The following is a 228244-nucleotide window of genomic DNA, read 5'->3' on the forward strand; positions in this document are numbered from 1 at the left end:
GGGATCTCGCGGTTCAGCAGGAACCCGAGTGCGTTGGTCAGGTCACACGCCGCCTCGAACGTTCCCTGCCAGTCTCCTGCCACCCTGGCCTCGCGCACGCACGTGAGGCAATCGTCCGACTTCGCGTCACTACCAAACGGCCGCACGAGTTCCGCCAGGCGCCCGGTGAAGTGCACCACGAAACGGCGGCCCTGCGCCGTCCAACCCGGCATCTGTTCCTGCACGGCCTTCATTGGCTCGGGGTACCCTCTCCCATGCGCCCCGCTGACCTGACCTCTGTGGAGATCGCTGATCAACTGCACGCCGCATACCAGGAGGACCGTCGTCTCGCTCCTGCTGGGCCGGACGAGGAAGAACGGTTGGCCCTTGCGGATTACCTCGGCGGCCACAAGGAGGCCAGGGCGGAAGCGTAGGAAGCCTGGCAGACCCTGTTAGAGCTGGAAGGGCATGACGTGGGTGACGCCGAATACTGGCTCGACGAGGAGTTCGTCGAACCCTGCCTAAGGCATGTAGTCCAAGGGTTGCTCAGCGCCAAAGGACTTGATCGTTGTGGAGTTCAGCCCAATGCAGACAGCTGTCTGCACTGACAGCGATGGCGTCATCCACGTGTTGACGGGCCCACCTGGGGACCCAGCACAGCAGCCCAGTCCCCCCTTCATAAGTAAAACGGGGTGGCACCGTCGTGATCCAGGTGTCCCAGGGGGGCATGTCGTCAAAGTTGAAATATCCCTGACTCGCGACCCGTGCTGTCCCGTCCCATGTGGAGGAAGCAGGCTCGACAATCATAAAAGCCCCAGAACGCCGCAGTTCGCCCTCTACGGTGAGGTCAGGGTGATGCACGGCTCCCTGAGCGGTGATGTTGATGCGTCTGCGCGCTTCCTCAAAAGCTGCCATGACCGTAGGAAGCTGGTGTGTAAGATCAGGAGGATGCCCATCTATAAGGCCTGTGAAGGGCTTTAAAGCCGCGCTCCGCAGGGCAAGAGCGGCTGGCGCAGCGTCGAGGACCAAATCCCAGCGTGAGGGACCCTCATCAGGAAGCTGGAGCGGCGCCTGGAGAGACCGATCGTCAAAGGGGGGTACAAATTTGCGGATGTAGGTGAGGCATTCCCCCAAAGCGCTCCGCAGGACCATACGTCGTTGTAACACGACGCCATCTCCCCTTGGCCTACACGCCGTAGAATAAGAATGCTTCCAGTGCACGGTCTGTCATGCCGCTGCTGCCCGTGTGGGTTCGGCCGTTCGCACCGGCGCTCAAGGCTGGCGCAGTGGCTGGACTGGAGGTACTGTATCGGGCGGTCGTCAAGAAGCGGTAGGCGGAACCTGTCGCTGACAAAGCATGTATTTCCAGCATGTGCCCCCAGCGTAATCGCCCCTAACTAACCGAAGAGCAGGCCAAGAGGCGAGATCGACGCTTCCTAAAAGGCATCCGCCTCATACTCGAAGTCCTCCAAGCCTTGGTGTTGTCTATCACACGCTGAGGCACGGACAACTTGTGCCTAACGAAAGGCCCCACCCCGCCGACTGGCAAGGGTGGGGCCTCTTCGCGTTTGGTCTACTCGCGCTCCAGCGCCTCAATCAGCAAGCGCGTGAGCCACGGGCCGGTCATCGGCACATGTGGCTTCCTGTTCTGCGGGCTGCTGGTGTGCTCCACGCTACCCTGCCTCCATGCGCCCCGCTGACCTGACCCCCGTGGAGATCGCTGACCAGCTGCACGCCGCATACCAGGAGGACCGCCGCCTCGCGCCTGCCGGCCCGGACGAGGAGGAGCGCCTGGCCCTCGCGGACTACCTCGGCTGCCACGAGGAAGCCAGGGCCGAAGCGTGGGAGGCTTGGCAGAGCATGCTGGAGCTGGAAGGGCATGACGTGGGCGACGCCGAGTACTGGCTGGATGTCGAGTTCGTCGAGCCCTGCCCCGAGTAGCGTTCTGCTGCCAAGCGCGAGAAACCCACGCCCAGGGCCTTGAGTGCTGAGATGATCATCAACCTGTAGGCTCTGACGTCGGCCTGGGCCACGCGTGGGCGCTGCTGAGCGAGTGCAAACCGAACAAAGTGGACAAGCGCAGAACTGACATACCCAACGTGCAATGACCCCCACCAGTAAGCCCGTGGGGGTCATTGCACGTTGACTTGAACAAGCCCTTGGGGGATCACCCCCAGAACTTGGGCTTAGGGTTGGGTTCCAGTGGGGTCCTTGGAAGGGGCGTTGTTGAGGGTGCAAGCCACCTTCATGTGGCCGACGTAGCAGAACTCGGGTGCGGTGAAGCGGGTGGTTGCTGTTTGGGTGGGGTCCTTGGAAGGAGCGTCCGTCAAGGTACAGGCGACCTTCATGTGGCCGACGTAGCAGAACTCGGGCGGGGTGAAGCGGGCGGCGGCCTCGCGCGCGCTGTTTAGCCTTGGCAGGAGCAAGGGAGCCGTGCTGGGTTGGTTCTGGGCGGTACCCACCGGGGCACCCGTGGTGCTGGGTGTGGGTGTTGCGGAGGCGGAGAAGGAGAGGGCGACGCTTGCGGCGAGGGTGGCGATCAGCATTTTGGTGTTCATGGTGTTCTCCTGGGGTGGTCCGTAGAAGGGAGGCTTTCGTTCCGCTTGGGCGTGTGCTCTTTGCTTGAGAGAACAGTAGAAAAGCGGCCGTGAACGACCGATGAACAGCCCTGACCCTGCGCGTGTTGAACCTCCATGGGCAAGCGCCCGGGAGAGAATGACAGCGCCCGCCTTGCGGCGGGCTTCGAGGATGGCTCGCACGACGTCACTGTTACGGGGAGGGGTCATGGCTTGCTCCTCAAAAGGCGCGGCCCCACCGTGAGGCAGGGCCGGAAGAGAGCTGTGTTACGACGTCACTGATGTCGTGGCTCATTCCGTAGTCGCCCTCGCCCCTCAAAGTGGAGTGAACCCAATCGAGCGGACCGCAGGGCAAGTCACATCTGGGCGGTAGTGTAGCGGGCGGCGAACTCGGCGGGTGGAACGTACCCCAGGCTGGAGTGCAGTCGGCGACGGTTGTACAGGTCCGCAATAAAGAACTCGATGTGTCGTCGAGCGTCGTCCAGATCGACGTATTCTTGCAGATCGACCTCCTCAGTCTTCAGGGTCTTGTAGAAGCTCTCCATTTTGGCGTTGTCATAGGGATTGCCTGTCCTGGACATACTTGGCGTGATTCCTGCGGACCGCAAGCGGTCCACGTACACCCGACTGGCGTATTGCACGCCCTGGTCCGAATGGTGCAGCAGACCGGGGGCAGGACAACGCGCTGCAAGCGCGTTGTTGAGCGCTGCCAGCGGTAAATCTGCGTCCAGAAACTTTGACATGGACCAGCCCACCACCTCACGGGTAAAACCGTCCAGCACGCAGGCCAGGTACACAAAGCCTTGGCGGACTCGCACGTAGGTCAGATCGGCTTGCCAGACCTGATCTGGCCGTACTGGGACGACTTCGCGTAGCAGATTTGGGAAGCGCTTCTCGTTGTGGTTGGAATCGGTTGTCGCCCGATAGCGGCGCTTCGGGCGGCAGAGCAACCGGCGTTCCCGCATGACTCTCAACACGCGCTTGTGGTTCACTGGGCGGCCTCGTCGGGCCAACTCGCGGGTGACACGCCGATATCCGTATCCGTCGAACTCCACCACTACGGCCTCAATGTCCTGGGACAACGCCTGATCGGCGTCCATCTCCTCCCGGCCCTGCTGTTCGTAGAACCACGAGCGATTAACCCCGTGCAGCTCACACAGACGACGCACCGACACCTCTTTTGGGCGCGCTCCGCGCATCCTCGATCATTTGGTGCCTTGTTTCGAGCGGTACGTCGCCAACGACTTTTTTAGGATTGTGTTCTCCAACGACAACTGCCCGCAAAACCGTTCCAACTCGGCGATTCGCTGTTCCAACGACTGGTCGGGCTTGGCCTGGTCGGTGAAGGCCATTTCCCCACGCACCTCGACCTCCTTCCGCCAGCGGTGGATCAGACTGGGCGAGAGAGCGTGTTCTCGGCAGAGCTGAGCGGTCGTCTTTTGACCCCCGTCAACTTGATTCACGATGTCGAGCTTGAACTCACGGCTGTGGGTACGTCCGGGCATACGGGCTCCTTCGGTGCCGTCAGCCTACGGGCTGACGGGGACGAAGTGCTTGGCCTCTTGGTCCGCTCCTAAGGGTTCAGTCCAGGGCAGGGCCAGGAGGAGGGAGGTCAGGGTGGGGGAGAGGGGACGGGGGTGGGGATGGGGTGAGGTCAAAAACCCTGCTGGGCATTTTCCTGGCAGACACGGCCAACGTGCCCTGCTTGGAGCACGTTCGTGACGGCCCTCACCTGTGATCGAAGTGAGTAGGTGTCTTCTCCTGCTTACACGCCAGGACGTGAACGCTGAGGCTTCCTCAGCGTTCATCATGGGCACTCAGCCGTAGAGTCCGTTCCTCTGAAGGTCGTGCCAGAAAGGCTCTGCTGTCAGGCCTGCCCAGTCAAACATTCCGCAGGTCTGCTGTCGCCGTTCGTCGCCAGGCTTCCGATGACTTTTTCCAGTAATGCCGGTACACGTACGACCAGGGCATGAACACATAGAACAGGGCGACGAACGAGCAGGCAAACGCATTCTCAAGAAAGCCCTGGCTGGCCTGGCCACTGCGCCAGAGGGGCAAGAAGATGCTCAGCAGCCAGATGGTCTTCCAGGCGATCTCCCAGAACAGCAGTGGCAGCATCTGGAGCGGGTACTTCAGGCCCAGGATGGACAGCAGGGACACGGCACCAAGCGTGCTGACCACGACGCCGCGGCTCAGATCCAGGTGTTCAGGGGAGGCCAGGAGTTCCGACCAGGCCAGGTACCCTGTGCCTACAACCAGCAAGAGGTAGAGGAGACGCAGCAGATTGATTCTCAGGACAGAAAGTTCAGTGTTCATGGCGTTGCTCCTTACTCGACTTGTCTCAGGACCTGCTGGATGTCTGCAGTTCTTTCCGCGATGCCGGCAAGTTCTGCACGGAGCGACGCTAGCTCCCTGGTCAGCTGTTCTTGAACGGCCCTGCTCTCTTCAGCGAGTTGGTAGTAACGCTCCCGGTCGACCACTTGGGCCCGGTTTGACACGATGGAGGACAGGTATTTCAGGGCAAAGATGAGGAGGACCGTTCCGAAGAACAGCCCAAGGGTGAGCAGGTACATGCTGTCTGACATCAAACCTCCGTGGTCCGAACGGTCACTGTTTCCCCACTGCTTCAGTGATGGTCGCTGGCGACAACAGCAGATGAAAGTCGGCCACCTCGAAGTATTTGAGGGCCTTGCCGTCGTCTGAGAGTTCCAGTTGACTGGTCACCAGCTTTGCCTCCTCCAACTTCTGGAGATGGAGGTGGAGCAGGGGGCGACTGATGTTGAGTTCCCGAGCGAGTTGACTAACGTAGTTCCGCCCGTTCCGGTGCAGCGCCTGGATGATCCGCAGGCGGTGTGGGTTGTCGAGGGCGGCCAGTACGGCGAGCAGCTGTTCTGCGGAACGGTCCAACAAAACCCCCTTACACCTGTCAATAATATTTGACAGGTGTAAGGATTGTCAATTAGGAACAGCAGGGTGACGATTCGCGCGGCAGGCTGTGCGGCCTGTGGATCCGAATGAGGATCATCTCTCAAGTCGCTCAGGCGGAAGGCAGCCCCCTACGGCGTCATGACGCCATGGACACTTTCAAGGCAACACAACCTTTCATTCTTCTGAGCGGGCGAAAACAAAGGTGGCGCACAGGACGCAGGCCAGCCCCAGGGCGTGCCACAGCGTCAGCCGTTCATGCAGCGCCAGGGCGGAGAGCGCCACGGCGCTGATGGGGAGCCATCCGGTGTACACGGCGGCTGTACTCGCGCTCAGATAGCGCACGCCGGAAAACCACAGGACATAGGCCACTACGGTGGCTCCCAGGGCGTAATAGAGGATGGCCACGCCGTCACCGAGGGTCAGACTGGAGAAGTCGAAGCGCAGGGCCTCCGCAACGGCCAGAGGCAGGAACAGGAGCAGGGCGAACGTCGTGACCACGGTGGTGGCGGCCAGTGGACTGAGACGCGCGCCGGACACGCGACTCAGCACGTTCCACGACGCTTCACCGAACACCGCCCCGAGGACGAAGAGGCCGCCCAACAGGGGACGTGCGCCCGCGTCGGGTGACGCGCTGGGGACTGTCAGCACCAGAATGCCGAGGGCAGTCAGCGCGACGCCGATGATGGCCCTGGTTCCCAGGCGTTCGCGTAAAAGAAGCCAGGCGAGCAAAGCAGTCACGGCGGGAACGGCGCTGGTCAGAATGCCTGCCGAGGCGGCCGACGTGAGGGGAACGCCGTAAAACAGAAAGACCCTGAACAGTACGATGCCGCACAGGGCTTGCAGGATCAGCGGACGCCACGCATCCGGTGGGACGCGTACCGGCCCTTCCCGCCACCAGGTCAGTCCGATCAGGACCACCGAGGCAGGTAGGAGGATCAGGGCGTTGGCAAGAAAGAGAGGCAGACTCGCCCCGACGATCTTGGTCATCACCACGGAACTGCCCGCCAGCAACATGGCGAGGGCGAGGTGGAGGCGGGCATGGACCGAACGGTACGCGTCCGGCGTTGCGGTAAAGAGCATGGGGGGACGTTAGTGGGTCAGGTGCTTAGGAAGATAGAACGTTCTTGACGCCCCGGCGGTACTGCTGCGGCGTGACACCAAAGGTGCGGCGAAAGTGCCTGCCGAGGTGACTCTGATCGGCAAAGCCTGCGAGCAACGCAGTGTCCACAACGGTTTCGCCGCCTCGCAGAAAACGCTTGGCGTGTCTGAGTCGAACCTGGAGTTGATACGCGTGTGGCGGCAGACCGTAGGTGCGGCGAAACGCCCGCAGCAGCGTGAAGGGGTTAAGTCCGGTGGTGGCCGCCAGTTCGTCCAGGGTCACGTTGCGCGCGAACTCGTCTTCCAACTGGGCGCGTACCAGGCGCAGCGCACCTGGCTCGTGCAGGGCCGTTCTCAGAGCTGGGGGCTGGAAGGCGTGCCGCCTCACCAGATGGGTCAGCGCGGCGCGCATCAGGGATTCGCGCGCCAGACTGGAAGCGCGCTCCTCGAAAGCCCGGTGTGCAGTGACCAGCGCCTGAAACAGCGCCGGATCGTTGATCACGACGGGGAGTTGGGGAAGCGCGTCCGGGTCTTCACCGGGATCGGTGAAGGCTCCCTGGAGGAGCGGGGCGTCCGGGTAGAAGTTGCGGTACGTCCAGCCATCGGTGGTCTCGGCGTGTCCAGTGTGAACTTCGTCTGGGTGGATCAGGCCGATCTGGCCAGGGCGCAGGGTGTGAGTCGCCCCCTGGCAATCGAAGGTCATCGCGCCTTGGCCGAGGAGCCCGATGCTGTAGGTGTCGTGGGTATGCCGGGCAAAGGCGTGGGTGGTGAAGCTACCGTGGAGCAAGTCGAGGCCGCCGAGTTCAGGCACGCGCCAACTCTGCACAGGCATGCGTGCGTGGTCAATTGCTGCCCGGACATGGCGTCATCATGTCACAGGCGGCCTTTTGCGCCCGGGTCATTGAAGTCATCAAGGCCTCCAGACCCAGGTATTTCGCCACCGACCACAAGGTGAACTGCGATTTCCTGGCAGGCATCCAGAGCCGTGAGGTTCAGCAGAAGCGTGAAACCGCTCTGGACGCTTCAGGCCTGAAGCTAGAGTCGGTCCTTCCAGGACGGAAGTAATACTGAGAGATTCGCCGCCTTGCAGGCAGGATTGCTAACGCTTGAGGAACCACGTCGCCCGTCATCCTCCGAGTCTACGGCATTCTGTAATGAACAGAATCGCTATTGAGAGGTCAGTGCCGCTTGACGGATCATCACCTCCCCCGCACACGCTGGACGCATGGACATGATTCCCCTCACCCCTGTTCGTCCCGTATCCCTGGGCGTGCATAAGCACTGGCTCGACCTCCGGGTCACTCGGAAGCAGCGCGAGTTTTGCGTCCTCCAAGGTGACCTTCCCCAGGTGTACCGCCAGATCCGGCAAGACATCAGCGTACGTGAGGAAGATCTCGCAACCTACGTGCTGGGATGCGTCCAAGCCCGCCGTGAGAACGAGAAAGCGTTCTACTTCGACGTCGGCGGCCCGAAAGGCCGTTTCTTCCTCCACGGACGGCCTGAAGCCACGACCTTCGCTCAGGCATTCTCCGTGCACGGCACGGTGGAGGAAGCCCGTACGGCGGGTCTTGCCTGGAAGGAACAAACCGCCCAGCGCCTCGCCCTCTTCCAACTCGTGGCACTCGGTCGTCAGAGCGTTGCCCTTACATACGCGGAGCCCGTCGTTCTTCCTCCCCCACGTCACTTCAAGGGGGGAAGCTGCAAACGAAATTAACGGCCATTCGAGAAACTTACCTGCAACCCTGCGAATGGGAACAACTCGCCACGGACCGGAGTATCGATGTCCGGAAGGCGGTCGCTCAGCGGCTCCCCTTGATCCTCACGGGACGCCTGCAGGCCCTGTCTGTTGATCCCGCTGCCACCGTGCGGGCGGTCATTGCCGGGCGGCGCCCGCTTCCCTCAGCGCTTTAGGAACGCCTGCTGGTTGATGCTGCGTCCAGGGGGTGAACGGGGGTTCCAGAGTCCTTCTGAGGCTCTTTAGCCCATGCTTGGGGCGTAGAGCGCGGCTTGGCTTGACCGATTACCATTTCCTGGGGTGAGGGGAGTTGGGGAGGAAGTGCGTGAGAGTCATCGAAGTTCCTGCGCTAACGCCAATTAGGACAGAGAAGCGGATCCCATTAAGGGTCCTCCACAACCTACTCGCAACTTGCTGATGTGCTGTGAGTAGGTGGGGCCGCACCATAAGGGCATGAACGACTTCTACCGCCACAGCACTGCTCAAGAACGCGTCCAAACCCTCCACCAGGAAGCCAAGCAGCAGGAACAGGCCGCCCAGTGTCGCACTCGCAAGACGTTCTGGGGATGGCAGCTCCGCGTCACCACCTGGGGCCTGATCGTTCAAGCACCCCACTGGGCTTGAGCATGAACTCGCATCAGTACGGCACTCCTCGCATAAGGTTGACCCTCACCGTATATCGGGCTATGTTAGAGAAATCAAGGCGGCCTCCGGGTCGCCTTCTTCGTTTTTCATGACGTACGCTTCGCTTGATGGCTCGTCCCTGGCAATACCCTTTTGAGCTGCACACCCGCTCAGAGATCATTGAGCGTTATGGCTGCCTTCCTGAGCAGATTCAACTGGATGAGGACGCCTCCGAGAATTGTGGCTGGCCGGATCTAGGTGGAACCGCCCTTCCTCGGGGGTACGGGATTCTCCTCGACAGTGTTCTCACTCGCGTGACCATGAGTTCGCCCGACAGGACTTCCTATGATCGCGACGAAGCGTACCTCCTGTGGGGAACACCTAAACGTGATTCTGGGGACAGCTTCAGTGTGTGGTTGGAAGAGGGACAGCCAGAGACTGTGGGTGGCATGATCGACCTGACAGGCCTCAACGTAGCGTTCGTGCGAGTGGTGCTCTCGCTTGCACGGCGGGCGGACCAGGTGCTGATCTGTACTCATTCTCAGGATGTCGTCGAGCCGACGCCTCGGGCACTCGCAAGGAGTGTTCGTCGGAGCATCTCCGAGCGCTGGCAGGGTGATGCAGCAGACCGTATTGAACACATCACACTGTCTTAGCTCTAAGCCCAGTTAGATCAGAGACGGGGCGACTGAAGTCAAATTCCGTGGTCAGTCCCAGGCGTTGAAAATGATCTCCCCAATACGCTGGGGTTTCCACGATTGGACTTGCTTAACCTCGCATGCCCAAAGGTCTTGAAGCACCTGAGATTTCGGAAAAGCTTCGAGATACGCGATGTCCAGCACACGGAAGTCTGAAAAACCTTTCAGCGCTTGTGCCAGGCCCGGCACCTCTTTCCACTTCATGTTGAATGCGAGGGAAGCAAAGTCAACCGCATGGGTTGGCTCGACCAGGGCCAGCCACGGATAGTGGGCGTTGCAGAGGATGGAAGTCCTCTCGGAGCCGATTTGCACCTCTGCAACATGGAAATTTCGGTCAACCTGACCTTCAGCGGTAGCGACTCGAACGAGGCGAGCGCGAACGTATCGTGCGGCCTCATTACACAGCCGATGAAAGTCAGCGCTCTCCACCCAGGGATGCCTCTCTCCCTTCGGGGCGAAACCAGTAATGCCGCGAGGAAGGGAGTAAACATCAGTCATGCTGCTCACGGTATCCGGCTTTGCGAACTTGAGCCTATAAACTCTAGCCGTCAGTCTCTGCTCTAAGGGTATTTAGAGCTGAGAGGTGCTCTATGGCATAAGTTGTCCGTGTCTACCTATTCGTTTCGCCAGGTACGGGTACGGCATAGACCAACGTGATGGTCTTGTCGCCAGTCAAAGAAATTTTCTGTGATGCGGGGACAGTGCTGTAGCCTGGTGAGAAGCGAGCCAACACCACGTACTCCTCGTTGGCGGGCAGATTGGCAAAAACTTTAGAGCCTGCAATAGACCCATCGAACACGACTTCATCCCTCGTTGCGTTCCACACCAAGACGGGCATCGCTTGGGTTATATCCGCAATCGTAACCGTCAGTGAGTGCATCGCTGGCGTTGGGGTAGTCGAGCACGAAGCCAGCAGTGTTGTAGCGAGTACCAGCAGACCAAAACGTTTCATACTGCCCATTCTGCTCGGAGCCCAACAAGTGTGGGCACGAATGTGTGGTGAGTTGGTGCGATGTTCGCTCGCTCGAAAAAGGGGAGTGAGGCATCTTTAGGTCCACTGAAATGCTGGGCTGCCGAACTATTGCGACGCCACCATTCACTATGTCCAGGAAAGGGCCGGAATGGCGCGGCTGACCGGCCCTGACACCGGGGCCAGGTCCAGCGTCTGCACTCCCATGGCCCAGCTGAAGAGCTGCCGCGCGCCCCAGGGATAGAGCTCGACCCCCATGGCCCGCGTGAGGCCCACCGACACCAGCCGCTGTGGCGTCAGGTGCATGCCGGTCAAGGTGGCGCCGGGCATGCGCTCCAGTGTGCCCTGCCAGGAATCTCCACTGAAAAACGTCAGACAAACGGTGCGCTCCGGCATGAAGCGGTGTTCTTCCTGCACTGACGCATGAAATTCCTCGACCTGCCAGTACGTCCGCACCAGTGGCCGCAGCTGGGGATGGGGCAGGACTTCGAGCTACACCGGTCAGGTGAGGGCATCTCGGACGTACCTTGCCCAGATTGTGAACGCCTCCTGGCGGCCATCCGCGAGTTGCAAGCGCAGGTCGCGCGAATCAGCGAGACCCCAGTCAATTAGTACAACGCATTTAAGATTTAGATAAACTGTGTGCCGAGGATGTTGAGTCCCGTCACCAGGGCCCCGCGAAGTTCAGGCACCGAGTTGTAACAGCGACGTGGCATCAGGATGCCCTTCAGTCTGCGCCACACCTCCTCGATCAGGTTGAGAAAAGGCGCATAAGGTGGGAGGTAACGCAGCTACAGTCCTTTCTCTTCCCACTGTGTGATCTTTTCTGCGAACTGCGCTCCCTTGTGAAAGGGAACGTTGTCCAGGACCACGACGGTGAGCCGATCGGGTGTACAGCCTGCAGCCAGGGTCTCCAAGTCAGCGATGACCTGCTGAGTGTTGCACGTTCCCTGCAGCTTACGGACTTGCAGGCGCTCTTCACGTCCCTGGAAGCTGGAGGTGCCGATGAGGTTGATGCGTCCAGCCGATCCCCACCGGGTGGGGATCTCAAACTGTGGCCCAGAACCCCGCCTGAACCAAGTCCCACCGATGGACAACATCAAGGAAAGGCCGGTCTGATCGAGGTACTTCAAGGTCAATCGGCCGTCCAATGCCCCTTTTTTAGCGTCTCCAAGGCGCGCTGATGTTGCTGCACCCCTTCAGGATCGAGCTTCTTTGCCGGTGAATCCCTTGCTCGCTTCCAGCTGTATCCCAGCCGTTGGAGATGATTGCCCAGGGCACGAGGTCGGATCACGATCTGCAACTGCCTCTCGATTTCCTCGCACAGCAGAGGCGCGTTCCAGAAGCGCTGTTCCTGCAGTTTCTCGTGGAGAAACTGCTCAACCTCTGGGGTCACCGCGGAACGTCGTCCGGGTGCGCATCCATCCGTCAGTCCTGACATTCCGTCCTCTTCAAACCGTGTGAGGTCGTTGTGAATGGCTTGATGGTTGCGATCAAAGTGTTTTGACAGTTGGGGAATGCTCCAACCCGCTCGATGGAGTCGCAGAATACTGGCTCGGAGCCGAGCCTTTGGATGGGTATGAGGGCTGAGTTCCAATTCACGGAGGCGAGCGTCGTCTTCCTCTGAAATTTCGATACGTCGGGCAGGGCGGGCCATGCCTAAGTCTACTTCTCAACTGCGCTGTACTTAGGGCGTCACTACGCGGCGCGACAGCATCCTCCGCGCCGCGCAGTGACAGGGAACGCCTTCGTGTTAAACAGTTGCCTGTACTGCGAAAAAAAGCGCGCACACACAGTTTTTGACGCCAGATTGACGCCCCGGCACCTACTGTGGGGCATGAGGCGAGAACAGTTTTACGTGCTGCGACTCTGGAACGACGGCGCTTCCCCCGAAGACTGGCGAGTCGCGCTCTCACCTCTGGTGGGTGGTCCAGAGCGGTACTTCATCAGCGTGCAGGACTTTTCCCGCTTCCTGGGCGAGGGCGACGGCCTGCACCTGCGCGGGTGGGACGCGCCGCCTTCTCCGTCCGGGCCCTCCTCTTGATCCCACCGCCTTCCCTCTCGCCTCAAGGAGACCCCATGCGTACTGCGCCCCTCACCCTGCTGCTCGCTGCCCTCACCTCCGCCGCCTCGGCCCAGACCCTCTTTCTCAACGGCAAGCCTTCTCCTGAGAAACCCGTCGTGCTCAACGGCAAGACGTACGTGCCCGTGACGGTGCTCCCCGCCCTGGGCGTACCCGTCAACATCGTGGGCAGTGTGGTGCGGCTGGGCACGGGGAGCGCGGCGAGCCCCAATGCCCAGGGCAACGGGGCGGGCGGGGCGGGCCAGAAGGCCAGCGTGGAGGGCTGCGTGAACGAGTGGCTGTTCAACGGCATCTGGCGACTGCGCGTGACGAAAGTGGACCGCGTGCAGGACCAGTATTACGGCGAGGGCTGGGGCGTGACGATGGAGATTCGCAACGGGACGACCGAAACCCTGACGATGGACAATGCCGGCATCATCTACAACGGCGCCGTGGAGATTGACTTTGCCGACGGCAACAGCTGGTCCAAGAGCTGGCGCGAGGGCTGGCAGGACAAGACCTACGCCAAGATGCTGCAGGGCGGCGGCACCGTGTATCAGTTCAAGATTTTCCCCGAGAGCAAGATGGACGCCGCCGCCGTTTCGGCCTACGCGCCGCAGAAGTTCCAGTTGGAGGTGGAGAAGAAAGTGCGCGCAGACCGCGGCGTGAAGGTCGGCTTCACCGTGCCCGACCCCAGCTTCCGCGTCAACCTGACCTGCAGGAAGTAGGCGGGCCAGGGATGGGGAGAACCGGGACTTTCCCCGCTCCCACCCTCTTTTGACGCCCATTTGACGCCCTCCCCCGGACGATAGAGCCAGGAGGCAAATCCATGAAGCGTCGTGATCCAGCGGCCTCTCCCTCGCGGGCGGCCCGTCCGCCCTTCCTGTCTGCCGGAGGAGGTCGCACTCCGGCCCGGTCTGTTCCGTGAGGGGGAGGCGGCCCCTCGGCCTACTGGCCCTGCTGCTCGCCGTGGGCACGGCGCGGGCGGAAGGCAGCTTCGGCGTGCGCTACTTCCTGCCCGCGTCCCCGGCGCTCAGCGGTCTCAGCCTCGACGCCACCTGGCGCGGCGAGGCGCTGGGCGGGCAACTCGACGCGCGGGCGAGTTTCGCCGGACCCGAGAAACAGTCGTTTGGCCTGACCTACACCCGCGACAAGACGGTGGTGCTGACCCAGTACGACGCCTCGCGCACCCTCTCGGGGCGGGGGCAGACTGGACTGCTGTTCGTGCAGCAGGGCTTCGCGCCGTCCGGGGACACGGGTTTGCGGCAACTCGGGGTCACCGCCGTGTACACCGATGGGGGCGGAACCGGGTACGCCTTCCGGGTGGTCAACGCGGACCTGACCGGAAGCGGCAGCTTCTCAAAGCGCTGGAACTGGTCCCTGGGCACCGGAACCACCCTCAGCGACTCGGGCACCGACGAGGGGTACGGCAACCGCACGGTGAGCACCCGCGCCCGCGCCGGAGTCACGGGCCGCTTCGAGGGCGCGCACCCGGCCAGCGTGAACCTTCAGGGCAGTTGGGACCACAGCAGCACCACAGCGGGAGGCAAGCCCGGCAGCCCCACCCCCTCGCGCCTGGGCCTGAGTGGCAACGCGAGCGTGAACGTGACCGCCACCGAAACCGTCACCACCTCGGCGCGGGCAGATTCCGCCGGCAACTGGAGCAGCGACCTGGGGCTGCAAAGCACCCGCCCTCCGGGCTGGTCGCTCTCCGCGGGAGCGAATGTGAGCGGGCGCTTCGGGGTGGGTTCCGCCGCCGCCGTGCCCGCTGCTCTCGGCTGGACCGCCTCCGTGACCCGCGCTCCACAGCCTTGGGGCGGGCGGCTGACCTACACCGGCGCGGGGCAGCCCTCACCCTCGCACGCGCTGGACAGCGAGGTGCAGTATCAGCGGGAACGCTTCTCGGTCCAACTCGGCGGGGGCGTGACCTGGCGTCAGGACGCGGCGACTTCAGCCTGGGTGACGGCCTACCGCGGCAGCGCGGGCGTGACGGCGCAGGGCGAGGGGCTCAATGCCCAGTTGCGGCTGAACCTCACCGCCAACCCCAGCGTGACGGGCGGCGTGACGACGTACCGCACGGGCGGCGGCCTCAGCGGCAGCGTGACGTATACGCGCGAAGCCCTGAGCGCCGAGTTCTCGTCCGCCCTCAACTACGCGCCCGGCAGTCCCGCCCCCTGGACGGGCGACGTGGGCCTGGGCGTGCTGTACAAGGTGTCCGAACGCCTTCAGGTCAGCGGCAGCGTGCGCTACCGCCCCGACACCACCAACCCCGTGCAGGGGGGCGTCGGGCTGCGCTACACGTTCTGAGTTTCCCCTCCCTGCGGGCCATTTCAGTCCCCCACCCCACCTGAGCCAGGACCTTCGCTCCACTTCTCTCTCCGGGAGGTTTTGCATGTTGCACCGTCCGCCCCTTCCCTGGTCCGCACGCAGCGGACCGCCCCTGCCGATGTGGCTGCGCCCGCTGGACTCAGCCTGGCGCCGCCTCGCGCTGCTGCTGGCGCTGCTGGCCTTTTCGCAGGCCGCCGCGCAGCAGAGCGTCACCCTTCAGCTTCCGTCCTCCTCCTTCGTGGGCACCGCCGTCACCGCGCAGATGACGGCCCCCGGCCTCACGGGCGGCACCGCCAGCTACACGCTGGAATGGGGCGACGGCGGCCGCGATCCAGTGACATTCACGTCTCCACCGACGCCGCAAAGCGCCACGCACGTCTACACGGCTCCGGGCTCCTACACCGCCGTGTTGCGGAGCGCGGCGGGCGCTCCCGCCGCCACGGCCGGCATCACCGTAATGGAGCGCTGCCAGATCGCCCTGACGCCCAGTCCAGCCACCCCCGGGCAGGCGGTGACGGCGAACCTGAGTAACCTGATGACGCAGACGCGCGCGCCGCACACCCTGGACTGGGGCGACGGCACCCGCGTGGTGCTGCCCCTGGGACAGCCCACCGCGAGCGTGACGAAAGCGGGCGGCTATGCGCAGCCAGGCAGCTACACAGTGACCGTGCAGACGGCGGCGGGCGACACCCTCTGCTCGGCCCCCGTGGCCGTGGCGGCCTCCGCACCGACCCTGGGGGTCACGCCCGTGAGCGGCAATGTGGGCGATCCCTTCACCGCTGCGCTGGGGAACCTGCTCGCCGGAGTGCCCTACACGCTCGACTGGGGCGACGGCACCGTGGAAAACGTCAGTGGCGCAGGGACCCTGACCCGCATCCACAGCTACGCGGCGGCGGGAACGTACACGGTGAAGTTGGCGGCGGTGGGGGCCGCGCCCTCGGTGGCCGTACAGGCTGTAACGGTGACGGCCCCCACGCCCACGCTGAGCGTGACGCCCACCTCGGCGTTGGTGGGCGAGAGCGTGACCGCCTCGGTGGGGAACGCCGCACCCGGCCTGGAGCTTGACTGGGGCGACAACGCCTCCTCGCCCGCCGGGGCGAGTGTGAAGCACAGCTACTCCGCGCCCGGCACCTACACCGTTCAGCTGGTGCGCGGCGGGCGGGCGGTGCCCGGCGTGGCCCCCGTCGCCGTGACCGTGACGCTCAACACCCCCGACTTCACCGTGTCGCCCGGGAGCGCGCCGCCCGGAGCCCCCTTCACCGCCACCCTGGGGCGGGTGGTCGCGGGCGTGACGTACACACTGGACTGGGGCGACGGCACCGTGGAGGGCGTGACGGGGAGCGGTACCGCGGCGCGGACCCACAGCTACGCGGACCCCAGCGTGTACAGCGTGAAGCTCACCGCTCCCGGCCAGCCCCCCACCGTCCTCACCGTGACGGTCACGCTTCCCGCGCCCACCCTGGCGGTGAACCCACAAACGGGAGTGCTGCCTGGCGACCCCGTGGAGGCCACCCTGGACAGCCTGATCGCCGGAACCGCGTACACCCTCGACTGGGGCGACGGCACGCAGGAGAAGGTGACCGGCAGCGGCGCCGCCAAACGCACGCACGCCTACACCAAGGCCGGCGTGTACGTGGTGCGCGTCTTTGCAGGCTCCGTGTCCAGCCCGGCCGTCACCGTGCAGGTGGGGGCCGTGTCCTGCCCCACGCTCACCACGTCTGAGACGCCAGTGCGGCTGTGGGCCCCGGTGGAGTACGCCTTCAGCGGCCTCCCCGCAGGCCGGACCGTCACGGTTGACTGGGGTGACGGCAGCGCGGCGAGCACCGTGGACACGGGACGCAGCCTGGAGGTGAGGGCAAAGCATACCTACGCCGCCACCGGTACCTTCCAGGTCAGCCTCAGCGTGACGGCCCAGGGCGGCGCACCCCAACCCCTGCCGTGCAAACTGCCCGTCGTTGTGACCGCGCCCCAGGCGGCTCTGGGCGTGGTGCCCCCGAATCCGCGCGTGGGGGAACAGGTGGCGCTGACCGTCAACGGGGTGCCCAGTGGAACGGCCCTGCGCGTGGACTGGGGCGACGGGAGCGGGCCCGACACGCTCACCCAGAGCGCGGAGGGACAGCGTCTGGGCACCCACGTCTACCGCAAGGACGGCACGTATGTGGTCAAGGTCAATCTGACGGACGGCACCCTCCTGGGCACCACGCCCGTCACGGTGAACGTGCCTCCCTCCACGCTGACGGTCACCCCGGACCGGGCCGGGCAACCCAGCCTCATTGACCTCTCGGACCTCGTCACAGACCCCGGGTACAGCTACAGCCTGGACTTTGGGGACGGCTCGTCGCAGCCCGTGGCAAACACCACGGCCGCAGCACAAGTTAAACATGTGTACGCCCAGAGCGGCGTCTACCCCGTGACCCTGCGTGCCCAGGGTTACGACTTCGGTTCCCGTGTGGTGGCGCAGGGCGTGGCGAATATCGGCGTGGCCGTGGGCGTGAATACCTTCTCCGCTGAGGTCCGCGCCGCCGCCGCTCCCGGCCAGCCGCTTCCGGGCACCGGCACGCCCGCCCCCACCCCCGTGGACGTGGCGCAGAACGCGCAGGCCGCTTCGGTGGTCACGCTGAACGTGGAGGGCGCAGGCACCTTGCGCGTGCGCTGGACCTGGACGCGGCTGGACGCGAAGGATGCGGCGACGGGCACGCCCGTGGTGCTCGACACCCGCGACGTGACCCTGAAGGCGGGGCTCAACACCGCGCAGGTCACGTTGCCCACCACCACCGCCGGGCGCTACGCCCTGAAGGTGGAGAACCTGGGCAACCCCAGCGACCCCAAGGTGCCCCCCGGAGCGAACGTCAGCGTGCAGGTCGTGAACATCGCGGGCACCGCGCCGCCCAAGCTGCTCCTCGTGGGCGAGGGGGACCACCAGTTCCGCTTTACCATCCTCAGCCTCATCCTGCTCGACAAGGACAAGGTAACGGGCGCGCCCAAGGCGTTTGATCCGAACAACTTCTGGGCCAAGGTCCAGATTGAGGGCGGCACCCTGGCCGTGGGGAGCCTGGGTGTGCCGCTCGCGGCGCGGGACGTCTCCAAGCTCAAGGTGACGGTGGACGGCGACACAGCGACGCTGAAAGAAGGCGACTTTTCAATGTTCGCGCAGGGCGCGGAGAAGGACGGCTCCTTCCGCGCGCCGCTGCCGGACCTCTTCCCCATGCAGCTCAAGGTCAAGGAAGTGGCGTTCGGCCCTGCGGGCGCGGCGCTGAAAAGCGCCGTGGTGACCTCGCCCGACTACGAGGCCGCGCCCTTTACCCTGTACCTCAAGAAGCTGATCGACCAGAAGGTTCAGAAGGACCCCAAGATGCCCATGGGGCCGGACGACCTGCTCGACATCTTTTCCAATGAACTCTTTGATCAGGCGCTCAACTTCAAGAACGGCGAGAATGGTCAGCCCGTTCTCACACCCACCCTCACGCCCGGCGGCGTGGGCCTGGGCAAGCGTGGCACCATCCTCGCGGCGGCTCGGAGCCGCCGCGCGGGGGACGAACCGCTCGCTTTTGCCCCGAACGCGCTGACCTCGGGTGATCCCCTCCTCGCCACCGGCACGGGCTACGGCACCTTCAAGGGCGCAGGCCTGCTGGACCAGGCAGCGAAGGCCGGGGTGAACACGGGCTACGGCATCGGCTTACCCCCGGGGACAGTGCAGGGCGGCGTGCTGAACGTGTCGACCCTCCTCGGCGCGGTGAATGTGGAAGACCTGGACCTCGTGCTGGGCAAAGGGCAGTTCGATTTCCTGCGCTTTCCCGAGCTGTACCTCGACAACCACGGCGCCCTCGTCTCGGCGCGGGTGGTCCATGGGGTGTCGCAGGCGTCCTTTCCCAGCACCGTGAACAGCAGCGGCGGCAAGCTGCACCTCGGCGACTCGGGCCTGGCGATGGACGCCACCGGCTCGGCGGCGAACAGCATCTACCTCGACCTCGATCCCAATTCCAGCGTGCAGCCCCACGGCTACGGCGAGGGACCCACCCGCACCGGCCAGGGGCAGAGCGGGCAGGGCGGCCTCATCCAGGCGCTCTCGACGGACACGGCCGATCAGGCCACCCTCCTGCGCGAGACCTACGGGGGCGCGCCCGCCGCCGTGCGGGTGCCGGACGTGGGGCCCGCGTGGCAGGGCCTGCTGTGGCTCTCGAACAACATTCAGGTGTCGCAGATCAAGAGCCTCGATGTGCTGAAGGGCAAGGGCCAGGGCGTGAACGCCGCGCCGATGGACGTGAACCTCAAGAAGAAGGTGCCCGTCAGCTTCGGCAAGGGCGGCTGGAACCTGAACGTGGACGCGGACGTGGCGGCGAGCAAGAACCCACCCTTCCATGACTGGGTCTTCAGCACCTCGCACATCAAGGTGGTCGTGGTGCGCTCCAACCTGCTCAGGAGCATTCAGGCGGCGAGCGTCGGGCCCCTGCCCTTCGTGGGCGGCGGCATCCTCACCGGCACGCTGGACGGCACCAAGTTTACGCCTGATCAGGCGGGCCTCACGCGCGCCTACGGGCCGGACGGCAGCTTCACGGCCACGTCTATCAACTTCAAGGACCAGGGCCCAGAGGCGGGCACCTTCCACCTCGCGGGCAGCTTCGACCTCTCGCGGGTGTCGCCGGGCCTGAAGCTGAAATGCTCGGACCTCAAGATCAGCGCCAAACTCGGCAACATCTCCATGAGCACGTGCGACGCTGCCGCCGTCGTGGGCGAGCGAACCTTCGCGGGGACCAAGATGACCGTCGTGCCGGCCGGGGTGAAGTTTGACAAGGACGACAAGACGGGGGAGGGGCTGCTGCTGCTGAACGGCAAGGTCAACCTCGGCGAGACCGGGCAGGCGGGCCAGAACATCACCACCCCGGCCTTCTTCGCCCTGCGCGCGAGCGCGAGCGACTACACCCTGAGCCTCCACACCGACAAGTTCGCCCAGGACGTGAAAAGCGCCGAGGGCCAGGCGCTCAACCTGGGCTTCGAGGCCCAGGACCAGAACCTGACTGGCGTGGGCGCGCAGGCCATCGGGGCGGGACCCACCGGTCTCGCCAACCAGGACATGCGCTTCGACACAGGCGAAATGAAGATCGGCGACAACTTCGCCATGCAGATCAAGGGCCTCTTCGGCCGCAGCGGCAACCAGAGCCACTGGTACGTGCTGGCAAGCGGCAAGAGCAAGGAAGGCCTCGCGTTCGGCGGCCTGAAGGTGTACGAGGTCTACGGCGGCATGGCCTACAATCTGGGCTGGAATCCCGGTGCGGGCAGTTCGATGAAGTTCAGCGACATCCAGAAAGAACCCACCGCCGCGTCCGGCCTCACGCTGGCCGCCGGGGTGGTGGGCGACCTGGGCGACTCAACGGTGGTGCACGCGGCGGCACTGGTCTTGCTCAAACCCGCCGACCTCAAGCTCGACTTCGCGGGTGACGCCTACCTGCTCGTGGACGGCGGCATCAACGCGGGGTACCGCAAGGGCATCAAGCCGCAAGGCCGCTTCCACGGCTCGCTGGGGCTCGACGGCCTGAAGCTCTCGCTGTGCGTGGGCCCGGTGGCCAAGACCGACATGGTGGACTGCACGGACTTACAACCCCTGGCGGTGGCGAAGGGCGTGGTGCAGATTCAGGGTCCCGCCGAACTGGAAATCAGCAAGACGCCCCACATCTACATCGGAACGTACAAGGGTACGGGCGATAAAGTGTGCAAGCCCTACCTCGAGGCCGACTGCGCGGCCCTCTACCGCCTGAGCCGCGTGAGCGCCACCGTGGACCTCAAGGTTGCCAAACCCGTTGTGGACGGTTACGTGATGCTGGGCTGGCTGGACGCCAACCGCACGCCGCCCCTGAATGAGGACGGCACGTCGCTCAGCGGCGTCGGCCTCACGGCGGGCGCGGCGGTGGATTACAAGTACCACGCCGAAGGTTCCGAGGATGCCCTTTTCTGTACGGCCTACTGGAAATTTGACGCCCGGCTGTACGCGGCGGTGGACGCAGGACTCACGGTGGTCCCTGCCAAATTGGCCGGCCAACTGGCCCTCTCGGCCAGCGCTTCGGTGAGCGGAAAGCTGTGCGGTGTGGGTGGCAGCGTGAGCGCAGCCCTCGACGTGACGGCCAAATTCACCCTCACGCCGGACTCAGGCACTGTCAATGGCAAGGCCCACGTCTTCATCTCGCTGCCCGTGGTGCCCGACGTAGACGCGACCTTCGACACCGGCACCATCACCATCTACTGAGCTCGGCTTTTTCTCCCTCCCTGCGGGGGAGGGAGGGGGCGGGCGGAAGCTCGCCCTTCACCCGAGACGTTTCTCCTCTCTCCCTCAGAGGTTGCCCACCATGAAACACCTGTTGACCCTGGCGGCTTTGCTCAGCCTCACCGCCGCCGCCCAGAACGCCAGCAGTCCCGCCAAAACCGGTGTCGCCGCCCTTCCCACTCCGCAAGGTGCTCTGCTGCGCTGGGCGCTGCCGGGCGGCACCCTTCCCGACGCTTACCGCCTGACCCGCGAAGGCGGCGGAGAGACGGTCACGCGCACGCTGCCCGGGATCGTCTCCCGCGAGGAAGCGGTGCGGCAGGGCTGGGTGGACGCCAAGACCTACGACGGCCTGAAAGCGCTCTACAGCAAGACCACCGCGGACCCCCAGGCCCGCGTGAGCCGCGAACTGCAACTGCTGGCGAACACGGGCTGGGCGAAAACCCTGAACCTCCTCGTGAGCCAGGAGGGGATGAAGCCCAGCGTGAAGTACCGCTTTACGGTTACAGCCCTGACAGGCGGGCGCGAGACTCCGGTGGGCACCGCCGAGGTCACGCCCGGCCCGACGCCTCCTGTGCCCGTGCCCAGGAACCTCACCGCCGCGCCCAGCGTTGGCCGCGCGACCCTCTTCTGGACCCGTGCGGGTGGCTTCACGATGGCCTACCGCATCTCCCGTGCGGAGGCGGGCCAGGAACTCAAGCTGCTCGAGCCCTCGCCCTACTTTCCGGGAACCGACAAGGCGCGGCCCGAGCGGGTGAGCTACGCCGACAACGACCCCAGCCTCAAGCGACGCGCCAAATACACCTACCGGGTGACGGCGGTGGACCTCTTCGGGCGAGAGAGTGCGCCCACTGCACCCCTGCTCGTCGACCTGCGCGAGGGTGAGCCCTTCACCCCCCTCGTGATCGAGCGGGTGACGGAAAAGGCGAGCGCGAAGGGCGCTGCGGTGACGCTCGGCTGGACGGCCACGGACGACCCACGCGTGCTGGGCATCACTGTGTACCGGGGCAGTGGGCGGGCAGACCTGAAACCCATCGCGGAACTGAAGCCGGAGGCGGCAACCTACACGGACGCCAGCGCCGCCGTTGCCCGGACCTACGTGTATGCCCTGGGGGTGAAACTCCGCGAGGGCCAGAGTGGGCCTGGGCCCTTCCGTCCTGTGCAGGCGATGAACGGCACACCTCCCACGGCGCCCGCCGGAGTGAAGGCCGCGCTCGAAAACGGCGTGGTGCGCCTCACGTGGTCACCCAGCCCCGAGGCCGACGTACAGGGCTACCTGGTGGTGGGCGCGTCCCGGCCCGACGCCCCTGCGGGTGACCTGGTGGCCTTTACCCCGAAGCCGCAACCTGGCACCACGTTGGAGGTGCCCCTCGGAGTGCTCCCGGGCACAGCCTTTTCCTTCCGGGTGATCGCGGTGAACACCTCGGGCGTGAACAGCGTCCCGAGTTCCGCCGCCACTGTCAGCCGTTCGCGTGAGGCGGGGGCCGCGCCCACGCTCCTCGCCGCGCAGGGAGGAGACCGTCACATCACCCTGCGCTGGAGTTACCCCGGAGGCGTGCCCGCACAGGCCGAGGTCTTTCGGCGCAATCCCGACGGCAGCACCGTGCTGATCGCCCGGCTGCCGGGCAGCGCGACCTCCTTTGAGGATACGCACGTGGTGCCCACCCTGCCCTACGCCTACGTGGTGGCGGGGGTGGACACGGCGGGCAAGCGCTCAGCGTCCTCCGGGGTGCAGTCGGCCACGGCAGACTACAACCCGGTGGTGGGAGCAGTGGAGGGCCTGAGCGTGGCCGCCGGCACGAGCGGCGCGCGCCTGGCCTGGCGCGCCGCTCCCGAAGCCGTGACGTACCTCGTGACGCGGGTGCGGGGCGGCACGCCGACCCTGTTGGGCACCGTGAACACCCTCTCGTTCAGCGATCCTCAGGGCCGCAGCGGCGATACCTACCGGGTCACGCCACGCGCCCTGAACGGCACCCAGGGCCAGGAGGCAACGGCAGCGCTCCGCTGATCCGCAGAGGGTGGGGCCGGACCAGCCGTTCGGCCTTTTTCCCCCGTGGAACCCGCTGAGAAGTGCAGCACCACAGCCAGCTCCGAAAAAGGACCCGACCCCTGGGCCATATGAAATCCCAGGGGTCCGTTACAGTCCCTGCGCCAGGTCCCATTTGTCCTCCTGCTTTCCGCCGGGTTTCCAGCCCTTTCTCCACCGGGAGGCTGGAGAGTTGATCATCCGCGCCCCGCACACCTCCAGCGGGCTCAGCCCGCCAGGATCCCTAATCCGGCACCACGGCGAGTCACCGCTCTGGACGAGCCTCACGGGCCGGTCTGCGGCATGCCTGGTCCTTCTGACCGCAAAGGACCAGGCAGATGCTGGCGCCCCGGATGGTCAGGTACAGCCAGGATGAGAATAACGGTGGGGATGAGGGGGATCCTGGTGGGCTGAGCTTAAGAAGGCCCTGGACGGTCCCTGAAGCTTTAAGGGCCAGAAGAGCGCGTGGAACGGCGCATGTTCTGGAGATACGCCTTCGACCCCGCTCGCTGCGCCAGTGTGGCGAGTGGCTGCACCACCCTGATCAGGGGCCCAGCAGGACGCGAGTATGCCCGGAGGCTGAACGTCAAGCGCTGATCTGGATGCAATTCCAGCCGGAAGCGCTCTTCCCCGCATTCGGGATGGCCAGGGAGGGTGCCGTAGGTGTAGGCATACGCCACAGGCGAGTCGGTCACAGCGACGACCCGGCAGCCGAACAACCAGGTCAGCGGTCCAAGGTACGCTCCCAGCAGCACCGTCTGCCCCACTCTCGGCGGTCCATCTGCCTGGAGACTCAACCACTTCAACCTGTGCGTCTGCCACGCCATCAACGCCGCACGCGCGCGCTCAAAACACATCTGGCCATGCCCCAGCAGGACGCTTTCGTTCATCGCCTGCATGCCTGGAGGAACTTCTGGAGAATCGGTCATTCCAGCAGGCGCGTAGGAAAGCTCCGCGCTACGCAACCGTTCCATGACCTCTTTCTGACGTTGCCCATGGGGACGAAAAAGGAACACAGGCATGGTCGAAGCTTACTCTGCGGGACCACAGTGCCCCGTTGGGGGCATTCATGGGGGTCCTCCTGGTATTCGGGAACGCCCTGGTCCTTCCGCTGCCTATCTTCGGCTGGCCATTTTGGAGTGGTGTCCCACCGTACGGCCGCTGGCCAACAAGCCCCTTACCTTCAATCCCACCCAGCGACAGCCACTCTTCGCGGTTCATAAATCCGAGGTGACTACTCAGCCCAGCGCCCGCTCAGTCCCCCTCAATAGACACCCAAAGCTTCATGACGCCCGACTCTCCTTACACTGCGTCATGACACCCCCTCATGTCCTTCTGCGAGAAGTCCGTGATGAAGACATACGCGTGTTCTACGAACAGCAACTCGACCTGGAAGCCACCCAGATGGCCGCTTTCCCCTCTCGCGACTGGCCAAGATTTTCCGCCCACTGGGCCCGCATCCGGCAACGCCATTCCAACGAGTTGCGGACCATTGAAGTGAACGGTGAAGTGGCTGGCAACATGGAAAGTTATGAACAGAACGGCCGGTGGATGCTGGGGTACTGGCTGGGGCGAGCATACTGGGGACAAGGTGTGGCGACGCGAGCGCTGCAGACCTTTCTGGCAGAGTTCACGCAGCGGCCAGTGTTCGCGCAAGTGGCGAAGCACAACGTGGGGTCCCAGCGGGTGCTAGAAAAGAACGGCTTCCGTATGTTGGGCGAGCACGCCGTGGAATCGGATGGGTTTTTACCGGCTGTCGTTGAAGTCGAGTTGATCCTGGAATCGGTGTGACGACTCAGTACAAAGTGGAACATCCTGCTGAGTCGTCACAATCCGAGCTGATAAGTCCCTGCGTTCAAGCTCACCCCAACGTCTGCTGTCCAATGGTTCAGACAGTTTTTGAGGTGCACAGGGACGACCCACCGAAAGTGGGTCTGTGCGTACTCAATTTCCAGTGGGTCTGGTCGGCGTTGACTGTACCGGGACGATGAGGGCGCGGTGCCCTGGTGGTCACTCCAGATGGCCGCGGTGGTCACCGCTCTGCATCCTGGCCACCGGTGCGTCCGTCCACCGCAAGTCCGGGAAGAAGACCGCCCCCATCCTGGCGCGTTCTGGAATGGGTGTACAGCACGTGTAGAACGAGGCATTGAGCACGCTTGTTGTGCACTGATCAAAGTCCGACACGGGCAGATCTTTCATGCCCGTCAGACCCGCACGGGCCTTGAGGCACCTGGACGGATGGAACAGACCACAGATCAATTGGAGGAGGTCCTGCTGGACCTCCGGGCCCATCCTCAGACCGAGCTCGCGGCCATCGTCGCCGATGGAGCCTATGCCAACACCTCCGTTGTGGAAACCGTGACGGGTCACGGTTTCCCGTTGGTCTCACAACTGCTGCGGAATGCCAATCTCAAGTACCTATACGCCGGTGAACACGTCAAGCGTCGAGGACGAAAGAAAACGTTTGATGGGAAGGTCGACTTCCACGATCTGAGGCGATTTGAGCTGGTCTTTGAGACGCTCACCCAACGGCTCCTGACCCAGATCGTCTGGGGACGCCATGGGAAACGTGAGCGGCGTGTGGTCGTCGTTCAGCAGTTGGCTTCCGTGGGGACAGGAACCGGCCAGGCGGTGCTGTTCAGCACCGCCGTGACCATGCCTGCTCATGACGTCACGGCGCTCTACCAGAGCCGGTTCGAGACCGAACTGGTCTTTCGGGACGAGAAGCAATTCCTCGGCAGCCAGGATGTTCAACGACGATCACAGCAGGGCATCGAGGCGCACTGGAACATGGTGATGCTCGACCTGAACCTGGCTCGCCTGGAAGCGCTGCACGCTGCTGAAGGGGGACAAAGCCTGGTGTTCCGTGGAGAGGACATGACGAGCAGGGCGTTATACGCCCTGCGCGCCCAAGTCATTTTGCTCAATCTGGGTCTCGAGGCTCGCTTTGAGGAATCAAGTTCGCTTCCTTCCAGGCCGCTCAATTTTGGCCTCAAAGCTGCCTAAAACTGTCCGAACCATTGATAAAATCCGATTGACCGGATCCACTTGGTCCTCTCATACTGAAGTGACGAAAAAAGCTGTGTTTGCCTTTTCGTGCGGAGAAGCCTATGAACCTGAAGCACATCACCCTGCCCCTGCTCAGCGCCGTCCTGCTCACGCCCACCGCGCACGCGACCCATACGAACGTCAACCTGAAAGACTTCCGCACGGTGTGCCTCAACGCCGCAGCGGAAATCAAGACCAAGGAAGACAAGGACCTGGCCAGCGACGCGTTCGACGCGCTCTCGTCCCGCCTCGAAGATGCAGGCATCACGGTCGCTGACAACCCCTGTCAGGACAAAGGCACGGGCAGCAACCGGCAGCTCAACCTCTTCTACTCGTTTAGCACCACCAAAGACGGGAGCGCGTACTTCTCCAATATCGAGGCGTGGGTGACCAAAGAGGGCAAGTACATCGAAGTGAGCCTCTGGACCGACTACATCTTCGGGTCCCCCGGCAAACAGACGCTGAAGGAGGTCGCGATCGACAACGCTGGAGAACTCGGCGACAGCTTCGTCGAGGCGTGGGAGAGCAACCACTAGTGGGTCACCTGCCACGGGCGTAGGCGTTCAGACCCCTGAAGGACGAGAGAACGGAAACCTGTCCTGGCCGAAGTTCCCTCGACATCCCCGAGCTCGGGAAACCAGTCACCCGTGGCAAGTGACCCACCAGGTCCATCCACACGCAGAGCGACGCTGAACCGAAGCGAAAACGGGCGCACTCTTTGCTGAAGAGTTACGCCCGTTTTCGTGCTGCTCGGCAGGAGAAAAGGGCGTGTTGGATATCATCGTCCACAGCATTCGCGTGAACCATGTCACCCGACACTACTGGTTCAGCGCAAAGTCACCCAAGCCACGGGCTTCTTGACCTCCGCGCTTGCGAAATCCCCAAGCGAGCGGCGTGAACTCCCTCGAATTGAGTCTCAACCCCGGAGGGGTCCAGGTGGCGGTACGTCAGGACGCGCATGCCAGGCCCCTGACCGGTGTGACGGGGAGACTTCGGAGTCCGCGGTGTCCTGGAAGCAAGGGAGGCATGTTTCCAGCGTGTGTCCGGGAGGTGGTGATCGATCACCACCTCCTGCATCTCACTTCCCTGCCTGACGTAGAGCCGCCCGCTGAGCAAGCAGGATTTCCAAGGGCCCGGTCCGCCAGGGACTGTCCGTGATGAACTGCTGGAGATGGTCCTCTTTCCCAGGCGCGACGACGCCGGCCAAGGGTTGGGCAACCGGTACCGCTACACCTGCACGCAAACAGCGCTGGCGGGCGGCCCAGATCACCGACCTGGCCGCCAACCTGCGCGCACGGGGCAATCCCATCCACCTGATTGCCGGGGACTTCAACACTGAGCCTTACAACGACGCCTATGCGGGCGGTGTGGCGTCTCGCCGGGAATTCTTCACCCCTGGTACGCCAGTGAAGCCGTGCGTCCCGTGGCGAGCCTGATTGACGCGGGCAATACACCCAGCGCACGGTACGTCTGGGGGACCCTGGCGCTCGACCACGTGCTGAGCAACAGCTTCACCGGGAACTGCGCCGTTCGCGGGTATTACGACGGCACCGATCACGCTCTGGTCGACTGCCAGTTGAGCACTAGCGCCACCGCCTACTGAAGCTGGCGCAGGAGAGGGGGGAAGGTCCAATCGGACCTTCCCCCTCCCACTTGACCTGCCGGGTTACCGAACCGCGACGGTCATGCTGAGGGGAGACACGCGGTTGGTGCTGGAATTCACCTTACGGATGAATGCGCGGTCTCCCGTGCTGTAGTAGTCACCAGGTCCAGTCGCCACCTTCGCGTCGGCGCTCGCCGTGACCTGCACCTGACCCCGCGTTCCAGTAAACGGCGTGCCGGACCAGCGCCCGGCCACGCGTCCCCCATCGAACAGCGCGAGCACATCCTTCCCGAGGGCTTTGGCTGCGGAATCGCCGGCCTGGAATTCCAGGGGTTCACTCGCAGAAATGCCGCGCAGGTCCACGGTCACGAGCACCGTCACGGCACTTCCACAGGGGCCGGGACCTACGCGAAGGGCTGGGCTTCGTCGCCCGCCACGCGGCACAGACCAGCGTCGGCGCAGGAGTTGCACGCGCTCAGAACAAAGGGAAGTGCCGCGCCGAGGAGGAGGGCCGCCAGCGCACGGGGGCGGGCCAGGGAAGTGAGGAACGTCACCTCCGCAGGTTACCCGCAGTGCAAACCTCGCGGGGACCGAGATGGAGCCGAAGTCTGGCACCTTTGCAACGTGGAAGACCCTGGCGGAGAGTGCCTATTCAAATGGAGGAGAGGCCTCAGCGGAATGCGGGCGGAGGGCTTGCCCCACGCTGAAGCGCTGGCGAATGCGCTGAGAATCGCTGGCCGCCGGGAAGAGAGATGATGGCAGCGGTTCTGGACACCGATCACCCTCTGTCCGGTGGTCAGGCCCATCTGCCCGTAAGCGCAGCTGCGCACCGTGGCGGCCTGATCGGTGTCCAGCGCAGCGAGGCTGGTGACGGTGACGCCCAGGACGTCAGCGGCGAGCGCGCGGTACCCGAGCTTGCCCCGCCCGATGTGGAGCTTGTGGGAGGCGGGCTTACCGATGGGGTGGATAACGTCCAGCAACACCCTGGTGTGGGTCGCGCCTTCCAGGATGGCCATGGCGTCGGCGACGGGTTTGTCGTTCACGCTCGCCGAGATGCCGCCCTGCAAGAAAAGTCGCCCGGCCATCTCCCCCAACTGCCGTCCTTCAACGCGAACATTCCGCTGCAACACCCGTGCACTACCCTGAGTGCGTGCTCAAAGACGATATGGCCATCCACGCAGGTATCCCCGAAAAAGCCGTCAAGGCGGCCCTCCAGAAACTCAAAGACGACCCGGCCTATGAAGGCACCACCTGGGACCTCGGCAAAACCCGAGCGGGCCGCCCCATCAAGGTGTACTTCGAAGCGGAAACCATGCCGCAGATCCACGCGGCCAAGAAACGCCTCGAGCAGCTCCTGGACGAAGCGGGGTTTGACCTCTACCCCTGACGCCAGGCAAGACACGCTTCCAGCGCCCTTCAAGGGCGCTTTGTCGTCTCCAGACAGCGCCTGACTCCTCGCTCAGACGCTCGCGCGACTCCAGATTCACCCCAAAGTTCGGGAGGAGCACCACCTCCGCATCCCCCTCGCACATCCGCATGCCAACACAGTCCCCAGCCAGAACTCCCCAAGGGAGCGAAGACAACGGCAAGTCTTCCTCGCCCGTGTCTGGCAGAAGGACCCGGGCGCTCCCGCCTTGCACCTCCAGGACGGTGACCACTTCGGTATCCCCATCCAACATGCGCCGCCGAGCGCGCCGCTCAGTCCGATCAAGGCTCGATAAACTCCACGTCCAACCAGTACTCAATGTCCGCGCTCACCGCGTACTCCGGCTCGTCGGGGAACAGTTCCTGCCAGACCTCCCAGGCCGCCGCACGGGCGTCCTCATGTGACCCCAGATAGGCCGCAAGCGCTTGACGGTCCTCCGGCTCCAGGCCTTCTCCTTCCAGTCCCCGGTCGTCCCGGTACGCAGCATCCAACAACTCAGCCATCTCGGTCGGGGTCAGGTCAGCAGGACGCATCCTCCCAAGCTACTCTCTCACCCTCTTGATGCACACACCCTACGCGGCACAATAAAGGTCTGATGTCCCCGTCGCTCCGCCTCCACTGGCTCCCTCCCGGACAAAACACCGTCCTCATTTCCTCTCCGCTCGTGACGGAACTCCTCCGCCTTCACGCTTCGCGAGGCGGCCGACTCCACATGACCCTCCACGAGGACACCCTCTACCTTTCCCCCCGCATCGCAGGCGTTGAGGTCACGCAGGCCGACCGCACCGAAGCCCGGCGCCTCGGTTATTACGGCCCCCTGCCCATCCACGCGCCTCAGTAGTCCACACCAGAGCAGGAGCACGCCGCATGGGCAAGAAACGCGACATCCCCACCTACAAGGACACCCACCCCGCCCACCTTGCGCGCAGCGCGGAGCTGGAACGCGCGGGCCTCAAACCCGCCCCGGACCAGCTCCCCGCCGCCCTGTTCAAGTACAGGACCAAGGACACGGAGGGCACCTGCGCCCTCTTCGAGCGCGCCCTGTGCATCCCCGTTGTCCCGAAACAGGACGCCTCCTGAAGTTCACGGCCCGTCACGCCTGTCCCTCCGGATGGCGGGTTCTTCACGCACGTGCTGGAGGGGGAGGGGTAGATTTGGTGGATGGCACGCCGAAAACGGAGAGTGAAGCGTGCGGATGACGCGGGTGTGGCCTTGAAGTGGGTGAGCCACCTGCTCCTGGCCACGGATGCGCTCTTGCTGCTGCTCCTGCTCGCGCAGTAGTTCCCAAAACCGCTGGGCTGGAAAGGGCCGCCTGAACCCCGCGCCAACGGCGCTTTTCTTGCGTAACCTCGTAAGGCGCGTCGAGGGAACCTATGCCCAGTCCGTTTAGACCCCTTCCTTCACTGCCGGCCGCGTTCCAAGAAAATTACCTGTACCAGGCCCAGGGCGAGCAGCTCGTCGCTCAACTCCGGCGGGTTGGCTTCCAGGCGTTCCAGGGTAAAGTGCCGCGCCACGAACGAGCGTTTCTTCAAAATCATGGCGAAGACCCGTCCTTGCGCATCCTGCACGGTGTAGCGCGGATTGATGAACATCGCGACCAGAGGGCCGATCAGCGGCACTTCGTCCAGCAGAGCGTCGACGACCTTGGTCCAGGGATTTTGCTCCTGCACGTGCGCCAGTGTGTTCCCCGCCGGGTCCGTGACGTCATAGCGGGCGCGCCAGAGGAAGCGCAGTCCGGCGGCCCGAACCGATCCCAAAGCCTGCCCGTCCGCGAGTCGGGTCACCGCGTGCACAGCCCGGAAGCCGCTCATGCGGTCGGCTTTCATGCGGTAGAGCGGACGGGTCTTTTCGGCATCGGCGAACACTGTGGTGTCCTCGCGCAAGGTCAGCATTTTCTGCTTGACCTGCAGGAGCACCTGATCGTGAGCGTCCAGCACCTGCACTTCGGGGCTGAGGGTCACGATGCGGAAGGCCGCTTTCAGCGGAAAGTGATGGGCCATCCCCTCCGTGTGGCAAAGTGCGGCATAAGGCTGAAGGGCTCCAGGGTGCCGTGGAGGCCTGCACAATAGAGGCATGCGCCCGAATCTTCCCGCCGTAGACCTCGTCACGGACAGTGCTTGCTCGGGCCTGACCTTCCGTTCCGCTCGCCCGCTGCAGGCTGCGCTCCTGACCGCCACCCTCCTCGGCCCACCCGCACGCGCCCTGCAAGGCGTTCAGCTTCCGCCGGACACGCCTCAAGTCGTGAACAGTGGCCCCGCCCTCGGAGGCCTGCTGCTCCCCGCACTGGCCGTAGTCCTCGCCGTTGTCGCGGTCCTCCTCCTGGTACGGACACGCCAGCACCGATCGGGGAGGTTGCCTGGAGACGCCCCCATGGACCAGAGCCGCCCCACCGAATCGTCAACCCTTCCCCCCACGCCCAACGCGACAGACAGCAGGGCAGCGGCCCAGGCGATGCAGGCGATGCAAGAAAGAGTGCACCAGCGCACTGAACCTGCCCCAGCCTTCACGCCTCCCCCAACACCCCCTTCACCCTGGAATCCAGGTTACGCCGCATTGCAGCAACTGAATCTCGTACACCAGGCAGAGCGAGCAGATCAGGAACGCACAGCCCATCACGCTGGTACGCATCACCACGGCCTCCATCATCACGCTGGACCGGATCACGGCCGGCACGGTTCCTCCATGCCCTTCTCGGGACCGGCGCAGAGCGACCACGGTGCTGCACACGCCCATGGTGGGGAGAGCCACCACGCTCACAGCAGTTCCACCTCTTCGGATCACAGTTCGTCCTCCTCAGACAGCGGGTCGTCCTTCTCGGACATCGGCAGTTCCTCCAGTGGGGGTGAATAACAAGGCTCCGCACCACCCAGGGCAGAAGCGCCCGCCGGGACATTTTCCCGCCGACGTCCTCCTCACCAAGGCCCCGCACCCACCTATTGTTGGGCGTCCATGAGGACTGGCTGCACCGAAAGCGTGCAAGGGCCGGTTTTGTGGAGGGAGAGTTCAGTGGACCACCCCCACACTCGCCACAGTACGGCGCACACGCTTGCCGTGCCGCAGGAACGGCGATGGGTCACTTGCAGGAAGTGACCCATCGCCGGCACCCGGCCACACAGTCCGTTGCGCAACCTGGCTCCGCAAGAATTTGCCCGCCGTTCGGCGGGCTGAGGGAGGCTGCTCTACGGCGAGCCGATCAACTCCAGTCCGTTTTGTCCAGTTCCGGGGGCAGACCACCGGCCAGCCTGAATATTGTCAAGGTCGCCTGGATGAGTTTCAAAATCTGGGCGTATTCCTTGGGGTATTCCCCTCAGCGTGCCCTCGCCGAGCAGCAATTGCCACTCGGGTCTGGGGCCGTGGGCCTGGAGGGGCTCCCGCGTGGTCAGGGTGCCTCGCGTCGCGATGTGGTGCAGTTGAGGAGGGGCGAGGTGCGCGGCGTCCAGAGGTGGGACGGCGGCGGGCACCGTGGCCTTGGGTGTCATGCCACGGGTGAGGGGGTGACCGGTCAGGCGCGAGTGGTGACTTGTGGCCCAACACAACGTGCCACCCCTTCCAGGGTGGCACGTTTCGTGAAGGCGTGGGCCCAGGGGCTTTAGCGCAAGACGCGCATGGCCTTGAGGATGGCGATGAGGACAACGCTGCCGACGACGCCCCAAACGATGCTCATGAGGTTGAAGCCGTTTCCCGCGGCAGTGCCGCCGAGGTGCAGGAGGTTGCCGAAGAGGAACTGTGCGAGGAGGCTGCCGACGATGCCGATGAGGATGTTGGCAATGGCGCCCTGCTGGCCGTCGGTTTTCATAACGAGGGAAGCGAGCCAGCCGCACAGGGCACCAACGAGGAGGGTGATGATCAGAGACATGCACGTATTTTCGTATTTCGTGCGATGGGGAAGGAATTTCCGGCACACCTTCTCAAGAATGGTGTAGGGTTTCATGAACAGTTTGCATGCCTGGCGTCAGGTACCTGAGGTGTCGCCAGTCCGTCACCATGCGGAAAGAGCGGAAAGCACCGAGCTGACGGGGCGACGTCATCACCTTACTTGGCGCCAGTGAACTCCTGGTCTGCCACCATGTTCTTCCAGCGGGTGGTTTCGGAAGGATTTTCCCGAGCATGACCAGCCAGGGGGTAAAAACTGAACCTCAACTAAAGAATCGCTTCAGCGAACGTGGGTCTTGCATGCCTTTTTCTCGTGCCAGTCGCTTGCCTCTGCTGCGTACAATTCCGAGCAGGAGAACAATATGAGAAAGATTGCTGCTGCCTCTGCCCTGCTGCTGGCTCAACTCACGCTGGGTACAGCTCTGGCCCAGTCCACGACTCCTCAGCCAACCCCCCGGACCCCAGCCTCCACCACTCGACCCGCTGCTGTGCCTCCGGTCACGCCCGTTGGTGCGGGCACGGGCACCGCCGCCGAGGACCCCTGTGCCCAGTTCAGCGTGGACGCCAACCGGGGCACCAAACTCACCGCTGATCAGGAAGCCCAGCGGGTGGCCAGCGAGCGCCGCTGCCAGGAAGCGCACACCGGCAATCCGGACGTGCTGCTGGACGTGCCCAACCTCAGCGTTGAAGAAATTACGCTGGAAGTGGATAACCTGCGGGCACACGTTGCGCTGGACGCCCGGTTGGCCAACCTGCTGCAACTGACGGCGGGTGCCGACGTGAGCATCGATAAGGTCAAGCTCACCATCAAAGGTGTGCGGGCGGAGGCGCTACTCAAGGTCAACCTCGATAACGTGGCCCGCATCATTGACCGGACCCTAACCACGATCGACCGCAACCCTCAAATTCTGGAGCGGTTGCTGACGACCGTGGACAACACAGTGAACACGGTGGGTGGCGTGGCGAACACGGCCCTGCAGCCCGGCGGGGTGGTGGATAAGGCCGTGGGAACAGTGGGCCAGACGCTGAACAACGTGACCCAGCCTGGTGGCGTGCTCACCCAGACGGTCAACAGCCTGGGCCAGACGGTTCAGCGCACGGTGGACGCCACCGGCAATATCGTGGAGCGCACCGTTACCTCTGCCGGCCAGGTGCTGGGGCAGACGCTGACCGTAGGCAATATCAGCAGCCTCAAGGTCCTGAAGGAAACCAATAACGCCGCCGGACAGATCGTCCGCCAACTTCAGGACACCACGGGGGCCATCTTCGAGGTGACGCTGGACCAGGGCAATAAGGTGATCGCTTACCGCCTGCTGCAAGCGGCAGCTGGCAACACGACTCCCGCATCCGGTGGCAAATAAACGGCCCTTCAGGACGGTAGCAGGCGGCGGCCCCTTCTCAGGCCGCCGCTTCCTGCAGCGCCTCAGAACAGTGGCAGAATCAGCGGCAACGCGAGGGGGAGGCCATTCACGCCGATGGAGCCTCCCATGCCGACGCTGACCGTACCCAGCGAGGTGGACAGTCCCAGGGCGGTGTTGAGCTGCTCAGGCGTGACGTTCGTTCGCGCTTCGGGTGGAGCCGTGCCGCCCAGCAAGGCCCCCAGCGTGACCGTGCTGTTTCCGTTCACCAACCGCACGTCACCCAGCGCCGTTTCGCCCATCACGGGTTGCGCAAGCTGAAACAGCCGGCTGGCCCCCGGCCGGGAGATCCTCAGGAGGGTACCGGTGGAAAGGTCGCCCGACGACTGCAGCTGTCCCGCCGCGTTGAAGGTGCCGACCGGTTGCCGGGCCGCATTCAGAATCTCGAAGGTGTAGGCGGCGCGAGGCGGCACTGGGGTGGCAGTTGTGGATGATGCCGGGGGTGATGGCGCAGGAGACGGCTGGGAAGGGGCCGTCTGCGCCACGGCAGCGGTACAGCACAGCGGTAGGAACAGGAGTAGGGCAGTTCGTCTCATTCAGGGCACCTTTCCCGCCAAGTGTAGGATGGCCGGGCCTCCACCCCTGTCAGGAATTTTGTCGATGAGCCATCAATAAATCCATGGGCAATGACCGGAAACCTGAGAGGAGTAATGAGGATGCGCTGCGAGAGTGGGCCCACCTGCGGCAGACAGCTCCCCTGAAAGAAAGTTCCGGTCTGCCCAACGCCTGTACCTCCAGCAGGTGAGGCCGCAAGAGGAAGTGACGAGGAAGGCATGACTGCCTTACTGAGAAGGGACTTTCAAGGTCCCCCCAAGAATTAACTTTTCTACGGCCGTCACCTTGCTTTTCAACTCCTTGGTCAGGAGCGCTGCATTGAAGTCATTCATGCTGAGTTCAATGCCATCATTTTCAAGTCCAAACCCGCGCTCACCTGTCCGCCATGGCCGGCCTTTGGCCAGGTCATCCACCAGGGCGAAGACGGCGTTGTCCGTGCGCTTGACCACGCTCGTGAGGGCGTGGTTGAGGGTTTTGCGGTCGACATCTGAGTCACCCGCACTGTCCAGGTTCGCGCTGTCTGTGCCGATGGCAAACACGGGCCGCGTCACACCTTGACATTCGGCCTTGTACGGGTCTCCTCGCGGCACCTTCGCAAAGACGTCACTCTGAAAGGTCACGCCTTTGGGGAGCATGCCTGCCCGCAGGCACTGCACAGCGGTGGCGGCCGTCACCACTCCGCGGTTATTCGCTCCCACCGCAGCGAGCACGATGTCCGCACCCTGCGCGTAGAGTTTCTTGGCAAGGGTGGAGGCATCGACCATGCTGCCTTTTGCAGGTTGGGTGACGTCCAGCACACGGCACGCTGGACAAGCGAGCGCGACTCCGGCCTTGAACCCAGCGCGGTATTTACGCGCGACAATGTCGTCAGCAGTGCTGAGCACACCCAGGATCCGGGTGCTCGTGACGTTCGCAGCCAGGAAGCCGGCGAGGAAAGCGCCTTCCTGCTCTCGGAAGCGCAGGCCTGCGGTATTCGGTCCGGAGGGAAGGGTGTCGACACCAGCGAAACGCACGTTTGGGAATTCTTTGGCAGCGACGGTGAGTGCAGCGGCGCTGTCGCGGCCTGAGGCAATCACGAGATTGCTGCTGCGGGCAGCGAGGCGGAGTTGACGCAACATGTCAGCGTTGTCGATGGCGGTGACGGTGTTGTAGGGCATCCCGTGTTCCCGCACGGCGCGCTCCAGGCCAAGGGTAGCGGCTTCATTCGTGCCCTTGTCAAAGGGACCGCCAGGATCAAGAACCAGAGTGATGTTGAGCGAAGGCGCAGCAGCGGAAGTCAGACCACACAGCAGCGCAAAAGGAAACAGCCAAGCCGTCCGTATAACGCCGGAGATTGTCTTCATAGTAAAGTCAGCGTAAACCTGTCTTTCTGACAGAAATCCTATCCACGCCAAGGTGGCGACTTCTTGCGGAGTTCGGTGTGCCTTCGTGGTGATCCTGCACCGCCCTGGCCGAGCTCCCGTTCAGGGGGCGCAAGGCCGGAACAGCGGCTCTGAAACCCCGTACCGTGTCATCCCGTTTGATCTGGACCATTTCAAGAGGGTCGGCGGGTACGTCCGGACACACCGCCGGGGATATTGCAACACGTCTCGGGCGTGATCCAGGCGGCTTCGAGGCCTGGTGATCAACTCGGCCGGTAACCGAGTACCAACGGACAGGAGCCGGAGTCCTGAGCAGTAGATGGGTAGGATGAACGCCACGATGCCCCAGACCACGACGCGCCTCTGCACCCTGAGCTTCCTCGTCGGACTCTGCACGCTACAGCCGAATGGCGCTGGCGCCGCTCAGGTTGACCCCGGGCTGCTTAAGGCAGCGGCCACGCTCTATGCCGCGGCACAGGTGGGAACACTCGCGCACGACTGGTGCCTGACCAGCGCCCCAGCTGAGCGGGCCACCATCGAAAAGGAGTACGCCGCGTGGCGAGCCGGATACGGTCTTCCGGGCATTGAGGCGTACCTCCAGACCTACGCTGCGGCACAACTTCCCGACCTGCGGGCAGCAGTCCTTGCCCGCCGGGATGAAGTGTACGCAGCCTTGACGCGCGCGAGCAAGAACCCCGCGTCGGACTGCCGCGGTATCCGCGCCCAACTCACCGCTCAGGTCAACCTGCCCGCGCTGTACCCGCAGGAATACCGGCTCACGCAAAGCCTCCGGGTTCCGAGTTCCGCGGCCTCCCTGCCTGCGGCTCCGTCCACACCCGCGGGCCCTCCCACCGCCTCAAAAGCAGGGGCATTCCTGACAAACACTTCGTTCGACCCCGTCGAGAAAACCTACGTTCAGGACCTGCTCGGCAAGGCCGGGGGTCAGCCTCCCTATCAGGGCGGAGGCGCCCTCAAGGCTGGAGCGTACGGGTGTGTTCAGCAGAACACCAACGACTTCGAGACGTTGCTCAGCGTGGTCAGTTACACCCTGACGTTGTATCCCGACCAGGGGCTGCGCTTCACGGACGGGAAGTTCACCGATGCGTCCACAAAGAAGTCAAGCCCAATGAAGAACTTCCTGGCGGCGTACCGGTATGACCGGAATACGGGGCAACTCGAAATCAGTACAGATTACGACAACCGCGACCTGAAAGACTTCCTGTATGGCAACGGCCGGTACGACGGGGTGGGGGATGACGCGCCACTGTTCAACATCTTCCGGGTGCTGACCGATGGACGCGGGCGGAGCATGATCTACGGTCAGAAGGGGTTCGGTTACAGAGACGGCGACCTGACCGTGTGCCGGTATCAGGGTCCTGCCAAAGGGATCTCTCCCATTGAGGAGGCGAAGCGGGCGGAACAGGCCGAACTCGAACGCTTCAACCGCTACCGTCTCAAGCCCAACGCGGGGCTGAAACTCAGCCAGATTGAAGGCCTGCTGCACACCTACGAAAACGAGTCTGACGGCATCAACATCACAGGTGTGGAAACCACAACGCTGCTGCTCAAGGACGGTACGGCCTACCTGAATCTGCGGTGGAGTCCTCATGACCTGGACGTGGCCGCGTCCCGAAAAGGCGAGCCGCAGGCGTGGACGAAATGGCGCCGGAAGGGTACGGGGTACGAGCTCCTTGAAGGAGGCCGTTGGACGCCCCCGAAGGGAACGCTCGGCGTTCCTGGCAACAGGAACGAAAGCCTGACGGGCTCGTACGAATTCTTCTCGGCGTACACGTCCGGCACGTTGATGAACGGCGCAACGTCCACCGCCCGGGACGTGTACACCTTTACCGCCGGAGGGCAGTTCACCCGGACGGAAAGCGGCGGTGTGATGGGCACCCTGAACAATGGGTCTACGGTGACGACGGGGAGTGCGGCGGGACCTTCGAGCCGGGTCAGAGCCACATATGTTTTCGATGGTTATACGCTGGAGTTCAGGGGGCAGAACGGCCAGACGAGCCGCACCTACGCCTTTTTCTGGGACAAGAAGAAAAACAACCTGATGATCGGCGGACGAACCTACACCAGGAAGTGATGCCCGCCGAATCGGCCAAACGGAGCAGCACTGAACCACCCGTGCCCGCCGACGTTGCCGCACCGTCACCGCTTAGCACGAGGTCAGAGCCTGTGCTGAGCGGTGACCGTAGAGAAAGGCAGTTACCGAAAACTCCCGTTCGTTTGCGGCCCCAGGCTGAGCCGCGAGCACCCGTAAGGCGTATGCCACTGCTGCCAGCATGGTGGCCGCCAGTTCACCACGCTCCAACCCCAGGTACGCCGCTGAGTGCAGCGCGTGGTACGCCACCTGCACCGGCCCATCCCGTGCCGCGGCCAGTTTCACGTACCACTCCCGTCCGAGCTCAGAGGCAGCGAGGTCCCCACCACCGGACACCGCCGCGATCTCCCGAGCATTGCGCTCCACTTCACCCGCAAACGAGAGCAGCACCGCCCGCGAAGGGCGCTCCTCACCGCCCGCGGGCGCAAATTCCACAGCCACCTGCAGAATAAGCGTAATACATGTCTCGAAGGCCCGCTGATTGCGCGTGTGCGCCACCGGAGACCGAGGGGAAACCGTCGTGCCCTCAACTGCGGTGTTCCCTCCTCCCAGGTCAAGCAGCAACCGCTGAACCCCCGCATTCCAGGAGGGGACTACCCCAACACCACCCTCGCCCTTGACCCTGAAAGCATGCACGCGCGCGCCGTTGGCCGCACACCCGTTGGTGATCGTCATCATCACCGTACTCGCGTCCATCCTCCTGAGCAGCTGCAACGGCGCCATCGCCAAAAGCAAATGCCACGAGTGCGGGCGTCGGCCTCCCTCTCCTCAGCCCCCTGCTCTCCGTTCTCCTTACTTCCGCTCCGTGAAACCGGGGAGGAGCGAAAGCAAAAGCCCCGCTCCTCAGGCGGGGCTTTGCTCCTGAGGAAGGAGTTAACGAAGTGGTCGTCTGAAACTGGTGACGGCACCTGCAATAAGAACGAGAACGCCCAGCAGCACGCCTACCACGACAGGACCCGTATCGGGGCGAGCAAGGTACACCCCGTAGAAGGCCCATAACATCACGCCCATCACTGCATAATCGCGGTTCGCTCGAAGCAGGAACACCCCGATCAGCGCCGCGACGACCACCAGTAAGGCCGACCAGAAGGGCCCACTCAGACCGGCGAGACCAGAAGACAAGCCGCGGCTAACCAGCCAGGCGGTGATGTTTGCGATTGTCGCAACGGCGATCCAGCCCAGATACAGGCTGGTGGGCAACCCCAACGTCCAGACCTCCGTCTTGGTCAGATTGAGTCGGTCGAGGTGGGTATAAAGCCAGATGAGGCTGGCCAGAAGGGCCAACATCACCACGACGCTCAGTCCAAAATTGAGGCTTTGGAACGCGAGGAGCCAGCTGACATTCAGGAGATTGGCCAGCAGAAACGGCCAGAACAGGGTGTCATAGCGGTCTCCTCGTCGGCTGGGGGTCGCCTGATAGATCGCAAAGGCCAGAAGTCCAAGGAAGATGATTCCCCAGATGGCGAAGGTGGAACCAGCGGGAGTAAAGGCATTGGGCAACTGGTCCGAGATGACCTTGTTGCTGTTGCCGAATAGGGGGAGGGCGTTGGAGAGGTAGTTCATCACCAAGGTCAAGAGCGTGGCCAGGAGCAACGTGATCTGCCGGGGTATTCCTTTCATGCGCCCACCTTAAACGCGAATCAATGGCCCGAACTATTGGATAGAAGACCAATCGGGGCCCGAAGTCAGGAGGCCGTCGACCTCGCCCCTCTTCAGGCTACGGCGTGTAGGCCAAGGGTGCGTTGAATATCCACGTCAAACTCCTCCCGCATGACCCCCGGCAAAAATTTCTCCTCAAGCGGAGAAGGATGCGGCCACGCCTCCATATGGAGGCGAGCATCGTCCTGATCAACTCTCCGAAACCCCAGGCGTTCGTACAGGGCGCGCGCTGGGTTCACGGCAAGGACGCTGAGGCGCAAAGGGCGCTGTCGGGCTGCTGCACCCCGCAGCATGTTCAGCCTTGATTTGACACCTGGAAGGGATGCCGATGCCCGTCTCGCGCGCAGTTTTCTTGACGTTGCCCCCATTTGCCTCCACGGCGGAAGCGGCAGCAAATTGCATCACCTGCTTTCAAGTCGAAGCGATGGGAGCGTTCAAGTTCCTGGGCGGCCTAGTCGCCCTGTCCGTTCATGCGCTGGCGGATGTGGTTGATGTCCCAGCCGGTGAGATTGGCGAGGGTCTGGGCCTGCTGCTCGTGGCGGTCCTGGAGGGCGCGGCGGTAGGCAGTGGCGGCGCTGCATTTTGCCTTGCCGGTAAAGTCGTGCCGCAGGACGTAACGGGCCTGGTAGGTGCCCGTGTCGTTGGTCTCCTTGAAGTGCAGGTCCTCGGGAAAGGTCTTGGCGGTGTAGCGCACGTGCAGCCGCGTGAGAAACACCGGCTTGGCGGGCCCTTCGACTTCCGGGACGGGCTGGCCGCTGAAGTTCTCCTGCCGCCAGAACACGCCCGCTTCCTTGAGTTCCTCAGGGGTCGGCGGCTCGGTGCTGCACGGGTCGCAGCTTCCCGAGTTCCAGGCGTACTCCATCAAGGCGACGTTTTTGCCTTCGCGCTCGTACGCTTTTCTGAACACGTGGCGGTAGAAGGGTTCAAACTGGCCTTTGACCAGCAGCGGGACTTCTTTGTCTGTGGGCATCATGGCGGTGCGGTAGTTGCGCGTGACGACCTTGCCGTACGGGGAAAGCAGGTACACGGTCAGGTCCTGCTCGCCGGGGGAGTTCAGGGTGCCCAGGCGGATGGGAAGCATGAATTTCTCCGACGTGTATGACAGCACGATGGGATTCAGAAACCCGCCGCCGGATTTGTCGAAGCGCTGGACGTTCACGCGTACCACGAAGAACTTCATGCCGCCCTTGATGTACCCGCCGAGCATGGCGTCCGCGCCGGGGGGAAGCCGGTAGCCCTCGCCGCGCAGGTAGGTGGCGAGGCCGCCCTGCTGTTTGGCGCTGAGGATGTCGATGTCGTACTCGCCGACCTGGTAGCTCGCCTCAATCTTCACCCCGTTGGCCGTGGCGCGGGCGCTTTGCGCCCTGTCCTCGTTGATATTTCCGGCGGTGGGAGACATCGCAACTGACGGCATGGGGGGCGTGCAGGGATCGGTGTCGAAGTACTCCACCAGGCGGGGCGCGCTGTACGCGTCAAGCTTCTTGACGACGCTGGGGTCTCCGATGCGGATGTCCTGGCGCTTGGGCACCACCGGGATGGGCACGATGCGGGCGAAGTCTTTGACGTTGCCCTGGTAGTCGTTCATCATCGTGAACACGCTGCGCTTGCCATCGCGGGCGATGATCACTTGGTTGCTGCGGTTGAAGAGCCTCGAGTCGCCCTTGGCGACGAAAAAACCGCAGAATCCGGCAGCGGTGGAGGTTAGCGTCAGGGCGGCGAGCAGCGTCAGGCGACGTGTGTTCATGTGGACTCCTGAGAGAGGGGGCGCGTGCGCTCAGCATACTGGGCGCGCTCGCCCGTTCGGGGTTGGCGCAAGGGCCTCAGGGTGGCGCGCTGAGGAGAGCGTGAATGGCCACCCCCTCCACCCGTTGGGAGTCCATGCCCTTCAGCCGCCCGCAGGGCCGACCGCGCCCAGGGGAGTGGGCGGACTTCCTCCTGAGAATTCCCCCGTCAGGATGGAATTCCAGGAACGAAGGTACCGAGCTCGAAAAGCCGTGCGGGATTCAAGACCCGGACGTCCTCGTCTGTAGCGGGGGTCGTCTCCCGGGAGTACAGCAGGCCCTGGCCCGCGATAAACAGCACGAGCGCATCGAGGTCCTATTCCAATTCCAACTTGGGTTTCTCTGCGCGAGCCTCCAGAAAGCGGCGCTGAGTTTCCCAGGCGCGGCGGGCCGTCTCTCTGCCCTGTTCGTCCACACCCGAGATACGGCGAATCTGCTCCAGCGCCCGCTCCAATTCTGCCGGGTCACGGCTGTCCGGAGACTGCGCCTTCCAGGCCATGACCGCGTCAGGGAGATAACTGCGCAGGCTCTGCCCAGCATCAAAGGTGCGGCGGGCCTGACCCTCCTGACGGGCCTTCATCTCGGTCGTTTCCAGATGTTCCACTGTGACCAGCACTTCACCGGCGAGTGCAGATGGGAGGCCCCGGCACAACTCCCGCACGTCCAGCGAGGGCAGCACTTCGGCACCCGTATGCACCGGTAGAGACGGCGAAACGTTGAGGCCTACCGGTTCCTGTTCTTGCGGTGACGTGCCCTGGCCCGTTGGACCATGCCATCCCGCCAGGAGCAGACCCAACGCCGCCAGCCCAACCACCATGCACATCATGACCGGGCCCCCGAACACGCCGCTGATGGCCATAGCCGGAACCAGCAGGGCTGCCACACCTTGGGCTTCTTGTTGGCTCAGAACTGCGCGCAGATTCGCTCCCGTTCGGGCATTCCCCAGCAGCAAGAAGGCGGCCAGGCCTACGAGCAGCAGCACCGCTATGCCGGGTAGAGGTTCACCTCGTCCAAAGACGAGACTTAGGACAAACACGGGGATGAACAGGGCGAAGAGCGCCCTGATCGGCTTCTTGCGGCCCCGGGGACGCCGACTGCGCGGCTGGTCGGCAAGATCCGATTCGTGGGCACGTTCAAGGTCCATACGCCATTATCCCGCGCTCGCCTGCTCCAGACCAAGCATTTCGGACGCGTGCAGTTCGGCGTCCCCACCGACTGGTCCTGAAGCCTGTCCCGACCAGCCCTCATACCTTTACCCTGCCTGCTCAGCCAGGTTCACACTCCCTGCTGAGCAGTCACCACCCAGCTTCTAGCAGGACTTTGTCAGAAGTCCGCAGATCATTTGGCTCTAAGCCAGTCCACTGACGCGTCTTCAAGCCTGCTGTCCTACCGTGCTGGCATGCTCTTTGTCATCAGTGGTGCGTCTGGTTCAGGGAAGTCCACCATCCTCCCTCTGCTCCGTGAAGCTCACCCCTCGGTGCAATGGCACGACTTCGATGAACGCTGGCAGGGAGGCGGGAAAGTCGAGCGTCAACAACTCCTCGAACAATGGGTTCAGACCGCGCTCCAGGCCGAAGGTGACTTCGGCTTGCTCGGTCAGTGCCCTCTTGGCGAAGTGCTCGCCGCCCCCTCTACGTCATGTCTGGCAGGCATTCGGCACCTCCTCCTAGACGTGGCTGATGTAGAGCGCATCCGGCGACTGCGCGGCCGAGGTGATGGACTTGCCTCTCAGGACATGCTGAATTGGGCGGCCTGGATGCGGGCCCATGAAGCGTATCCGGACTGGCGCCCTGACGTACTGATGGAGGACAGTTGGGACCTGATGTGCTGGGGGCGGTGGCACGAACGCCCTGGTGTGCCGTGGCCAGGGGCCACCTTTGACGTGACCGAGTTGACGCCGGATCGGACCGCTCAGCGCGTTCTGACTTGGGCCACCAACCCAGCGGCACCAATCTGAAGTGACAAAGTCCTGCTAGTTCCAGACCACGCGGTTCCGGCCTCCCCGTTTGGCGACGTATAATCTTCCGTCGGCCTGCTCAAACAAGGCCTGAACTGTAGCCCCCTCGTAGGCCGCAGCGACGCCTACGCTAATGGTGACCTGGAGTCCGGCATGCATCTCACGCCATAGGTGGGCTTCCACACGGGCGCGTAACTGTTCGGCCCGCTCCTCCAACCCCGAGGAGGCCAAATCCTGGAATACCACCACAAACTCCTCACCACCGAACCGCGCCACCAAGTCTCCCTCCCGCACCCCAGAACGCAGCAGCCCGGCCACCTGTTTCAGAACATCGTCACCGACAGCGTGGGAGAAGGTGTCGTTGACCCGTTTGAAGTGATCAATATCGACAACGGCCAGCGCGAAATTAGGCCGCAGCGGCGTGGGCAAACCCGCTTCCCACTCCTCGAAAGCGCGCCGATTTGCCAGACCAGTCAAGGCGTCCTGATGCGCGAGGCGATCCAGGGTCTGGCTCTTCTCTTGCAAGGCGTGATTCTGGGCGCTCAGTGCTTCATTCTGCTGGCGAACCTGCTGCGCTTCGCGCTGCACCCGCTCAATTTCGGCCTGCACGGCGAGTCTCTGCAACTTCTTCTGCGTCTCACGCTGCTGGAGATCAAACGTCATGGTGTGCAAGCGCTTCTGGTAGGCCAGCGCTTGCTCGAACTGCCCACTGGCCTCATACGCCTGTGCCTGCAGTTCCACGAGCTTGCGCTCGTGGTCACGCAGTTCGTGGTGCGCTACCAGTTCCTGCGCCTGCAAGAAGGACCCGATGGCTTCCTCCACCTGTCCCTGTTTCAACTCGACTTCGCCTAAATTCGTCAAGGCGTCCACTTCCCCACGGGGCAACTGCAACCCACGGTAGATCGTCAGGGCCTGCTGTATTTGCGGCACGGCCAGGTCATACGCTCCAGTAAGCGCGTAGAGATCTCCCCATGAATTGCAAAGGACCGCTGTCACGAAAGCGCTCTGCACCAGACGGGCGTTGAGATCCTCCGCACGGTGCAGGTACGCTTCTGCCTGCTCAATCAGGTGACCTGTGGGAAGCCCATGCGCCTGATCCCTCGCCAGAGCGCGGGTTCTCACGATGACGATGTTGTTCCAAAGGTGACAGACGGTCACCCAGTTACCTGCCTCTTCATAAACGGTCATCGCTCTGAGATAAGCGGCCTCCGCCTGATCAAACTCACCCAGATGCGTACACGCGACTCCCAATGCACCGTAACAAAACGCTTCTTGAGTTCGGTCTGCATGCTCGGGAAATGCGGTGAAATAACTCAACGCTTCGCGGTAGAGGTCAAGCGCAGCGGTGTGATCTCCCAGGTCACCGAGGATCAATCCTTGAACCGCGATAGCCCGCGGAAGGCGAGGATGGTTGGCCCGCCGAAACGTGGAGACAGCCTGCGTCAGGAGCTGGAAAGCATCCAGGGACCGGGGAATATACCGGTAGAGATCGGCGAGCTGAAACTGAGCCAGGGCCGTCAGGACATCCGCGCGAGCGGACTCAGCCAGTGAGAGCGCTTCCTGCGCCCGTTCAATGCCTTCAGGAAGTCGGTCCTGGCGCATCAGGTCAGCCGCTTCTTGCAATAGTCCCATGACGTGTTGGGATGTGGGGTCTTGTGGGCTTACATTCACTTGCGCCTCCCTCTCACCGCAGAACATTTCGATGAATCAAGTATGAAGGTGGAAGAACAGGGTTTGAAGGGCAAGTGGTCACGCATCAGGCAGTTACCTGCTGGAGGTACGCTTCCAGGTCAACTGGCCCCTCCAGCTTGGGATCGTCCAGCGCTTGGGCTTCCAGCCCCGCCACTTCTCCGCCACTGGCGCGTACACGAACGCGACCCGCTTGGCGAGCAGGATGCCTTTCCCCAGCTTCAAAAGCCTGCCGGTCACCTGCACGTACAGGGCGCTCGCGTCCAGGCTCAAGGCCCTCGCTGCTCGCCTGCATGGCCAGCACAAAGGGCTCGGTGTTCGCCACCGCGGGGCAGACCTCCACGCGGATGATCCCCTCGCCCGGTCGAGCTTGGACGGACCAACTGATCCGCTGCCCACCGAGGTGCGTAAGCCAAGCGCAACCACGTGGACGTGGCTTTGAGGACCGTCGCCTGGCTCGTCAAGTCTCCAGGGATGGTGCTGGGGTAGCTCACGCCGCATGCCCCCCCGCTGCGTGTGCGCGAGGAGGGCGTTCTAAAACAAGTCAAGTTCTGTCGTTGCTCACAAGAGATCCATACGTTCCGCTTCGCAATGCTCTCCAGGCCCAAAGTGCTGCTCCCCCTATCAGCAGACCCTGGGCCACGATCAGGACCCGTGGGCCAAAAGCAGCCTGGGCGCTCCCAAGCAGCACGTATAAGGTCAGAAAGGTCAGGCTGGTCAGCACCCCGAACGTACTCTCTACACGGCCCTGATACTCCAAGGCCGTGTGTTCCTGTGCAGCGGTGCGGTACAGAATGAGGCTCCGCGAAAAGAGCCCCATCAGTCCCCAGGCCAACACTGCTTCTACAAGCCCTGACGCCCGTGACCCCAACAGCAGGGTGAGGCTGAGGAGTCCTGGTGCCGCCACCATGACCACGGCCTTCGAGAAGCGCTGAAGGAGTAACGGCAGGATAAAGCCTGCCAGTACGGCACCCACGGCCCACGCGCCGTCAATCAATCCCAATGCACCCGGCGAGAGGCGCAGTACCTGATGCACAAACGGCACCAGCAAGGCATTCATGCTCTGGGCCGTACTCGCGAGCACCAGGGCCATCACATAGGGAAAGGCCAAGCGACTGTTCTGGCGCAGATACGTCCAGCCGAGCCGCATCTCCCAGAGGTACTGTCGCCCGGGAGGCACGTTCCCCTGATCCTGCTCCTTCGCGTTTCCAGACCGGAGACTCAGCATCTGGAGCGTGCAGATGGCGGAAAGGACGAAGCTCAGGGCGTTCAGGAGCATGACTGCCGGGGGTGTCAGCCAAGTCATGAGGAGGCCGCTCGAACCCGCTCCAACGATCATTCCCAGCTGAATTCCAATCATGGCCGAGGTGTTCGCTTGCAGGAGTCGGGCAGAGGGCACGATCTCGCGCACCAGTGCGCTCTGCGTGGGTTTGTAGATAGTGTCGCCAAGGGCCGTCAGGAAACTCACAAGGTACAGGTGTCCGACCTGCAATTGCCCCAACGTGGCAATGAGGGGCACTCCCAGCAGGACCACGGCCCGAAACAGGTCCATCATCGCTGCCAACTTGCGCCGGTCGTAACGGTCTGCCAGCACCCCTGCAATAGGTGCGAACAGCACGCCAGGCAGGGTGGAGCAGATCAGCACGGCGGCGCTGGCCGCGCCATCTCCGGTGAGTTCGGTGGCGAGCCAGCTGGCCACAATGAACTGCATGCCATTCCCTACGCTCGAAATGCTCGACGCAGCCAGGTAAAGGCGGTAACTCCGGCTAGGCCAGATTAATCCTGGGGGGGACGACGGGTTTGTAGACAACATGGCTGGCTCCTCGCGCTGAGCTTAGGAGTCGCTGTACAGAGGGCACTCCAAATTCAAATTATTTTGAATCATAGTTTGGGGTTGGATGAGCATTCATTTTGTTCTGGAAGCGGAAGACCTGAGCCGCTTGCGCTTCGCCTTCTCGCCCATGTGGGAAGGGATCATGAGTTTGCGTGTGCTACAACAGCCTGCCCTGGCAGCCCTGCATCTGCCCTGGATCCGGGAAACTCGCCAGCAGTTGCCGTTCCGTAAACCTGACCCCTACCTCACGCTGGCCATGCAATTGGTGAACGCCCAGCAGTACATGCCGGATTTCCTGACACCGCCCCCTAGCACGCCGTTTCCCGATTTTGAGGAAGAACTCGCGCGGGTGGCCTCTACACCGGAGTACGTCGTGCGCCGCGAAGTCACGAGAACCTTCCCAAACCCAGAGAAGCGGTCCGAACTGGTCCGGGCGCTGATGGACGAACCCTCGCTGTCTCTGCACCGGATGGTTCAATCGATTGGCACTTACTGGGAACGGCACCTCGCTGTGCACTGGCCGCGCATGCTCCTGATGCTGGAGGCGGACGTGACGCTTCGCGGACGGATCTTGGCCCTGAGCGGACCCGGCAGCTTATTTGAGGGTCTTCACGCCAGTCTGACGTTTCAGAACGGCGTCTTGACCCGCCAGAGCGACTCTGAACAGACAGTGCATGTCCGAGGTCAGGGGCTGGTGCTGGTCCCGAGTCTGTTCTGCTGGGCCCAGGTTCTGACCCTCCGCGATCCCCCTTGGCAACCGACGGTCATTTACCCGGCGCGTGGAGCAGCGAACCTCTGGCATGCTGTCCCCGAACCATATGGCGCCCTGGAACACCTGCTCGGAACGAGTTGTGCCCGTATTCTCAGTGCCCTGCGGACCCCCAGCACGACCCTGGAGTTGGCCCACCTCTTCGGCCTGGTGCCGGGCGCGGTGAGTTTTCAACTCTCGAAGCTGCGCCAGACTGGATTGGTTGAGGGACAGCGGCTGGGACGTGCGGTGTACTACCGATGGACGAACCGGGGTGAGGCCCTCCTGGAGCTGTTTCCACCAGAGAGAAGCTCAAGTTCAGGAGGGCGAGAGAAGGGAAAAGGACACTGAACTAAAAGAGCCCCAGATGAGCGAGCGTGCTGAACTGAGGCAACAAGCCAAGGGCGGCCTGACGTTTAGTCCCCCAACGGGGATGTCGGCCTCCCACCGTTTATTTGACAAGACTCCAGCGTCAATCGGCGGTGCCACGAGCGGCACCCATTGGAGCGCAGCAGTAGCCTGGCAAACCGACGGAAACGGCCATCATCACCGGGGATCAGTAAGGCTGGGGGCAGCCCGCCTTGATGACCTCATCTTGCTCCCTCCAATTCGGGGACCGGCGCTTCTTCTCCGGGGAGAGCTGCACCGCGTACGTTGCCACTGAGCAGCGCGATCGTGAAGCCCAGGAGAGCCACAGCACCCAGGGCGATCCGCAGCGTAACGGTCTCGGCCATCAGACCGATGAGGGGTGGGCCCGCCAGAAGACCGGTATAACCCATCGTCGCCACCGCCGCGATGGCTGTACCGGACGAGACCCCTGGTGTACGGCCCGCCGCGCTGAACACCAAGGGCGCGATGGCAGCCATCCCCAGCCCGACGCATGCGAAACCAACGAGGGTGAACGCTGGGGAACCCAGGAGCAGCGCTGTACCCAACCCAAACCCGGCCAGAAGGCCGCCGAAGCGCACGGTGCGGACGGGACCCAACCATGTCACCAGAGCGTCCCCTGTAAAGCGCCCTGCCGTCATCGTGAGGGAGAATGCCGCATATCCAATGGCGGCGAAGGGTGCACCGGTACCCAGGGTGTCACGTAGGTACACGGCACTCCAGTCCGCCATTGCGCCCTCACTGAGAAAGGCACAGAACGCGATAAGCCCAAAGCCCAGAAGGGCTGGGGTGGGGAGGGCAAAGACTGGATCTCCCGAGCGGTAGGTGGGCCTTGACCTCAGCAGGTGCGTCGCGGCGAGAACCAGGACCACGGCCAGGAGTAAGGCCGTCACCGACAAATGCATCCTCGGGGACAGTCCTTGGTGGGCTGCGAGCGCCCCCAGCCCCGAGCCGATCAAGCCGCCGAGGCTCCACATCCCGTGGAGGGACGAAAGAATTCTGCGTCCGGAGTGCTTCTCAACCTCAACTCCGTGAGCGTTCATAGCCACATCCATAGAGCCGTTCAATGCCCCGAAGGCAAGCAGCGTGAGGGTAAGCACGGATAACGAGGGCGCGAGGGCCAGCAGGGGGAGCGTCAAGCAGTAGAGAACACCCACAGCGAGGGTGACGTTTCGACTGCCGAAGCGGGATATCAGAAGGCCAGTGATGGGGAATGCAATCAGTGCGCCGACCGCCATGCCCAACAGGGCGAGGCCGAGCTGCCCGTCACTCAACCCGAGCGCATCTTTGAGAACTGGAATGCGCGAGACCCAAGTGGCGAGGACCGCGCCGTTCACCAGAAAGACGAGGGAAATGGCGAGGCGAACGGTGCCGGGGCGAAATGGGACGGGAACGGAGGCCTGATTCATCGTTTCTCCTTGTCGGGTCCAGTTGGACGGCCCAGAGCACTATGTCACATCCGAGCACATATGAGCACAATCGAGCAAATGGAGAAATGAGTGGTAGGGTGAAGCCATGTTTGCGGAGGAGCGGCAGAACCAAATTCTGGCGGAGCTCAAAACCACAGGTCGCGTCGAGGTTCAGGTACTCGCTGGACGCTACGGGGTGTCCGAGCACACCATTCGGCGAGACCTCAGTGCCCTGGAAAGCCGCGGTCACCTGCAGAAGACGCATGGGGGAGCGGTCGCGCTTGCTACGGCGCACCTCGACTGGCAGGGACGGGCAACCAGCCTGCCGGAGGCCAAGGACCGGATCGGCCGCCGGGCTGCCCGGTTGATTCAGTCCGGCGAGACGGTCATCCTCGACGCGAGTTCAACGACGCTGGCTTTGGCGCGGCATCTGACAGTCCGACCACTGACCATCATCACCAACTCTCTGGACATCGCGGCTGTCTTCGAGCAGGAGGCCGAGGTCGAACTGATCGTGACAGGGGGAGCATGGAAAGCGCCGGCCCGGGCGTTGCGGGGCCAGGCAACGCGGGAAGTTATCCGTCAGTACAGGGCAGATTGGACTGTACTGGGCGCGTGCGCGCTGCATCCGAGGGCGGGCGTGACCGTGACAGACGAAGAGGATGCACAGCTCAAACGGGCGATGGTAGCGGCGGGCCTACGCACCGTCGTCCTGGCCGATCACTCCAAACGAGACCAAGTGGTGGCTCACTTGGTCCTGCGGCCGGAGGAACTGACCACCGTCGTGACCGATGAGCCCTGGCCGGAATTGGAGATTGTAGGAACGCAGGTGTTGACCTTGCTCAGAGAAAGCGTTGAAAAGACTTGATTCAGCTCACCGTGTGGATACCTCTCTTGAATTCTGGACTATGGTACGGGTTTACCGTGAAGTACCGCCTGAGCTGACGGCGTTCGGAGGTCCCCCTGACCGTCATCGTGCTCCTGCTTGCACAGCAGGGTGCCCTTCCAGCCAGCGGGTGGACTACGCTCCCTGGGATTGGGAAGGAATGAAGAGATTCAAGCGTTTCTACCCGCACACTTTCAAGTTGATCTCACCTCTGGAGCACCATGGAAAGCGCGGCGAACATACGAATTGGAGAGTTAGCGCAACAAGTGGGGGGTCAATATTGAAACCGTGCGCTATTACGAGCGGTGTGGCCTATTCCTGAGAATCTCTGAAAATCTACTCACATGAATCGATTGAGAAAGTGTATTATTTCCATGCTTATCTATTTTAAATCCTACATCTTCGCCAACTATTAAATCAGACAATAAGCCGCTCAGGCTGTACATTAACCAGAAAGCGACATTTGAATAGAATATGTAGTATTCCCGTGAAGGATAGTCGGATTCAGTAGGTCTAATCTGAAAAAACGACTCCATCCTATTCTTAAGGACGGCACGTGTGCTCAGGTACAAGCTATTTAACTGACTGTTCGCCTGAGAAATTTCAAGAAGGAGGCTATAAATGCGGACATCAAACACACAAACTTGACCGACTTTGTTCACCGCAAGGTCAGGATGCGTGATGAGTTATTTTAGCATTAAAATATCTTCCTCGGGGAAAGCTTTTAACATCTCTCCATAGAATAACTCCATGTCCGAGTAGATTAGATTCCGAAGATTTTTATAATATAATTTAAGAATATGCTTGCTTTTATCCATTAATGTGCACGATTCATCGAAAGTTTCATGCCTATTTCTAATACAGCTGTTGGAAGAGCACTTGCTCGCTACTAGTTTTGAATCGATGGCCTTCATATTAGAATATTATGGCAAAAGACGTAAATAAGTTTTTCATTGTAGCCCTCCTGATATCCCGGCATAATTAGAACACGCTCCCTACTAGACGGTGAGTGTGACCTTGCTCAAGGAGGGAGGTGCATCGGGATTCAAGCCACGGTGTAGGGCCAAGTGCCCAGCAAGAAAATACGAAGCCAAAATAACCGCGATAGGATCCGTAATACGATGACCCGTTCTTGGCGTGACGAGTTTCACTGGCACTTCTAAAGCCGCATCTGCTCCAACAATAGCCAGCGCCGCTCCCTTCTCCTGAAGATTTCGGTACGCTTCCATCGTCAATGCCGACGTCTCATCATCTGCCTGCAAAGCAAGAACTGGGAAGCCGGGTTCGACCACCCGGATCGGACCATGCGAAAACTCTGCAGAACTATACGCCTCTGCCAAAATCCCACTGGTTTCCTTCAACTTCAAGGCGAGTTCCTGCGCGATACCAAGGTGCAATCCTCGTCCAAGCACAATCAGATGCTCAACGAATCGAAAGCGCTCCGCATTCTCTCTTGCAGCACCTTCCATCTTCAACGTCTCCTGCAGGACCGCAGGCAAATTCCATAAGGCCTTTCGCAGCTTCTCGTCCGGTGAGATTGTGCTTATCAGCTGGACCAGAGCAATCAAACTCGCGATATAGCTTTTGGTTGCCGCCACGGCCTGTTCCTTACCAGCATGCAGGGGCAAAACATACTCGGCGGCCTGGGCCAGAGGCGACCCCTCCTCGTTCACAATCGCAACCGTTATGGCGCCCTTCTGCCGCGCCGCCACCAACGGCGCAACAATATCCGGCGACGCACCAGACTGCGAAATGCCAATGACGAGCGCCCCACCCAATTTCATCTGCCGCTCGTAGACGCTGGTGACCGAGGGTGCCAGACTCGCCACAGGCAAGCCCAGCTGAGTCTCAATGGCGTACTTGGCAAAGGTGGCGGCATGATCGCTCGAACCCCGGGCGATCGTCAAAGCCAGTTGGGGATCACGCGCTTTGATCACACCTACCAATTCCAGCACCCGTTCAACGTTCCGCTCCAGAAGCCGCGCCGCCACCTCGGGTGCCTCCTGAGCTTCCTGCAACATCATTGCACGTTTTAATGACATACCGTTTGCACTCCTTCTACCCATACTTCCCGTACATTGAGGGCTTGATCGAGAACGACCACGTCCGCCCGCAGGCCCACACTCAGGCTGCCTCGGTCCACTAACCCCAGGTAGCGCGCTGGAACCTGGCTCAACATCTGCGACACCAGCTCCAGAGAAAGCCCACACTGGACAGCATTCCGAAGGGCCTGATCCAACGTCAGAACACTCCCGGCCAGCGTTCCATCTTCCAGTCGCGCTTGGCCGTCTTTGAGGTACACACGCTGCCCACCCAACTCGCTGATCTCGTCGGTCTGGCCTGCGGCCCGCATCGCATCTGTAATCAGCATCAGCCGTTGAGGCAACGCCGAGTACGCGGCGGCAAATGCCCCGGGGTGCACGTGGTGTAAATCGAGGATCACCTCCGCGAATGCGCCTGGGTGAGCAAACACCGCACCAAGGACGCCAGGGGTTCGACCAGCCAGCGTTCCCATGGCGTTGTACAGGTGCGTCCCTGCCACTGTCCCGCCCTCCTCCTGCACCTGCCGAAAGACGTTGACAGCGTCCTCGTAACTTCCAACAGTGTGGCCGAGGCTGACTCGAACGCCCTGTCGAGCGAACTCCACTGCAGCTTCGGGCGCTCCAGGCAATTCCGGCGCCAGGGTCACGACACGAACCACACCGAGTTCGAGGATCTCCTCAACCCGCCCCCGCGTCGGATCAATGTGGAACGGGCCCTGCGCGCCCAAACGCTGTCCACTGATGAATGGACCTCCGAGGTGTGCTCCCCAGATGCTTGCTCCGCCGTCCACGCCTTGGTCACGGACCTTCGAAATGCTCCTGAGTGCATCCAGCACCTCAGACCACGGACGCGTCATGGTGGTGGGAAGCAACGTGGTGGTGCCGTGCTGAACATGAAAGCGAGCGAGGGTTTCAATCCCCTGAACGCCGTCCATCACGTCCCCCCTCCTCCCCCATGAACATGGGTGTCGATGAACCCGGGAAGGACGTACTGCTCGCCCACTTCACCCGATGAGATGCCTTCAATGCGGCGGTCAAAATGGAGGGTTCCGGAGATAAAGCCGTGCGGAGTGAGAATTTGACCGCGTACGTGCATGCGTACATCTCCCATCTCAGAAGTGATGTGGGCTTGGTTGCCTTGGGGCCCATCGGAGAAAATTTTCTAGGAGCTCTGTCCTCAATTCAGACGCACAGGGTGCCCGAGGCGATCCGATTCATACGCCGCGAGAACCACCTTTAAGGCTTCAAAGCCGTCCTTCCAGGACACTGATGGGGCTGCGCCCGTTCGAACAGCGTCCACAAATGACTGCAACATCGCTTTGTTGGGGTCGGTCCCGTAACCTGGCCACTGCACCGGTTGAGAAGGACTCAGGGTATACGTCGTCAGGTGGTCCGCAAAGGCGTCCACCACCATGAACCCGTGCTCGCCCACCACATCCATTTTCAGATGCCCCCAGCGGGGATAGGTCTCCGGGCGGCTCCAACTGCAATCGATACTGGCCTGAACTCCGTTCTCAAGCGTCAGGAGCAGCAATCCAGCCGTGTCCAACTGGGTTCCTCCTGCGCCGCTGCCTTCGGTCCAGCGCACCCTGGCGTACACCTCCGCCACTTCGCTCTCAAACGTCCACCGCAACAGATCCGCCAAGTGAACCACGTGGTCCATCAGGGCGCCGCCTCCGGACAGAGACGGATCCGCAAACCAGGCACGGTGCCCCGAGGGATTCTCACTGTGGTTGATGCCATTCACGCCCAGCACTTCCCCTAGGTCTCCGGAGAGGACCGCTTGACGTACGTTGCCCGTTGACACGTCAAAGCGCATGGGAAAGGCCGTCATGAACGTCACGTCATGTTCCCGGCAGACCTTCTCCATCGCCAGCGCCTCATGGGCGTGGATGGCAATGGGCTTCTCGCACAGCACGTGAATTCCAGCTTGAGCGGCGAGCGTGACGAATTCCAGGTGCCGTGACGTTTCCGAGCAGATGATGACCGCCTCAATACCCGAGCTCAGGAGGGCCTCCGGAGTTGGGAAAGCCTGGGCCGCAGTCACGGGCCGCTGGACTGCCGGACCGTCATCCCAGAAGCCTGAAAACTCAACGTCAGGCATCCCTTCGAGTAGCGCTGCGTAATGTTCAGCATGCACATGCGCGAAACTGAGAATGCCAACCTTCATGCGCTTTCTCCCAACACCACAGGTACACCCGTTCGAGCGGATGTCTTCACGGCGAGAGCCACCTCCAGGGCGACCATGGCCTCTCGGGGCGTCACGTCAAAGGGCGTTCCGCTTCGCAAGGCGTTCATCACGTGCCTCATTTCCAGGGTAAAGGGATCTTCTGCCGCTCCGCCTGAGGGGAGGCCGACGCCCTGAACGCGCTCACTTTTTGCCTGCAGGTAGGAGCGAACGGTCGGCGGTGCGTCGGACGTCCACTCGATAACGCCCGTCGATCCCGCGATATCCAGACTGGTCCGGAACATGCCCTGGGGGTAGGCCCAGCCGGATTCGATGAGGCTGATGGCGCCGGACCGGTGTGTCAGCACCGCCTGCGCGTACTGCCGGGGGCCAACCACATTCACTTTTGAGTACACGCGTTCGACGTCACCCGCGCACCATAGGGCGTAATCAATGTCGTGCAACATCAGGTCGAGCACCATGCCGCCAGACCGGCTTTCGTCGGAGTACCAGGACGTCCCACCGTATGGAGGCGACGAGACTCGCTTGAGTCTCAGCACTTGAGGTGAGCCCACCTGGCCCTCTTTGACGAGGTTGTACGCTGCGCGGTACTGAGGGAAGAACCGCAACACCATGGCGACGAACAGACGCACCCCGGCTGCTTCGCAGGCAGCAACCATTGCGGCACCGTCTTCGAGAGATAACGCGAGCGGCTTCTCGCACACGACGTGACGCCCAGCTCGGGCGGCAAGCTCCACCACCTCCCGGTGCGCGAACGTTGGCACGCAGACGTCCACGATGTCCACCTGAGCGAGAAGTTCATCCATGGAGGGGCAGACCGTAGCGGCCGTCCCCTGGGCCAGCTGTTCAGCGCTGGCCAGATCTTGGCTGAAGAGGAACACCTGCACACCGAGCGCCGTCCACGCCTGGAAATGCGCGTGTCCCATGGTACCTGAGCCAATGATGCCTACACAGACCGTCTTCACTTCTCCAAAAGTCTTCATTTGAGGGCTCCATCGGTGAGACCGCTGATCAACTGTCGGGAGAACAGCACGTACAGCACGATGGCCGGCAGGATGGCGAGCGTCAGCGCAGCGAGTACGGCGGTGTAGTCGTTCACAAACTGTCCCAAGAAGACGCTGGCGCCCAGCACGATGGTTTTGGTTTTTTCACCCGGCGCGAGGATCAAGGGGAACCACAGGTCGTTCCAGATCGGAATGAGCGAAATGGCGAGCAACGCTCCAATCGCTGGACGGATAAGCGGCAAGGTCAAGCCGAACACCTGGTACTCGCTAGCACCGTCCAGTCGTGCCGCCTCTTTGAGATCCTTCGGCAACTGTTTCATGAACGAGGTCAGAATGAAGACGGCCAGGGGCAGTCCCTGCGCGGTGTAGACCAGAATCAGGGCCCATAAAGTGTTGACCAGGTGGAGGTCTACGGTGAGGTTCAGAATCCCGACGGTTCCCAGTCGAATGGGCACCATGATGCCGAGCGAGAGGTAGAGGCTCATAAAGGTGTTGAGTCGGAACTTGTATTCCGAGAGCGCGAATGCGGCCATGGCTCCCGCTATAAGGATCAAGGCCAGGGACACCGACGTAACGAAGAAGCTGTTGAGGATGTAGCCGCCGAAGTTCGCACCCTGGAAGAGTGACTTGTACCCATCGAGGGTGAATGTTTCAGCATTGGGAAGGGCAAATGGCCTGCCGAAGATGGAGATTTGGCTCTTGAAAGAATTGATGACCATTAGAACAATCGGGAACAAAGAAAGGAAGCAGTAGAGGATGAGAAAGACGTGGCTTCCCAGATTGGTCAGCAGCCGATGTTTCAGGTGGTTGCGCTTCTGTGTCGTTCGCGCTGCGGAAGTATATTGCATCTGCCGATCTCCATAAATAAAAGCCGATCACGCCACCCGTATTCAGGTGATTCTAAAGATCGCGTGATCAGCCAGACGAAAGGGGCGGTATGTCGTGGAAGCCGGAGCTCAGTATTGAATGTCTTGCATTCGTCGCTGCCAGGCCACCATGTAGAATAGAACTCCAACCAAGATGACGAGCAGCATGACGCCCGCGACAGTCGCGCCCATATAGGGGTCACCGGGTTGCAACTGATTCCCGAAGAACGTGCGGTAGAAAAACGTTCCCAGAATGTCGCTTGAGAAGTTGGGTCCGGCGAGTGCGCCCTGGGTAGCGTAAATCAGGTCGAATGCGTTGAAATTCCCGACGAAGGTGAGTACGGCGACGATACCGACGGTGGGAAGGACCAAAGGCAATTGGATCTTCCAAAAGACGACCCAGGGACTCGCTCCATCGACGCGCGCAGCTTCGTAAAACTCGCTGGGAATGCGGATCAGGGCTGCCATGAACAGCATCATGGGAATTCCAATGTTCTGCCAGACTGAGATCAAGGCCAAGGTTACCAGGGAAGTGGATTCGAGGCCAAGCCAGGGTTGATACCAATCCCGAAGGCCAACAGTCGAGAGAATTCCGGTGGCGATACCCCAGGCGGGGTTGAGAATGAGTTTCCAGGCAAACCCAATGATTACCACGGAGAGGATGGTGGGAGTGAAAATGACAGCTCTGTAGAAACTACTCCCCGAGAGCCGCCGCGTGAGCAGCACGGCCAAGAACAGCCCTATGGGATTCTGTAAGAGCATATGCACAACAAAGAAGATCACATTGTTTTTAAGTGCATTCCAGAAGGATTGAGAAAATTCTGGGGCTGTAAAAAGCTTTACATAGTTGTTCAGACCGACAAAAAGGGCTTCTCCCGATCCTGATTTATTGTTCAGCGACAACCAGAGGGAACTGAGCAGTGGAAAAATCATGAATACGGAATAGATGGCGACGGCGGGAAGCAGAAAGACTGCGATATGGGTGGGGAATCGTGTGCGCATAGCAGTGTCGTAGGGGCGGGGGGAGGACCTCCCCCCGCAGCCTTACTTGCCTTTCTGTGGTGTGAACCAGGAGGCGAGGTTCTTTTGGACGAAGTCCGCGGCTTGTTTGGGTGTCATCTTCCCGTTGAGCACCTGGGAGGAAGCGTTCCAGAGGTCGTTCTCGTTGTTCGGGTTGGCGTTCCTCGACAGGAGCTGGTACGAGGAGCGGAACGTGGTGTCGCAGCTCTTGCGCCAACTGAGGAATTCCTGCGCAATCGGGTCGTTGACCTTGTAATTCACCGTAGCCATGGGGAAGAACCCAGGGAGGGCGTTCGCATACAGCTGAGCGAACTCATCACCAGCAAGCCAGTTCAGGAACACTTTGGCCGCAGCCTGATTCTTACTCTTGGCGTTCAGGCCAAAACCGATGTCTGGGTGGTCGCTCACGGCACACTTCTGGCCGGCCTTGGCGGTGTACGGGGGGAAGGCACCCAGCTTCAATTTGGGGTTCATGTTCCTGAACGTGGCGATGTCCCACGAGCCAGCAGGGTAGATCGCGCCGCGTCCCTGCGCGAAGAGGTTCTGAGAATCAGGGTACGCGAGTGATTGATAACCTTGGCCGAGATAGGGCGTCCAACGCGCGAGTGCCTGGAACGCTTCAAGGAATCCACCCTTGTTGTATTGTGCTGTTCCATTAAGGAGGCCGAGGCGGCCCTTCTCACTCCCCCAGTAGGTGGGGCCAATGTTCTGGTACCCCATGGTGGCGGATTCCCACTGGTCTTTGGTACCAATGACGAGAGGAATAAAAGAGTTTCGCCGCTTGATGGCTTCCAGGAGAGAGATGAACTCCTTTTCCGTCTTGGGCTCGGAACCCTTGACGAGGGCGAGGAGATCCTGGTTGTACAGAAACCCATGGATCACAGCTGCTGTGGGTACGCAGAACGTTGTTTTCCCGTCGTCCGTGCTCCACGCGGCTTTGGCCACCTTCGTGAAGTTCTTCATGCCCGCGAGACTGTTGAGTGAGCTCAGGTACTTGGCGTTGTACAGCGCCAGGCTGGCATCAAAAGGACGACAGGCGATGATGTCCCCGGCGGTGCCACCCTTGAGTTTCGCTTCGACAACGGCGTTGTACTCGGTGGGAGCGGTAGGGGAGAACACAACGTGGATGCTTGGGTAACGCTTCTCGAAGGCGGGAATCAAGGTGTCGCGCCAGATCTTCAGATCGTCGTTGCGCCAGCTCTCGATGGTGAGTTGAGTTTTCTGGGCAGATCCGACCGAAAATGCCATCAGCATGCACAGACCAGCGGTAAGGCGTCCTAAGTTTTTCATGATTCCCGTCCTTTCCCTCGTGGACCCGCGGGCCCAACGCTTATGGGGCGAAATGGTTTGGTCAGCCTTCTGTCGTGGTTCACGTGGGTCTTTGCATGGCGGCTCCTTGTTCGGCCTATCAAGCTGAAACCAGCTCTGATGTGACGGTTTCGAAGAATCGTTCGATGGCAATGCTTGCGGCTCCTCGGGCCCACATGTCGGTGGCTTCCTCGAGAAACTTGAGCGTTGTGGGGTTGCGGCTGACGGGCAGGAGATCGGAGTGGAATCCGTGGGTGACGGCACCTTGCATGTTGGAGAGTCCCAAGTGGGGTTCTGGCGCGATGAAGACAGCGTCGGGGTCAAAGACGGTGGCGAGGAAGGCGAGGGCGCCTCCGAGACGGTCTCCGGCCAGCGTGAGCACTTCTGCCGCTTGTTGAGGGTATTGGGAGAGGGTGGCGCCTAGGGTGTCTGTGGAGACGGGCTGTCCGATCCGGTCGCTGAGCATGCGGGTGATGGCCCGTGCAGAGGCGACAGCTTCGAGGCAGTCGGATTTTCCGCAGTGGCAGGTGTAGTCGGAGGAGGTCGCGACGCGTACATGGCCGACTTCACCAGCGATGCCGTTGCGGCCTCGGTAGAGGGCGCGGTCGATAACAATCCCTGCACCGATGCCTTTTCCGAGGGTCAGGACGATGAAAGATTGGAGGTTGCGGCCTTCCCCGAAGAGCAGTTCAGCGAGGGCAAGGGCATTGGCGTCATTTTCGACGTAGGTGGGAATGCCGGTTCGCGCACTGACGATGCTTGCGATCGGCACGTTGTGCCAGCCGGTGGTGGTGGAGTCCAGGCAGATGCCCTGTTCATGGTCGATGATTCCGGAGACGGCGAGGCCTACCCCGACCACAGGCTGTTCTGCGACGTCAGCGATGAAGGTCGCGATATCGTCGGCAATCTGTTGAGGTTGCAGCTCTGAGGAATGCAGTCCACGGCTGTGAATGACTTTGCCTTGGAGGTCGGTCAGGACCATCTCGTTTTGGTAGGCGTTGAGTTGAACGCCGATGGTGTAGCTGAAGCTGGGGTTGAGGGTGAGGAGGGTGCGGGGACGGCCGAGGGCCTCTTGCGTGACGCCCGCTTCTTGGATAAGTCCCAGATTTTGGGCGCGTTTGACGGCGCTGGAGATGGAGGAGGCGCTGTGGCCGGTGATGGTGCGGATTTCGGCTTGGCTGATTTCGTGATGTTGACGAATCAGGTGCAGCACCTGTTTCTGGATAGACATAGGCTCTCCTGGGAGACTTATTATTTTCGACGAAGGAAATAATTAGTGGTATGGTACGGACGGTCTCGATGTTTGTCAATGCAGTGTTTGCAACACCCCCAAAAGTGGGAAGGGACACCAGCTTTGTCAAACGTTCGCCAGGAGGTGCGAAAAGAAAATACGTCCCACACGCAGTTATCAGCATTCCTGTGTTTCGGCGAGATACCTCAGAGGGGGCATGCCCGTCCAACCCCTTCTCTGCGTCTATTGATCACGGCGTAAGTTCGCACCAGCCCTCCGCACCCCGGGTCACGGGGAAAATGGCCAGCACGCAGAACGTCCCACTGAAATTCATACCGACTTATGCCGCGATCAATAGGCCTCAGCTTCAAAGCGCTCACGATGGTACGTCCACGTCGCACATTCAGAAAAGCAGGTGTTATGCTCCCAAATTCGGCTCAATCACCACTGGCGTCAGAGCATGAACTCTCCTCAACGGCGATCGGCGTTGATATTGGAGGTACAAAGGTTGCCGTGGGCGTCCTTCAAGGGGAGTCCATCGTCTGCAAAAAGACATTCCCCACACCTCGGGATGGTTGGTGTAGCGTGCTCGACGAAGTCACTGCCCAGGTCAGGCACCTGCAGCTCGAATTCCCCGAGAGTGTCGGTTTGGGAGTTGGCATGCCGGGGCGGCTGAAAGAGGGCAATCAGGAAGTACTTTTCGCCAATAACATTTTTGATTTTGAGCATGTTCCCGTGGTCGAATTTCTTTCCCAAGCCTTGACGCTACCAGTGGTGCTGGAAAACGATGCCAAAGCGGCTGCCCTCGCTGAAAATAGAATCGGAGCAGCGCGTGGGGCCTCCTCAAGCGTGTACATCACTGTATCTACAGGAATAGGCAGCGGCATCATTCTCGATGGCAAAATATGGCGGGGCTTCAATGGCATTGCCGGTGAGCTTGGGCACGTCATGGCGCTGCCCTGCGGCCCTCTGGCAGGGTCGGCTATCCCCGGCGCCCTCGAAGCAGTGGCGAGTGGGTCGGCAATTGCACGTGACGCGAGCTTCGCTTTTAGCAGTTCCGTGACGACTCCCGAAGTCTTTAAACTTGCAAAATCCGGTAACAGCAAAGCGAAAAAGATTGTAGATAATGCCATTCGATTCATTGGTACTGCTATTGCAGACATCCAGAAGTTTCTGGATCCAGAAGTGTTTGTGATAGGCGGCGGCGTGACAGAGGCAGGGCCTTATTTCCTTGATCTAGTTCAGCATTATGCTGACGAGTATACCGCTGGGTTTGCAAATGTGTCCATTAGAAAAGCCCAGCTTGGCATAGATGCAGGAATGATTGGAGCAGCCCTTCTCGCTAAGGAGTGTTTCTATAGAAACCAGGACACCAAGGAAGGATCGGGGGGTTAAGATAGACATAAGAGAATCTTTCGTATCATAAGATCACTTGGAATGCAGGCGACTTCTGCAGAACGCCGTGCCGGAGGATAGCAGAAGAAATGTCATGTGGCATTGTGAGGGTTATAAAAAGTCGGTAAATACTGTGTTGCCTGACTAGTGTAAAGTCATAACAGAAGATGATTTCAATCGGCGGCAAGGATGAATTTTAGTCTTCTGGAAGTGGATGCAATGCCAGAATGACCCTTTCCGAATCTCTTTAGATCTCCACACTTGTAGTGAATCATTACTTCTGGTCACCCATTCTGAGAAGAGATGCAGCCTCAAGAAACTGCTCAGCTTCAGGTGCTTCTAGATTATTTTCAAACTCCTCTACGGCGTGTAGGCCAAGGGTTGAAATTGGCGGGAAGGCAAGTATCTTTTTGTGCTGTGACGTGAAGAAATTACGGATGCGCAGTGGGAACGTCTGGAGCCCCTGTTCCCCCCTCTTGTTGGTCTAGGGCATCCATATCTGGCGCACCGACCCATCGTCAGCGGCATCCTCTGGGTTCTTCGAACCGGTGCACCATGGCGAGACGTTTCTGAGCGATTTGGCAAATGGACGACGATCCACAGTCGTTTTCGCCGTTGGACGGCGAAAGGCATCCGGCAGGGCGTTTGGAGGGAACTCCAGCGACAGGCTGAGGTACAAGGCCAGCTCGATTGGTCGATACACTTCGTCGATGGAACGGTGATCAGAGCCCATCAATGTGCTGCAGGCGCACGAGGAGGACAAGAAGGAGAAGCGCTGGGACGATCACGAGGAGGCTTCAGTACCAAGATTCACCTTCGTGCGTCAGGGACAAGGCAAGCCCATGGCGTTCGTCCTGAGTGGCGGGGAACGCCATGAATCCAGATATCTCCCTTCGCTCCTGGAGACCGGAGCAGTTGCTCGTCCAGGACGAGGACGACCACGACTTCGCCCTGATCGCCTGGTGGGCGACAAAGGCTACAGCGACACGACAATTCGGAAGCATCTGCATAATCGCGGGATTCGGATCACCATTCCCAGGCGACAAGATCAGGGACCTGACATCTGCTTTGATGCCGCTGCCTACAAAGAACGAAACAAGGTAGAACGCTTGATCAACCGCTTCAAGAATTTTCGTCGGATCGCCACCCGCTATGATAAACGTGCCGTCATTTACGAGGGTTGGTTGACGGTCGCCGCTATTCTTCTCTGGCTTTGATTCTTTACCACTTGAACAGCGTGATAATAGGACGAAACAGAACGTCAAACTTGTTATTGATCAGCCGAATTTGATAAAGCGCTATGGAATCAATTGCTTCCATAGCGATGGCGTGCAATTCGGCTTCCTGGAGACCTGACCAGATCCCTATTGTGGCGAGCACCGTGTTGGATTCCAGCTTGAACACGATGTCAGGATCCATACTCAGTTCATTCGAAGAGTGGACCTGAACGTGGACCCCATTCTTCTCCACGTCTTGCCTTGAGGCTTCCAGCCAGTTCTTGAATCGTTCGACGTCCATCACGGGTCCTCAGCCTACTTCACCTTCTACCTTGGCCTACACGCCGTAGATGTATCAGGCACAAATACTGCGGCCTGGTGCGACTTCTCGAACTCAAGGCCGAGCTCGAAGCAATTTTAACCGTGCAGGACGGTGTTCTCGTCACTTGAGCCAAAACTGCAAGATTTCAGGTACTGAAGCTTAGGGGCCAAGGTGCCGGTACAGATGACGCAACTCCTTGGAGCTCAGTGGCGTAGAACAGAGCAGCAAGTTGGACAGCCGGACCCTCCCGGTTGAGAAGGTGCAGCCTTCATGCCCGGGCCTGTACGGCGTGCGCCGCGCCATAGTCCTTACGAAACAAGTTGCGCCGCTGCAACTCGGGGACAACCCAGCGGGTAAAGTCGGTCAGGGAGGTAGGGAAAGGCGACGGTCAGCGCCTGAGCGGCTTGAACGAGCAGAATAGGAGCTATGCTCGCGAACCAGAACGACCTGTCGGACGTACTGAAGCAAGCTGTGGACGCAGCGACCAACGGCATCGTCATCAGCAGCAACGAGGGCGATCGGCCCATCATGTACTGCAACCGCGCATTCGAGCGGCTGACAGGGTACCCATCGAACGAGATCCTCGGGCGCAACTGCCGCTTTCTACAAGGTGAAGATACAGACCCCGAGACCCGCACGCGCCTTCGCCAGGCGGTCGATGCTGGAGAGGAGGTCGACGTTGTCATCCTGAATTACCGCAAGAATGGCACGCCGTTCTGGAACGCACTGAACCTCGCGCCTCTTCACGATTCGCAGGGCCACGTCACTCACTTCGTGGGCATCCAGACGGATATGACAGAGCGCATCCGGTTGCAGCACACCCTGGAAGAACAGGTGCACACCGACCACCTGACCGGGCTGCGGAGCCGCACGCACTTCATGCAGGCGCTGCATACAGCCGTTCAGGATCTAAACGCCGGCCGCCTCTTCGCGGTAGGCTTTGCTGACCTCGATGACTTCAAAGCGGTGAACGACGCCTTTGGCCACGACGCGGGCGACGAACTGTTGCGTCAGGTGGGCACGAGGCTGCGCGAGTGTGTCCGGAAGGAGGACATCGTGGCGCGTCTGGCAGGAGACGAATTTGCGCTGCTGGTCCGCACCACAGAGCGCCAGACGCTCGAGAACCTCGCACGGCGGCTCCTGAAATCGCTGGAACGACCCGTCCGACTTCAGGGCGTTCAAGTCCGCGTTCAGGCGAGTCTCGGGCTGATCCTGCCAGCCGCCGGCATGGATGCGGAAGAGTTGCTGGCCGCAGCAGACCAGGCCATGTACGAGGCCAAGCGCGCGGGGAAGCACACGTTCGTGATCCGCAACTGCCCCGGGTCATAACGGCGAACGTGAGGTACCACCCACGACACCTCACGCGTGGTCGGCGTCTCGCACAACCGCGCCGCTCGACATTGGAGGAATTTCCATGCGCGTCTTCGTCCGGCTTCATCGGCCCGGCAAAGCGTGAAGCTGTCGCCCGGCACCACCGCCAATCTCCGGGAACACCAGGAACGGCAGCAGCAGGAAAGGGTCGTCCTGGGACCCGACGAGGAGGGCCAGGACTTCATCTTCGCCAACGAGTTGGGAGGCCGACCGAGCCGCGCACCCTCTACGGATGGTACCGGCAAATCGTCGCCCAAGCGGGACTGCCGCCCATCCGCTTCCACGACCTCAGGCACACCGCCGCGTCCCTGATGATCAGCCGGGGAATTGATGACCAAGACGGTAAGCGAGCGCCTGGGGTCATGGCGTCTACTCTACGAGCAGGGTACCTATGCCCTGACGACGTTCCCGTGAATCGGGAGACAGGACGAACACCTCCCACGTCACGCCGTGGTAGGCCGCGCCCCGCCAGGTGCGGTACGGAAAGAGCTGCTCACCGGTGTACCGCCGCGATCTTGGTACCGGTCGAAAGCGGGTGAGAGGCGCGGCGAGGCGAGACGGGCACTTCGCGCGACTTGCGCCCCTTGCCGGACCGCACCACCAGCCGGGCATCGTCCTCGCCGAGGTCCACGCCGCGCCATCCGAGGGACAGCGTCTCATCGATCCGCACCCCCGTGTGGGCCAGCACCACACCTCCAGGTGAGGTACCACTCGACGATCTCCCACAAGGTTGCCGCGTCTTTTTCGGCGCAGGCCTTTACTGCCGGCGGAGGCTGGACCAGGCGGACGTCCGGTGGTGAAGGTCTGCGTTGTACTGCGCGGGCGTCATGGCCTCTCCTCCATCTTGCTGCGTTTTTACCAATAATCCATCTTATTGGTAAACCTCCCCAAGACTTGACCATCCCCCAGAAACTCGCCAGATCGTGACCTCTCCCGAGCTTGGCAGGAAGCGGGACACCTTTCCCGAACCTTCTTTTGTCCCAAAGCAGAAAGAGAACGGTCTTCTTTGCGATGGCCGAAAACAAGGTGGGCAAAACGCCGTCCCAGACGCGGCAAAAACCACTTGTCCACAGGAAGGCCAGGAAGGGGCCTCCAGCAGGTTCTGAGGGGTAAAGGAGGGGGATGTGGTGAAGCGGTCAATGGGAGGCATGCGACGTAATGGGTGCGGGGAATGGCACGCTTGCAGATGTGGGGTCAGGGGGCACGCTCAGGGCGGGGTTCGAAGTCACGGCCCCAGCCCAGGTGCGGGCGCGGTACAGGGCGCGAACACCGTAGAGGCAAGTCCGGACGCTGCCCAGCGCCGGCTGTCCAGGTGGTGCACTTTGGCACGCGCCGGCTTTGCGCGCTGCTGTTCTGCAGCAAGAGCCGCCTCCCGGAACTTCAGGTCCAACCCGCGAAGGCCACCCCCTCCCGCATCGCCCGAGAGCTGTTCCCCCGCCTGACCGACGCGGAGATTTAGCAGGCCGTGGACGCCGTACAGCAGGACATGCCGCTGGATACCAAGGCACGTGGCTCCGAGATGCTCGCTCAGCTGGGTCTCGACCGTCTGATCGGCGAAACGCTCACGCTGGAGATGATCACGGGACAAGCTCCGGTCGCCAGCCCCTCTGCTCCAGCAGCACTCAGCACCCCCACTCCACACGAGCCGCCTCCGCCCTCACCGGTCAGCATCGAGGTGGACAGCTGGTGGGAACACAAGCACCTCGAGGACAAGGTCGTCCCCTTCGACGGGCCGAAGGTCGAACTGCACACGGGCGAGAAGCTCGCTTCATTCCTGCTGGTGAAGGATGACCGGCGGGTGCATTGACTTTGCTCGGACCAGCGCCTGACGCGCAAAAATGGGAGGCGATGATGGAAACGGTGCTGAAGTAGGTGGAACCCGGAAAGATCGTCGTGCCAGTATCAAGCGGCCTCTCCCCATGTCTACTTACCCTCCGGGCGACGCTTCACGGTGAACTGCGCATGGCCACGGACGAGGGCACGTTGTCCGTCTCCCTCATCCTTTCTGGCGTGAAGTCACGGGGAACGACCGTCGTGCGGCCCGCCGTTCTGGCGACGACGGCTCCCTGCCCATCCACGCCCCCGAGGAACCTCTACACCCCCCGTTCTGACCCGCTGGAGCGGGCCTGGCAGGAGCACACCAACATGGGCAAGAAACGCGGTATCCCGACCTACGTTGATACCCGCCCCGCCCATCTCGCCAATGCAGCCACCCTCAAAACGGAAGGCCTCAAATCTCATCGCGACCAGCTTCCCGCCGCTCTCTTCAAGTACAAGGGCAAGGACCTGGAAGGCACTTGCGCCCTGTACGAGCGCGCCGAGTGCGTGCCCCTCGAACAGAAGCCCGAGGCCTCGTGACTGCTGGTCTCCCCCACAGTGTGACCCTTACCCTCACCGGCTGGGCAGTGCCCTGCGGGCGGGGTGTGCGTGTGAATGGCATTCGCGCCCGCACGGTCTGGAAGCCGGAAAGCGCCCAGCGTGTCACCGTCACGGCCTAATCCGCGCACCGACCCGGACGGCACGCTCGCCCCCCTGATGACCCGTAAAGGGGCCTGCCGGCCAGCAAGAAGCCCGAACGGCAGCCGCTTCACGGTGACCGGCAGGCGGATCAAGCTCGACCGGGGCGAGGGCCTCATTTGCGTGGAGGTTTGCCCGGCTGTGGCGAGCACGGCGCCGTTCGTGGTGGCGATGCAGGCGAGCAGCGAGGTTCTGAGACTGGACGCCAGTGCCTTGTACGTGCAGGTCACCGGGTGGCTCTTGACGCCAGGGAAGGGCATCCTGCTGGCCGAGCACGTCGCCAATGGTGCACGCGCCTGTGCCAGACCTTCAACCTGCCCACCATCGAGATTGAGATCGATGACCGCTCTTACGCAGGGCCCGTGATAAGTTACGCGGACCTGCTGGTGTACGCTGCGACCCTGCCGGACGGGCTGGTGGACGAACTGTCGGACCTGTCGTCAGACGGGTTGAAGGCCGCGGAGATTCGGAGGCGGCGTGATCGGGCACGCGGCTCCCCGAACTCGCCCACGTCCAGGAGGCCAAGATCCGGGCCGTTCGGGTGAGGGTGGGGACGCTTCAGGAAAAACCCTCTACAACCCAATATAGACGTTCCCCGCCTTTGATCCTTTAGAATGGGCATTATCTTCGTACTGATTGATCAGAACATATCTATGTCGAAGTGAAGGAGCGCACCAAAATGAAAGTGGCCGCATTATCAACCTTGCTTTGTCTGCTGACTATTGCCCAGGCCAGTAATAACTATTTTCGCGTGCCAAACACCAGTGTCTCGTATCGGGTGTCTCGCGAAAAGACGGGAGAAAATAACAGCAGCATTTTTCTAGATGACTCAAGCAAAAAATCGACCATTACCATCGCATGCTTCAATTATGCGCCAATCTTTTATATTACCGTTCCCGAGAAGATACTTACTCAGCAGCAAGCCAGGGACAGCATAATTCCCGATCTTTATATTCGCGCCGACTCTGCGAAAAAGGTAGGACGCTTCGAGGCTGCCGCTGTAGGAGATGAGGCAACCACAGACTTCAACACCATTGGGGGTTGGGAGAACGACCAGCAGATCGTGTCCCTCATGCTATCGGAGAAGAAATCAGTGACTGTGCAGTTCAAAGTTGTAACAGGCAAGTATGTGCGTTATACCTTCCCCACCGCTGGCCTGGCCTCTACCTTCAAGCTTTTACGCAATTGCAAATAATATAGAATACAGCTTGTTACATCCTGATATTCCAGGAGCAATGCCCCGGTGTGAGAATAAGATTCCTACCGAGGCATTGCTTTCTATTCTTACGTTCAGAACTTCGGATCCAAAAGGCCTATTTTGATCCCTCTTGGCTTAAATACAGCCTGATTTACCCTAGAAATCATAATTAACATAACCAGAAGGGATAATAATCCCACAAAGGGAGCAAGGAAAAGTGCCAGAATCGCATACGACCTCCCATTCTTCACCTTTGCTTTCTGCATAAAAGGGAAGAACAGAATGACAGATATAAAACCAATGATATATCTTAAAACAACAAAGGCTGTTGGCATCGTATCGGTGTTCATGACCCCATCGCCGCTCCCCCAAGGAGAGCAACACCAACACCTGCCAGAAGTGAAATAATGAGGTAGCGCTCTACTTCAACCAGTTCAGAGAGACCCGATTTGGAGAAACTTCCAGTAATCATGTGAGTAGAATAAAGATCAGTTTCCAGGATCACAATGGGGTGATGGTCGAACAGGTCACGCCCTTGCTTGAGGGCGGAAAGTGGCGTTGACCGCCGACCGTGAATTCATAGGCAAAGCGTGGTTCGTCGCCTGACATTTTTCACTTTGAGAAAATGACGTCCAGGACGGCTTCCCACCTCATATTCAGGGTGTGATCCAAGGAAATAACCGTACTGGACGGCTCCCACTCTGCCATGCTCACCTCCTGTTGCCGCAAGCAGCATCGGGACAATCTGCAGGTTGTCCTGAGCTGTTTTTTAGAGGCACTGGGGACCTCTCGTTTCCATGCCTCCACCGCCAAATCCACTGGGGCGATCAGCCGTTTTCTCAATCACCAGTCCTGGAGTTTGCCGACCCTGCTGCGCGAGATGCGGCAACACACCCTGGAGACCTTCCAGGCCCACCTCCGTGGGCGCCGTGGGCGTCCGCCGCTGATCGAGGTCATCGTGGACACCACCTCCATCGCCAAAGAAGGGACCTTTGCCGAGCTGGGCGGCTGGATCCACACGCTGAATGGGGCATGCGTGGCCTCCATGTCGTGATGCTGTACATCTGCTGTGGGGACCTCCGTTTGCCCTGGGGGTTCAAGATCTGGCGTGGGAAAGCCGCGCCCTCTCCCTCGAACTTGGCCTTACGGCTGGTTCAGCAACTCCCTCTCACCATCCGCTCGCGAGCCAAACAGGTGCACCTTCTTGCAGATGCCGGGTTTGGCAGCGCTACCTTCATGTCTGGAGTCCAAGCGTTGGGGCTGGAATTTACCGTAGGGATGCGAGCGGATCAGCTGACCGTGGACGGCTCTATTTCTCAAAGACATCACGGCGCAGCAGCGTCGCGTCTTTCTCTTGGGTCTCTCTGACCTTCCACTGTGGCTGTACTGGATCTGACTTCCAGCCAAGCAAGGGGAACGGCAGGAACACCGCTTTCTCGTATCCTCCCGGCACAGGAGGCCCAGGACCGCGAAGCAAACAGGGCGGCGCAGGTGGAAGATCGAGGCCCTCTTCAAAACCTTGAAGAGCCGCTTTGCTTTCGGCAAATTCTTCTGCCACACCCAGCCGGGCGCCTGGGTACCCCGTCCCTTCTGAGGAGGTGCAAGGCCCCCCATGACCACCAGCATCACGCTCCGGACGGTCGACCAGGAAGCCCGGGCAGGCAGCCGCCAGTTGGCCGTCCGTCTGGACAACAAACACCAGAACGTCCTGAGCCTCGATGCTCCAGCGTCGCCAGGCTCCCCCAGCGGCGCCACCACCAGTCCCCGAGGCAGACGAGGACCCGCCCGACGGGCAGATCCGGACACTGCTCCTCAGCGACGGTCCCTGGCAGCACAGCAGCGTGACCGCATAGATGCGGGAGGCGCGTGCGGCGGCCCTGCGGGACATGAAGCGCGACGAGTCACGCCAGCGAGTTCGCCCATGTGCGGCGGCACTGGCCGGACGCGGTTCAAGCCGCGCTGGCACACACCGCTCAGGACGTGAGAACGCCTGCACCGTGCTAGTGTGGCAAGTGCCCTGGTAGGTCACCTACAGCTCGTGACCAAAAGGCGAACGCCCCAGTGCTGGAAACACCGAGGCGCTCATCAACCGAGAGTTTTGACGGACTCTGAAACCGAACCCGAAAGGTTCCGGCTCGTTCCTATGGTAGCGAACATAGGAACTGGGGTCAATCACGTACAGCACACGTGAAGACCCACGGCGTAAGCCGGAGCCATCTCGCCACCCCGACAGGGTGGGTTTGCTCGAGGACACTGACGTGAACGAGGACCACACATGAGCGACTCCCCCCTGATCGCCCAGCCGGGCAGACAGAAGATGACGCTCCTCCGCGAGAGCTACCTTGGCATCAGCGAAGGGGACGCCTGCGCGGCCCGCATCTTGAACGCCGCTGAGCGCTGGCTTGCCTACAAGCTGGAAGTCCGCGAGGAACTCCGCGCCCGCAACCGCATGCGCCGCCAGGGCGGCCAGAAGGGCAACAACGACGAGGACCTCTGGCTCCGAATGGCGATTGACCCTAAAGACGGCAAGAGTCTGGGCTGGAAGGCCGAGCTCATGCACGAGTACAGCTACAAGGTCATCCTGCGTGGTCTCGACCTCCTGGTGGGCAAAGGCTATCTCGCCAAGCGGGAAAACCCTCGCCAGAACTGGGACCGCACACCTCAATGGCTCTTTCAGGTGGAGGCCGTGCAGGCTGCTGTGGATGCCTGGGCAGCCAGCCGGGCGAACCCCGGTATGACAAGTGATCCTGACGGTGTTTCTGAGCAGGAGGAAGAGCCCGAAGGCCAGGACGAGAGCGACTCAGACCACTCGGCAGATTCGACAGACAGCACTCGGCAAATTGACCGAGTGGTCTCGGCAGAAAGACCGAGTCGAGTCGGCAAATCCACCGAGTTGACTCGGCAAAAAGACCGAAGCAATAACACAGGTATCCCTACACAGTATTCCCCTACAGACATCCCTTCACAGACATCATCAAGCCCTGAGGACGAGGCGCCGGCCCAGGTTCCGGATGATGACCGGGCGGCTGTCGCCGAAGAACGGGAAGCCACTGAACTCCATCCTCAGTCGGAAGGCAACGAAGGCCCGCCCCTCACGGCTTCAGTTGAGAACGACGAGCAAGGTGGGGAGCGAAAGTTTCAACTCCCTGCCCCTGAAAAAGTTCCGGGTGCGGCGGGCGGCGCGGCCCTGCTCGGCCTGGCCCCGGTTCCCCGCGGCGTCCTGACCTCCCGGCCTGCCCGTGACCCGGCCACGATGCGCCAGCTGCGCGCCCTGCTGTTCTGCAGCAACAAGAGCCGTCTGCCGGAACTCCAGGTGCAGCTTGCCAGGGCCACCCCCTCCCGCATTCCCAGGGAGTTGTTCACCCGCCTGACCGACGCCGAGATCCAGCAGGCCGTGGACGCCGCACGGCGGGACATGCCCCTGGACACGAAATCGCGCGGCTTCGAGGTCCTCGCCCAGCTGGGCCTCGATCGCCTGATCGGCGAGACGCTCACCCTGGAGATGATCGCGGGCCAAGCTTCGGTCAGTGGCCCCTCTGCTCCAGCAGTAACCAGCACCCCCACTCCAGCCGAGCCACCGCCCCCTTCCCCCGTCTCCATTGACGTGGACAGCCGCTGGGAGCACAAGCGCGTGGAGGACAAGGTGGTTACCGTGGTCGCGTTCGACGGCCCCAAGGTGGAGCTGCACACGGGTGAGAAACTCGCTTCATTCCTGCTGCTGAAGGATTACCGGCGGGTCCACTGACCCTGGTCAGGACAGCGCCCCAGACGCGAGAATGGGGACACGATGGCAGACCCGAACGCGGTGAAGTGGCTGGAGCCTGGGGCAAAGACCGCCTGGGTGACGTCGCAGAGCGATCTTCAAGGAGCGTTGCGTCCCTTGACGCTGTGGCCTGTGCCGGAAGGCCAGCTGCGGCTCGCAAGGCATCAGGTCATGCTGTTCATCGCCCCGAGAACAGCGGGGGTGGTGATCACGGACGAGGATCGCCGTGCTGCCCGGGGCTTTGGCTACTACGGTCCCCTGCCCATCCACGCGCCCGGGTTACCCCCGTTCCGGCCCGCTTGAGCGGGTCTGGCAGGAGCACAACAGTGGGCAAGAAACGCGACATCCCCACCTACGTTGATACCCACCCCGCAGACCTCGTCAGCGCCAGGCAACTGGACGCTGAAGGCCTCAAACCCGCGCAGGACCAGCTCCCCGCCGCCCTCTTCAAGTACAAGGGCAAGGACCTGGAAGGCACCTGCGCCCTGTACGAGCGCGCCGTATGTGTCCCAAAGGAGCTCAAACAGGAGGTGAAGTCCCTCGCCCTCGAGGAGTACCTGGAGCGGATGACACTCTGATGCCTCGCCCACCGACGTACAGCACGCAGGAACTGAAGGAGCGTGGCTGGATTCCGGCCATGGTTCGGGATCTGCTCGGGAAGCACGACCGGGAGCGGAAAAACGAGATGCGGATGGGCAGCTGCGGCCGGACGCTCCCGTGAAGCTGTACCTGCAGGAGCGCGCCGAGCAGCTGGAGACGGCGGCCGAGTTCGCGCGGACGCAAGACCGTGCGGCCGCAGCTGTGGAGACCAAAAAGGCGCGTCAGGCAGAGCAGATCAAGCGGTACGGCGAAGCGTACAACCTGGTACTCACACCACCCGCTGGGGGAGCAGGCATGATGCGGCACGAGTTGTGGAAATACCACTTCCACGCGTTCATGGCGTGGGAGATCAACCACGATCACCTGCTGGACGCCGTCCGGCCCTGGTCTGAACGGCAGCGCGTACGCAACGAGGACGTGGAGAAGCACCGGGCTGCTGTCGAGGCATTGTACCCAAACCTCACTGCGTCACCACAATTCAGCGCTCCCCCCGCCCACACCGGTCACCCCACCGAGGCGGGTGTCCTCTTGGAGATCCCTGCATGCCCCACCCACCGCGATCAACGACGTGCGTCCGAGCATGGCTGAGGCCCTGGCGCTCGCTCCTGAAGTGCGCAACATCGTCTTGCTGGTCATCGGCCGGATGCTGCCCCATATCAAGGGGACAAGTGCCCACGAACTGGTGATCCTGGTGCTGGCCGTGCTGCTGCGCCAGTACATCGGCCCGTATCCTCCCGCCCTCGGCCCTACCCCACGGCACAGACGTTGCGGGCACTGGTGCGCGGTCTGGAAGTGGCACACACAAGCTGGATCAAACCCAGGCTGCAGAAGTAGTCTCCGACAACTCTTGCCAAGCCTTACCCCCTCCCTGCTGCCAGCCCAAGCCAGTGCAGGGAGGGGAATTTTTGTTAATGCCCTTCGCTTTTAAGGAAAAATGATGTTCGGTGCCGAAGTGAAAGAAATACGGATGTCTTCAGGAAGAATGTCTACACTTACTACAAAGTCACGGGCGTAGATGCCGCTTTGATAGGTTCCCGCCACTGGTGTCCCAATCAACGCAATCGTCTGATCAAAACCACCCGACGTAATTGCGGCTGCGTCTGTTCTATAACCTTTCGTATTGTCAAAAATCACACCGTATGCAGATGCGGCCCCAGCTGGCGCCGTCCCTTGAATACGCAGTGAGTTTCCCGTGCGCGTAACGGAAGGGTTCGTAACAAAACCAAGGGTGTGTCCCGTATCAATCGCGAACATCTTGGTGTAGGTCACACCGTTTACGACTGCTGTGGCTGTGTATGAGCCGGTAACGGCAACATCATTAAATGCACCCGTTATACCTCCTGCCGAGGTGGATTTAAACAGCCGCATGATATACGGCTGCCCTTGGTTGAAGCCAGTTGGGCCCTGAATGCGTACGTCCGTATCTGCGGGAACACCCTCACCTGTTGGTCCCTGAAATCGGGCAAGCGCCGTAAATGTTTTGACCGATGTGGTATCATCATTGATAGCCCCACCTGTGACGTCTAGACCATAGGGTTGAATGGAAACGCTGGCCGTCTGCCCTTCACTGCTCGCCGTAATGGTCACGGGCGTCCGGGAGAGACTGAGGTGGCGGGCAGTGACGGTACCGTTCGCATCGACGGTCGCCAATGCTGGGTTGCTGGAAGCCCAGGTCACGGTTCGGCCCGTCAGGACGTTCCCACCACTGTCCTTCAGAGTAATTCCGACCTGCTCAGGAGTTCCGATTGCTACAGCACCATCTGTCGCAAGCGTGATGCTTTTGACAGAACTGTCAGGCGAGGAACAAGAGACGAGGGCCATACCCAGCCCTAACCCGAGCAGATGGATTTTCATGCGTTCAGCATAAGACCATCCTGATCGGTAGAACAAGACGCAGTTGGGGCACTCGGGACCCTCAAACTTCCGTTGAAGGGGAAAGCATTGAGCCCAAGGTTGATCCAGGGCGCAACTTCAAGAGGATGTCTCAAGGTGGCGAGGCGCCAAACACTGGGCTGCTCGGGCCGCCATCATTCATTTCTTCGGTCCTGCGCTCTGTTCCTCTGCAGGCCCATAGCCGGGGTGGATCGCCCCTGAGGACGCCCCCCACCGGCGCTGTTGCTACCGTTGGAAGGTGGAGCGGACTGTGCCACTGCGAGGTCAAGGCACACGGTGGGCCAGGGTTGGGCAGTGCCGCAATTGGAGGGAGATGTCGTAGGGACGCCTATGGATCCTGGCATAAATCGGTATGGATCACGGTGGGACGTCATGTGTGCTGGCCACGTTCCTCATGCCTCAAGTCGGGTAGAACCGGTGAGAACTTACGCCGGGATCAATAGTACGGACTGCACGTCGAGATCATTCAACCCTGTCCGCAGTAATTGCAGCGAGTACAGAGAAACGTGCCCTACTCCATCCCCCTAGCCGTCAGTTCTTACGGAAAGTTAAGCTGCTGTCCTAGACCATCACTGTCACCCTCAACGGATGGTCAGAGGAGCGTTTATGCAACGAATGGTCCGAGCTATGGTGGTGACCTCTGCCCTCCTTGCCTTCCTGAACTCCTGCTCTAACCTTGCAGTGGTTGCAACGCCTACCAGCGTCAGTGGTTCCGCTTCCAACCTCCTTAAGATTGGTACAGCGGTTCAATTTACCGCTACCGGAGCCAACGGCGCTTCCTTGGATTCCACCACTGTCACCTGGTCCTCGAGTAATGCAGCTGTAGCCTCGGTGGATGCCAGTGGCCGAGTGACGGCACACCGACTCGGTACGGTAACGGTCAGCGCAACGGCTGGAGGGCAGACCAAGGTAAGTGCTGCCCAGACCACGTATGGCATGGAGTTCGCCGTCGGCACCTTCAACCGGTCTGCTCTTGGTCTGCCTAATGTCTTCGCGCATTTCGTGAAAGTGCGTCTCCCCGATGGGAGTGCGCCCCCCCTCGGATCGGGTGTGGACATCACCGGACCCTCCGGTTGGAATGGAGGTGCGCCTGATCCTGGCCTTACCGTCAACACGGGGACAACGAAGTACGCCATTGGTCTAAACACGAATCCACCAACTGCAGGAACATACAGCGCTACTGCCACCATTCAGGGGGAGGCATATACAGCGCAGGCCACGCTAGATGCGTCCTCGCTTCTTCCACCCGTTTCCAACATCACGGTCACGAATAGTTCTGCATCAAGCATCAACGTGACATGGACTGCAGCGGCGGGCGCGGTGTCCTATACGCCAATCTTGTTTGACTGTGGAATAGTCGCTAACCCGACACCGGCTGGTTGCAACACGGTGGTGCAACGGGGGCTGGCGACGCAGGGAACGTCAACGACGCTTTCAGGGCTGAGCCTCGCGGTAGGACGAACGTATGCACTGACCATTCGTGCGGCCAACGTTGACCTTACTCAGGCGGATCCTGCAACGCCAGCCCAAATTAACCTTTCTGTGAACGGCACATACGTCAAACTTTCAACACCATAGAAGCGTAACAGGGGTGAAGCTTGGCGGGGTCAACGCAGGTGGCCCTTGCTGTTGAGTGCGCATCGTTGGTGCTGGGTTTTCTCACCTGTCCATAAGAACGCCCCCGACTGGGGCTTTGGCGTTGTGGGGACGTACCTCTGCACTTCAAGAGCTCCAACGTCCCTGCATCGGTGTGCGTAGAGCGTAAATAAGCATCCAGTATCGTACATCCGCATATTAAGGGAGGCTAAAAGACTTACGCGACATCTGGCACCTTGACCGCGATCAGCATCCCCGATGCCTGCCTCGTCTGCCGTGCAGAACCCGCACACCACGGCATCCAGCAGGAGGCAAGAGAAGACGGCGCATGATGTGGAGATGGACGATCCCCCCTCCAGTCGGGTCGTGCGGGGCGTACCCATTCCTACCATGCTCCAGCAGATGAAGGCTTCGCCCGCTACTGCGCTCAACATTCTGTGCAAACGCGTCAACGCCCTCCAACCCGCGGACGCACTCCTGGTACACCAACTGCTCCTCGGCAGCCTGACGTACATTGCCCTCCAGAGCCTTCCTTATCTGGTGGACGCACCCAAAGACGACTAGGGCACTGTTCTGGTGTCAATGGCGCAGTAAAAGTGATCACTTCCGGCGGAATAATTTTGACCACTCCCCCTGTGTTCAACGGCGCTTCACCTCCTGACCCGTCTCGCCGATCCCCACCAGTGCGCTGGGGAACAACCCAGATTTCTTCTTCTCCCGCAGGCGATATGACTCCCCCTTGATGTTCAACACGTGGCTGTGGTGCAACAGTCGGTCCAGAATGGCGCTCGCCACTACCGGATCTCCCAGCACTTCGCCCCAATCAGCAAAGCCCTTGTTCGACGTCAGGATCACGCTGCCCCGCTCGTACCTCGCAGCGATCAAGCCGAACAGGGCATTCGCCGCCAGGCGGTCATATGGCCACACGCCAAATTCATCGATCACCAGCAGCTTCGGCTTCGCGTAGTACCGCAGTCGATATTCCAGCCGATTCAGGGCCTGCGCTTTGCGCAGGTCCTCCATCAGTTGCCCAGCCCGCACGAACAACACGCTCTCCCCTTGTTGGATGGCCGTCATCCCCAGCCCGACCGCCAGATGCGTCTTCCCGACTCCCGGCGGTCCCAACAGGATGACGTTCTGACCATCTGCTGCGAACGACAGGGTTCCCAACTCCTTGACCAGCCGCTTGTCCACGCTCGGCTGAAAAGCAAAGTCGAACTGGTCCAGGGTCCGCAAAAAAGGCAGGCGGGCCTGTTTCAGCCGCTTCGCACGGCTGTCCTCGTCCCGGGCCATGACCTCGATGCGCAACAGGTCTGCCAGAAAATCCGCGTACGACAACTCTTTCTTAGCTGCTGCGTCCAGGCGGCTCTCCAGCAAGCTTGCCGCATGCGGCAAGCCCAACGCTTCCAGCTCCTCCCGGCAGCGTTCGACGACCATCATGCTTCCTCCTCCCGAAAGACAGTCGCCAACACCTCTTCCAGCGTCGCCGTGGTGCCGACTGCGACCAGCGCGTCGTACTCAGCCAGGGACCGCTGTTCGACCTCCATCTCCGGCAAGCCTTCGGTCTGGGATGCCAGTAAGGCGCGCCGCCGTGGTGCATCGTCACCCGGTACAGGCAGGCCGTCGTACTGCGCTTCCACCAGGAAGCGCGCTCCTCGCTGGGCGGACCGTGGATGGACAGCAATCCGGGTGGAACCGCTGAACACCTGCACTTCCAGGTTGTTGGCCTGCACGTCGACGGTCTGTCCGGCATAGCGCCAGGGGACGCCGTAGAAATTCCCACCGTACGATACGAACCCGTCCCAACCGACTTTGCGGGGTTCCCGCACGAACACCGATAAAGATTCCAGTGAAGGTAAGGGTCTGAAGGCAGGCCGTTCCACCACAAGTCGCTCGCAGGGCTTTTCGCGGGTGGTACCGTGGGTTCTGACGTTCGCCACATGGTCAAGCCAGTGCCTGGCTTGACGGTTGAGATCGGCATCGTCCACGAACTTCGCGCCTAGCCAGAAGTTCTTCTCGACGTACCCGACGCCGCTCTCCACCTTGCCCTTGGTGCGTGGTCGGTAGGGGCGGCAGAGCCGAATGGCAAAGCCAAGCCGCAAGGAGAAATCCAGGAACTGGGGATTCCAGACCGGCTGACCGGCCTCGTCGCGTTCCAGCACAACCTGCTTGGTGTTGTCGTACAGGATGGTCTGGGTCATTCCGCCGAAATAGGCGAACGCGTTGAGGTGGCACCGGATGAAGCTGGCCGTGTCGGCCTTGCGGATGAACTCGACGTACAGCGCGCGGGACCATCCCAGCACCATCACGAAGGCCCAGATGGACCGGGTCTGCCCCTCCAGGTTGATGTAGCTGTACCGTCCGAAATCGACCTGGGCCTGTTCCCCTGGATCGGTCTCGAAGCGAGTGGTGACACGGCTGGCGGACACATGTGTCCGCCGAAATGGGCGCACGAAGTCCTTGACCACCGTGTACTGCCCGTTGTATCCCCGCTCCTGGACCTCGCGGAACAGCACCACGGCGCTCAGCACACCCTGCTCAATTCGACCGGTGAGGTAGGGGATGTGCGAATCGAGCTTGCTTCCCTTCTTGCGACGCGATTTGGGTTGGGGTAGGCCGGGATCTCGCAGGTACTTCTTGACGGTGTTGCGGCTCAGGTCAAGTTGACGGGCGATCCCACTGACGGTCTGACCAGCGGCCTTGAGTTCGATGATGCGTCGCACCTGTGCGCCTCCGAGCATGTAGACCTCCGATTCGCGATGAATCGTAGGCCGGAGAGGTCTCCTTCCTCGGAGTGGTCAAATTTGTCCCGCCCTTCCTGGTCATTTTTATCCCGCCATCGTCACTGGACCGGGAAGCGTTGCGCACCGCGCTGTTCAACATCCTCCCCCTGAAGCCTCACTGGATGAGACAGACACCAGCTTGGACCATCAGAAGTACGCAGCAGAGATACTTCCCCTCAGCTGGGCCTTCAACCTGATCAATGAGGCGTTCCCCAGCATCGCTTTGCGCCGCAGCTTCGGTACCCACAGCCACGTCAGGTGGCACGAAAAAAACTTCACCGCAGGCCTGATCGCCGGCCTCCTCACGTAATCTCCCACCTTCACGTTGGAAGACATCCTCGTGAAAGGCTGACAGGCCCCTGGGGACGTGTGCCTCCTACTCCTCGGGGAACGGCGTTCCCTGCGAGACGATGTCTTCCAGACCCTGACCCGTGAGACTTCCGCCCCCTGTCTCACCGTGAGCAGCCGCCCGCGTCCTACCTGGCCTGGGTGAAGGCGGGCATCAGCAGCTGAAGCCGCGCTTGGGTGTCTGTCAGGTCCGCAACCGGCACCTCCAGCCAGGTGGCTGCCGCGCTGCAAACGTACACTTCGAACCACGGCTCCTGGCCGAAGAGGTCGAAGGGGACCACGACGATTTCTGACAGCGACGGCACCTCCTGTTCCTCCGTGAGGTCCGCAAAAAGCGCCCTGCTCCAGGAGAGTTCCGATGGCCACAGGCCGTGCCGTTGCGCGTCCACCTGCGCCGCGGGCCACAGGGTCGGCAGGAGCGCTGTGACCGCCCGGGGAGCGGCCCTGAGCATCCAACGCTCCTGGCCCCGGCGAAGCTCCAGCAGGAGCTGCCCTTCCCCGCCTGGTTGGAGCCGCAGATGCAGCGCCATCAGGCCTTCGTCCCCCGGCTGCCGCTGCGCGCCCCAGGCGGTGAGGAGGTCCGACGGATCCAATGCGGGTGGAGTCTCCTCAGCCACGCGCCGCACCCGTTTCTTTAAAGGCCACATTATCCACAGTACCCTGGGGCCTGATCAGAGAGAAGCGTCGTGCCCCAGGGGCATGACGCTTCTCTCTTCCCCTATTTTGACCGTGAACCTGCCGTCCCCGTTTTCCCGTGGGTACGGACACCTGGCGCTGGAGACCTTCCCAACATCGACCATCAATCAGGGCCCACCCACACTTTCGCCCACCCAGACGGTCACCGCCTCCCGTTTCGCGCTCCTGAAGGTGTACGTCACCCGGTACATTCGGCTGATGAACGTTCCATCCATCGCCTTCTGCCCGTTGACCATCGCCACTTCCCGCCGGTAGAGCAGGTCCGGGTCTTCCCCGGATCGAGGTCCACCGGCTGCTCTACAGGGGTTTACGGTAGCGCGACCATCCAGGCGAACAAATCTTATTCACGCACCGTGCTCCGACTACCTGGCAGGGTCCGTTCGCGATGAATTTGTGGTGCCGAACAGCCACACCACTTCTGCACGGGTGCTGAACGCCGCGTTCACGGCGAGATACCGCTCGTAGGTCGTCGGTTGGGGCTGCAAAGAGGGCCTCGTCCTCAGAGAGGGCGAAGGAGGTCAGCATGTACTTCTGCAAACCGCTGATCTCCCCAGCATTCGCGATCCCCTCTGGTGCCGCAGCTTCCACCTCGTGTCCCCAGTCTTCTCTGCCATGGCATATCCCGAGCGCGGTCCATCTTCTCCTCCCACCTCACCGGCACACCATTCAGTCCCCTCCGCCCGGAAGGTCACGTCACTGGAGTGATGCATGACCGCCAGTGCAGAAGGGGACGCGCCCTCCGCCGCCGTCACCAGCCCATCACGAGGTTCCCAGAACAATGCTTTTGTGCAGGTACCCAGTCGGTCTGCGTCTGCCGCTACACCAGAGTCGGGAAGCGCATGGCGATGTCCTCGGACGTAGGCTCAGGTGGCCGGTCACCCACAATCATATCGGGCGTCTACGCTTTGACCCAAACGATCGCCTGCGTCAGTAACACTTCCTGCTGACCTTCCGTCAGCGCGGCGAACGCCCTATGTAGCCGCTCTGCTGTGGATGATGTCAGCAGCGTGTTTCCACTTTCCACGATGTGGACGCCCTGGCACTACGGGCAGGTGGAGCCTGCGCAACACCTGTCACACGCCTGAAACCACCATTCATCTGTATGTTTTGACAAAAGGTGAATGCCAACCTTCTTTGAAGAAATCAAGGCGCCCTCCGGGTTGCCTTCTGTTGCCGCTGCTCTTGGGGCCGGCACAACCTGACACAAGGGTAGGGGGCAAGGCCCCCTCAAGAGCATGAGGCATCGGAGCACTTGAAACCGTCGTGAGAGCCAGCGACTTACACCAACTGCTTAAGTGGCAGGTGCCCGAGAATCATGTCGATGGGATCGGGTTGTTCCAGAGCTGCGATCCAGTCCAGCACCCGATCGCTGAACCCACCCACGCTGATCAGGCGTGGGTGCCCCCCCGCGAAACTGGCGCTGTACCCCGCAAGGTTGAGCACGTAAGCGTGCCGCCGCTCGTCTGCGTCAAGGTAACGCTGCAGCCTGCTCCAAGCTTCATCGGCCACCTGCTCGTCGGTCAGAACAACGATCCGGTCAAAGTGTCTCGCAAATGCCGCTTCAAAGGCGGGTAACAGGTACGTTCCCCCGCCCACCTCATGTTCTGTTTTCTGAATCCGCTGGGCCGCCTGCAAGGCGCTCGGAATATTCCCCAGCCCCACCGCCTTGAAGTACGTCCCGAACGCATAGACCTTGCATCCGACCTGACGCCCAATGAGTCCACCCAAGGTACAAGCGGCGTCCATTCGTGAGATGGTCCCCCGGTCCGAGAGGGGAGCGTACATGGAACCGCTGAGGTCCACGAACACAGCCGTCTGACCTTGGAGCTTTCCCAGCCGCTGTATTGAGTACTCCATGGCCGTTTCGAGGGCTGACAGCAGGGCGGGCGGGACGTTTAGAGCACTTGTCATAATGAGAGCATGAAAGCTGTTGGGGGGCGAGGGTACAGTCTGGATCTGCGGGAACGGGTGGTCGCGGCGGTCGAAGGCGGTCAGACTCGGAAAGAGGTCGCCCGGTTGTACCGAATGCGCATCGAAACCGTAGATACCTATCTGGAAAAGCAGCGCCTGGGAACGTTGCACGAGGTGGGTCGGTCTTCTGGTCGTCCCCCACGGGTCACACCCCTACACGAACAGCAACTGCTGCAACAACTCAAGGCGCATGACGACGCGACATTGATCGAGCATGCTCGCATGCTCGAAGAAGCGACAGGGTTGAAGGTCAGCTTCAAAACTGTGGATCGAGTGTTCCGCAAGCATCACATCACCCGTAAAAAAAACTTTGGTCGCGTTCGAGCGAAGTGAAGAAAGGCGACAGCAGTTTCTCAATGACTTAGCTCCGTATCTCACTCATCCAGAACAGCTGGTGTTCCTGGATGAGAGTGGCTTTCACACCGCCATGACACGAGGATACGCGCGTGCGCACAGGACTGAGCGAGCTCATGGCTATGTTCCCAGGAATCACGGACGCAACCAGACCTTAGACCTCTTGCGAAAGTCACGATCGGCAGGCTTGGGTGAGGTTGCACAGCGCTGCGATGAGCTGAACCCGGAGTGCAAACCGACGCCGCCGATGTCGGTACACGCCCTTCAGCACACGGAAGATCTTCATGCGACGGATCATATGCTCGATTGCCTGCCTGGTATGCGCGAGGACACGGTTGTCCTGGCGCTGCTCCGCGGACAGAGGCGACGCCTGCGTCGCCTTATGGGGGGTAAGGGCGTGCCTGTGGCTTCTCCACAGGCCCTGATACCCTGCATCTCCAATAAGCGCCGTTTGGTGAGGAAAACGAACGCCTGACTGACGAAACAGCTTTAGGTCATGAACCGCCCCAGCGCTCGTGGCGGTGCCCAGGATGCGCTGCGTCACTGTGCACATCAGCACCTGAAATTTCAGGGTGTGCCGCTTTTTCTTGCCGCTGTACCACGCGCGCTGCTTTTTTTGGGCCGTTCACAGGGCACTTCGGAAGCATCGACCGCGACGATGCTGTACACGAGTTGTGCTTCCTGAAACACGCGTTTCTTGGGCAGCTGGAACCGTGCACTGGCAATCAGAGCCGCTTCCACGCGTTCCACCGTGCGATGCACGGTGGCTTCGTGCACACCCCAGTCGTCACCCAGGTGGGCGAAGGTCCGGTACTCGCGCCAGAATTCCAGGGTCATCAGCAGTTGTTCCGCCACGCTGAGCGCGGCGGGGCGGCCTGATTTCTTTTTCTGTCCTTCGCGTAGGGTCAGCACCTCTTCCATCTCAGCAAACGTTTCCGGGTAGACCCCGGTGCGTCGACGGAACTGCTTGCGATTCATCTTCAGCGTGCGTGTCAGACGGTCTCGCTCCACCCTCCCAGCTTAGCCTACGACTTTCGCAAGAGGTCTCTTGATTTGTGCTCTACAACTTACGGGACCGATGGTCCCGTTCGTTTTGACTGGTGCCGTCAACGGTCCATCGTTTGAATGGTACATCCGCCATTTGGTTTGTCCTATCCTGCAGCCAGGACAGGTCGTTGTCATGGACAACCTGTCGTCTCATCATCGAGCGTCTGTTCCAACACTTATTGAAGCACAGGGTTGTCGGATCCTGTTCCTTCCGCCTTATAGTCCAGACTTTAATCCTATCGAGCTGATGTTCTCTCAGGTCAAGGCGGCCGTCAGAGCGAAGGCTTGTCGAACAGTCGACGGCCTCATCTCTGCCATTGGAGCCGCTTTGCAGGCGGTTCGTGCACAGGACATCAACGCCTGGTTCCGACATGCTTATCCCTCCGTATCTTTATGACAAATGCTCTAGGATGTGCTCCGATGACGACGAGAAAGAGGGGGAGTGGCAGCTCGTGATCCATTGCCACCCGACCTGCACGGACTTGAACTGTTGGATGCGAATGCTGCGTTCGGTCGGTTGAGGTTCCGGGACTTGAACGCCGAGTCCCAGCAGTGCCGTTTGCACCGTGTTGTACCCGCGCGCCGGCAGGGTGATGCGTTTGCGCTCCCAGTAAGACACGGCCTGCCAACGGGGGACCTTCATTCGGCCCCGGACAACCTTGGGACGGAGCAACGCGTTGTACGCGCTATAGAAGCGGAAGGGCAATTGCCGACTGGCCGCCACCTCCTCGGGGTCAGCGAGGCGGCGAGCCACCCGTTGGAGGACATCCTCACCTACCTTCAGGGTCACCAGCGTACGCAGGTTACGCAGCAGCGCCATATACCCCATGGTCGGTGCCACCTTGGCCCAGGTGAGGGGCGTGCTTCCCTCGCGGGAGATCACCTGCTCCCAGCTCACCATCCGTTCGCCTTCCCGCACCGCCCTCATCAGCGGGAGCTGCACTTTCTCCTCCTCGGTCAAGGCTTTCCAACCCTGGGTCAGGCTGCGAAAGAGGGCTGCCTGGCGCTCATCCTTAGGTTTGGCGTGCGTGAGGCGCAGGGCGTCGCGCTGACTGAAAGCTTTGCCCTGACCGGTACCGCCGTACCGCAGGGCCTGGCGATGCCGAGCGCAGCGAGTTCTGCATCCAAAGGATCACTGTCATACGCCTTGTCCCCGATGAGACGCCTGGGGAAGTCCATGCCAAAAGAGGCTTCCGAGGTGTCCTGCACCACCTGCCGAGGTTTGGTCACCCGAACAGGACCGCGCGTCGGAGCAGGCGACCACAAGTGAATGGCAACGTCGTCCTTATGGCGTATAGCTCCGGTTGAACTCAGGTGTAGAATGACAGCAACGAAAGGAGGTGGAATTGTGCCCTTGAGGAAGAAGTTGCGCTGTGAGCTGCATTGCCTGCCCAGGCCGTCCCACCTTCTGGACCATCCTGGCGATCAGCAGTAGCCTTCAGCCCCTCCCCAGGCAAAGACCTCACGTCATCCCAGCAACCCCGCGTCCGCGAGAGGTTGCTTTTTTGTTGGGCTGCCTTCCCTCGTCCGTCCATTTCTCCACCCCCGAAAGCAGGAACACCTTGAACAGCGCCATGACATCGTCCCTCAACCCCGAAGCCCTGAATCCTGAGACCCAGTGGCGACTTGGCCTTGCTCACGGCCGTTCGCAGATCTGGCCCGGAGTGACAGGACTGGCCGCCGCGATGGTCGGCGGGTCGGTCGCCCGCGGGCTGGCCGATGCGGCCTCTGACCTCGAAATCGGCGTCTTCTGGCAACAACCGCCCACCGACGAGGACCGCACGCAGCTCCTGCAGGCCCTGGGTGTTCAGAAACCCCGTTCCTTTCCGTACTTTCCCGAGGAAGACCTCTGGTTGGACCAGGGTCAACTCGGTGGCGTTCGGCTGGATCTGATTCACCGCACCGTGGAGGGCGTTGAGGCCGGAATCTCAGCGGTTCTGGCGGCCCAGACGGTGGATCTCCACGCATTGAATGCCCTCTCTGCCTTGCAATCGGGCGTGCCACTGTTTGGCGAGCACCTTTTGAACACGTGGCGGATACAGGCGCAGCACTATCCTCGGCCCCTGGCCTTGGCCGTGATGGACGTACACCTTGAACCCACACCGACGTCCTGGCTCCAGCAGCATGCGGTGCGGCGGGAGTACGTGCCGCTGTACGGGCAATTGATCCGCGATCAGAAGAACATCCTGATGGTGCTGATGGCCATGAACAGCGTTTATCCACCTCACGCTGAATTCAAGTGGCTCGGGGCGCTCGAAGCCCTTCTGCCTCTTCGGCCCAGGTTGCTCGTTCAGCGGCTGGAGGAGGTGCTGTCCGCCTCGCCCGCTCAGGGCATTGAGACGCTGCACGCTCTCTGGGAAGAGACTTACGCCCTTGCAGGGCAGCACTTTCCGGAAGCGGAACAGGTCAGGAAGGCCCAGCGCTGGTTGAACAAAGCTGCTGAGACGTTCAAGCCCCTCGAATAACACGGCCAGAGCACGCTGGGCTCGGGAATGTTCTCCTGGGCCGGCCTGTTTCTCTCTCCCCAGAGGGTATTTAGGAGAGAATCCATGGCCTGATACCTCCTCTGTACCTTGATCGAGCGATGTGTCTTCCTAGCGGCGCTCTGGAGGAGAACAAGAGTCCAACCAGGGGAAGCCCCATGGATCAGCCTTGGCCCGTGCAGCGACGACGTCGGCATCATGGAGACGTATGGGCAGCACGAAGTCTGCCGGTGACACGGGCACGACCAAAAGTGGTCTCACTGAACCTGGATTGACCCAATGCGCTTCCTGGACGAAGCCAAGCCCTGGATGTTCATAAGGTGGAGAAGGGGCGAAGCCCTGACGTTCGAGAACGTAGACGAACCCTGGTGCCAATAGCGCTCTCGGGTCCTGCACCTCCTTGTCCCGAGGTGCGACCGAGAGGAAATACCGCATCTCTGACCACTGCCCATGCGGGAGACGAAGCCGCAACCCCATATCGGACTTGCTCTGAATGTTTGGCCCATGTAGGGCATACATCAGGGCCCATAGACCATCAGATGCCGCGTAAACCCCACGGATGTTGCTGAACTCGTCTGGTTGCCCGTAAGCCTTGTCTCCTGGGCGGAGCTCATGGAGACCACCTTGAGGGGAACCATGCAGAAGAAAGCCCTGTTGGGCCAGCCATTGAAGAAACACCCAGAGTGGAGTTGAGGGCAAGAACTGGAGGTCTCGCGTGGCAAGAACTTGACGGAAGCTATGTTCCACGGTGTCTGTCACGGCACATGAGGGTGCTTCGAGCATCCAGGACGCCATACCCCACCGTATACCGATTCGATATGGGCGTGCATCTCTCATCCCGCCCGTAGGTGGGTTTTGTGGCCGTCTCCAATACCGGATTCTCGGCTCTGCAATGCCAGGCGCCCTTGTGGGCGCTGGCATGCAGGTGGCGGGGGGCTGGCTCGGTCCTCAAGAAGAGTCCACAGGGTGCCACAGGACTGCGCTTCGTGGGAGAGTGAATGTTGTGAAGGCGAAGCGTGTGTTTGCCCTGCTGCTGATTCTGGTGGCATGCGTGCTGTTGACGGGGGCGGGCAACTTCGCGCTGTTCGCTGGCCTTGTCCTTCCCTCAGGGGATTCGGACCGGTTCAACGAAGCTTTGGGGCTGTGCCTGTTGTGCCTTACCGGGACAGGCCTTGCCCTTTATGGAGCGGCCCGGTGATGGAAGAGTGGTGTCTAGAACGCGACTCCTGTCCTTCCCCTTCGCGGTGTCCCTGCCACTGGCAGGGAGCGCACAGGCGGATGCGTCACGCTGCGGTGGGCTTCCCTTCTCTAAAACCTTTAGGGGAGAAAAGCTCCCAGTGAGATCAGCCCTCTGTCAGAGAGGTTTTGTTCCAACAACGCTCAGCAGGTAGAAGTGCTGTTCTTCCGCATCCGACGCTGCCCACGCCTCGAATCGTTCTACAGCGATCTGCCTTTCTTCTTCAGACACAAAGCCAGCCGCCACCACCTGGTGTCCTCGCGTCCTGGCCACATCTCCCCAGAGACGCACGCGTCGGCTGAAGTCGTCATCAGAACGCTGAGTGATCTCGTGTTGCGCGACCACTTCAACGTCGGTGAGCCCCAGCCCCTGCATCCACTCGGCGACGTGATCAGCCACTTCATTCTCCATACCTGCTTCGGCTCGCCAGGCCAGGTAGCGCTCACGGAAGTGCAGCATCTCTCGCGGCGGGGGTGGGACGAGGCGTGCTTTGACGTGGTTGTAGTCCAACACAAAGAGCCTTCCACCCGGTTTGAGCGCTTTAACCATCCGCTCAAGGGCCGGCCGAGGATGTGCCAACCATTGCAGGACCCGCGCCATCACCACCACATCAAAGGCCTCCTCATCCTGGAGCGCATACACATCGCCAGTGCAGAACGACAAGTTCTGGACATGTCCATGGGTGTGATGCGCTTCACTCAGGAGGGCGGCATTCGCATCCAGACCAGTCACTTCCCCTGGTGCGACAAGTTCTGCCATGCCGGCTGTCATGGCACCCGTGCCACATCCGACATCCATGACGCGCTGTCCTACACGAAGCGATGCAGCGAGATGTCGGTAGTCCGCAGAGAGAGAACGTGCCCGAAGGATGCCTGCCGCTTCCCTGGGAAACGTGGCCCGTTCTTGTGCGCTCTGCTGCTCTGCCATGAAGTAGATCTTGCCTTTCAGGAAGAGGAAGTGATTCTGGTTGTGCAACCTTTGTGCTCGCTCGGTCACCCCCAGTGGGAGACTTATCCCCTCAAGAGCTGAATAGACGAGGCCCTCTCAGGCCCATTGGAAGGTGGGCTTTTTGGCTGCCTGAAATACCAGGTTCTGGGGTGAAATTGCTCGCCACGCAAGAAAACCGCCCTCGCGGGCATGCAGGCTGTCGGGGGCTGGCCTGGTCCTCCAGGAGAGTCCATAGGCTCCTGCGGCGCCCGTATCCACTTGGGCCCTGAGAGGGGCTGTCGGCGCTTCAGCAGTCCGGGCGATCGCCTGGGAGCGCTGCCCGGCCTGCCTGTACGAGGGCGAGCTTCACGACGCCACCTCGTGCGCGGCGCTGGTCAGGAGGCGCGCCACCCGTTCCCGGAGCTCGGCGTTCCGCTCCCCCCATCGCGTTGCCAGGACTCGCGCAGCTTCGTCCACTGGCCGTACGGGATCTCACCGTTGAGCAGGAAGCCGAGGGCGTTGGTCCGGTCGCGCGCCGCCCCAAACGTTCCCCCCAGTCCCCTGCCACCTCGGCCTCGCGCACGTGAGGCAACCGCCCGACTTCGCGTCGCCGCCGAGCGTGCGCGCGAGTTCTGCCAGGCGTCCGGTGAAGCGCACCGCGAGACGGCGGCCCTGCGCCGTCCAACCCAGCAGCTGTTCCTGCACGGCCTTCATGCGCTCGGGGTACCCTGCTCCCCGCTGACCTGACCCCCCACCGAGATGGATGACGAGTTGCACGCCGCGTACCAGGAGGACCGCTGCCGCGCTCCTGCTGGGCCGGACGAGGAGGAGAGACTGCGCCTGGCCGACGACCTCGGTTGCCACGAAGGCGCTCGGGCCGAGGCGTGGGAGGCCTGGCGCGCCGTGCTGGAGCTGGAAGCACTGGACCTGGGGGAGAGCGGGGATCTCCAGGAGGAGACGGCGCTGACTCGGCCGCTGCAGGTAGCCGGTCTTGCGGGCCGCAGCCTGGTATACGGCGCACTCGCCTTCCTCCAGCCAGCACTTGCAACGCCCCTGGGTCCGCGAACCACTGTGCCTCCGCCACGAATCTGCCTTGAGCGCTGTCGTTCATGTGGGTCCCCTGGACCGCACCATTCAGATGCGTCGGATCTGCCGTTCAACGCCACGCCCGCCTGTTCGAAATGGAGCGGTGAGCGCCGCCGTCGCCGCGTTGGTCAGTGGTAGGGGGAATTCAGTCTTCAATCAGAGCCATTGCTAACTTGGGGGCAATGGCCGCCGTCCTGCTCGGTACGAAACTTCACCCTCCCGTTCTCGCAGGCCACCTCGTCGCGCGGCCTCAGCTCCTCGAGCTGCTTGAGCGGGGCATGAGCGCCAAACTCGTTCTCATCTCATCACCGGCAGGCACAGGCAAATCCACGGTACTGGCCGCCTGGCTCAAGCAGCAGGACAGCCCGGCTGCCTGGCTTTCTCTCGGTAAAAGCGACGACACGCTGGGCCAGTTCCTGCTTTATCTGCTCGGCGCCCTCCACACCCTGGGGCTCGGCCTGGGCGAAGGGCTGCCCGAACTGCTCCGCCAGCAGAAAGCAGAGAACGTCGAGCCCCTGCTGATTCAGCTCAGTAACGACTTCGCGCGGCTTGATCGCAGGGTGATCCTGATCCTCGACGACTATCACTTTCTGTCAGACCCCAAGATTCACAGCGCCGTCGAATTCCTGCTCGATCACCTGCCGTCCCAGGTGTGTCTGGTCATCTCGACCCGCACCGATCCACCGCTGTCGCTTTCACGTCTGCGTGTTCGTCACCAGTTGCTGGAAGTGCGCAGCGCCGACCTGCGCTTCGATCTCGCGGAGGTGACCCGCTTCCTGAACGGGAGCCAGAGGCTCGGTCTTTCCCCCACGGCCGTGTCTCATCTGGAAACCCAGACCGAAGGCTGGATCGCCGCCCTACAACTGGCGGCGCTGTCACTTGCCGAGCGGCCCGATAAGGAAGCGTTCGTCGAAACCTTTGTGGGCAGTCACCGCTTTCTGGTGGATTATCTGGTTGACGAGGTGCTCAGCCGTCAACCCGCTTCGCTCAAGACGTTTCTGCAGCGCACGGCGATTCTGGAGCGTTTCGACACGTCGCTGTGCGGAGCGGTTACCGGCCAGCCCACCGACCCCGAGCTGCTCAGCCAGATCGAAGCGGCCAACCTCTTCCTCATTCCCCTGGACGACGAGCGCCGGTGGTACCGGTTTCACCACCTTTTCGGCGAATTCCTGCGGCACCGGCTGATGGCGGATGAGCCGGACCTGGTGCCCGAGTTGCACCGGCGAGCCAGCGCCTGGTTTGAACACGCGGGCTGGACCGACGACGCCATCCGGCACGCCTTTCTCGCCGGCGACGACCGATTGGCCGCCCGGCTGGCCAACGACATGGCGGCCCAACTGGCGGTGCACTGGAACAGCGAACAGTTCACCCGCTACTTCCAGAACATTCCCGTCGCGCTCATGCTGCCCTATCCCCGGCTTTGCCTGTACTACTGCTGGTTTCTGGTCACGACCAGCCAGTTCGACGCCTTCAGGGCAGCGCTGCCGACACTCGAGAAGAGTAGAGCCCATGCTGCGGAACCCCAGACCATCGACGCGGCCTTCATCAGCCTGCAAGCCTATGTCCACCTTCATCAACTGGATTTTGTCAACGCCGCGCACGCCTTTCAACAGGCGCTGGACCTGCTCGCCGCGTCCGAGCAGGTCAGCTCCAGTGTGGAAGCGCAGCTGACGCGGATCGGTATCTTCACGACCCTGGGGTTCATCTGTCCCTACATTGACCTGCGCCGGGCCGCCGCGCTCTGCGCCGCCAATGTGGCCCTGTCACGGCAGTACGGGAGCTCCATCGGGATCGCCAACGGCACGGTTGGGCTGGCCCGCGCGAACCATCAGTTGGGGCGCCTGCACGAAGCGGCCCATGTCCTCGAACAGAGCCTGGTTCATTTCGAATCCGGCACAGGTGACCTGACGAGAAGGTACGGCGCTGGAAATGTCGGCGAGCTGCACGTCGGCCTGGGGCGACTGCAGTACGAGTGGAACCGGCTCGGTGAAGCCGAAGCCTCCGTGCGGCAGGCGCGAGTCGCCAACGAGCTCTACGGATCTGCGGCGGTCCTGGGAGGCCAACTCGAACTCTCTGTGCGGTTGTCTCTGGTACACGGTGAGCTGGAGGCCGCCTCTGCCGCGCTTCACCAACTGGACCGGTTGAGCGCCAGTATCCGCCACAACGAACCGCTCGCGAAACAGACCTTCGAGGGAATGGCGATGAAGAGCCGGCTGGCGCTGGTGGCTCACCTCTCGCGGTCTCCCCGGACCCCACCCCATGATTCCCAGGCCGATGCGCTGCCGAGCCGCCTGCTGGACGAGGTGGGCGACTGGCTCAGGTCACGCCAACTGGACGTGGTGGCCCCCTCTCAGTCGCTCGGCGGCCACCACGTCCTGGCCCGCTGGCTGCTGGCGCGGAACGAGCCGGCCGAGGCCGCCACCCTCCTTGGGGGCCTGATCGCAGCGGCGCAGGGGGAAGACCGGGGAGACGACCTCACCCAGTTCCTGCTGCTTCAGGCGCTGGCCCTGCACAGCGTGAGCAGAGGGGAGGAAGCCATGGCAGCGCTGGACCGCGCCCTGAACCTCGCCGAAGCGGAGGGGTACTGCCGGAGCTTCGTGGATCTGGGGTCAGGAATGCAGGCCCTGCTCACGCAACGCGCCCGAACCCGCCCCACCCCGTACCTCACCGCGCTGCTCGGCGCATTTCCGGAGTTCAGCAGTTCTGCGGCCGCTCGTGAGCCGTACCAGGCAGAGGGGACCCCCCTGCAGGAGAACGAAGCTCTGAATGCCCGTGAGATCGAGGTGCTGCGCCTGCTGGAACGGGGACAGACCCACAAGCAGATCGCCAGGGACCTTCAGCTCTCGCCGAACACCGTGCGGTGGTACATGAAGAACCTCTACTCCAAGCTGCAGGTGAACAACCGAACCGAAGCGCTCCACCGTGCCCGGGGACTGAAGCTGGTGTAGCGCCGCGCTGTTGGGGGCGCTGTTCCGCTGCTCTGGCCAGATCACCACTGCCCTGCGACGTCACCACCCATTTGCAGGGTGACAGATCATGGTGTTTTTCCCTAGGCTCAAGTGCTGATGAAGCCTTTGAGACGATTTGCGCCGTCGCGCTACGAAATTCAGGTCGACGGGCATCTGGATGCCAGTCACAGCGAATGGCTCGGGCAGCTCACGCTCTGTCTTGAGTTTCGCCGTGGCCGGGCCGTCACGTCACTCAGAGGCGCGCTCGCCGATCAATCCGCGCTGTACGGCGTGCTGGGCATGCTCCAGACGATGGGGGTGGTGTTGCTGGAGGTCATCCGGCTCGAGGACCCGGAGTGAAGCGCCCGCCCACAGCAGGACGAGACTGCCGATTCCGGGGCCTCAGGCCCAGTGCATGGTTCATGCTCACGCTGCTCAGACAAGGGCCGGACGTCACTTCTGCCCCCGTGACGCCGAATCTACGCTCATTTTCCAGGATGGACCGCGCGTTTCGCCGCGTCACCACCCCTCTGCAGATGGACGACGTCCTTGAGGCTGTGCTCAAAGCGCCGAGTGAACGACCCCATCCCCACCGCCAGCGAGGCACGTATGACTCCCCACCGCATTCGTCAGCCCACTCCCCTGCATCCTGGGTCTTCCCTGGCTCAATCCCTGCTTTTGCAGGATGAAAAAGGACAAAGACGTCTCGTACCCAAACGGCGTTCAGCACGTCGCAAATTTCCGGAAGCAGTGCGGTCCGGTGCAGACTTTCGTTCGCATCCCGGCTGCATGATTTGACAAGCGGTGAATACCATCCTATATTGGAGAGATCAAGGCGGCCTCCGGGTCGCCTTTCTCCTTTTGGTTTCACAGCTGGTAAGAAGAAGGTGACCCAAAGGGCACCTCCTTCTCAATCCAGAGCGGATACGCCCTGGGTATCAAGCGGATGCAGCAGGGGTGTGGGGTTCAGCGGCGGCAAGCGGCGGTAGGAAGCTGGTGGCCTGCGTGGTGTACATCTGGGCGTACTGTCCGCCAAGCGCCATCAGGTCCTCGTGGTCACCCATTTCGGTAACGCGGCCCTGGTCAAGTACGAGAATCTGGTCGGCATGCCGAGCGGTATTCATTCGGTGGGTGATCACCAGTGCCAGGCGGTCATGGCGGCCCTGCTCCAGGCTGTGCAGGATCACAGGTTCGGCGTGAGCATCGAGGGCCGAGGTGGGTTCGTCGAGGACCCACAACCGCGCGGGCTTGTGGTACAGCCGCGCCAGAGCGATGCGCTGCCACTGTCCGCCTGAGAGTTGAACTCCTCCGCTGAAGGTCCGGCCCAACGTGTTGTCGTAGCCTTCGGGCAGACGTTCCACGAATTCCAAGGCTCCGGACAGCGCAGCGGCCTGCTTCAGGCCTTCGGGCGTGGTGGGAAGTCCAGCACCAATATTTTCGGCCGCACTGATGTGGTACTGCCCGAAGTCCTGGAAAATTGCACTGATCTGACGCTGCAGGCTGGCCGTGCTGTAGGCGTGAATGTCACGTCCATTGAAGCGTATGGTGCCGCCAGTAGGTTCGTAGAGCCTTGTGAGGAGCTTGATCAGGGTCGATTTTCCAGCTCCGTTCTCTCCAACGATGGCCAGCACCTGCCCGACCTGGGCGCGGAAACTCACATCGTGCAGCACGGGTTGGTCGGTCAACGGATAGGTAAAGGTCACGCTGTCGAACTCGATGTCACGCAGCGGCTCGGTCCACTCGTCACCTGCCTGTGGATCGCGGTTTTGAAGATCGAGAAAGTCAAAGAAGTGGTGCATATACAGCAGGTTCTCGTGCGACTTGGCGAAGAAGTTGGCCAAGGCGGAGAACTGGGCCTGAATCTGAGCCACACCTCCGGTCAGGAAGGCAAAGTCACCCACTGTGATGGAGTGGTCCAGAACCCGCCGCAAGATCAATAGGGCGGCCGCGCTCGTAAAGAGGGTGGAGAGCACGGCCGTAATGCTGTGGGCCACGGAACGGCCCCGCACAAGCTTGACGAAGGCGGCACGGTACAGGTGGTAGTGCTCCTGCCACCGCCCCATCAAGTGGCTGGCCAACGGAAAGACCCGCAGTTCCTTGGCCGCCTGGTCAGAAGTCATCACGGCAGCCAGATAGTTCTGCGCTCGGGCACTCTCTGTAAAGGCCAGGTCGACTTCCAAGGAAGCCCTGTTGAAGTGGAATGACACCCATCCCAGCGGAATGGCAGCGGCAACGAGCAGCAGGACCACAGTGCCGCCGAGCGACATCAGCATGGCCGTGAGGGTGGTGAGCGTCAGGACGGTCTGAAGCAACGTCAGGGCCTGCACCAGTGCGCTCAGGGGCCGCAGACCCACATCGTTCATGGCCACCCGGATGGCGTTGTGGACTGCTGGGTTCTCAAACTTGGGGATCTCCAGCGCTGTGGTCTTCTCCAGAATCATTGCTGTGCAGTGGCGCTTGAGTGCTTCGGCCAGGACCTCCGTGCAGGCCTGGGAGGCGTGACTGGCGACGGCGCTGGCCGCAAAGACCACGGTCTGTAGGCCCACCAGGACCAGAAAGGTGGGCCAGACGTGTTGGGACAGGCTGCCGGTCAGCACCCCGGCTACGGCGTCGAGCAGCAGTTTGCTCACGTAGAGGGTGGCCACGGGTGAGAGCGCCCGCAGCAGGGTCAGCAGAATGACCGCCACACTCATTGCTCGGTCGGCCCGCCATACCAGGCCCAGCGTACGGCTGTACAGGATCAGGCTCTGGCGGGTCCCCACGGGTGTGCCGCTCACGCGCGCACCTCCCCTGCATAGCGGTACACGACCTTCCCGGTCCGTTCGCGGTCCTCGAAGGTCCGCCGCAGGAAGGCGGCCTCCTGTCCCGGTCCGAAAACCGTATCGACCAGAATTTCCAGCCGCCCGGCCTCGTAATCCGCCAGGGCCCGTTGCAGGTCATCGGTGTGCCCCAAGCAGTTCAGGTGCAGTTCGATGTTGTTCAAGATGCCCAGACTCAGCAGTTCACTGAGGCCAGTGAAGTGCGGCGTGCGGTAGTCGTACGCGTGGGCGACCTGATGCAGGTAGCCGCAGCTCACGTAACGCCCCCCCGGCTTCAAAGCGGGGAGAGCCACCACCGCGTTCAGATCCAGAAAAGGATCGAGAACCGCGTCAAAGCCCCCGATGGCCGTCGCCGCCGCGAGCAGCCGGTCGGCCGTTCCCTCACCGCTCGGCACCAGCCCCCGGGCCCCGAACCGGGTCGCCAACTGCGAAGCGTATGGCGAGGACGAGCAGAGCGTGACCTCAATTCCCCGAGCCCGCAGCGCCCCCAGCACGAACAGTGACGTGTTGGCCGCTGCTGACATGACCAGGGCGTGGTCACCAGGCTGCAACCGGGCCTTGCGCACCATCGAGTAGGCCGTCTGGGCCCCGAGCGAGAAGGCGGCCGCGGTCACGTCATCCATGACATCCGGAACGCGCAGCAGCTTGCGGGCTGGATGCACCTGCTCTTCGAGGGAAGCGTGGTTGGTGATGACCCCGTCGTTCTGCCCCTGCGCGTGATACCGACCAACGTAGGCGTGGTTGCCGAGTACGCGGTCGCCCGGACGCAAACTGGTGACGCCCGCACCCGTGGCGAGGACCTCACCGGCGAACTCGGAGCCGACTGGCCACAGGCACGTCCTGGGATCAGCGCTGTACGCCTGCAGCAGCAGTCCCTGATCGCGGTAGTTGCACGAGAAGGCGTGGACACGCACCAGCACGTCCTGGTCCCCCAGTTGGCTGGCCGTGGGCCGGGCCAGGGGCATCGGCACCAACGCGCACTGCAGGTCGATGTCCTTGATGCGCAGGGGCTGAAGCTGCAGATGAGGCTGGAGTGCCTGGGCCTGTTGGCCGAGAATGGCGATGGTCTTCATGCGTGGGCTCCTTTCCTGGCCGGGGTGGCCGGGAAACGCGGCGCCGAGTTGTCCTGGAAGGCGCGCGGGTCAAGGGTTCTGGGCAGGTGGTGGGCAAAGCCCTGATGGGTCTTGAGCAGCAGGTTCAGCGCGCGGAACTCCTGAAAGCGGTCGAGCTGGGCCCGGTTGGCGTGCATGTGCATAAAGCTGCTCAGCATCAGGGCGGCGCGCTCGGGATCCCTGGTGCGGTCGACCATGGGGTGAAAGGCCGGAACCAGGGGCGCGAGCCGCTCCCGCAACAGGGCCGTACCGGGCAACAGCAATTCCCCATGCGCGGGATACAGCCCGGCGAGATGCTGCCAGACCGCAGCCCGGTGCTGACGGGCGTCCTGACTCAGGACACGCTCAATGTGCTCGGTATCCCCAGGCGTACGGGTAAATTCCTGGCGATACCCGGCACAGGCCATCTCCAGCGCCCAGCGGCGGGTCGGCGCGTCCAGTTGCAGGGCGTCCAGCAGGCCGTCCGCCGTGGCAGCCACAAAAGGCAGACGGGCGTCTCCCGCCGGCATCGCGCCGCCCAGAAGTTCGGCCAGCCAGGCGCTGTCGGCAGCGAAAATACCTTCGCTCACCTGCACTCCGGCGTTGCCACCGTACCGCTCGATCTCACGTTCGTAGCTCGCCAGCTCGACCCGGGTCACGAGTCCTCGCTGCTGCAGCACAGCCGCTTCCCGTAAGAGACGCTGGGCAGTGGCCTCGAAGACCGGACCTGCACCGAACAGGCGCCAGCGCACGTGATGGTCCGGGTCGGCGTAGCGGATGAAGAACCAGGCGTCCGGTTGCGGTGCCAGCGCGCCACATTCCGCAAAGGCCAGCGCCGTGGCCGCCTGCATCGCTGTAATCACGTCGTCCTGCATGATGTGCGGCCCGTACAGCTTCAGGTACACGCCGCCCTGAAAAGGCAGGATCCACCGCAGGCTCTCGTCAGGGCGTTCATCCACCCGGGGTGCCACGTGCGGCAGGGTCACCCCGGCCAGGGGGAAAGTCACGACGTACTGCACAGCGTGGCGTCCGGCTGGCGAGCGGCCTTCAACGCTGTTGTAGTCGCCCAGCGCCTCATCGAGCACCTCGGACTCCTTGCTGACAATCCCGCGCAGCATCTCCTGGCACAGGGGCGCATCAAGGTCCAGCAGCAGCCGGTTGTCACCGCGGCCGGCATACGCGAACCGGGGCAGACCACAGGTCATCCGGTACTGCCCCAGCGCCGTGGCGAAGTCCTCAGCCTCGATCACGGTCCTGGGCAGGCGCCAGCGCGCCGGAGACAGCACCACGCGGCCGTAGGTCACCCGGGGCAGCTGCCCGAGTTCCGCCGCCCCTTCCCAGGACCAGTGCGGCACCTCGGGGGCGTGCATCTCGCTGCACTCCTGAAGGAACCGAACCACATTGGGGGCCAGGGCCGGGTTGAGGACATGCGGCGTTCGGAAGCGCAACTGCACGCCACGGCTCCTGGAACGGAAGTAGAAGCGTCCACCCTGAACACCCACCATCACGTCACTGGGCATGATGTGCCGGTCATGGGGAACGCCCGGGGTACTCGCCACAGCGGTCTGATGCTGGTAGATCGGGGCGTGAATGGCCACGTTGTTGGCGTGACCGCTCCCCTCGGAATACACCAGGTCTGAGACGATCAAGTCGGAGACGGCCTCTTCCTGACGGGCCCGGACGAGCCAGTGGGCGTGAAGCTCCGGATCGACGTGGGTAAACCGCCCAAAGGTGTTGCCGCCGGGGCCGTGGAGGCCTTCGAGCACCAGCCACGCTTCGCCGTCCTCGCGGGGTGCCCGCCGGACGAACGCGTCGATGCTTTCGGGCAGCGGCCTTTCTTCGTCGGGCACCAGCCCCTCTGCCTGCAGGTCCACCGCGCCACTCCCAGCCGCACGGGCCAACACACGGTGGATCAGGGCGTTGCGGTCGTGGGGGGGCGCTGAGACCGTACGGGTTGATGCAGGGTTGGCGTACCCAGCAGGCGCTCCCAGACCATAGTCGGGGTCCAGCAGTTCCAGCAGCGGCACTTCGCGGTTGCCATAGCGTTCCAGAAAGGCGTCAGCAAATTCGGTGAGGTGGGAATGGCTGGGCTGGGGGAGCAGCCGGGTGAGGGCACGCGCGGCCTCCGAAAGGGCCTGCAGATCACCCCTGCCAAAAGTGCCGCTGGCGTCCAGCCGTGTATCCACCTGAACATGTCGCTGCGCCTGACCAGACTCAAACTTCAGCTCGTCCAGCAGGGCCCGCAGCGTCCTCACGCCTTCTCCCACCGCCGTTTCGTTGTATTGGCGGGTCAAATCAAGCAGGGTGGTCATATGGGCCCGCAGGTCCTGCGCCGCCTCCGTGGCGGGCGTGACCTGGGCCACGTACCTGAGTGGGTCGGACTCGGTCATGGGTGGACGCAGCGTGCTGAGCAGGACCTGCTGTTCGGCCAGCTTCAACACGAAGGGACGGATGTAGCTCAGCGGCGCGTCGGAGTATTCCTCCTGGAGCCGGCCCAGGAGTGCCCGCAACTGGACAGGACGGGCGGCAAGCTCCATCACCCGGGCGACCACGGGTGTGGCGCGCAGGGACAGCTGCATGCTGTCACGCCCCTGTCCATAGGTGTCCTGGTAGGGCAGGCGCAACCGTTCCCCCCGCTGGTAGAGCGTGGGGTTGGCATACACGTACAGATCGTCAACCAGGGCGCCGCGCTCCTCAAGCTGTTTCACAAGCTGCCACACCTGCTGAGCATCAACCCGTAGGGTTTTCCGGTGCGCTCCGAGTTCACCCAGGGTGAGCGCGGTGTCCTCCCCGACCGGTAGGGCGCGAACGCCGGCAAAGGCCCCGAAGGGCGTGCAGCGCGTGGTGGCGCGCAGCAGGTAGCGGGTGACGCCGCCCATCAGGCTGCGTAAGCGCTTTTCCGGCCAACCCGGATGGACACCTGCAAGTTCGTCGGCGAGGGTGGGTGAGGCGATCGTCAAGGCTTCCATAAAGCCTTGATGGCTGGCGAGATCGCTCAAGCGCTGGATTTCAGGCCGGGTACCGGCCAGGAAGGTCTGGACCAGTTGGGTCGGAAAGAGCGCTGCGCGGGCCATCACACCAATACGGGGGTCAGTCATCTTGAAATCTCCTTGAAATCGGGCAGGGCAATGGGGACCCAGGGGTACAGCGAAAAAGAGGCTCAGCGGGAGAGCTGCGAGGCGAGACGCTCGAGGACCGTCAGGTCAGTGCTGTTGGCGCGGCTGAGACTGCGTCTCTGAAAGGTTCGTGCAGCTTCAAGGCCGCGGGAGACAGCCCCCAGGGCGGCTTCCCGGTCTCCCCTGGCCATGGCCAGTACCGCCAGGGCCCGGTCGAGGGTGCCGAACGAACGGAGCAGGCCCTGCTCACGCCGGCTCAGGGCCTGGAGTGCCTGGTCGATGGCCTGCGGATCAGGTTCTGGTGCCGCCAGGACAAGCTCCAGCGCAGCACTACGGCGGAAGAAGGTGGGCAGATCGGCAGCGATGTTGACCATGTCCTGGGCCTGGCGCAGGGCTTCAGCCCGGTCTTCTTCACGCACTGCGTGACCATGCAGGGCCATGCCGCGTATATAGCGGTTGAGGTCTCCGGCGGGCTGGCTGTACCGGAGTTGCGCTGCCCAGGCGGGCGAAAGGGTACCGGTACCCGTCAGGGTGATCAGGCTGCCCAGGGCCACTGCTTCCGGCGCCTCCCTGCGGGAACGGAGCAGGGTCAACAGGGCGTCTCCATCGCTGACAGCCATGCCCGGCGTGAAACTGGGCACCAGGTTCATGACGCCGCCGATGGCATTGATGGCACTCAGGGCGAACAGGGGCGCGACCACCGCGGCTGGCCAATGGGGACCAGCGACCCACAGCACTGGATAGGTGACGGCTGCCACGAGGAGGTTGGTCAGGGGACCGGCCAAAAACATCCAGGCCAACCGGTGACGCAGCCCGGTGGGCGGCCCGGGATCGAGCAGCGCCTGCCCTCCACTGGCGCGGTAGGTGCTGAACGTCAGTGCAGGGCGGCGGCCTCGCAACTCGATTTTCAACGGTCCTGCCACCAGTCCAGCAAAACGCATGCCCTGCAGGCGTCCGGCCAGGGCATGCCCCAGCTCATGTAGGACGATGCTGGGCAGGAAAAATACAGCGATCCAGACAAAAGCGGCGTTCGGATTGAATTCCAGACTGTTGAGCGGAAGGTAGAGCGACGAAACGCCGGCGGTGATCAGGCACAGGCGCCAGATGGACAGCGGGAGCGCGAACTGGCGGGCCAGCCTCCGGAGTGAAGAGGGGGTGGACGCCCTGTGTGCGGTGGGGGAACGGTCTGTCATACACAACCTCCGTTGATGTCTGGGGAGACCCTAGAGCGGCCCGGGGGACACTCCGGAGACTGGCGGGGTGTGCAAATGAAGCAAGGCGTGGCGCCCACTTCCGCTAGGCTTGAGCCTCACCCTCATGAACGAACGCGAAGATTGGCTGCTCAACGTACAGGTGCCCCGGGCACTGCGCGCCGAACTCTCCCGCCCACACCTGCTCGAACGGCTCACCCTGGAAGACGATGCCCGGCTGATCGCCCTCCTGGCTCCCTCTGGATATGGAAAAACCACGCTGCTGGGTCAGTACGCTCGCGCCACGCAGCAGAAGGTGGCCTGGCTAACCCTGACCCCGGACATGGCTGATCCCCTGGCCCTCGCTGAAGCCCTGGCTTACAGCATCGGCCGCTCCCTGCCCGGCCTGGCCCTGACCCGCTTCCAGGCGGCCTGTGAAGAACCCACGCAAAGCGAAATCACGGCGCGTGCCCTCGCCCGCGACCTGGCGGCGGCAGACGTGAACCTGCGGCTGATTCTCGACCAGGGACACCACCTCATGCCGGCCAGCAGCCGCTGGTTGGAGACATTTCTGCAGTCCCTGCCTGAAGGTCACCAGGTCCTGATGGGCAGCTATGACGGGGCCCACCTGCGCATTGCCCGGCTGAGCGCTCAAGCCCAGGTGCTGATCCTGGGAGCGCGTGACCTGGCCTTTACCCCCGAGGAGGCCCAGCTTTACCTGCAGGTCCGTGGGGTCACCGAACATGCAGAGGCGCTCAGCGCCGGCCTGGAGGGTTGGCCGGCGGGGCTGGCCCTGACAAGCGGGAACACGGCCCTCTATATCTCGCCCTCTCAGATCATTCAGGAAGCGCTGAGCGCTTTGCCTGACACCCTGCGGGCCACACTGCCTGAGGCGGCAGTGCTCGCGGTCTGGAGTGAGACCCGGGTGCGGGACCTGGGCATCCAATTGCCCTACGGCTGGCTGGAGCAGTTGGTTCAGCATGGGTTGCCGCTCACGCCGCTGGGCCAGGGTTTGTACCGGCCCCACCAGCTGATCGTGGGAGAACTGGAACGGGAGTTGTCCTACCAGGAAGAACGGGCTTCGGAACTCTACGGCCGTGCCGGCAGGCTGGAAGAGCAGTCGGGGAACCTGATCGGAGCTCTCCAGGCCTACCGCCGGGGGGCCAACACGACGGACCTGCTGCGGCTCCTCGAACAGCTCACCTTCAATTTGATTCAGCGGAGTGAATACCACGTCGCGGCCCAGTTACTGCGCGACATCGACTGGCGAGAGCTGCCCCGCCCCCTGCAGGGCCTGGCTGCACTCATTTTGTCGCGTACTGGCCAGGCACGTCAGGCAGAGCCGATATTACGCGCGCTGCGCGCGGCGCAGGTGGACACTATTCCCGAGGTGGCGCTCGCGCTGGCAGACGCCGCCATCCGGCAGGGACAACTTCAAATCGCCCAGACACACGTTGAGGCGGCCCTGGAGAAAACGGTCAGCCCCTGGACCACCCGGTTGCAGTTAATGCAAGCGCATGTCCTCACGGCCTCTGGTCAGGCCCTCAAAGCCCTTGAAGTCACCCAGGTGGCCCTGTCGAAGGCCCAGGACCGCCAGGATCCCCTTGAACTCGCTTCGCTGTACCAGATGGCGGCCCAGTCCGCGCTGCAGGCCTCACGCTTTGATGACGTCCGCCACTGGGCCACGGAGGCGATCCGCTATTTCCATCTGGCTGGAGCACATCAGGCGGTGCTCAGACCCGCATGGGAACTCGCCTACGTGTATGGGCTGACTGGAGAGACGGCCTTAGGAATGGCTGTGTGCGAGGAGGCGCTGCGCTCGGCCCTGGATACCGAAGCGTTTGACGCGCTGATGCTCTCCGAGATGCAAGGCAACTTGAGCTTCTGGGCACGCGATTTTGAAGGAGCGCGCGCGCTCTACGCTCACCTGCGTCAGCAGGCGTTGCAGCGGCAGGAGCCCTATCTGACCCTACGCCTGACGGGCAAGCTGGCGGAGGTGATGTACCGCCTGAATCGCCCTGAGGAAGCGCGGGCATTCATGCGGGCCATACAGGACAACGCCAGGCAGGAGGACTTCACTGCATTTTTCCGGGGTGTCAAGGCATTCTTCGAAGGGGAGGCGGAGGAGGCCCGCCGGCACTTCGCGCTCAGTCTCGAGCAGGACCAGAGCGTGGTGCATCAGTTTCGGGCCCAGGTCCTGCTGTCAGAGGTTCTGGCCCGAAAGGGGGAGTTGGGCCGGGCGGAAACCGGGGCAATCACGGCCGGCATTCAGCGGTTTGGGAGTCTGCATCTCCTGCAGCTGGATGCGGATCTGGTGCCGACCCTCAGTGCAGCGGCGGCAGACCGCGGCTGGGGCCTCGGCATCTTCTCCGGTGTGCCACAAACGACGGCGATGCTGGCGAAGGCTGCCCAGGATCAAATTCCCCTGGAAGTGGAACTTCTGGGACCCCGACTGAACGTCTTGCTGGGAAAGCAGCCGGTGAAAATCCCCCACAGCAAGTCGCGTGAAATCCTGATGCTGCTCGTCGTCCGGGGCCCTTCAACCCGGGAAGAAATTATCGATGCCCTTTGGGATGGAGACGCAGACCAGCGCAACATCGAGTATTTCAAGGTTTCCGTTCGGCGACTGCGCGCCGTTCTCTCGGGCCTCCAACCTCTGTGGTTCAACCCGTTGCCCTTCGAACAAGGCCGCTACGCCGTCGCACCGGAGTTCGCCCTGTCCACCGATCTGCAAAAGCTCAAGGCGGCGCTGAAGGAAGGGGAACCGGAGGGAATGCAGGCGGGCGTCGCGGCGTTCGACGGGCGTGGGCTGAGAGAATTGAGCAGCGAGTGGGGTGAACAACTGGCCAGCGAGGTGCGCGATCTGGTTCTGGAAGCCGCGACCTGGCTGACCGAGCAGGCAGCGAATCAGTCCGAACAGATCTGGGCACAGGAGCGCCTGGTCGACCTCGATCCCCTTGACCATGAGTTGCATCTGCAGCTTATCCGCAAGCTGAAGACGAGCAAAAATGATTCTGGCGCTCGCTTTGCCTATAAGCGATACGCCAGAATGGTTGAAAATGAATATGGTCAATTACCAAGTTTTAAATACGATCAGATCAACTAATCAGGAGTAATTCGATTGATTCAACTGCACTGCGAATCTTTATTGAATCAGATGGTATCATTTTTTCTGACATGGTCTTTAATTCATTGAGTAGAGCTGTATGATTTGTTTTAAGGGAACTATAGTTGATAGGTAATTCTGGACTTCTATTTTCCAGAACACATAAAATCAATTGTAAGTGGTGTTGTATAAGTGCTTCTTTGGCTTTATCAGTGAGCATATGTCTTCTTCCCCGAATTCATTCGGGAGAAGGTATACCACCGGGCACTACAATTGGATTTTTGGGTGGATTGGTCCGCACATCATCTGAGTTATGTAGGGCAGAAGGGGCCGCAACCGGCGGGGCTCCAGGGAGGGTAACGGCCGCTGCCCGAGCCGAGCACGAAAGAACCATCAACAGCACAACGCCAATAACTTTTTTTGGATTCATCATCTTCACCTCTGACCTCACTTTAGTCGAGGCAGAGGGACACCAAAGGGACACTCGCGCGGCACCAGGGACAGAAGAGCTTGGGGCCCCTTCCTCTGCTCTACAGGGGCCCAGACGGGAGCAGTACAGCCGCCGCTCTTTAGGGTCGGTCCCCATTCAGGAGGCGCTCGATCTGCACTGGCGTCCAGCCTGGCTCCCTCTCCATGGCATATGCCCTGAGGACCTTTCCTGACCCAGGAACGCGAGTGAATCTGTGGGAGGTGAAACGACTCCCCTCAGCGCCGATCAGCCTAAGAGCCTATCGGGAAGATATTGGTCTACTGAGAGGCAGTGACGACGCAACCGCACCAAGATCAATGACCAGAACGGGAGGTATCGGGCGAGCGTTGGGTCCGTCTGGCACCTGTGCTGGTGATCAACAAACCCAGGAAAAAGAGTGGGCGTCCCGCGTGGGACGCCCTCCCGATCTTCAGTGGGCTGATTTGGCTGGCCCGAACCGGCCGTCAGTGGCGCCAGTTGGCCCGCTGGTACGGTCCGCAATCGACTGTCCACGAGCGGTTCTGCGCCTGGGTGGAGCACGATTGCTTCCGCACGGCGTGGGCGATGGTACCCGAAGAGTACGACCAGGAACTCGGCACCCTGTGGGAATGGCAAACCGCCGACGGGAGCATGCTCAAGGCCCCGTTGGGAAAAGGCGCTGGTGCGCCCGAAGCCACGGGCCGCCAGCCCACCGACCGAGGAAGGGCTGGGTGTAAACGCACCCTGCTCACCGACGCCAAAGGTATTCCGCTCTCGGTCGTGCTGTGTGGTGCCAATCAACATGACAGCACGGTGCTCAGCGGGGCCCCCGATGCTGTCGTCGTTGCTGCTCCTGTAGAGCAGGAACAGCGCCGTCTCCTGCTGGACCGTGGGTACGACACGCCTGCGTGTCGTCAACTGGCCATGGATCAAGGTCTGGTCGCGCACATCCCCAAGACATCGGCGGCCGCTCAGCCCATTCCTGCTCCTGGTGATCCACAACGGCACCCACCTCGGCGGTCGGTGGTTGAGGTGGGTCACAGTTGGTTCAACCGTTTCCGTCGCCTCCAGACGCGCTGGGAGAAGCGGCAAGACCTCCATCCCGGCTTTGTCGAGTTGGCCGCTTGCCTCATCATCTGGCGCAAACTCGTCCCCGTTGCTCGTCTCAAAACATCTTCCGGATGGGCTCTAAAACGCGTGTCCCTGTACTGTCCCTTACGGCTGGGCAAGATGATTGGCATGAACACCGAAGGAGGTGACAGATACAAACATTATGACGGAAGTGCAGCTTATAGAGCTGACGAGCTGTTCCTTCCTCAAGAATAGAAACAACATTTTCTCTTATTGACAACATTCCGACAGGGTGTCATTTATACACCTCCATTTTCGCCCTCGCAAAAAGGATCACAAGGTCCCAGGAGATACCATGCAGGCTTTCAATCTCAACTCCCTCGACATTCGCCAGTCTCAGTTGAATCCTTCCCTGCAGGTCATTGCACCGCCAATTCATCCTACCACCCTGCCCACTCTTCCTATTACCAGCCCTATCATTTATCCGCCGTACCCTTACCCTCGTCCGACTCTCCCTCTCACCCTCTAGGGGGAACGGATGATTAGGTTGGTCATCCACGCTCAAGAGCAGCCAAGCAGAGGGGACCGGACTCCCCTACCTTGGTTGCTGCCTTCCCCGCCCTACAACCCTGAACCGCAACCACAAGTTCCTTTGTATTGCTGAAGTGACTTTTTCTGGAGAGACATATGAACAATTTTGACCTGGCCACCCTTGACCTCCGGACCCAGCAAGTCAATGCTGATTCGGGCACGTCCACCGACAGCATCATCTTCCTGCCCCTCTCGGTCAGCATCTCGGTCTTCCTGACCCTGCGCGGCACCAGCAAGAACTGCTTCTAAACAGTATAGCGACTGTCCTTCTTTTGCCTCTCACTCTTTAAGGAGTCACCATGAACCACTTTGATCTGAACACCCTCGATGTCCGCACCCAGAACCTCAACGCCGCCGGCACGGTGACTGCCGACTCCACTCCTCTGGTTGCATCGGCGGTCCTGGCCACAATCGCTTCTGTTGGAGCCGTGTACTCGGTCGTCACTGGTACCAGCAAGCGTTGCCCCTAAATCACGTGCCTGTGTCCCTCGTTATCCACCTCGATCATCCTTGGAGCATCCATGAGCCACTTTGATTTGCACACCCTCGATGTCCGTACCCAGAACGTCAACACCTCCGGCCCGGTTGCGCCAGATTCCACCCCGGCGATCTCCATTATCGCCTCGACCATTGAGGCTGCGAGCGTGGTGTACTCCATTATCACCGGAACCAGCAAGCGCTGCTGGTAAAACTCAACTCAGGCCTTTCATCACTTCACTCATTTTCACATAGGAGTATCCATGAGCCACTTTGATCTGAACACCCTCGATGTCCGTACCCAGAACGTCAACACCTCCGGCCCGGTCACGCCAGATTCCACTCCTACGCCCTCGATCATCCTATGGACAGCGACAGGTGGGGCCGCAAGCGTTGTGTATTCGGTCATCACTGGAACCAGCAAGCGCTGCTGGTAAATCAAATAGCGGAAAAGACCCTAGAATTCAACTCTAGGGTCTTTTCTTAATTTCATGTTATACGGATTCCGATTAATTTGTTATGCAAGGCCACCAATGGAAGAAGGTGAGAGAACGGATTCTCTCCCTCTGCTGTTCCAACCGACGACACTGCTCCGCAAGCAACACGGTCAGGTCTTCCAGGGTTTCGAAGTGACGATTCTTCAAGGGAGCATCGGTGAGGGACCAAAGGCGTTCGGCGGGTTGCAACTCTGGGGAGTAGGGCGGCAAGAAGACGAGCTCGATGCCCGGTGGGCACTTTAACTGCGGGGTGGCATGCCACCCCGCACCATCCAAGACCAAGATGATCTCCCGGGTCTTTCCAGCCTGTGTGTCGAGGGCAAAGCGATCGAGCACAGCCTGGAAGGCCGCCGTATTGACCGTCGGCAACAACCAGTACTGGCTCTCTCCCGTCTGAGGACAGACGAACGCACTGACATAGAGCCATTCATACCGGTGTTGGACACGCACGGTCGGTGCTTTGCCTCGCTCGGACCATTGTTTGCCGACGAGGGGTTTCAATCCCACACGGTGTTCATCCATGCACCAGACTTCTACCGCTCGTCCAGTTGCTTCAGTACGCGCCGTAGCTGCTTGGACCACGGCTGGGAGGATTTTTTTGGAACGCTTCCTGAGTGACCTGGTTGGCCTCGACATGTCGAGGCCGAGGGACCTGGAGGCTATATCCCACCGCATCCAAAAACGCATAACAGCGGCTCAGATGCACGTCCTTCTCCAATTCCTGCTTTACCCAGGACTGCACTCGTGCACCATTCCAGACACCGCCGGCGGCGGTGTCTGCACGAATCGTCCGCGCCAGGAGGAGCACTTCGGCGTCGCTGAGCAGGGTCGGTGCACCACTGTTCTGGTGTCGCTGATCTTTGAGCCCCGCCAGACCATGTTGGTGGTACGCGTCGATGATTTTGTCTGCACCTTGATACGAGTAGCCCGTGAGCTTCAGGGCTTCAGCAGCGCTTTTCCCTTCTGCCAGGAACGCGAGGAGGTGACTGCGTCGTCGTTCCACCGCGCAGCTACTCCGGCCGTAGATGCCCCAGAAGTCTTCGGCCGTGTGTTGGAAAGTAACCGTTCTGATCTCATTATTATAACTGATTATTCGGAATCCGTATTACTCAGCACCCCGCTGCTGAACAGGGTGCCTTTCTGGTAGGCCTCGCCCTGGCTTTATGGGTTTCTGCGTGTCAAACGACACCAGTTCCATGGAGAAGGCGTCCAGGGGCGTGAAGCGGTCCAGTCTCTTCGCCCAGGACCCGGTGGTGAGGACGCGGCGCATCAGGGACGGAGGAAGCCAGCCCTCTGGTTTGGTACGGTTCAGGAACTCGGCGGGACGGTGACGGAGTGTGCGACTCCGGCGAGAAGCGCGCAGGGCACGTCGAGCGATCAAGCTCTGCTTGACCGCCGGTCCTCTATGAATGAGTTCAGGGCCCCAGATGCACTGTTTCCCGGTCTTTCCGCCGAGGACCAGGGGCATCCCGGCCGCAAGACGACCGGGACCGAGCTTCAAGGTCAGGGGTTGAGGCTGCTTGCCCGTTTCCGCTTTCGGGCTGATGAAGGGAAAGCGCCTGAAGACGGCTGCTTTTCCGCCTTCGAGCATCTTCCTGGCCCGTTTTGGGGTGCAGGGCATCCGGGGCGTGCGGTCCGAGTTAAGGACGAACACTCCGTTGGCCATCACTTTCCTTGGGTACGCGTCAGCGGCATGTAACGTTCGCCCAGAGGGGCATGTTCAGGTTCGTCGTTCTAGTGGGTCACTTGCTTTGGGTATAGGCTTTTAGGGTGCCGCGTGTCCAGAAAAACCCTTTACGAACCCTGACCGAAGAGGAACGCGCGACCTTGGAGCGATTGAGCCGTTCGCATCACACCGCAGCGATTGTCGTCGGCCGGGCGAAGACGATTCTCGCGGTGTCGACCGGCATGGCCTATACCGAAGCGGCTCGGTTGTGCGGACGACGATCCGGTGAGGGGGTCGCGCGTCTGGTCTCCCGCTTCAATCAACACGGGTTAAAAGCACTCGAAACACGTCCAGGTGGACGTCCTCCCGTCGTCTACGGTTCCGCTGAGCGGAACCGTATCTTAGAGACAGCGCGTCGTACCCCCGATCGGGAGCAAGACGGCACGGCGACCTGGTCTCTGGTGACCCTGCAAAAGGTGCTGCGTCGTGAACCCGGATTTGAACGCTTGAGCACCTTCACCATCTTGGGAGTCTTACACGAAGCCGGGTTGACCTGGCAGCGGGACCGAACCTGGTGCGAAACAGGAAAGGCTAAACGTCAACGCAAAACCGGCGTGGTCATTGTCCACGATCCAGATACCGAGGCCAAAAAAAACTGATCGAACGCGCATACCTTGAAGGGGAACAAGGTGGCCTGGCGGTGTGGGTCGAAGACGAAGCCGGACCCTACCAGGCCATTTTCCAGCCTGGGAGCGCCTGGCAACCTGCAGGACAACCGACGCGTCTCCCACACGAGGATGTCCGCGCAGGGACGGCGAAGTTGCTGACCCTCTTTCATCCTGCCAGCGGTCAGGTCCGTGTTCGTGGAGTGACCAGCTGTACGAATGCGGTGCTTCACCCTTGGCTGCAACAGACCCTCTCTGAAGTGCTCCAACGCCTGCCGGTGGCAACGGTGTTGCCACCGGCAGACAACCGTGCGGTGTGGGAAAGGTGGCAAGAAGGACTGAGCGTCAAATTCACGCTGCTCGACACCTTGCCTCCTCTTCGAATGTTATTGGTACTCGACAATCTCGTCGGACATAAGACACCAGACTTGGTCTGCTGGTTGATGCGGCATGGCATCATGCCGCTGTACACGCCCGTCGCAGGCAGTTGGCTCAACATGGCCGAGTCCATTCAGCGCATCCTGGTTCGTCGAGCATTGGCCGGTCAATCGCCGACCAGCCCGGCACAAATCATCCAATGGCTGGAAGCCACTGCTCGAGGATGCAATGCACATCCCACTCCGTTCGTTTGGGGTGGAAAAAGAAGGGCTCGCCGTCAGCGAGCCTATGCCAGGCGACACCCCCTGGGAGGCTCCAGAGCGACGACCCTTCAGGTCGGCCAGTGAATGCCTACACCCATGCCAAGTGACCCACTAGCACGTCAACGTCCTGGTCTTGGCTGTGGTGTGGCGAGGTGTAGCTGTGCCCGTGCTCTTTGAGCCGCTGCCCACGGGGGCAGGAGTAATCAGCACGTCCGCCAAATCCTGCTCGGCAACGCCCTTACCTTCCTGTCAGCTCAGCAGGTGGAGGTACTGATCGCCGACCGGGAGTTCATTGGCCACGATTGGCTTACCCACCTGCTCATCTGTAGCGTCCCCTGCTGCATCCGTCTGCGCAACAACACCGTCATAGATGACCTACCCGCCGTGCAGTGGTGGCCGAACCGGGGAGTCGATGAACGGGGTTTGATCTCCCACGAAGCCGAAGTCCATGGCGTGCCGCTTCAGGTGGCTGCCACCGTGGGGCAGGACAGTGAGCGGGTGATCGTGGCAGGCAACGCGCCAGCAGTCTCGCTGCTGGCGCTGTACCGCAAGCGATGGAAAACCGCGTGGCTGTTTCGTCACCTGAAATCCAAAGGGTTCAGGTTGGAGAACACACATGGTCTTACATGATCATCTGGAACGACTGCCGTGCCCGGTGCCCCTGGCCTGCGTGTGGAGCGTGGTCTTTGGATTGGAGGAGCCCAGGGTTGAGGTAAATGTCTTCCAAGACGTGGAGAAGCAGGACGAAGGGAGCGCTACGGGGTACTTACTGCTTGAGTCTGTGCCGAATCTCTGCCTTGAGGCCCTCAGGTAGCCCCTCAATTTTCAGATACTCTACAAGCCGCTCTGGAGCTTGCATCCAGGTCCGGAAAGCGTCCGCGATGGTCACGCCATGCCCCGGCCGTTCCACCACCTTCAGTTCATCACCGGCACACACGTTACCTGGAGTTATTACCCGCAGGTAGGCCCCTGTTCGGCACTCCGCAGCGAAGCGCTTCACCCAACGGGGCTCACCCATCTTCGACTGGAAGGTCGCGCACGGAATACGTCCGAAGGTGGTCTGCAGTACCAACGTATCGCCAATGCGCCACGTTTCACCGACTTCGGCGCCGTTTACGTCGACCCCCAATGTGGTCAGGTTCTCGCCGAAGGTGCCCCCAGGGAGCTCACGCCCAAGCTCGTTTTCCCACCAGTCGTAGTCTTCACGTGCATACGCGTATACTGCCTGGTCATCTCCACCATGGTTCATGGTGTCGAAGATCCGGTCCCCAATCAGCCCACTCGCCCGCTCAGGTGACAAACCCTTAGGACCAGGCGCGCGTACGGCTACGGCATGCGTGACTGGCTGTTTACGAATACCGGTAATGCCAACGCTCTTTGCGCCGTTGTGCTCCGGTACCGCAAGATTGACCTGCAGCACACGGCTCATAAAAACCCCCTGGTCTTGAAAAAGAGCGCTGAGTTGAGGCCAAGGTTTAAGACAGTGACGGCAGGACTGGCGTTCAGGGCAGCTGCACTGGGTGCCCGTCCGACAACATGGGTGCCGTTGAGCATGCGCAGTTGTTGCGGATGAATGGCCCTACGCGGATTCATTTCCGTAGCAGACTCGACTTGCGCTCCTTTCTCAAGCGCTTTATGGCTGATCTCGACGTGCACTCCAAGACCCCGACGCAGTCGCCTGGTTTTGCGCTCCCTCGTCTACGCGAGCTTGCCTTGCAATGGCTGGTCATCCTCAGGGTTGTCCTGGTCGGATTGATGGTAGGCGCCGAGTTCTCATGCTGGAGATCACGTCCGAGAGCACGACGTGGGACGAGGCGGCGAGTGGCCGCATCAGCGCCCAGATCATCGAGGCCGGGACCTGGCAGGAGCATCCGGCCACTTGGCCCGAAGTGGTTCAGGGCCTCGCCCCCACCTTTCAGCAGAGACCCAGCCGCATGACGGACAGGCTGGATCAGGACATTCAGGACTGGGCCGACCAGAAGTGAGCGCCCGAGGAGTTGAACTGATGCCCTGCCTTCCCCCCTCTCCCCCTTCCTGTTGATCTGTCTGGGCATCAACAGGGAGGGAGCCGGCAGGCCCACGACCCATGCCCGCGGATACGGAGCCACTGTCCAGAAGCATCGCCAGCCTGAAGCGCGGGGATACCGAGAGGAATCTCAACCAGGACAGGTTTCCGTTCTCTCATCGTCTCTGGTCAAGCTGTGAGGCAGAGCGGCAGAGCGGGACATTCTGTTTACCAGCCGCGGCCCTTGATTCGGGCGAGGTCAGTGGAAAGCCTGGCGACGGCAGCCTGTCCGTTTGACTGCCCATTCAGCACACTACTGACCGCAGTGCTGAACGCCTGTGAAACCTGGTTGTACTTACCCTTGGTCGGGCCGGAGGGACGGGCCACAGCGCTGGTGAAGACGTTGTACAGACTGCCGAAGAAGGGGTTGGCCTTGAGTACGGCCTGATCCTTGTACAGGCTCTGGATGGTGGGATTGTAAGCCCCTTCTATGGCCCGAATCTTCTGCTCCTGCGGACCGGTCAGATAGCGGATCAAATCGATCGCCATGGCCTGATTCTTGGAATAGCCGTTTACTCCCAGGTTCCAGCCGCCCAGAGCAGCGGCAGGCTTACCGCTGGGCCCCGCGGGCAGGGCAGCGACGCCGATCTTGCCCTTCACCTTGGAGGCCTGGTCCTGGCCGAGGGCGTAGGCGTACGGCCAATTGCGCATAAAGGCCGCGTTGCCCGCCTGGAAGTCGCCGCGCGCCTCCTCCTCACTGTAAGTGGCGATGCCTGCGGGGCTGATGGACCGCACCCAGCTGGCAGCGGTATCGAGCGCTTCAGCCGCCCTGGGGTTGTTGACGGTCACTTTGCCAGTAGTGTCCACGATGGTGCCGCCACCAAAGGAGACGATCCATTCCAGGGCATCGCAGGTCAGACCCTCATAGTTCTTGCCCTGGAAGACGAAACCCACGAACGTCTTGTTGGTCTTTTGCTCGCCGTCCTGGATCTTCTTGGCCATCAGGGCCAGTTCGGCCCAAGTCTTGGGTGCGCCAGAGAAACCGTATTTCTTCAGCAGGTCAGTGCGGTAGTACAGCAGCCCCGCGTCGGTGTACCAGGGGATGGCGACCAGCTTGCCGTTCACCACGTTCGCGTCCAAAATGCCTTTGAAGTGCTGATTCAACTCGGATTCGGGGACCTTGCCCTTCAGGTCTACGAGTTGCCCGGAGAGCAGGCCCGGCCAGATGATGTCGAGCAGGTACACATCGATGTCACTGCTCCTTGCGGCCAGCTGCTGTTGAATGATGCCGAGGTGGTCATTGCTGCTGTTGGGGCTTTCAAAGAACTTGACGGTGTTGCCCGTCTTCTTGGCCCAACGGTTCACCCCAGCCTTGCACAGGTCGTAAGCGGTGCCCGCCCCGCAATCGATGGTCACAGTGGCCGCCCCGGCGTGAGCGGCGGCGAGAGCGGAAGTCAGGCTCAGGGCAATGATCAGTTTCTTCATGGTTTCCTCCTGGGAAGTGGGGCTGGACGGGCGTGGAGTGGATAAACGGGCGCGCCGTGGTCTAGGGCCATCGGGGAAGAGAAACGGAGCCGTGACCACCGAGAAGGATCGACAGACCGCAATGGGCTGCTTGCGTTGGGTATGGGGCATGGAGCTTCACGGTTCCGGCCCCATCGCCGGGCTTCGCTCGTCCACATGGGGGGCCCAGCGCCTGGGATCAATCTGGCCGCCGTACAGCGGCAGCGCCAGCGGCACGTCTCCTGGCGTGAATTGCGCCCAAGGCCGGGTCAGGCCGGCGGTGCCGTAGCGGCGTACACGCGGCACATGCTCCAGGTCAAGCACGTCCGTCAGAACGGTGGCCTCGGTGCCACTCTGTACCCGCACCAGGCCCTCCGGATCGACGATCAGGCTCTGTCCCGTCCCCACCGGCCCGGCTGTGTTCACGCTGACGACAAAAACCTGATTCACGATGGCGTTCGCGCGGGCCAGCACCACTTCTTGGGCGCGGTCGCAAGTGGTCGTCCTAACGAGGTTGACGACGACCTCCGCGCCCATCCAAGCCAGATGGCGGCTGACTTCCGGGAACCAGGCGTCGTAACAGATGTTCAGTCCGATGCGTCCTACGTCCGGCAGGTCGAAGACCACAAACTGGTCGCCTGGGTCGAACGGCTCATACGGCCGCCAGGGCAAGACCTTACGGTACGAAGCGGCGAGGCGGCCCTCTGGCGACAGCACGACCGCCGTGTTGTAGAGCCTGCCCTCCGGCCCAACTTCGCAGACACTCCCGGGCAGCAGCCACACGCCGAGGTCGCCCGCCAACTCGGCCAGGGCCTGGACGCGGGGGCCGTCCAATCCCTCGGCCTGCGCTCGGTAGTCTTCCGCTGATGACGCCTGGCCGTGCAGGTGGAGTTCAGGGTAGATGATCAGGCGTGACTGCGCGAACGTCCGCGCCACCTGCTGTACATCCTCGGCAAAGGCGAGCAGCGGTTGACCATACGGGTGCGGTAACGCCTGCACCGCCACCAATGGCAGGACCCGTGCCACAGGGTTACCGCACCCGCAGGCGCATGGAATCGGCGTGGCCGACCATGCCCTCGGTGTCCGCCATGGTGATGAAGGGGGGAGCGACCGTGTGATTCGCCGCGTCGCTGACCCGCTGCCACGTCACGGTCTTGATGAACTTGCCCACCCACAGACCGCCGGTGTAGCGCGCCGCTCGCCCAGTCGGCAGCACATGATTGGTCCCGATACCTTTATCACCGTAGGCCACCGTCGCGTTGCGACCCAGGAACAGCGATCCATAGTTGCTCAGCCGGGCCAGGAACCAGTCAGGATCCTGCGTCTGCACCTCCAGGTGCTCGGAGGCAACCTGATCCGACACCCGGAGCATCTCCTCGTCGGACTCCACCAGGATGATTTCTCCGTAATCACGCCAGGACGCCCCAGCAGCGTCCGCGGTGGGCAGCGCGGCCAGCTGACGGTCTATTTCCTGCGTGACGGCCTGGGCCAGAGCGCGTGAGGTGGTGATCAGCACAGACTGAGAATTGGTTCCGTGCTCCGCCTGGGCGAGCAGGTCAGCAGCCACGAATTCAGGATCAGCGGAGTCGTCCGCGAGGATGCAGATCTCGGTTGGGCCGGCGAGCAAATCAATGCCGACCACGCCAAACAGCTGACGTTTGGCTTCTGCCACATAGGCGTTGCCCGCACCGACAATCATGTCCACCGCCTCCAGGGGCGGCGCACCCTCCAGGCCAAAGGCCATCGCCGCCAAGGCCTGCGCCCCGCCGATCGCGTAGATCTCGTCGGCCCCACTGTGCACCATGCCGTACAACTGTAGAGGATTGACTTTGCCGGTCCCCCGCTGAAGGGGCGCGCACGCCACGATACGGCCCACGCCCGCCACCTTGGGAACACCCACGGTCATGACCGCCGATGCCAGAATGGGATAGCGCCCTCCGGGGATGTACGCGCCCACCGCCTGAACGGGAATCTGCTTTTGCCCGATCACCACGCCGGGCAGGGTTTCCTCTTCAAAGTCGGTCAATGTGCGGCGCTGGGCTTCCGCGAAGTGCTTGACCTGCGCGATGCTGAAATCGATGGCCTGGGTGACCTGCTCGTCCAGCGTTGCCAGTTGCGACCGGATATCGGCTTCCGAGAGCCGGAATTCGGCGGGTGCGGCGCCGTCGAATTTCTCGCTGTAGCGCCGCACTGCGTCCACTCCCTCGCGCTCAACGTCGGCAATGATGCGCGAGACGGTGTCCTGAATCTCCTGGTTCACGGCGGCGGGTTGAGGTGGAGCCTTCTTGATGTATTCCATGCCATCTCCTTCGAGAAAGAAAAATGTCGCGGGACTGTTGTGAATTTCGGTTGCACAGTGATGAGAGAACTGGACACCCAACGGGAAAGGAGAAGGGAAAACGCTGATGAGCAGGAGTGGAGGCACTGAAGCGGCCGCGGAGGAGCCGGAACAGATGGTTCGGAATCTGTATCAGGGGGTGTCAGGCCGACACAACTGCTTGAGCAGCGCAAATTCGTTCCACACCATGTCTTCGCGCACCACCTGGCCGCCCTGAATGTCGAAGTGACTGATGCCGAGAACATGTACGCGCCGCTGTGTGGGGGAACCGTACACACCGGCCCCGGTGTGGGTCCCCCGAAAGGTCCAGCGCACAGCGACCTTGAACCCCTGAGCGCCTTGTTCGGTCCAGGCGACGTGTTCCACCTGCACCGCGCCGTCGGGAAATGCGGCAAGCCACTGCAGGACGTACGCGGTCAGCGCCTGGGGGCCGTCCAGCCGCCGGTGACCGGGCACCCAGATGACGGCGGTCGGCGCGTAGACCCGATGGACGACATTCAACATCCGGGCATTCCAGATCAGGCCGTAAATCAATTCCGGCAACTCGGCCGGGTTCTGGGGACCTCCGTCCGGCTCGGGAAGGGCATGGTCCCAGGTGGCGCGGCTGGGCCCCTCCCCAAAATAGGTGGGGGCTGGCTGTCCAGACCGGTCGGCTTCGGCCTGCACCATGGCGCGGGCCAGTGCCCATTCGTCCAGGCCGAGTTGGCGCACAAGGGCGAGTTCGTCCTGAACGCTCCACACCTCGTGGACCCGCCCCGCACGCACGGTGTACTGGGTGATCTCGCGCCGATGGACGCGGTGACCCGTGGGCGGGCCGTAGGTGCCGTGTCCATGGTGGTGGGCACTTGAGGTGACGCGGTGGGACAGGAGCACGCCGTCCAGTTCACGGTTCCAGATCACCTCATCGCCGTAGAGGCGCAGGTCCGGAAAAGCAGCCAGCCTCTGCACCGTGGCCTCCACGACCTCACCGCGCCCGCACTGCTCAGCACCAGTCTGATGAACCCGCACATTGCGGTCGTAGTGGGCGTAGATCAGGCCAATGGCCTTGTCATCCCAGATGCGGTGAGCGCAGCGCACCACGGCCTCCACAGCGGCATCCAGGGCGTCACCCACGGGCGCTGAGCGGGTGGTGGGTGCGCCCAGGCAGCTGCCCTCTGGCTCAGGGTCTGAGTTCGCTGGGGGTGGGCTCACCGTCACCGCGTCCTCCTGGCTGGCCATACAGTTGCTTAAGCAGAGCGAATTCGTCGAAGATGGTCCATTCCTGCACGACCTTCCCACCTGACAGCGTGTGGTGGCTCATGCCAATCAGGAAGATGCGGCGGCCAGTGGGCGCGCCGTAGGGTCCGTAGCCGTCGTGGGTGCCCTGCAGGGTAAAGCGGGTGGCCACCCGGTATCCACGGTCTACGCCGCCGACAACGCACTGGTGATCCACCGTCAGGGCCAGGTCGGGAAAGCAGGCCAGCAGGGTGATCACAAAGTTCTCGTAATCGCCATACCCGTAGAGTTTCCGGGAGTCCGGCACGAACGCCACGTGTCCCGGTGCGTAGTGCTCGCGGACCATATTGACGAGCCGGGCGTTCCACAAGTTGAGCAGCACCGCACGGATAAAGCCCTGGGGGTCATCGTTGGCTGCGGGCACGGTCAGGAACTCCGGGGCCTGCTGCCCAGTCGGGAGACGGTCGATCTCGCCGTGGGTGTGCGGCGTGGCCGGCAACACCGCCCGCTTCGCCAGGACCACCGGGTCATACCCCATGCAGCGCAGCTCCGTGACGCCGTCGTGCGCCAGCCACTCTTCCACGATGCGGTTTTCACGGATCAGGCAGTCCGCGATGCCCCAGCGGGCGATCTTGCGTCCAGTCGGCGGGCCATGCTCGGTGTAGCCGCTGTGGGTGCCGATGTCGTAGACGCGGTGCGAGGAATAGAAGCCCTTGCGCTCGTCGCCACCCCAGATCACGTCGTCGGCGTAGGCGCGCAGGTCGCCCCACATGGCTTGGTTTTGGAGGGTGTTGCGCACCATCGCTTCGCGCCCGTACAGGATCCCGCCCGACGTGTGCACGAGCACGTTATGGGCGTAGTGGGTGTAGATCAGGCCGATGGCCTTTTCCTCCCAGATCTTGTGGGTGCAGCGCACGATGTAGTCGACGATGTCGGTGTAGTCGGCGTCAAAACCTGCCAGGGGCTGGCGGCGGCCCGTGTCAGCGGCCTGAACAAACTCGGAATAATCGGGCCTGGTGGCAAAGTCAAACGCGGGGAGAGGTGTGCGGACCATGGTCAGAGCTCCAGTTGGGCGTGCAGCTGCTTAAGCAGAGCGAATTCGTCGAAGATGGTCCATTCCTGCACGACCTTCCCGCCCTTGATGATGTGATGGCAAATCATGATCAGGAAGATGCGGCGGCCAGTGGGCGCACCGTAGGGTCCGTAGCCGTCGTGGGTGCCCTGGAATGTGCAGCGCGTCGCGACCCGGAATCCCTGCGGCGCATTCCCCTGCACGCACTGGTGATCCACCGTCAGGGCCAGGTCGGGAAAGCAGGCCAGCAGGGTGATCACAAAGTTCTCGTAATCGCCATACCCGTAGAGTTTCCGGGAGTCCGGCACGAACGCCACGTGTCCCGGTGCGTAGTGCTCGCGGACCATATTGACGAGCCGGGCGTTCCACAAGTTGAGCAGCACCGCACGGATAAAGCCCTGGGGGTCATCGTTGGCCGCGGGCACGGTCAGGAACTCCGGGGCCTGCTGCCCAGTCGGGAGACGGTCGATCTCGCCGTGGGTGTGCGGCGTGGCCGGCAACACCGCCCGCTTCGCCAGGACCACCGGGTCATATCCCATCTGGCGCAGCTCCGTGAGCGTATCAGAGGCCAGCCACTCTTCCACGATACGGTTTTCCCGCACGAAGCAGTCCGCGATGCCCCAGCGGTGCACCTTGCGGCCGGTGGGCGGGCCGTATTCGGTGTAGCCGGTGTTGACCCCGACGCTCGATACCCGGTGCGAGGAATAGAAGCCCTCGCGCTCGTCGCCACCCCAGATCACGTCGTCGGCGTAGGCCCGGCGCTCGGAATAGACGGCGATGCGCTGGAGCGTGTTGGTTACCATCGCCTCGCGGCCGTACAAGATCCCGCTGGAGTAGTGCACGAGCACGTTATGGGCGTAGTGGGTGTAGATCAGGCCGACGGCCTTTTCTTCCCAGATCTTGTGGGTGCAGCGCACGATGTAGTCGACGATGTCGGTGTAGTCGGCGTCAAAACCTGCCAGGGGCTGGCGGCGGCCTGTGCCGGCGGCCTGAACAAACTCGGAATAGTCGGGCCTGCTGGCAAAGTTGAAAGCGGGTGGGGAGGTGGTCTGCTGGTCGTCCATGTGGGTCCTTTGCGAGGTGGACTCGGCCCGGGTGTCAGCCCGGGTCGTCCTGGGCGGGAAGGTGGGGTTACTCTACGGGGCGCCCGGCGGTCACTTCACGGCCCCGACAGTGATGCCTTCAACGAAATACCGGCGGATAAACAGGGACATCACCAGGATCGGGACCATGACCAGCAGGCCGGCTGCCGCCACTTGTTCCCACATGGGCCCGCGTGGGCCGGAGATGGTCTGCATGGTTACGGGCAACGTCAGGGCGTCCGAACGGGTCAGGATCAACGCGAAGAAGAATTCGTTCCAGGCAGAGATGAAGGCAAACACTGCCGCCACGAGCAGGCCGGGCATAATCAGCGGCAGCGTGACGTAGCGGAGCGTCTGGAGTTCGTTGCAGCCGTCAATGAAGGAGGCTTCTTCGATTTCTACCGGAAGCGAGTCGAAAAAGCCGCGTAGCATCCAGATGGCGTATGGGAGGGTAAAGGACAGGTAGACGATGATGAGGGCCCAGGGCGTGTCAATGAGGTTCAACGTCCGGAACAGCGTGAAAAAGGGAATGGCGACCACGACGGCGGGCACGAACTGCGTGATCAGGATCAGGAGGAACAGGGCGTCGCGCCCCCAAAACCGGTGGCGGGAGATCACGTAGGAGGCCGCTGCGCCCAGCGGAATGGTGATCGCCACAGTCAGGAACGACACCAGCGCGCTTACCCAGACGTGCGAGCCGAGGAGGATCGGCGTGGCGAACACCGCGCGGAAGTTGTCGAGGGTGGGGGTGAACAGCAGGCGCGTGGAGTACACATCAATCTGGTTTTTGAAGGCGGCCAGGATCATCCATACCAGCGGGAACATCACGAAGAAGATGACCGCGAGCGTAGCGGCCACTTCGCCGGTCTGGGCGAGGCGGCGGCGCCTGCGGACGCTGGAATCTGGCTTATGGATCAGAGGGGCCTGCATCAGTCGCCCCTCATCAGTGTTCGCACGTAGAGCGTGGCGAGCAGTGCCATGACCGCGACGATGATGTACGAGACGGCGGAGGCGTAGCCCAGATCGAGGTTCCGGAAGGCCACCTGGTAAACGAAGAAGTACAGGGTCTGGGTGGAGTCGCCCGGGCCGCCCCCCGTCATGATGGCCACCTGATCGAACATCTTGACCGCCGAGATGATCTTGAGAAGCGCCACGATGTAAATCACAGGCGCGAGCAGGGGCAGCGTGATGCGCCGGAAGATTTGGAAGCTGGTCGCGCCGTCTACCCGGGCAGCCTCGGTGGCCTCGGTGGGAATCGAGCCGAGCGCACCGATGAACATCAGGGCGAACAGCGGTGCCCACCCCCAGATTTCGGACATGGCGATGGCCACCAGGGCGCTGAAGTCGTGGCCCAGCCAGACGTAGCCTTTCAGGGGCGCAAACACCTCGCCCAGCATCTTGGAGTACACGCCGTACTCCGGGTTGAGCATGAAGCGCCAGGAGTAGCCCTTAAGGACGGGGGCCACCGCGAAGGGAAAGATCAGCAGCGTGCGCGCGAAGACGTTCAGCCGGGTGGGCTTGGCCAGAATCAGGGCGATGGCCAGTCCGGTCAGCAGGGTCAGCGTGACCGAGATCAGGGTGTACAGCGCGCTGACCCCCAGGCTGTTCAGGAAGCCCGCGTCGGTAAAAGCCCGCGCGTAGTTTGACAGGCCGACGAAGGGACCGGGCGTGGGTGAGTTGATGAGGCGCCAGTCACGGAACGAGGTGATCAGCGAAGCGATCAGCGGGTAGATCACGGTTGCCAGAATCACCAGCAGGCCGGGTCCGAGCATCAGCCAGCGCAGGCTGCTGCTCTGGGGCCGCCAGGGCTTGGAAACGCCGCGTGAGGGTGGGGGGGCCAGGCCATCAGCCAAGAGTTCAGGCGTCGTTGGAGAAGGTTCCATCGGGGTTCACCTCAGCCGGGCCAACCTGAGGGGGTGGCCCGGCATGCCCTGCAGGGGTGACGGCGGGGTGCCTACATCATTTGTAGTAGCCGGCCCGCTTCTGGATGGCGTCCACGTCCCGGGCCATGCGGTCGAGGGTGGTCTTGACGTTGGCTCCGGTGGCCATCTGGTTGATGCCGACTTCCAGCACGCTCTGGATTTCGGCCCAGGTCTTGACTTGCGGGAGGGTGCGGGCGGTACGCAGCGCCTGGGCACCGACTTTGGGGATGCCGCCGTTGGCCGCATTGACCTTGGGATCGTTCATGCCCGAGAAGGTCACGATGGTATTGTCGGCCTCGGCAGGAATGCTCCGGTTGGCAGCGACCTTTTTCTGCACCTGCGTGCTGGTCACATACTTGACGAACTCCCAGGCCGCGTCCGGATGTTTGGAGTTCTTGAAAATACCCAGTGGCCAGATCAGGGCGTAGTTCTGGGTCTTGCCACCGGCCCAGCCGGGGGCAGGTGCGAAACCGATGTTGTTGAGCACGGCGGGAGTGACGGCCTTGGGGTCGGCGAAGCGCGCCCAGTACCACCACCAGCCCACCCACATGGCGGCCCGGCCCTGTAAGATCTCGGACGAGGACTCGGGCTCCGCGAAGGTGGTGGCTGCGGCGTTGGTGACCTTGTTCTTGCGCAGAACATCGATGTAGAACTGCGTGGCCTGCACGCCCTTGGCACTGTTAAAGACTGGGCGTCCGGTTTTGTCGAGGATGTCACCGCCATTGCCCCAGAGCATGCTGACCCAGCTGAAGAGGTTTTGCCCGGCGCTCACGCCGTACATGGTCGACAGGCCCGCCATGTCGGGTTTCTTCTGCTGAATCACGGTGGCCGTCTTGACCACGTCCTGCCAGGTGGTTGGCACCTTCAGCTTGAGCTCGTTGAAGACGTCTTTGCGGTAGAACAGTACCAGCGGGTGTCCCCGGAAGGGCAGTCCCACGATGTTGCCGGCGGTATCGGTCGACGCTTCAATGTAAGCGTTCGGGTAGTCCTTCATATTGATCTTGTCGGCAGCGATGCGGCTGTTCAGGGGCAGCATCTGGGACTTGAAGGCCTCACCCCAGGCGTCCACCCAGGCGACCACGTCGTAGGTGTTGCCGGTTGTGGCCTCTACCAGAATCTTCTGCTGCAAGGCCTCATACGGGGTGTTTTCCCATTTGACCGTGATGCCCGTGAGTTTCTGGAATTCGCTGCCCTCGCCCGTGAGTTTGATCATCTGGGCGAATTGCCCGGCGGTGGCGCAGCAGATCAGGAACTTGAGCTGCGTGCCGGCGTAGGGCTTGCCGGATTTCAGGCCGTAGGTGGCGGCGGTCTGCGCCAGGCCTGGCGGGGTCGTGGCCAATGCGCCCAGTATCCCCAGGGTCAATCCGATGCGCCGACGAACTCTTCGGTCTGCCTTGATCATGTGGCTCCCTCCTGACAAACGTGTCCTGCACGGGTCATGTTGGCTGCGATGCTCGCTTGGAATGGGGGCGTGCAGCGCTGGGCACTGCGAACGCGTCACCAGAGTTCCCACGGTGGAGTGCAGAGGGGGCGGTGCCGCCGGCTGGGAACGAGATGGAAGGCGGCGGTAGAACGCAGGTGAGTGACGTAGGCGAAACGGCGACGGGTGGTAACGATGACCACCCCTTGAAGTCCCGCCTTGCATACGTATTCATACCTTAGGTGGCAGTCTTCCGCTTTGTCAAGCCCTAATTTCGAGCCGCTTTGGCGAGCAGTTACCAGGGAATCGGCCTGTTTTCATCTTGACGTCACCGCTCCATTGGAGTACGTTTTGCATACGTATTCAAATTCCGCGAGCGGCACCTGTTCGGTGTGGTTCTGCTGATCAGCCCTGCACGTCCCTGGAGGCTTCATGACATCCGAGACCCGATCCTTTCCCTCCCCCACCCAGGAAGACCTCGGTGTCATGACTGGCAACGTGGTGCGCTTTCGCGACCTGAAGTCCCGGCCTATCCCACTCATGTTCATCGACTCGGTCCTCCCGGGCCACCAGCGCCACAACTACGCCGTCATCGGCGACACGGCCGCCGAGAACGATGCCTACGCGCCGTTCATCACATCGCCACACGGCTTTCAGATCGGTATGGTGCGCGCCCGACAGGGCAACGGCCCGGCGTATCACACGCACGATTACATCGAGTCGTTCCTGCCCCTGAAGGGCCGTTGGCGCTTCTACTGGGGTCAGAGCCCGGACCAGGTGGACGGGGAAACGGTCCTGGAGGAATTCGATTACATTACGCTGCCGCCCCAGCTGTGGCGCGGTTTCGAATGCATTGACGAGGGCGAAAGCTGGATCTTCGCCGTGCTTGAAAAACACGAAGTCTACGAGGGCAAAGACCCCTACTGGGCCCCCGACGTGATCCGCCGTGCCCGTGAGTACGGCTTCGAAGCCAGCGAAAACGGCAAGATGATCAAGCCGGACAACTTTGCCGAGCTCGAGCAGCAGTTGCTCCGGCAGTTCGGAGACGACTGACGCCGTGCCCACCCTGTTGCTGCCCGGCACCCTGTGCGACGCAGCCCTCTGGGCGGACGTGGCCCTGCCTCCCGGTGCCCATGTGTGGGCACCGGTGCGAGGCCACACGCTCGCCGAAGCTGCCTGGCAGGCGGCGTCGGCCCAGAGCGGGCCGCTGCACGTCGTGGGTTTCTCGTTGGGCGCGATCGTGGCCTTTGAGTTGCTGCGCCGTTGGCCCGAGCGTGTGCAGCGACTGACGCTGATCAGCGCCAATCCACTCGCGCCCACTGCAAAACAGCTCGTGGCCTGGGCCGATCAGGAGGCCGCCGTGTCGGCCGGCCCGGACGGCTTTGAAGCGGTCGCCCAGCAGGTGGCGGCGGGGGTGGGCCCGCATTCCGAGCGGGTCCTGGCGATGGCGCGGCGGGTCGGTCCAAAGATTTTCCTGGAGCAACTCGCGTTGCTGCGCTCCCGGCCCGACAGCCGTCCAGTGTTCCAGACCCACCGTGGCCCCCTGACGTTGCTGGTCGGAGCGGCCGATACCGTCACGCCCCCCGCCCTCAGTGAAACCGTAAAAGCCCTCGCGCCGCAGGCCGACCTGCGCGTGGTTCCGGGGGCCGGCCACTACCTGCCGCTGGACGCCCCCGGAACTGTCTCGGCCCTGCTCGGAACGTGGGCCCATGCCTGAGCCGGTCCATCAGCGTCTACAACGGGGCGAGAGCGTGCTGAACGGCTGGTTGCACCTGCCCGGCGGCGTGAGCGCTGAGGTGATGGGCCGGGCCGGGTACGATACCCTGACGGTGGACCTGCAACACGGCCTGATCGGCGACGGAGGTCTGGTGCCCACCCTGCAGGCGATTACCGCGACGCCCGCCACGCCATTCGTGCGGGTACCTGGGCTACATCCGCCGGACCTGATGCGCGCACTGGACGCGGGTGCTGCTGGAGTGATCTGCCCGATGATCGATACGCCCGAACAGGCCGCCGCACTGGTGCATGCCTGCCGCTACTCGCCCGTCGGCGGGCGCTCCTTCGGCCCGACCCGCGCCCGTCTGGTATACGGCGACGACTACGTAGCGCGGGCTGAGACCGAACTGCTGATCTTCGCCATGATTGAGACCGCGCAGGCTCTGCAGCACCTCGGCGCCATCGTCCAGACGCCGGGACTCAGCGGCGTGTACGTCGGGCCGGGCGACCTGAGCCTCAGCCTGACCGGACGGGCCACCCTCGATTTCCGCCATGGTGAGGCGGCCAAAGCCGTGGCCCGTATCGTCCAGGTGGCAGACCACCACGGCGTGATCCCCGGCATTTTCACGCCTGGCGGCGAACTCGCGCGTCACGCACTGGACCTGGGGTACCGCTTCGTCACGGCTGGCTCCGACTTCGCGCTCCTCTCCGCGGCGGCGCGTGACGTCCTCACTGACCTGCGGCCAGCAGACGTATCCACCCCACCCGCGTCCCTGTATTGATCGCTCCCCACCTACGCCGCGCAAGGAGGCACCCGATGGCCCGCATTCTGAAATCTGGCATGAACGCCGACACCCAGCTCAGCATCAACGAAAACGTGCAGCAGACGGTCCGCGGCATCATTGCGGACGTGCGGGAACGGGGCGACGAGGCGCTACGCGCGTACTCGCAGAAGTTCGATGGTTGGAACCCGCCGCAGTTCCGGCTGAGCCCCGAGCAGATCGGGCAGCTGGTCGCTCAGGTGCCCGCCGATCAGCTGGCCTCGATCCGCTTCAGCCTTGAGCAGGTACGCACCTTCGCTCAGGCGCAGCGCGATTCGATCCGAGACGTGGAAATCGAGACGATCCCGGGCGTCACCCTGGGCCACAAGGTCTTACCGGTAAATTCAGCCGCGTGCTACGTGCCGGGTGGGCGGTATCCGATGATCGCCTCGGCCATCATGAGCGTGGCGACGGCCAAGGTCGCGGGCGTGCGCCGCGTGGTGGCCGTCACGCCCCCGAAGGACGGGCAGCCTTACCCAGCCACTGTGGCGACGATGCACCTCGCTGGGGCTGACGAGATCTACATCATGGGTGGGGTACAGGCACTTGCGGCGCTGGCGCTCGGCACAGAGCGTGTGGCACCTGTGGACATGCTGGTCGGGCCGGGGAACGCCTACGTTGCCGAGGCCAAGCGGCAGCTCTTCGGGCAGGTGGGCATCGACCTGCTTGCCGGTCCCACCGAAACCCTGGTGATCGCCGACGAGTCGGTGGACGCCGAGATGGTCGCCACCGACCTGCTCGGACAGGCCGAGCACGGCACCAATTCCCCGGCCGTGCTGCTCACCACCTCCGAGACGCTGGCTCAGCAAGTCACTGCGGAAATCGGGCGCCAGTTGCGCGTGCTTGCCACTGCCGAGGTCGCCGCGCAGGCCTGGCACGATTACGGGCAGATCATCCTGGCCGAAGACGCGGATGAAATGGTGCATCTGGCGGACGAGATTGCCTCGGAGCACGTGCAGGTGCTCACCCGTGACCCGGACTATTTCCTGGCACGCATGACCAACTACGGCTCGCTGTTCCTGGGTCCAGAGACCAACGTCGCTTACGGCGACAAGACCATCGGCACCAATCACATCCTGCCGACTGGACGCGCGGCCCGCTACACCGGCGGGCTCTGGGTGGGCAAGTTTCTCAAGACGGTGACCTACCAGCGCGCCACGCGCGAGGCCTCGGTGCTGATCGGCCGCCACTGCTCAGTGATCTGTGGGGTTGAGGGCTTCGCTGGGCATCAGCGACAGGCTGACTTACGCGTGGAGCGCTACGGCTCCGCCGTGCCCATCGGGGCAGATGCTTGACTGGAGGTGGCCTTATGCTGAGGCCACGCCCATGACCCGTCCTCCCACCAACGCCACCGGCCCGGCCCAGCGGGTTACGTCCCTCGACGTGTCGCGCGTGGCGGGGGTGTCCCAGTCTGCCGTTTCCCGCGCGTTCACCCCAGGGGCGTCCATTAGCCCTGAGACGCGCCGCCGGGTTCTGGAAGCCGCGCAGCGCCTGGGCTATCAGCCCAACGCCATCGCCCGCTCGCTGGTCACCCAGCGAAGCGGCATTGTGGCCCTGATTGTAGGCGAGCTACACAATCCCTTCTACCCGCAGGCCCTCTCGCAGTTCGCGCAGGCGCTGGAGATGCGCGGCAAGCGGGCATTGCTGCTCACCCATGACGCGCGGCGCGACGTGCAGGAGACCCTGGAAGCCGCACGGTCCTACCAGATTGAGGCGGCCATCGTCTTCCCGACCCGCCTGAACGCGGCGCCGCCCAGCTTGGGCAATGTGGAGGAAGGGGGAATTCCCGTCTTGCTGTTTAACCGTCACCTTCCCGGACATCAATTGTTGTCGGTCGCCTGCGACAATTACAGGGGTGGGCGGCTGGCCGCGCAAGTGCTGCTTGACGCTGGGTCCCGCCAGCCCGCCTTCATTGGGGGCGACCCCGACACCTCCACCCACCAAGACCGCCTGCGCGGCTTCACGGAACGCTTGGCCGAAGCTGGCGTGCGTCCCGTCGCCACTCCGGCCCGCGCGTTTCAGTACGACTGGGGCGTGCAGGCCACCCTGCACCTGGACGCGGCGGGTGACCGACCCGACGCGTTTTTCGGGGCCAACGACATCGTGGCGATCGGGATACTTGACGCCCTTCGAACGCTCGGTCGACGTGTGCCGCAGGAGGTCAGCGTGATTGGTTTCGACAATATCGAGGAATCGGCCCGGTTGGCCTACCGTTTGACGACCATCGGTCAGCCCTTAGAGGCCATGGTGGAAGACGCGTTGCGCGCGTTGGAGGACCCGCAGCCAGGTGAAGGCCCCCGGCTGCACCCCGGTGAGCTGATCTGGCGCGACACTGTAGCCGGGTCCCGGCCATGAGTGGGGCGGGGGACCTGAGGGGCCGCGTCGCGCTGGTGACGGGGGGCGGCGGCGGGATCGGCAGCGCCATCTGCGAAGCGCTGGCCGGAGCAGGGGCCACGGTCCTCGTCGGCTATGCCAGTCAACCTGAACGCGCCGTCCAGCTGGCCGCTGGACTTCCCGGCGCCGCCCACCACGCTCTGCGGGTGCCGGTGGACAACTCGGGCGTGTTGGCCCAGGCGGCCGCGGACGTGATGGCCACCCAGGGTCGCCTGGACCTCCTTGTGAACAACGCGGGCGTGACCACCCCCGTGCCGCATGCGGACCTGGACAGTCTGAGTGATGAGTGGATCGACACGATTCTGCGCGTGAACGTGCGAGGGGCTTTCGCCGCTGTGCGTGCTTTTGCTCCACTGCTGCGGTCGAGCGGCGACGGCCTGATCGTGAATATCTCCTCGGTTGCGGCCGTCACAGGACTGGGTTCCAACGTCGCGTACTGCGCGTCCAAAGCCGCGCTCGATTCGATGACCCGCTCCCTGGCCCGCGCTCTGGCCCCGGAGATCCGCGTATTGAGCGTATCTCCCGGCTGGGTGGACGGCGAGTACGCGGCCCGCATGCCTACCGACCTGGTCGCCGCACAGGCAGCACTGACCCCACTGGGCCGCATCGCCCGCCCTCAGGAGGTCGCGCGCGCTGTGATAGCCGCTGCGACGCACCTTACCTTCAGTACAGGAACGGTGATTCCAGTGGACGGCGGCCGACCTCTAAATTGATGACCACATCATTCCGTCCTGCGACACCTGGAGCACACTCCCTGGCATTGATCTGGGATACGCCCTTCACCTCCGTAGATAACAACTTCGCTTTTCATTGTTTTATACGGATTCCGAATAGACCATTTACAGTGGAAGGATGAGACCGTCTGCTTTTACCCAGCCGCTCCAACATTCCGCCGAAGAGCAACTACTCGGTACGAAAAGATGGGCATAAGAACTTCATTGCGGAAGATACTGACGAGACCGTGCCAGATATTCATACCCTGCTTGCGAAGGGTAGAAATATAACTGCGAATACGACAGAAGTTCATGCCACCTTCCGCTGAACGAAAGCCACCAGACACCTTCCGTTTTACGCAGGCCATCCGGATGTCCCGCTCCGCTTGATTATTGTCAAACGGCACTCCTTCGTCATGGAGGAAGCGCAGTATCGCTTCACGGTGCCGCTGGCACCGCAGCGCCAGGTTGCGCCCTCGGGTCTGCTTCACCCGACCTCGTTGTCCAGGCATAGGTCTAGCACTTGCCGAGCCAGCAAATCTTGCACTTCGACCTCGTTCCAATGCTGTCCACACGTACAGGTTCCTGTCACCGGCAGGACGATCACCTCATCAGGCGAGGCGCTCATCTTCAAGGTTGTTCCTGGGTGTCCTTCCTGACCACCAGGAGAGCGAACGCCTTTCTGGCGTTCGCTCTTGGGCTTCTTCCGCCAGACTTGGTCCTGGCTGGGGGGTTGATGGGAGGTCTGACTGGTCTGCGCGAAGCTGACTTCCAACTCGCGAATACGCGCTTGGAGACGTTCACAATTCGGGCAGGTTACGTCCGAGATGCTTCACCTTACCTCATCCCAACCGCGCCCTCAGGGGCTGCTGAATAGTTACAGGTTGCTTACTTCACCCTCTCAATCACCAGGGCTGTCGCGTTGTCCGGTGCTCCGGACTCCAGACTCAGCTCCAGCAGGTGCTCAACGGTCCTTTGCAGCGAGGGCTCGTGGAGCAAAATACCGTGCAGTACGGTTGGCTGCACCTCACCCCATACGCCGTCCGAGACCAGCAGCACGCGGCTGCCCACGGACAATTCCAGCGGCTCTTGCAGCACCTGAACGTAGTTGTCCTGTACGGCCCGCAGACTGCCGAGCGAACGCAGCACCTTGTTGCGCTCTGGGCTCACCTGGGCTTCTTCCGCCGTCATCTGGCCGCTCGCCACCATCGCGGCCACGTAGGAATGGTCTTTGCTGAGCTGCTGCACTGCGCCGCCCTGCGCCAGATAAGCGCGGGTGTCGCCCACATGGCCCAGCTGCAACCGGGTGCCGCGGATCTCCACGCCTGTGAGCGTGCAGCCTCCATCCCGGCCCTGCATGTCGGTCAAGACGGCAGCATTGGCGTCCCACACCTGGGCTTCCAACGTCGGTGCCACCGAACCGAGAAAGGCCCGTACAGCGGCCTGACTCGCCACCTCGCCCGCCGCCATACCGCCCATGCCGTCCGAGACCACGGCCCGCAAGATCAGTTCTCCACCACCATGTTGCCCGGTCTGACGCCAGACAAATCCGTAGGAATCCTCATTGATCGGTCGTTCGGGGTTGAGGCCGATGTCGGTGGCCGCCGCCACCTGATAGACGGGCAGCTTGACCGCCGCCGACTTGAGGGTGTCAAGCAATTGCGTGGGGGTCAGACGTTGCGGCAAGGGGGCCAGCATCCCGCTCAGCAGCTGCGGCACACCCGAGGCATTGACGCCTGCCAGCACGGTGGATGACGGCCCTTCCGCTGGAAGGGGGCGTCCGGTGAGCCACTGAAAAAGCAATGCGCCCAGCAGATACACCCCGCTCTTTGCCTGCGCGGGTTGCCCCTCCTGCACTTCAGGCGGCGTAAAACTGTCGCGCAGGGTGGGTTGAACCGCTTCGCCCTGCCGGGCCACTTGCGGCGGCAACCTCAATTTCAAACCGCCCTGGGTAAGCTGGACGCCGGCTGGATCAAGGTCGATCACAGCGTAGCCCTGTTTTTCCAGGGCGAAGAGCAGACGGGCCAACTCGGTGAGGTGCGCCCGCGCCGCGTCAGGATCGAGCGGTATGGTCAGGGGCGTTCCCTCGGTGGGGGCCAGCACCAACAGGTCGCCCGCCGGGGTCACTCTGGGCAGCAGGCGGTGGGGCCGCAGCTCTGCCCACAGCGGACGGGGCCGCACATACACGTCCACGCTGGGGCCAGCGCCCAGGGCGTTGGCGCTAAACCAGCCGCGTCCCAGGTCCTGATTGAGCTGATAGCCGCTGACCACCTCGCCTGCCTGCGGGCCCTGTACGGCCACCGTCGGCGTGTAGGTCTCTTCCTCCAGCTCGCCCGTGGCAAAGGTGGGGAAATCAGGGAGCGCCGATTGCGCTGTGGCTGCAGCTTCCGGCCCGCCGGGCAGTTCTGCGGCGCGCGAAAGCCCTTCACCGGGGCCCTCTGTGGCCGGAACTTCTGTGGGCCCAGCTCCGCCCAGAGGAGCTTGAGCATCTGAAGTGGCTGGTCCGTCTGGAGCAACGGCGTTGTCCAGAACGGCAGGGGATTCTGGAACAACTGGGCTTGATCCAGCGGCGGCACCTTCCAAAACCGCGGAGGGTTCAGGGTCATGGCCCATGACTTCGGCGTTGCCCGCGTTCAGCCGGGAAGGAAAGACGTAATCCACTTCCAGGGGGCCGGTCCCGTTCTCCAGGTGCTGCTCGGTCCTCAGGTGGGTCAGCGTTTCCGATGCGGGGAGCGGGGGAAGGTCCTGGGGAAGTGCGGTCGCCTGGGTGCCGTTCTCGGGTGACGGAGCTTCCTCAGGGGACGGGCCGTGGAGCAGATCGTCAGGCTGGGTCATCTTCAGCCCTGGTGGAAGATCAGCATCAGGTTGCCAAAGGCCAGTTCGTCACCGTCAGCCAGCGCTGCAGGTTCCTGCAGGCGCGGCGAGAAGCCCGACTCGCCTTTGCGCTTGATATAGACGCCGTTGGTGGAGCCGAGGTCGCGCACCGACCACACGCCCTGTTCGCGGTACAGCTCGGCGTGACGGCGCGAAATGTGCTCCTGGCCGCCCAGGCTGCTCAGGTCGATGTCTACCGGTCCACTGGAAGCGTCGAAGCGTCCAACGACCAGGCGGTCACCTTGCAGAGGAATAGATTCGCCGGTGGGTGCACCGAACTTCTTGACGCCGAGTTTGGCTTCTCCGGTCAGGACAGAGGCCGCTGGGGCCGCGGGAGCGGCAGATTCTGAGACGGATACCCCGGACGTGGACGCTTCAGGCACAGGCGTGACAGCCGCTTCAGCCGCAGTTTCTCCGGATGCAGGGCCCACTGGACGTTCTGCTGGCAAGATGGTCTCAGCGCTCGGCGCTATGCTGGGCAGGGCCACTGCACCGGGAGCCGCCGCGTCAGTGGTGCCGCCTGCAGCTTCGCTGGAAGCGGCCTGAGGGATTGTTTCCGGAGCGGTCTCAGGCACGGGGCTGGACGTGGTGGCCCCAGGCAGCTCCACGCCGCAACCTTCACAGTAGGTGGTGCCCTCGGGGTTGGCGGTGCCGCAGACTTGGCAGAGAACGGTCATGGTGGTTCCTCCGGAAAACTAGAGCGAGATGCGGCGGATGAGTACCAGAAAAAGGATGGCGAGGTCGGCCGCCCCCACGCTGGCACCGACGACGGTGGGCCAGTGAAGGCCCGCCCCCTGGGTGTAAAAATACGCTGCTGCTGTCGCCGCAACGGGCAGGGCCACCGGCAGGGCAAACCACAACAGCCCGCCCGCAAGGGCCCCTACCCCCGCGCCGACCACGGCAGCCACGGCGTACTGCGCCGCCTGAATCGGCGCGGCGAAATACTCGTCCACCGACATGACGGCGATTCCCGCGCCCAGAAGGAGGCCCAGCACGGTGGACACCCGGCGCGACGCCGGGACGCGCTTCTTGCCACCCGTTGGAGCAGGCGTGTTCGGAACAGGCAGGTGTTGAGCAGAAGTCGGAACTGGGATGGGTTGCGGTGGTGCGGGAGTTGGTACGGCTTTGGGCGCGGGTTGAGGAGAGGGGACGGACGGAGATGGTGGCGCGGCTTTGGGGACCGGGGGCGCAGGACCCGGTGGAACTCCGGGCACCGGCCTGGGTACGGGAACCTGGGGCGCTGGCGGCCGGGATACTGGCGCTTGGGGGACTGGTGGTGGAGCGGCCGGTTTCGGCGTTGGCGCAGTGAGGATCGCCAGGAGAGCCTGTGCACTTTGCGGACGGTCCTCTACACGCAGGGCCATGGCCTGTACGACGGCGCGGCGCAGCTGCGGTAAGGTCGAACTGGGCATCGGCGGCAGGGGCGTCCCCAGCATCAGGTCTGTGGCGGGGGGCGGCATCTGCCCGGTCAGGGCGTGCAGCAACGTGGCGCCCAGGGCGTAGATGTCGGTGTATGGCCCGAAGCGACCGGAATTGCCGTACTGTTCCAGAGGCGCGTACCCGGGCGTGACCAGCCGGGTATGGCTCTGCGTTTTGCCCGCGACGAAAGTCCGCACCGAACCGAAGTCAATCAGCACGATGCGGCCCGTCTGGTGAAAAAAGATGTTGTCCGGCTTGATATCGCGGTGCAGCAGCCCACGCTGATGAATAACTTCCAGCGTCTCCGCCACCGAGCGGGCCACCTCGAGCACCACGTGGGGCGGTACCGGCCCGCGTTTCTCGATCAGGCTGCCGAGGGTGCTGCCTTCGAGGAATTCCATCACCAGATACGCGGTGCTGTTCTCCTCGAAGTAGTTCATCACCCGCACGATGCTGGCGCTGTTGAAGCTGGCGAGCACTTTCGCTTCGTCCAGAAAGCCTTTTTTGGTCGTCTGATACTCGGCACTGCTGATGTTGCCCGGCGCGACCACCGTTTTGCCGCGCCGCGAGGACCCGTCCAGAAACAGTTCTTTGATCGCCACCTTGAGGCCCAGCCGCGTGTCCTGACCGGCGTAGGTGATGCCGAAACCGCCCTGCCCGAGCACCTGACCGAGGGTGTACTGGCCGCCCAGTAGGGCCGTTCCCACGGGCAGGGCCACCAGACCTGAGGGGGTCAGCGGTGCGCCGCAGGTGTGGCAGACCGTTTCGCCGGGCTGAACGGCAACGCCGCAGACTGGGCAGTTCACCGACCTACGCTCCGGTCATCTTGCGAATTTCCTCGTCCGTCGGGAGGCCGCCCTCACCACTGCCCGCCTTGAGGGTCTGCGTTTTTGCGCCCAGCCGCATGGTCTTGGCTGTGCCGAGGCTGATGGTCTTACTGCTGCCCAGTTCACCTATGGCGCGGTCGAGCACCTGGGTCATCGCGCCGTTTCCCAGACGCTGGGTCATGCTCCGGGCTTGTTCCAGCGTCCTGGCTGCCTGTTCGGGATTGCTCTGCGCTTCCCGGGTCGCCTGCGCGACCAGACTTTCTACGTTGCGTTGCTGCACCCACTGCATCACTTCCGGGTCGACCCGCGCCGCCATCGTCTCGTCACCGGTAAATTCCACCACCACGTCGAGCGGCGGCAACTCGCCCCGGTAACTCGCGCCGGGGACCTCGTAGGTCAGGCCCAGCTGGGCCAGCCGCATCCGGGCGGCGGGACGCTCTGGCAGCGTGAATTCCAGAACGTAGGTCGCCCCCGTTCCGGCTTCCACGTTGCCGAGTTGCAGCGGACCGTCCGTTTTGGTCACTTCCGTCTGGGTGGGCTGCACGCGGGTCACGCGCTCCAGCACCACGTCCTTGACGGCCCGCACCGTCAGGGCCACATTGGTGATCACTTCGCTGGCCGCCTGCTTGAGATCCCCCAGCAACGCGGCGGGCAGATCGGAGGCCCGTACGGCGGGGGGTTGGGGGTTCTGGTTGTCCGGCACCACGTCAATCGGTTGGCCCTGCGTGCGGTCGGTAATCTCGGTGAGCAACTCGGTATTGACGTCGTCGCCCACGCCGATGGTGGTGACAGACACCTGCATTCCGGAGAGCACGCCCGCCTGCTCCTGCACCACCACCGAATCAAAGGCTTGGCCATCGGTCAGCAGGACCATCCGGCGGCTGCCCGATTCGGTTTCCAGCACCCCCACCCCGGCTTTCATGCCTGCGCCCATCTGGGTCCCACCGGAATACCAGTCCAGCTTATCGGTGGCCTTGAGCAGCTGCGCCCGGTTCGCCGCGGCGGTGAAGGGAACGAGGACTTCAGCGAGATCATCGAACTTTACCAGCGCCAGGCGGTCTTCCGGATGAATGAGGTCCGAAGTGATGATGCCCCGCAGCGCTTCAGTCACCAGTTCCAGCTTGTTTTTGCCACCCCGCACGACCTCGTAACGCTGACCATCGACAAAGGTCGTCTGCCCGGTATGTTCCGTCACCTCGGTGACCACTTCGCGCATGGAACCGGAGGTGTCCACCACAAACACCACCGACAGGTTGGGCCGGGCCCGCACGGCCTGCTCATCCGGCGAGACGTGAAGCGTCACGAACAATTTCTGACCTGGAGCGTGTGCCAACAGGAACTCGCGGTGAAGCTGCATTCTGGCATCGAGCATGAGTGACCCCCTCTCTTGATCCTTCCGCATCATACGGTTGTGGTGAGCTGGTGCGCCTTGGGACCTGGTAGACACAACCATTCGGCCAGAAGACCCGCTTGGGGTCCTGCGCCACCCCTGCCCGAGCCTGGCCTGTTTCTCGCTCTGTCCTGAGGACTCCGGTTGATCCGTGATGAAATCAGGGGCCAACCCGAGCAGAGCGAGTGGGAAAAACGGTGACACAAAGGCGTGGAAGCACCCGAGCGGAGCGGACCCGCAAAGGTGCGCAGCAGAGGCGACAGAACCGGTGATCCAGCAACCGCATCACTTCGAAGTACTGGATCAGCGGCCTGAGCCCCTTCGCCCGTGGGCGAGGGAGCTGCAGTTAGGATGGGGCCATGGCCGTCACGATTGACGGGACCACCAACGCGAACGGAATCGTAACCATTGGCGGCAAGACCTACGTCTCGCAAGACGCCCTCAAGGCCCGGGGCGTCACCGTTCTGCGCCCGAACTCCCTGGGCCTCTACGACTTTCCGCGCGGAACAGGACCCGCCATCAAGCTCTCGGGCTGCCAGGGAGAATGGCTGTTCAGGCAAGCTTCGCGTGCGCGTCATGGGCACGCAAGAAACCAGTTCCGGCTGGACCGTGGCGACCCAGATGCAGGCCGCCGTGGCCGACGACTCGGTGAACATCGGCCAGGTGATCGCCCTGCAAAAGATCATCGGCGTCACCAGATCGGGTAAGGTGTACGACCCGAGCAAGAACCCGTTCGGGCAGACCAAGCTCGATTACGACTACGCCCGCAAGACCGAAACCTTGCCCATCGAGATCCAGCTTGCGGATGCGGACGGCGGCACGGACAATCCCCTCCAGAAGCTGGTGCTGCCGTCGAGAGACAAAGACGCTCCCAGCTCCCTGACCTTCGATCTTACCTGCAAGAAGTGAAGTTCAGTATGAACAAAAGTGCGGCTTTCCTCCTCGCTGCTGGCCTCGGCCTGACGTCCTGCAGCACATTTACCATCGGTGGTCCGATCCCACCGGTGCAGCCAGGCCCCAATAACCCAGGCGCGCCGTCGACGGTCCCCGTCGGTCCATCGACCATCACGCAGACACAACTCGGAGGCTGCCCTATGGGCAATTCCCTCGAAACCGGCGTGATTCCTGCAGGCGTCAACGCCTGCACCAAAGGCACCTTCAACGGCATCGTTACGGCGGGGAGCACGCAGCAGTGCAGCCTCACGCTGGACGGGAGCGGCACGATGACGTTTACCAGCCCGGCCCTGACCCAAACCATCACACTTGCGCCGCAGACGAACGTGTATTACAGCCACGAAAAGACCAATGGCGTGAGCACAGTCGCCTACACGCTCGAGAACAACCGCTACGCCTCCAGTGGCCGTCGCAGGATCAGCTTCGCGTTCTACGGGCCGCTACAGTCTCCCATGCCCAACGTCTATATCAGCGCTGAGGCCGACAACCAAGAAGCGTCTTGCTACGCGCGAATCAATTAGGCACCAAAACCCGGTGCGGTCTCCCAAGGACTACGCCGCGTTTTACGTCCTCCCGTCTGATGGAGAGGTGGGCGTAGCAAAACCCTGTTGTGGCATCACGTCCGTGCAGAAAAATGGATTTTCTGACGTGAGGTGCAGACTGAGAGGGACATGAATGCGATTTACCAAAGGGCACAGCTCTGGAGCAGCAAAGCTGAATTTCTGAGCGACAACGGACCAGAGAGACGTGAGGGCCAGAGGTGACGGGGACAACCGACCTGCCGCAGATCAAGCGGGGGCGGCAACCCGTTAAATTCCCCCTTACGCATCAGGAAAAAGAGGTGCTGGACCACCTCTATATGCATGCAGGCGCATGGACGAAAGCTGAGGCCCTGCAACACCTCTCGAATGCGCGGATCTGGGAAATGCTGAGGGCGGAAGTGCTGGGCGTCAAACCGACACCGATGGGTCCCCTGATTGTTCTCCTTGCCCATGGCCGCCAGGCGGTCTACGGCTACAGCAGCGGCGCAGTGAGCCTGAACCGTCAGGTCGACAGGGCCTATTTTCGCCTCGCCTTGTCGCACCTGGGGTGGTCATGTCCAGGGCCAGACGGTCCGACCCTTCTATTGAGCGATTTTAGCCTACCTGGCCAATTTGTGGAGGTCGAAACGGACGCAGGTCTGGCGCTGGTAGGAGCCAAATTGATGGGCAACGGATACAGCAGCAAGCACATTGGCCGCATCGCTGATCGGATGCACAGCACGGCACTTTACCGAAACTTCAACGTCATCGTCCTGACGCCGAGTCCTCGGAAGGGCCAGACACAGGTTGAAAAGCACAAGGCGTTCCTGAAGGTGATTCACGTGCTGCCGAATACGGGTGACACGGGCCACACTCAGGTCTTCAAGATCGAGGGGAGCCCGACTGCGCTCCCGGCTGGGCCCTACCTCAGTGGAGAGGCGTGGCGAAACGACCAGCAGTACCTCGCACTGCCTAAGCGAGTGCTCCACACGCTGCAACAGTCCCGCTCCGACCGTATGGAGCAGGCGCTGCTGAGCCTGGAGTGCGACGGCGTGATGAGCGCTGCCCAGCTGCTCCGTTTCTACGGTCTGGTGCCGGAGGATTTCCCGGGCAGCTGGGGGATCAAGGCGCTCCTCAGGACCACGCCCTCTCAACGCACAAGTGAGCAGCGGGTGGTGTTCCTGACCCTCAGCCGGAAGCTGGCCCGCCTTGACGAACACCGCCTGGCCCACCGGGCAGGGACAGGTCGTGCCCGGCACCTGCTGAACATTCCTCCAGACAAAAACAGGTGGATAGCCGAGTACCGGGGACGGTTGAAATCCGAGGAGCCCGACGCGCTGTACACCACCCTGGAAGGTGAGGAAGTGGCCATCGAGTATGACGACGGGACCTACTCGTCGGACGTGATTGACCGCAAGCTCAGGACGTTTCGGGACCGCGGTTTTGCGGGCACCATCTGGGCGGTGAGCAATCCCTTGCGGCAACGGAATTTGACGGAAAGAATTGGCTCGCGACTCCGTCAGGAAATCCTTCTGGCGGAGTGGTGGAAGTAAGCGGAAGGCGGTGGAGCACGCAGCATCCGGTGGGCCCAAGTCAGGTCTGCCGGATACTTATTTCAAGGTAGAGAGCAGCAGTGCCCCGAAGTGGCGGTCTGGGACATGCAGAAGTAACGTGGGCGAGGGCAACCCGGACATGGTGAAGAAGAGGGGGACGGTCCTGGAGAGGGCAACGCGGACGTACAGAAGAAGAGGGCATCATCTTCAATCAGCTAGAAGAGAAAAGTGTTCCTGCACGCGCTGACCGCCAAGACCTGACTTGAGCCCGGCCCATGCTGTGGCCACCCTGCTTCGTGGGTTGCCCAACCACACCGTGGTCCTGGTGAACGGGTCAAGAAGGCTGCTGTCAGGGGGCAGAAGCCATTCCAACGTCCCCATACCAACCCTGCAATTCATGCCTGGTCGTTCCCGCTTTCGGAGCATCCAACGCTTCTACAAATGCCGTGAATTCCTCTGATTCCCGGAAGAAACCGTACTCCGCAATCATGCCTATGGAGTGGCCAAACAGGCCGCCACCTATGCGCCACACGCCATGTCGGGCGATGGTCCAAAGGACCGCCTTTTCCAGCCCTGTGAAGGCGCGTTCTGTGGGCGCGATACATTCGGGAAGCCGCAGCCTCAGGAGGGCTACCATAAGGGTCAGGTTCGTCTCCAGATCTGCCTCCTCAAGCGCCGCCGCCCGCTGAATGCCATGGATGATCTCGCCTTCCAGCAAGAACCGGTTCAGCGCGTCGGTGCGCGTAAGACCCACCAGACTCCTCAGGCTGTGGTTGTGCGAAAGCAGGAACGTCGCGCCCTCCACCTCGGTACAGAGGTGACGGAGCAGGACCGTGACGGCCTCCTCACTGCGGACGCCGAGTTGAGCCTCCGGCGGGTCGGCAAAGAGGAGCCGCTACTCGTAGATTTTTCCGCAGTAGAGAAATTCTGCGAAGCCTCGCCAGCTGGGTTCCGCAAGAAAATCATTGCGCCCTTCGTTGTCCTGGACGCACCGAAGAGCACCATCGAGATAGCTTTCGATCCTGGTGTTCTGCCAATCGAGCGCCCCCGACCACCGATGGGCTTCCGGACCACTGGCTTCCATTTGGCTCGCCTGTCCACGCTCGTCAATAAGCAGTTGAACGAAGGCGAGGAAGGTGGCTCGGTCATGTACGGCCTCAAGAGCCTCGAACAGGGTGTTGGCTGTCACACCCTATTTTGGCCAGGTTCGTCCTTCCTCCCATACGTTGCCTACACGCTGTAGCCACAGCCAGGGTGACCTGCTCCAGAGGCGTCAAACCCTCAAAAGAAGTCAGGGCTTCCTGAATGCGGAGGTCCTCCGCAACCCGTCCGAGCAGGCCGAAGGTGAGCAGGTAGGCCGCCCGGTCCACGGCATTTTCTGACCCTTCCGATAGGGCCACGACTGCGGGCAGGATCAGGCCAGAAAGGACAAGGGCGTGAGGGGTTTCGAGGCGGATGGACGCCTCCTCTTCCAGGAGAAGCACCAGCGCCGGAGCCCGCGCTTCGACGGTTGGCACACCTCTTGGGGCCAGCTTTCCAAGGCCGCATTCACCTCAGCCTGCTCCTCGTCCCTCAGGTCGTCCCAGTCCTGGTCCAGAAGCGTGCGGGCGCACTCAGGCGAAGGAGGAATAGGCAAGGCCCCGAACGCTTCCTGGGGACCGAAGCCCTGGGGAATGGGGAGGCCTCAGGATGCCGACCACCTGCGTCCTGGCCCTGGTCGAGGCAGGAACCTGAGGCTGGGAGGCAGCTTCCACCAGAAGGAGGACTGCATAGGCGCGGACGGTCCAGCGGTTTCAGGACCGTGAGGAAGCTGCGCGAAGCGCGGTTCTTTCACCACTTCTCGGGGTCCCTGGACTCGGGTGAAGCCCCGAAACGTGGCGTTCAGAAAATCGATTTTTCTGAATCGTACCGCAGCATGGAAGGGTATGACATCAGACGAGACTCTTTTCCATGCCGACGACATCCAACTGCACGACTACCTCAATCCCGGCGGCGACCAGGGGCGACCCACTGAACCGCCGCAGACTCAGCCTGAGGAGACTCCACAGCCTGAGCCCAACCCACCGGCCCAGAACGGGCCAAATGAGCCCGCTCGGGCCGATTCCAACGACCCTCCGCAGAAGCCCACGGAATCCAAGCCACCAGAGCTGACCAACTCGCCGCGGCTCAAACCCGGTCGATCAGATCAAGCGAAGTCGGGTGCACCACAGCCGCGGGAATTCAAACGATTCAGCGAGCTCTTGAAACATGTTGATTCCAACGAATGTCACCTGATCCTGGCCAATTTTGAGGCTGGTCTGTTGGAGGGGCGGGTCAAGGCGGTTGGAGTCATAGACGTGAAGCGCGGGAAGGTCAAGTTTAAAAAGACAGTGGTCTGTGGCGACGGTCGCAAGCGGGTCATGAGCATTCAGGACGAGCTCGTTGTTGCCGACCCGGCCTTCTACGCCTGGCTGGCCGAGCAGAAGAAGGCCTCACAGTACGAAGTCCTGGTGTACCAGGGCGTCATCGGCATCCCTGAGACGCAGGTGGAGAGTGGTGAGCATGATTTCGACGCTTTGCTGCAGGCCCGTGTGGGTCGCCTGCGGTTGTCGTCCGCCTCGACGTCGCAGGCCGAGCAGCCTCGCAAGCGGAAGCGAAAGGAGGCAGAGGAGAAACCAGGGCCGGACGACAAAGCCGCTGAGTCCTGAGGTGAGGCCCGGATGCCCTGCCGCAAAGTGGTCCACTTCTGTGCCTGTGTGTCCGTATGCTCAGGCCATGCGGCCTGACAAGCGCGGTGTCCTGGAACTCTTCGAGCGTCCCCAGCGGTACGTGATTCCCCTCTATCAGCGGCGCTACGTGTGGACGGAGGAAAAGCAGTGGGAGCCATTGTGGGGGGACATCCGCCACCGCGCCGAGGCTGAACTCGAACGCCGTGGACGCGTCAAGCCCCACTTCCTGGGGGCCGTGGTGCTGGCGGGCGTCCGCACTTTCGGGCGCGAGTTGCAGGCCTTTGACGTCATTGATGGGCAGCAGCGGCTGACCACCTTCCAGCTGTTTCTCGCAGCCTTCCGCGACGTGGCGAAGGAGCTGGGCATCCACGCCCTGGAGCGCGAACTCGAACGTGTCACGGTCAATGACGGTTCCCTCAGTCACGACCTGGAGCGTTATAAGGTCTGGCCCACAAGGTTCGATCAGCCAGGGTTCCGGCGTGTCCTCGACCACGCGTCGGAAGAGGCCATCGAGCAGGAGGTGCGGGCGGCCCAACAGGACTTCCGGTTCGTGCCGAACACCCTGGCGGCCTACACCTACTTCCTGGGGGAACTGCGCACCTGGCTGGAAGAAGACCCTGCACAGCGCGGCGAAGCCCTCTTCACCGCTCTGCGCCGATACCTGCAGGTCGTCACCATCGAACTTGAAGACGACGACGATCCGCAGGTCATTTTCGAGACCCTGAATGCGCGCGGCGAGCCGCTGCAACCCGCTGACTTGGTGCGCAACCACATTTTCAGCGACGCCTCCCGCCGGGGTGAGAACGTCCACACCCTGTTTGAGCACTACTGGGCCCCGTTCGACGAGGACGGCAGCCTGTGGCGCACGGACGAGTCGCGGGGCCGAATCACTCGGCCACAACTGGCGTGGTTCCTGACTGCCTTCCTGACCGTCAAGCTCGAAGAGGACATCACCGACGCCGTCATCTTCGACGCCTTCAAACGCTGGTGGGGCAGCCTGGGGACAGACACCAGCGCTGAGGCTGGACTGAAGGAATTGCTGCGCTATGCCCGCGCCTACCAACGTCTGCTCCAGTCCTCGCCGGACACGCGCCTCGGGGTGTTGTACCGCCGCCTCAAGGTGATGGACATCAGCACCTTGACGCCCCTGCTCCTGTACCTGCTGACCGACGCTGGGCTGAATGAGGCTGGCCTGAACACGGTGCTGAACGATCTCGAATCCTATGTGGTGCGGCGCTTCGCCCTGGGCCTGGGCAGCAAGAACTACAACCTGCTGTTCGTCCGATTGCTCCGTGAACTCCGGCGGCTTCCCGAGGAAACGGACCTACGAACCTTTGTCCTCGCCTTCCTGTCCCGGGGCGAGGGCGACAGTGTCCGCTGGCCGACGGATCAGGAGTGGCGCTCGGCGCTGCTGACCCTGCCGATCTACAAGAAGGTGCGCCCCCGCGGCGTGGCGATGCTGCTGGAAGCCATCGACCTCCACCTGACGACGGGCAAGCAGGAAAAATTGCTGATCGCCGAGCCGCTGAGCGTAGAACATGTCCTGCCGCAGAAGTGGTCCCTCTGGCCTGCGCCTACCGCCCCAGAAGGCATCCTCGACACTGCCGCGTGGCGCAACACCCTGCTGCACACCCTCGGCAACCTCACGCTGACGACACAGAAGCTCAACACTGCGCTGTCCAACGGTCCCTACGCGAACAAGCGGGCGGAGCTGGCGAAGCAGAGCAGGCTCCGCCTCAACACCGTCTTCCAGACCCAGGAGCACTGGGACGAGGCGGTCATTCAGAAGCGCAGTCAGGCGCTGGCCGAGGACCTCCTGCACATCTGGCACGGTCCGGTCGGCCAGCCTGAAGAGGTGACGGTAGCGCCAACCTTTGAGCTGACCTCCGATGCATTCACCACCATCCAGAACCTCAGGAAGGACCTGGACAGGAATTCCATTCCCAGCTTCTGGGTGGGGACCAGCACGGCGGGCGAAGACCTGATCCTGTACAGCTACGACTGGGGCAGTCGCAGTGTCCGCTACCACGCTGAGGTGGTGGAAGACGAGGCTGGAGTGGAACTCCTGAAGCTCTCGCTGCGCGACACCTTCGCCGAATACGCGGCGCAGAAACCGTTCGTGAGGGTGGCCCTGGCCCAGCTCGCCCTCCCGGTTCAGCAGACCTTCGGGTCGGCGCGCACGCAGGTCACGCCCACGGAACTGAGCGTCTGGCTCCCGGACGGGACCGATGTGGCGACGCTCCGCCGGGCCCTCGAACGCCTGGTGTCGCTGACCCTGCCCCTGATGGAGCGCGCCGCTGCGCAGACCAGGACGCGGAGCGAGGCTGGTGCCGTCCTCGACGCAATGGTGGACGCCCTGCACCCAGACCTGCCAGACGGCTTCTACTTCATGGCCGCTGACATCGGTGCCGAGAAGAAGTGGCGGCGTCTGGCGAATGCAGCATGGCCGAACCAGCTGCATTACGAACTCGGGATGGCGGGCGACAAGGTGGTCCTTCACCTGCACGACGAACTGAAGATGGGAAGTGGCGAGAAAAGCCAGTTGGCCTCCATCTGGAAACCTCTGATCCACGCGACCCGCGAAGCCTTTCCAGCCTTGCTGGTCACCGGTGGAGAACGGGCCAGCGGAACGCGCTGGATCAACGTTCCGCTGGACGACGTGAGGGATAAGCAGACCCTTTGCGAGCGGATCCAGGCCTTCATCCACCTGACCCAGCCGACCATTGACGCTGCCTTTGAGTCGCGGGGCAACTCTGCTGCCCCCTCTCTTGGCCCTGAATCCTGACCTGACTCCTCCTGGATATGCCCGCGATGAAGCCATCCGTCTTCCGTCCCAGCCGATACCAGCAGGCCATCTTCGACTTCGTGCGGAGTGGCAGCGGCGACGGTGTGGTCCGCGCGGCGGCTGGGGCGGGCAAGACGACCACGCTGGTCGAGATTGCCCGGCTCCGGCTCCTTCCGGGGGACCTCGACGCCTGCTTCCTGGCCTTCAACAGACACACGGCGGGTGAACTCCGGGCCCGTCTGCCCGGGCATGTTCGCGCCGATACCGTTCACGCGCTGGGCAGGCGAAGTCTCCTGGCCCGCTTCCCCATCCTGAAGAGCCGGGAGCCGGAGGGGCGCAAATCGCGGCACCTCATACGCGAACGCCTCAAGCAGATGCGGGGGGAGTTCGTGGTGGCTGAACACAACTGGAGGGTGGCCGAGCGGTACCTGCAAGACCTGCTGCGCTTCGCCATGGCCAATCTCACTGACACGAAGCTCGAAGAGGAGGTCGCTGCGCTCGCCGTGCAGTACAACCTCGCGCCGCCTGAGGACCACGGCCTGGAGGTGCAGTGTCACCGGGAGGTCCAGCACATGCTGCGCCGCCGCCTGGAGCTGCTCAAGGCCCACCAGATCTACGGCTTTGAGGACATGCTCTACCTCCCGGCAGTTCTGAAACTGCCCGTACAGCAGTACGGTTTCGTCTTCGTGGACGAGGCGCAGGACCTCAGCGCCGTGCAGCTGGAAGTGGTGCTGCGGGCTGTAAAGCCTGGCGGGCGGCGGCTGTTCGTCAGGGACGAGCGGCAGGCCACCTACGGCTTCACGGGGGCGGATACCGATTCGCTGAGCCGGATCGTGGAGCGGACCGGCGCGAGTGTGCTGCCGCTGTCGATCACCTACCGCTGCCCGAAGTCGCACGTGGCCCTCGCGAAGCACCTGGCCCCGGAGATCGAAGCGGCTCCGGGCGCGCCGGAAGGCCAGGTGTTCGTCATCAAGGAAGCGTGGCTCTCCCGCTGGGTCAAGGCCGGTGACCTCGTGATTTGCCGCTACACCGCTCCACTGGTACGGCAGTGCCTGACCCTCATCCGCTGCAACATCCCTGTCGTGGTCCGGGGGATGGACATCGGCACGCAGTTGCAGGAGATCAGCCGTCACCTGTTCGCCCGGGGACTGGAGGGCTGGGAAGTGGCGCTGGAAGCCTACCGGATCACCGAGGAGGCCCGCATCCGGCGGTACGCCGCCACGGAGAACGACGCCGACAGGCAGGTGGCGCTCCGGATGGACCTGCTCACTTCGCTGAAGGTGCTGACGCGCGACGTGTACGAGCATGGCGGGCGGTACGTCGAAGAACTCTGCACCTTCCTGGCTGGATTCTTCAGCGACGAGGAGTCGCCCATCGTGTTCTCGACCATCCACAAGGCCAAGGGGCAGGAGGCCGACCGCGTGTTTCTCCTCTACCCGAAGACCATGCCCGCCGTGTACGCCCGCACGGCCACCGCTGCCCAGGGAGAAGCTTGCGTGCAGTTCGTGGCCTTGACGCGCGCCCGGCGCGCCTGGCCCGGGCCGAAGCAGACGGTGAGAAGACGAAAGACATCGCGCTGCTGCCCAAGCTGCGCGTTCACGATCTACGACACACCTTGGTCTCCATCATGGCGGCACGGAAGGAGCGCCTCGAAGTCATTGCCCAGTGGATCGGTGACAATCCGGTGACGGTGACTAAAGTCTACCTGCACGTGTTCAAGCAGGACACGGCCATGCCGACCCTCGGGCTCCTGAGCCGACCAGACGTATCCGAGACGACTGACGAAGCGCCAGAGCAGTCTCCCCTGCCCGAATGATCTCCTCACGCCCATCTCTGTCAGGCTTCTGTACAGGGCGCAATGAAAGAGTGTTTGGCACAATGGTCAGGTTCATCACGTTGAGTATCCCGGGGCATCATGCAGCCCACAGCTGAGCAGCGGCAGATCATCGAGCACACCGTGGGACACGCCCTGGTGTTCGCCGTGGCAGGGTCAGGCAAGACCACCACCATGGTCGAGCGCATTTTGAACTTGGTGCGGCATCAGCAGGTCCGCCCCAGGCGAATTCTGGCCTGCACCTTTTCGAGAGAAGCTGCGCGCACCATTGAGCAGCGGCTGGCACGGCACCCTGAAACCACTGGCGTCAAGGTGGCCACCCTGCATGCCCTGGCCTACACCATTCTTCAAGAAGCCAAGCAACTGGGGCTGACCAGGATTCAGCGTGGTGAAGACGGCTTCGCGCGAAAGCTGTTTCAGGAAGCTCGCCAGCAATTGATCAGCGAAGATGTCAACGACAAAAGCGCCTTCTACAACATCAAGTACGACGACTTTCAGACCTACATGTCCGTTCAGAAGGGTCACCTGCGCTTGCCTTACGTTCCGGGCGATCTCCCTACCTGGGCCCAACAGCTGATCGGTCTACCCGACCGTGGCATCGAACTGTACGCGGACCTCTACGCCCGGCATGATGCCCTGCGGCGGGAAGCAGACTGCATGGACTTCGACGATTCAATCGTCGAGGCCTGGCTCCTGATGGCCCGCTTTCCCGTCCTAAGTGACGCCATGAAAGGTCGGTGGGACTTCGTCCACGTCGATGAGTTCCAGGATGTCAACCTTGCACAGAGTGAAATGCTGCATCTCCTGGCCTCATCCTGCACCAGCTACATGGCCATCGGGGACGACGACCAGACGGTGTACCAGTGGCGCGGAGCCGACCCCCGGTTCATCCTCGATTTTGCGACGAGGTACCAGGCCCAGACCTTCACGCTGAGCACCAACTTCCGCTGTCCCATGGGTGTCATCGCTTTGGCAGACCAGGTCATCCAACACAACACGGTCCGCGCGCCCAAGCGCCTGCGGGCATCCCGTGGAGACAACGGTGTCCACCTGCACGGGCATGGTCCCGGCCAGGCCGCTCACGTGGCCATCCAGGTCATTCAGGAAGGGCGATCTCCTTCTGACATCGTCATCCTGGTCCGCACCTACGCCCAGACGGGGGAAATCGAGCAGGTCTTCCTCGAGCGGGAAGTGCCGTACCTCATGGTCGGTGCGGTCCCCTTTTACCAACGCCAGGAGGTGAGCGTGCTGCTGGCTTACCTGCGCCTGGCGCTTGCCGACCTGGACGTGCAGCGGGACGTGCCGTTGACCGCCAAGCAACGGGTAGAACTCCTCAAGGACTGGCAGATTGTGGCCAACGCTCCGAACCGCTTCCTGCGGACGCAGACCGTCCACGATCTGGGCCGTGAGCTGTGGCACAACGGGAAAACCCTCGCCCTCGCCTTGGAGGAACTGGCTCCCGGACTGCGTGGCAATGGGCGGGAGGTCCTCAAGCTCAGCGAAGCCCTGGCGATCCTGACCGATGACCTCGGGTTAGCCCAGGGCAAGGAAACGCTCCTCCAGTTTGCAGACACGATCGGTTACACCGAGCATCTCATCAAGACCGCGCCCACCCGGGAATTCGGTGAGGAGCGGTCTGGAAGTGTCCGTGCACTGGCGGAAATGGCGCAGGAACGCTCACTGGGTGAACTCGTGACGTTCATTACCCACCTGCGCACCCAGGGGCGGCACGTCGAGCGTCTGGCCGACGCTGAGGATGACGGGGTTGAGCGCGTGACGATCATGACGGCGTTCCGGGCCAAGGGGCTGGAGTGGCCGGTCGTCATCGTGCCGGACTGCAAGGCCGGGCTGTACAGGATCAGGGAAAGCGCGGATCAGGCCGCAGCGGAAGAGGAGCGCCGCGTGTTCTACGTCGCCCTCACACGTCCAAAGCAGGAGTTGCACCTCGTGGTCGACGGGCACGAACCCACCCCATTCCTCACGGTGGTCAAGCACGAGGCGCTCGTGCACGGCCACACCCGCCTGGTGCAACTGATGGCGCGCGATCCGGTGCACTGGAGCGCACGAGATACACTGGAGGCCAGCGAGCTCCTGCGCACCTACGGCCATGAGCAGTACGTGCAGCTGTGGCTGGACGGCGGTTACCGGGGAAAGCTCCTGCGCCGAATCGACGCACTGAGAGCTGCACTGGTAGGGCAACCGCAGCCCTATCATGGCCAAGCGGAGACGGTAGAGGCCCTGAGCCTGGAGCCTTACCGCCAGCATGGCGACCTCAAGCTCACATCGGGTGACGACTTCGACGCTTTCCAGGACCTCGAGGTGCTGGTGCGCGAGTTACACCAGCGGTACGCACCACCTGCTGTCAATTCCAGCGGGCAAACGGCAGGCCGCTCAACTGGGACAGCGCTTCGTCCCACCGACACCCGGGTAGGCATGGCTGTCAAGCACAAGCGCTTCGGAGAGGGGGTGGTCCTCGCCATGAAAGGTTCCGGTGACCGGACAGAGGTGGAAATTCGCTTCAACAACCTCGAAGCGACCAAGAAGATGCTCGTGGCTTATGCGAACCTCCAAGACGCCTCCTGAGCCGACACCACTGCCATTTCACTGAAGATGATCCCACCTGAGCAGGTCAAGGCCCTTCACAAGGACGCAGGGGTTCGGAAGGGTACTCCCGAACCTCTGCCTTTCTGAACGCCGTTAGCCACTGCTTATAGCAGGAGTTCCTCTTCGGAGGTCGGCTCCTGCTTCCAACTGTCGTCAAACGTGTAGGACGTGACCCGCTCGAAGGGGTTCTGAATCTCGTGCAGGACTGGCTCTGTGTCGAGGTTCTCGATCACGTACAGCCAGTAATGGGACTTCTCGCGTTTGGCCATACGGTACTGGTTAGCACTCAAGGCAACGCCCCGTTGCGCCCAGGGGCCGCTCATGGTCTTGAGTTCGATATACCGCACCACACCGTCCTGGTCAGCCGAAGTGATGTCGTAGCCTGCGCCGTAATCCTGGGAGACGTCCTCAGGACGGTGCCCGCGCCTCCATTCGTGTTCCATCACGTAGGCCATACCGCGCTGGTCCACCTCGCGGGCATGGGTTTCAGCCTCGTTCTCCTCAGGCCCCTCGTAGACGTAGGTGTAGTTTCGGAAACGTTGTTGCCGGGACGGCGAAGCTGCAGATCGGTGCCCAGCGTGAGGCCCCGCTTCCCCTTGAGGACGCGGCGAATGCTGAGATGGTCCTGAGCTGCCGGGGCGGGTAGCTTGAGCACCTTGAGAAGAGGTACTGGAAGCCTTTGCAGGACGCGATGTTTCCGTTGAGTTGGGCGTCTTTCCGCCAGTGGAGGCTGATGGGCGTGGAGGGCTGGCATGACCGGGAGTCGAGGATGCGGAGGTTGAGGAAGACGAGGAGTCTGCGGGCGTCGTCCGTTTCGCGGTTAGACTGCTCCCTTCCTGCGCAGCCTCTGCGGAGACTTCATCGATAGGATCCTCTTCCTCTTCTGAACCGCTGTCTTCCACCGTCGCTGTCGAAGCACTGGCAATTTCCACAGGGATATACTCTTCCGGGAGTTCTATCATGCCGAATTCGGTCAGGTAGTCTTGGGCCTGATCAAGGGATTTAGACCAAATGCTATCTAATGTTATTTTGTCCGCCGGATCCAACAATCCTAAAACTTCCGCCAGAACATCAACCGTGTGCTTTTGCTTAAGGTCGCGTACGTACAAACGTTGTGCCTCTGCGTCTGCCGCATAGCTCAGCAGGCATTGGCCTGAAATACGGAAGCCGACCAACTCAACTCTGGCGGGAATGCTGTCACAACGGAAGAATTGAAATCCAAGGATGTGATCCCGCAACTCATTAGACCTCTTGCGAAAGTCGTAGGCTAAGCTGGGAGGGTGGAGCGAGACCGTCTGACACGCACGCTGAAGATGAATCGCAAGCAGTTCCGTCGACGCACCGGGGTCTACCCGGAAACGTTTGCTGAGATGGAAGAGGTGCTGACCCTACGCGAAGGACAGAAAAAGAAATCAGGCCGCCCCGCCGCGCTCAGCGTGGCGGAACAACTGCTGATGACCCTGGAATTCTGGCGCGAGTACCGGACCTTCGCCCACCTGGGTGACGACTGGGGTGTGCACGAAGCCACCGTGCATCGCACGGTGGAACGCGTGGAAGCGGCTCTGATTGCCAGTGCACGGTTCCAGCTGCCCAAGAAACGCGTGTTTCAGGAAGCACAACTCGTGTACAGCATCGTCGCGGTCGATGCTTCCGAAGTGCCCTGTGAACGGCCCAAAAAAAGCAGCGCGCGTGGTACAGCGGCAAGAAAAAGCGGCACACCCTGAAATTTCAGGTGCTGATGTGCACAGTGACGCAGCGCATCCTGGGCACCGCCACGAGCGCTGGGGCGGTTCATGACCTAAAGCTGTTTCGTCAGTCAGGCGTTCGTTTTCCTCACCAAACGGCGCTTATTGGAGATGCAGGGTATCAGGGCCTGTGGAGAAGCCACAGGCACGCCCTTACCCCCCATAAGGCGACGCAGGCGTCGCCTCTGTCCGCGGAGCAGCGCCAGGACAACCGTGTCCTCGCGCATACCAGGCAGGCAATCGAGCATATGATCCGTCGCATGAAGATCTTCCGTGTGCTGAAGGGCGTGTACCGACATCGGCGGCGTCGGTTTGCACTCCGGGTTCAGCTCATCGCAGCGCTGTGCAACCTCACCCAAGCCTGCCGATCGTGACTTTCGCAAGAGGTCTATTGACGAGTTGACTGCGATGCACCTTCAAGGCCAGGCGCAACAGTGCTGGAAGCATCTGTTTCAACTTCTTATTCTGCTCGGTCAATAAGCGAGATGCACCCTGTGGAATGTCATAGGTCACCTTCCAAACAGAGCTGAGAGAGCGGACTCCCAGTTCCTCGAAGAAGCCTCTCGACGCGACATCACGGGTGCGAACTTCAATTCGCTGGGGAAGGTTGAACTTGGCAAGTTCATCGGCTGGCTTGTCCACGAACAGGGCATCTTCAGGACGCAGAAGGGAGCCCTTCGTACGTTCCTTCCAGACGACCGGCACCACCCGCTTGCCACGAAGGGACTGCAAGATGTCCTTGAGCCCTTCCCGGTTCTTGGCGTACGCATCCGACAAGGCCCGGATGCAACGTTCAGCCACATCCTGCGCCTCTTTGGAAGGCGTCTCCCCACTCACACATTGGGAAGCGATTTCAAGCAGGACGTCTCGGAACGTGCTGGGGTTAGGTGAGGACGGGATCGAAAGTATGTCGATGAGCGGCCTGAATTTGGTCAATTCGTTTTGCCCTACCCGGTATCGCCAGCGACCCAGATTCGGATCCTCACGGAAGAGGTGTGTGGCAGCCGCGAATGTGCCGTCACCCAGAGGAAAAAGCTTCAGCGCCCTGAGTTCGCCCCGAGTCTTTTCCGCCACGCGTCCGGCCTGACTGTTCAACCAGTACAAGATCCTGAGCGATGGTCCCTGCCCGCGGGTGTTGAGGTCACGGATGTGTTGCGCCACCTGTTCCGGTTGGGGGTGAGCAAAACCGAGGGCTCGCCGGTTCTCTCTCCGGAACTCCTCTCCGTCGGGGAGACGGATACCGCAGAGCCGCTTGTTTCCCAGGTGGTGGCCGACCAGTTCAGCGTCTTCGGCCTGCACCAATTCGCTTGGGGTATACCAGCCCTTGCCCTCCCTATCGGGTAACCACTTGATCTTCGCCAGGTGGGTACTCAGCACGGTTGTGGAAGCCTGGAGGGCGTGGCTCAGGACCTTCTGCCGAACACCAACGCTGAGGTTTGTCACTGATTCCTGAGCACGCTGCTCCAGCTCACGCACGATGTCCTTGTCGGTAACGGTCATCGACATGTCCAACGCTTCCATCAAGGGCCGTACACCTCGCCCCTTGTAATGGGTTGAAGCGAACTGCGGGTAACTGTCACCAAAGAGCGCCGTCATCAGGTCATTCGGCCAGTACAACGTCTCGGGACGGACCCACTTCCCTTTACTGTCTTCGGCGCACGTCAGGGACTTCCACTCCGCGAGAGGAAAATCGTCTCGGCTGTAAACCTGTGCAATGGCCTCGATCACTTCCCGACGACGCCCTACGTGCTTCTGAAAAAACTCTGGCAGCAGGCGGCCATAGTAGGTTTTGGCATCCAACACAGGAAGGGCCAGACGTTCCAGCAAGCCCTCGTGGCCCTTCATATATCCGACGTCGATCAGCTTGCGGACGTGGAAAGGGTCGTTGATCTGGGCGGGGAGCGCCAGTTCGGTGGCGGGGCAGTACTCACCCGCCGTTGTGCGGTAGATGGGGAGCGGCCTGAGTGTCTGGCCACCGAGTTTGCGATCACTCGCCAGGAAGGCGTAAGCACGCTGAATGGGCCACCCAGAGGCAACCAACGCTGGAATGTTAGACGTCTTGCGCAGATCGTCGGCGAATTCGGCGGGGGTGTACTCGTTCACCCGCTCACGAAGAAGCGGTGGGGCGGCTTCCCACCATTGTGAATCCACCAGCTCATCTTCTTTTAGCCAGGGTGCTGTGACTTTGAGATAAGGTTCCGCACACGTCCATGTTTCTGAAAGCACCGCGAGTTCACCGTCTGCCGTGAGGGCTAAAGCCAGCGGGTTCAGACGGTCGTCGAGATCTTCGATCTCCTGCCTCCAGCCTTTCTGTTTCTCTTCCAGTTGAGCGAAGTAAGCAAAAATGGCGTTCAACAAGGGTCGTCTTTGCTCATCGGTCACCCAGTCGACATCGTCTCCAAACAGTTGCTCCAGGGTCTGCAAGAAGGTCTCGGCATTCAGTTCCGGGACCCCCAGCGCCCGAAAGAGAGCCCGGTACCCTCCGTGTTCCGGTGGTGGCAGGTGCCATGGAGTGCGTACCAGCAAGGTCTCTTCCAACACGGGGTCCGCATCGTAGGCGATGCGCAGGAAGTCGCCGTGTTCCACCCATTCTCCCGAGCGCGACCAGAACAAGGGGCGCTCCTTGAAGGTCAGCTGACATGCCTTCCAGAGCCCGCCCACAAACCGTGCGACTGGATGTGGTGAGGATCCATTTCGCGCCGCAGCACTCCGCACTGCAGCCGCGAAGGTATACAGCGTTTCAGGCCCACTGGTCGCCAGGTCCAGCAACAACTGTGGCAAAAACGAGACCACACACTCGAGAAGACGCTCATTCCAGACCCGTTTGTCCGCTTCATCCCAGAGCAGCGTCTTGCGGTCCGTATTGGGATAGAAGTCGGCATTGATGTGGAGCGGAATGCCGGTGGTGTCCCGGGTGGGCAAGAAAGCATAGAGGAGCCCAGAGACACTCTCTTCACCGAGGGGAAGGGCGAGTTGCAGGGTCGTTCGCCGTTTGCGCCTCTGGGCTTCACGCTGCACCTCCTCCGTGACAGGCACGTCGTACATGCGGTATCTCACCGAGGGACCTGTCGACGAAACCAGCTTCACTTCTTGTGGGCCGGAAGGTTCAATGCACAGCTTCTCAACGAGCTTGCCTTCCCTCAGGAGGTGGAGGGTCCTCACGTTCCGCAGGAAGACGGCGCTACGCGCAAAGGTCTCCTGGGCCTGAGTAACGAAGGTGTCCAGCTGCTCCAGATCGACGGGCTCTACGTCCAGCTGGTGCCGGACTTCTGAAGGTTGGGTGGCCCAGGGCAGGATGAAGGTGGACGGCCACTCGTGCGAGACGCCCGTCAACTTGCGTGCTTTTCGTTTTAGAGGAAGGAGGATGCGCGCTTGCTGCCGCGAGTAGATGCCAGGCTCATCCGTGACCTGGTACACCGAGACGAAGCCGACACCAAAGCTGCCGATCGACTCTGCATCGTCCCGCTTGCTACCGCTGGCGACATGGATGATGCGCTCAAAATGCGAGTCCTCGAATTCGGCGCTGTTGCCGACACGCAGCGCTTCCGAAGTAAAATCCATCCAGAAGGTTTCCGCCCTGGCGTCTTCGGCATTCTGGATCAGCTCCTGGACGACGGTTCCGAAGCCTTGCAGCATGCGGAGATCTTTGCGCAGCGACCCGAGCAGCGAGTAACCATAGTCGAGTTCTTCAACAGCGCTGTGCGTGGCCATGCCCCCATCTAAAGAGTTCTCCACTTAACGAAATCTCACAACCCGAAGCAGTAAGCCTGCGAGGCCCTTCCAGGCGTCTTGATGGCATAGCCAACGGTCGTACCAGGGGTTGTCCCGCAGCCGTCGGCTTCGTAACCCGGCATCGAATCAGCTCCTGCAAAAGATTGAGACCCTTCAGCGCCTTTTTCTCCTCCCACTTCAACCGCCTATGGTCGGCGCGTTACGATCTAGACCTCGTTCTAGGGTCAACATCAAAATCAATGGCACGGCCTACGGTCTCCTTCTGGGCACGCTTCATCTCAATCCAGCGTTCTTCGGGAACCAATCCAACAGAGCTTTCCTTAAATGCCCCATACGCCTGGTTCTCCCGCCTGTGGTGTCGGGCATCGCACCGGGTTGAACAAGTCCCGCAGCGTGGGCAGATCCAGCGGTAACAGCTTGTGCACCGTTTCGAGGAGAGGTTGGCCCGGCAGACGCCGCACTTCTCCCGGATCACGTCTGTGGCCCCAAGAAGGGGAGCATGCCATGAGGTGGACAACGCTGCCCCTTGGGAGTGCTGAGGCAAGACCTTCTTCTGGGCACGTGCTTGCATGGCTAAGGAATTGAAGTGCGTATGGAGAAAGGGCTGAAAGGCTAGAAGGACGTCTATGAATTCAGTCGAGGTGATGGTAGGCCTCAGGGCAATGGTCAACAGCACCTCTCTGCGCTCAGCCTGACCGAATCTTGGGGCAAGCGGCAGCACGTGGAGTTGCTGCACGAATCGCGCAAGGACAATTTCCCAATCCTCACGCACTACACTAAGCTTCTGCAGATTCACGTCCAGCTCTCGTTGAAGGGCAATCGCAGTCACATCTTCAGCCTGGGTGATACGGATGCGCATCTTGTCAGAGAACCTCTGGGCTTCCTTGTAGATCATAGGGGCACTCAGCAACCAATGAAAGGAATCCAAAACAGTTTCAGTACGTTTCTGGTGGAGAAGAGAAAACGACTGCGGCCATTGCAGCGTTGTTGTTCCCTTGGACTGCTTCACTTTCTTTTTCTTTCTGCCCATGGTTCATCACTCCTGTGCCGTTCAACTCTTCATGGCTTGTGCCGTTTTAGCCCGCTATAGCGGGCTTTCTTGCACCAATCGAAGGGTGAAGCGGTGGGCCGGAATCTGCATGACCTACCTCCAAGAGCTTCAGCCAGTGCGTTGGACACTGCCAGAACATCCTGCACGGCATCCGCACTCCGAACCTCCGGTAACTGAATGTGAACCACCGCTGCGACACCAGCAGTTGGGCCGTGCGCCACATGATCGCTCCCAGTTTCTCCAGAAAGACAATGCATTCGTCGATCTCCCAGAAGGGATAATCCATCGTACGCAAGCCATCCAGCACTTCCTCAAGCAACACAAGCGCGTACGCGAGGAAATTCAGCGTGAACAACACGCTCAGGTTGCAATGCCAGAGCACTGGCAACGGTTCTGGTGGCGCAGGACGCTTGCGTCATCGAGAGGTCCCACCTCTGCGGGCCGCCTCACGCTTCTCAGAACTACTTCAATGCCAGGCCTATCGGTCGTCCCCTCCCTGGATCAGGCCCCTGTAGTGCCCCTCGAGCCCCGCTACCGCACTGCTCATGAGCAGCGGAGCAATCGGGCGAAGCCACAGAGGCAACGTGGGCACCACGTAGCGGCCGTACATCACGCGGAAGATCAGGGTGACGAGCGTGCGGGCATTCCTGCCCCGCACCTCCGGTGCACCGCGGTGCACGGCGAGGGAAATGAGGGCTATCACGGTCGTCGGAAAGGACAGCGCCTCGGTCATGGACAGCTTCGGCCCGGAGGCGGACCTGGCCTGCTCCAGGCCCGTCAGGATTCTGGGCAGGAGGTGCATCAGCAGGCCCTCGAGTTCGGGATTCGCCAGAGGCACGGTGGACGGCGGCATGGGCGGCGGCAGCAGTTCCCCCTGAATGATCACCTGCCGTTTTGACGGCTTCAGGGATGGAGGCGTAATAAAGATCAGAACACCGGTGCTCTGACGGGCGTGCAGGATCGCCTGGACAAGGTCTGCGTTACGGGAAGTCACCAGGTTCTCCTTGAGGGGTCGGGGGCGCTCTCCGGGCGCGGGTGCCAGGGGCTGTGTCGATCCTGACGCTGGACGCCTGGAAGCGTCAGAGGCGCGCGTGAACGAAGCGACCTGCCCATTCACCGCCGGAGAGATCTGGCCTGCCCTCACGGCTCCTCCCCTCCCCACGGTGTGGCGGGTTTGCACATTCGAGTTTGCAGCGAACCTACTGAAGAGGCTCGCGGGTGCACGGCCCCATCGGCGTTCTCTTTCAGGAGGTGAGGTTGGCGCCTGCACGGCAGTGAGGGTGCGAACTGCATGAGGCCAGTGTGCCGTCGATGCGTCTCCCATCTGTCCAGCATTTTCTGCAGCGCGTGATTTCCAGAAGAAACCTGCGTCGAGGGCAATCAGACCACAGCCTGCAGACGATGCGGCCCTGTACCTCTGCAGCGGAGGAAGTTCGCTTGTCGGCAGAACCCCACCACATCTCTGTCCGTCCCGGCCATCCACGGCTCCCCGAGCCGCTGTTCATTCCAGGCTGCGCACAACGGGTGCGGAGGGGCCTGGCTACCGCGAATGGTCGGGCTTCATCCTGTTTTCTGCTGCGCGTCCATATGCCCGGTGAAGCTGGCCACCACCGCCTGCAGACCACGCAGGTGCCGGTAGAACACGTCGCGCCACGCTCCTTCCTGAGGGGCAAGCGCGGTCACGTCCGCGAGTCAGGCCTCTGCACAGCCTGACGACACGCTGCGGAATGCAGCCCTCGTCATGGTCGACGGGTACCTGAAAATGGCGTCCTACCGCCGTGAAGTCAGGCCTGCCCCACCCACCGGGTGTCCTGGGTCTCCTTCTATCCGTGGGCCCAGCCCCCCTCCATTCGGGAGATCCGTTTGCGGGCATGCCGCGTTTTGCAGCTCCCCTGACTGGCGGCCACGCAACGGCGAGCCCCGGACCAGACCCGTATTTTTTGAGGGAAATTCGCAGCGAACAGGCCCGTCCCTTACCATGGCAGGAATGGCAAAGCCGGCCAAAAAGACCGAGAAACCTGCCTACCGCCGGGGACCTGCCACGCCAGACAGTCCGCCCGACGTCAGCGCCGGAATGGACGAGCTGAACCTGGGGCGCCTGACCCTCAACAGCGCGCAGAAGACGGTCCCTCCAGAAATGCGGCGCTGGGAAAAAAACATCCTGACGCCCGACGGCCGCCCTGTGGTGGTCGTGTGCGCTGTGGAGGAAGGCGAGGTCGTTCCGCACGGACTGGACAACGACTTTATGGTCGGCTTGATCAACCTGTGTTTCGAGGCGGGCGTGCCGAACGGCCCGTTCACGACCACGGGCTACGCCATCCTGAAAGCGGCGGGGCTGCCCGATTCCGCGCAGTACTACAGGGCGATGCAGGCGAGCCTGAGGCGGCTGAGCAAAGCCAAGTACAGCGTGGACGAAGCCTGGTACCGGCACCAGGGCCGGGCGGGAGAATGGCTGTCCCAGGAGTTCAGTCAGATCTCGTATCTGGCGGTCCGCCGCTCCAGCACTGGCCTGTCGGCCAGGAGTGTCATCGTGGTGCAGCTCGGCGTGCCCATCGTCGAGAGCCTGCGGGCCGGGTACATCAAACCCCTGGACCTGGACTTCTACCGCTCGCTGAGCCAGCCGCTCGTACGCGCCCTGTACCGTCAGCTCGACGCACTCCACTTCGACGAGACCACGGAAAACGGCCTCGTGAAGGAGGTCACGGCTCCGCTGCTGGGCTGGGCAGTGCGCCTCGGGCTTTTCAGTGACCGTCCAGACAACATTCTGCGGTCGCTGCAGCCCGCCCACGACGAGCTGCTCAACCGCGGCTATCTGGGACAGGTGGAGCACGATGGCCGGGGCCGTCAGCGGACCATTCGGTATGTCTTCGCTGGTCCTCCGCGCACGGATCATCCAGAACTGGCCGCGCTGCTGACGCAGCAAGGTGTGAAGGAAGGCATGGCCCTACGGCTCAGCGCCACTTTTCCCGAACGTATCGAAGACGCCCTGCGCAAATTCAAGCACTACCTGGGGACCGCGCGGAAACCTGTGGGTAACCCCGCGGGCCTGCTGGTGGCCATGATCAAGAGCCCCGAGCAGTATGACGGCTTTCTGGACATTCCCTCTCCCCCCTCCAGCGGGCTTCCGCCAAAAACACCGCAGGTCGAGGAAGCCGAAACCCAGGCCCCAGAACGGTATCTGGAACGGCTTGACCCCTCCGAACGTCAGGCCTGGGCACTCAAGCAGCTGGGACTGCTGGGCATCATGAAGCATCTGACGGTCGCGGAACGTGCCCTGCTGGGAGAGGCCTTGAGCCGCGGAGCGGCAGACGCGTCCACCCTGGTCAAGCAGGCCACGGCCGCCAGTTTCTCAGGTGCTGCAGGAGTCCTCGAGTACGTGGATGAACTTCGCAGGGCCCTGAGCACGCACCCGTAGTTTCTGAGGGAAACGCAAACCGACCCTCCCGTATTTTGTGAGGAAAGACTCCCATAAAGCCCGTGCAGGCGAGGCTTTTCGGATCTACACTCTGTTTCCCGTATGTTCCGAGGGAAACGCCTGAACTTCGGCCTGACACCCCCGTATGTTCTGAGGGAAACGCCATGCCTGGTGGCCCGATGCCCCTGAAAAGTGCCCGTATATTCTGAGGGAAAGCGCCCGTATATTCTGAGGGAAGTCCTCGGACTTCGGCCTGACGATCCCGTATGTTCTGAGGGAAATGGGTACGCCTCTCCCGTATGTTCTGAGGGAAACGGGTGTGCCTTTCCCGTATGTTCTGAGGGGAAAAGACAAAAAAACACGTCCTGGCGCGACATGGCAGTCGCCCATGATGATGATCATTCATTCTTTTCTTCTTTTAAAACATACTTAAAAACATCACTCAAGCCAGGTGACGGTCCCGGCAGCTCTCCTGGACCGTCATGTCCGCGCCCGTGCCCTGCAGGTTGAACCCTCAGGCGTGTCTGGAAGCCCCAAGCGCACTGGTGATCAGGGCAGGTTCTGGAGCCTGCTCTGCGCAAAACAGGGCCATGGAGCGCGCTCTGGCTTCCCCGAGTCAGGCGGCTGTAGGCGACAGCAGTTGGGGAAACCCCCGGCGGAAGCCATTCGCAGGGCATAGGCCATCTGCGGGGAACTCACGGACCGCCTGAAGGCGTTGAAGGACGCAGAGCGAAACCAGGAGGACGCTTTCCAGGGGCGAGACGCTCATCTTCAAGCGGTGGAGGTCAATCAGCTTGCCGCCATATCGATGCCTCTCATTTGACGCTAGCTCTGCGCTGCCACCAGCAAAAAAGTCTTTACGGCTCATGCCGGAGCACAGGGGTGGCATTGTGGACTGACCAACGACTCTGAAGTGAAACAGTCCATTAAAAGTCAATCAAAACGTAGGCGTTCGGGTATAGGGCTCCAGTGTCGCTATTCAAATCGCGCGTTTCGACGGACACACTCGACGCGCTCAAACCTGGGAGGTTCCAGGTGGGCGGCCCGCTGCAACATCCAATGGCAGGCATGGCCCGCTGCTTGAAGTACGCGTTGAAGGACTTGTGGGAGTGCTCGTCAATGAGGAGGGTGGCCATCAACCCTGTTCCGTACACCAGCACCACGGCCAAGGTAAGAGCAACACCAAGAGGCCGACCCCCGCCCGGGTCGTCTTGGACCTGACGATGTGCTTCCGTTCGCTCTGCACTCTTCAGCCATCAAGTGCTTGATTCAACGATGGGGTGAGTTGGGATGGTAGGACCATGGTGTGTATCCCAAGGGTGTCATCCTGCGCTCAGATGCCAGCAAGCGTTTCTGTCACGCGGCGCTGTATCTGAACAGTCACGCAGTCAGAACGGGTGAGTAGGAATGGGGCAGGAGTTCCATCCATGCCTTGCTCCCGCTGCTCTGGTCCTCCGTCCCTGAAGCGTCTGGCATCCGTTGGGATCCTCGTGTCTGCCCGTTCCGTGAGTGGGTGCGGAGCTACACAGAGGCAGCTGTAGTCGCCCCGTGATACACCGGCTTGGGCCGGAACGTCCTGCGAAAGGCAAAGGGAAGAAATTTGTGCTGAGTGTACTGTGAAAATAGGAACTGTCATGAGGGGGCTTCCAGCGACTGCTTTTCACTCTTTCTCGCCGCTGAGACGCTCTCACACATCTGGGGTGATTAAGGAGAAAAATGCCATTAGGATGTATTGCCATTATTGTCGTTCTTGCTATTATCGGTCTAATAATCAATGTTGTTGAAGGAGTCGCCAGTGTACTTTCGACCTATTGGCTCTCTGCTGCAGCCTTATTTCTTGCTTATTTCATACTTAAAGGCAATAAGGATTCAAAAAAGCACGATTATAAAACTAATATAGCTGTGCTTTTAATAATTTTCGGCGTGTTTTCTGGTTACAAAAAGCATGCATCATTGTATAAAGTTTATGATTTGATTATATCAACTAGTGATGAAAATTCTGAAATTAAGATCTATAACGCTGATGGCGACGATGTTGCATTTACTGCCGGCAGCGAAAATCATATTTCTTTGAAAAAAGGTAGTTATTCCTATAAAGCATCCAGGTCAGATGACTATGAGACGACAGAGGGATATTTCAACGTACCACAAGATCAAAAAGTCAATGTACAACTTCCCAAAAGAAGTATCGTGTCTGATAATGATACCAATTACGAAACCTCTAACAGCTATAGTTCCGATACCAGCTCATCTACATACACATACGACTCGTCTAGCGAGTCATCGTACAGCACACCGTCACCCAGTCACTCCAAAGACGTGTATGTGCATGGATACACAAGACGTAACGGGACTTACGTCGCTCCCTACTATAGATCTAGACCCCATTAATATCTCTGCTACTACTTCGCCCCCTTGATGAATAGCTGGGGAGCGCTCTAAACGTCGAGGGTGGAAGGCGAACACGAGGAGGGAAGCCATGACCGCCTGTCTTCAGACGACGGTCTGTACCGCCAAACATCCACAGGGAGCCCAAGTTTGCGACGTATTTCCAGGCTGTGCAATAAGGTTCATGTGATCTCAGTAAAAAGGAGTCAGTAAATGCTTCGTCTTATTTACACGGCCATCATCTTGTTTATCGCTTCTCCAGCGCTTGCCTGCCCAACTGTGAAGGGGCAAATGGCGAATAAGGTTGTGCCATCAGTCCTCCCAGGATTCACTCCTATATGCACGAGTGTAAACGAGACGTTGAACCAGAATTTGGAAACTCATGGACTAAGGCAAGATCTGAATTTGAGATGGTCGGAACTGTATAAACTTCCCTCTACTACAGCAAAAATATCGCTTTTGACTTTCATCAATCAACTGCAACGCCCTTCATACGACTATAAGTCGCAAGGGGAAGTCAATCTGAGCAAAAACGTAACTATCGAGTCTTATAAGAGTAGGGTTACAGGTAAGGGATTATGGTTAGTGATCATAAAAACTTCCTCTGAAAATAATTGGTATGTTTCAATTCTTGGCACAGACATCTCGCTTAAGAGCGATAAGTTCGAAGCGTTATACCGTAAAACGGCCGATGTAGTTTCTACTGCAGTCGGATCGCCTTGGCGCACCGCTTCACCCTCTTTAGGATCTTCCGCTCACGCACAAACAATCAAGATATCGCCTTCAAAATCTGCTCGTATTGGACAACCCGTTCTCAGCGCTAAAAGTGAGCTGTGCCGCAAGTATGCTTGTAGGTACGTCAAGGAAAGCATCAGGACCATACCTAGTGAGGAGCCCTACCGCCCCGATCCTTTCATTATACGGGAAGAAACATATACTTTTGGGAAAGTCGACGCCAAAATATTTATCTACCGTGACCACGATGTTAATCCCATGCCGGCAAACATAGAGGAAGAGTGGCGTGCCGTAGCTGAAGCTTATGGACTTGATCCTACGTGGACCTCTTACACTTTGAACGCGGAAATTAGTCCGAAAGCGAAACTCGCACCGGAATTTCTGATATCGCTATTACATCAGCAGTTTCCTAAATACCCTGTATCTCTTTTACCTACGGCAGTTCAAATCTGCTTGAAAAGTCAAGTTCAAAACAATGACAACTACGCCGTGTCGGATATTCTACTATTCATGTCATGCAGTCGTACAAAGAGCGGGACTATCGAGATCGAAGCCAGGGACCAACTGAGGTCAATGTCAGACGGGGGCGACGGAACAGTATTTTCTTTATTCCAGCCAGAAAGAAATGTATTTGAGTACACTTCTATCTGCAAACGCTTTTCTTGCAGGCAAATTCGCTCTACTCCTTCCAAAGCGAATAGCACTAAAGAATTAGTTTTGGATTACGAATTTAAGAATACACCATTTTCTGTGAGTATTTATGGGGAATATGAAAATTCATCGTGGAATGCGTCATTGATCAGCTTATCTGCGCCCTTGAAAAAGATCCAGCAGAAGGACTTGGATTTCCTGCATGCAGCAGTTATAGAAATGGGGAGGCTTGATATACCCGCATCCTGGTACGCTTCCTGTCTATCCACGGCGAATGAGAATAGCAATGGTGAATACACTGGACGTCAAATACTACGGACTACTCCATATAGGCGGCTTGAGTGCAATTTCAACAAGAAGAACAACGATTGGGTTGTTAGCTTTGATATTTATGAATTTCATCTGTACTAGTCTACTGCCATCTATTGCAGGCAGCTAAGCAGAGGCGGCGATACGCGATTCTCTTCTCCTATAGGCCTAAACTGAACACGGTAGGTACCGGTAGACTGGCATTTTTCAGTTTGGAAAAAGGACGTCCAGGACGGCTTCCCACCTCATATTGAGGGTATGCTTAAGGGAAATGACCGTGCTGGACGACTTTATTCTGACATGCTCACCTCCTGTAGCAGGAAGCAGCATCAGGACAACCTGCAGGTTGTCCTGATGCTGCTTCCTGGAGGCGCTGGGGATCTCCCGTTTCCATGCGTCCACCGCGAAGTCTCCGGGGGCGATCAGCCGCTTTCTCAATCACCAGCCCTGGAGTTTGCCGACCCTGCTGCGCGTGATGCGCCAACACGCCCTGGACACCTTCCAGGCTTCCCTCCGTGGACGCTGTGGGCGTCCACCGCCGACCCGAGATCATCGTAGATACCAACTCCATTGCCAAAGAAGGCGTATTCGCCGAGCTAGACGGCTGGATGCACACCCTCAACGGTGTGCGTGGCCTCCATGTCGTCATGCTCTACATCTGCTGTGGAGATCTCCGCTTGCCCTGGGGGTTCAAGATCTGGCGTGGGAAAGCCCCCCCTCTCCCTCGGACTTGGCCTTACGGCAGGTTCAGCAGCTCCCAAGAGCAATCCGCTGGCGAGCCAAACAGGTGCACCTTCTTGCAGATGCTGGGTTTGGCAGCGCCACATTCATGTCTGGAGTCCAAGCGTTAGGGCTGGATCTCACCGTGGGGATGCGGGTGGATCGGCTGACCGTCTACGGTCAGCATCTCAAAGACATCACCGCGCAACAGCGTCGCGTCTTCCTCCAAGGGCTCTCTGACCTTCCCTTGTGGCTGTACTGGATCTGGCTTCCTGCCAAACAGGGAGAACGGCAGGAACAACGTTTTCTCGTGTCTTCCCACCGCAGGACCCCCAGGACCGCGAAGCAAACAGGTCGGCGCAGGTGGAAGATCGAGGCCCTCTTCAAAACCTTGAAGAGCCGCTTTGCCTTCAGCAAGTTCGGTCAGAAGACCAAGGTGGGGGTCCTGCGCTACCTCTGTCTGAGCCTCGCCTGTTTTCTGCTCTGTCACTTCGAGTACCTGGACCAGATTGGCTCAAGCCAAGCGGAATCCGCTTGGCCTGACTGGGGCGCACTTGCCCGCCAGGTCCGCATGAAATTGGTCGGCTGGGTGCCGCTTTTCGAGATAGAACGAATGCAGGCGCAGATTTTAGCCGTCTGGGACGAAGACCAGCGCCATGCCGCCTAAACTGAAATATCTCAGTAGATCTACCAGGGACAGCATCGTGCCCGGTGAACGAGGAGTAAAGTATGCCCGCAGGCCGAGTGAATGGTTAAATGCAGAAAAAGACTTTGGATTCGTTGAGATGCCGGGGAGCCCAGAGGTGTTCGCACGCTTAAGCGCGATCCCAGGGAGCGGGTTTAAGGAGCTGAACGAGGGCGATGAAGTCGAGTTTGAGGTGGAAGAAAGCCAACGCGGGAAGGGACCTCAGCCGAAGAGCATCGTCGTGACGAAGGCCACTCCGGCTCCCCGCTTACGGCGATCGTCCTCGGCGCCGCAACGACCGCTGGTAAGTCAGACGGAACTCGAAAGAGAGCCGTTTCGGGCTCTCTTTTTGCTTGTTCCCAACTTATACTCGGAGAGTTACCAGCACGCTCCGATACCCCGCTTGGCTGAAACACGGCTGAGTTGTTGGTGCCCGAGAACAACAACTTTGCTTCCCCTTCGATCGGACCGAGTGCATCCAAGACGTGTAGCGCGTTAAACGCCAGGCTCATGTCCTCCACGCTTCTGCCCTGCACCACTTCCAGCGTATCCAGCGCTCACCCGTACTTCCCCTCCACCAACAACACCAGCCGTTGATCTGCGACCACGAACTCGACCTGGTGGTTCGCGTTCTTATCCACCAGGACCGCCACCTGGCGCACCGCTTCCTTCAAGGCCGAGGCGGGCACCCTTGCCATACACGCCGTCAAGCCGTGATACCAGATCAAATGGTCTACCGCAGGTATCAACATGGGACTGTAGACCCTGACGATGGCCTCCCACAAGTCGGGCCTCGTTCACAAGGCAAAGAGCATCACGGAAGTGCAGTTCACCTCGCGGGCCCTGGCCCAACTGCTGTTTCACCGTCCCGCCCTGTGCTCCACTCTGGAGAACAGGGCCCGAAGTTTAGAAGTCTCCCCTGCTGCCGGGGGGAAGCGGAGCGTAACCGGGGACTTGGGGTTGTGAGGGAGCAGCTACGGCGCCCTGGGACTGTGAATAGGAGGCCGCTCCCGGCTGGGCCCCAGCACGTTGATCCAGGGGAAGCTCGTACCGAACGATGACGCACATGTTGCCGTCGCCCAGGCTGACCGTACGGGTGCCGGTCGTGCGGCCGTAGCGCAGGAAGCCCTGGACGGAACGCTGCCGAATCTGCACGAGGGTGGACCAGACTTCCGTCAGGGCAGTTGAGCTTAAGGAGGTCGCATCACCGCTTTTGGACGCTGCCCCGCTCTCTACACTGCTGTCCGAGGAGCTCTCTTGAGTCAGGCCGGAGATCGCTGCCCCCTGCAGGTACTTCACCGCGTACTCCTCGGCGGCGAGTTCGGCCTTCGTCGATGCACTTCCTACCGCGCTCGGCCCGCGCAGCTGCCAGATGCCCGCGGAGATGCGGCTCACGCCGTAAACCCGCAGGCTGTCTACCCGGCCGCTGCGGTTGCTGTCGAACAAAACGGCTGTCGGCGCGTTGCACAGCGCCAGCAGGTCGTTCAAGTCGGGGGCGGGCGCAACCTGGCCATTCCGGATGGTGAGGGCCACAGTGTTGTTCCGCTCCTCCTGCGTGGCGTACTGGTTCACGGGGATGGGCGTCGTCGCGGACTGCGCAGAGGCGAGGGCAGCGCAGGCCGCCAGCATGGTGAACAATCGTCTGATCATGGAATACCCCATTTCGTGAATTCGGCGGTGATCTCGCCGGCTGACAGTCTGCGCACTGCCAGGCGCAGGTCTTGCAGCAGGATGGTGAAGTCCATTGGGGACGCCTCTTATTCGGCCTCGAAGAGCGCCCGGCCCTTCCGAAGCCCGAGGTTGTTAAATTTTCTTACTGAGTCTTGTAGTAACTCGAGGGAACTTTCAACAGCAGTTGCTGTACGGCATTGTTAAGCATCTGGTTGATTGCCGCTTCAATTTGCGGACTTGACTTCGCACCTACATTGACGGGAAGCAAGCCGCTGACGGAGAAATTGTTCCCCTCCGCCTTCCCTTGCACTTGCGCTGCACCAACGATGCGACGGGTTTTGGCATCGACGAGCCGCACGTCAATGGCGATGGTGCTGCTTTTTTGACCTACGGAGATTCCCATGAAACTCAAGCCCCCAGCAGACGCTTCAGGCTCATATTGCGTGATAGAGCCAAAGAGCAGCAGTTCCGCGCCTTGGAAGGCAGTACCACCGCCGAAAAAGGCTTCCTCGGTGAGCTGATCCGTGTTTTCACGCTCGTATACTGCAAACTTCCCGGTATTTAACAGTGCAGTGGTAAGCGCATCTGCTACGCCAATACCGAGATCGGCATAGCACTTGGCAGCTTTGCATTTAAAGTTGCCAACCGCGATGTTGACTTGGCCCTCGGGCAACGCAGGCGCAGCGCTGACTGGAGCGGGGGTCTGCGCAGCTGGTGTGGTCTGAGCAGCGGCGGGCGTGGTGAGGGCGAGGGTGAGGGCCAGCAAGCGCAGAGTGGTCATAGAAGCTCCTTAAAGTGAGGAAGGCAGAGGGAGGCCAGAAGTCGCCGATGGGACTTGGAGGAGGGGAAAGTGGAAGGAGCCGGCACGGGCAGGCCTACCTTGGGGGCGCTTGATCCGTTGGACGCTGATCAAGCGGAAGTTCGTAGCGAGCCACCACGCACAGCCCCTGGTTGCCGAGGCTGACGATGCGGTATCCGGTGATGCGGCCACCGCGCAAGACGGCCTGAGCATTTGTCCTGACGCTGTCTTGTAACGTTTCAACCGCGACGTCGGACAGTTGCAGCTCACTGCCTACTGCGACGCTGGACGTGGTGTTCTGCATGTCCAGGCCACGTTCGATGGACGTTTGTAGACCGCCGAAGAACTCTGCCGCTGCACCGTTGGCACGCAGTTGGGCCTTCTGGATGGCGGAAGCGAGCGACGTGACGCCACGTGCCTGGTACACCTGTGCGGAAACAATGGAAAAGCCGTAGACGCGCAGGGTGTCGTTGCGCCCATCATGGTCAGCATCATAAGGAGCCGCCAATGGAGGCGCGCACTGCAGCATCAGCGTTAATGCATCTGCTGGGTTGAGGTCACCTTGCTGTGCCGTGTAAGAAGTTTTTACCTCTTCAGTTTTCAGAAACTGTTGCGGCGTTACCGGAGCATCCACGCCCTGAGCGCCCACAAGACCGCAACCCAATGCAGCGATAAAGAACAATTTGCGCATGCAATTCTCCTTGGGTTCAGGGGTAGATGACGGTGATTTCACCGGCGCTGAGGCCCGTGACTTTGAGGCCGAGGTCTTCCAACAGCTGGGCGAGGTCTTCAGGAGCGCCGTTGTACTCGACTTCCAGCAGGGCACCCGCGTTGTCGAACTGCCGGTTCTGGGCTGCATTCACGCCGGCACTGGCGCGAACGCGGGCCAGCATGTCGGTGAGTGAACGGAAATTCGGCACACCCTGCAGCCGCACAGTGAAGGTCCGGCCAGCCGCGCGGCCATTGCCGCTCAACCAGCCCAGCAGCGCTCCCGGTAGGGAAGGCACTGCGGTCTTCGCGACGTTTTGCAGCGCTGTCTTACCCGCGACCTCGTCCGTGGGCGCGGTACCCGTGCCTGTGTAGGCGTCGCTAAAGACAATCTGTCCCGTCGCGAGATCGATCATTTTCAGCTCGAGGCGGGCGGTATACCCGCGCTGGTTCAGCACCCCGCCGTACTCCTGCGCGAAGGCTTCACCCGTGACGAGCAGGTCTGCTTTGAAGCGGGTGCCAAGTTCACTGCGTGCCTGGTCATCCAGGTCTCCGCCCCGAACGACGTCGCGTAAGGTGTTGAGTTCGCTCTGCTTGAGGTCGATGACCCGGTACCCAGCAGCGATCAGGGCGCGCTGGACTTCCGTTTCAACGGCGGGATCTGGAACGGTGCGGCGGAGAATCACTTCCGGAATCACCACGATGATGCGCGGATCACCCTTTTGCGTCAGGAACGCTTTGAGTTCCTGCTCGAGGCTGGGCCTGGCCACCGTGACGCGGACAGTGACGGTGTACGTGCCGCCCTGCTGCTGCTCAGACAGCACTTGCGTTACCCTTCCAAACCCGTCGGAACGCTTGATCAGGCGTTGTTGCAGCTGCTCAAACTCGTCAGTGGTTCGGAGGGTGCTTGAGGAGCTGATATAGGCCCCCAGCACCTGCTCGATGGCGTTACGTACGGCATCGTTGAGTGCGGCCTGGCGGGCAGCGGCTGGTGTGGAGGTAATCGGAGCCTGGCCCTGCACCTGAATGCTTTGTTCAGCGGCGGCTGTGGCTGCAAGTGCCTGACTGGGAGAGGTGGACAGGGGAGCGCAGGGAAGCAGGGTCAGCCCAAGGAACAAGGTCCATTGGCGTTTACGTCTCATCCGCCTCAGCCTCATCCCACGACTCTTTCAGTACTGTCACACAATGGCCAAAATGTTCTTTCACACCCGTTGGGGGTATAAATCGCGTGTTTACATGCGCTTTACCACCGACTTAAAGATGTCGGTGGTGCACGTTAGAAATAATCTCACAATTTTTACCCCCGATGGGGGTGTTGCTTCAGTGCTTCAACATTGAATGACAAGGTCATTCGCGCGGCCTATTCTTTTGCCATCTTTATGGGCAGACGCTTTGCAAGTACGGGACTGGTCGCGTGACAGCGGCACGGTCGATCAGCGAGGAACTCGAGCAGGCGAGTAGAAAGGCGCTCCAGGAACGCGAGCAGATCTGGCGGTCACACGATGACAACGAGCAGGTCAAGCACCAGTTGGCCTCATTCACTTCCCGGTTCTCCCATTCAGAACCGGGCGTTCCACCCGTGACTCTCGCGGGCAGCGCACCCAACGTCGAGCTTGCCGCGGCTGTCCAGCAACTCGCCACCACCAGCCAGGAACTCGATCGTCTCGGCAGCGAAATGACCCGGACCCAGGCGGAACTCGCGGCCCTCGCGACACGCGCGAAACAATTTTGGCTGTGGCTGATCGTCACCGTCGCTGTGCTGGTTGCCATCGCCATCTATCTCGCGGTCAGGTAAGGAGCCCTAGCACATGTGGAGCCCATGGCAACGCCAGCAGGAGGCGCTGAGAGCGCAACTCGCGACTCTCGAGACGCAAAAGCAGCAGAAACAGACCCACGCCGCCACCCTGCTTGCCTACGGTCAACGGCAGGTGGAGCTCTCCCACAAGCACTACCAGGGCCTGTTCAACGCGAGTGATTCGGCGGCAGCACGCCTCGCCCAGGTGCCCTACCTGACGCTGGGCGCCGGATGGCAGGGAGGCGCGTGGGACGCGTGGCAGCCGGAAACGGCCACGCTGGAGTCGAGGCTCCGCATCGGTGCACTGCAAGACGCCCGCGCGCCACAAGGTCCCTTTTCCGTGCCGCTGCTCGTGCCGTTCATCGGGGAGAACCAGACCATCGTGCTGCGCACGCGCGGTGAGGAAGGGCGGGTGCAGGGACTCGAGCTCCTCCAGTCTCTCGCCCTGCGCACCGCCCTGCTGCTCCCCCACCAGGCGAGCTACGTCCTGCTCGACCCGGCAGGAAACGGCGTCGCCTTCCTCGTGCGTAAGGCCCTGCCCCGGGTGGTGGAATCCCAGGGAGACGTCCGCCGAGACCTCGACCTGGTGGAACGCAACATCCAGCGCGTGATTGAAACGTACCTCGACGCGGAGGTACGGTCCTTTGAGCAGGTGCCGGAAAGTACTCGGGTCAACGAACGGTTCGAGTTCGTGCTTGCCGCGGACTTCCCGAACCAGTACGACCGCCGGGCTGTCGAGGGCCTGATCAAGGTGGGCAACACCGGTCCCCGGGCTGGACGCTACGCCATCATCCATCACAATGCCGACGTCGAACTGCCCCGCGACCTGAGCCTTGAGCAGCTGGAAAACGCTTTTGTCATCGACCTCGGGTCTTCTCCACGCCAGGGTTTCCCCCTGGCCGTGGACTGCACGCCGCCTGCGGCGCTGCAGCAAACCCTCAAGAAGCGCCTGGACGAAGCCAAGGCGCCCGAACGCGACCTCAGCTTCACCACCAAGGTTGGCCTGCCCGAGCAGGCGTGGTGGAACGGCTCATCCGAACGGCTCATCGAAACGCCCATCGGCGGGTACGGCACGGACGGCTCGCTCGAAGCGTGGTTCGGCGTCAACCGGGACGGCCGTCCGTGCGCCCACGGGATGCTCGGTGCCATGACTGGCGCGGGAAAATCGAACCTGTATCACGTGCTCATCTGCGGCCTGGCGCAGCGGTACAGCCCGGACGAACTGCGCCTGTACCTGATCGACGGAAAGGACGGCGTCGAATTCCAGCCCTACCAGGCTCTGCCGCACGCGGCGGTGGTCTCGCTGCGCTCCTCGCCGGAACTGTCCCGCAGCGTCCTCAAGGACCTGCTGAACGAAAAGGAGCGGCGCAACCGGTTGTTCAAAGCGCGGGGCGTGCAGGACTTCAGCGCGTACCGCGCGCTGGGTGAAGCGCTGCCACGCCTGCTGCTGCTGGTGGACGAATACCAGGAACTGTTCGAGGGAGACGCGGAGGGGGAGGCGTCCGCCCACCTGCTGCAACTCGCGCAACAGGGACGCAGCGTTGGAATCCACATGCTGATCGCCTCCCAACGGTATGGGGCGACCGGCATGCTGCATCAGAGCGCCGTGTTCGGAAACGTGCACCTGCGCATGGCGATGCAAATGTCACGCGCGGATGTCGACGCCCTCACGGAGTTTGGCCGGCGCGGCAAACTGCTGATTCAGACGTGCGACATGCCCGGCAAAATTGTGCTCAACGACCGCAGCGGTGATGACGGTGACGGTGCGAGCCGTGCAGGTAAGGTTTCGCGGCTTCAGGCGGCGGAGCGCGACGACATGATCCGCCGCCTCTCGGCACGCGCTCAGCAGCGCGGCCTGACAGCGCCGCGCGCGGTGGTGTTCGATGGACAGGCCCAGCCGAACCTGACCGACAACCCCCAACTGCGGTCGCTGCTCGCCAGCGTGCAGACGATGACCTCCGAGGGCCTGGAAGCGCTGGCCCGGCGTGCGGAGGTGGAAGGGGGCCTCGGGTTGGAAAGCTGGTTCGCCGCCGAGCAGCCGCTGGTCACCTGGCTGGGTCAGGAATTCAATGTTCGTGGACACGCCCGGCTGGTCCTGCGCCGGCGTCCTCATGAGCACGCCATGCTGCTGGGCCGCAACAACCCTGCCCGCTCCGGTATGCTCGCGGCCCTGCTTGCCGGCCTGACCGTGAATCCTGCCGCTCAGAACGCAACGGTGCTGCTGGCCGACTTGAGCTTGCCGGGAACGCAGTGGTCGGGCGCCCTCGGCGGCGTCGTGTCGACCGTGCTGCGCCCCGCAGGGCTTCAAGTCACCCTGACGCGGGAAGCCGAGGACGTCCCGCGACTCGTGCAGTGCGCCCTGGCCGTCCTGGAAGAACGGCGCGCCCTGCCTAAGGAAGCGCGCGGAGCCCAGGAACCCATGTTCCTGGTGCTCAACGAGCCGCACGAGGTGGAAGAGCTGCGCCGCGTGCAGGACCTGTACGGAGCGAACGATTCTGAAACGGGCACGATGCTCCGCCGCTTGCTGGCGGAGGGTGCCCAACTTGGGATTCACGTGGTGCTGAGCGTGCCGGGCGTGGCACAACTGCGGGCGGTCCTCGACGAACGGCAGGGACTGCCGCTGATCAAGCACCGGATTTGCCTGCAGGTGTCCGAGGACGACTCCTACGCCCTGACGCGCACGCGGCGCGCTGCCCGCCTGCAACTTCACGGAGATACGCCCGTGGCGGCGCTGTACCACGATCCGGAAGCGGACGCCTTCACCCGGTTCAAGCCGTACAGCACCGACTCGGCCACCTCTCTCGATCAGCAGTTCCTCGAAGTCAACCACCTCCGTGGTGCTCAGGCGGTCGGTGCGTGAGCATGGACGATCAACTTCGGGAACTCGTGGCGTTTCATCAGGAGCTCACCCGCTTCAATGGGCAACTGACCGACTCCCTCAAAGACCTTGAGCGCAGCCATGATGCTGTCAACCACCTCTGGCAGGACAGCATGCGTCAGGCGTACGACGCGCAGTACACGCCACTGCTTCAGAACGTCAGTCAGTACGTGCGGCGGGAAGCGCCTCGATACTCAGAGTTTCTCGGCATGAAGATTCAGCACGTGAGGAGGTACCTGCACGGTGGCTGACACGCGACGCCTCCTGAACGGTCTACGTGACTACCACGCCACGCTAACGCGCCACCACCAGGTGCTGAGCGCCGAGTACCTCTCCCTCGAACGGCGGTACCACGCCCTGCGGCACGTGTACGAAGGGGACGCTGCCGAGCAGTTCAAGGCCGGGTGGGGCCGAACGGACGCAAACTTCCGCGAGTACATCGGCAGAGGACAAGTCATCATGCGGCTCCTGGAGGAGCGGATTGAAGCCCTCGAGGCGGCCAACCAGCCCAGTGGAGAGCTGCCGTGAGCAGCGTGGACCCACGCCGACTCATTCCTGCCCTCGAGGAGTACGAAAGGGAATTGCGCGCCTGGATGAACGTTACTTCAGGGGTAGCGGACGACGTGCATTTCGCCCACCGTCACGGTGCAGAAGCGCACCAGCAGGGTCAGCACCGACTCGCCGTGGCCGCGTCCCGCGCCGATGAGGACGAACTGGTCCTGCAACAGACCGCCGATGAACATCGTCGAGAGACAGGTGGGGCGGAACAGGCGCTGGCAAGCGCCACGGCGGCGTACCACACCATCCACCTGCACGCGGAAGTGGCGCGGAGTGCCGTTCGCCACTGGCAACTGGCGGTGCACGATGCCCAGCGCGCCCTGGAAGCCGCGCGGGTGTCTCTGCTGCTGGCCCGAAGCCACCTGGCGGAAGCGGAAGGCCAGCTCAGTGATGCGCGGAGTGAGCTGGGCGAGGCAGAAGCGGCGTTGTCGCACTGTCAATCCGACAGTCAGCGGCAAGACTGCAGCGGCGCTGCGGCCAACGTGCAGCAGGCACAGCACGCGGTCCGCGAAGCGGTACGCCTCGTGGCCGCGGCCGAGGACCACGTGCGCCGGGCAGCAGCGGCAGTGCTTGAAGCCGAAGTGCAGGTTGACCGCTGCTCCCGGGCCCTGCATTTGGCTCGGGAGGCCGACGACCTCGCGCAGCGAACGTTGCCTCAGGCGGTTGAAGCGGTCAGTCAGGCAGAGCGGGCGCTCGACAGTCTGCGTGAGGCTGGTAAGCACCTGGCCAGAGCGCAGGAAACAGCCTTCCAGGCACAAGCCGAATTGGAGGCGGGAGGCTTCAGCCTCCGTCACGCCAACGACCACCTGGCCGACGCGACCTTACAACGTGGCGTTTCCGAGCAGCATCTGGAACGCGCAGGCAGCTACAGCGCGCAAGCCCAACGTGAACTGCAGCAGCGCCAAGACGCACTCCGGGACCTGAATCGCCCCGACCTGGGCCTGTAGGCATGACGGACCTGACCTGGTACCGAACGCGCCTCCAGCATCTGGACGACCGACTGTGGCTGCTCAAGCGCGTCACCTACGACGTTGGCGGTCTTGAGGACCGGCTCCGGGGCCTGTGGAATGACAGCGCCGCGCACGAGGTGCAGGGCCGGTTCGTGCAGCCCCTGCATGAGGAACACAGCGCCGCGCACCACGCCCTGATTCAGGGGGCCCATCACCTCCACCAACTGCATGTTCGTCTGGAGGAACTGCACGAGCACTGCCGCCAGCTCGCCCAGCTGAGCGACTTTATGACGGAGATCCTGGGCGAAGCGCAGCGTGAGATTCAGCGCTCCCATCAGGAGCGGGAGCGCTCCCTGACTTTAACGGGTCACGTTTTGCAAAGCGCCCTAGAGATTGAACGCTTGGTGTCGTCTGCCGACAACACAGTGTAAGCTGTGGATTGGCTGGTCAATAGGACGTTCGGCGTGGCAATACGCAACTTCAAGCTCTTCAGATGTGTGGTGTGGAATCAGGGCAGCAGCTCTTATATTCGGAAATCGTGACTACTTGGCAGGATCCTGAGCAGCGCAAGGGAATGAGGTAAGGTGAGGGCATCTCAGACCCGACCTGCCCAAATTGCGAACGACTCCAAGCGCGTATCTGCGAATTGGAAGCACAGGTCGCGCGGACCAGCGAGACGTCCCATCAACTCCCAGCCAGGACCAAGCTTGGCGGAAGAAACCCAAGAGCGAACGCCAGAAAGGCGTTCGCTCTTCTTATGGTCAGGTCGGACACCCAGGCACCACCTTGAAGACGAGCCCTCCTTGACGTGTTGTGGGCGGGGCTTCTACCGTGAAAAGCCAGCAGCACGCCTGAGAGCCTGACAGAAGTCATGAGAAGCCTTGGATGAGGTGCCAGCGAAGTGGGGAACATCGTCGGCGTGAAGGCTGAGGATCAGGGTTGGGGGAGAGGCGGAGCCTCTGTAGGAAAGGGCTTCTTTCCATCAACGCGCGACGAATGGCACGACATCCCAGCTGTGCATAGCTCAACCCCCGCTGCCAATGGGTATCCACTGTCCTCCGCTCTCGCACAGCGACCACAGCCGTCCCCTCACTCAGAAGCATCACGTACGCCGGTCCCATCACAAACAGCAACCGCTCCAGTTGATGGGTTTGACCCAGACGGGTGTCTTCCAGGTTCAGGACCGCACTCTTGAGGTCCAAAAACCCCTCTTCGATCTGGGTGCGTTGGTGGTACTCCGCAAACGTCCGGGTGCTGCACGGTTCATCGTGAGCGATGAACCAGGGTCTTTCCGGCCAAACGGCAAGATCGCGGCGATACTCACGGGTCCATAACGCTGCGCTGTGATGTAGACGTCGTGCTGCACGACCAAGCGACCATGTTGACTTCACTGCTCGCGGAACCCTCCAAGGCAATGCCCAGCAGCATCGAAGAGGTACACCTGCCCTTTGCCGCAAATGTTCCAGTGCCAGCCGTAGGCAGAGAAATCGGCCATCAACGCTTGGTCGAAAAATCCTCGGTCTGCATGGATGCAGGGCGTCTTCCACCTGCGATAAGTGAGTCGGCAAGCACTGCACACGCGCCAGAACGGGATAAATCTCCTTGTTGCTGACCATCGAACTGCCATGCCTCAGAACCCGCCAGGCCAGCGGAAGGGCCCGTCCCCGATCCACCAGGGAGACGCCAATGACGCACCACCGCTTGAAGAGCAGCGTGGTGTCGAGCGCTAGAGTGATGCGCGCATCATCCCAATCCTTCAGAGCCACCCGGAGAACGTGCTGGTAGATCGACCGCCAGGGGGAGGTGGTGGAACTCAGGGCTCGGAGAAAACGGCGTTCATAACTCTGGGCGTACTGAGCGCGTGAAACAACGAAAAGAGCACCACACAGCAGGGTGTGGAACCCGCGACAGGAGGCCCACAAGCATCCAGGCCACCGTGAGTGCGTGTCGGCGATCCCGCCAGAGGGCGGAGCAGAGCAACTCGAAGACTCGGTTGAATAGAATGACGGCGTCCCCCTCGGTGCGTTGTTCTTGTGTCATTGCAGCTCAAGAATGCCCCCGTCGGGGCATCCTCATCTGTTTTGTCACGCTCCCAGGCAGCACGCATAAATTCGTGGGTCCGCCCCAGGTAGACGTCCTTGCCGAATTCCTGTGTGATCCAGGCTTGCAGTTGCTTGCCTTGCCACACCCTCCCCTGCTCGAAATCCTGATGGATTTGAGCCGCCAGACGCTGCTGTTCCTCCGAGGCCAAGAGGGTCGGGGCACCACGCTTCTTCTCTCGACCGTCCCGCAACACAGCGAGCCCCCGTTCCCGATATCGGCCCAGAAGGTGGTAGGGCGCAGGGTGCCCAGGCACACGCAAGATTCCGTCGTCCGCGGCTCCAGGCTGGGTCCCATTTAGTTTATGATTTTGAGCTTGAAAGTCGAGGCATACTGAAAAGCGCTGTTTTAAAGGGCTCCTGTGCCTTTCTTGTATCGCCGTGCGTACTCGGCATTCCAGTTCTTGCTGGAGTAGGTAATATAAATCAGGAGTTTGTCCTTTACCAACATAGTGAGGAGGGGCTGCGCGCTTTTGCCACTTCCGTCCGAGTTTGGCATGTACCTGGTCCACCACTCTGGGTTGAATGTAGCCTTGCCAAGGCGAATTGCTTGAGTTTCGTTGTCATCGCCTTCCTTGTATGGGGCGTCGAAAGACTTGTTGTCCTTATAGGGCTCTCCATACTTCTCAGTTAACGCTTCTTTGATGATCTTGTACTTCTGGAAGAAGCGGTTCTCCGGGGGTTCGACGACCAGCTGGATCTGCACCAGCTTGTTTTGCGGCGTGAAAGAGGCAAAGAGCGTCGTTTCTTCCTCCGCGAGGCGGCCGGTGTATACTGCGTCCCTTTCGTCATCCAACCGAGACCAGCGAAATCCTGCTGCGATGAGGGCCTTATCGGTAGCTGTACGCCCTGACCCCCAGGGAATTTTCGAGTATGTGTACTCTTTCGGTTTTTCATCGAGAGGGTCATACTCGCTACTCACATCTGTTTCTGTCGTCTCCGCAGTGCTCTGCGGCATCTCTCGGCACGCCATGAGAACCACAGTGAGCAGAGGAAACAGTAACGTTGTTCCAGCGCGACGCCACATTCTAAGCATTAAATGAGTTTAATATAAAATTTTCTGAAACACTGTAAATTTTTTACCTGGAAGAGCAGTTATATTGCTCAACAGCCCAGAGGAGGCGTCGCACGTCGAGTGTGGGACTTCAGTACCCGAAAGTTTCTCGGAATGCTTGAAAAGCGTGTCAGGCCCGCGAGAACAGTGCGCGTCTCCTGATGTCCTCGCCAAATTGACCCGCTGCTTCACGGCGCCCTTCCCGGAGTTGTGCGAGAACCAGGTGGAACTGCTGCCGCTGATGGTCCTGGCCCTCCTTCAGGCCAAAGACGTCCGGCCCGCAGAGCGCTTCCAGAGAAGCGCGCAGACCCGTTCCGTGATCCGCCGTGTGGAACGGGTCTTTGATCGTCACCCCCCCAGCCCTGCCGATGTGGCCCGCGCCGTACTCGCTTTGCTGCCACAGGCACGTCCACGCGAGTTCATCATGGACCGCACGAACGGGAAGCATGGCCAGACTGACGTGAACGTCCTCATGCTGGCGGTCCTCTGGCGCGGTGTCGCCATCCCTCTGCTGTTCGAGGTGGGGAGCCGGGCCGCATCCTCGATATGCTCGTAGTTTCCGTCCCCGGCGTCCGCCATGGCGCGCATGAGGTCTTCCTGGTAGTCCTGGCCCAGACCGACGGTGCTGGTCGTCACGTCCCGCTCCGTGAGGCTGCGCACCTGCGCCGTGATGACGCTCTGCCGCGTCTCCCCTTCGTTGGCCTGCCCGTCGCTGAGCAGGAGCACCCGGTTGAGTGCCTGGACGTCGTGGTGCTCAGCGACGTGCGTGGCGCCCTGCAGCCACCCGGCGTGCAGGGCCGTGGTCCCGCTCGCCGTGACGCCCTCGATCTTGCGGCAGAGCGCTTCGGGGTCCCGAACCAATTGCGGGGGAATGAGGGGCCGGACGACCGTGTCGAACGTGACCACGCTGACGCGGTCCTGCGGCTGGAGCGCGCGAATGGCAGTCTGCGCGGCCTTGCGGGCCATGTCGATGGGCGTCCCCTGCATGCTTCCGCTGCGGTCGAGCACAAGCGAGAGGTTCAGGGGCAGGCGAGGTCCACGTTCAGTGTCGACCCCTGGGTGGATTCGGGCGAGGATGATGACGTCGCTGGAGCGGCCAACGGGCAGGGCAGGCTTCAGGGGGAGGAGTTCAACGCGGGGGCTGGTGGGCGCAGGGGAGAACATAGGACCTCCTGAAGGCAGAAAGGTGGAATGACCCCCGGCTGGCGGGAGCAGCAGGTGGGCGCAGACTGCGCTTTGACCCCTTCATTCTGAGGCTTACAAATCAGTATGTCAACAATACTGACTGTCTTCTTCAGTAGGGCGGGTCATCCAGCTCCTCCGCATGCCGCCCGGGCCCACTGTTCTGAAGGTCCTGCAGTGCCCTGCGCACGTCTGCCATGAGGGCATTCCACTCCCGCTCGCCCTTCGGCCACTTCAGGTTCTCCAGGACCTGAACCTCCAGGCCAGGAACGGGAATCACCCGGGTCACCCGCTGGGGAGCCAGTCTGGCCCTGGAAGGTTTGTTCTCCGCTGGCAGGGCAGGAGCCGGGGAGGGCGCAGGCCGGGGAATGGCCGGACGGGGAGAGGTGATCCCCAGCATGCTTGGCTGTGAACCGACACTGCCCCGCAGTCCCTGCAGGTAGCTCAGCGCCGAGGACGCCGCCACCTGCGGCGGCTCCCCCCGAGCTGCGCTCTCCCCTCCCCTCTCCAGCCAATGACTGCCCTGCACGGCCAGCTCCTCGAGCTCGGCTTCGCTCCGGCCGCCGAGCGCCCGCTCCAGGGCCCGTCCACTCAGGCCGTCTGCCATCAGGCGGCGCAGGGCCAGCAGTTCCAGCAGATGCTTGCGGCTGTACCGCGCTTCGCGCCCCTCTCGTACGGGGAGAGACAGCAGGCCCTGGGTGCTGTAGTGCCGAACCAGACGGGCATTGACTTCATCCTTGGGTCTTGCGGAGCGCTCCTCGGGCAGCAGCCTGGGGAGCCACAGGTTGGCCTGCGCCACCAGCTCCTCAATTCCTCCGGACCAGCTTTCCGCGATCTTCAGCACTCCTCCACGATAGCAGTCACACCACTACCGTGACAGTCCAGACTGTCGCTGTTGCGACCAGGGGGATCCTGCTGACCAGGAACCACAGCATGAACATTCCTCTGCCTTGCCTGTCTGCAATAAGTATTAAAGAAGTAAAGAATAAAAGATTGCATGCAGCAAGGGGGCGGACGAAAACTGCGTATCAGTCGAATTCTTCGGCGCAACTACGGGAAATGCGCGACGGGAAGTACAGGAAATGCGCGACGGAAAAACACCCCATTTACGGGAAATGCGCGACGGAGAGGCAAAAAAGTACGGGAAATGCGCGACGGGAAGTACAGGAAATGCGCGACGGACATGAGCAGAATTGAGGTTGATCGCTTCGCCCATAGGCAGAAAAGTACAGGAAATGCGCGACGGAAGAGGTGGAGAAGTACGGGAAATGCGCGACGGACAGTACAGGAAATGCGCGACGGAAAAAGCGTTGTCTACAGGAAATGCGCGACGGACAGATCATGAACAGCTCAGGGGATTTTCTGATGGAAACAGAGTCGGGAAGGACCTTTTCAGACCTTCCCAGAAGGCAAGTACAGGAAAAACGCGACGGATATCAGGGCCTGTCCGGACTGGACGCGCCGTTCCCCTCCACCTGGCCGACATACCAGCGCCTGAGATTTTCCGCGTCCAGCATCATCAGGGGCATCACCTGTTCCGGGTCGAGTGTGCCCGCTTCCAGGGCGTCCTGAATCTTTTCGACCTGCGCCGAGGTGAGGCGCTTGATGATCATCAGGGTGCCGAGCATCTTCACCGCGCGCTCCATACGCTCCTGCGGCGAGAGCTCCTCCTCGGGAGGAGGCTCTTCGGCTGGGCGGACGGCCCGCTGCTTCTCCCCCATCACCAGCGGCCTCTTCCGCGCGCGAAACTCCTCCAACCGCTGCGCTGCCGATCCGTCCTTGAGGATCTTGATCAGCATGCCCGGACCGCTCTTGATGGGGTACTTCGCCTTCCGGCGCTCCTCAAGCTGCCATGCGGCCGACTCCACCAGTTCCCGGTTGAAGGTCATGGCCAGCGTCTCCGCGTGGGTCCCGGTCACGCCCAGCTCGTTGAGCAGCTGCAGGGCGCGCATGTCCATGAGGTTCTGCTTCTGCGCGAACTCGAACGCCAGGGTCAGGTTGTCGCCCCGTCCGGTCCAGTCCACCCGCCTCAGGTACCCGGCGTCCCGAAGCTGCGCGAACGCGCCCTTCTCCGCGAGCAGTGGGGCCAGCAGTTGAGACACCGAGGAGCGCGACCCCATCAGGCGTGCGGACTCCACGAGCTCCACACCACGGATGGTGACCCGCATGCCCACGCGGGTCAGGTCCTGAGGATCGCGCCGCCACGCCTCCAGCAGGCGGTAGATGCCCCGCGCGGTGGGACTCGTGAGCTGCTCGAGCAGCAGGGGATCCGTGGCCAGGGTGAGGGCGCCCGTAATCGATCCCATCACGGAGGGATGCAGCTCCATCACAAACAGGCGGTTCTGCTGTCCAGGAAAATCGAGGCTCTCTTCCGTACGGGTGATCAGCGTGGGCAGCAGGGTGAGGACCGCCTCCTCCTTGACGTGCGTCAGCGTCGTGCGCCACTTGTGCCAGATCTCGTAGTTCGTGTGCCGCAGCTGCTGCAGGGCCACCGTGATCCGCTCGTAATCCGCGGCGCGCGTCCCCAGCCCCGCCTGACGCGCAATGTCAGCGACGGTCATCTGCAGCTGCGTCTCGCCATTCTCCCGCGCGGCGATCGTCTCGGTGACCAGCGCTGAGAACACGTCCCCGGCAATGCCGTGCGGGACGCCCGACGCGTGCGCCGTCGAGGAGCGGGTTCCCGCTGTGTTCTTTCCCTCTCTCGTTTCCGACGTCCAGCCCGTACGCGCCCCAGCGGGCAGTTTGCTCTGCACGCTGATCAGTCCCAGCTGCGCGACGTTGTACTCCGTGTACCGGTGTGGCGCGGCGGGCTTCAAGGCTGACCTGCGGACCATACGGTCAGGGTACACCGGGCTTCAGGATGAGGCTGTGGGTGTTGCAGCGCGGCACGTGCGCCCATCCAACACGTAGAAAGGCCGCCGCTCACGCCGCTCCTCCTGCCGGGAAGCGCAGTGGGGCGAAGGACACCTGGTTGGCCGCCGCGCGCACCTCCTTCTGCCAGCGGGCGCGCACTTCGGGTGGGCCGAGTACCTGCACCGCCGAGCCCCAACCCAGAATCCAGGCGAACACCTCATGGGGCAACTCTCGCTTCTCGTCTCGCACCTGCAGGCTCGTATCGATGGTGCCGTCTGGATTGAGGAACGGTTCGCTCAGCTGCGCGAACCCGCCCTCGAGGATCCGGTACGCCGCGTCGTGACGAAAGCGCAGGTGCACCGTGATGGCCGCTTCATCCGGTTCGCCTGTCCTCCCCCATACGCCGTGCACGTAGGCCTGTGGATCGAACGCTTCCGGAATGGAGTACTGCTCGCCTTCCAGAACGTGCAGGGCCCGCATGCGGGAGAGCCTGTAGGTGCGCACCGCGTGGTGGTACGTGGTTTCCCGGCCGATCAGGCACAGGTCGGCTGTCACGGGGTCCACTTCCACCAGGTAGATCTCGATGATATTCGTGCGGCGCGCGGCCGACCTGCCCGGCCGCAGGTACTCGAAGCGCAGGGGATGCCCGCCCATCCAGGCTGCGCAGACCCGCTCCAGATGAGGACGCTCGTGGGCCCGGCTTTTTCCGGCGTCTCCGAGGCTGCGCTGCAGGACTGGCTGGACCCGCTCCGGCAGCCAGTCGGTGAGTTGGGCCAGGGCGGCGAGCAGGTGTGGCCGCAGGACAGGGACGGCACCGGCCATCTGGCGGGCCGCGGCGTGCAGGCTGAGCACCGTGGTGGGGGACACCGTGGTGCGCTGGGTGCGCAGCAGGTAGCGGGGGGGACGGCCGGGCACACAGTGAAAGTCGTCCGGCTCGAGGCGTTCGAGGTCTTGGAGGTCCTGCTCGACGATTCGTTCGGCCTCCACCCGGTTCACTCCCTGGCGGCCCGCTTCGGGGAACAGGTGGGCGGCGAGGTCACGAACGGTCAGCGGCTCGCGGCGCAGCAGGCGCGCCGTGCGGAAGAGCCGCTCGGTCCGGGTGAAGTCCGTAGATGCCATACGGGCAGTGTGCGGTGGGCGTGTCGCACTGCTGTCCAACAGTTGTTCAGGCGTGAGTCTGTAAAAGAAAATTTGAGCGGAGAATAGTCAATTACAGGACTGTAGAAAGTGGGGCGTGGTGGAGGCGCCAGTTCTCCAGCCAGGGGTCAAGGCGGCCCTCGCAGAACGACTCCGCCTGTTCTGGACCGGGGGTATGCAGGACCCAGGTCAGATCGGTGGAGAGGCGCAGGAGTCCGTCGCCCGTCTGAACTGCACCTGGCCACCCCAGCGCGTCACGCAGGTCGCCCACCACGCGGCTGAGCGCCTTGCGCCGGGCGTTCTCGTCCCGGCCCGGCAGGTCCAGGGCATCCTGAACCCGCTCCCGTCTGAGCGTTCCCCCTTCGAGCAGCAGCACCAACAGCGCGGCTTCCGGACGCTGAGGCCGCAGGGGAAGCGCCTCACCGTGCATGCGAACCGTGACCGGGCCCTCAGCGTTTACCTCCGCCGTCCACGGGGCGGGAGACACGGGATGAATATCCACGAGTGCGAACAGGGCCGGGAAGAGCCGCGCGGTCTCCCCCACCCACTCGGAGCGCATGTTTCTCGCGGCCAGGAGGTCACGCGCGTCCTCCTCGTGGCCCTGCGTGCGCAGCAGTTCCGCATGCACGACGGCCACCAGGTGCCCGTCGTCCCGGGTCAGCCCTCCGGCACGGTTCAGGGCTGCCTGCGCGCCTTCGTGGTCTCCCAGCATCAGGCGGATGGCGGCCACGCTGGCGAACACCCGGTGGTCTCCCCCTTCCGGGCCGAGCTGACCGGCCTGTCCCGCCGCGTCATACAGGGTAGAGAGCGCCTCGTCACAGCGCCCCCACAGGGCGAGGGTCCTCGCTTCCCCCAGCAGCGCCGCCACCCGGTCCTCCACCGAAAGGGCAAGTCGGAGTGCCTCCCGGTAAGCGTGCTGTGCCCTTGGATACTCCCCGTACGCGCGGTACACGCTGCCAAGACCACGCTGTACTGCCATGAGGTGCTGCCCGGTGCGGAACGGGCGCTGGGACAGGCACAGAAATGGGCTGGCAAGGAGAGCACCGTGCAGGTCGCCAAGTCGTTGGCAGATGATGCCGAGGTTCGACCAGGAATAAGGCCTGCCCCAGGGATCACCCGCGAATTCGGCGGCCGCCTGCGCGAACTCGGGCCGGGCAGATACTTCGCCATGGTGTTCATCGACGAAAGATTTGATTCTCTGGATCCCGAAGCCCTCGATCTCGCCATGGACTGCCTCACGCAACTGCAAGACAGTGGCCGTCTGGTGGGCGTGACCTCACAGGTGCAGGAGCTTCAGCAGCACATCCCGGCCCAGCTGGAAATCACCCCGTCTCCGTAAGGCAGCCAAGTGCGGTTCGTGGTGCTGTAGTTTCGCAGAGCACCCGCCGCATGTTCGTCAGGTGCCCGTCGAGCACCACATTGTTCCTTCAACACCCAGTTGAACGGCATCTCTGGAGTCGCTCTCCTTGCAGGCATACAGACCGGCAGTCCGTCATCTGGGAAAAGCAATGGGGGTAAGCCGAACGGCACATGAATGCCCCGGACTCTAAAAGTAAACTTGTTCTTCCCGCGCACCACACACGCCGAGTGATCCCTTAAGAGCCCCTCAACGCCGCCCCCGGAGGTTTCATGGCGACGACGGAACGCATGACGGTCACCAAAGCCCTGAGCGAACTCAAGCTGCTCGACAAGCGCATTACCAAGCTCGTCGATGACACGACCTTCGTCACCCACGCCATCGGTAGTGACCCGCCCCGCGAAGCGCGCAGCCTCGCGGAATTCGGCGCCCGTTCCAAAGCGAACTACCAGGGAGCGCGTGACCTGATGCGCCGCCGGGCGGCCATCAAGGCGGCCGTCGTACAGAGCAATGCTGGCACGACCCTCGAAGTGGCGGGGCGCACGTACGTCGTCGCGGAAGCCATCGAGCGTAAAGCCAGTGTGGCGTACGAGAATCGGCTGATAACGCGGTTGCGCACCGACCTTGCCCGCGCCCGGCAGGAGGTGGAACGCGAGAACGAACGCGCGAAGAGTCGCCTCGACAGCCAGGCCCAGGCCCTGCTCGGCAAGGAGAACGCCCGGGGTGCGGAGTACGAAGCGCTGTACAAGAGCTTTATGGACCGCAACGCGCCGAAGCTCGTGGATCCCCTCGACGCGCAACAGGAGGTCGAGACCCTCGAGCGGGACGTGGACGACTTCCTCGCGGAGGTGGACCAGGCGCTGAGCGTGAGCAACGCCCTGACCCAGATTGACGTGCAGTACTGAATCCCATGGGCTTGTCGCTCGAACAGCATGCGAAGTAGACCGCTCAGACCACGGGGACACGTGGTCACGCTGTAACCTCATGTCGAATTGACTTGACTCAACATCTGCAGGAAGGGTCCGCGCCGTGAAGGGCGGTTCCGAACTCAAAGGTGAACGCGTCAAAGTTCAGGTGTCACAGGTTTCAAGCGTCTTCTGCTGAACGCTCAACTGGAAAGTCTGAACGCTCGACCAAACCCTGGATGGGTGGTGAACACGGACCCGGTCTCTCCGGCACGCGACCCCCAGGCTGAACGGCAAGCAACTCCCCGTCTGAGAAGGCGGGGCTTCTTCTCCCCTCTTTCAGGAGCTGCAATGCGTGATCTCCCCCATCCTTCAAGTGGCCCCGAACTGCCCCTCTGGAATTCCTATGCCTGTGAAGTCATCACGTTCCTGACCGAAGAGGGCTACGAGGCCTCCCTCGACGATGAAGGAGACGTCTTTTTCGTCCATGACGGGCTGCCGTGCGTGATCTCCACCTGGGAGGCAGACCCAGCGTATTTCCGCCTGGCGTCCTTGTCCCTTCGGACCATCGAGAACGAATCAGACCGCTTCCGGGTATACGAGGCGGCCACTTACGTCCATAACCACTTCAAGATGGGACGCATTCTCGTGGATGACCATGAGGTCTTTGCGGACGTCACGGCTTTCCTGCCGTCAGAAGGGACGTGGCGGGATGTGTTCTACCGTCACCTGCGCGCCCTGCTGGTGATCTCGGCGAGCTTTTTGGAGCACATGCGCGCGCAGTGGGAAGCGCAGTAACGGGGAGACGGAGACCTCTCAACACACTCCAGACAGCATGACCTGACAGTGGATGAATGCCATGCAGAAAACAAATCAAGGCGGCCTTTCAGCCACCTTCTTAGCTCTGAGATGCAGCAGTACGCCTGAGGCCCAGGTCACCTTCTGGGTGATAGAGCTTGGCCAAGGTGGCTCACTGGAACCCCTGAGGGCCAGGGAAGTGAGGCTCTGTCGCAACCTGGACGTTGAGTCGTCTACACGGGAATTCGTTGTCCTGAGCAGTAAAAATCCGCCTGTTGGCCGAGCGTTCTTACGCGTAAGAACAATTCAGTCACCGAGCGCGTTGCGCACTGCTTCTGGCATTTTTGCCAACCAGCGGTCCAAGGCCTTGCGGGCGTCGGGATCGAGAGCACTGATGAACCGAGTGCTGCCCAGTACCCGCGCCACGCGCAGGGCCTCCGGAACCTTTTCTTTGCCTTTTGCTTCTCCCAGACGTTTGATCTCCGCCTGAATCTCCTGTCGGCCTGCTCCTGTCTGAGCCAGGGCAACAAGGGCGGCGTGATGTTCATCAGGTGCCGCCACGATGATCGACCCCAACGTGAACGGCAGGCCAGCCCGCACCGCTTCCAGCACCACAGACGGCCATTTCAGGATGCGGAGTTTGTTCTTTGCGAAGGAGGTCCAGTTTTCCCCCAGAGGAGCGAACGCAGATTCCAGGGCGGCATGCTCCTCACCCGGCTCCCCACGCAGAAGCTGCATGAGTCGGGCACGCGCGTCCTCGCGGGGCAGGCCCAGCACCGAGGCGACCAGGTCGAGCTTGGCATCCACCTCGTCCACCGTGTTGAGGTCCTCCCGCTGCAGGTTTTCGACGAGGGCCATCCGCTGGGCTTCCCTGTCCGTCAATTCCCGCACGACCACGGGCACCTCCGTGAGGCCGGCCCGTTGCGCCGCTCGCCAGCGGCGCTCTCCGGCGACAATCTCATGCCCGACGTCCACAGGCCGCACAAGGAGAGGTTGAAGCACGCCCTCCCGGCGGACGCTCTCGGCCAGGCTCTCCAGCCCCGCCTCGTCAAACGCCCGCCGGGGCTGTTGGCTGCCCGGCCGGAGTGCGTCCACCGGGAGATGGTGAACCGGGGAGGTGCCAGGCTGCGTCAGGTCTGCCGCGCCAGCCAGGAGTCCGGCCAGATTGCGTTGACGTTCCGGCCGCTTCCGGGTCATGCGGGACCGCCGTACGGAAGGTCCACCGCCTGCGCGATATCTGCAGTCAGGGTCTGAATGTCACGGTGAACCGGACTGTTCGGCGCGTAGACGCCCACTGGGGCACCCTGAGCCGTGGAGTCCAGCCAGACAGCCTCCCGCTGTGGCACCGGCGTCGCGAGGGGGGAGAGGTTCGCCCGCAGGTCGGCAAGCACCTCGCGGTCGTGCAGACGACGCGCGTCGTAGAAGGTAGGGACGTACATCGCGACGGTGAGGTCGGGACGAACCTCCCTGTACTCCGTAAACGCCTCCTGCAGGCCGGGCAGGGCGTCCAGACCCTTTTGCCGGGTGGGGACGGGCACGATCATGCGGTCGGCCGCGAGCGCGCCGAGAATGGCGAGCTGACCCAGCGAGGGAGGGGAGTCGATGAGAACCAGGTCGTACCGGTCCGCCACGCCCTCCAGCGCACGGCGCAATCTGGTCTGGGCGCCGACCCGGCCCATCATCTGACTCTCGGCGAGGGCAAGTCCCACATGCGCCGGGATGAGGTGCAGGCCGTGAACCTCCGTGGGGTGGGGGAGAGGAAGGCCGTCGACAGCGACGGAATAGACTGTCGCCGCGCGGACGACGCCCGTGACTCCAAGCCACCCTGTCAGGTTGGCCTGAGGGTCAAGGTCGATCAGCAGAACGCGTAGACCAGAACGGGCCAGCTCATGCCCGACGTTCAGCGTGAGGCTGGTCTTCCCCGCGCCGCCCGCGTGGTTGAACACAGTGAGGGTGATCACGGGGAGACGATACCGCGCCAGAACAGGAAGAGCATCCGTAACTGCACAGCACGATGTTCCGCTCGTGCTGTGCAGTTACGTCATGGGTAGGTTTTCGGCCATCACAATGCCGGGTCGGGCACATATACCGTGTGAGATGCGTCAAGTCCCGTGATCGTGCATTGGACTTCTGAAAGCTCAGGGCACTGCTCGAGCCACGACATCTCCTCACAGCTTCCCCTCTTTCTCAGCACACCGACAGCCAGAATGGGAAGTCGTGGGTGTTCTCCGTCCTGGCCCTTCTGGCGACGTGCGGACTGGCGACCAACGCGGCTGAGGACCGCCTGTGCCGCCCTCGATCTTTCAAGCTAAAATGATCAACTCACCCGAGATAGCCCCATTTTTTGGGCTCTGCCTTCTATGGAGGTGTACGTCACGCGGGACTTGGAGGATGCCAAAACGTATGTGCGGGCCCGGTGTGAAGGAGCCGAGGACAAACGCTACGGGCTGCTGGCGTCCAGCAAAGCCAGCAACCTCAAACAGATAAGCTTGGACACCTGGAATCAGGGGGTGAAGGCTTACCAGGCTGGCACGTGGTTTAACATCCAGCGTCCGATCCCAAGTCCTGCTGTCAGCTCACCCGCATCGCGTCGGAGTTCGTATGCCAGGGGCTCGAGCTGGATTTTCCCATCCTCTGTTGGAGCAGTGACCTGAATGGACGGGGACGGGGCCTGGAACTCCCCTACACCCCGTGCCCCTACAGCAGGCAGGCGGGCGCCGGAAAACCCTCACCAGCTCCGCCTGAATTCCTACCGGGTGCTTCTCTCTCGAGGTCGAGACGGCCTGATCCTGTACGTCCCCCAGCGACCCACCCTTGACGTCACCTACGCGTACTTCCAGGCAAGAAGCTGCCTTAGAAGCTTGAAGTAGGCCCATTAAAGGAGAGCGGAGTGGCTCCCTGGAGTGTGGGACTCTTTGGCAGAGAACGGAGCCACCGGGGTCCACGAGCGTCAAAGGCGTGTTGAGCCAATTGCTGCGCCAGTTCCAACGTGGAGAGCAGGTGCGCCCGCCGTTCCGGGTGTCCGTTGAGAGCCAAGCCGCTCGCGTGCCAGGTCGACAGGGTGGTGAGCGCAGGAAACTCCGCCGCAAGGCCTGACCAACCGACCGCAGCAGGTCGCCCGAACGTCACGACAACACGAAGGTCTGGCAACAAGGCCAGCAGTGCGTGCAGATGCCCTCGGCCCTGCACAATCTCACTCGGTTGCACAGGTCGAATGCTATTTCCATTCCCGACGTACCAGGGCACGATGTTCCAGGACATCAGCCAGTCCCGATTGACGCCCGCCTGCTGCGTCAAGGTAAAGACGGTTTGGGCGGTGAGGTCGTTGTTGTCCATGCTGACGAACCCGCTGCCTCCCAAATGTTGGGACGCTTTCGGGCCTGGTGCTTCGAGCAAGTACAGGATTCTCGCGTGAATGCCGCCCCCTACAGGATCAAGGTCTGGAATGTTCAGCCCCTGCTCGTGAATTTGCTTCCGCAAGTCCTGCACGTATTCACTCAGCGGCGCATGGTGTGGCGCTTGAAGCAGTTGCCGCCGGTGTTCCAAGTGCTCGGGCTGGGCAAGCTGCCGAGGCTCCTTCGGATAGGGAACGAGGGGAGGGGACGTCATGCTTCAGCTTATGTCGCCCCTGCGCTGAGCACGGACCACTTTGCCCATAAGTCATCCCATAAAAGAAGGCGACCCGGAGGCCGCCTTGATTTGTTCAAAAAAGGTCTATATTCACCCCTTGTCCAATTCTGCAGTTGGAAGGCCAGAAGTTGCGCTCCTGTACTTCAGGAGTGGCCTGAAGTGCTGGGGGAACATCACGGCACTGGCGTCGGCGCACGTCAATTAGAACAGTGCGATTTGTGTGCCTTCCCGCTCCAGTTCCGTCAGGGCGGCGACGCGCAGAACTCCAGGTTCAGACTAATCAGTCCCGGCAGTCACAGAGAACATAGGTTCTTGCCGTTATCCTGATCACCCTCAAGGAGGCCGTATGACGTCCGAACCGGGTGACCAGGTAGGAACGCGACTCATGTTTGAAAACGAGCGGATCCGGGTGTGGGATCTGGCGCTCGCTCCTGGCGAGGCGCTGGAAGCGCACGTTCACCGCCGTGATTTCTGCTTCATCGTGGTGCAGGGAGGCCATCTACAACACGTCCACCCGACCGATCCAGCTCAGAGCCAGGACGTGCAGTATGAGGCGGACCAGGTCGTGTTCCTCGAAGCAGGGCAAGGCTTGCTGCACCACAAACTGGTCAACGTAGGGGAGAAGTCCTATCGCAACTTCGTCATCGAGCTCAAGGACACCTGAGGACCTGCTGGATGGGCGATGTCCTTTGCGAGAACCGTTGAGATCCGAGGGTTCCTGTTTACAACTGCCTGCATGGGAGAGGTGTCGCTGGTCTCCGTGGCGGGTCTGAAGAGCCGCTGCAGTGTGCCCCCGGTCATGTTCGTTTCCGATACGTCCGCTCGCCTGACATACGTTGTGTCGGCTCAGCACGCAATTGGGCGTCATGCGGACCCGTTGCAAATCCACAGCACGTTTCCCTGAGACGTGCGATCCTACCCTCATGCCTGTCCGCTTTGTCGCCAGTGCTCTTGCGGTCGAGGACCTTCCCGACGTCAACACCTTCCTTATCGCCTTGGCTGACAACGCTGAGGAGCCCGTGCATCTGTTGGAGTTGCAGAAGGCACTGGAGGCGGATGAGGACGACCCCGATTCCGACACCTACTGTCTGGTCCGAGACGGGGAGGTCACGCACTACGGCGGCGTCACAGCCTGCCTGCTGCATGAACACTGCTTGATTCTGCGGCTTGACGACGAAGCTGCCAGCGCTCTGGGAACCGACGGCTTTGAAGTTGAGCTCGATTTGGAGGAGGAGGAGTGCGTGGTCCTGCACGGTGCCATCACCCGCCTCTTGCAGGGTGACCGCCTTAAGCCAGGCAACCTGGTGCTGGGGTGACGGTCCTCCCCCTGGATGACTCCCGCTGGGCCTCCCCGCAACACGCTTATGGTTCAGCCGCCGATGTGCCGGACCTCCTCCGTCAGCTCCATGGCGAGCATGCACCGCAAGGGCGTGAGGGGCCCTGGTTCTCACTGTGGAGCGCTCTGTGTCATCAGGGCGACGTGAACACAGCCTCCTACGCGGCGCTGCCGTACCTGGTGGCCGATGCAGCGTGCCTTGCGCTGGCGGAGCGTCTTGGGCACCTGCACTTTGCGGGGTCCATCGCGGCCCTCAGTCGAGCGGAACGCTCCCCAGCGGTTCCGGAAGACCTCACCGCCGCCTTCGAGGACGCGGTCCGGCGTTTGGGTGACCTGGCCCTGGAAGCGCTGGGCACCCTCCCGATCGCCAGCGAGGAGGACCTGGGCGTATTGCTGGGTGCCGTTGCGGTGGCCAAGGGACAGGCACCTCTGGGGAACCTCCTTCTGTAATGGACTCCTGAACTGGGGTGCGAGGACTGTGGGGAGCGGTCGTGCCGGCGAGCTCCGCCTATGCCCTGGAGCCCTGAATGACCGTAAAGTGCCCGTTTGCCAAGACGCCTACGGTCCAGGCATCCAGGTGCTCGAGAAACCCGGTAGGGCTCAACGGTCTGAGCATCCAGTCCAGCAGCACTTGTCGCGAAAGGACCGCCACTTCGGCCTCGTTGAGGGCCTCAAAGGATGGGACCCCCCCCATTACGTATCGACCGTTGTGTGGGATGTCCATATTAGCGGTTGTGCCGTGGCGGTCAGAGCCTGAGGAACTCGACCTTTGTATGGGAGCAGGGGGCTTTCAGCACGGAAAAACCAGGAAAGAAGCGGCCACCCGCCTCTTTTTTCAGTGAAGGAGCAGGCCCTGAGGAGGGTCGACGCTTGTATGGGGGCTGTCCTGCACCGGACGAGCGTTGTGTGGAACCCTGTCGACGCTTGTGTGGAGCAGGGCTAAAGGGCACGAGTGTTGTGTGGAGAGGTATCGAGTGTTGTGTGGAAAAACCGCAGGAGGAATTCAAGCGGCGGAAACGCACTCAAGAATTTCTGAGCCTACACGCCCGAATCACCAACGTTCACCCTCACACGCGAACCAGTGCATCAGCACCAACCAAAAGGCAATGGTTGATGATTGCTACAGGGGTCGCCTGAAGTTCAAGCCATCCCTGCCCTCAGTTCGCTGTAATGCCAATGAAGGCAACACAACCCGACAAAGGCGTACTGCGACTCAAGGAGGCCCTGCGTCCTCTAGAGTCGCAGTACGCCTATCAGTTGGCCGGGAACCAGGGACTTGATCGTCGCAACATCCAGGTGCCCTGGAATTCGATTCAAGCCGCGAACACAAATGGGGGAGGGGAGAGCCAGGGCGACATTGTCTTGAGCCAGGACCGCCAGGGTACAGGGTGTCTTCCAGCTCGATCTCCCGTTACCCCCCGTCTCAGGAGATGCTCCGGACGCCGAGCCAGTCAGTGAAGTTCACTCGCGGTTCAGCATCGGTAAGGATCACCCGGTATCCCGGACGCCTCAGGGTATAGCCGATGTCACGCACACTGCTTGACTTTCCTACCCCACCGGCATGGTTGGAAAAGGTCAGGTCTTTCTTCGTCCCCGCCATGCCAACGCCCCCTGCTTCTCGGGGAGGGCAGAAGGAAAAAAAAGCGGCTCAGTTCAGGGACAGCAGTGACTTGAGGAGAGAGACCGCCTGCTCGCGCTCCTCCTTCGGACGTCCCAGAACACGCTGATGAATGTCCTTCAAAATGCCCTCGGGGAGGGAAGTGATTTCTTCCCGGCGAACGCCCTCCGCCTTCAGCAGGAACGCGAGGGTGCGGACGAGGTCTTCTTTGGAAGCGGGGACGTCCTCCTGCGGGGCGGGGGCAGCAGCTTTACGGGGCAGTTTCTTCGGGATCTCCTCCGGGGAGTCCGTCCCCTCCGGCCAGGCATATTTGCCGCTTCCATAGGAGCGGACCACATCGAGGACGAAGCCCACCTCGTTCTGGGGTCTGTATCCCCGTGCCAGGATGGCCCTGGCCTGCTCGACACCGATCCTGACGTGCTGCGGGTGGTCGAGGGCCGTCTTCTTGGCCGCAACCACCGGGACTTTCATGGCGACCAGCAGCGCGACCAGTTCTGGATCGGCTTCGGCTGATGCCTGCCCGAACGTGTAGGTCACCACCTGGCGTTTGCCGCGACCAGTAACTTCGACGTCCTTGAGGTACTCGGAATGGAGGAGATCCTCGTGAATAGGATCGAGCGTACGGCGAATCTTGTCCGGCTTGTCCGTGGCGATACCGCAGCGCTGGGCGAGGTCCATCAGGGGGATTTGCAGGCTGACCGTCCGGGCCTGATGCTGTACGGGGTCGTGCCGCAGCGCGTCGAGAACCCGGTAGGCTGCCCGGGCGGGTTGGCCGAGCTGCCGGAGCAGAGAGGTGCTGACGAATTTGAAATAGCCGTTGCGGATATTTCGCGTCAGTTCCTGCGGCAAGGTCACCGCGATGAGCTTTGCTCCATCGACATCCTTGCGGCTGCGCGTGAAGACGAGCTTTTCGATCAGCCGGAAGCCGACTGTGACCCAGTCGTCGTCCTCGTGGCTGCGCCATGCTCCGCTGATCCAGTACTGGGTGGCGCTCAGGCGTTCCAGGCTCTCGCGCAGCATCCGCCGGTTGGCCCCACTGTCTTCCAGTCCACACATCTGGAGGAGGCGGTAGATGGTGAACACGAGGACGCCGTTTTCCGGGCAACCTTGCTCTATGTAGAGTTCCTGCAAAGCCAGGTAAGAGTCGTTGTCGATGCCGTGCGGAACCCCGTACTTCTGCGCCCCGTTACACTCGACCTCACTCGCAATGCCCGAGCGCTCGAACGCCACCTTCCAGGAGGTGTAGTCCGGAGCGATCTTCCGCTGAATCGAAATCAGGCCGAGCTGAGCGACGTTCAGGTCCTCTCTCAGCACGACGTTCTGGTCAGCAGGTCCGTTCAAAGCTCCTCCGGGCCTCTGCATTCTAGTGGCCCCCCGGTTCAGACTCCATGCCGTTATGAATGGGGGAAAGTCGAAACAGCCCTACCGTTATGAATGGGGGATTGTAGAAGACTTTCGTCTCCACGGGGCGTTTTCCTCGGTTCAGGCCATCATGCCGTTACGAATGGGGGATTAGGCAGAAAAGATGCCGTTATGAATGGGGCATTTCACCCCTACATACCGTTATGAATGGGGGGAAGACCCCCGTTATGAATGGGGGATTGGTACCGTTATGAATGGGGGGTTCTCACGACGCCCTACCGTTATGAATGGGGGATTTGGAGGGGAAAATGCCGTTATGAATGGGGGAAAATACCGTTGTGAATGGGGGAAAACTGCTCAGAAATCACGTCCTGCACGCAAGAAGGGTCCACCACTGATGATGATCATATCAATCTTTAAAAAGATAAAAACAAAAACAAAAAACAACAATCAGGGGTTCCTGCGGGCAGGCAGGAACCCCACCGCTCCTGGCCTGCTGAGGACCTAACGGTGGGACCGGGACAGAAACGCGCGGCGAACTGTGGAGTGATGGGTTCCTGTTGAGATGATCAGAGGGCGTCGATCGGGGAGTGACCTCGACCTTCGTGTCAGGAGAGGTGGTAAGGAAGACCGGAACGGCCTGGATGACCTGTGTGGTCGGAGGGGGAGGGTCAATACACAACCCTGCAAGCAGTACAGCCGCTCGTCAAGCTCTGGCACTACAAGTAAGTGAGGCTGGTGATCCGCAGTGACAGCGACTTGATCGTCTCCGATGCTTGTTATGCGAGCAACGAGGGCCGTGACCGCATCCACGAGCGGTGAAAGGGTCATCTCGGACACGCCCTCGGCCGACCCCTACGGGCGCGCGTTGTGAACCTGCAGGTAGAGATGCTGACGCCGAATGAGCTGTTCCCAGATCTCTACGGGAGCATCCTGTGGGGGTGCCCAACTGAAGGGTAGACCGGTGAAGAAGCCGCTTACTCTGCTCACTGTGCTCTCCGTCGGCGTACTGGAAATACCGTCCACACAGCAGCGTGAGCCCTCCGTCAGAGAGGCAGGTCAATTGCTGAAGCGTTAAATGCAATAGGACGACATACTGATCTTCTCCCCGCCGCAGGTGGGTGAAATCCTTGATCCGCTCCTTATGACGAGCAACTCAGGTTGTCATGGTTTTCAGTGCAGACGCAATGAGGCGTTGAGTGATTTGCGCCAGCTGTCCTGCCAGCGCCAGGCTGGACCTTCGAGGGCTGCATCCCACCGCCGCCCGCTGCTCTCCCCGACTTTCTTCGGGCTCCTCAGAGGAACGTGAGCTGGGCGACCCGCGCCTTGGTCCGGCTCGATCTGCAACTCCAGATCGGGAGTGGGTTCGCATGGCTGAAAACAGGGCGGGAGTGGAACACCTTGCCCGAAGAAATCGGAGCGACGCTGCTTGACGTGCAGGCCCATCAAGTCTGACGTCAGCCCTTGACGCGAACAGAGGAGAGGATAAGAAGACGGGAATGGTACATATTTAATTGTTGACAATTTGAGCTGTTCAGGTATGATGATCCTACCGACAAGTCCTGTCCGGACTACCCCGAATCCACCACCCGACTGAAGGTGGTGGTCGCCCCCACTCATACCCTGGAGAACCACCATGACGGACCTGCCCCCCCGGATCGAACTCCTCCCCCTCAAGGCCGCTCTCCCTATGGGCTTGGACGGCGAGACGACCGTTCTGGTCCGCATTCGCCCGTTGGACCTGCCCCCACAGGATGGTCCGCGTCCGCCCCTGAATCTCGCCCTGGTAATCGACCGCAGTGGCAGCATGAGCGGCCATCCGCTGGCCATGGCACGAAAAGCCACCCAGGTCGGCCTGCGCAAACTCGAAGCGCAAGACCGGGTCAGCGTCGTGATCTTCGACGACGAGGTCGAGTTGCTCGTTCCTTCTCAGCCTGCTGAGAACATCGAACACCTCTGCCGTGTGGTGGAAGGCATCACGGATGGAGGCTCCACCGCCCTGCATGCTGGCTGGCTCGACGGGGCCATGCAGGTCGCTGGGCATCTCAACCCGCAGGCGCTGAACCGGGTGCTGCTCCTGAGTGACGGCCATGCGAACGTCGGCAAGCGCCGGGTGCAGGAGATCGTGCCGGACGTCGCGGGCCTCACGAAGCGTGGGGTCAGCACCAGCACCATCGGGCTGGGGACCGGGTACGACGAGGACCTCCTGCGCGGCATGGCCGTGGCGGGCGACGGCAATTTCGAGCATATCGAGGATCCAGAGCAGCTGCCCCGCTATTTCGACGCCGAGTTTAGTGCCCTGTCCCGAACCACTGGGCACACGGTCAGTCTTGGGATCGAACCGAATCCAGCGCTGGGCAGCTTGCGCCAGGAGGTGCTCAACGACCTCGCACGCAACGACCTGGGCCGTTACCAACTGCCGAATCTGATGGCCGGGCAACCGATCGAGATCGTTCTGACTCTGCATGTCCCAGCCCAGCCACAGGGAGTGGACCTCGGGATCACTCGCGTGCGCCTGGCGTGGACGGGACGTGATGGGGTACGCCGGAAGATGCGGGCGCAACTCAATCTTCCGGTCGTGTCCGGGGAAGCGTACGACCTCCTACCTGAGAACGAGGAAGTGCGCCTGGCGCTGGAGTTGCAGCGCAATGCCCGGGCCAAGCGTGACGCGGTGGATCGCCTGGACGCGGGGGATGTGCTGGGCGCGCAACGGGTGTTGCGGAGCCGTCGAGAGGTCTTCGGCCTCGTGGCCCCCGCGCCAGCCTTCCTCCGGAGCCAGGAACTGGACGAACTGGCGGATCTGGAACGGAACGTCGCGGGAGATGCCAATGTCGCCCGTAAACGCGCCGCGAGCCAGAGCTTCGACCGCAGCCGAAGCAAGCGCTGAGAGGACGGATGAGAGGCGGCTGCATCAACCAATGACGCAGCCACCTGTAGGCTGGCACGTTAAGCCACGACTTCCTTCGCTGGCACGGTGAAGTCAGGAGGTTTTGTTGTGCACGAGATGGTCATCCGTGCCCAGCCTGCTCTGCGCGACTGACAACGCTTTGCCAGAAACCTGAGCTGGACTGCTGCTCACCAGAGGCTGTCACGTCTCCTCGCTCGCGCCCCCTTCCTGGAAGCGCAACCGGGCGGCTCCCGGATCTACCTGTTGGGGGAATGCGGTTCGTCGTGGAGAACGGCGTGCTGGCGACCATCTACCGACTGCACTCCCTGGACGTCAGGGGAAAGGACGCGCTGCCGGAAGCAGCGCGTCCCTTCCTGCAGCCCATTTGCTCAGCTGCCCAGTGCCGCGCGGGCACGAACGGTCTCAAGATCGTCTTCGATCAGCACTTCCCCGTCGCGGTACACGGTGCGCATGGCGGAACCCGGAAAAGTTGTGTCAAACGTCTGGTACTGCCTGGTCACGTACTTGCCGTCCTCAATCACAACGTCGAGAACCCCGTCCTTGCTGCGCTTGCCTGGATCAGTGATGGGGTCTTTGTACACGCCCATGAAGGTGCCGTCCCCGAACAGCTCGGCGCTGAGCTTGTACGCGACGCGCTGGGTATCGCGGTCGACCTGCTGGAGGAGCGCCCCACCCATGCCGAACGCCACGTTGGTGAGGGAAAAGCCGTCCGTCTCGATGGCCGCGATGATCTCGCGGATGGACTCCGCGTTGATCCCGTCCCCCTGGATGACGCGGACGTTGTTGAGCACCTTGTAGCCCTTGCTGTTCAGCGTGGTGCCGAAGCGGCTCGCCAGAACATTGACCGTCATGCGGACCATATCGGCCGGGTTGCCGGAATCCGGGCGAATCACGAGTGTGGTGCCCGAGTCGATCACTTCCTGCCGCAGCGCATCCCCCCAGATGTTGCTGAGGGCGTTTTTCAGGTCATAGCTGTCGCTGACCACAGCCAGCAGGCCGCCTTTGGTCCCCAGCGCCTTCAGGGCGTGGCGGTAGGCGTCCACCTCGCCTTCCTTGCCCCAGGAGGTGACGGTGGAGTGCTCCGCCGCGGGAATGCTCACGGCGGCCATGGGGGCGCGGTAGTAGTTGCGCAGCATCCGCACCCCCGCAAACGTGTCGGAGCCCTGGAAGTTCACCAGGTGCGCTGCGCCGCCGATGGCCGCGCTCTCCGCGCTGCTCACCCCACGTGAACCGAAGTCGTGCAGCTTGTAGGGAAGCTCCGCTTCGGGGTGGTCGCTCGTGCGCTCCAGCGCTTCTTTGATGATCTGCTTGATGTGCCAGCTTTGCGTGGCGACCGTGATGGGGTACCACACGCGTTCCAGGAGGGCTTCAAAGTAGCCGACCAGGAAGGGGAGTTCCGGATCGGTGTTGGTGACGGTCATCAGCGGCGTCCGAACGGGAACGACGCTGCCTTCAGGCAGGGCGCGGATCTCCAGGGGAAGGCGGCCACCGTGGACCTGGGGAATACGCAGCATCTGTTCGAGCGGAAAGGTAACGCCGTGCTGCCCGAACGCTTCGGCGGCTTCGTACACCATCGCTTCCGTGACGCGGGTTTCCATCCAGCGCTTGAGGATGTACTGAAGGCCGAACATCACGGTCCTGGCGTAACGTCCGCCCCGGCTTTCGAGGTAAGCGGTGTGGCGCACTGCCCCGGGCTTGTACTGGAAGGCGTGCGACACCTTGTAGGAGTCGGTGTCCAGCAAGATGTTCTCTTCGCTGAGGGGGATGATGATCGGAGCAAGCTGTTCCTGGGTCTGCGTCATGGCGGTGACTCCTGCGTGGGGGAGAGGGGGAGAGCTGGGCAAGGCTTTCATCAGCGGGTGAGTCTCAGTCCTCGGGGAACGAACAAGGCCTGAATGCCTCAGAAGGGGATTCGTTACCGCATATGCGTGACGTGCGGCAGGCCGGGTCGGCCGAGGTTCGGCGCGAGCAGGAAGGCTTCGAGGATGGCGTGGTGATCTTCAAACCACTCACGCGGGCTGCCCAGCGCGGCGCTGATCGGAATCCACATGGCTTCCTGCGCGTCGTCGCTCCCCTGCACGTTGGGAAGAGAGCCGTTGCCCAGATGAAAGTGAAACGCGGTGGTGATGGTGCGGCCACGCAGGGAACGTGCGGGATGATCGAAGGTCTCTTTGCCCACCAGGTAGTTGCTCCATTCCTGCGCGCCGAACATCGGGCCCAGGCCGGTCTCCTCGCGCAGTTCCCGGATGGCGCTGGTCAGGAGCGGCTGGTGAACGTCGAGAAAGCCGCCAGGAAGGGCAAGCTTGCCTTTGCCCGGGTTGACGCCCCGGCGGATTGCGAGGACGTGCCCGCTGCGGACTACGACCGCGTCGGTCGTATTAAACGTGGGGGGGAAGGGCGAAGACGCCCAGGCCGCCCGGTACGCGAGGATGTCCCGCCATTCGGACTGAAGCTCAGCGTAGGCAGGGGTTTGCGCGAAGGTTTGCAGCTGGGCATAGACGGCAGCGGGGACGTCCTGAGCGACGCGTTCCATGTCGCCTTCAAAGTAGGCCTGGCGCACGCTTGAGGCGCTGTGCTCCAGGCGCACCTGCGTCGGGAGCGGGTCAAAGCCGGGAAAGGAGTGAAGGTAGTAGCTGGTCTCGTCCTTGAGGTGCCCGATCAGGGCCACGTCGTCGGTCCCGCGCGTATGGGTGTACACAGCCTGCTGCACTTCGGCCAGCCACATGTCCTCGTTGTAGTGGTGGTCGCGGACGCTGGCGACGATGACGCGGTGGGCTGGAACGCCTTCAGCGCTCAGGGCGGCGCGAACCATGACTTCGCGCTCTTCCTCGTGCCAGGGGTTGCGGATGCTACGGGCGGCGTTGGCGCTGCCGAGAACGATGATCAGCTTTTCGACCCGCTGCAGGGCCTCTTTGATCACGGCGAGGTGGGCGTTGTGCAGCGGTTGGAACCGACCGATGTAGACCCCGAATTGCCTTTTGCGCGTGGACATGACTTTCCCTCCTTCTCATCTTAGGATTTTCCCTCAATGAGTCATGGCTCATAATAGGTTCCTAGGCTGATGAGTTTTGTGAGATAATAGAGCAGAGGGTGCCTGAACTGACGGCGTGCAGCACATCCGGATGTACGGACGTTCCGGAAGTTCCTGCGAAATCGCATCTTCTGCAATCTTGGAGGACCAAGATGGGAAAGAGAGAACTTCTTAAAATGTTTGGCAGGTCAGGATTGGCCGAAAGGCAACCGTGAAGAAGAGTGCTCTTCTCCTGCTGCTAATACCCTTGCTGGGCAGTTGCGCTGCTCCCAGCGCCCACCTCACCACCCAGGCCTACGCTCCTCCCACGGCCGGATCAGGCGGAGGTGAGTCCTTGACCTTCTGCGGTCTCGGCGCGATGCAGGCCAGCTCCACCATCACAATGCTCGCAGGTCGGTTCTTCGTTGCCGGAACTGATACCGATCCCTGCAAGCGTCAGGTGAAAGGTTTTTTGTGGCGGTACAGCGCGGTGGGCGACCTGATGCCCTCCTATGGCACAGGAAGGGAGAGGCGTTTCGATCTCCCCGTCCGGTAGTGCAGCCGGTGGACGGTCGCCAGACCGCCGGAATCCAGTGCCGTCGGAGTTGCCATTCAAGTGCCTAGTGGTCTGATTCAGAAAAACGTTGACAGTTGGGGAGAATGCCAGGAGGGCACGGGCTGGGCCATTCTCCTCTGCAGAAATGTCAAAGGACCTCTGAATCAGACCACTACTACTACAGTTGCAGTTGCTCCAGGAACCTGTTGTTCAAGGGCTTTCTGTCACCAGTCACCTCCCGAGAATTCCCGTATTTGAGGGACCCAATCGCCAACTGCAACTGTAGTAGTAGAATCCTTACCTGATTTGTTCCGGCCTGGGGAGAACAACATACTTTGCCAGAACAAAGACTTGGTCAAACATCAGCTGGGCATTCATGCCAGCGACAACTCTTGAATTGTACCCATCTAGTAAGAATTGCAACTATTCAGCTATTAAAGTAGCTATTTAACACTAAGATAGATCTCGTGATGAATAGTTGTTTATATTCTAATAATTGTAACGATTTAGCAGGACCGCGATGGTCCTGCTAAATCGTTACAAAGCCAGTGCATTTGCTGCCCCGCCGCATAGGGCGGTATGGTCCTGGTCTGCTCCCCGGCACCTGGACAAGTTGTCACCCACTGAGTCAGAGTGGGCTGGCATCTTTAAACGCCGTTTAGGGCTGAGCGAGGTTATGGGCGAGGACGGCCAGGACGACGCGGAGCCGGAGAGAGGGAAGTGTTTTGGTCTGAACGGAGCGAATTTGAGCTTCGACCAATTGTGAAAAGACGGTTTCAATGCGTTTGCGGAGCTTTGGGTGGCGGTCTTGCCGCCACCCGTTGTCATAGCAGGTGTTTTTCTTGGGTGGGAACAGGTAGCCCAGGCAGCAATAGCCCTTGTCCCCAATGATCTTTGGCCCGCCGAACTCAGGCCACCTCTGGTTCAACTCATAGCTGACGGTGGTGTCGTGAAGATTGGCGGGTTTGAGGAGGGACTGGACGATCTCCCCTGCGGGTGTCACCCAGGCATGCAGCTTGTACCCGTACACGTCGCCCTGGGTCCCAAACCCCCATTTCGCTCCCGGGAACTTGCACCGCTTGCCTCGTTTCGGGCGACACACCGGGAGCGGCATGGAGTCAATGATCACTTCTGCACAGCGTTTGGCGGGGCTGACCAAGGCTTCGAGGCGTTCCAGCAGACGCACGCTTCGCATGTACGCCTGGGTGTAGGAGGGAAGACCGCGTCGGTCTTCCCTCAACATGTTCCACCAGATCGAGCGATACGGCTGCTTGAACACGAAGCGAGCGAGCAAGAGGGCCACGAGCAGGGCATCCGTCAGCTTCTGATGCTTGAATCGCTTCAGATCGCTGAAGTGCCGCTTCGCCCAACGGTGGAGCTGACGAATCACCGCACGACGACCTAAACTATGATGGTGACGGTATCTGCACATACCGTCTCCATTTTTCCTCGTCTCCGTCCTGCTTGGCTACCCCAGCTTCAAGCCCTAAACGGCGTTTTAAATAAGTTTATGACCCCTCTACTGTCAAGGAGCGCAGCTGATCCAACAGTTCTTCTGCCCTTCCCTCAAAGACGGCCCGCGTCGCTTCTTTAACCAACACCGTTCCATCTGTGCGGCCATCTGCAATGGCGGTCCGCAGGCGAGCGTACTGTGACGTTTCCAAACGTCCTTTCAGAAGGACTTGAAGGGTCCTCAGCGCTTTCTCCGCTTGATCTTCCAGACTCAATGCGCGGAACGCCGCTTCACGCTGCGCCTCACTTTCCTCGACCTCCTGCAAGACCTGCGTCTGCCTACGGACTTTCGTCTGCTGCTGTTCCACCTCCTGCTCAGGCGAGACCATCCCTGGAGGATCGGGATACTTCCCCTCAGCGTCCTTGATGACGTCTACCAGCAGGGCCGATGGGTTACGCATCTTGTAGCCGGAGGCCTTCAGCGCATCAAACTTTTTGAGGCGAGCGGCGACATGTCCTTCGCCCAGACTTTCAACGAGCTTGCGGGCCACGGGGCGCGCTACGCGCCGCTCCACCAGGGCCACCACCATCGGCGTTTCCAAACTCTCCAACGCCTTTTCAGGGCTGCCAAACACGTAGGTCAGCGTCTGCTTTTTGCCTCGGCCTTCGTACACCACATCGTGGAGATACCCGCGCGCCTTGAGTTCCTCATGGGCCCCTTCGAGCGTGCGGCGAATCTTGTCCGTACGCAGGTCCACAATTTTGCACTCAGCGGCCCACTCCAGCAGATTGACCTGGTACGACACGACGCGTTGGGTCAGGTCCTGTGGGTCGTACCGTTTGGCATCCAGAAGCCGGTATAGCGCGCGCGTGAGGGGGCGCTCCAGAGAGGTCAGGAATACGTAATCCAGGGGTTTGACGTACTTTGAGCGAATCGACTTGACGATTTGCCGGGCGAGTGTCACGGAGAGCACCGCACCTTCGGTCACCGTATCCCGTTCCGGGGAAGTCACCTCGTAGTCCAGGATGTAGCTGAAGGTGCCACTGGTCCAGCGCTGGTGTTCGTGATCCCGCCAGGCGTGACTCATGGTGTACGTCGCCTGTTTGAGCCGCCGCAGGGATTCGGTCAGCACCCGGTGGTAGTGCCCATTGTTGTGCAGTCCAGCACGGAGGAGCACCTGGCTGGCGGTCGTCGCAACGGCACCATTCTCCGGGGAACCCTGTTCAATGAACAGATCAATGAAGGCGTTGGCGATGTCTCCATCGAGGCCGTGCGGAACGCCCCCATATTCCGTTGGGCTGAAGCACGCCAGATGGCCTTGACGTCCCTCAACCTCGAACTCGTATTCCCAGCGCGTGAAGTCTGCTGGAATCCGCTCCTGAATGCTGATGAGTCCCAGACGCGCCACGTTTGCCTCGGTGAGGCGCTGCAGCATCTGTCCGCTTATGTCTTTGCGCCTGCGTTCGCGTGCCACCTGATCTCCGGTCGATGCACTCTACCCCAAGGGCCAGAGGTTCTGAATGATGATTGTTTTTATGATTAAAAGAAAAGAATGATGATTCATCATCAAGTGGCGAGGTGCCTCGCGTGCTGGACAATCTTTTCCAGCACTTTCCCCCCAAGTATGTCGTGGGTTTGCCCGCAGACCCCCCAAGTATGTCGTGGGTTTTGCCCCCAGATCCCCCAAGTATGTCGTACGTCCTGCTCCCAAGCTCCCCAAGTATGTCGTAGTTTAGAGGCCAAACCACCCAAGTATGTCGTGCGTTAAACCTCTCCAATTCCCCAAGTGTGTCGTGATTTAGAGGCCAAATCCTCCAAGTATGTCGTGTGGAATCAGACTTTTCTCCCCAAGTATGTCGTGCGTGGTAAACGACTGGTTTCTGAAGCGGGTCGAGTTGAAAAAACACGTCTTGGACGCGTCTTGCCATTGGAGTAGATATCTTTCCCCCAAGTATGTCGTGCTCCTTCTGCTTCCAATCCCCCAAGTGTGTCGTACGGATACACACAGCGAAGCCAGGGCCTGACAAGGCCAACTGGGAGTAGGAGCTCTCAATCCCTCAAGTGTGTCGTGCTGGAATCCCTTGTTTGTCCTGTCTCTCGAACTGAATCCGCTACCCGAACGGACGCTGAGCGGTGCGCTGCAAACTCTGCGGCCAGATTTCCTTTTTCTGTCAGCGCAGGTGTTCTCGCAGGCGTTCATCCGCCCAATTGCCATACACCTGTGCCGTCTGCACGTCGCTGCGGCCTTCGAGGTGGAAAACGAGCGCGTGAAGGAGCTGGTGAAGTCTGGAGACCCGGACGAGAGCATCTGGAAGGGATTGAGCAGGTGGAGGAGAGGCAGGCGCTGTACACCACCCTGCCCCACCCGTAACGGGTCCAGGGAGTTGGTCTACCGGCGGCTGGAGAACAACCGGGTGCGGAGCTGGTTGCGGTGCTCCTGCAGGCGCAGTTCGGCGATGGCAGCGGACGCCTGGTCACGCTCGTTCAGGTCACTGAAGTACCAGCGCGGCACTGCGCTTTGCCAAGTGGTTTAAGGTGAAGGACGATAGCGCGGACAGTGGGGAATTGCCGAAACCCGCTCAACTTGCTGAGGAGGCGTTGACCGAGCTGCAGGGTGCAATGGAGGAGCTGCGGGCCCCATCCTGCTGGAGCTTGGGGAGAGTGCTGAGGTGCTGGAAGAGGCGGGCGTGCTGACATAAGGGCGAATGTGCGGTGGGGCGCGCGCGTACAGTGGGCGTATGAGCGCTCCCACCCTGAAGCCCATGAGCGTGGAAGAGTACCTGCGGACAGAAGAGGGGAGTCCGGTCAAACGGGAGTATGTGGGTGGTTTCGTGTACCCCCTGCACGGCTGGACGCGCGCTCAGGCTGGAGCGACCCGCGCGCATGTGCTGATCACGGGGAGCATCGCGGCTGCCCTGCGCGGTGCAGCCCGTAAGCAAGGGTGCCTGGTGTACAGCTCAGACATGAAGCTCCGGGTGGAGGCCAGCAACGCCTTCTACTACCCGGACGTGATGGTGGTCTGTACACCTCAGAACCCGGATGCCCAGACGACGTATGAGACGGCTCCCTGCCTGTTGGTCGAGGTCACGTCGAAAAGCACCGCCCAGAATGACCGCTTGGCGAAGTACGCAGCTTATACCGCCCTGCCGAGCCTACAGACGTACCTGATTGTCGAGCAGACCGAGCGGCGAGTGTATGCGTACCACCGCCAAGGCGAAACCTGGAAGCTACAAGAGCTGGCCAGCAGTGGCAGCATAGAACTGCCCTGCCTGAGCTACGCCCTGACCCTGGATGAGGTATATGCCGATGTTCCTGTATGAAGAAGGACAAGAATGACGTCGCCCGAGAGAGAAGGACTGCCAGAAAGGTAGACTGAAACGACATTGGGCAAAATCGTGAATTGCAGGGACTCTCCCGCACAGCCCGCAGGCCAGGAGGTGGGTATCACGCGACTGCACCTGACCCGAACGGGCTGGGACGGCGTCCGCCGCAAGACCCGAGTCCAGCTCGACCTGCCCGTGCTGCCTGAACGCGAGTTCGCCGCCTTGCCGGAGCACCCGGACGTGCGGATCGCCTGACACCTGCTCGAAAATGCCCGGGCCAAGCGCGACGCGGTGACGGCGATGGACGCGGGCCACATAGTGCGGGCGCAGCGGCATCTGACCGATGCCGGCAACTGCTCGGCCTGGTGGCCGCAGCCAGCTCTTCTCTGCTGATCGATACCGAGTTGTGCGACCTGGAGGCCCTTGAGGAAGTCACCGAGCGCGACGCCCAACTGGTCGGCAAACGCGCCCTGCGACAGGACTACGACCGCAGCTGCGGCAAGTAGAGCCGGGTGGAGGCCAGCGCCCCTCAGGAGTTGGCCTCCGTAGAATCTGCGCGCTGGACGTGTAATAGAGGACCATCCTCCCGCTTCCTGTGACGTGGATGTAGGAACGCCGGTGCTACACCACTTGCCATGGCCTGTCGTGTCCCTGACCTTCTCCTTCGCTGGGAGGTTGCTGTATGACGTCCTTCTCCTTCGCCCACGTGGCGGATCTCCACTTGGACACGCCCTTTTCCGGGCTGGCCAGCGTTAATGAGCAGCTGGCTCAGCGGCTGCGCGACGCGTCCCTGGACGCCTGGGACCGCGTCGTCCAGGCCTGCGTGGACCGTCAGGTCGCGTTCCTGGTGATCGCGGGCGACATCTATGACTCCGATACGGCCAGCGTGCGCGCGCAACTGCGGTTCCTGCGCGGCCTGGAGCGTCTCAGCCAGGCGGGCATTCAGAGCTTCATCGTGCACGGCAACCACGACCCCAATGGCGGGCGCTGGTCAGCGGTAGACACGTGGCCCGGAGGGGTCACCGTGTTTAGCACGCGGGACGTGGAGCACGCCGAAGTGCGGCGGGGCAGTGAGCTCCTCGCGGTGGTGAGCGGCATGAGTTTCCCTGAGCGCCACGTCCAGGAGAACCTGGCGCGCCGCTTCCGGCGAACGCCTGGCGACGCCTATCACGTGGCCGTTTTGCATTGCAACGTGGACGGCGACGCGTCGCACGGTGTGTACGCCCCCTGCACCCTCGAGGACCTGCGCGAAAGCCGGTACGACTACTGGGCGCTTGGGCATATCCACGCGCGGCGGGTTCTGCAGGAGAGCGGCCCAACGGTGGTGTATCCGGGCAACACGCAGGCGCGCCATCCCAATGAAACGGGCGCCAAGGGCTTTGCGGTGGTGGAGGTCGCCGGCGGGGACATCCGGCTGGACTGGGTAGACACCGACAGCTGGCGCTTTCAGACGCTGGAGTGCCCGGTGGACGGCCTGACGTCCCTGAGTCAGCTCGGGGAAAGGCTGTCCTCTCAGGCCCTGGGGTTGGGCCAGGACCGGCCTATGGTGCTGCGCGCGCGGCTCACTGGGCAGGGTCCCCTGCATGGGGAGCTGCACCGGGCTGGCGTTCAGAAGTCGCTGCTGGAATGGCTGAGGGAGCAGTCGCCGGAGGACCTGTGGTGGGACGACCTGCGGGTACGCACCCGCCCACCCTTTGACCGGGCTGCCCGGTTGCAGGGCGAGGACTTCACGGCGGATTTCCTGCGTCGGGTGGACGAAACGGACGCCCAGCAGCTGGTGTCGGCCCTGTTGGGCGAGTTGCGCGGCAACACGTCCCTGGCATCCGTGCAGGACTTCCTGGACCTGGAGGGTCTGCTTGCGGATGCGCCCGGCCTCCTCGCGGAAGCTGAAGCGCTGGCCCTCACGGCGCTGGAAGGGAAGGGCGCATGATCCGGATTGCCCGCGTGCAGGTGGAAGCGTTCCGGGGCCTACGAAACGCCGATTTCACCTTCGATGCCCCGCCTCAGCAGCCGCTTACGGTGTTGCTCGGACCGAACGAGGCGGGAAAGTCCACGCTGCTGGAGTTCATCCGTGAGGTGCTGTTCGGTTCGGGTGACGTGCAGGGGAGCGTCATCCTGGACGCTGGAGGCCGCCGTTACCGGGTGGCCGCTTCAGGCAGGCGGGTGCGACGCGTGCTGGACCTCACGTCCGGTGAGGAATGCCCGCCCGGCACCGCCCGTGAGCTGCTGGGGGCCATCGACGATCAGGTGTTCCGGAATGTCTTCGCCTTTGGCCTGACGGAACTCCAGACCCTCTCCAGCCTCACCAAACAGGGCGTGCAGGAACGCATCTTCGCGGCGGGCGTAGCGGGTGCGGGCCCTTCGGCACGGGCAGCGGTGGACGCTCTGGAGCAGGAAACCCAGGAGTACCTCCGCCCCCGCGCGTCTGGAGCCCGGCTCAACGGTGGGGCGCGGGCGTACGCGGAGCTGCGCAAGTTGCAGCGCGGCGCGCAGGAGCAGGCGGGACGGTACGCCACATGGACGCAGGAGCGCGGTGCCCTGCAGGAGGGCATCGAGCGAGACAAGCGTACGCAGGAGGCGCTGGGAACCCGCCAGCAGGACCTCGAACACCTGGTCCGGCTGTGGCCCGGGTGGGTCGACCGCCTACAGGCCCAGGAGGAGCTGGAAGGCCTGGAAGAACCGCCGCCCGGCGGGGCCGTCCGCCTCCCGGAGCTGCGCGGCCTCCTGGAACGGCAGGGGAACCTGGAGGGTGAACGCGCCGGACTCCGTGGAGAGCTCGGTGCGTTGCCCGCGCCGTCCGCGGCCCTGCTCACCGCCCAGCCGGAACTGGAGGCCCTCACCAGCGATCTGGCGGCGCATCGGGAACGCCAGCGGGGTCTGGCGCAGCGGGAGATGGAGATCGGCAGCAGTGGCGAGGACCTGACGCGGCAGCGGACGGCGCTCCCCGTGCCGTGGACCCAGGAAGCCTTGGCGGACTTTCACGCTGCGGAGTATGTTCCGCACGTCGACGCCCTGGAACGGCGGCTGACTCACGCCGCCGAACGGCACGCGGCGGTGCAGGCTCAGGTGGGCGAAGCGCAGCGCGAGGCGGAGCAGGCGCGGGAGCAACTCGGTCTCCTGCCACCGCTGGGGTCCCTGGAGGAACCCGCCACGACCGAGGAGGAACACCTGCTGCGGGGGACTGTTGTAGATGCTCAGTCTCGCTTGGATGCGGCCGTGCAGGCGGCGGACACCCTGAACCCGGACGCGGCGCTGCTCAGCGCCCTGCCTACCCTCCGAGCAACGCTGGAACACGCGCCGCTGCACCTCCTGCAGGACCTGCCCCGCCTCCAGCAGGAGGTGCAGCGGCAGGAGGAGCTGCTCCCCAGGATGCTCGCTGAACTGGGCGGTCCGTGGACGGCCGATCGCCTGAGTGCCCACCGCCGCGAGGACGAGCAGGCCTGGCGCCAGGGTGCGCAGACCTGGGCGCGGAAGCTGGCGGAGGCCCAGCGGGCGGAGGAGGAAGCCGGGCGCACCCTGACGGCCCGCGAGCAGGCCCTGCGTGAAAGTGAAGTCCGCCTGCAAGGGCACGCGAAGCTCCCAGAGACGGCAGAGCTCGACCGGCAACTGGGTGAGCTTCAGGCGCAGCATCACCTTGCTGGGTCCGTGCGCACGCGCCTTCAGGTACAACCAGGTGCGCCGGGTACCTCGCGCCCAGCAGCCACCTGGCCCCTGTGGGTGAGCGTGGCGCTGACGGCCGTGCTGACCCTCTGCGCGTTCCTGGTGCATCCGCTTCTCGCGCTGCTCACGCTCACGTGCGGCCTGGCCCTGGCGTATCTGCAGCGCCCTGTGACGGCAAGCGGCGCGCCCTCGGCACCACCTGAGCGCGCCGCAGTGCTGCTGCAAGACCTCAAGACGCTGGGCTTGACCGGGCAGGCGGGACTGGGTGAGGTGCTGGCGCTGGAAGGAGAGCTGAACGGGAAGCTCGCCAGCCTGACGCGCATCCGCGAAGCGGCAGGTCAGCGCGACGACGCGCAGCGGCGGCATCGGGGAGACCAGACGCTGGTCCAGGAAGCCAGCAAAGCCGTGCAGGACACCCGGGAAAGCCGGGCGGAAGCTGAGCGGAGTTTCGCCACGTGGGCCGTTGGGCTGGGGTTTGGTCTTGGACGCCCGGAGGAACTCGATGCCGTTTTGCTGCGCGTCACCGCGGCCCGCGACGCCCTCCTGAAAATTCAGGGACTTCGGGAGGACCTGCGCAAAACCGCCGGGGACGTGACGGCCTTTCGGGAGCGCTCTGCGGAGCTGTTGATGGCCCTGGGCCGCGCCACCACTGCGGACGCGGCGCTGACGGACTTGCGTCAGGCACTGAAGGACGCGGAGGAGGCGGAGCGTCTCGCGGAGCGCCTGGCTTTGGCGCGGCACGCCGTCACAGAACGTCAGGAGGACGTGGACCGTGAGGCCGTCCGCCTGCAGTCCCTGAGGGAGAAGCTCGCCCAGCAGCGTATGCAGGCCCAGCAACGGGCGCAGTCCGCAGAGCAGCTTCTCACGCAAAAGCAGGAGACCCTGAAGGACGCGGCGCAGGACCTGGACGGTGCGCAAGCCGAGTGGACCTCGTGGCTGAGGGCGCAGGAGCTGCCGCCGCTGTCCCCGGCCCAGATGCGCGTCTTGCTCGAACGCCTGCAACGCGCCGCTGATACGGCCCGACAAGTCCTGGACAAAGGAGCGCAACTCGTCCAGCTGCAGGTGGCGGTCCGGGCCTTCGAGGAGCGTATGGCAGAGGTGGTGACCCGCGCGACGGGTGCTCCCTCGGTTCAAGGTGCCCAGGACCTCCTCGCGACCCTGGAAGCGGCCCGGCAGGCCTCCGAGATCAGCGAACGCCGGCAGGATCTGACGGTTCGGCTGGCGGGACTGGACCGGCAGTGCGGTGAAGTTCAGCGCGCCGTCACGACCATTCTGGAGGAATGCGGTGCGCCGGACCTGCACACCCTGGAGCACTGGGAGGTGCTGCGGGAACGGCGGGCCATTCTGCGAACACGGGTTCTGGAGGCTGAACGGGACCTGCACCTCCTCGGAGGGCAACGCGCTTCCGAACTGCGTGCCGAACTCGACCTCGCCCAGCCGGGCGAGTGGCACTCGGAGCTCGAGCGGATCAGCGGGCAGCGGCAAGCGCTCGCTGAACGCCAGGATGAGCGGTACCGCCGGGACGCGGAGCTCGCGTTAGAACTCAGGCAGCTGGCGGACTCCCCGACCTCCGCCAACGTCGGGCAGTTCCTGGAAAACCAGCGGGAGCAGCTGCGTCAGGACGCGCGCGCCTGGCTGGTTCGCCGCCTTGCCGGGGAACTCCTGAGCACCACGTTGAGGGAATACGAGCGCACGAAGGGACCGGAGGTGCTGCGGCACGCCTCGGAGGTGTTCTCGCACATTACCGGTGGACGTTATGTGGCCGTGCGTCAGGTGGAAGGTAGCGCCGCATTCCGGGCGGTGACCGAGCGCGATGAGCTGGTGGACATTGACCAGCTGAGCCGCGGCACGCAGGAGCAGCTGTACCTCTCGGTGCGCCTGGGCCTGGCGCGTACCCTCGGGCAGCGGACCGCGAAAGTGCCGCTGCTCATGGACGACATCCTGGTCAATGCCGATCCGGAACGCGCCGCGAGTGTGGCCGCGGCACTCGCAGAAGTCGCGCGTGAGCACCAGGTGCTGTACCTCACCTGCCACCCGAGCAGCGCCGACCAGCTCCGTACCGCCGCGCCGGACGCTCAGCTGCTCACCTTGCCGCGGCTCATGGGGACGATGCCTCCCTTACGGCCAGCAGCGCGGGGGGAGGCAGCCGCTTCCGCCGTTCAGCAATTCCTGGAGGAAAAGGGCCAACCGTGCACCATAGCGGAACTCGAAGGGGCCCTTACGCCAATGACCCAGGTGGAGATTCGCGCGCAACTGCAGGTCATGCAGGACAGCGGACTCATTGAAAAGACTGGACAGAAACGCGGAACCCGCTACGCCCTGAAGGTGGGAAATCTCGCGCCCTCTGTCCTGGCGTAAAGCGGGGCGGCCTGACGCTCCGGTTGCCTCACAAGGGTATGGCCGCAAGGCCATTCTCGAAGGGCAAGCCCAGGCGCTGGTGGGGCTGTGACGGACTGGAAGACTGCTGTTCTCCCTGCCTCTTGTTGGCAGGTCAAAGACCTCAGGGAGCAAAGGAGTTGTTCTGCATCCCAGACCTCGCACCTGGGTCTCTTGCAAAGGTAATAAACGGATGGCCTGACGCCTTCCCGTTCAGAATGGGCGCCCAGACGTTGGGCGCCCGTTCCAACTTCGGGATTGCCACTCCCGCAGCCGCTCCCAGAGGCGGTACAGGAACGTCCAGCGCTCCTGCGCTGACCCGCCGGTCTCCCGCATCAAGGACTCACGCAACGGGTGATGGCTGTCAATGAGGTAGGAATTCCGCCGGTGCAGTCTCTCCAGGAAACGTCGATCAGGGATGGCATCGAACTTCCCGCCCGGTCCGGCATTGCATTCCGCACACGCCAGCACCAGGTTCCACACACCATTCAGGTCTGTGTCCGTGAGCCGGAAGCCCAAACTCCAGGGGAAGAAGTGATCGACATGGCTGAGCACCGTGTCGTTCAGATCCACCTCCGCGAAGCAGTAAAAGCAGCGGCCTTTCTGATAACCGCTGAGGGCAGGCCGAAACTTTGTGAGGGCTTTTCTGGTCTGATGCCGCCACGGCACGAGGACCAGCTCCTCGGAGCTTGAATCGAAGGCGATCCGGCGCGCCTCCCGGTGTCCTTCTCGGGTCTGGGTCCAGGCATGCTCGACCAGATGCCACCGGGCCTCGGTCTCGTGGGTGAGCTGGCCGCGTTGGTCGGCGGACAAGGAGAGGAGTTCGTCGGTCAGGACCAGACGACGCGGTTTGCGTTCCTGCACGTAGAACTGAACGCTCGATTCACCCCCTGGGAGGCGGTGGTACAGATCGAGCACATACCGGAAGGCGTGCTGCGCGGTGACTGCATGGAACTCCTCCAGGTTCATTTGCCCGTCGAGATGGGCCTGAGCCGCGTCGAGGAAGACGCTGCTGCGCATGGTGCCCTGGACTTTGCCCGCCCGCACATGCCTCAGAATATGTCCGGCAAAATGTGGCGCCAGCTCATGAAGCGTGACAGAGGTGTACTGCTGCTCAGCAAGGTCTAGAAGTGCACGGGTCAGCGCGAACTTATAGGAGGCCGTGTTCTCGCCAAACAGCACGATGCCGCGCATATACGTCGCCTCATCAGGCCCAGATTGGATAAAGCCCTGATAGCCCTGAGGCGCTTCTGACATGACTCCACCATAGGCAAGACCTTGGAGGCCATCAACGGAAATCCTATAAGGCCGTGACGTACGAGAAGCTGGCCCGAGACCGCATCCCCGACATATGGACAGACTTGCAGCGCGCGGGTTCTCTGGCGGTACGTAGCTGCAATCCCTCCTGTCCAAACTGGTGGGAGAAGCGTAGGCGACCAAGGGCGCCTCTGCTGAGGAGCAAGCAGAAAAACTGGTAGGCGTTCTGGAGGTGGTGGGCGCCCTGTTCGTGGCTCAGGAGGTTTCTGAAGCGCAGGTGCGCGAGGTCGCGCGGTAGAAGCGCGAAGTCCGTGCAGGGTTTGCTCAGGACATCTTTTTGGTGAAGTCAGTTCGTAGGTCGCGGCCCAGGATTGGTGAAGTACTCCGCAGAGGTGGCACAGGTCGCACATTCCCGGTAGAAACTCGCACCACTCTTGCGGGTCCGGGCCTGCGCACTACAGGTGGGGCAGGTCAGCTTGATGGGCGTACTCCCACCGCAACTTCTGCACTTGAAGTAGTAGTTGTGTCCGAACTTGATCTCGAGGTCCGCACTCCTGCATTTGTTGCACGTAAAGGTCTGCGCAGCTGGACCTGAGGCCTGGCTGGGTCCGGTTGGGACGTTCAGCGAAGGCGCGGGAGGCGGGGAGGCCACATCGCGGCGTTCAGCTGGAAATTGTTCCCGCTCCTTGTGCTTGGCCTGTAGGAAGGCGCTGACGCGTGTGAACTCTTCCGGCGAGAGGTTGAACCCCATGTCGTCGGCTCGCGTCTCCGTACTGAGGAGACTTGCCGCACGCCCGTGCTCGGCAATCAGCTCCTTGATGCGGTCGGGGATCTGGTCCGCCTTCTTCACATCGGAAAGCTTGCCGCTGGCCTGCACCACACCGCTGTCGCTGATGGCCACCACAGCGTCAATGATGAAGAGCTTGAACTCGCCTTGCTTCAAGCCAAAGAGGATCTTGTTCCGAAGCTCCGCCTTATGGGCCTGCAGGAGGGCCCGTAACAAATCCCCCTGCCGTCTGGCCTGGAGCACAGGAGAGGGCATCCCGCTCCAGCGCCCGTTCCACTGACGCGCCCATTCGTCACGTTCATTGATGCGGACGCTGCTTGTGACGCTCTTGCTCTCGACAATGACGAAGCCGGCCCGGTGGAAAATCAGGTGGTCTATCTGCGCCACCTCACCGTCATGTTCGAGGCGAAGATTGTTGAAAACGTGCACACTCTGGTTCTCCCCGAAGGCACGCTTTAAATAGTGGGCCATCTGCCGCTCAGCTTCGTCTCCAGCACGCTGAAACCGGTCAGAGGTTGGTTGGGGAAGGGAATCCTTGACGATCATGGATGGTCTCAGCTTAGTGGCCTGATTGAGAACGAGATTGGAAGGTGGCAACCCATCAGGACTGTACTGACCGCAAGGAAAAAACAGCGGCAACGAAGGTCCCCTCTCCAAAACTCTGCAGGTACCTCTCCACCGCACCCACAGCGGGGACCGGGCGAGGTTGCCTTCCAGGAGTGATGGCACGGCAGTCGGAGAGTCCCCGAACAATGAGGCGAACTTAATGCCATGCCAGAACAATTGCGGTATCCCTTCGCAGACCGCGTCAGAATGTGACGCACCCCGTACCTCTTGCGGCTGTCAGTCGTTGGCGTGCCAGTCCGTGACACTCCTGTCAGGAGGTCCGCGCATGAATGAAGTGATGATCACCGGGCATGCTGTTGAGCGGTTCCAGGAGCGGTTCGCTGGGAACCTGAGTTGGGAAGGTGCGCAGGAACGGCTCAACCGTCTGCTTCGGCGCGCCCGGTTCTCGGGGGTCCGCCCGGGACACGCGAGGCTGTACAGCCTCGGTGAGATGCGCTTCCTCGTGCAGGACGGCGCGCTCATTACCGTATACCGGCAGCAGTACACGCCCGTGCCGCCCACCGAAGACCTCTGGTGCGCTGCGTGACCCGCACGCTGCTCACCCACCCCTATCCCAGCGTGCTGCTCAAAGGTGCTGTGGAACGGTTCACCACGGATATGCGCCTGATCGTGCCGAATCTGCAGGCTGGGCGGGACATACGGGGTCATCTTCAGGGCGCGGGAACGGCCACGACACTCACCCAGGTTGCGCGGGAAGTGCTGCGGGACGCCGGATGGGTGCCGTTGACCCCCGGAGCGCGTGAGGCGTTCCTGCGTGACGCGCTGGGGGACGTACCGTTCAGTTACCTGGAACCGCTGAGGTTTCGTTCCGGCACCCTGGTGGGACTTCAGCGGCTCATCGGAGAGCTGATGCGCGCGAGGGTCGAGCCGTCCGCGCTGCTGAGCGTTGCTGCAGCTGGACGGGAACGGGACGTGGCCCTCGCGTACGCGGCGTTTATCTCCAGGAGCGAGGAGGCGCGGACCTTCGATTCGGTCGGTTCGGAGTTCTTCGCCTCACGGCTGCCGACGGTGCGGGCGCAGCGAACGCTCATGCATGGCTTTGCTTACCTGGACGCGGCGCAGGTCGCTCTGGTCGACCGGCTCCTGGCGCCTGGTTCGGTCATCACCCTGCCGTTCGCGGAGAATGCCCGCGGCCTGAAGCGGGTGGAGGAGACGCTGGAAGCCCTTGGTCACTGTGGTTTCGCGGCTCAGTCCCTGACAGGTGTGGCGACGCTCTCGGGCGATCAGGTGGTGGCAGCGTACGTGGGTGGTGGCTCGGCACAGCAGGCGTTCCAGCGGGAGGAATTCTCAGACGTTGAAGCTGAGGTTCGCGCTTGTCTGCGGCAGGTTCATGCGTGGCTGGAGGAGGGCGTACGTCCGGAGCGGCTCGCGGTGGTTGTCCGGAGTGAAAGCGTTTACATTGGCGCGCTCGCGGATGTGGCGCGCGAATATCAGCTGCCTCTTGTGAGTGGGCAACAGGTGCCTCTCCTGCACACGCCGCTGGGCGGTCTGGTGCAGGCCTGGGTGGAGGCGCACGCGCGGGAGTGGAGGTACAGCGCCACCCGCCGGGTCCTCACGCATCCCCTGGTGACCCTGCCGTTCGACGGCCTCGCGCAGGCGCGGGCCCTGCAGCCCGGTTGTCCCGGTGGCCTCGCTGCGTGGCACGAGGACTTCACCTGGCTTCAAGTGCCGGAGCGCACCACGTGGCAGGAAGGGCTGGGGGTTCTACAGCGCCTGCTCCTGGACCTCGGCGTCCGTGACCGCTGTGTGGCGGACCCAGCGCTGAACGTTGCCCTGACGCTGCTGATGGACCGCCTGCAGGCCGAGTCACGCTGGGTGGGCGAGTGCGACCGTGAAGGGTTGCTGGGCCTCGTGGCGCACGTGCTGAAAACCGCTACGGTTCCCGTGCTGCTGGGCCGCAGCGGGGTCCGGGTGGCCAATCCCCTCGCGGCCCTTGGGCGCCGCTTCGATGCCGTATGGGTGCTGGGACTGTCCGACACGCTGTTTCCCGTGCGGACCGTGGATCACCCGCTGATCGACAGCGTCACGCGGCGCCGTTGGGCCACTCAGGGCGTGACCGTTCCGGACGCTTCCACGCTGGCCACGGTGGAAGAAGCGCTGTTCCTGGGAGCTATGGCAGGGGCAGGGCGAGAATTGGTCGTCAGCCGCCCACGCCGGGGACCGGATGGGCGGGAGTTGCGTCCCAGCACCTTCTGGAGTCGGATCGGGGAGGGGAGGCAGGACGAAGCGGACGCCTTGCCCCTGGGTTCGGAAAGCGAGCGTCTCCTGGCCCAGGCGTTGACCGGCGGGGCGCTTCCTGAATCGGTCCAGATCAAGGTTCAGGTGGAACGCGACCGGGACGCGGGCCAAGTTGGCCCTCACGCGGGCCAGCTCAGCCAGCCGATCTGGGCGAGCGAACGCCGATGGAGCCCTTCGCAGCTTCACGCCGCCGGTGCGTGCCGGTACCGCTGGTTCGCGCAGAAGCTGCTGCGACTTGAGGAAGTGCGCGACCCTGACCAGATCGAGGACCGCCGCGTGGTCGGCACCCTGCTGCACGCCGCGCTGGAGGGCGCTTTGACGGGCGAGCAGGCTGGGGACAAGGCTGAGGACCGCATCCGCCGCGCCGAGGAGGTCCTGAAGCAGCGGGAGCGCGCCCTATGGGCAAGCGGCGAACTGCGCGGTGGGCCGCTGTGGCCCATTGAGCGGGAAGAGATCCGCCGCACGGCGGTCCGCGCGATTCAGAGTCCCGGCTTCGTGCCCCAGGGTTGGACGCCCGTACAGCTTGAGGAGCGCCGTGAGTTCTCCGTTCAGGCGGGCGAGCACACCTTCCACCTGCTGGGCATCGTGGACCGGCTCGACCGCGCGCCGGACGGCCTCACCGTCACGGACTACAAGACGGGCTCCTACGTCAGCAAAGTGGTGCAGGGCGGGGCGCTGAACCTGGAGGTGCAGCTGCCGCTGTACATGGAAGCGCTGGGGGCAGTGAACGGACGGTACTTCAGCATTGAGAAGGGGGAGAACCTTCCTGGCGGTGCAGGCCCTGGAGCGGAAGGGCCGAGGCGGAAGTACCGCTGGGAGGAGCACCGATCGAACGTCAACGCCTTCTTGCAGGGACTTGGTGAGGCGCTGGCGCAGGGCAACGTGGCGCCGAGCCCCGACCACAAACGGGAGGCGTGCGCGTACTGCACGGTTCGGCCCGTGTGCCGCGACCGCGGTGTGGAGGTGGACGCATGACCGTGATGGAGAATGCCAGGGGGGGCCGCTTCACGCCCGCGCAAGAAGCGGCGGTCTACTCGCCGGAGAGTGTGGCCATCTCCGCCGGGGCGGGCAGCGGCAAGACGCGCGTCCTTGCGGAGCGGATCCTGAATTTGCTGCGCGGTGGGGTCGAGCCCGGCCAGATTGTGGCCGTCACGTTCACGGAAGCGGCGGCGGCGGAACTGCGTGAGCGCATCACCCGGTACGTCGAGGTGCGGGCGGAGGAGGAAGGCCCGGCATGGCAGGCGGCACTCGCGGGCCTGCCACTGATGCAGGTGAGTACCATTCACGGGCTGTGCGGACGGGTGGCCCGGGAACACCCGGTGGAGAGCGGCGCGGGTCTGGGATTCGAGGTGCTCGACGAGGTCGAGGCCCGCGCGTGGCTGGATGAGCATCTGGCCCCGGTCCTCGCGGAACTGCCCGCAGACACCCTGCTCGCCGTGCCGGGGAAGATCCGGACGGACGTGATTCGCACGCTGCTGGACGACCCCACCTCGGCGCGGGACGCCCTGGAGGTTGCGGCGGAGATGGCGGTCGGTGATCCTGCTGAGCGGGCTCAGCGTGCGTGGCAGGCGGTGGCGGGGGAGTGGAACGGGGCGCGCGCCGCGTTGCAGGCCTTGCAAGGCCCGCCGGCCGATGAACTGGAGCAGATCCGGCGGGCCACCCTGCAGGCAGCGAAGGAAGCGCCTGTGCTGGGCGCAGGACTCCTGGCGGTGCGCGCCGCCCTGCAGCCGCATAAAGGCACCATAGGTAAGGGCTGGACGAAGGAGGAGAAGGCCGCGACCCACGCTGCCCTGAAGACGATCAAGGGCCTGGCGGCGCGGGACGACCTGCTTGGGGAAGCCACGGAAGGCGCGAGGATGCACGATCGGGCGGTCGTGGCGCTGCACGAGGTCTTCACGCATGTCCTGAAGCGTTTCGGGCAGCTCAAGGCTGAGCAGGAGGTGGCGACGTTCGCGGACCTCGAAGCGTACGCGGACGCCGCACTCGTCCACGAACCGGTCCGGGCGTATTACGCGGCGCGCTGGACGCACTTGCTGATCGACGAGGCGCAGGACACCAACCCCGTACAGTGGCGGATCCTCTCGGCGCTGGCCGGGGACGGCGTGAACCTCACGGTGGTGGGGGACGAGAAGCAGAGCATCTACGCGTTTCGCCGTGCGGACGTGGCCGTGTTTCGGGAGGCGCAGGCGGAAGTGCAGTCGCGTGGCGGGAAGGTGATTCCCATGGCCACGTCCTTCCGCACGCACGCGGGACTGGTGGCGGCTGTGAACGTGTACTTCGAGAACCTGATGCGCGGCCCGGACGAAACCCGGCCAACCGCCGCGAAGTTCGAGCCGCTCAGCGCCCACCGTCAGGAACACCCGGGTGGGGAAGACGCGCCCAGCGTGGAACTGCACGTCATTCATGGCGATGACACGGCGTCCCTCCGGAAAGCCGAGGCGACGTACCTTGCGGGCCGTATTCAGGCGCTGCAGCTTGCTGCGCCGCCCGTGTATGACCGGGAGGCGGAAGGTCTTCGGCCGCTGCGTCTGTCGGACGTCGCCATGCTCTTTCGCGCGCGGACCGACCTCAAGCTGTACGAGGACGCCCTGAGCCGTGCGGGCCTGCCGTTCGTGGTGCATGGTGGGCGGGGCCTGTATGACCGCCCTGAAGTGCAGGACGCCACGAACCTCCTGCAGGCCGTAGCTGATCCCACGGCGGACGTCTTCCTCGCGGCGGTGCTGCGCGGACCGCACGTGCAGGTGACCGACGACACGCTCCTTGAACTCGCGCAGGACCGGGAGGAAGGAGAGAGCCTCTGGGCCTCGGCCTGCCGGAGTGACCGCCCCGATGTTCAGAAAGCGGTAGGGCTGCTGCTCACCCTCCGGGAAGCGAGCGTCACGCTCAGCGCCTCCCAACTGCTTGCGGAAGCGGACGGCCGGACCGGGGCGCTGCTCGTCCACGCCGCACAACCCGATGGCGCGCGCCGGGTAGAGAACGTTCGCCGCTTCCAGGCCCTGCTGCGCCGCTGGGCGGGGGAGGGCGTGCGGGACGTCGTCAGCGTTGCCGATCACCTGACCCGCCTCGCGCGGCTGGAAGCGCAGGAGGCCGAAGCGATCAGTCCCCATCCGGACGCCGTGCAGCTGATGACCATTCACGGGAGCAAGGGGCTGGAGTTTCCCGTGGTGATCGTCGCAGACGCCCTGCGGCAAGGCGGCGGTCCTCCACCGAAGGTTCGGTTTGATGCCCGGCTCGGCGTGGCGTTGCGGCTCCCACACCTCGACGACGACCTGCCCGAATGGGAAGCGCTCGAGGGCCTGAGCAAGGAGCGGGACCTGAGCGAAGCGGAACGGGTGGCGTACGTGGCCTTTACGCGGGCCGCAGATCTGCTGGTGCTCAGCGTGAGTGGGGGAGACTCCGGTAAGGCCCAGGAGCGCTTTGCGACGTTCGTGTCTCATCTGCCGGAAACGGGTGTGGAGCGGCACTACCTCACGCCGGAGGAGGTGCCGCCCGTGGCACCGCTGCCGCTGACCCTCAGGGGAGCCCGCCCGACGCTGGAGGTGCGCAGCGGTCCGGGCGTGATCCTGCCGGGCAGCCTGGCCGTCACCAGCCTCGCGAAGTACCTGCAGTGCCCGCGGGCCTTCGCGTACCAGTACCTGGAGGGCCGACTGCCCCTCGCGAGCGTATGGAGCGAGCGCCTGCAGGCGGATGAGCGCAACCCCGAGAAACGCGCGGCGGGCCGGCAGATCGGCGACGCGGTGCACCGCGCATTCGAGCACAGCTGGACGCCCCTCGACATGGCCGAGCGCCTCGCGTACCTCGCACCCATCGACCTCAAATTGGTCGCGGACTGCGTGAGGACTTTCCAGGGCGAGGCATTCGCCAGCGTGAACCGGCGCCGGTACCGGCGGGAGATGCCCATCCAGGTGCCGGTCGGTCCCGTGACCTTCGAGGGGATCGTTGATGCGTTCGACGAGGAAGGCCGCCTGGTGCTGGATTACAAGACCGACCGCACTGATCATCCGGAACACCATCTGCCGCAGCTGGCCCTGTATGCACACCACCTCAAGGCGGAGCAGGCGGCCCTGGCGTACGTCCGGGTGGGAAAGCTGCACGTCTTTTCGCCCGAGGATCTGAACACGGGGATGCAGCAGATCGGGGCGGCCGTGGAGCGGATGACTGCGCTGGATTTTGCACCGACGCCCAGCGTGGTCGCCTGCCGCACCTGCGCGTTCCGCGGTGTATGTGACGCTGCAGTACAGGGGCAGGCGACGTGAGGCTCGCGCGACGCCCTTGTTGCCCCGTGCACTTCCGTTTTCCACCCTCTTTTCAGGAGTACCCATGAGCGACACTGAGCTGACCGGCGACGCCCCACCTGCGCTCCCCGCCCCCAATACCTACGCTGAGGCTGTCCTCGACTTCCTCACGGAAGAAGGCTTCCGGCCCAAGTTGGACGAGGACGGAGACGTGTACTTCAAGTACGAGGGCGGCACGTACGTCGTCCTGACGGGCAGGGACGACCCCACGGTGCTGCTCGTCGTCTACCCGTATTTCTGGTCGTTGGACGACGCGGCGGAGCGTGCGCGTGCGCTGGAGGCCGCCATGTATGCCCAGCAGCACGTACTCATCGGTCGGGTAACGGTGCTTGATGGCAACGTGAGTGCCAGCGTGAACGCCTACCTGCCAGACGAGCACAGTTTCCGGGCGGTACTCATCAAGAGCGTGGACGGGCTGAAATACCTCGTGACGAGGTTTCGGGAGCACATGCACGCCCAGTTGGAGAACTGATGAAAAAAAGTGTTCAGGAAGTGGTGCTGGCCGCTGAGGAAGACCAGGAACCTGTGCTGGGGTTCCGGCCAACGACCGTGCGTGAGTTCAGGAGTGTTCCGGCTGTGGAGGAGTCGCGGCGTGCTCAGCACCTCTTCTTGGCCGGAGCCGCACTGCGCGCCTTCGCTCAGACTGGGGTAGCAATCGCGACCAAAGGCACCTACCGGCTTATGGCCAACCCCAGGTTTGGTCCGGAGTTGCTCGCCAAAGGACCTCATGGGACCCTTCGTGGTTTTTACCGGGAAGGGGGCAAGATCGCTGGCCACGCGAAGTTCAAGCCCGTGAACGCCGTCAGCCTGGCGAACGTGGGGCTCGCGTTACTGGAAATCGCGACGGTGGTCACCTCTACCGTGCACCTTCAGGACATCGCCACGCAGCTCAAGGAGGTTAAGGCCCTCCTCCGGAAGCTGCATGACCTGCTGGAGGACCAGCGGGTGGGTCGGCTGAAGGGCAACCTGGAGTATCTGTATGAAATCTGGACGATGCTGGAGCAGGGCACGTGTACGCCCCGCGATGGAGAGCGCTACCTCCCACAACTGGAATTGATCTACCGCGAGTGCCTGGGCGAGATTCACACGGCGCAGCAGCAGATGGGCCGCCGGAAGCAGGAGCTTGGCAAGGCGCAGAAGGTCCGCCTGAAGGGCCACTTGGTCTGGAAGAAGATCAATGAGAAAGACGTCGAGCAACTTCGTGAGGCAGTGATGGACTTTTCCCTGTCCCTGCACATCGCCCTGCTCGCTCAGGAGACGGCGTCCGTGGCCTGTGCCCTGGGGGTCCGGCTGGGGGTCCCAGCCCCTCAGATTCAGCATCGTCTCCATGGGCTGGGTGAACACGTGCAGAACCTTAAGCAGGACTGGAATGGCTACGCAGACGATCTGCGGACCAAGTTTGAGGACGTTGCCACAAAGCCCGGAACCCAGAAGATCCAGAAGGAACTGGCGGGCTTCGTGGCCCATCATCAGGAGCGACCGAAAGTCCTCCTACAAAGGATCGAGAGCGTTCGCAACCAGCTGTCCCCGCAACGGCCGATAGAACTCTTTTTCAGAGTTGAAGAGGGTCAGGTTGTGGACGTTCGTCAGATCCAGGAGCTTCCCACATGACGGCCACCACCAAGACCGAGCGTATTCTCGACATCCTCGAACTGCTGGCGGACGCAGAATTCAGTGCCAGGGACGTGGTTCAGCGGTTGGGCCTTCCGGGTAACCAGCTGCGGAGCGTGCAACGGGACCTGCGGGTTCTTCTGGACCGCAACATTCTGGAGGAGACATCTGCTGGCCGTTACCGCCGCCCCCTGCCCCCCAGCACCCTGAATCCTGTAGAAGCCTTGGCGGTGTATTCCGCAACGCGCATGCTGTACCACCACGCTGCGGAGTACAACGAGCATTACCACCGGGCGATGCAGAAGCTCAGCAAGCAGTTGCCCGGGCCTGCCCAGCGCGTCGCGTCGTTGGCCAACGACGCGTACCGTCAACGCCCCAATGCTGCTGAGTCGAGAACGTTCGAACTTGTGGCTCAGGCGTGGCTGGACGGGCGGGTTCTGAGGTTCAGCTATCACTCCCTGCAGAAGGTCTCGACGGTCGAGCTGGTGATCTACTTCATCGAGCTCAACCCCCAGAACAAACAGGCGTACGCCATTGGGGTCAACCGCTTGAAAGAAGGGAGCAAGCCCTTTGTCTTTCGTGTAACCCGAATGCGGGACGTGTCGCTGCTGAGCGAATATTGCGAGATTCCTGAGGAGTTCCATCCCCTCAAGTTCTTGTCAGGTGCCTGGGGCATCATGACAGGAGACCCCGTGCGGGTGGAGCTGTTCTTTACTCCAGCAGTTCGGGAGAGAATTCAGGAGACGCACCTGGGAAGCACCGCACAGGTCAAAGTCTTGGCCAGCGGACACACGAGGGTCGTGCTGACCGTGGGTGGTTGGCGAGAACTCGTCTCCTGGGTGCTTGGGTGGGGCGGGGAAGTGGAGGTCCTGGAACCTCCGGAACTGCGGGAAGCTGTGGCTCGCGGCCACCACCTGGGGGCAGGGCTCTACACTGTTGCCCCCATTCAAGGCGCACAAACTTGATATTGATTCGAGATCGGGGGGCAGACAGCATGTTGAATGCGTGGCGCTCCTGGCACTTGGCCACGCCGGTCCAGAGCCTGGCTCTGGCCACCTCCACCCTGTCTCTGTTCGGCCTCCAGGTGCCTTGGCCCTATTTCAACGGGGTGGCGCGGTGGCGACTGGTTCTTCCCGCTGCCCCTACCCGCAGGAGCCGTTTAAATCTTCTCCTGCTCGCATAATCGAAATCCGAGTTGTAGATGGCAACAGTCTTGCCCAGCGACGCGCCGCGGATGTATGGCGCGAGGTAGGCGAAGCCTGGGGCCTTTGCCAGCATCTCTTCGGTCCCGCGCACCATCCTCAATCGGCCCGAGGTTGCGCACGAGGGTGTCGAGCAGGACCTCACCCTGAACCTTACACACCGCGATCTCGATGACGTGTCCCTCCAGCCCCGTCGTCTCGGTGTCCAGCCCCGCCAGGTTGGGGTCTGCTGGCCAGGCGCAAAACTGCGCGACGGCCTCCGCGTGCTCCACCCAGGGGAATGTCTTTGACGACTGACAGCTTGATTTCCACCTGCGTCATGATGCAGCTCTCCGGGGTGCCAGTCGCTGCGGCTCCTACAGTTTGAACAGGCTCTGGCCGAGGTTGTAACTCAGTAGCGTGACCGGCTTCTGGTGGAGTTCTGGTTGTATGCTTGCGACTTCGAGGTCAACCGAGCGGATCAGGTGCGGCGGGGACTCCTCCACGTAGGTTGGGATTTTTGGCACGGCGCACTCCCCCTCAGTCTGCCGCCTGCGTGGGCACGAACTCGAATTGCTGGGCCAGCGTCATTGCGTTCAGCAGGCAGCCGTTGCTCAGGCGGTAGTGGTCGGTCGTCCCGATTTTCCCCTGCACCCGCTCGATGTCCACAATGTCTACCAAGTCGCCGCCCTTGCGGTTCCTCCAGCGTGCCCCCACCACACGACGGGGTTCCTCCTGCGGCTCCTCCACCTTCTTCGCCGCGACGAGTGCGCCGCCGTTGTAAGCCTGTGTGTCAGGCTTTGGAGTGGCCTTGGGACGTGATCCTCCGCCAATCAGCCGATCAAGCGCCCGAATTCTCAGCGTACGCTCGTTGTTCTGTGTGGCACGCGCTTCTATCTGCGCGGCAAGCTGAGCCTCGCCGATCTCCGCCAGGGTCAGGCGTGGCCAGAACTCAGCCCGTAGGATACTCGCTGTGCGCGTGGACTCACCTATTATCTTCTCCAGGTTTTCGCCCACGAGCTTCCGCAGCGCCTGGTACGTCGCGGTATCAACAGAGGCACGGGGGCGTCTCAAAAGCTCCTCGTGGGGAATAGGGACCAGATCGTTCACGTTGGTCGTTTTCGCCCGGTCCCCGCCGCCAGACGGGCCATCCGCAACCGCCGCCCGCCCGGCCGCCGCGCCCGGAACAGTCTCGGTGGTCGGAGTATTGCCTGACTGACCCACGAGCATGCTCTCCAACTCCTCCGTCGAGGGAACGTCCAGCCCCTCGGCCGCTTCAGCGGCCCCGCCTTCAGGCGGTGGCTGTTGGAGTACGGCGCTGATCTCGGAGTTGCGAGGGACCGTCATCAGTGCCTGGGGGGAGGATCCGAACGGCGCCCCTTCCGTTTTTTGAAGCGCAGCTTCTCCCGAGGAGCACGTCGCTGGGGAGGCCTCGTCCACCAGCGGGGGGTGCTCGGTGAGTTGTGCAGGTGCGCTCGCGTCACCAGTAACGCTCTTTACTCCTCCTGGGAAAGCTTCCTGAGAAAGATCCCTGGGAGAGATCCCTGTGGTATTGCTACGGGTATTTTCCCTAATGGACGCGGAACTTTTCCCGACCGCACTCGGAACTTTTCCCGACTGCACTCGGGCATTTTCTCGAATGGAGTTGCCCTCATTGCCCGAGTCGTCCTGATCGGCGTCTTCTGCCTCATCCGCCCTGGGAGGGGCCGGATCGGGCGAAGTGCGGGTGGCCTCCCAGGCATCCACGGCAGCTTGCACGGCACTGCAGCAGAACAGCCACTGGGGCTTGCGGTCCCACTTCTTCTTGGGGTTGTTGCGGGTGGCCAAGTAGCCCCGCTTGACGAGCCTGGCAAGCTTTTTGCGGATGGTCTTCTCGTCGTAGATGTTGAGCAGCTCCTTGACCCACTCGGCGGCGCTCATGAACACCCAGAGGGACTCGTCGTCTTCCGGGACCTCGCCGCCTGCCTTGGCCACCTTGTTGTGGCGGACCTGCTGACGCTGGGCGAGCTTCCAAGCATACCAGCGCTCGTTTGCGTTGAGAAGGTAAGCCTCGCATTCTTCCTCGTCGCAGATGGCAAGGTAGGACTCTCTCAACGCCAAGGTACGTTGCCCTGCAGGCTGGCGGATGATGGCGAACTCCTTACTCATGAGGGCGCTCCTGCGCGTCCTTGGCCATGGCTAAGCCGCCCAGTAATTTCACCGGACATTTCCAAGCATGTAGCCTGGCCACACGCCAATGCTGCGGGTCTCCCAACCCACAAAACGGCTTAGAGTTACCGTTTCCACCCCTTGAATACGTTTGGGCGCTCAACTTCACGCATCGGGAGCTGGCCTTGAGGCTGTTAACCTCAGTTCCAGCCGCACGGTTATTTCGGAGGATGTTGTAGGGTGTGCAGGGGCTTACCTGGGTAGATGGGGTGTTTGATGCCATACCTAATCGTTGAGCGCAAGTGGGTGGTTTTGTTCGTTGAAGATTCCGCTACACCCCCATTTCCACACTTAGGGGATTGACAAACCACCGAATCATAGGTTCCGGATCATGCTTCTGTCGCAGCCCTTTGAGCCAGCCCTCCAGCGGCGAGTGGTTGCCCTCAACCCAACCCCGGCCGATCAGTGCAATGTGCTGTTGCCTGAGCAGGCCCACCTGCCTTCCGGACCGGGGTACCCAACGTCACCACAAAGCATTCACCCACAGCCACTTTCCCATGGGTGGACTCGTCTGACGATGTCGATCGAGGGCTTGCAGCTATAGCGGCGCGATGGCGAAGACTCCGAGCGCCGGCCTGGTGCCTGTGACGTGCAGCCGTTGTTCCCGTTCGGCGTGCCAGGTGCCACAGGCACCTGGCACGCCCACTCGGCCGCGGGGTGAGCGCATGGTAGAGCAGCAGGGAGGCCACTCAAAACCTGGCTTCATGGCGATGCGCACGTCAGGACAGGGGGGCAAAGTCGAAGCACAACCGCGCGTAGAAGCTTTGACGCTGAGGGTCCGCGTTTAGCAAGAGCATGAGGCCCTGCTTGGCAGCAGCAGTCACCAGTGCCCAGCCGCTGCCGTATAAGCATCCTGACGCGCGGTCAACACCTTGATGTGAAAGGTGGGCACCTCCACCATCTCCTCCGCCAACCCGGGCCAGCGTCAAGGCAGCGGTGGCCTGGGTTTTTAGCCAGTCGCTTCAGCTTCATCCGTAGGTGACATTCTCAAGCGACTCCAAGTAGCGTGAGAGGCGCTTGCCCCCAGTCTCTGTGCGCAAGAAATCGGCGGGGGCCTTCCCGTCCAGGTGACTGTTGAGTTGGGTCAGCCAGCCTCGGGTCCGGTCCTCGCCGAGCATGACCGCGACTCAGGCGAACAGTTCAGTGATTTGCAGCGCCGGGGCCGCCACATCAAGGGCGGCACGAGCGCTCGCCTTGGGATCGTGGTTGCTGCCGGGCAGTGAGATGTCGACCATACCGTAGAGGCAGGTAGTGTTGAACCCTGTCAGGGCGGCGAGGCGAGGTATCAAGAGCGAGACGGAGGTCGGCATCAACTCATGTATCCGGGCTTTTTCTCCGTCTCCAATAAGAGGCGCAATTGATCACATGGCACCTCGAACACCATGTGAACGTAGGCACTCAAGAGTTGCTGGATTGCGCTTTCTAAGGTCATGTCCTTCTGCCACCGGCAGACAACCGTGCTGTATGGGAAAAATGGCAGGACTCTGCGTCAAATTCACGTTGCTCGAAACCTTGCCGCCTCTTCGAATGTTGTTGGTTCTCAATAACCTCGTCGGGCTAGGGACCCCGGAACTCGTGTGCTGGCTGATGCGGCATGGTGTCATGCCGCTCTATACCCCGATGGCAGGGAGTTGGCTGAACATGGCGGAGTCCATTCAACGCATTTTGGTTCGCCGCGCACTGGCAGGACACTGTCCGGACAGCGCCCAGCAAATCATCGAATGGTTGGAGACCAGCGCACGGGGATGGAACCGCGCCCCAACGCCTTTTGTCTGGGGTGGAAAACGACAAGCCCGCCGTCGGCGGACTCGTGCAAGACATCCTTTGGGTGGTTCTGGTGCCTTCACCCTTCAAGTGGTGCAGTGAAACCATACATCTACACCAAGTAACCCACTAGCGTACCCGACGCCCGACGAGTTCGTCCAGCGGTGCGCTGAGCCCACCGCTCCACTTGGTGGCGTACACTCACCCTGAGTCAAGTTTCCAGTCAGCTTCGTCCACAGAACTGGGCCAGTCCATGCCCCCGAGACTCTCAGCTGAGAGTCTCGGGGGCGCTGGTGCTCCCTGTGGGAGAGGATTCTTTGAAACGGTCGGCAACATCATCCAGATTCTGGCTTGTCGCCTGCGCCCACGCTCTACTGGACCTTCTGGGCGTACTCGATCAGGATCTCCACACGCTCATTCGCCGGATTTCTCGGCTGGGCTGGAAAGGAGGGGCTCTGTCCCGCCCGTCCGGCGATTGCCATCCGGTAGGAAGGCACGTGTCCGGCGCCCTGAAGCAGAATGGCCACCTGTTCGGCACGTTGAGCGGACAACAGCCACTCATCCTGCTGTCCACTCCGGGTGGGCAGGGTGTGGCCCTCGATGCGCAGCCGGCGCCACAGCTCCTGCCTGGACTGCACCACACCTGCAAACCGCAGCAGGGCTGAGCGGCCCGAGGGCGTGAGGGTCGCAGTGCCCTTCCTGAACAGGTTGGCCTGCGCAAACACCCACCGCTGCGCTCCAGGTGGGTCATTGCGGCCGTTGTTGACGAAGGGACGATCGCTCCGGGCATAGGCGTCGATGACTGCCGTTCGGACCGAAGCCTGCGCCTGCTTGTACTTGATGTCCTCCCAGCCGATGCGGCCGTAGAGGGTGACGGTCACCACCACCATCACCAGAACCAGCACGAGGGTGAAGGCAACGTCGGTAAAGGCAATGTAGGGGTTGATCTCCAGCTCCCGAACGGCCCGCCGGTTCATGCGTGCACCTCAGTCCGCTCCATCAGGAAGGGCCTCTGTGCCCGCGGAAAAAGGCGGCTGAGCCCTGAGTAGTTCATCAAGTCGTCCCACGGTGCCGTCGAGTTTGCGGTAGGCCTGGTCGAGGAAGGCGGACCAGCCCTGCAGCTCGTACCGAAGCGAGGTGCTGCGTTCCCCATCAGTTCGCTGCAGGGTCTCGACTGCCTGGGTCAGCGCGGCAGATTGCTGCTGCAAGCCACTCAGGACGGACGTCAGCTCACGGGTGCTGTCACTGAGCAGACCCGTGCCGACCCGGAGCTGCGCGTCCGCGAGGTCCCCCAGCCCAGCGGGGACCCGGTGCAGCGCGGCCACTGTTTCCCCGGTCTGCTGTTCGAAGCGTTGCAGGGTATCGTTGAGCTGCCCGGTGGCCTGCACGATCGCACTGCTGGAAGCCTTCGAGGCTTCTGCCAGCTCGCTCACCGTGGAGCCGATCATGGCGCTGCTGCGCTGCTCCATGGCCTCCACGGCTGCCGTGACCCGCAGGGCGTTGTTCCTGGTGGCGGCAGCCGCCTCCTCCTGCAGTCGGGTGAGGCTGTCGGACAGCAGCTGGACCGCGCCGTTGAAGGCTCCGCCGGAGACATTGAGCTGGGCCGTGGCCATCGTCTGAAGGCTGGCCGGGAGGCTCCTGACCATTCCGGTCGTGGCCTGCGCCTGCGCTTCCAGCTGAGTGGTGGTGCCGACCAGCTGCTCCCGCACGGCCTGCATCTCCCGGACGATGGACTGGGCTGTGCCTGCCACCTCGCCGATCAGCCGCTGGGTCTCCTGCTGCTGCGCCTCCTGACCTTGGAGAATCTGTCCGGCAATGTTCATCTGGCCCTGCAGCGTTCCGATCAGCTGGCCCTTCACCTCGGCATTCAGGGCGGCCCAGCGCTCCGAGGAGGCCATCAGTGACTGCTCGAGCGCGCCAGTTACCGTAAGCAGTGAGCCGTGCATGGTAGTGGTCTGCTCCAGGTGGGTCTGGTGAAGAGCGGCCAGCTGAGTGCTCAGCTGTTCGCCCGCCAGCCGGCGCTCCCGCTCCAGGGCGGCAGTCAGGGCAGTCAGGCGCATATCCAGCTGGCCCTGCAGGCCAGACCAGCGGGTGGCGAGGTCCGTCAGTGCACCCTCAAAGGCCTTCCAGCGCTCCTGGGGCAGATTGGCGGGGTCAAGGCGCTGAGTGAGCTCGTCCAGCGGCGTCAGGGCCCGGGTCACCTCTCGCAATTCGGCCTCGATGCCAGTGGCGGTGATTGCCTGCTGGGTGAAGAGGCGGTCGAAGTCCGAGGCAAGTTTCTGAAGCGTTCCCTCAAGAGCCGCCGCCGCCGCCTGCTGCACGCTCTGCTGCTGAAGCACCTGGCGTTCCGTGGTCTGCAGATGCGTCTCGATGCGGCGGTCGAAGTCCGAGACCAGGGTTTGGAGGGTTCCTTCAAAGACACCGGTCACGGCCTGCTGAGCCGTCTGCTGCTCGAGACGCTGTTGTTCGGCACTCTGCAGGTGGGCGTCGAGCAGGCGGCGCAGGGCCGCCCGCTCCTGGCTGGCCTGCTCCACTGCCTTCTGGAGCTGCCCCTCTCCAAGCTCACGCAGGTCGGTTTCGAGGGCGGTAAGAGTTCCGCGCAGTTCATCGAGTCCGGCGCTCTGAGCCTCGACCAGACGGTCTCCCTGAGCCGCGAGGGCCTGGCTTCCGCTGCGGAGTTCCTGCGTGGTCGTATCGAGGCGCTCCTGCAGCATGATGGTGGTGCCCGTGAACTGGGCCAGGGCCTGCTGCAGGATGTCCTGCTGGGCGGCGCCGGCCTCCAGTTGATGGGTCTGGGCCGTCTGGAAGTCCGAGTGCTGGCCCTGCAGGGCTTGGAGGTTGTGCTCAAGGGCCGAGATGCTGCGTCCAAGCTGGGTTTCCAGACTGCGGACTCCCTGGATCAGGACGTCGCTGCTGCGGTCCACAGTGGAGGTGGTGCTCCGCAGAACGGCACCAGCCTCCTGTACGGCTGCGGACGCGGCCAGAGCGGTGGTATTCAGGGTCTGACCCGCCTGCTGCATTCCCTCCATGGCGCGGCCAGTATGATGGGCAAACTGTTCAAGCTGCGCGGTGAACAGCTGCTGCATCTCTCCCATCCACTGGCGGTTGTGAGACAGTGCCTGCTCCATCTTCTCCTGCAGCACGGCGGACTGCATCCAGATCCGTGGAATGAGGTCGTACGCCACCAGGCGCTCCAACTCGGCCTGCAGGCGGTCGCGGCGAAGCTGCGCCGGAGCAACCAGGACGCGGGCTACCAGCAGCGAGGCCCCCACACCCCAGAAGGTACATACGAAGGCCACCTTCATGCGGTCCAGCAGGCCCTCCAGGCCGGCATTGAGCTGCTGGGGGGTTCCACCGGTCTCCAGAGAGGACAGAGCGGTCTTGAGCTG

Annotated in this window: 218 protein-coding genes and 11 pseudogenes (2 of these 229 cut by a window edge); 111 read left to right on the forward strand and 118 right to left on the reverse strand. The window is 62.1% G+C overall.

Annotated elements, in window-relative coordinates; genetic code table 11:
• On the reverse strand, window positions 1-233 hold the 5' portion of the coding sequence (locus tag B9A95_RS05700; protein WP_084045979.1) for a hypothetical protein. It extends 34 nt beyond the left edge of the window; only the first 233 of its 267 coding nucleotides appear in the window; it begins with the start codon at window positions 231-233; its stop codon lies off the left edge, out of view.
• 21 nt (window positions 234-254) lie between these two features.
• Here B9A95_RS05700 and B9A95_RS05705 point away from each other — a divergent pair, with 21 nt between their 5' ends.
• Together B9A95_RS05705 and B9A95_RS05710 are read left to right on the forward strand one after the other, a co-directional pair.
• The gene (locus B9A95_RS05705) at window positions 255-413 is read left to right on the forward strand and encodes a hypothetical protein (RefSeq protein WP_342744565.1); all 159 of its coding nucleotides are present in this window, start codon (window positions 255-257) and stop codon (window positions 411-413) included.
• Between the two features lie 1252 nt (window positions 414-1665).
• The gene (locus B9A95_RS05710; RefSeq protein ID WP_084045980.1) at window positions 1666-1920 is read left to right on the forward strand and encodes a hypothetical protein; all 255 of its coding nucleotides are present in this window, start codon (window positions 1666-1668) and stop codon (window positions 1918-1920) included.
• A gap of 245 nt (window positions 1921-2165) precedes the next feature.
• Here B9A95_RS05710 and B9A95_RS05715 read toward each other — a convergent pair whose 3' ends face one another.
• The 8 genes from B9A95_RS05715 to B9A95_RS05750 all read right to left on the reverse strand — a co-directional run bounded on the left by B9A95_RS05715 (window position 2166) and on the right by B9A95_RS05750 (window position 7413).
• Window positions 2166-2537 carry a hypothetical protein gene (locus B9A95_RS05715; RefSeq protein WP_084045981.1) on the reverse strand — a complete coding sequence of 124 codons (372 nt, stop codon included), beginning with the start codon at window positions 2535-2537 and terminating at the stop codon, window positions 2166-2168.
• A gap of 374 nt (window positions 2538-2911) precedes the next feature.
• On the reverse strand, window positions 2912-3754 hold the full coding sequence (locus tag B9A95_RS05720; RefSeq protein WP_084044985.1) for an IS3 family transposase: 843 nt from the start codon (window positions 3752-3754) through the stop codon (window positions 2912-2914).
• A 6-nt stretch (window positions 3755-3760) separates the two neighbouring features.
• A complete protein-coding gene (locus B9A95_RS05725; protein ID WP_084044986.1) occupies window positions 3761-4060 on the reverse strand; it encodes a transposase in 300 nt (99 codons plus the stop codon).
• Window positions 4061-4436: 376 nt separating this feature from the next.
• Window positions 4437-4871 carry a hypothetical protein gene (locus B9A95_RS05730; RefSeq protein ID WP_084045982.1) on the reverse strand — a complete coding sequence of 145 codons (435 nt, stop codon included), beginning with the start codon at window positions 4869-4871 and terminating at the stop codon, window positions 4437-4439.
• A gap of 11 nt (window positions 4872-4882) precedes the next feature.
• Window positions 4883-5140 (reverse strand): hypothetical protein, encoded by a 258-nt coding sequence (locus B9A95_RS05735; RefSeq protein WP_084045983.1) that lies wholly within the window; start codon window positions 5138-5140, stop codon window positions 4883-4885.
• A gap of 22 nt (window positions 5141-5162) precedes the next feature.
• The gene (locus B9A95_RS05740) at window positions 5163-5465 is read right to left on the reverse strand and encodes an ArsR/SmtB family transcription factor (RefSeq protein ID WP_212648258.1); all 303 of its coding nucleotides are present in this window, start codon (window positions 5463-5465) and stop codon (window positions 5163-5165) included.
• A gap of 192 nt (window positions 5466-5657) precedes the next feature.
• Window positions 5658-6563, reverse strand: coding sequence for a DMT family transporter (locus tag B9A95_RS05745; protein ID WP_084045985.1), 906 nt, complete (start codon window positions 6561-6563; stop codon window positions 5658-5660).
• Window positions 6564-6588: 25 nt separating this feature from the next.
• Window positions 6589-7413, reverse strand: coding sequence for a helix-turn-helix transcriptional regulator (locus B9A95_RS05750; RefSeq protein ID WP_084045986.1), 825 nt, complete (start codon window positions 7411-7413; stop codon window positions 6589-6591).
• A 2-nt stretch (window positions 7414-7415) separates the two neighbouring features.
• Between B9A95_RS05750 and B9A95_RS05755 the strand changes: the two genes are divergently transcribed.
• The 4 genes from B9A95_RS05755 (at window position 7416) to B9A95_RS05765 (ending at window position 9596) form a co-directional block, all read left to right on the forward strand.
• A complete protein-coding gene (locus tag B9A95_RS05755) occupies window positions 7416-7646 on the forward strand; it encodes a hypothetical protein (protein WP_084045987.1) in 231 nt (76 codons plus the stop codon).
• A gap of 160 nt (window positions 7647-7806) precedes the next feature.
• Window positions 7807-8295 carry a hypothetical protein gene (locus tag B9A95_RS05760; protein WP_084045988.1) on the forward strand — a complete coding sequence of 163 codons (489 nt, stop codon included), beginning with the start codon at window positions 7807-7809 and terminating at the stop codon, window positions 8293-8295.
• Between the two features lie 474 nt (window positions 8296-8769).
• Complete coding sequence (locus B9A95_RS33285; protein ID WP_170928446.1) at window positions 8770-8940, forward strand: hypothetical protein; 171 nt, start codon at window positions 8770-8772, stop codon at window positions 8938-8940.
• A 128-nt stretch (window positions 8941-9068) separates the two neighbouring features.
• Entirely contained in the window at window positions 9069-9596 is a 528-nt protein-coding gene (locus tag B9A95_RS05765) for a hypothetical protein (protein WP_084045989.1), read from the forward strand.
• 51 nt (window positions 9597-9647) lie between these two features.
• On the opposite strand, the gene B9A95_RS31640 is transcribed toward B9A95_RS05765, so the two are convergent.
• From B9A95_RS31640 to B9A95_RS36540, 3 genes are all read right to left on the reverse strand, one after another.
• Window positions 9648-10136 (reverse strand): hypothetical protein, encoded by a 489-nt coding sequence (locus B9A95_RS31640; protein WP_139806497.1) that lies wholly within the window; start codon window positions 10134-10136, stop codon window positions 9648-9650.
• Between the two features lie 112 nt (window positions 10137-10248).
• Window positions 10249-10590, reverse strand: coding sequence for a hypothetical protein (locus tag B9A95_RS31645; RefSeq protein WP_139806498.1), 342 nt, complete (start codon window positions 10588-10590; stop codon window positions 10249-10251).
• Between the two features lie 147 nt (window positions 10591-10737).
• The gene (locus tag B9A95_RS36540; RefSeq protein ID WP_342744566.1) at window positions 10738-11064 is read right to left on the reverse strand and encodes a DUF6597 domain-containing transcriptional factor; all 327 of its coding nucleotides are present in this window, start codon (window positions 11062-11064) and stop codon (window positions 10738-10740) included.
• Here B9A95_RS36540 and B9A95_RS05780 point away from each other — a divergent pair.
• A complete protein-coding gene (locus tag B9A95_RS05780; protein ID WP_084045992.1) occupies window positions 11032-11220 on the forward strand; it encodes a hypothetical protein in 189 nt (62 codons plus the stop codon). The genes B9A95_RS36540 and B9A95_RS05780 overlap by 33 nt on opposite strands.
• A 17-nt stretch (window positions 11221-11237) precedes the next feature.
• Here the strand turns inward: B9A95_RS05780 and B9A95_RS36790 are convergent.
• Both B9A95_RS36790 and B9A95_RS05790 read right to left on the reverse strand, forming a co-directional pair.
• Window positions 11238-11759: pseudogene (locus B9A95_RS36790) on the reverse strand (IS630 family transposase).
• Window positions 11744-12265 carry a helix-turn-helix domain-containing protein gene (locus tag B9A95_RS05790; RefSeq protein WP_084045993.1) on the reverse strand — a complete coding sequence of 174 codons (522 nt, stop codon included), beginning with the start codon at window positions 12263-12265 and terminating at the stop codon, window positions 11744-11746. Before B9A95_RS05790 ends, B9A95_RS36790 begins: the two are co-directional and overlap by 16 nt.
• A 180-nt stretch (window positions 12266-12445) precedes the next feature.
• Between B9A95_RS05790 and B9A95_RS05795 the strand changes: the two genes are divergently transcribed.
• From B9A95_RS05795 to B9A95_RS05815, 5 genes are all read left to right on the forward strand, one after another.
• Window positions 12446-12652 carry a hypothetical protein gene (locus tag B9A95_RS05795; RefSeq protein ID WP_084045994.1) on the forward strand — a complete coding sequence of 69 codons (207 nt, stop codon included), beginning with the start codon at window positions 12446-12448 and terminating at the stop codon, window positions 12650-12652.
• Window positions 12653-12687: 35 nt separating this feature from the next.
• Window positions 12688-13398 (forward strand): hypothetical protein, encoded by a 711-nt coding sequence (locus B9A95_RS05800; RefSeq protein ID WP_084045995.1) that lies wholly within the window; start codon window positions 12688-12690, stop codon window positions 13396-13398.
• A 196-nt stretch (window positions 13399-13594) separates the two neighbouring features.
• Complete coding sequence (locus tag B9A95_RS05805) at window positions 13595-14977, forward strand: hypothetical protein (RefSeq protein ID WP_084045996.1); 1383 nt, start codon at window positions 13595-13597, stop codon at window positions 14975-14977.
• Between the two features lie 85 nt (window positions 14978-15062).
• Window positions 15063-21236 (forward strand): PKD domain-containing protein, encoded by a 6174-nt coding sequence (locus B9A95_RS05810; protein WP_084045997.1) that lies wholly within the window; start codon window positions 15063-15065, stop codon window positions 21234-21236.
• Between the two features lie 100 nt (window positions 21237-21336).
• Window positions 21337-23259, forward strand: coding sequence for a fibronectin type III domain-containing protein (locus B9A95_RS05815; protein ID WP_139806501.1), 1923 nt, complete (start codon window positions 21337-21339; stop codon window positions 23257-23259).
• Window positions 23260-23723: 464 nt separating this feature from the next.
• Here the strand turns inward: B9A95_RS05815 and B9A95_RS05820 are convergent, their stop codons facing one another.
• Window positions 23724-24299 (reverse strand): DUF1990 domain-containing protein, encoded by a 576-nt coding sequence (locus B9A95_RS05820; protein WP_084045999.1) that lies wholly within the window; start codon window positions 24297-24299, stop codon window positions 23724-23726.
• Between the two features lie 292 nt (window positions 24300-24591).
• Here B9A95_RS05820 and B9A95_RS05825 point away from each other — a divergent pair, with 292 nt between their 5' ends.
• The 3 genes and pseudogenes from B9A95_RS05825 to B9A95_RS05835 all read left to right on the forward strand — a co-directional run bounded on the left by B9A95_RS05825 (window position 24592) and on the right by B9A95_RS05835 (window position 26861).
• The gene (locus B9A95_RS05825) at window positions 24592-25068 is read left to right on the forward strand and encodes a GNAT family N-acetyltransferase (RefSeq protein ID WP_084046000.1); all 477 of its coding nucleotides are present in this window, start codon (window positions 24592-24594) and stop codon (window positions 25066-25068) included.
• 183 nt (window positions 25069-25251) lie between these two features.
• A pseudogene (locus B9A95_RS05830) lies at window positions 25252-26283 on the forward strand (transposase); the annotation flags it as partial.
• A gap of 104 nt (window positions 26284-26387) precedes the next feature.
• Window positions 26388-26861: a fimbrial protein gene (locus B9A95_RS05835; protein WP_084046001.1), complete on the forward strand. Its 474-nt coding sequence runs from the start codon at window positions 26388-26390 to the stop codon at window positions 26859-26861.
• A 545-nt stretch (window positions 26862-27406) separates the two neighbouring features.
• Here the strand turns inward: B9A95_RS05835 and B9A95_RS36795 are convergent.
• Window positions 27407-27538: pseudogene (locus B9A95_RS36795) on the reverse strand (IS701 family transposase); the annotation flags it as partial.
• 201 nt (window positions 27539-27739) lie between these two features.
• Here B9A95_RS36795 and B9A95_RS05840 point away from each other — a divergent pair.
• Window positions 27740-27928, forward strand: a complete 189-nt coding sequence (locus B9A95_RS05840) for a hypothetical protein (protein WP_084046002.1) — start codon at window positions 27740-27742, stop codon at window positions 27926-27928.
• A 63-nt stretch (window positions 27929-27991) separates the two neighbouring features.
• Here B9A95_RS05840 and B9A95_RS05845 read toward each other — a convergent pair whose 3' ends face one another.
• Genes B9A95_RS05845 through B9A95_RS05850 form a run of 3 tightly spaced genes read right to left on the reverse strand, consistent with a single transcriptional unit; the run spans window position 27992 to window position 29013 of the window.
• Complete coding sequence (locus B9A95_RS05845; protein ID WP_084046003.1) at window positions 27992-28309, reverse strand: hypothetical protein; 318 nt, start codon at window positions 28307-28309, stop codon at window positions 27992-27994.
• 23 nt (window positions 28310-28332) lie between these two features.
• Window positions 28333-28482, reverse strand: coding sequence for a hypothetical protein (locus B9A95_RS33290; RefSeq protein ID WP_170928447.1), 150 nt, complete (start codon window positions 28480-28482; stop codon window positions 28333-28335).
• A gap of 9 nt (window positions 28483-28491) precedes the next feature.
• The gene (locus tag B9A95_RS05850) at window positions 28492-29013 is read right to left on the reverse strand and encodes a hypothetical protein (RefSeq protein WP_139806502.1); all 522 of its coding nucleotides are present in this window, start codon (window positions 29011-29013) and stop codon (window positions 28492-28494) included.
• A 65-nt stretch (window positions 29014-29078) separates the two neighbouring features.
• Between B9A95_RS05850 and B9A95_RS05855 the strand changes: the two genes are divergently transcribed.
• Complete coding sequence (locus tag B9A95_RS05855; RefSeq protein WP_084046183.1) at window positions 29079-29315, forward strand: hypothetical protein; 237 nt, start codon at window positions 29079-29081, stop codon at window positions 29313-29315.
• 320 nt (window positions 29316-29635) lie between these two features.
• Here B9A95_RS05855 and B9A95_RS05860 read toward each other — a convergent pair whose 3' ends face one another.
• The gene (locus B9A95_RS05860; protein ID WP_084046005.1) at window positions 29636-29887 is read right to left on the reverse strand and encodes a hypothetical protein; all 252 of its coding nucleotides are present in this window, start codon (window positions 29885-29887) and stop codon (window positions 29636-29638) included.
• Window positions 29888-30018: 131 nt separating this feature from the next.
• Here B9A95_RS05860 and B9A95_RS33295 point away from each other — a divergent pair, with 131 nt between their 5' ends.
• Window positions 30019-30195 (forward strand): hypothetical protein, encoded by a 177-nt coding sequence (locus B9A95_RS33295; protein WP_170928448.1) that lies wholly within the window; start codon window positions 30019-30021, stop codon window positions 30193-30195.
• A 26-nt stretch (window positions 30196-30221) separates the two neighbouring features.
• Window positions 30222-30434 carry a hypothetical protein gene (locus B9A95_RS05865; RefSeq protein WP_084046006.1) on the forward strand — a complete coding sequence of 71 codons (213 nt, stop codon included), beginning with the start codon at window positions 30222-30224 and terminating at the stop codon, window positions 30432-30434.
• A gap of 320 nt (window positions 30435-30754) precedes the next feature.
• Here B9A95_RS05865 and B9A95_RS05870 read toward each other — a convergent pair whose 3' ends face one another.
• From B9A95_RS05870 to B9A95_RS05880, 4 genes are all read right to left on the reverse strand, one after another.
• A complete protein-coding gene (locus B9A95_RS05870; RefSeq protein ID WP_084046007.1) occupies window positions 30755-31354 on the reverse strand; it encodes an LURP-one-related/scramblase family protein in 600 nt (199 codons plus the stop codon).
• A 526-nt stretch (window positions 31355-31880) separates the two neighbouring features.
• On the reverse strand, window positions 31881-32027 hold the full coding sequence (locus B9A95_RS33300; RefSeq protein ID WP_170928449.1) for a hypothetical protein: 147 nt from the start codon (window positions 32025-32027) through the stop codon (window positions 31881-31883).
• 506 nt (window positions 32028-32533) lie between these two features.
• A complete protein-coding gene (locus B9A95_RS31660) occupies window positions 32534-32833 on the reverse strand; it encodes a hypothetical protein (protein ID WP_139806504.1) in 300 nt (99 codons plus the stop codon).
• 110 nt (window positions 32834-32943) lie between these two features.
• The gene (locus B9A95_RS05880; protein WP_084046184.1) at window positions 32944-33210 is read right to left on the reverse strand and encodes a GlsB/YeaQ/YmgE family stress response membrane protein; all 267 of its coding nucleotides are present in this window, start codon (window positions 33208-33210) and stop codon (window positions 32944-32946) included.
• Window positions 33211-33589: 379 nt separating this feature from the next.
• Here B9A95_RS05880 and B9A95_RS05885 point away from each other — a divergent pair, with 379 nt between their 5' ends.
• Window positions 33590-34588, forward strand: coding sequence for a hypothetical protein (locus B9A95_RS05885; protein WP_245808154.1), 999 nt, complete (start codon window positions 33590-33592; stop codon window positions 34586-34588).
• 62 nt (window positions 34589-34650) lie between these two features.
• Here the strand turns inward: B9A95_RS05885 and B9A95_RS05890 are convergent, their stop codons facing one another.
• The gene (locus tag B9A95_RS05890; protein ID WP_139806505.1) at window positions 34651-35181 is read right to left on the reverse strand and encodes a hypothetical protein; all 531 of its coding nucleotides are present in this window, start codon (window positions 35179-35181) and stop codon (window positions 34651-34653) included.
• A 246-nt stretch (window positions 35182-35427) separates the two neighbouring features.
• Window positions 35428-36543 (reverse strand): BMP family lipoprotein, encoded by a 1116-nt coding sequence (locus tag B9A95_RS05895; RefSeq protein ID WP_084046010.1) that lies wholly within the window; start codon window positions 36541-36543, stop codon window positions 35428-35430.
• A 346-nt stretch (window positions 36544-36889) separates the two neighbouring features.
• Here B9A95_RS05895 and B9A95_RS05900 point away from each other — a divergent pair, with 346 nt between their 5' ends.
• Complete coding sequence (locus tag B9A95_RS05900) at window positions 36890-38653, forward strand: hypothetical protein (protein WP_084046011.1); 1764 nt, start codon at window positions 36890-36892, stop codon at window positions 38651-38653.
• Between the two features lie 72 nt (window positions 38654-38725).
• Here B9A95_RS05900 and B9A95_RS05905 read toward each other — a convergent pair whose 3' ends face one another.
• Window positions 38726-39367 carry a hypothetical protein gene (locus B9A95_RS05905; protein WP_212648259.1) on the reverse strand — a complete coding sequence of 214 codons (642 nt, stop codon included), beginning with the start codon at window positions 39365-39367 and terminating at the stop codon, window positions 38726-38728.
• Between the two features lie 177 nt (window positions 39368-39544).
• Window positions 39545-40291 carry a TspO/MBR family protein gene (locus B9A95_RS05910; protein ID WP_084046012.1) on the reverse strand — a complete coding sequence of 249 codons (747 nt, stop codon included), beginning with the start codon at window positions 40289-40291 and terminating at the stop codon, window positions 39545-39547.
• Window positions 40292-40479: 188 nt separating this feature from the next.
• Between B9A95_RS05910 and B9A95_RS33305 the strand changes: the two genes are divergently transcribed.
• A complete protein-coding gene (locus tag B9A95_RS33305) occupies window positions 40480-40635 on the forward strand; it encodes a hypothetical protein (protein ID WP_170928450.1) in 156 nt (51 codons plus the stop codon).
• Between the two features lie 146 nt (window positions 40636-40781).
• On the opposite strand, the gene B9A95_RS05915 is transcribed toward B9A95_RS33305, so the two are convergent.
• Window positions 40782-42074 (reverse strand): DUF2330 domain-containing protein, encoded by a 1293-nt coding sequence (locus tag B9A95_RS05915; RefSeq protein WP_084046013.1) that lies wholly within the window; start codon window positions 42072-42074, stop codon window positions 40782-40784.
• A gap of 353 nt (window positions 42075-42427) precedes the next feature.
• A complete protein-coding gene (locus B9A95_RS05920; RefSeq protein ID WP_084046014.1) occupies window positions 42428-43255 on the reverse strand; it encodes a hypothetical protein in 828 nt (275 codons plus the stop codon).
• 255 nt (window positions 43256-43510) lie between these two features.
• On the opposite strand from B9A95_RS05920, the gene B9A95_RS05925 reads away from it, so the two are divergent.
• Window positions 43511-44068, forward strand: coding sequence for a nucleoside/nucleotide kinase family protein (locus B9A95_RS05925; protein WP_084046015.1), 558 nt, complete (start codon window positions 43511-43513; stop codon window positions 44066-44068).
• Window positions 44069-44083: 15 nt separating this feature from the next.
• Here B9A95_RS05925 and B9A95_RS05930 read toward each other — a convergent pair whose 3' ends face one another.
• From B9A95_RS05930 to B9A95_RS05940, 3 genes are all read right to left on the reverse strand, one after another.
• Entirely contained in the window at window positions 44084-45739 is a 1656-nt protein-coding gene (locus B9A95_RS05930; RefSeq protein WP_170928451.1) for a diguanylate cyclase, read from the reverse strand.
• 85 nt (window positions 45740-45824) lie between these two features.
• Window positions 45825-46100, reverse strand: a complete 276-nt coding sequence (locus B9A95_RS05935) for a hypothetical protein (protein ID WP_170928452.1) — start codon at window positions 46098-46100, stop codon at window positions 45825-45827.
• Between the two features lie 201 nt (window positions 46101-46301).
• Complete coding sequence (locus B9A95_RS05940; protein ID WP_084046018.1) at window positions 46302-47570, reverse strand: MFS transporter; 1269 nt, start codon at window positions 47568-47570, stop codon at window positions 46302-46304.
• An 85-nt stretch (window positions 47571-47655) separates the two neighbouring features.
• On the opposite strand from B9A95_RS05940, the gene B9A95_RS05945 reads away from it, so the two are divergent.
• Window positions 47656-48690 carry a DUF5937 family protein gene (locus B9A95_RS05945; RefSeq protein WP_084046019.1) on the forward strand — a complete coding sequence of 345 codons (1035 nt, stop codon included), beginning with the start codon at window positions 47656-47658 and terminating at the stop codon, window positions 48688-48690.
• Window positions 48691-48929: 239 nt separating this feature from the next.
• Here B9A95_RS05945 and B9A95_RS05950 read toward each other — a convergent pair whose 3' ends face one another.
• On the reverse strand, window positions 48930-50135 hold the full coding sequence (locus B9A95_RS05950) for an MFS transporter (RefSeq protein ID WP_084046020.1): 1206 nt from the start codon (window positions 50133-50135) through the stop codon (window positions 48930-48932).
• Window positions 50136-50241: 106 nt separating this feature from the next.
• On the opposite strand from B9A95_RS05950, the gene B9A95_RS05955 reads away from it, so the two are divergent.
• The gene (locus B9A95_RS05955) at window positions 50242-51003 is read left to right on the forward strand and encodes a DeoR/GlpR family DNA-binding transcription regulator (RefSeq protein WP_084046021.1); all 762 of its coding nucleotides are present in this window, start codon (window positions 50242-50244) and stop codon (window positions 51001-51003) included.
• Window positions 51004-52019: 1016 nt separating this feature from the next.
• On the opposite strand, the gene B9A95_RS05960 is transcribed toward B9A95_RS05955, so the two are convergent.
• From B9A95_RS05960 to B9A95_RS05995, 9 genes are all read right to left on the reverse strand, one after another.
• Complete coding sequence (locus B9A95_RS05960) at window positions 52020-53063, reverse strand: SIS domain-containing protein (RefSeq protein ID WP_084046022.1); 1044 nt, start codon at window positions 53061-53063, stop codon at window positions 52020-52022.
• Window positions 53054-53998, reverse strand: a complete 945-nt coding sequence (locus tag B9A95_RS05965; protein WP_245808166.1) for an N-acetylglucosamine-6-phosphate deacetylase — start codon at window positions 53996-53998, stop codon at window positions 53054-53056. The genes B9A95_RS05960 and B9A95_RS05965 overlap by 10 nt, the downstream gene beginning before the upstream one ends.
• Window positions 53998-54159 (reverse strand): hypothetical protein, encoded by a 162-nt coding sequence (locus B9A95_RS35080; protein WP_245808156.1) that lies wholly within the window; start codon window positions 54157-54159, stop codon window positions 53998-54000. The genes B9A95_RS05965 and B9A95_RS35080 overlap by 1 nt, the downstream gene beginning before the upstream one ends.
• 81 nt (window positions 54160-54240) lie before the next feature.
• On the reverse strand, window positions 54241-55233 hold the full coding sequence (locus tag B9A95_RS05970) for a Gfo/Idh/MocA family protein (RefSeq protein ID WP_084046023.1): 993 nt from the start codon (window positions 55231-55233) through the stop codon (window positions 54241-54243).
• Window positions 55230-56234, reverse strand: a complete 1005-nt coding sequence (locus B9A95_RS05975) for a Gfo/Idh/MocA family protein (protein WP_084046024.1) — start codon at window positions 56232-56234, stop codon at window positions 55230-55232. The genes B9A95_RS05970 and B9A95_RS05975 overlap by 4 nt, the downstream gene beginning before the upstream one ends.
• Window positions 56231-57103, reverse strand: coding sequence for a carbohydrate ABC transporter permease (locus B9A95_RS05980; protein ID WP_084046025.1), 873 nt, complete (start codon window positions 57101-57103; stop codon window positions 56231-56233). Before B9A95_RS05980 ends, B9A95_RS05975 begins: the two co-directional genes overlap by 4 nt.
• Before the next feature lie 108 nt (window positions 57104-57211).
• Complete coding sequence (locus B9A95_RS05985) at window positions 57212-58123, reverse strand: carbohydrate ABC transporter permease (protein WP_084046026.1); 912 nt, start codon at window positions 58121-58123, stop codon at window positions 57212-57214.
• A gap of 42 nt (window positions 58124-58165) precedes the next feature.
• Window positions 58166-59431 carry an ABC transporter substrate-binding protein gene (locus B9A95_RS05990; protein WP_084046027.1) on the reverse strand — a complete coding sequence of 422 codons (1266 nt, stop codon included), beginning with the start codon at window positions 59429-59431 and terminating at the stop codon, window positions 58166-58168.
• 118 nt (window positions 59432-59549) lie between these two features.
• Window positions 59550-60662: an ROK family transcriptional regulator gene (locus tag B9A95_RS05995; protein WP_170928453.1), complete on the reverse strand. Its 1113-nt coding sequence runs from the start codon at window positions 60660-60662 to the stop codon at window positions 59550-59552.
• 438 nt (window positions 60663-61100) lie between these two features.
• On the opposite strand from B9A95_RS05995, the gene B9A95_RS06000 reads away from it, so the two are divergent.
• The 3 genes and pseudogenes from B9A95_RS06000 to B9A95_RS36550 all read left to right on the forward strand — a co-directional run bounded on the left by B9A95_RS06000 (window position 61101) and on the right by B9A95_RS36550 (window position 63292).
• Window positions 61101-62075 (forward strand): ROK family protein, encoded by a 975-nt coding sequence (locus tag B9A95_RS06000; protein WP_084046029.1) that lies wholly within the window; start codon window positions 61101-61103, stop codon window positions 62073-62075.
• A 463-nt stretch (window positions 62076-62538) separates the two neighbouring features.
• Window positions 62539-62838: pseudogene (locus B9A95_RS36545) on the forward strand (transposase); the annotation flags it as partial.
• Complete coding sequence (locus B9A95_RS36550; RefSeq protein WP_342744567.1) at window positions 62813-63292, forward strand: IS5 family transposase; 480 nt, start codon at window positions 62813-62815, stop codon at window positions 63290-63292. The pseudogene B9A95_RS36545 and the gene B9A95_RS36550, both read left to right, overlap by 26 nt.
• Window positions 63293-63296: 4 nt before the next feature.
• Here the strand turns inward: B9A95_RS36550 and B9A95_RS06010 are convergent, their stop codons facing one another.
• Window positions 63297-63596 carry a hypothetical protein gene (locus tag B9A95_RS06010; RefSeq protein WP_139806507.1) on the reverse strand — a complete coding sequence of 100 codons (300 nt, stop codon included), beginning with the start codon at window positions 63594-63596 and terminating at the stop codon, window positions 63297-63299.
• A 444-nt stretch (window positions 63597-64040) separates the two neighbouring features.
• Here B9A95_RS06010 and B9A95_RS06015 point away from each other — a divergent pair, with 444 nt between their 5' ends.
• The gene (locus B9A95_RS06015) at window positions 64041-64943 is read left to right on the forward strand and encodes a GGDEF domain-containing protein (protein WP_084046031.1); all 903 of its coding nucleotides are present in this window, start codon (window positions 64041-64043) and stop codon (window positions 64941-64943) included.
• An 8-nt stretch (window positions 64944-64951) separates the two neighbouring features.
• On the forward strand, window positions 64952-65524 hold the full coding sequence (locus tag B9A95_RS36800) for a tyrosine-type recombinase/integrase (protein ID WP_212648260.1): 573 nt from the start codon (window positions 64952-64954) through the stop codon (window positions 65522-65524).
• Here the strand turns inward: B9A95_RS36800 and B9A95_RS06025 are convergent.
• Window positions 65479-65673, reverse strand: coding sequence for a tyrosine-type recombinase/integrase (locus tag B9A95_RS06025; RefSeq protein WP_170928454.1), 195 nt, complete (start codon window positions 65671-65673; stop codon window positions 65479-65481). The two genes, B9A95_RS36800 and B9A95_RS06025, sit on opposite strands and share 46 nt — an antisense overlap.
• 777 nt (window positions 65674-66450) lie before the next feature.
• Here B9A95_RS06025 and B9A95_RS06030 point away from each other — a divergent pair.
• The 6 genes from B9A95_RS06030 to B9A95_RS06050 all read left to right on the forward strand — a co-directional run bounded on the left by B9A95_RS06030 (window position 66451) and on the right by B9A95_RS06050 (window position 68697).
• Window positions 66451-66792 (forward strand): hypothetical protein, encoded by a 342-nt coding sequence (locus B9A95_RS06030; protein WP_084046033.1) that lies wholly within the window; start codon window positions 66451-66453, stop codon window positions 66790-66792.
• 203 nt (window positions 66793-66995) lie between these two features.
• Entirely contained in the window at window positions 66996-67343 is a 348-nt protein-coding gene (locus B9A95_RS35085; RefSeq protein ID WP_245808157.1) for a hypothetical protein, read from the forward strand.
• Complete coding sequence (locus B9A95_RS33310) at window positions 67340-67483, forward strand: hypothetical protein (protein ID WP_170928455.1); 144 nt, start codon at window positions 67340-67342, stop codon at window positions 67481-67483. Before B9A95_RS35085 ends, B9A95_RS33310 begins: the two co-directional genes overlap by 4 nt.
• 37 nt (window positions 67484-67520) lie before the next feature.
• Complete coding sequence (locus B9A95_RS06040) at window positions 67521-67868, forward strand: hypothetical protein (RefSeq protein WP_139806508.1); 348 nt, start codon at window positions 67521-67523, stop codon at window positions 67866-67868.
• Window positions 67865-68047 carry a hypothetical protein gene (locus B9A95_RS06045; protein WP_084046035.1) on the forward strand — a complete coding sequence of 61 codons (183 nt, stop codon included), beginning with the start codon at window positions 67865-67867 and terminating at the stop codon, window positions 68045-68047. The genes B9A95_RS06040 and B9A95_RS06045 overlap by 4 nt, the downstream gene beginning before the upstream one ends.
• Window positions 68048-68163: 116 nt before the next feature.
• Complete coding sequence (locus B9A95_RS06050; RefSeq protein ID WP_139806509.1) at window positions 68164-68697, forward strand: hypothetical protein; 534 nt, start codon at window positions 68164-68166, stop codon at window positions 68695-68697.
• Between the two features lie 95 nt (window positions 68698-68792).
• Here B9A95_RS06050 and B9A95_RS31665 read toward each other — a convergent pair whose 3' ends face one another.
• Entirely contained in the window at window positions 68793-69050 is a 258-nt protein-coding gene (locus tag B9A95_RS31665) for a hypothetical protein (protein ID WP_139806510.1), read from the reverse strand.
• A 509-nt stretch (window positions 69051-69559) separates the two neighbouring features.
• On the opposite strand from B9A95_RS31665, the gene B9A95_RS31670 reads away from it, so the two are divergent.
• The 7 genes and pseudogenes from B9A95_RS31670 (at window position 69560) to B9A95_RS06075 (ending at window position 73651) form a co-directional block, all read left to right on the forward strand.
• The gene (locus tag B9A95_RS31670) at window positions 69560-69754 is read left to right on the forward strand and encodes a hypothetical protein (protein WP_139806511.1); all 195 of its coding nucleotides are present in this window, start codon (window positions 69560-69562) and stop codon (window positions 69752-69754) included.
• Between the two features lie 420 nt (window positions 69755-70174).
• Window positions 70175-70294, forward strand: a pseudogene (locus B9A95_RS36805) (hypothetical protein); the annotation flags it as partial.
• Window positions 70295-70975: 681 nt separating this feature from the next.
• Window positions 70976-72445: a hypothetical protein gene (locus B9A95_RS06060; protein WP_084046038.1), complete on the forward strand. Its 1470-nt coding sequence runs from the start codon at window positions 70976-70978 to the stop codon at window positions 72443-72445.
• A gap of 42 nt (window positions 72446-72487) precedes the next feature.
• Entirely contained in the window at window positions 72488-72766 is a 279-nt protein-coding gene (locus tag B9A95_RS06065; protein ID WP_084046039.1) for a hypothetical protein, read from the forward strand.
• 23 nt (window positions 72767-72789) lie between these two features.
• Window positions 72790-73041, forward strand: a complete 252-nt coding sequence (locus B9A95_RS06070; protein ID WP_084046040.1) for a hypothetical protein — start codon at window positions 72790-72792, stop codon at window positions 73039-73041.
• Complete coding sequence (locus tag B9A95_RS33315) at window positions 73041-73184, forward strand: hypothetical protein (RefSeq protein WP_170928456.1); 144 nt, start codon at window positions 73041-73043, stop codon at window positions 73182-73184. The genes B9A95_RS06070 and B9A95_RS33315 overlap by 1 nt, the downstream gene beginning before the upstream one ends.
• Entirely contained in the window at window positions 73181-73651 is a 471-nt protein-coding gene (locus tag B9A95_RS06075; RefSeq protein WP_084046041.1) for a hypothetical protein, read from the forward strand. The genes B9A95_RS33315 and B9A95_RS06075 overlap by 4 nt, the downstream gene beginning before the upstream one ends.
• A 336-nt stretch (window positions 73652-73987) precedes the next feature.
• Here the strand turns inward: B9A95_RS06075 and B9A95_RS06080 are convergent, their stop codons facing one another.
• A complete protein-coding gene (locus B9A95_RS06080; protein ID WP_084046042.1) occupies window positions 73988-74917 on the reverse strand; it encodes an Ig-like domain-containing protein in 930 nt (309 codons plus the stop codon).
• 645 nt (window positions 74918-75562) lie between these two features.
• Between B9A95_RS06080 and B9A95_RS06085 the strand changes: the two genes are divergently transcribed.
• Window positions 75563-76534, forward strand: a complete 972-nt coding sequence (locus tag B9A95_RS06085) for an Ig-like domain-containing protein (protein WP_170928457.1) — start codon at window positions 75563-75565, stop codon at window positions 76532-76534.
• A 357-nt stretch (window positions 76535-76891) separates the two neighbouring features.
• A complete protein-coding gene (locus tag B9A95_RS06090) occupies window positions 76892-77116 on the forward strand; it encodes a hypothetical protein (protein ID WP_084046044.1) in 225 nt (74 codons plus the stop codon).
• Between the two features lie 75 nt (window positions 77117-77191).
• On the opposite strand, the gene istB is transcribed toward B9A95_RS06090, so the two are convergent.
• The 3 genes from istB to B9A95_RS06105 form a co-directional block, all read right to left on the reverse strand.
• Window positions 77192-77992 carry an IS21-like element helper ATPase IstB gene (istB, locus tag B9A95_RS06095; protein WP_084046045.1) on the reverse strand — a complete coding sequence of 267 codons (801 nt, stop codon included), beginning with the start codon at window positions 77990-77992 and terminating at the stop codon, window positions 77192-77194.
• Entirely contained in the window at window positions 77989-79275 is a 1287-nt protein-coding gene (gene istA, locus B9A95_RS06100) for an IS21 family transposase (protein WP_170928458.1), read from the reverse strand. Before istA ends, istB begins: the two co-directional genes overlap by 4 nt.
• Window positions 79276-79811: 536 nt before the next feature.
• Entirely contained in the window at window positions 79812-80330 is a 519-nt protein-coding gene (locus tag B9A95_RS06105; RefSeq protein ID WP_170928459.1) for a hypothetical protein, read from the reverse strand.
• 52 nt (window positions 80331-80382) lie between these two features.
• Between B9A95_RS06105 and B9A95_RS31680 the strand changes: the two genes are divergently transcribed.
• Window positions 80383-80634: a hypothetical protein gene (locus B9A95_RS31680; protein WP_139806512.1), complete on the forward strand. Its 252-nt coding sequence runs from the start codon at window positions 80383-80385 to the stop codon at window positions 80632-80634.
• Window positions 80635-81657: 1023 nt separating this feature from the next.
• On the opposite strand, the gene B9A95_RS06110 is transcribed toward B9A95_RS31680, so the two are convergent.
• Window positions 81658-82290, reverse strand: a complete 633-nt coding sequence (locus B9A95_RS06110; protein ID WP_139806513.1) for a vWA domain-containing protein — start codon at window positions 82288-82290, stop codon at window positions 81658-81660.
• Between the two features lie 9 nt (window positions 82291-82299).
• Between B9A95_RS06110 and B9A95_RS06115 the strand changes: the two are divergent.
• A pseudogene (locus B9A95_RS06115) lies at window positions 82300-82861 on the forward strand (IS630 transposase-related protein); the annotation flags it as partial.
• A 15-nt stretch (window positions 82862-82876) separates the two neighbouring features.
• Here the strand turns inward: B9A95_RS06115 and B9A95_RS06120 are convergent.
• Window positions 82877-83263 (reverse strand): transposase family protein, encoded by a 387-nt coding sequence (locus B9A95_RS06120; RefSeq protein ID WP_245808063.1) that lies wholly within the window; start codon window positions 83261-83263, stop codon window positions 82877-82879.
• Window positions 83264-83271: 8 nt separating this feature from the next.
• Window positions 83272-83682: a transposase family protein gene (locus B9A95_RS06125; protein ID WP_084045069.1), complete on the reverse strand. Its 411-nt coding sequence runs from the start codon at window positions 83680-83682 to the stop codon at window positions 83272-83274.
• 70 nt (window positions 83683-83752) lie between these two features.
• On the opposite strand from B9A95_RS06125, the pseudogene B9A95_RS06130 reads away from it, so the two are divergent.
• Window positions 83753-84148: pseudogene (locus B9A95_RS06130) on the forward strand (transposase); the annotation flags it as partial.
• Here B9A95_RS06130 and B9A95_RS06135 read toward each other — a convergent pair.
• Both B9A95_RS06135 and B9A95_RS36810 read right to left on the reverse strand, forming a co-directional pair.
• The gene (locus tag B9A95_RS06135) at window positions 84143-84694 is read right to left on the reverse strand and encodes a TROVE domain-containing protein (RefSeq protein WP_212648261.1); all 552 of its coding nucleotides are present in this window, start codon (window positions 84692-84694) and stop codon (window positions 84143-84145) included. The pseudogene B9A95_RS06130 and the gene B9A95_RS06135 overlap by 6 nt on opposite strands.
• A gap of 155 nt (window positions 84695-84849) precedes the next feature.
• Window positions 84850-85029: pseudogene (locus B9A95_RS36810) on the reverse strand (hypothetical protein); the annotation flags it as partial.
• Between the two features lie 296 nt (window positions 85030-85325).
• On the opposite strand from B9A95_RS36810, the gene B9A95_RS06145 reads away from it, so the two are divergent.
• A complete protein-coding gene (locus tag B9A95_RS06145; RefSeq protein ID WP_084046052.1) occupies window positions 85326-86216 on the forward strand; it encodes a nucleotidyltransferase domain-containing protein in 891 nt (296 codons plus the stop codon).
• Window positions 86217-87237: 1021 nt separating this feature from the next.
• Window positions 87238-87432 (forward strand): hypothetical protein, encoded by a 195-nt coding sequence (locus tag B9A95_RS06155; protein WP_084046054.1) that lies wholly within the window; start codon window positions 87238-87240, stop codon window positions 87430-87432.
• 156 nt (window positions 87433-87588) lie between these two features.
• Here the strand turns inward: B9A95_RS06155 and B9A95_RS06160 are convergent, their stop codons facing one another.
• Both B9A95_RS06160 and B9A95_RS06165 read right to left on the reverse strand, forming a co-directional pair.
• On the reverse strand, window positions 87589-88467 hold the full coding sequence (locus B9A95_RS06160) for a class I SAM-dependent methyltransferase (RefSeq protein ID WP_212648262.1): 879 nt from the start codon (window positions 88465-88467) through the stop codon (window positions 87589-87591).
• Window positions 88468-88890: 423 nt separating this feature from the next.
• The gene (locus B9A95_RS06165) at window positions 88891-89262 is read right to left on the reverse strand and encodes a hypothetical protein (RefSeq protein WP_084046056.1); all 372 of its coding nucleotides are present in this window, start codon (window positions 89260-89262) and stop codon (window positions 88891-88893) included.
• A 404-nt stretch (window positions 89263-89666) separates the two neighbouring features.
• Between B9A95_RS06165 and B9A95_RS06170 the strand changes: the two genes are divergently transcribed.
• Both B9A95_RS06170 and B9A95_RS06175 read left to right on the forward strand, forming a co-directional pair.
• Window positions 89667-92432 carry a winged helix-turn-helix domain-containing protein gene (locus B9A95_RS06170; RefSeq protein WP_084046057.1) on the forward strand — a complete coding sequence of 922 codons (2766 nt, stop codon included), beginning with the start codon at window positions 89667-89669 and terminating at the stop codon, window positions 92430-92432.
• A 117-nt stretch (window positions 92433-92549) separates the two neighbouring features.
• Entirely contained in the window at window positions 92550-92792 is a 243-nt protein-coding gene (locus B9A95_RS06175) for a hypothetical protein (protein ID WP_139806515.1), read from the forward strand.
• Window positions 92793-93370: 578 nt separating this feature from the next.
• Here the strand turns inward: B9A95_RS06175 and B9A95_RS06180 are convergent.
• The 4 genes from B9A95_RS06180 to B9A95_RS06195 all read right to left on the reverse strand — a co-directional run bounded on the left by B9A95_RS06180 (window position 93371) and on the right by B9A95_RS06195 (window position 100651).
• On the reverse strand, window positions 93371-95209 hold the full coding sequence (locus B9A95_RS06180; protein WP_084046059.1) for an ABC transporter ATP-binding protein: 1839 nt from the start codon (window positions 95207-95209) through the stop codon (window positions 93371-93373).
• A complete protein-coding gene (locus B9A95_RS06185) occupies window positions 95206-96324 on the reverse strand; it encodes a quinone oxidoreductase family protein (protein WP_084046060.1) in 1119 nt (372 codons plus the stop codon). Before B9A95_RS06185 ends, B9A95_RS06180 begins: the two co-directional genes overlap by 4 nt.
• Complete coding sequence (locus B9A95_RS06190; RefSeq protein WP_084046061.1) at window positions 96321-99440, reverse strand: lantibiotic dehydratase; 3120 nt, start codon at window positions 99438-99440, stop codon at window positions 96321-96323. Before B9A95_RS06190 ends, B9A95_RS06185 begins: the two co-directional genes overlap by 4 nt.
• Before the next feature lie 62 nt (window positions 99441-99502).
• Entirely contained in the window at window positions 99503-100651 is a 1149-nt protein-coding gene (locus B9A95_RS06195) for a metalloprotease (RefSeq protein ID WP_084046062.1), read from the reverse strand.
• Window positions 100652-100775: 124 nt separating this feature from the next.
• On the opposite strand from B9A95_RS06195, the gene B9A95_RS06200 reads away from it, so the two are divergent.
• The 6 genes and pseudogenes from B9A95_RS06200 to B9A95_RS33335 all read left to right on the forward strand — a co-directional run bounded on the left by B9A95_RS06200 (window position 100776) and on the right by B9A95_RS33335 (window position 106778).
• Entirely contained in the window at window positions 100776-103754 is a 2979-nt protein-coding gene (locus B9A95_RS06200) for an AAA family ATPase (protein ID WP_139806516.1), read from the forward strand.
• An 811-nt stretch (window positions 103755-104565) separates the two neighbouring features.
• Window positions 104566-105528 (forward strand): annotated as a pseudogene (locus B9A95_RS06205) (IS5 family transposase); the annotation flags it as partial.
• A gap of 432 nt (window positions 105529-105960) precedes the next feature.
• Window positions 105961-106113, forward strand: coding sequence for a hypothetical protein (locus tag B9A95_RS33320; protein ID WP_170928461.1), 153 nt, complete (start codon window positions 105961-105963; stop codon window positions 106111-106113).
• A gap of 50 nt (window positions 106114-106163) precedes the next feature.
• Complete coding sequence (locus B9A95_RS33325; RefSeq protein WP_170928462.1) at window positions 106164-106334, forward strand: hypothetical protein; 171 nt, start codon at window positions 106164-106166, stop codon at window positions 106332-106334.
• 51 nt (window positions 106335-106385) lie between these two features.
• Window positions 106386-106553, forward strand: a complete 168-nt coding sequence (locus B9A95_RS33330; protein WP_170928463.1) for a hypothetical protein — start codon at window positions 106386-106388, stop codon at window positions 106551-106553.
• Between the two features lie 51 nt (window positions 106554-106604).
• Window positions 106605-106778: a hypothetical protein gene (locus B9A95_RS33335; protein ID WP_170928464.1), complete on the forward strand. Its 174-nt coding sequence runs from the start codon at window positions 106605-106607 to the stop codon at window positions 106776-106778.
• Window positions 106779-106850: 72 nt separating this feature from the next.
• On the opposite strand, the gene B9A95_RS06215 is transcribed toward B9A95_RS33335, so the two are convergent.
• The 3 genes from B9A95_RS06215 to B9A95_RS06225 all read right to left on the reverse strand — a co-directional run bounded on the left by B9A95_RS06215 (window position 106851) and on the right by B9A95_RS06225 (window position 108504).
• Window positions 106851-107474, reverse strand: coding sequence for an IS630 family transposase (locus B9A95_RS06215; protein ID WP_170928465.1), 624 nt, complete (start codon window positions 107472-107474; stop codon window positions 106851-106853).
• The gene (locus B9A95_RS06220) at window positions 107392-107841 is read right to left on the reverse strand and encodes a winged helix-turn-helix domain-containing protein (RefSeq protein WP_084046067.1); all 450 of its coding nucleotides are present in this window, start codon (window positions 107839-107841) and stop codon (window positions 107392-107394) included. Before B9A95_RS06220 ends, B9A95_RS06215 begins: the two co-directional genes overlap by 83 nt.
• A gap of 102 nt (window positions 107842-107943) precedes the next feature.
• Entirely contained in the window at window positions 107944-108504 is a 561-nt protein-coding gene (locus B9A95_RS06225) for an RRXRR domain-containing protein (protein WP_084046068.1), read from the reverse strand.
• Window positions 108505-108608: 104 nt separating this feature from the next.
• Here B9A95_RS06225 and B9A95_RS06230 point away from each other — a divergent pair, with 104 nt between their 5' ends.
• The 3 genes from B9A95_RS06230 to B9A95_RS06240 all read left to right on the forward strand — a co-directional run bounded on the left by B9A95_RS06230 (window position 108609) and on the right by B9A95_RS06240 (window position 110440).
• A complete protein-coding gene (locus B9A95_RS06230) occupies window positions 108609-109163 on the forward strand; it encodes a helix-turn-helix domain-containing protein (protein WP_084046069.1) in 555 nt (184 codons plus the stop codon).
• 41 nt (window positions 109164-109204) lie between these two features.
• Window positions 109205-109894, forward strand: a complete 690-nt coding sequence (locus tag B9A95_RS06235; RefSeq protein ID WP_084046070.1) for a transposase — start codon at window positions 109205-109207, stop codon at window positions 109892-109894.
• A 177-nt stretch (window positions 109895-110071) separates the two neighbouring features.
• Complete coding sequence (locus B9A95_RS06240) at window positions 110072-110440, forward strand: hypothetical protein (RefSeq protein ID WP_084046071.1); 369 nt, start codon at window positions 110072-110074, stop codon at window positions 110438-110440.
• Between the two features lie 136 nt (window positions 110441-110576).
• On the opposite strand, the gene B9A95_RS06245 is transcribed toward B9A95_RS06240, so the two are convergent.
• Window positions 110577-111239 carry an MOSC domain-containing protein gene (locus B9A95_RS06245; RefSeq protein WP_084046072.1) on the reverse strand — a complete coding sequence of 221 codons (663 nt, stop codon included), beginning with the start codon at window positions 111237-111239 and terminating at the stop codon, window positions 110577-110579.
• 346 nt (window positions 111240-111585) lie between these two features.
• Between B9A95_RS06245 and B9A95_RS06250 the strand changes: the two genes are divergently transcribed.
• Entirely contained in the window at window positions 111586-111795 is a 210-nt protein-coding gene (locus B9A95_RS06250) for a hypothetical protein (RefSeq protein WP_084046073.1), read from the forward strand.
• A gap of 248 nt (window positions 111796-112043) precedes the next feature.
• Here B9A95_RS06250 and B9A95_RS06255 read toward each other — a convergent pair whose 3' ends face one another.
• The 9 genes from B9A95_RS06255 to B9A95_RS06295 form a co-directional block, all read right to left on the reverse strand.
• Window positions 112044-113300, reverse strand: coding sequence for an ABC transporter substrate-binding protein (locus tag B9A95_RS06255; protein ID WP_084046074.1), 1257 nt, complete (start codon window positions 113298-113300; stop codon window positions 112044-112046).
• 156 nt (window positions 113301-113456) lie between these two features.
• Window positions 113457-114344 (reverse strand): carbon-nitrogen hydrolase family protein, encoded by an 888-nt coding sequence (locus B9A95_RS06260; protein WP_084046075.1) that lies wholly within the window; start codon window positions 114342-114344, stop codon window positions 113457-113459.
• 4 nt (window positions 114345-114348) lie between these two features.
• Window positions 114349-115617: a histidinol dehydrogenase gene (hisD, locus tag B9A95_RS06265; RefSeq protein WP_084046076.1), complete on the reverse strand. Its 1269-nt coding sequence runs from the start codon at window positions 115615-115617 to the stop codon at window positions 114349-114351.
• A 171-nt stretch (window positions 115618-115788) separates the two neighbouring features.
• Window positions 115789-116853: an ester cyclase gene (locus tag B9A95_RS06270; protein ID WP_245808160.1), complete on the reverse strand. Its 1065-nt coding sequence runs from the start codon at window positions 116851-116853 to the stop codon at window positions 115789-115791.
• Window positions 116816-117925: a nuclear transport factor 2 family protein gene (locus tag B9A95_RS06275; protein WP_084046078.1), complete on the reverse strand. Its 1110-nt coding sequence runs from the start codon at window positions 117923-117925 to the stop codon at window positions 116816-116818. Before B9A95_RS06275 ends, B9A95_RS06270 begins: the two co-directional genes overlap by 38 nt.
• A 2-nt stretch (window positions 117926-117927) precedes the next feature.
• Complete coding sequence (locus B9A95_RS06280) at window positions 117928-119007, reverse strand: nuclear transport factor 2 family protein (protein WP_084046079.1); 1080 nt, start codon at window positions 119005-119007, stop codon at window positions 117928-117930.
• 90 nt (window positions 119008-119097) lie between these two features.
• Window positions 119098-119955, reverse strand: coding sequence for a carbohydrate ABC transporter permease (locus B9A95_RS06285; RefSeq protein ID WP_084046080.1), 858 nt, complete (start codon window positions 119953-119955; stop codon window positions 119098-119100).
• Entirely contained in the window at window positions 119955-120908 is a 954-nt protein-coding gene (locus tag B9A95_RS06290) for a carbohydrate ABC transporter permease (RefSeq protein ID WP_084046081.1), read from the reverse strand. Before B9A95_RS06290 ends, B9A95_RS06285 begins: the two co-directional genes overlap by 1 nt.
• A 76-nt stretch (window positions 120909-120984) precedes the next feature.
• A complete protein-coding gene (locus tag B9A95_RS06295; protein WP_170928466.1) occupies window positions 120985-122349 on the reverse strand; it encodes an ABC transporter substrate-binding protein in 1365 nt (454 codons plus the stop codon).
• 450 nt (window positions 122350-122799) lie between these two features.
• Between B9A95_RS06295 and B9A95_RS06300 the strand changes: the two genes are divergently transcribed.
• The 6 genes from B9A95_RS06300 to B9A95_RS06325 are packed head-to-tail and all read left to right on the forward strand — an operon-like array spanning window position 122800 to window position 128011.
• Window positions 122800-123420 carry a cupin domain-containing protein gene (locus tag B9A95_RS06300; protein ID WP_084046083.1) on the forward strand — a complete coding sequence of 207 codons (621 nt, stop codon included), beginning with the start codon at window positions 122800-122802 and terminating at the stop codon, window positions 123418-123420.
• Between the two features lie 4 nt (window positions 123421-123424).
• Window positions 123425-124084 (forward strand): alpha/beta fold hydrolase, encoded by a 660-nt coding sequence (locus B9A95_RS06305; RefSeq protein WP_170928467.1) that lies wholly within the window; start codon window positions 123425-123427, stop codon window positions 124082-124084.
• Window positions 124077-124865, forward strand: a complete 789-nt coding sequence (locus B9A95_RS06310) for an HpcH/HpaI aldolase family protein (protein ID WP_084046085.1) — start codon at window positions 124077-124079, stop codon at window positions 124863-124865. Before B9A95_RS06305 ends, B9A95_RS06310 begins: the two co-directional genes overlap by 8 nt.
• A 35-nt stretch (window positions 124866-124900) precedes the next feature.
• Window positions 124901-126199 carry a histidinol dehydrogenase gene (hisD, locus tag B9A95_RS06315; protein WP_084046086.1) on the forward strand — a complete coding sequence of 433 codons (1299 nt, stop codon included), beginning with the start codon at window positions 124901-124903 and terminating at the stop codon, window positions 126197-126199.
• A gap of 31 nt (window positions 126200-126230) precedes the next feature.
• On the forward strand, window positions 126231-127259 hold the full coding sequence (locus B9A95_RS06320) for a LacI family DNA-binding transcriptional regulator (protein ID WP_170928468.1): 1029 nt from the start codon (window positions 126231-126233) through the stop codon (window positions 127257-127259).
• The gene (locus B9A95_RS06325) at window positions 127256-128011 is read left to right on the forward strand and encodes an SDR family NAD(P)-dependent oxidoreductase (protein WP_170928469.1); all 756 of its coding nucleotides are present in this window, start codon (window positions 127256-127258) and stop codon (window positions 128009-128011) included. Before B9A95_RS06320 ends, B9A95_RS06325 begins: the two co-directional genes overlap by 4 nt.
• Before the next feature lie 155 nt (window positions 128012-128166).
• Here B9A95_RS06325 and B9A95_RS36815 read toward each other — a convergent pair.
• From B9A95_RS36815 to B9A95_RS06350, 6 genes and pseudogenes are all read right to left on the reverse strand, one after another.
• A pseudogene (locus B9A95_RS36815) lies at window positions 128167-128526 on the reverse strand (IS66 family transposase); the annotation flags it as partial.
• Window positions 128499-128840 (reverse strand): DUF6444 domain-containing protein, encoded by a 342-nt coding sequence (locus tag B9A95_RS36820; protein WP_425429915.1) that lies wholly within the window; start codon window positions 128838-128840, stop codon window positions 128499-128501. The pseudogene B9A95_RS36815 and the gene B9A95_RS36820, both read right to left, overlap by 28 nt.
• Before the next feature lie 59 nt (window positions 128841-128899).
• Complete coding sequence (locus tag B9A95_RS06335) at window positions 128900-130846, reverse strand: protein phosphatase 2C domain-containing protein (RefSeq protein ID WP_245808161.1); 1947 nt, start codon at window positions 130844-130846, stop codon at window positions 128900-128902.
• Between the two features lie 2 nt (window positions 130847-130848).
• Window positions 130849-131562 (reverse strand): FHA domain-containing protein, encoded by a 714-nt coding sequence (locus B9A95_RS06340; RefSeq protein ID WP_084046088.1) that lies wholly within the window; start codon window positions 131560-131562, stop codon window positions 130849-130851.
• Window positions 131563-131580: 18 nt separating this feature from the next.
• The gene (locus B9A95_RS06345) at window positions 131581-133110 is read right to left on the reverse strand and encodes a serine/threonine protein kinase (protein ID WP_245808162.1); all 1530 of its coding nucleotides are present in this window, start codon (window positions 133108-133110) and stop codon (window positions 131581-131583) included.
• Between the two features lie 4 nt (window positions 133111-133114).
• Window positions 133115-134503, reverse strand: coding sequence for a vWA domain-containing protein (locus B9A95_RS06350; protein WP_084046089.1), 1389 nt, complete (start codon window positions 134501-134503; stop codon window positions 133115-133117).
• Between the two features lie 594 nt (window positions 134504-135097).
• Here B9A95_RS06350 and B9A95_RS06355 point away from each other — a divergent pair.
• From B9A95_RS06355 to B9A95_RS06365, 3 genes are all read left to right on the forward strand, one after another.
• Window positions 135098-135430 (forward strand): hypothetical protein, encoded by a 333-nt coding sequence (locus B9A95_RS06355; RefSeq protein ID WP_084046090.1) that lies wholly within the window; start codon window positions 135098-135100, stop codon window positions 135428-135430.
• 185 nt (window positions 135431-135615) lie between these two features.
• On the forward strand, window positions 135616-135996 hold the full coding sequence (locus B9A95_RS06360; protein WP_084046091.1) for a hypothetical protein: 381 nt from the start codon (window positions 135616-135618) through the stop codon (window positions 135994-135996).
• A gap of 239 nt (window positions 135997-136235) precedes the next feature.
• Window positions 136236-137549 carry a hypothetical protein gene (locus tag B9A95_RS06365; RefSeq protein WP_084046092.1) on the forward strand — a complete coding sequence of 438 codons (1314 nt, stop codon included), beginning with the start codon at window positions 136236-136238 and terminating at the stop codon, window positions 137547-137549.
• 349 nt (window positions 137550-137898) lie between these two features.
• Here the strand turns inward: B9A95_RS06365 and B9A95_RS06370 are convergent, their stop codons facing one another.
• Window positions 137899-138303 (reverse strand): hypothetical protein, encoded by a 405-nt coding sequence (locus B9A95_RS06370; protein ID WP_139806520.1) that lies wholly within the window; start codon window positions 138301-138303, stop codon window positions 137899-137901.
• Between the two features lie 21 nt (window positions 138304-138324).
• On the opposite strand from B9A95_RS06370, the gene B9A95_RS33340 reads away from it, so the two are divergent.
• The 6 genes from B9A95_RS33340 (at window position 138325) to B9A95_RS06395 (ending at window position 147459) form a co-directional block, all read left to right on the forward strand.
• Window positions 138325-138792 (forward strand): hypothetical protein, encoded by a 468-nt coding sequence (locus B9A95_RS33340; protein WP_170928470.1) that lies wholly within the window; start codon window positions 138325-138327, stop codon window positions 138790-138792.
• Window positions 138793-139474: 682 nt separating this feature from the next.
• Complete coding sequence (locus B9A95_RS33345; RefSeq protein ID WP_170928471.1) at window positions 139475-140236, forward strand: hypothetical protein; 762 nt, start codon at window positions 139475-139477, stop codon at window positions 140234-140236.
• A 67-nt stretch (window positions 140237-140303) separates the two neighbouring features.
• Window positions 140304-143042, forward strand: coding sequence for a DUF262 domain-containing protein (locus B9A95_RS06385; protein WP_170928472.1), 2739 nt, complete (start codon window positions 140304-140306; stop codon window positions 143040-143042).
• 26 nt (window positions 143043-143068) lie between these two features.
• Window positions 143069-144730 (forward strand): UvrD-helicase domain-containing protein, encoded by a 1662-nt coding sequence (locus B9A95_RS06390; protein ID WP_170928473.1) that lies wholly within the window; start codon window positions 143069-143071, stop codon window positions 144728-144730.
• 2 nt (window positions 144731-144732) lie between these two features.
• Window positions 144733-144858 carry a hypothetical protein gene (locus B9A95_RS36110; protein ID WP_281255822.1) on the forward strand — a complete coding sequence of 42 codons (126 nt, stop codon included), beginning with the start codon at window positions 144733-144735 and terminating at the stop codon, window positions 144856-144858.
• A 99-nt stretch (window positions 144859-144957) separates the two neighbouring features.
• Complete coding sequence (locus B9A95_RS06395; protein WP_084046097.1) at window positions 144958-147459, forward strand: ATP-dependent helicase; 2502 nt, start codon at window positions 144958-144960, stop codon at window positions 147457-147459.
• Between the two features lie 125 nt (window positions 147460-147584).
• On the opposite strand, the gene B9A95_RS06400 is transcribed toward B9A95_RS06395, so the two are convergent.
• A complete protein-coding gene (locus B9A95_RS06400; protein WP_084046098.1) occupies window positions 147585-148718 on the reverse strand; it encodes a protein NO VEIN domain-containing protein in 1134 nt (377 codons plus the stop codon).
• Between the two features lie 75 nt (window positions 148719-148793).
• On the opposite strand from B9A95_RS06400, the gene B9A95_RS06405 reads away from it, so the two are divergent.
• Together B9A95_RS06405 and B9A95_RS06410 are read left to right on the forward strand one after the other, a co-directional pair.
• Window positions 148794-149204, forward strand: coding sequence for a transposase family protein (locus B9A95_RS06405; protein WP_084045069.1), 411 nt, complete (start codon window positions 148794-148796; stop codon window positions 149202-149204).
• A gap of 8 nt (window positions 149205-149212) precedes the next feature.
• On the forward strand, window positions 149213-149599 hold the full coding sequence (locus tag B9A95_RS06410; RefSeq protein ID WP_245808063.1) for a transposase family protein: 387 nt from the start codon (window positions 149213-149215) through the stop codon (window positions 149597-149599).
• Here B9A95_RS06410 and B9A95_RS06415 read toward each other — a convergent pair.
• The 5 genes from B9A95_RS06415 to B9A95_RS36115 form a co-directional block, all read right to left on the reverse strand.
• Entirely contained in the window at window positions 149577-152936 is a 3360-nt protein-coding gene (locus B9A95_RS06415) for a sacsin N-terminal ATP-binding-like domain-containing protein (RefSeq protein WP_084046099.1), read from the reverse strand. The genes B9A95_RS06410 and B9A95_RS06415 overlap by 23 nt on opposite strands.
• 220 nt (window positions 152937-153156) lie before the next feature.
• Window positions 153157-153987, reverse strand: a complete 831-nt coding sequence (locus tag B9A95_RS06420; protein ID WP_084046100.1) for a hypothetical protein — start codon at window positions 153985-153987, stop codon at window positions 153157-153159.
• A 46-nt stretch (window positions 153988-154033) separates the two neighbouring features.
• On the reverse strand, window positions 154034-154366 hold the full coding sequence (locus tag B9A95_RS06425) for a hypothetical protein (protein ID WP_139806521.1): 333 nt from the start codon (window positions 154364-154366) through the stop codon (window positions 154034-154036).
• Between the two features lie 120 nt (window positions 154367-154486).
• Window positions 154487-155002, reverse strand: a complete 516-nt coding sequence (locus B9A95_RS06430; protein WP_084046102.1) for a hypothetical protein — start codon at window positions 155000-155002, stop codon at window positions 154487-154489.
• A gap of 566 nt (window positions 155003-155568) precedes the next feature.
• Window positions 155569-155691 carry a hypothetical protein gene (locus tag B9A95_RS36115; protein ID WP_281255823.1) on the reverse strand — a complete coding sequence of 41 codons (123 nt, stop codon included), beginning with the start codon at window positions 155689-155691 and terminating at the stop codon, window positions 155569-155571.
• Window positions 155692-155995: 304 nt separating this feature from the next.
• Here B9A95_RS36115 and B9A95_RS06435 point away from each other — a divergent pair, with 304 nt between their 5' ends.
• Complete coding sequence (locus B9A95_RS06435; RefSeq protein ID WP_170928475.1) at window positions 155996-157423, forward strand: replication initiator protein A; 1428 nt, start codon at window positions 155996-155998, stop codon at window positions 157421-157423.
• 926 nt (window positions 157424-158349) lie between these two features.
• Here the strand turns inward: B9A95_RS06435 and B9A95_RS06440 are convergent.
• A complete protein-coding gene (locus B9A95_RS06440; protein WP_139806522.1) occupies window positions 158350-158583 on the reverse strand; it encodes a hypothetical protein in 234 nt (77 codons plus the stop codon).
• Between the two features lie 556 nt (window positions 158584-159139).
• Here B9A95_RS06440 and B9A95_RS31690 point away from each other — a divergent pair.
• The 4 genes from B9A95_RS31690 to B9A95_RS36120 all read left to right on the forward strand — a co-directional run bounded on the left by B9A95_RS31690 (window position 159140) and on the right by B9A95_RS36120 (window position 163410).
• Entirely contained in the window at window positions 159140-159814 is a 675-nt protein-coding gene (locus tag B9A95_RS31690) for a hypothetical protein (protein WP_139806523.1), read from the forward strand.
• A 210-nt stretch (window positions 159815-160024) separates the two neighbouring features.
• Window positions 160025-161608, forward strand: a complete 1584-nt coding sequence (locus B9A95_RS31695; protein ID WP_139806524.1) for a hypothetical protein — start codon at window positions 160025-160027, stop codon at window positions 161606-161608.
• A gap of 373 nt (window positions 161609-161981) precedes the next feature.
• Window positions 161982-162893 carry a transposase gene (locus tag B9A95_RS33350; RefSeq protein WP_084046106.1) on the forward strand — a complete coding sequence of 304 codons (912 nt, stop codon included), beginning with the start codon at window positions 161982-161984 and terminating at the stop codon, window positions 162891-162893.
• A 118-nt stretch (window positions 162894-163011) separates the two neighbouring features.
• The gene (locus tag B9A95_RS36120) at window positions 163012-163410 is read left to right on the forward strand and encodes a cold-shock protein (RefSeq protein WP_281255826.1); all 399 of its coding nucleotides are present in this window, start codon (window positions 163012-163014) and stop codon (window positions 163408-163410) included.
• Between the two features lie 58 nt (window positions 163411-163468).
• Here the strand turns inward: B9A95_RS36120 and B9A95_RS06460 are convergent, their stop codons facing one another.
• The 5 genes from B9A95_RS06460 to B9A95_RS06480 form a co-directional block, all read right to left on the reverse strand.
• Window positions 163469-163663, reverse strand: a complete 195-nt coding sequence (locus tag B9A95_RS06460; RefSeq protein WP_139806526.1) for a hypothetical protein — start codon at window positions 163661-163663, stop codon at window positions 163469-163471.
• 154 nt (window positions 163664-163817) lie between these two features.
• The gene (locus B9A95_RS06465) at window positions 163818-164561 is read right to left on the reverse strand and encodes a hypothetical protein (RefSeq protein WP_139806527.1); all 744 of its coding nucleotides are present in this window, start codon (window positions 164559-164561) and stop codon (window positions 163818-163820) included.
• A gap of 163 nt (window positions 164562-164724) precedes the next feature.
• Window positions 164725-165363 carry a CsgG/HfaB family protein gene (locus tag B9A95_RS06470; protein ID WP_084046109.1) on the reverse strand — a complete coding sequence of 213 codons (639 nt, stop codon included), beginning with the start codon at window positions 165361-165363 and terminating at the stop codon, window positions 164725-164727.
• 94 nt (window positions 165364-165457) lie between these two features.
• Complete coding sequence (locus tag B9A95_RS06475; RefSeq protein ID WP_084046110.1) at window positions 165458-166072, reverse strand: hypothetical protein; 615 nt, start codon at window positions 166070-166072, stop codon at window positions 165458-165460.
• Window positions 166073-166088: 16 nt separating this feature from the next.
• Window positions 166089-167231, reverse strand: coding sequence for a flagellar assembly protein T N-terminal domain-containing protein (locus B9A95_RS06480; RefSeq protein WP_084046111.1), 1143 nt, complete (start codon window positions 167229-167231; stop codon window positions 166089-166091).
• Window positions 167232-167503: 272 nt separating this feature from the next.
• On the opposite strand from B9A95_RS06480, the gene B9A95_RS06485 reads away from it, so the two are divergent.
• From B9A95_RS06485 to B9A95_RS06510, 6 genes are read left to right on the forward strand one after another with little or no spacing between them, the layout of a single operon-like run.
• Window positions 167504-167884, forward strand: a complete 381-nt coding sequence (locus tag B9A95_RS06485) for a hypothetical protein (RefSeq protein ID WP_084046112.1) — start codon at window positions 167504-167506, stop codon at window positions 167882-167884.
• Window positions 167885-167897: 13 nt separating this feature from the next.
• On the forward strand, window positions 167898-170744 hold the full coding sequence (locus tag B9A95_RS06490; RefSeq protein ID WP_084046113.1) for an FtsK/SpoIIIE domain-containing protein: 2847 nt from the start codon (window positions 167898-167900) through the stop codon (window positions 170742-170744).
• Between the two features lie 2 nt (window positions 170745-170746).
• Window positions 170747-171013: a hypothetical protein gene (locus B9A95_RS06495; protein ID WP_084046114.1), complete on the forward strand. Its 267-nt coding sequence runs from the start codon at window positions 170747-170749 to the stop codon at window positions 171011-171013.
• On the forward strand, window positions 171006-171290 hold the full coding sequence (locus tag B9A95_RS06500) for a hypothetical protein (protein WP_084046115.1): 285 nt from the start codon (window positions 171006-171008) through the stop codon (window positions 171288-171290). Before B9A95_RS06495 ends, B9A95_RS06500 begins: the two co-directional genes overlap by 8 nt.
• A complete protein-coding gene (locus B9A95_RS06505; RefSeq protein ID WP_084046116.1) occupies window positions 171287-172267 on the forward strand; it encodes a coiled-coil domain-containing protein in 981 nt (326 codons plus the stop codon). The genes B9A95_RS06500 and B9A95_RS06505 overlap by 4 nt, the downstream gene beginning before the upstream one ends.
• Window positions 172268-172269: 2 nt before the next feature.
• On the forward strand, window positions 172270-172701 hold the full coding sequence (locus B9A95_RS06510; RefSeq protein WP_084046117.1) for a hypothetical protein: 432 nt from the start codon (window positions 172270-172272) through the stop codon (window positions 172699-172701).
• Window positions 172702-174718: 2017 nt separating this feature from the next.
• On the opposite strand, the gene B9A95_RS06520 is transcribed toward B9A95_RS06510, so the two are convergent.
• The 7 genes from B9A95_RS06520 to B9A95_RS06555 form a co-directional block, all read right to left on the reverse strand.
• Complete coding sequence (locus B9A95_RS06520; protein ID WP_139806529.1) at window positions 174719-175405, reverse strand: hypothetical protein; 687 nt, start codon at window positions 175403-175405, stop codon at window positions 174719-174721.
• Window positions 175406-175553: 148 nt separating this feature from the next.
• The gene (locus tag B9A95_RS06525; protein WP_084046120.1) at window positions 175554-175775 is read right to left on the reverse strand and encodes a hypothetical protein; all 222 of its coding nucleotides are present in this window, start codon (window positions 175773-175775) and stop codon (window positions 175554-175556) included.
• Entirely contained in the window at window positions 175772-176587 is an 816-nt protein-coding gene (locus tag B9A95_RS06535) for a vWA domain-containing protein (RefSeq protein ID WP_084046121.1), read from the reverse strand. The genes B9A95_RS06525 and B9A95_RS06535 overlap by 4 nt, the downstream gene beginning before the upstream one ends.
• A gap of 130 nt (window positions 176588-176717) precedes the next feature.
• The gene (locus B9A95_RS06540; RefSeq protein WP_084046122.1) at window positions 176718-177449 is read right to left on the reverse strand and encodes a MerR family transcriptional regulator; all 732 of its coding nucleotides are present in this window, start codon (window positions 177447-177449) and stop codon (window positions 176718-176720) included.
• A gap of 592 nt (window positions 177450-178041) precedes the next feature.
• Entirely contained in the window at window positions 178042-179439 is a 1398-nt protein-coding gene (locus B9A95_RS06545; protein WP_084046123.1) for a replication initiator protein A, read from the reverse strand.
• 88 nt (window positions 179440-179527) lie between these two features.
• A complete protein-coding gene (locus tag B9A95_RS06550; RefSeq protein ID WP_084046124.1) occupies window positions 179528-180577 on the reverse strand; it encodes a helix-turn-helix transcriptional regulator in 1050 nt (349 codons plus the stop codon).
• A 91-nt stretch (window positions 180578-180668) separates the two neighbouring features.
• Window positions 180669-181574: a tetratricopeptide repeat protein gene (locus tag B9A95_RS06555; protein ID WP_139806530.1), complete on the reverse strand. Its 906-nt coding sequence runs from the start codon at window positions 181572-181574 to the stop codon at window positions 180669-180671.
• Between the two features lie 3 nt (window positions 181575-181577).
• Between B9A95_RS06555 and B9A95_RS06560 the strand changes: the two genes are divergently transcribed.
• The 3 genes from B9A95_RS06560 to B9A95_RS06570 all read left to right on the forward strand — a co-directional run bounded on the left by B9A95_RS06560 (window position 181578) and on the right by B9A95_RS06570 (window position 183655).
• Window positions 181578-181934 (forward strand): P-loop NTPase family protein, encoded by a 357-nt coding sequence (locus B9A95_RS06560; RefSeq protein ID WP_139806531.1) that lies wholly within the window; start codon window positions 181578-181580, stop codon window positions 181932-181934.
• Window positions 181935-182224: 290 nt separating this feature from the next.
• A complete protein-coding gene (locus tag B9A95_RS06565) occupies window positions 182225-182857 on the forward strand; it encodes an MCP four helix bundle domain-containing protein (protein ID WP_084046127.1) in 633 nt (210 codons plus the stop codon).
• A gap of 351 nt (window positions 182858-183208) precedes the next feature.
• Window positions 183209-183655, forward strand: a complete 447-nt coding sequence (locus tag B9A95_RS06570) for a hypothetical protein (RefSeq protein WP_084046128.1) — start codon at window positions 183209-183211, stop codon at window positions 183653-183655.
• A 306-nt stretch (window positions 183656-183961) separates the two neighbouring features.
• On the opposite strand, the gene B9A95_RS06575 is transcribed toward B9A95_RS06570, so the two are convergent.
• Window positions 183962-184852, reverse strand: coding sequence for a ParB/RepB/Spo0J family partition protein (locus B9A95_RS06575; RefSeq protein WP_084046129.1), 891 nt, complete (start codon window positions 184850-184852; stop codon window positions 183962-183964).
• Window positions 184849-185616, reverse strand: coding sequence for a ParA family protein (locus tag B9A95_RS06580; protein WP_084046130.1), 768 nt, complete (start codon window positions 185614-185616; stop codon window positions 184849-184851). The genes B9A95_RS06575 and B9A95_RS06580 overlap by 4 nt, the downstream gene beginning before the upstream one ends.
• A gap of 602 nt (window positions 185617-186218) precedes the next feature.
• Between B9A95_RS06580 and B9A95_RS36825 the strand changes: the two are divergent.
• Both B9A95_RS36825 and B9A95_RS36830 read left to right on the forward strand, forming a co-directional pair.
• Window positions 186219-186314: pseudogene (locus B9A95_RS36825) on the forward strand (DNA/RNA helicase domain-containing protein); the annotation flags it as partial.
• Window positions 186310-186525 (forward strand): DNA/RNA helicase domain-containing protein, encoded by a 216-nt coding sequence (locus B9A95_RS36830; RefSeq protein ID WP_425429913.1) that lies wholly within the window; start codon window positions 186310-186312, stop codon window positions 186523-186525. The pseudogene B9A95_RS36825 and the gene B9A95_RS36830, both read left to right, overlap by 5 nt.
• Here B9A95_RS36830 and B9A95_RS06585 read toward each other — a convergent pair.
• Window positions 186509-187264: a uracil-DNA glycosylase family protein gene (locus B9A95_RS06585; protein WP_084046131.1), complete on the reverse strand. Its 756-nt coding sequence runs from the start codon at window positions 187262-187264 to the stop codon at window positions 186509-186511. The genes B9A95_RS36830 and B9A95_RS06585 overlap by 17 nt on opposite strands.
• 367 nt (window positions 187265-187631) lie before the next feature.
• On the opposite strand from B9A95_RS06585, the gene B9A95_RS06590 reads away from it, so the two are divergent.
• The 3 genes from B9A95_RS06590 to B9A95_RS31710 all read left to right on the forward strand — a co-directional run bounded on the left by B9A95_RS06590 (window position 187632) and on the right by B9A95_RS31710 (window position 189071).
• Window positions 187632-187949 (forward strand): cupin domain-containing protein, encoded by a 318-nt coding sequence (locus tag B9A95_RS06590; RefSeq protein ID WP_084046132.1) that lies wholly within the window; start codon window positions 187632-187634, stop codon window positions 187947-187949.
• Between the two features lie 259 nt (window positions 187950-188208).
• On the forward strand, window positions 188209-188601 hold the full coding sequence (locus B9A95_RS06595) for an Imm10 family immunity protein (RefSeq protein WP_170928477.1): 393 nt from the start codon (window positions 188209-188211) through the stop codon (window positions 188599-188601).
• A gap of 164 nt (window positions 188602-188765) precedes the next feature.
• Window positions 188766-189071: a hypothetical protein gene (locus B9A95_RS31710; RefSeq protein WP_139806532.1), complete on the forward strand. Its 306-nt coding sequence runs from the start codon at window positions 188766-188768 to the stop codon at window positions 189069-189071.
• A 973-nt stretch (window positions 189072-190044) separates the two neighbouring features.
• Here the strand turns inward: B9A95_RS31710 and B9A95_RS31715 are convergent.
• Together B9A95_RS31715 and B9A95_RS06610 are read right to left on the reverse strand one after the other, a co-directional pair.
• Entirely contained in the window at window positions 190045-190221 is a 177-nt protein-coding gene (locus B9A95_RS31715) for an AAA family ATPase (RefSeq protein ID WP_139806533.1), read from the reverse strand.
• A gap of 48 nt (window positions 190222-190269) precedes the next feature.
• On the reverse strand, window positions 190270-191580 hold the full coding sequence (locus B9A95_RS06610) for a replication initiator protein A (RefSeq protein WP_139806534.1): 1311 nt from the start codon (window positions 191578-191580) through the stop codon (window positions 190270-190272).
• A 1326-nt stretch (window positions 191581-192906) separates the two neighbouring features.
• Here B9A95_RS06610 and B9A95_RS33355 point away from each other — a divergent pair.
• Entirely contained in the window at window positions 192907-193056 is a 150-nt protein-coding gene (locus tag B9A95_RS33355; protein WP_170928478.1) for a hypothetical protein, read from the forward strand.
• Between the two features lie 181 nt (window positions 193057-193237).
• On the forward strand, window positions 193238-194488 hold the full coding sequence (locus B9A95_RS06615; protein WP_084046137.1) for a vWA domain-containing protein: 1251 nt from the start codon (window positions 193238-193240) through the stop codon (window positions 194486-194488).
• Between the two features lie 389 nt (window positions 194489-194877).
• Here B9A95_RS06615 and B9A95_RS06620 read toward each other — a convergent pair whose 3' ends face one another.
• The 5 genes from B9A95_RS06620 to B9A95_RS36125 all read right to left on the reverse strand — a co-directional run bounded on the left by B9A95_RS06620 (window position 194878) and on the right by B9A95_RS36125 (window position 202040).
• Complete coding sequence (locus B9A95_RS06620; protein ID WP_084046138.1) at window positions 194878-196311, reverse strand: nicotinate phosphoribosyltransferase; 1434 nt, start codon at window positions 196309-196311, stop codon at window positions 194878-194880.
• A gap of 113 nt (window positions 196312-196424) precedes the next feature.
• Window positions 196425-197501: a bifunctional nicotinamide-nucleotide adenylyltransferase/Nudix hydroxylase gene (locus tag B9A95_RS06625; RefSeq protein WP_084046139.1), complete on the reverse strand. Its 1077-nt coding sequence runs from the start codon at window positions 197499-197501 to the stop codon at window positions 196425-196427.
• A gap of 1232 nt (window positions 197502-198733) precedes the next feature.
• Window positions 198734-199507, reverse strand: coding sequence for an IS982 family transposase (locus tag B9A95_RS06635; protein WP_084046141.1), 774 nt, complete (start codon window positions 199505-199507; stop codon window positions 198734-198736).
• Window positions 199508-199583: 76 nt separating this feature from the next.
• The gene (locus B9A95_RS06640) at window positions 199584-201002 is read right to left on the reverse strand and encodes a replication initiator protein A (protein WP_139806535.1); all 1419 of its coding nucleotides are present in this window, start codon (window positions 201000-201002) and stop codon (window positions 199584-199586) included.
• Window positions 201003-201917: 915 nt separating this feature from the next.
• Window positions 201918-202040: a hypothetical protein gene (locus tag B9A95_RS36125; protein ID WP_281255824.1), complete on the reverse strand. Its 123-nt coding sequence runs from the start codon at window positions 202038-202040 to the stop codon at window positions 201918-201920.
• A 226-nt stretch (window positions 202041-202266) separates the two neighbouring features.
• On the opposite strand from B9A95_RS36125, the gene B9A95_RS06645 reads away from it, so the two are divergent.
• From B9A95_RS06645 to B9A95_RS06660, 5 genes are all read left to right on the forward strand, one after another.
• Complete coding sequence (locus B9A95_RS06645; protein ID WP_084046192.1) at window positions 202267-202848, forward strand: Uma2 family endonuclease; 582 nt, start codon at window positions 202267-202269, stop codon at window positions 202846-202848.
• A gap of 117 nt (window positions 202849-202965) precedes the next feature.
• On the forward strand, window positions 202966-203106 hold the full coding sequence (locus B9A95_RS33360; protein ID WP_170928479.1) for a hypothetical protein: 141 nt from the start codon (window positions 202966-202968) through the stop codon (window positions 203104-203106).
• A 110-nt stretch (window positions 203107-203216) separates the two neighbouring features.
• Window positions 203217-203357, forward strand: coding sequence for a hypothetical protein (locus tag B9A95_RS33365; protein ID WP_170928480.1), 141 nt, complete (start codon window positions 203217-203219; stop codon window positions 203355-203357).
• Between the two features lie 176 nt (window positions 203358-203533).
• Window positions 203534-204781, forward strand: a complete 1248-nt coding sequence (locus B9A95_RS06655; RefSeq protein ID WP_084046144.1) for a metallophosphoesterase family protein — start codon at window positions 203534-203536, stop codon at window positions 204779-204781.
• Entirely contained in the window at window positions 204778-208869 is a 4092-nt protein-coding gene (locus tag B9A95_RS06660; protein WP_084046145.1) for an AAA family ATPase, read from the forward strand. The genes B9A95_RS06655 and B9A95_RS06660 overlap by 4 nt, the downstream gene beginning before the upstream one ends.
• A gap of 231 nt (window positions 208870-209100) precedes the next feature.
• Here B9A95_RS06660 and B9A95_RS06665 read toward each other — a convergent pair whose 3' ends face one another.
• Together B9A95_RS06665 and B9A95_RS06670 are read right to left on the reverse strand one after the other, a co-directional pair.
• Complete coding sequence (locus B9A95_RS06665; protein ID WP_084046146.1) at window positions 209101-210144, reverse strand: HNH endonuclease family protein; 1044 nt, start codon at window positions 210142-210144, stop codon at window positions 209101-209103.
• A 346-nt stretch (window positions 210145-210490) separates the two neighbouring features.
• Window positions 210491-211477, reverse strand: coding sequence for a nuclease-related domain-containing protein (locus B9A95_RS06670; RefSeq protein ID WP_084046147.1), 987 nt, complete (start codon window positions 211475-211477; stop codon window positions 210491-210493).
• A 346-nt stretch (window positions 211478-211823) separates the two neighbouring features.
• On the opposite strand from B9A95_RS06670, the gene B9A95_RS06675 reads away from it, so the two are divergent.
• From B9A95_RS06675 to B9A95_RS06700, 6 genes are all read left to right on the forward strand, one after another.
• Window positions 211824-212084 carry a hypothetical protein gene (locus B9A95_RS06675; RefSeq protein ID WP_084046148.1) on the forward strand — a complete coding sequence of 87 codons (261 nt, stop codon included), beginning with the start codon at window positions 211824-211826 and terminating at the stop codon, window positions 212082-212084.
• Window positions 212081-214771: a PD-(D/E)XK nuclease family protein gene (locus B9A95_RS06680; protein WP_139806536.1), complete on the forward strand. Its 2691-nt coding sequence runs from the start codon at window positions 212081-212083 to the stop codon at window positions 214769-214771. Before B9A95_RS06675 ends, B9A95_RS06680 begins: the two co-directional genes overlap by 4 nt.
• Window positions 214768-218052 (forward strand): UvrD-helicase domain-containing protein, encoded by a 3285-nt coding sequence (locus B9A95_RS06685; RefSeq protein ID WP_084046150.1) that lies wholly within the window; start codon window positions 214768-214770, stop codon window positions 218050-218052. Before B9A95_RS06680 ends, B9A95_RS06685 begins: the two co-directional genes overlap by 4 nt.
• 64 nt (window positions 218053-218116) lie before the next feature.
• A complete protein-coding gene (locus B9A95_RS06690) occupies window positions 218117-218563 on the forward strand; it encodes a hypothetical protein (protein ID WP_084046151.1) in 447 nt (148 codons plus the stop codon).
• Window positions 218563-219702 (forward strand): hypothetical protein, encoded by a 1140-nt coding sequence (locus B9A95_RS06695; RefSeq protein WP_084046152.1) that lies wholly within the window; start codon window positions 218563-218565, stop codon window positions 219700-219702. The genes B9A95_RS06690 and B9A95_RS06695 overlap by 1 nt, the downstream gene beginning before the upstream one ends.
• The gene (locus B9A95_RS06700) at window positions 219699-220667 is read left to right on the forward strand and encodes a helix-turn-helix transcriptional regulator (protein WP_084046153.1); all 969 of its coding nucleotides are present in this window, start codon (window positions 219699-219701) and stop codon (window positions 220665-220667) included. The genes B9A95_RS06695 and B9A95_RS06700 overlap by 4 nt, the downstream gene beginning before the upstream one ends.
• A gap of 194 nt (window positions 220668-220861) precedes the next feature.
• On the opposite strand, the gene B9A95_RS06705 is transcribed toward B9A95_RS06700, so the two are convergent.
• The 6 genes from B9A95_RS06705 to B9A95_RS06735 form a co-directional block, all read right to left on the reverse strand.
• Window positions 220862-221176, reverse strand: a complete 315-nt coding sequence (locus B9A95_RS06705) for a 3'-5' exonuclease family protein (protein WP_084046154.1) — start codon at window positions 221174-221176, stop codon at window positions 220862-220864.
• Window positions 221177-221260: 84 nt separating this feature from the next.
• Window positions 221261-221410 carry a hypothetical protein gene (locus B9A95_RS33370; RefSeq protein WP_170928481.1) on the reverse strand — a complete coding sequence of 50 codons (150 nt, stop codon included), beginning with the start codon at window positions 221408-221410 and terminating at the stop codon, window positions 221261-221263.
• Window positions 221411-221423: 13 nt separating this feature from the next.
• Window positions 221424-223031 (reverse strand): hypothetical protein, encoded by a 1608-nt coding sequence (locus B9A95_RS06710; RefSeq protein ID WP_084046155.1) that lies wholly within the window; start codon window positions 223029-223031, stop codon window positions 221424-221426.
• Between the two features lie 1028 nt (window positions 223032-224059).
• Entirely contained in the window at window positions 224060-224209 is a 150-nt protein-coding gene (locus tag B9A95_RS36835; RefSeq protein ID WP_084046156.1) for an MbcA/ParS/Xre antitoxin family protein, read from the reverse strand.
• A gap of 1017 nt (window positions 224210-225226) precedes the next feature.
• Window positions 225227-225832, reverse strand: coding sequence for an OmpA/MotB family protein (locus tag B9A95_RS06730; RefSeq protein ID WP_084046158.1), 606 nt, complete (start codon window positions 225830-225832; stop codon window positions 225227-225229).
• 9 nt (window positions 225833-225841) lie between these two features.
• Window positions 225842-228244: the 3' portion of a coiled-coil domain-containing protein gene (locus tag B9A95_RS06735; RefSeq protein WP_084046159.1), read on the reverse strand. It continues 432 nt past the right edge of the window; only the last 2403 of its 2835 coding nucleotides appear in the window; the start codon falls outside the window, past its right edge; its stop codon occupies window positions 225842-225844.

This window comes from Deinococcus hopiensis KR-140 (genome assembly GCF_900176165.1).
In the GTDB taxonomy this organism is placed as follows: domain Bacteria; phylum Deinococcota; class Deinococci; order Deinococcales; family Deinococcaceae; genus Deinococcus; species Deinococcus hopiensis.

Coding starts and splice junctions, on each gene's coding strand:
- B9A95_RS06065 (WP_084046039.1), top strand. CDS start 72,488: ATGGCAGACCCGAACGCGGTGAAGTGGCTGGAGCCTGGGGCAAAGACC.
- B9A95_RS06490 (WP_084046113.1), top strand. CDS start 167,898: ATGTGGAGCCCATGGCAACGCCAGCAGGAGGCGCTGAGAGCGCAACTC.
- B9A95_RS06665 (WP_084046146.1), bottom strand. CDS start 210,144: ATGTCAGAAGCGCCTCAGGGCTATCAGGGCTTTATCCAATCTGGGCCT.
- B9A95_RS05705 (WP_342744565.1), top strand. CDS start 255: ATGCGCCCCGCTGACCTGACCTCTGTGGAGATCGCTGATCAACTGCAC.
- B9A95_RS33325 (WP_170928462.1), top strand. CDS start 106,164: ATGAACCACTTTGATCTGAACACCCTCGATGTCCGCACCCAGAACCTC.
- B9A95_RS33350 (WP_084046106.1), top strand. CDS start 161,982: ATGCGCCAACACGCCCTGGACACCTTCCAGGCTTCCCTCCGTGGACGC.
- B9A95_RS06390 (WP_170928473.1), top strand. CDS start 143,069: ATGAAGCCATCCGTCTTCCGTCCCAGCCGATACCAGCAGGCCATCTTC.
- B9A95_RS06460 (WP_139806526.1), bottom strand. CDS start 163,663: ATGTTGATACCTGCGGTAGACCATTTGATCTGGTATCACGGCTTGACG.
- B9A95_RS06280 (WP_084046079.1), bottom strand. CDS start 119,007: ATGGACGACCAGCAGACCACCTCCCCACCCGCTTTCAACTTTGCCAGC.
- B9A95_RS05915 (WP_084046013.1), bottom strand. CDS start 42,074: ATGAACACACGTCGCCTGACGCTGCTCGCCGCCCTGACGCTAACCTCC.
- B9A95_RS06585 (WP_084046131.1), bottom strand. CDS start 187,264: ATGACGTCCCCTCCCCTCGTTCCCTATCCGAAGGAGCCTCGGCAGCTT.
- B9A95_RS31660 (WP_139806504.1), bottom strand. CDS start 32,833: ATGACACCCAAGGCCACGGTGCCCGCCGCCGTCCCACCTCTGGACGCC.
- B9A95_RS31645 (WP_139806498.1), bottom strand. CDS start 10,590: ATGAAACGTTTTGGTCTGCTGGTACTCGCTACAACACTGCTGGCTTCG.
- B9A95_RS05730 (WP_084045982.1), bottom strand. CDS start 4,871: ATGAACACTGAACTTTCTGTCCTGAGAATCAATCTGCTGCGTCTCCTC.
- B9A95_RS06245 (WP_084046072.1), bottom strand. CDS start 111,239: ATGAGCCGTGTGCTGCAGGTCAATCTTGCGGTACCGGAGCACAACGGC.
- B9A95_RS05760 (WP_084045988.1), top strand. CDS start 7,807: ATGGACATGATTCCCCTCACCCCTGTTCGTCCCGTATCCCTGGGCGTG.
- B9A95_RS06105 (WP_170928459.1), bottom strand. CDS start 80,330: ATGTGGCCTTTAAAGAAACGGGTGCGGCGCGTGGCTGAGGAGACTCCA.
- B9A95_RS06275 (WP_084046078.1), bottom strand. CDS start 117,925: ATGGTCCGCACACCTCTCCCCGCGTTTGACTTTGCCACCAGGCCCGAT.
- B9A95_RS06695 (WP_084046152.1), top strand. CDS start 218,563: ATGAAAAAAAGTGTTCAGGAAGTGGTGCTGGCCGCTGAGGAAGACCAG.
- B9A95_RS05900 (WP_084046011.1), top strand. CDS start 36,890: ATGAACGCCACGATGCCCCAGACCACGACGCGCCTCTGCACCCTGAGC.
- B9A95_RS06510 (WP_084046117.1), top strand. CDS start 172,270: ATGACGGACCTGACCTGGTACCGAACGCGCCTCCAGCATCTGGACGAC.
- B9A95_RS06190 (WP_084046061.1), bottom strand. CDS start 99,440: ATGACTGACCCCCGTATTGGTGTGATGGCCCGCGCAGCGCTCTTTCCG.
- B9A95_RS06310 (WP_084046085.1), top strand. CDS start 124,077: ATGCCTGAGCCGGTCCATCAGCGTCTACAACGGGGCGAGAGCGTGCTG.
- B9A95_RS31680 (WP_139806512.1), top strand. CDS start 80,383: ATGACGCTTCTCTCTTCCCCTATTTTGACCGTGAACCTGCCGTCCCCG.
- B9A95_RS06615 (WP_084046137.1), top strand. CDS start 193,238: ATGACGGACCTGCCCCCCCGGATCGAACTCCTCCCCCTCAAGGCCGCT.
- B9A95_RS06570 (WP_084046128.1), top strand. CDS start 183,209: ATGCGTGATCTCCCCCATCCTTCAAGTGGCCCCGAACTGCCCCTCTGG.
- B9A95_RS06335 (WP_245808161.1), bottom strand. CDS start 130,846: ATGACCCAGCCTGACGATCTGCTCCACGGCCCGTCCCCTGAGGAAGCT.
- B9A95_RS06185 (WP_084046060.1), bottom strand. CDS start 96,324: ATGAAGACCATCGCCATTCTCGGCCAACAGGCCCAGGCACTCCAGCCT.
- B9A95_RS06285 (WP_084046080.1), bottom strand. CDS start 119,955: ATGCAGGCCCCTCTGATCCATAAGCCAGATTCCAGCGTCCGCAGGCGC.
- B9A95_RS06675 (WP_084046148.1), top strand. CDS start 211,824: ATGAATGAAGTGATGATCACCGGGCATGCTGTTGAGCGGTTCCAGGAG.
- B9A95_RS06360 (WP_084046091.1), top strand. CDS start 135,616: ATGGGCAATTCCCTCGAAACCGGCGTGATTCCTGCAGGCGTCAACGCC.
- B9A95_RS06015 (WP_084046031.1), top strand. CDS start 64,041: ATGCTCGCGAACCAGAACGACCTGTCGGACGTACTGAAGCAAGCTGTG.
- B9A95_RS05815 (WP_139806501.1), top strand. CDS start 21,337: ATGAAACACCTGTTGACCCTGGCGGCTTTGCTCAGCCTCACCGCCGCC.
- B9A95_RS06060 (WP_084046038.1), top strand. CDS start 70,976: ATGAGCGACTCCCCCCTGATCGCCCAGCCGGGCAGACAGAAGATGACG.
- B9A95_RS06250 (WP_084046073.1), top strand. CDS start 111,586: ATGCTGGAGATCACGTCCGAGAGCACGACGTGGGACGAGGCGGCGAGT.
- B9A95_RS06470 (WP_084046109.1), bottom strand. CDS start 165,363: ATGACCACTCTGCGCTTGCTGGCCCTCACCCTCGCCCTCACCACGCCC.
- B9A95_RS05835 (WP_084046001.1), top strand. CDS start 26,388: ATGAACCTGAAGCACATCACCCTGCCCCTGCTCAGCGCCGTCCTGCTC.
- B9A95_RS06565 (WP_084046127.1), top strand. CDS start 182,225: ATGGCGACGACGGAACGCATGACGGTCACCAAAGCCCTGAGCGAACTC.
- B9A95_RS05865 (WP_084046006.1), top strand. CDS start 30,222: ATGGGCAAGAAACGCGACATCCCCACCTACAAGGACACCCACCCCGCC.
- B9A95_RS05720 (WP_084044985.1), bottom strand. CDS start 3,754: ATGCGCGGAGCGCGCCCAAAAGAGGTGTCGGTGCGTCGTCTGTGTGAG.
- B9A95_RS31695 (WP_139806524.1), top strand. CDS start 160,025: ATGCTTCGTCTTATTTACACGGCCATCATCTTGTTTATCGCTTCTCCA.
- B9A95_RS06225 (WP_084046068.1), bottom strand. CDS start 108,504: ATGGCCAACGGAGTGTTCGTCCTTAACTCGGACCGCACGCCCCGGATG.
- B9A95_RS06110 (WP_139806513.1), bottom strand. CDS start 82,290: ATGACAAGTGCTCTAAACGTCCCGCCCGCCCTGCTGTCAGCCCTCGAA.
- B9A95_RS06145 (WP_084046052.1), top strand. CDS start 85,326: ATGACATCGTCCCTCAACCCCGAAGCCCTGAATCCTGAGACCCAGTGG.
- B9A95_RS05780 (WP_084045992.1), top strand. CDS start 11,032: ATGAAATTCCTCGACCTGCCAGTACGTCCGCACCAGTGGCCGCAGCTG.
- B9A95_RS05850 (WP_139806502.1), bottom strand. CDS start 29,013: ATGGCCGGGCGACTTTTCTTGCAGGGCGGCATCTCGGCGAGCGTGAAC.
- B9A95_RS06670 (WP_084046147.1), bottom strand. CDS start 211,477: ATGATCGTCAAGGATTCCCTTCCCCAACCAACCTCTGACCGGTTTCAG.
- B9A95_RS06575 (WP_084046129.1), bottom strand. CDS start 184,852: ATGACCCGGAAGCGGCCGGAACGTCAACGCAATCTGGCCGGACTCCTG.
- B9A95_RS06125 (WP_084045069.1), bottom strand. CDS start 83,682: ATGAATCGCAAGCAGTTCCGTCGACGCACCGGGGTCTACCCGGAAACG.
- B9A95_RS06420 (WP_084046100.1), bottom strand. CDS start 153,987: ATGGGCAGAAAGAAAAAGAAAGTGAAGCAGTCCAAGGGAACAACAACG.
- B9A95_RS06730 (WP_084046158.1), bottom strand. CDS start 225,832: ATGAACCGGCGGGCCGTTCGGGAGCTGGAGATCAACCCCTACATTGCC.
- B9A95_RS05810 (WP_084045997.1), top strand. CDS start 15,063: ATGTTGCACCGTCCGCCCCTTCCCTGGTCCGCACGCAGCGGACCGCCC.
- B9A95_RS05905 (WP_212648259.1), bottom strand. CDS start 39,367: ATGGACGCGAGTACGGTGATGATGACGATCACCAACGGGTGTGCGGCC.
- hisD (WP_084046086.1), top strand. CDS start 124,901: ATGGCCCGCATTCTGAAATCTGGCATGAACGCCGACACCCAGCTCAGC.
- B9A95_RS06175 (WP_139806515.1), top strand. CDS start 92,550: ATGAAGCCTTTGAGACGATTTGCGCCGTCGCGCTACGAAATTCAGGTC.
- B9A95_RS05910 (WP_084046012.1), bottom strand. CDS start 40,291: ATGAAAGGAATACCCCGGCAGATCACGTTGCTCCTGGCCACGCTCTTG.
- B9A95_RS33320 (WP_170928461.1), top strand. CDS start 105,961: ATGAACAATTTTGACCTGGCCACCCTTGACCTCCGGACCCAGCAAGTC.
- B9A95_RS06555 (WP_139806530.1), bottom strand. CDS start 181,574: ATGGCAGTACAGCGTGGTCTTGGCAGCGTGTACCGCGCGTACGGGGAG.
- B9A95_RS06385 (WP_170928472.1), top strand. CDS start 140,304: ATGCGGCCTGACAAGCGCGGTGTCCTGGAACTCTTCGAGCGTCCCCAG.
- B9A95_RS05990 (WP_084046027.1), bottom strand. CDS start 59,431: ATGAAAAACTTAGGACGCCTTACCGCTGGTCTGTGCATGCTGATGGCA.
- B9A95_RS05925 (WP_084046015.1), top strand. CDS start 43,511: ATGCTCTTTGTCATCAGTGGTGCGTCTGGTTCAGGGAAGTCCACCATC.
- B9A95_RS05890 (WP_139806505.1), bottom strand. CDS start 35,181: ATGAGACGAACTGCCCTACTCCTGTTCCTACCGCTGTGCTGTACCGCT.
- B9A95_RS06475 (WP_084046110.1), bottom strand. CDS start 166,072: ATGCGCAAATTGTTCTTTATCGCTGCATTGGGTTGCGGTCTTGTGGGC.
- B9A95_RS33335 (WP_170928464.1), top strand. CDS start 106,605: ATGAGCCACTTTGATCTGAACACCCTCGATGTCCGTACCCAGAACGTC.
- B9A95_RS36120 (WP_281255826.1), top strand. CDS start 163,012: ATGCCGGGGAGCCCAGAGGTGTTCGCACGCTTAAGCGCGATCCCAGGG.
- B9A95_RS05950 (WP_084046020.1), bottom strand. CDS start 50,135: ATGAATCAGGCCTCCGTTCCCGTCCCATTTCGCCCCGGCACCGTTCGC.
- B9A95_RS06170 (WP_084046057.1), top strand. CDS start 89,667: ATGGCCGCCGTCCTGCTCGGTACGAAACTTCACCCTCCCGTTCTCGCA.
- B9A95_RS06660 (WP_084046145.1), top strand. CDS start 204,778: ATGATCCGGATTGCCCGCGTGCAGGTGGAAGCGTTCCGGGGCCTACGA.
- B9A95_RS06340 (WP_084046088.1), bottom strand. CDS start 131,562: ATGACCGTTCTCTGCCAAGTCTGCGGCACCGCCAACCCCGAGGGCACC.
- B9A95_RS05985 (WP_084046026.1), bottom strand. CDS start 58,123: ATGCGCACACGATTCCCCACCCATATCGCAGTCTTTCTGCTTCCCGCC.
- B9A95_RS05960 (WP_084046022.1), bottom strand. CDS start 53,063: ATGTCATTAAAACGTGCAATGATGTTGCAGGAAGCTCAGGAGGCACCC.
- B9A95_RS05725 (WP_084044986.1), bottom strand. CDS start 4,060: ATGCCCGGACGTACCCACAGCCGTGAGTTCAAGCTCGACATCGTGAAT.
- B9A95_RS05975 (WP_084046024.1), bottom strand. CDS start 56,234: ATGAAGACTTTTGGAGAAGTGAAGACGGTCTGTGTAGGCATCATTGGC.
- B9A95_RS06320 (WP_170928468.1), top strand. CDS start 126,231: ATGACCCGTCCTCCCACCAACGCCACCGGCCCGGCCCAGCGGGTTACG.
- B9A95_RS05710 (WP_084045980.1), top strand. CDS start 1,666: ATGCGCCCCGCTGACCTGACCCCCGTGGAGATCGCTGACCAGCTGCAC.
- B9A95_RS31715 (WP_139806533.1), bottom strand. CDS start 190,221: ATGGCGGGGACGAAGAAAGACCTGACCTTTTCCAACCATGCCGGTGGG.
- B9A95_RS06355 (WP_084046090.1), top strand. CDS start 135,098: ATGGGCACGCAAGAAACCAGTTCCGGCTGGACCGTGGCGACCCAGATG.
- B9A95_RS36830 (WP_425429913.1), top strand. CDS start 186,310: ATGGACGGGGACGGGGCCTGGAACTCCCCTACACCCCGTGCCCCTACA.
- B9A95_RS06480 (WP_084046111.1), bottom strand. CDS start 167,231: ATGAGACGTAAACGCCAATGGACCTTGTTCCTTGGGCTGACCCTGCTT.
- B9A95_RS06405 (WP_084045069.1), top strand. CDS start 148,794: ATGAATCGCAAGCAGTTCCGTCGACGCACCGGGGTCTACCCGGAAACG.
- B9A95_RS06255 (WP_084046074.1), bottom strand. CDS start 113,300: ATGAAGAAACTGATCATTGCCCTGAGCCTGACTTCCGCTCTCGCCGCC.
- B9A95_RS06700 (WP_084046153.1), top strand. CDS start 219,699: ATGACGGCCACCACCAAGACCGAGCGTATTCTCGACATCCTCGAACTG.
- B9A95_RS06195 (WP_084046062.1), bottom strand. CDS start 100,651: ATGACAGACCGTTCCCCCACCGCACACAGGGCGTCCACCCCCTCTTCA.
- B9A95_RS06415 (WP_084046099.1), bottom strand. CDS start 152,936: ATGGCCACGCACAGCGCTGTTGAAGAACTCGACTATGGTTACTCGCTG.
- B9A95_RS06620 (WP_084046138.1), bottom strand. CDS start 196,311: ATGACGCAGACCCAGGAACAGCTTGCTCCGATCATCATCCCCCTCAGC.
- B9A95_RS06085 (WP_170928457.1), top strand. CDS start 75,563: ATGCAACGAATGGTCCGAGCTATGGTGGTGACCTCTGCCCTCCTTGCC.
- B9A95_RS06645 (WP_084046192.1), top strand. CDS start 202,267: ATGAGCGCTCCCACCCTGAAGCCCATGAGCGTGGAAGAGTACCTGCGG.
- B9A95_RS06535 (WP_084046121.1), bottom strand. CDS start 176,587: ATGTTCTCCCCTGCGCCCACCAGCCCCCGCGTTGAACTCCTCCCCCTG.
- B9A95_RS05955 (WP_084046021.1), top strand. CDS start 50,242: ATGTTTGCGGAGGAGCGGCAGAACCAAATTCTGGCGGAGCTCAAAACC.
- B9A95_RS31690 (WP_139806523.1), top strand. CDS start 159,140: ATGCCATTAGGATGTATTGCCATTATTGTCGTTCTTGCTATTATCGGT.
- B9A95_RS05750 (WP_084045986.1), bottom strand. CDS start 7,413: ATGCCTGTGCAGAGTTGGCGCGTGCCTGAACTCGGCGGCCTCGACTTG.
- B9A95_RS06325 (WP_170928469.1), top strand. CDS start 127,256: ATGAGTGGGGCGGGGGACCTGAGGGGCCGCGTCGCGCTGGTGACGGGG.
- B9A95_RS06040 (WP_139806508.1), top strand. CDS start 67,521: ATGACCCGTAAAGGGGCCTGCCGGCCAGCAAGAAGCCCGAACGGCAGC.
- B9A95_RS35080 (WP_245808156.1), bottom strand. CDS start 54,159: ATGCACGTACGCGGTCAAATTCTCACTCCGCACGGCTTTATCTCCGGA.
- B9A95_RS05870 (WP_084046007.1), bottom strand. CDS start 31,354: ATGGCCCATCACTTTCCGCTGAAAGCGGCCTTCCGCATCGTGACCCTC.
- B9A95_RS06625 (WP_084046139.1), bottom strand. CDS start 197,501: ATGTCCACGCGCAAAAGGCAATTCGGGGTCTACATCGGTCGGTTCCAA.
- B9A95_RS05885 (WP_245808154.1), top strand. CDS start 33,590: ATGAGAAAGATTGCTGCTGCCTCTGCCCTGCTGCTGGCTCAACTCACG.
- B9A95_RS33285 (WP_170928446.1), top strand. CDS start 8,770: ATGAACGACTTCTACCGCCACAGCACTGCTCAAGAACGCGTCCAAACC.
- B9A95_RS06545 (WP_084046123.1), bottom strand. CDS start 179,439: ATGGTCCGCAGGTCAGCCTTGAAGCCCGCCGCGCCACACCGGTACACG.
- B9A95_RS06690 (WP_084046151.1), top strand. CDS start 218,117: ATGAGCGACACTGAGCTGACCGGCGACGCCCCACCTGCGCTCCCCGCC.
- B9A95_RS31640 (WP_139806497.1), bottom strand. CDS start 10,136: ATGACTGATGTTTACTCCCTTCCTCGCGGCATTACTGGTTTCGCCCCG.
- B9A95_RS06520 (WP_139806529.1), bottom strand. CDS start 175,405: ATGCTTAGAATGTGGCGTCGCGCTGGAACAACGTTACTGTTTCCTCTG.
- B9A95_RS05965 (WP_245808166.1), bottom strand. CDS start 53,998: ATGGACGGCGTTCAGGGGATTGAAACCCTCGCTCGCTTTCATGTTCAG.
- B9A95_RS06295 (WP_170928466.1), bottom strand. CDS start 122,349: ATGATCAAGGCAGACCGAAGAGTTCGTCGGCGCATCGGATTGACCCTG.
- B9A95_RS05825 (WP_084046000.1), top strand. CDS start 24,592: ATGACACCCCCTCATGTCCTTCTGCGAGAAGTCCGTGATGAAGACATA.
- B9A95_RS05860 (WP_084046005.1), bottom strand. CDS start 29,887: ATGCGTCCTGCTGACCTGACCCCGACCGAGATGGCTGAGTTGTTGGAT.
- B9A95_RS06590 (WP_084046132.1), top strand. CDS start 187,632: ATGACGTCCGAACCGGGTGACCAGGTAGGAACGCGACTCATGTTTGAA.
- hisD (WP_084046076.1), bottom strand. CDS start 115,617: ATGGAATACATCAAGAAGGCTCCACCTCAACCCGCCGCCGTGAACCAG.
- B9A95_RS33305 (WP_170928450.1), top strand. CDS start 40,480: ATGCGGCCACGCCTCCATATGGAGGCGAGCATCGTCCTGATCAACTCT.
- B9A95_RS05735 (WP_084045983.1), bottom strand. CDS start 5,140: ATGTCAGACAGCATGTACCTGCTCACCCTTGGGCTGTTCTTCGGAACG.
- B9A95_RS06200 (WP_139806516.1), top strand. CDS start 100,776: ATGAACGAACGCGAAGATTGGCTGCTCAACGTACAGGTGCCCCGGGCA.
- B9A95_RS05795 (WP_084045994.1), top strand. CDS start 12,446: ATGAGGCGAGAACAGTTTTACGTGCTGCGACTCTGGAACGACGGCGCT.
- B9A95_RS06300 (WP_084046083.1), top strand. CDS start 122,800: ATGACATCCGAGACCCGATCCTTTCCCTCCCCCACCCAGGAAGACCTC.
- B9A95_RS33345 (WP_170928471.1), top strand. CDS start 139,475: ATGACATCAGACGAGACTCTTTTCCATGCCGACGACATCCAACTGCAC.
- B9A95_RS05940 (WP_084046018.1), bottom strand. CDS start 47,570: ATGTTGTCTACAAACCCGTCGTCCCCCCCAGGATTAATCTGGCCTAGC.
- B9A95_RS05820 (WP_084045999.1), bottom strand. CDS start 24,299: ATGCCTGTGTTCCTTTTTCGTCCCCATGGGCAACGTCAGAAAGAGGTC.
- B9A95_RS05895 (WP_084046010.1), bottom strand. CDS start 36,543: ATGAAGACAATCTCCGGCGTTATACGGACGGCTTGGCTGTTTCCTTTT.
- B9A95_RS36835 (WP_084046156.1), bottom strand. CDS start 224,209: ATGCTCGGCGAGGACCGGACCCGAGGCTGGCTGACCCAACTCAACAGT.
- B9A95_RS06215 (WP_170928465.1), bottom strand. CDS start 107,474: ATGTCGAGGCCAACCAGGTCACTCAGGAAGCGTTCCAAAAAAATCCTC.
- B9A95_RS06655 (WP_084046144.1), top strand. CDS start 203,534: ATGACGTCCTTCTCCTTCGCCCACGTGGCGGATCTCCACTTGGACACG.
- B9A95_RS33315 (WP_170928456.1), top strand. CDS start 73,041: ATGCCTCGCCCACCGACGTACAGCACGCAGGAACTGAAGGAGCGTGGC.
- B9A95_RS06080 (WP_084046042.1), bottom strand. CDS start 74,917: ATGAAAATCCATCTGCTCGGGTTAGGGCTGGGTATGGCCCTCGTCTCT.
- B9A95_RS06350 (WP_084046089.1), bottom strand. CDS start 134,503: ATGCTCGATGCCAGAATGCAGCTTCACCGCGAGTTCCTGTTGGCACAC.
- B9A95_RS06000 (WP_084046029.1), top strand. CDS start 61,101: ATGCTCCCAAATTCGGCTCAATCACCACTGGCGTCAGAGCATGAACTC.
- B9A95_RS06710 (WP_084046155.1), bottom strand. CDS start 223,031: ATGAGTAAGGAGTTCGCCATCATCCGCCAGCCTGCAGGGCAACGTACC.
- B9A95_RS05765 (WP_084045989.1), top strand. CDS start 9,069: ATGGCTCGTCCCTGGCAATACCCTTTTGAGCTGCACACCCGCTCAGAG.
- B9A95_RS05800 (WP_084045995.1), top strand. CDS start 12,688: ATGCGTACTGCGCCCCTCACCCTGCTGCTCGCTGCCCTCACCTCCGCC.
- B9A95_RS06595 (WP_170928477.1), top strand. CDS start 188,209: ATGCCTGTCCGCTTTGTCGCCAGTGCTCTTGCGGTCGAGGACCTTCCC.
- B9A95_RS06685 (WP_084046150.1), top strand. CDS start 214,768: ATGACCGTGATGGAGAATGCCAGGGGGGGCCGCTTCACGCCCGCGCAA.
- B9A95_RS06465 (WP_139806527.1), bottom strand. CDS start 164,561: ATGATCAGACGATTGTTCACCATGCTGGCGGCCTGCGCTGCCCTCGCC.
- B9A95_RS06435 (WP_170928475.1), top strand. CDS start 155,996: ATGGCAAAGCCGGCCAAAAAGACCGAGAAACCTGCCTACCGCCGGGGA.
- B9A95_RS05920 (WP_084046014.1), bottom strand. CDS start 43,255: ATGGACCTTGAACGTGCCCACGAATCGGATCTTGCCGACCAGCCGCGC.
- B9A95_RS06290 (WP_084046081.1), bottom strand. CDS start 120,908: ATGGAACCTTCTCCAACGACGCCTGAACTCTTGGCTGATGGCCTGGCC.
- B9A95_RS06550 (WP_084046124.1), bottom strand. CDS start 180,577: ATGGCATCTACGGACTTCACCCGGACCGAGCGGCTCTTCCGCACGGCG.
- B9A95_RS31665 (WP_139806510.1), bottom strand. CDS start 69,050: ATGAACACCGATACGATGCCAACAGCCTTTGTTGTTTTAAGATATATC.
- B9A95_RS06495 (WP_084046114.1), top strand. CDS start 170,747: ATGGACGATCAACTTCGGGAACTCGTGGCGTTTCATCAGGAGCTCACC.
- istB (WP_084046045.1), bottom strand. CDS start 77,992: ATGATGGTCGTCGAACGCTGCCGGGAGGAGCTGGAAGCGTTGGGCTTG.
- B9A95_RS05970 (WP_084046023.1), bottom strand. CDS start 55,233: ATGAAGGTTGGCATTCTCAGTTTCGCGCATGTGCATGCTGAACATTAC.
- B9A95_RS05745 (WP_084045985.1), bottom strand. CDS start 6,563: ATGCTCTTTACCGCAACGCCGGACGCGTACCGTTCGGTCCATGCCCGC.
- B9A95_RS05880 (WP_084046184.1), bottom strand. CDS start 33,210: ATGTCTCTGATCATCACCCTCCTCGTTGGTGCCCTGTGCGGCTGGCTC.
- B9A95_RS05945 (WP_084046019.1), top strand. CDS start 47,656: ATGAGCATTCATTTTGTTCTGGAAGCGGAAGACCTGAGCCGCTTGCGC.
- B9A95_RS05790 (WP_084045993.1), bottom strand. CDS start 12,265: ATGGCCCGCCCTGCCCGACGTATCGAAATTTCAGAGGAAGACGACGCT.
- B9A95_RS06090 (WP_084046044.1), top strand. CDS start 76,892: ATGGACGATCCCCCCTCCAGTCGGGTCGTGCGGGGCGTACCCATTCCT.
- B9A95_RS05715 (WP_084045981.1), bottom strand. CDS start 2,537: ATGAACACCAAAATGCTGATCGCCACCCTCGCCGCAAGCGTCGCCCTC.
- B9A95_RS05980 (WP_084046025.1), bottom strand. CDS start 57,103: ATGCAATATACTTCCGCAGCGCGAACGACACAGAAGCGCAACCACCTG.
- B9A95_RS06395 (WP_084046097.1), top strand. CDS start 144,958: ATGCAGCCCACAGCTGAGCAGCGGCAGATCATCGAGCACACCGTGGGA.
- B9A95_RS33330 (WP_170928463.1), top strand. CDS start 106,386: ATGAGCCACTTTGATTTGCACACCCTCGATGTCCGTACCCAGAACGTC.
- B9A95_RS06635 (WP_084046141.1), bottom strand. CDS start 199,507: ATGTGCAGATACCGTCACCATCATAGTTTAGGTCGTCGTGCGGTGATT.